Origin of the sequence: Halomonas gemina (genome assembly GCF_023554995.1) — a bacterium.
In the GTDB taxonomy this organism is placed as follows: Bacteria; Pseudomonadota; Gammaproteobacteria; order Pseudomonadales; family Halomonadaceae; genus Halomonas; species Halomonas gemina.
The window spans coordinates 168,350-372,278 of sequence record NZ_JAMJPK010000005.1 but is presented as its reverse complement, the minus strand read 5'-3'; the positions used below and the strand labels follow the sequence as shown (position 1 = coordinate 372,278).

Here is a 203,929-nt window from a genome sequence, read left to right as displayed (position 1 = left end):
ACGGCGACGACGGATCTCACGTTCGGTACTTGGGGACGTCATGGATAGGTGCCCACTTATTAATAGATGGGCACCTAATGTGGCCGGCCAGGGCCTCCCGCGTAAGGTGTGTTCACCGGCCGCTTACCTACAAGCTTGTCTGAGTACACATCCACCCAACACAACCCACCAAGCACAAAAAAGCCCCTACGTTCAACACATAGAGGCTTCCTTGTTGGTACTCTTTACTTCTGAATAGTTATCACCCTTCCAAGATCATCACCACAAGAGAACTGAACTTCATCCCCTTTTGGTGTGTACTGTGCCAAGCCCCCTTTATCTCGACAGTACTCAAGAGCCACAGTGTAGGGGTGCTGTCCCGTATCAACAGGGATTGAGAGTGTAGCCAGAAGAAGAAATGTGTTCATAACATCTCCTCTAACCACTCTATCATCCACTCAACTACAGTCTTCATGCCTTCAGTTTCAGCGCTTTCTAAGCACTCCTCAAGCCTGTTAAAAGCATCGTTGCAAAGGTAGTCCTTGTAATTTTCCATTCCCTTAATCCTCATTTATCTTGATGGCTTCAATAGCATTCTTCAGGACACTTACTTGGTAATCTTTCCCGTATCTATTATTCGTTAGCGTGCCCACTGTATGACCAAGCAAAGCACCTATAACATTCTCGGGTACTAACTGTTGTTTCAGTTCATTAGCGATAGTGTGCCTGTAGCAGTGAAAGGTCTTAGGTATCCCAAGCTTCTTACTCAGTAAGTAACTAAAGTGTTTCGAGTACTGTCCCCGATACCCATTGAACTTACTATAAGTAAACTCAGGAAAGACACGAGAACCATCAGGCAAACTCTCTACATACCTCAAGAACTCCCCAGCGATCTTTGAATGCACTGGCACCATCCTTTCAGACGACAGAGACTTAAGGTGTTGGTCTTCGTTAGTGTCCCGTATGTGCAGGATGGGTACTTCTTGGTGTGTATAAACATCCTCTTTATAGAGTTGGCATAACTCCCCTAGCCTAGCACCAGTGAACATTCCAAGCCTAGGAAGCCAGTAAAAAGCCCCTTCAAAGTCCCTTGTCGCTTCAAGGATAGATTGGGACTCACTCTTAGTGAATACGTCTTTGTGAGAACTAGCCTTCACTTTCTCCTTTATCTGAGTTACTTCAAGGAAGGGATTACTTTGTGTGTACCCCTCATCCTTCATCCACTGGAAGATACTTTGTAAGTTCCTTAGCCAGTTGTTAACCGTGGATACCGTGACACAAGGAAGCCCCAACTTAACTATCTCTTCAACACTCTTCCCTTCGTCTATCAACTTATTAGTAACCCTTGGTGGTAGTGTTTGGGCAACCTGTTTAAACATCCTTGCATCCATTAGCGAGAACTCTTCACTAGCCTTGTCCCCAACAACACACAACAACAGCCGGAATATAACAGACTTGTCCTGTATACTCTTGGGTCTTACACCAGTCCTTTCAAATGCTACTAGGTACTGGTCGAAGGCTTCACTTAGAAGCATCCCCTGAGTCTCCTGAACCGTCGTTTCAACGGGATAGCCAGAGCCCTCTATAACCTTCATCGCTTCAGCATACAGTGATGGAAGCTTCTTCCAAGCGAGCCTTTTACTCTTCGTGCCCAAGCTCCTACGTATCTCCCGTTGCCCAATACGCCTAGCTATGTGGTCACTGAGAACAATTCTCAAGTACCAAGTGTTGTGTCTGTCTCTCATCAGATACATGTCTATGCCTCACTTTATGTACCACCTCTCCAATGGACCTGAGAAAGACACTCCCGAATTCTCTTCCTAATCAACCGCTTAGGGACGTAGAGCGAAGCTCGAAGGCCCGACCGCTTCTTCCACTACATCGAGTTCCCCGACCGCGAGACCATGCAGGCGATTGTCGACGTGCACTTCCCGGAGATCGCCCCGCGCCTGGTCGGCGAGGCGCTGGAGGTGTTCTTCGAGCTGCGCCAGGCACCGGGCCTGAAGAAGAAGCCCTCGACCTCGGAGCTGGTGGACTGGCTGAAGCTCTTGATGGCCGACGACCTGGCCCGGGAGGCGCTCTACCAGCGCGATCCGGCCAAGGCGATCCCGCCGCTGGCCGGTGCCCTGGTCAAGAACGAGCAGGACACCCAGCTGCTCGAGCGGTTGGCGTTCATGCTGCGCAGGAAGAGCCGCTAGGCCATGTTCATCGGCCTGTTCGAGACCCTGAAGCGCGCCGGCGTGCCGGTGTCACTGCGCGAGCTGCTCGACCTCCACGCGGTGGTGGCGCGCGGCGTGGTATTCGCCGACATGGAGGCCTTCTACCGCATCGCGCGCACCGTGATGGTCAAGGATGAGCGCCACTTCGACCGCTTCGATCGCGCCTTCGCCGCCTGGTTCGAGGGCCTGGAAGACATGGACGCCGCCATCGAGGCGCTGATCCCCGACGACTGGCTGCGCCGGGAGTTCGAGAAGCAGCTCTCTGATGAGGAGAAGGCCCGCATCGAGTCCCTGGGCGGGCTCGAGGCGCTGATCGAGACCTTCAAGCAGCGCCTGGAGGAGCAGCAGGAGCGTCACGCCGGCGGCAACAAGTGGATCGGCACCGGCGGCACCAGCCCCTTCGGCGCCTATGGCTACAATCCCGAGGGCATCCGCATCGGCCAGGACGGCTCGCGCCACCGCCGGGCGGTCAAGGTGTGGGACGAGCGCCGCTTCCGCGACTATGACGACAGCCTCGAGCTCGGCACGCGCAACATCAAGATGGCGCTGCGCCGGCTCAGGAAGTTCGCCCGCCAGGGCGCGGCGGAGGAGTTCGACGTCGACGCCACCATCCGCGAGACCGCTCGCGACGCCGGCTTGCTCAACGTGCAGATGCGCCCGGAGCGCCACAACGCGGTGAAGGTGCTGCTGCTGCTCGACGTGGGCGGCTCCATGGACGACCACATCCGCACCTGCGAGGAGCTGTTCTCGGCGGCGCGCTCGGAGTTCAAGCACCTCGAGGCCTACTACTTCCACAACTGCGTCTACGAGGGGCTGTGGCGCAGCAATGCCCAGAGCCAGGCGCGTCGCTTCGAGCAGCGCATCCCGACTCTGGACGTGCTGCACACCTTTGGGTCCGACTACCAGGTGGTGATCGTCGGCGATGCCGCCATGTCGCCGTACGAAGTGACCCATCCCGGCGGCAGCGTCGAACACTTCAACGACGAGCCCGGCGCGGTGTGGCTCAGGCGACTCGTCGACAAGTTCCCGCGCCTGGCCTGGCTCAACCCCATGCCGCCGCGCACCTGGGACTATACCCACTCCACGACGCTGATCCGCCAGTTGATCGACGACCGGATGTACCCCATGACCCTGGAGGGGCTGGAGGGCGCCATGCGGGAACTGGCCCGGTAGGCACTTCCTTCATGGCTCGCATGGGCTAGCCCTTCAAGGCTATTTGCCTCGAGTATAGCCCATAAGGGCTATTAGATTGATAAATAGCCCTTAAAGGCTATACTCGAGGCAGGATCCCGGAGGAAAAGCCATGCCACAGCGCATCGCGGTGCTGACCGGCGACGTGATCGACTCGCGCAAGGTCGAGGTCCGAGCTCGCCTCTACCGGCTGCTGGATGATCGCCTGGCGGAACTGGCCTCCCGGCATGGCGGCCACGGCGAACGCTACCGTGGCGACGGCTTCCAGCTCGCCCTGCCCCATGCAGCGCCGGCCATGGAGGTAGCAGTGGCCCTGCGGGCGGCGCTGATCGAGCACTCCGACCCCGACCAGCGCTGGGATGCCCGTATTGCCGTGGCGGCCGGGCCGGCGGAGCCCGGTATCGCGGCGGCCGACGGCGCCACCTTCGTCGCCTCGGGTCGCGCCCTGGATGCCCTGGCCGGCACCACCGCCCACCTGTCGCTGACCCGGCTCGCGCAACCCGAGGATCCCGGCCTCACCCTGCTAGTGCGCTTCGTCGACGACCTGCTCGACGGCTGGTCGCCCTACTCCGCCGAGGTCGTCGGCCTGAGCCTGCGCCATGAGGTCTCCCAGCAGGCCCTGGCCGAGCGGCTCGGCATCCGCCAGCCCAGCGTACACAAACGCCTGCGCGCCGCCCGCTGGACCCTGTTGTCCGATACCCTCGATTACCTGCGACAACGCCTCGCCGACGAGGAGGGCAGGCCATGAGTGACGACCCCCTCTCGCTGCTCATGGGCCTGGTCCTCGCCCACCTGATCGGCGACTTCCTGCTGCAGCCGCGCTCCTGGGTGGAGGAGCGCTATCGGCTGCGCCACCGCTCCACGCGACTGCTCCAGCATGCCGGCCTGCACGGCCTGCTCGCCGGCGGCGTGCTGCTGGTGGCGAATGCGGCCATGCCCCGGGGCCTGGCCGCGGTGCTGCTCTGTGCCCTGGCGGTCGCCGCCAGCCACTGGCTGATCGACCTGGCCAAGGCCCGGTTGCCGGCCGGCGAACTGCGTTGGTTCCTGGCCGACCAGGCCGCTCACATGCTGGTGCTGCTGGGGCTCTGGCTGGCCTGGCTCGGCAGCCTGGCCCCGCTGCGCGAGCTTGCCGCCTGGCTCGCCTCGCCGGCGGTGCTGGGCGTCGTCGCCGCCTACCTGCTGGTGACCCGCCCGCTGTCGATCGCCATCGCCCTAGTCATGCAGCGCTGGAGCGCGCAGCTCGAGGAGACCGGAACCCTGGCCAGCGCCGGGGCGCGCATCGGCGTGCTGGAGCGACTGCTGGTGCTGACCCTGGTGCTGCTGGACCAGCTCACCGCGGTGGGCTTCCTGCTCGCTGCCAAGTCGGTGCTGCGCTTCGGCGACCTGCGCGACTCACGCGATCGCAAGCTCACCGAGTACGTGCTGCTCGGCACCCTGCTCAGCGTCTCCACCACCCTGATGCTGGGCATGCTGGTGCGCCTGCTGCTGCTCGAGGGCTGAACGGGCCGATGCTTACCGGCTCACCGAGCCCGAAGCGCCGGGAACACACAAGCTTTTGCCGCCTTGGACAGCGGGCCGTACAATGCTCGGTCATTGCCGCCGACCTGCGCGGCCCCGCTTCCGTCACCCGCACGAACACGCTCGAGGAACCGCCGGACCCATGCGCGCTAGCCAACTGTTGATCGCCACCCTCAAGGAAACCCCCGCCGACGCCGAGGTCATCAGCCATCAGCTGATGCTGCGCTCGGGGATGATCCGCCGCCTGACCTCCGGCCTCTACACCTGGCTGCCGCTGGGCCTCAAGACCCTGCGCAAGGTCGAGCGCATCGTGCGCGAGGAGATGGACCGCGCCGGGGCCCAGGAGGTGCTGATGCCGGCGGTGCAGCCCGCCGAGCTGTGGCAGGAGTCCGGCCGCTGGGAGCAGTATGGCCCGGAGCTGCTGCGCCTCAAGGACCGCCACGAGCGCGACTACTGCGTCGGCCCCACCCACGAGGAGGTGATCACCGACCTGGTGCGCAAGGAGATCGCCAGCTACAAGCAGCTGCCGGCCAACTTCTACCAGATCCAGACCAAGTTCCGCGACGAGATCCGGCCACGCTTCGGGGTGATGCGCTCCCGCGAGTTCATCATGAAGGACGCCTACTCCTTCCACGTCGACGAGGCCTCGCTGATGGAGACCTACCAGGTGATGTATGACGCCTATGTGCGCATCTTCACTCGCCTGGGTCTCGATTTCCGCCCGGTGATCGCCGACAACGGCGCCATCGGCGGCACCGGCTCCCACGAGTTCCACGTGCTGGCCGACTCGGGCGAGGACGACATCGTCTTCTCCACCGAGTCCGACTATGCCGCCAACATGGAAAAGGCCGATGCGCTGCCCGCGCCACTGGGCAGCGACGTCCGGCGCCCGACCCCCGCCGAGGAGCTGCGCCTGGTCGATACCCCAAATGCCCGCACCATCGCCGCCCTGGTGGAGCAGCACGGCCTGCCCATCGAGAAGACCCTCAAGACCCTGATGGTCCACGGTGCCGAAGGTGGCCTGGTGGCCCTGCTGGTGCGCGGCGACCACGAGCTCAACGAGGTCAAGGCCGAGAACCTCCCCCAGGTGGCCGCCCCGCTGACCATGGCCAGCGAAGAGGAGATCCGCGCCGCGGTGGGCGCCGGTCCCGGTTCGCTCGGCCCGGTGAACCTGGACATGCCGATCATCATCGACCGCTCGGTCGCCCTGATGAGCGACTTCGGCGCCGGTGCCAACGTCGATGGCAAGCACTACTTCGGAATCAACTGGGAGCGCGACGTGGCGCTGCCCCCGGCCTACGACATCCGCAACGTGGTCGAGGGCGACCCCTCGCCGGACGGCAAGGGCGTGCTCGCCATCAAGCGCGGCATCGAGGTGGGCCACGTCTTCCAGCTGGGGCGCAAGTACAGCGAGGCGATGAACGCCACCGTGCTCGGCGACGAAGGTCGTGCCGTGCATCCCTGGATGGGCTGCTATGGTATCGGGGTGACCCGCGTGGTGGCTGCCGCCATCGAGCAGAACCACGACGACGCCGGCATCATCTGGCCCGATGCCATCGCCCCCTTCCAGATCGCGATGGTACCGATGAACGCCCACAAGTCGCAGCGGGTACGCGAGGAGTCCGAGCGACTCTATCAGGCCCTCACCGCCGCCGGCTTCGAGGTACTGCTGGATGACCGCGACCTGCGCCCCGGCGTGCGGTTCGCCGACCACGAGCTGATGGGCATTCCCCACCGCCTGGTGGTCGGCGACCGCGGCCTGGACAAGGGGGAACTGGAGTACAAGGGACGCCGTGACAGTGATGCCACCATGGTACCGGCCGAGCAGATCCTCGACTTCCTGGGCGAGAAGGTCGCTCGCTGAGGGCGGCCGGGCCGTCGCCCGGGCGGCGGCCTGCGGCCTCTGGGCCTCCGCCGCGCTGGCCCAGGGCGACGGGGACTTCATCGCCGCCCTGCCCGCCTCGCTCTCGCCCGAGCAGCCCGCGCCGTTCGTGCGGGCCCTGCCGGAGGCCCCCGCCAGCCTGCGCGGCACCCTCGACAGCATCCGCGGAGCACCCGTGGCGCCCGCCGAGATCTGGGCCGCCCGCCAGTGGCTCAATGAGATGGAGCCGCGCCTCGCCCGCTACCTGCCGGACCCGGGCGAGCGCCGCGAACTGCTGGGGCGCATCCATCACGAGGCACGGCTGGCCGGCCTGGCGCCGGAGCTGGTGCTGGCGGTCATCCAGGTGGAGAGCGCCTTCCAGGCCGAGGCTGTCTCCTCGGCCGGCGCCGTGGGCCTGATGCAGATCATGCCGTTCTGGATTCGCGAGCTGGGCCTCCCCGCCGACGACCTCAAGGACCCGCGTCGCAACCTGCGCTATGGGTGCACGATCCTCGCCCACTACCTGGCCGTGGAAGACGGCGACCTGACCAGGGCGCTGGCACGCTACAACGGCAGCCTGGGCAAGACCTGGTACCCAGAACGGGTGATGCGGGCCCTGGCCCGCCACTGGTCACCGACGAGCCCCGCCCCGGTACGCACCACCGCCGAACGCTGACCTCGGGCCGGGACGACCGCTCTGGCCAGCCGCTCGTGCGTCCCTCCTTTCTGGGCATCGCCTGGCCTTACGGGCAGACAGGTGCAAGATGCAGGCGAAAAAAAGCCGACCCAAGCGGGTCGGCTACTGGGGGGAAAGCTCCCCCCTCCCCTGACGACTCTTGAAGCGGCTGGATCAGTGCTTCTTGTTGCGATGGTGGTCGCGGACGATGAAAGCGATCCAGCCCCCCATGAAAGCGACCATCATCGCGACGGTGACCAGCCCGAAGATTACGGCGTCATCCAGATACATGGTGGTGTCCTCCCGTCTCGATATGTTGGGAGAACTCTAGCCCGTGGGGAGGGAGGGAAAGCTGACCTGCATCAAGTTTCCCCGCGAGCTCGCAGGGTCGCGGGAAATCCGTTGATCCAAGTCAGTTTTCACGGCAGCTTCTTGTCCTCGACCTCGCCGGGATCGGTGCCCGGGGGCAGCGGATGGCCCTTGGCCAGCTCGGCACGGGTGGCATCGCGCACCGCCAGCACCTCGAGGCGGTAGCGCAGGACCTGGCCGGCCAGCGGATGGTTGGTGTCGATGACCACGGCGTCATCGCGGACCTCGAGCACGGTGACGATCTCGGGGCCATCGTCCCCCGGGGTCTGGAAGCGCATGCCCGGCGCGATCTCCTTCATCGGGAAGGCATGGCGGCCGACCTCGCGCACCAGCGCCTCGTCGCGCAGGCCATAGGCCTCGGCCGGCATCAGGGTAACGGAGAGCCGGGCGCCGGCCTCCTGGCCCGCCAGGGCGCGCTCCAGGCCGGCCATGATATTGCCGTGCCCATGCAAGTATTCGAGGGGCTGGCGGCGGGCATGGGAATCGTCGAGGACACTGCCGTCCCGGTCGCTGAGCACATAGTGCAGGGTCACGACCCGTTGGGGAGCGATAGTCATGGGTTCTCCTGAGGCGAGTAGGTGGGAGAAGGGAGTGCGTCGCCAGGAGCCTGCCGGATTTGACCGATCGTCGCGAGAGAGACGGATTTCGAGACAAGTTTATCGATCTGATGAGGTGAATAGCGTGCTATTTAACGAATCAGATCGAATGAAATTGGCCGAAAGACCGGTTCTCGCAGTAGATCAGCGTTAAGTCCGACAGACTCCTAATCACGGCGACGCAGCTGGCCGACGGGCATCTCCAGGCGCTGCTGCTTGTGCAGCATGTTGAGCAGCACGATGGCGCGCTCCTCGCCCTTGTGGCTGGCGAACACGGCCTGCAGGTCCTTGAAGGGCCCCTCGGTGATCTCCACCGCCTCGCCGGCACGGAAGTAGACGTTCGAGGTCGCGTCCTCCTCCCCGCTGCCATGCGCGAGCAGCGTCTCGACCAGCTCATCGCTGACCGGCACCGGCATGTCGAGGCCGAAGGTGACGATCTTCAGCACGCCGCGGGTGGAGCGGATGGGCCGCCAATTGCTGGCCAGGCGGTCGAGCCGGATGAACAGGTAGTAGGGGAACAGCGGCTCGCTGACCCACTCGAGCTTGCCGCGGCGCTTCTTCTGGACCTGCAGCACGGGATGGAAGACCTCGTAGTCCTGGTTGGCCAGGTGCTCGGCGGCGCGAAAGGACTCTCCGCCCTTGCACTGGATCACGTACCAGCGGGGCACGGCATCGTCGGCCTCGGCCTGGCGAATCTCGAAATCGCTCATGTGGCTCCTGATTAAGGGCTCCTGGTATCACTGCCGGGGCTCTGCAACAATCCCACCGCATGCCAGTCCGAGGATATCGCACGGATGACATGGGTCGGACACTGGCCGGCCCGGCCCGGCTGCCAATCCGGAATTTTACCATCGATGATCGAGGCCTGCGTGGCCTCCGTCGAGCCCAACGCAAGGAGTGCTGCCCGACATGCCGACCCCCATCGCCCGACGCAGCTGGCGCGACGCCCTGGCCATCTACCTGCGTGCACCGGTCATCACCATGCTGTTCCTGGGCTTCTCCGCCGGCCTGCCCTTCCTGCTGGTGTTCTCGACCCTCTCGGCCTGGCTGCGCAGCAGCGGGGTCGAGGTGGCAGCCATCGGCTTCTTCGCATGGATCGGCATGCTCTACTCGATCAAGTTCTTCTGGGCCCCGGTGGTGGACCGGCTCGCCCTGCCGCTGCTGACTCGTACCCTCGGCCAGCGCCGCAGCTGGATGCTGCTTGCCCAGGCGATGATCGCCACCGGCCTGGTGGGGCTGGCCGGGGTCGACCCGGTGGGCCACCTGCCCCTGGTGGCGGCCTTCGCCCTGCTGGTGGCCTTCGGCAGCGCGACCCAGGACATCGCCATCGACGCCTTTCGCATCGAGTCCGCCCCGGACGATATCCAGGCCGCCATGGCCTCGACCTACATCATCGGCTATCGCGGCGGGCTGCTGGCGGCCGGTGCCGGCGCCCTCTATGTGGCCTCGCTGGCCTCCTGGGAGGCGGCCTACCTGACCATGGCGGCACTGGTGGGCATCGGCGTGGTCACGGTGCTGCTGCGCCCGGAACCCGAGCGACTCTCGCTGACCACCCAGCTGATCCACGAGCCCCGGGTGCGGGCCTTCCTGAGAACCTCCCGCGGCCGGCCCAGGCCGCTGCGCCGGCTCGGGGCCTGGGTGATCGGGGCGATCGTCTGCCCCTTCACCGACTTCTTCACCCGTCATCGGCGCAAGGCGCTGTGGCTGCTGGTGTTCGTGGCGGTGTTCCGGATCAGCGACCTGGCCATGGCCTCCATGGCCAACCCGCTCTACATCGACCTCGGCTTCACGCTTGCCACCATCGCCAATGTCACCAACGTCTTCGGCATCGCCATGAGCATCGGCGGCGGGATCCTCGGCGGGCTGCTGGTGGCCCGCTACGGCATCGGGCCGATCCTGGTGCTGGGCGCGGTGGCCGCGGCGCTGACCAACCTGCTGTTCGCGGCCCTGGCGCTGGCCGGCCAGAGCCTGACGATGCTGGTGATGGCGATCATCGGCGACAACCTGGCCAACGGCCTGGCCAGCGCCGTCTTCATCGCCTTCCTCTCGAGTCTCACCTCGCGCGCCTACACGGCCACCCAGTACGCGCTCTTCTCGTCGCTGATGACCCTGCCGGGCAAGTTCCTCAGCGGCTTCGGTGGGCTGGTGGTCAGCGGCGAAGGCTATGCCACCTTCTTCCTGATCTCCACGCTGCTGGGGCTGCCGGCCGTGCTGCTGGCGATCTGGATCAGCCGCGACCGCGAGCTGGTGCCGGTGCCCGGGGCCGCCTGAGGCCAGGCGAGACCGCCGATCAGTCGTCCAGCCGCGCCTGCAGCCAGGCCAGCGCCCCCGGCGTGGCCCGCCACTGGTCGCGCATCAGGGTGCGGTACTGCCAGGCCTCGGCGCGGGAGCCGGGCTCGGCGACGCCCTCGCCGCCGACCGGGCGCGGATTATCGGCGCACAGCATGGCCACCGCGTGGAAATTGTGGCGGGCCACCTCCCGCAGCGCCTCGGCGGCCTCGTCGCGGCGCTCCAGACGGTAGAGCGCCAGCACCCGCCCCATCAGCAGCCCCAGCGGCGGGGTCTCGTCGTCATCGCCCTCGAGCTCGCGTTCGCTCAGGGCCAGGGCCGCACGGTCGCGCCCCTCCCGGAGCAGCTGGTCGAGCACCAGCTCGCGCAGGCCCAGGCTGTCCTGGTCGTCCAGGGTGAGCAGCCGCTCGGCAAGCTCGCGGGAGCGTGCCCGGGCGCCGCGCTCCATGCCCACCACCAGCGCCAGGCCGGTGCGCAGCAGCACGGCGTTGTCGGCGCTGTCCCACAGGAAGGCCCCCTCGCCCTCGGCGCGCACCTGCTCGAGCCAGCGCTCCAGCCGGCTGGCCAGGGGCTCGAACAGGCTCGGCGCCATCCACGGCAGGCTGCCGAAGCGGCTGGCGAGTGCCAGCGCCAGGGACTGCACCACGGCGGGGGCATCCAGCCACTCGGGATGGGCGCAGAGCGCCGGCAGCCACTCGCCGGCATGGGGCCAGGGATCCTCGTCGAAGCCCATCGGGGCCTCGCTCTCGACCCGGGCCCGGAAGACCTTCTGCCAGGCGGCGAACAGGGTGTCCTCGCGGGCGGTGGTGTGGTACTCGAGGCCGCCATCATCGCCGCGGCGGATCTCCAGGCGCGGGGCCACGGGCAGCGACTCCAGCAGCGCCTGCAGGGCCACCAGCGGCTCGGCCAGGTCCTCCTCGGCGCTGAGCAGCTGGTCGGCGAGGGTCGCCCCGGGGTTCTCGGCCAGGTCGGCCAGGAACTGCAACTGGTCGGGGTCCAGGTCGCCCTGGCGAGCCAGGCGCCGGAACCAGAAGCGCGACCGTTCGGCGGCCTCCTGCTCGTGGCCCTCGTGGAGCAGCAGCATGGCCTCGATATAGGCCAGGGTCGGCGAGTCGGGCAGCGCCTGCTGGGCGCGCACGAAGGCCGCCCGGGCGCTGTCCAGGTCGTCGTTGTCCAGGTGCATCAGGCAGAGCCGTTCCAGGGCCACGCCGCGCAGGAACAGCGGTCCGCGGTCGAGCACCGCGTCGAGCAGCGCCTCGCGCTTGCGGTGGAAACCGCGCTCCTGGTAGAGATCGATGAGGATCTCGAAGGCGGGCTCGGCCTGCTCGGGAAGGGTCAGCCAGTCGGCGCGCTCGAACAGCGACTCGAGGATCTGCTGGGCCCGCCCGCGCTGGCCGGACTCGGCGGCGATCAGGCCGGCCTCCAGCAGCGCCTGGGCCGGGGCGCGGCCGCTGGCCAGCGCGGCCTTGAGGGTATCGCCCTTCCAGTCGCGCAGCGATAGCATCCACATCAGGTGCGGCGGCACATGCCCGGGCAGACTGACCGCCCCGCAGCAGTGTTTGGTCTTGCGCCCGGAATCACACCAGCAGGGCTCGTTGCGTCCGGGCCGGGCCAGCGGCTCGGCGGCGAAGTCGAGTCGCGCCAGCGGGGTCTGCGACCACAGCTCCGGGGCCAGCGCCTGGGCCAGCGCCAGGTCGCCGCCGACCAGGGCCGGCCCCTCGTCGCGGGCCCAGGCCATCAGCGTGGGGTAGCGCTCGTCCTGGCGAATGGCCGCCAGGGCACCCGAGGCAAAGCCCAGCAGCTGTTCTACCCATACTGCCAGCATCGCGCACTCCAACCTTTGGAAAACGGCATAGTCTACCAGTCCGGCGCCAGGCTGGGCAGGTGGTCAGTCGCCGGTCCAGGAGGATCAGGCGTACCCTCTGGAGAACAGCGGCCGGGTACGCTCGGCCATGTCGAGTCGCGCGCCGAGGCGCACCAGGTTCCAGTAGTGGCCGTTGAGGGTGCGCGACAGCAGCAGCGTGTCCGCCGGGGGCTGCAGGCGGTCCATGGCCGCCCAGACCTTGGGGGAGAGCTCGCGCAGGCGACGGTGCACCCGCACGTCGCCGAAGTCCTGCTCGCCAGGGCGGAAGAGCGGCGAGACCGCCTCGGCCGCTTCACGATAGAGGGCCAGGGGCGCGCCCTGTCCCTGGCGGCCACCGAGCTCGAGCATCGCCGAATCCATGGCCATGGGATCCCCCGCCAGGGTCGCCTCGAGCAGGCGCATCATCGCGGCCAGGCGGGCCTCGGGCACCGGGATCACCGCGCCGAGATCGTAGATCACCAGTCGCCCCGCCGGGTCGGCGGCGAAGTTGCCAGCATGGGGGTCGGCATGCAGCTCGCCATGGGTGAAGAGCTCCTCGGTCAGCCAGTCGGCGAGCGTCGTCGCCACCCGCTGGCGCAGGGCGTCGTCGGCCGCCTCAAGGTCGCGCAATGGGGTGCCGCCGACGTAGCGCATGGCCAGTACCCGGGGGCCGGAAAGCGCCGGCAGCGGCTCCGGGATCACCAGGCTGTCGAGGTGGGCATAGCGCGTGCGGTAGCGGGCCAGCGACTCCGCCTCGGCATGGTAGTCCAGCTCGCCGCGCAGGCTGACCGCCAGCTCCTCGAAGAGCGCATCGAGTCGCGCCTGGGGCACCTTGAACCAGCGCCCCAGTCGCATCAGGCGTCGCACCTGCGCCAGGTCACTCTCCAGCACCTCGGCGAGGCCGGGATACTGCACCTTGAGCACCAGGGTCTCGCCCTCCCGGGTGGTGGCGCGATGCACCTGGCCCATGGAGGCGCTGGCGAAAGGGGTCTCCTCGATGCCGGAGAACACCGCCTCCAGGTCGCCGTACTGCGCGACCAGGGTGCGGCGGATGCCCGCCCAGGGCATTGGCTCCGCCTGTCGCTGCAGGCGGGCCAGTTCCTCGGCGAGGTCCGGCGGCAGCAGGTCATCCCACTGCGACACGATCTGGGCCAGCTTCATCGCCGGCCCCTTGAGCTCGGAGAGCCCCTCGAAGAGGGCCTCGCCCAGGGCCCGCCAGTCGGCCTGGCCGCCCATTCGGGTGCGGATCAGCGCTCCGCCGGTGCGGGCCCCGAGCCCCAGCAGGCGCCGGGTACGGCCACGTTCGCGCATGCGCTTTCTCCCATGGTCACTGTTGTACAAGCATTGTACATATCCTGATGCAGCTTACACCTGGCGAGGCGTGGCGAATACTGGAAGAATGTCCATGCCATTCGCCGCGACGAGTCATCATGCGACTGATCATCGCCGAGAAACCGAGCCTGGCCCGGGCCATCGCCGAGGCCCTGCCTGGCTCGCCCCGCAAGCAGGAGGGCTCACTGGCGGTGGGTGAGACCACGGTCACCTGGTGCCTGGGCCATCTGCTGGAACAGGCTCCGCCCGATGCCTACGACCCGGCCCTGAAGCAGTGGCGCCTCGACCAGCTGCCGATCCTGCCGAGTCGCTGGAAGCTGATGCCTCGCCCCAAGGCCCGCGGCCAGCTGGCGGTGATCCGCCGGCTGCTGAAGTCCGCCCACGAGGTGGTGCATGCCGGCGACCCCGACCGCGAGGGCCAGCTGCTGGTGCAGGAGGTGATCGAGCACCTGGGCTGGAAGGGGAAAGTGTCTCGGCTGCTGGTCAGCGACCTCAACCGCCCGGCAGTGCAGCGCGCCCTCGCCCGGCTCGAGGACAACGGCCGCTTCGAGCCGCTCTACCGGGCGGCCCAGTGCCGCGCCCGGGCCGACTGGCTGTACGGCATCAACCTGACCCGCGCCTGGACACTCACCGGCCGCCAGGCCGGCCATGACGGCGTGCTCTCGGTGGGCCGAGTCCAGACCCCGGTGCTGGGGCTGGTGGTACGCCGCGACGCCGAGATCCGCGATTTCGCGCCGAAACCCTTCTTCGTGCTGTGGGCCGACCTCGAACTCGCACAGGGACGGCTGCGCGCCTGGTGGGTGCCCGGGGAGCCCCATCCCCTCGACGACCAGGGACGCCTGCTGGCCCGCGAACCGGCCGCCGCCCTGGCCGAGCGCCTGCCCGGGGCCGAGGGCCAGCTCACGGCTCTCGAGAGCCGCGACAGGCGCCAGGCCGCTCCCCTGCCCTACTCGCTCTCGGCGCTGCAGGTCGACGCCGCCCGACGCTTCGGCCTCTCCGCCAAGGTCACCCTGGACATCTGCCAGCGCCTCTACGAGCGCCACCAGCTGATCACCTACCCGCGCTCGGACTGCCGCTACCTGCCCGAGGAGCACTTCGCCGCGGCGCGAACTACCTTGGAGGGCGCCTGCCGCCAGGACGAGACGCTCGGCCAGTGGCTGGCCGGCGCGGATTTCTCGCGGCGATCAAGGGCCTGGGACGACCGCAAGGTCGGCGCCCACCACGCCCTGGCCCCCACCGGCAAGCCCGCCGACCTCACGCGACTGGACAAGGCCGAGGCCGAGGTCTTCCGGCTGATCGCGCGCAACGTCCTGGCGCAGTTCTATCCCGCGCTTTCCACCCGCGAGGTAAAAGCGGAATTTTGCCTGCTCGACGAAACCTTCCGCGCCCGCGGCCAGGAGATCCTCGACCCCGGCTGGAAGCCGCTGTTCACCACCCGTGACGAGGCGCCACCGCTGCCACCGCTCACCGAGGGCGAGGCGTGCCGGGTCCAGGAGGCAGGGGTCGAGGACCGCGAGACTCGCCCGCCGGAGCCCTTCACCGATGCCAGCCTGATCAAGGCGATGATGAACATTGCCCGCTATGTCGAGGACCCGGCCGTGCGGCGCACCCTGCGCGAGCACGACGGCCTGGGCACCGAGGCGACGCGGGCCGGGATCATCGAGACACTGGTGGAGCGCGGCTACCTGGTCCGCCAGGCCAAGGCGCTGCGGGCCACGCGGCTCGGCAGCGCGTTGATCGCCTCGCTGCCCGAGGCGGTGAACCGCCCCGAGCGTACCGCGCTCTGGGAGCAGCGCCTGGGGGCCATCGCCGAACAGGGCGAGGCCCCGGCGCCCTTCCTCGCGGCCCTGATCGAGGACCTGCATGGCCTGCTGGCCGCCGCCGACGCGGGGCGGATGCGCGAGGCGCTGCACGGCGCCCGCGGCGAGCCGGGCCCGGCGGCACGCTCGCCCCGCGGCAACCGGCGCGGCGGGCCGCGACGCCAACCGGCCAAGGCACGTCGCACCCGCCGCTCATGATCCCGGGAGGAGCCCCATGACCCCAGAGACGCACTGGATCGTCGGCCCCGGCGCCCTGGGGCGGTTGATCGCCCTGCGGCTGGCCGGCCGGGTCCCGGTGAGGCTGGTCGGCCGCCGCCGGCTTCCCGGCCACCAGACCCTGATCACCCCGGAGGGCGACACCCTGGCCCGGTCACTCGACATGGCCCGGGTCGAGGCCCTGCCCGCGGAAACCCCGGCCGTGGTGCACCTGACCACCAAGGCCCACGGCGCCGAGGCGGCCCACGCCGCCCTGGCCACCCGGTTGCCCGAGGGGGTGCCGCTGGTGCTGTGGCAGAACGGCTTCGCCTGCCAGCCACGGCTCACCGAACGCCATCACGGCCCGGTGCTCTGCGCCACCACCACCGAAGGCGCCCATGTGCAGGCCGACGATCGAGTGACCCATGCCGGCCATGGCCACACCTACCTAGGTGCCCTCGACGGACGCCACAGGGAACTGGCCGGCGCGCTGGCGCGGACCCTGACCGCCGCCGGGCTCCCCGCCGAGACGGTCGACGACATTCGCGTGCGGCTGTGGCGCAAGCTGGCCGTCAACGCCGCCATCAACCCCCTGGTCGCCCGCTACACGATCCGCAACGGCCAGCTGCGCGACCGTCCCTTCCGCCCCATGGTCGAGAGGCTGATTACCGAGGTCGCGGCGATCCTGTCCGCCGAGGATGTCGCCCCGCCCGACGGGAACGGCCTGGAGGGCTGGCGGCAGCTGGTCTGGCAGGTCGTCGAGGCCACGGCGAGCAACCGGGCCTCCATGCTCCAGGACGTGCTGGCCGGCCGCCTCACCGAGCACGAGGCGATCCTCGCCCCGCTGCTGGCGGCCGCTTCTCGACACCGGCTGCCGGCCCCCTGCCTGGCCGGACATCTTGATGAACTGCGCCTCCGGGCGGCGGCATTGGCGGAACCGCCGGCGGCTTGCTAGGCTGGGATAACAATGATTCCGGGCCGGCGATTCTTCATACTGCCGACTCAAGGTCGGGGAACATGCAACCGGATTCACGCCTCGCCATCGTTCTGGCCAGTGTCCTGGCCCTGGTGGCGCTACCCGCGCAGGCCGACTCGACCATGCCCGCCTACGGCGGCATGGCGCAGAATCTGGTGCACCTCGACAACGGCATGATCGTCCAGGGAAGCGACGTCGAGACGCCCGACGGCTATACGTCGGGCTTCCGCCTGATTGCAGGCTTCACGCCGCCGCACCTGCCACACCTCGATCTCGGCGCCGAATTCAGCTATCGCGAAAGCGATGATGTGCCGGTCTCCCTCGCCGATGGCCAGCAGCTTCTCGATACCACCAGCCTGGGCGGCAGCCTGGTGGCCGGGGTGCGCCTGGGGCCGCTCGGCCTCTATGCCAAGTCGGGCCTGGCGGAATGGCAGGGCGACCCCGTCGGAGGCGGCGACCAGCTTCGCGAAGGCGGGGGGACGGCCAGGGTGCAGGGCTTCGGAGCCCGCCTGCAGCTGCGCCACCTGGTAAGCCGCCTGGAGTTCGAGGAGATCGATGCCCCGGCCATGAACCACCTCAACCTGCTGACCGCCTCGCTGCACTTTCCCTTCTAGGAGCAAGGAGCAAGGAGCAAGTAGCAAGTAGCAAGTAGCAAGAAAGTACGGTGGCACTCCCCTACCTCAGGGCCGCCAGGATTGTCCTTGAAGCTTGCTCCTTGACGCTTGTCGCTGGCCGAAGGCCTAACCCGTATTGCGCAACCCGGCGGCGATCCCCGCCATGGTCACCATCAGCGCGCGGGAGAGATCCGCGCTGATCGCCCCGTCGGCATCGCGGTTACGCTGCAGGAGCTCGGCCTGCAGGCCGTGTAGCGGGTCGATGTAGGGGTTGCGCACCTCGATGGCCTGGCGGATCAGCGGCGTCTTCTCCAGCAGCTCCTGCTGGTCGAGCACCTGCAGCAGCGCCTCGTGAAGTCGGCCGAAACGGATGCGCAACCGCTCCCCGAGCGCCTTGAGGGACGGCTCGTCGACCAGCCGGTGCTCGTAGTAGGCGGCGATCCCCACGTCGGCCTTGGCCAGCAGCATCTCCAGCATGTCCAGGTAGGTCCCGAAGAAGGGCCACTGGTCGCGCATCTCGCGGAGCACCTCGAGACCGCCCTCCGCCTCCAGCCGTTGGCTGAAGGCCTCACCGCTGCCCAGCCAGGCCGGCAGCATCAGGCGAATCTGGGTCCAGGCGAAGATCCAGGGGATCGCCCGCAGGGTCTCCACGCCACCGTCCTGGCGGCGCTTGGTGGGGCGCGAGCCCAGCGGCAGCCGCCCGAGCGCGCCTTCCGGGGTCACCGCGCGGAAGTAGGGGACGAAATCGGGATCCTCGCGCACCAGCCCCACATAGGCGCCATGGGCCACCTCGGCCAGGCGGTCCATCTCCTCGCGCCATTCCGGCCTCGGCGCCGGCGGCGGCAGCAGGCTCGCCTCGAGGACCGCACAGGCGTAGATCTCCATGGAACGCAGGGCGATCTCCGGCTGGCCGAACTTGAAGCGGATCATCTCGCCCTGTTCGGTCACCCGCAGGCTGCCGTTCACCGAGCCCGGCGGCTGGGAGAGGATGGCCGCATGGGCGGGCCCGCCCCCTCGGCCCACGGTACCGCCGCGGCCATGGAAGAGCGTGAGGTCGACGCCGTGGCGCTCGCAGACCTCCACCAGCCTCTCCTGGGCGCGGTACTGCGCCCAAGCCGCGGCCAGCTGGCCGGCGTCCTTGGCGGAGTCCGAATAGCCGATCATCACCTCCTGGCTGTCGCCGGCCAGGGCGCGATACCCCGGCAGTGCCAGCAGGTGGTCGATGACCTCGCCGGCGTGGTCGAGGTCAGCAAGGGTCTCGAACAGCGGCGCGATGGGCAGGCTGACCGTGCCGCCCACCTCCTTCATCAGCAGCGCCACGGCGAGCACGTCGGAGGGCTCCCCGGCCATGGAGATGATGTAGGTCCCCAGCGCTTCACGGTGCTCGGAGGCGATGACCCGGAAGGTGTCGATGACCTCGCGGGACTCGGCGGAGCACTCCCAGCGCCGCGGGATCAGCGGACGCCGCGAGGCGAGCTCCTCGAGCAGGAACTCCTGGCGCTGCGCCTCGCCCCAGTCGCGGTAGTGGCCGAGCCCCAGGCCATGGGTGAGTTCCTCCATCACCTGGGCGTGGCGACCAGCCTCCTGGCGCAGGTCGAGCTTGGTCAGGGTCACCCCGAAAACCGCCACGCGGCGCAGGGTATCGAGCAGCACGCCGTTGGCGATGGTGTCGAGGCCCACGTCACACAGCGAGCGATAGCAGGCCAGCAGGGGGGCATAGAGCTGGTCGCGGGTCTCGATGATGGGGCCGCCCTCGTAGCTGCGCTCGTCGAGCTCGGCCTTGGCCCAGTCGCGGGTTGCCTCGACCCTCGCCAGCAGGCGCTTGATCAGTTCGCGGTAGGGCTCGGCGACATCGCCCACCTCGGCCTTGAGCGCGCTGTTGGACTTCCACATGGAGAGCTCGGCCTTGAGCTGCTCCAGGTCGCGCTGGTAGAGGTCCGCCGCCATCCAGCGGCCCAGCAGCAGCACCTCCCGGGTCACCTTCGCCGTGACGTTAGGGTTGCCATCGCGGTCGCCGCCCATCCAGGAGGCGAAGCGGATCGGCGCGGCATCCAGCGGCAGGCGCTCGCCGGCGGTCTCCAGCAGCAGGTTGTCCAGGTCGCGATGGAAGTCGGGCACCGCCTGCCACAGGGAGTTCTCGATCACCGCGAAGCCCCACTTGGCCTCGTCCACCGGGGTCGGCCGCTCGTGGCGGATCTCGTCGGTGTGCCAGGCCTGGCTGATCAGCTCCTCCAGGCGGCCCTGGGCACGCACCCCGCGCTCCGGATAGTCGGCGGAGGACTCGATGGCCGTCAGGCAGTCGTCGATGGCGTCATACTTCTGGATCAAGGTGCGGCGAATGACCTCGGTGGGATGCGCGGTCAGCACCAGCTCGACACGCATGCCGGAGAGGGTCTCCACCAGCTTGCGCGGCGAGTGCCCCTCGCCCCGGGCCCGCTCGAGCAGTTCGGAGAGCACCGGCTGGGAGCCGGGCTTGTAGTCCTCGACCCGGCGGAATCGCGCCCGGTAGTGCTGCTCGGCGATATTGGCCAGGTTGAGGAACTGGTTGAAGGCCCGGGTCACCGGCAGCAGGTCACGGTCAGGCAGCTTGCGCAGGTACTCGATCAGCGCGCGCTGACTACCGTCCTCGCCCTGGCGGCCGCGCTTGGCGAAGCTGCGGATGGTCTCGATGCGGTCGACGAAACCCGGGCCCAGGTCATCGGCGATGGTGCGGCCCAGGCTGTCGCCCAGGATACGGACATTGTCGCGCAGCGATTCATGCAGGTCGTGGCTCATGACCGGGACTCTCCTTGCGGCGGTTCCTGAACGGGGGGATCGAGGTGCTTGGCGGCCTGCCAGTGCCGCTCCATGGCCTCCAGGCCGGCGTCCTCCAGCGGTACCTCGGCGCTGGCCAGGGCCGCTTCAACGTGGCGGAAGCGCCGCTCGAACTTGGCATTGGTGGCACGCAGGCACTGCTCGGGATCGGCCTTGAGCGTGCGCGCCAGGTTGGTCACCGCAAACAGCAGGTCGCCCACCTCCTCGGCGGCATGCGCCCGGTCTCCCTCTGCCAGGGCCTGCTCCACCTCGTCGAGCTCCTCGCGGATCTTGGCCAGCACACCGCGGGCATCGGGCCAGTCGAAGCCGACCCGGGCGGCGCGCTTGGAGAGCTTGGCGGCCCGGGAGAGGGCCGGCAGGGTGCGGGGGACGTCGTCCAGCACCGACGCCGCGCCGATGTCGCGCGTGTCGCTTGCCCGCTCGGCGCGCTCCTCGGCCTTCAGCGACTCCCAACGGGCGTGGACCTGCCGGGTCTCGATCGCATCGGCGCTGACACCCGGTGGGCGGCGCGAGGCCAGGGTCCCGTCGGGGAAGACGTGGGGATGGCGGCGCAGCATCTTGGCGGTGAGGACATGCACGACCTCAGGGAAGTCGAAGCGTCCTTCCTCGGCCCCGAACTGGCTGTAGTAGACCACCTGGAAGAGCAGGTCGCCGAGTTCGCCGGGCAGCTCGTCCCAGGCCCGTCGCTCGATGGCATCGGCGACCTCGTAGGCCTCCTCCAGGGTATGGGGCACGATGGAGTACCAGTCCTGCTTCACGTCCCAGGGGCAGCCCTGCTCGGGGTCGCGCAGCACGGCCATCAGCGCGAGCAGGTCGTCGAGGTCATACCGCGGCTTGCTCATGTCATCCTCCTCCTGCGCTTGCCAGACTTGCCCTGGCCACCCCCGCTGCGCAGCCGTCGCACCTCGATGACGTTGGGCAGCTGCTGGATGCGCGAGAAGAGGCGCCCCAGGGTCTCCAGGCCATCGACCTCAACGGTGATGGACATCCGCGCGATGCCGTCCTCGGTATCGGTGAGGGTGTTCACCGAGAGCACGTTGACGCGGTCGTTGCTGAGCACGCCGGTGACATCGCGCAGCAGGCCCGAACGGTCCCAGGCCTGGATCTCGATGTCCACCGGGTACTGGGTACGGGCACGCTCGCCCCACTCCACCTCGATGATGCGCTGGGGTTCGTCCAGGCGCAGCTGCAGAATATTGGGGCAGTCCTGGCGGTGCACGGTGACCCCGCGCCCCTGGGTGATGAAGCCGACGATGGCGTCACCGGGCACCGGATGGCAGCAGTTGGCCATGCTGGTCTTGAGGTTGCCCACCCCGAGCACGGTGATGTCGCTGCCGCCGCCCTTGCCCGGGGCCTTGCGGGGCTTGGCCAGCAGGCGGTCGAGCTGCTCCTGGTCGTCGCTCTCGCCGAACAGCTGCTGGGCCTGGTGGAGCACCTGGCCGATGCGCAGGTCGCCCGCGCCCAGGGCGGCATACATGTCGTCCGGGGTGGGATAGTTGACCTTGTTGGCCAGGCGGGTCAGGTCCATGTCCTCGACGTCGAGGCGCTTCATCTCGCGCTCGAACAGCGCCCGGCCCTCCTCGAGGTTGCGGTCGCGGGCCTGCAGCTTGAACCAGGCCTGGATCTTGGCCCGCGCCCGGGAGGTGCGCACATAGCCCAGGTTGGGGTTGAGCCAGTCGCGGCTCGGTCCACCCTTGCTGGCGGTGAGGATCTCCACCTGCTGGCCGGTCTTGAGCCGGTAGGTGAGCGGCACGATGCGACCGTTGACCTTGGCCCCTCGACAGCGATGGCCCACCTCGGTGTGCACCCGGTAGGCGAAATCGATCGGCGTGGCGACCCGGGGCAGGTCGATGACGTGGCCGTCCGGGGTGAAGACGTAGATGCGGTCCGGGGCCACGTCGCTGGTCAGCCCCTCGCGCAGGTCGCCGAAGTCGCCCACCTCCTCGTGCCACTCCAGCACCTGGCGCAGCCAGGCGATCTTCTCCTCGTAGCTGGCGCTGCGAGCGCTGGTGTCGTGCCCCTTGTAGCGCCAGTGGGCACAGACCCCGAGCTCGGCCTCCTCGTGCATGGCGAAGGTGCGGATCTGGATCTCGAGCACCTTGTTCTCGGGGCCCAGCACCGCGGTATGCAGCGACTGGTAGCCGTTCTTCTTGGGGTTGGCGATATAGTCGTCGAACTCGTTGGGCACGTGATGCCAGCGCGAATGGACGATGCCCAGCACCGTGTAGCAGTCGGTCACCTCGGGAACCAGGATGCGCACCGCCCGGATGTCGTGGACCTGGGAGAAGTCGATGCGCTTGCGCTTCATCTTCCGCCAGATCGAATAGATGTGCTTGGCGCGCCCGTCGACCTGGTAGCGGCTTATTCCCTGGGCGGTCATCAGCGACTTGAGGGTCTTCACCACCTCGCTGATGTAGCGGTCACGGTCCAGGCGCTTCTCCGCGAGCTGGCGGGCGATGGCCTTGTACTCCGCCTCGTGCAGATAGCGGAAGGAGAGGTCCTCGAGCTCCCACTTGAGCTGGCCGATGCCCAGGCGATGAGCCAGGGGCGCATAGATGTCGAAGACCTCCCTGGCCACCTGCAGGCGCTTCTCGCGCGGGGCGTCGCGCACCTGACGCAGGGCGCAGGTGCGCTCGGCGATCTTGATCAGGGCAACGCGGACGTCGTCGATCAGGTTGACCAGCATCTTGCGCAGGTTGTCCTGCTGGTCATGCTGGCTCAGGCCCTGGCTGGGTGCCTGGAAGGTGCTGATGGCGGCCATCTGCAGCACACCGTCGATGAGCCCGGCGACCTCGTGGCCGAAGCGCTTGTCGACCTCCTCGAGACCGATCAGCTGTTCGCGCACGGCACGGTAGAGCACCGCGGCCTCCAGCGCTGGCTGGTCGAGCTTGAGCTCGCCCAGGATATCGGCCATCTCCAGGCCCATGCGAAAGCTCGAGCCATCCTTGAGCCAAGCCTTGTGGGGGCGGTCGGAGACCAGCTCCAGCTGCTGGGCCAGTTCGCAGACACGGCGCATCTCGTCGACGTCGCGCAGCTTGACGTCGTCCTGCAGGCGCGTGAGCCACTGGTCGATGTCGACCCGCCCGTCCCGGGTCAGCGGCTGCTCTTCACGCACTTTAACCATCGCTTGACGCTCCTCGGGCCTGCCGCCCCGAGCCGGAATACTCGAACAGCAGCATGGATTCCAGGTGTGAAGTGTGCACGAACATGTCGGCCACGGCCGCATGCCGGATGCGATAGCCACCATGCACAAGGTGTGCCGCATCCCGGGCCAGGGTGGCCGGGTCACAGGAGATGTAGAGCAGGCGAGGCACCGGATGTTCCACCAGTGCCCGACTCGCCACCTCCGCCCCTTCCCGGGGCGGGTCCAGCACCACCACCTCGGGAACGACCTCCTGAAGCAGCTCGCGCACGGCCGTCGGTTCGGCGAGGTCTGTCTGGCGGGCCTCGAGGTCCAGGCCCCACCCTGGTGAATTGGCGCGGGCATTGTCGCCAAGCCGCGCGACCATCGCCGGGTTGCCCTCCACGGCCGTCACCCGGGCACCGGCGGCGGCCAGCGGCAGGCTGAAGTTGCCCACCCCGGCGAACAGGTCCAGCACCCGCTCACCGGCGGCCAGCGGCGCCAGCCAGGAGAGGGCGGTCCTCACCATCAGGCCATTGACCTCGGCATTGGCCTGCAGGAAGTCCCCGGGGCCGACGCCCAGGGAGAGCTCCCCATCGGGCCCAGGCACCCGGCAGCGAAGCGCCGGCGCGGGCGTCAGCCAGTCCAACTCGGCCGCCTCGCGGCCCAGCCAGCGGGCCAGGTGAACGCCATGGGCCGTGGCGAAGGCCTGCCAGCGTCGGGCGTCCCCCGGGTGGTCACGCAGCTGGCGCACGACCACCACCACGCCCTGGTCGCTCTCGAGCAGCTCGAGGTGCCCCACCTGGCGCGGTGCCTCGAGGCCTGCCAGCAACTGGTGCAGCGGCACCAGCAGGGCGTCCAGGGCCGGCACCAGCACGGTGCAGGCATCGATGTCGACCAGGCGGTGGCTGTGGCGGGCGCGAAACCCCAGGTGGACGCCGCCGTCGGCATCCACCTTGACGCCCAGGCGGGCGCGGCGGCGGTAGCCCTCCCCCGCGCCGGCGAGCAGCGCCGGCGACGCGGCCAGGATGATGCCTTGGCGCCCCAGCAGCTCCTCCAGTACCGCCTGCTTGTGGCGGCGCTGCGCCGGCAGGGCGAGGTGCTGCAGGTCGCAGCCGCCGCAGCGCCCGAAGTAGGGACAGGGTGGCGCGACGCGCTCCGCCGAGGCCACCAGCAGCTCCCGCACATGGGCCTCATCGAAGCGCTTGCGGGTGCGATGGACGGCGACCCTCACGTGCTCGCCCGGGAGTGCGCCCTCGACGAACACCGTCTTGCCCAGGGTGGCGCGCGCCACCCCCCGCCCGTCATGGGCCAGTCCCCGGATCTCCAGGACGTCCTGCTCCCCGCCGGCGGCCTCCCGGCGCTCTGCCTGGCGCCCCTGAAGCCCCGAGACACCCGATGAGGCGCGCCCGGGGCGACGCTTGCCCAGCATGGCCATGCTCAGCGCTCCGGGGCGAACAGGCCGGTGGAGAGGTAGCGGTCGCCGCGGTCGCAGACGATGAAGACGATCACCGCGTTCTCGACCTCGGCGGCGACACGCAATGCCCCGGCAAGGGCCCCGCCGGACGACACGCCGGACAGGATGCCCTCCTCCCGGGCCAGGCGACGCATGTGCTCCTCGGCCTCCTGCTGGCCGATGTCCAGCACCCGGTCGACGCGGCGGGGATCGAAGATGCTCGGCAAGTACTCCGCCGGCCAGCGGCGGATGCCGGCGATGCTGGCACCATCCTCGGGCTGCAGGCCGATGATCTGCACCTCGGGGTTGCGCTCCTTGAGGTAGCGCGACACGCCCATGATGGTGCCGGTGGTGCCCATGGAGCTGATGAAGTGAGTGATGGTGCCACCGGTCTGCTCCCAGAGCTCCGGGCCGGTGGTGCGGTAGTGCGCCAGGGGGTTGTCAGGGTTGGCGAACTGGTTCAGCGGCTTGCCCTCCCCGCGAGCGACCATCGCCTCGGCCACATCGCGAGCCTCCTCCATGCCCCCCTCCTTGCTTACCTCGATCAGCTCGGCACCGTAGGCGGCCATGGCCTGCTTGCGCTCGGCGGAGGCGCTTTCCGGCATGATCAGCACCATGCGATAGCCCATGATGGCGGCCGCCATGGCCAGGGCGATTCCGGTGTTGCCGGAAGTCGCCTCGACCAGGGTGTCGCCGGGAGCGATCTCGCCGCGTGCCTCGGCCTGCTGGAGCATGGAGAGGGCCGGGCGATCCTTGACCGATCCGGCGGGATTGTTGCCCTCCAGCTTGGCCAGCAGGGTATTGCCGCGCCCGGCGGTGATGCGCTTGAGACGGACCAGCGGCGTGTGGCCGACGGTCTCCTCGAGAGTGGGGAAATGCATGTAACCTTCCTGATGGAAACGCCTTTTCGGCATTATATCCCTGCGGCTGCACACTGGACAGGCATCTGCCCGCCCTGTGGCATACTGGATACCGATTCATCGCCCGACGAGCCTGCCGATGCCCCTCAAGACCCGATTGATGCTGATGATCCTCGGCCTGCCCCTGCTGCTGCTGACCCTGCTGGTCGGCGTGGCCCTGGCCCTCGAGGATCACCAGCGCCATGAGGCACTTCGCGACCAGCTGACCCGCGGCACCGAGCTGGTTGCGCCGGCCCTGGGCGAGGCCCTGGCGACGCAGGACGAACGGGCGCTGACGCGCCTCACCGACGGCCTGCTGGCGCAGCCCCATGTCCAGGCGCTGAGCCTGCGGGATGGCCAGGGTTCGCCGCTGCTGGAGCGCGGCAGGCTTCGCGACCTGCCGGCACCCCCCGACCCCGAGGCCCTGCAGCTGATGGAACGCGACAATCGCTGGGTGCTGCAGGCCCCCCTGCCCGGGGGCGAATCGACGCCGACCTGGCTGGTGCTGGACATCGACACCACCCCCCTGCTGCTCACCCGCTATCGCCACCTGGCCAGCGCCGGCCTGATCCTGATGCTCGTCGGCCTGCTGCTGTTCCTGGCGGCCTATGCCACCACGCGACGGCTGAGCCAGCCGCTGGAGGATGCCGGCCGTGCCCTGGACCGCCTGGCCCTCGGGGTGGTACCCGAGCGGCTGGCCATCCCCCCGGCACCGGAGCTGGCCGAGCTGGCTCGACGCGTCAACGACCTGGCCGACCACCTCGAGACGGCACGGGAGGAGATGCAGGCCCAGATCGAGCAGGCCACCGACGAGCTCCAGGAATCCATGGAGACCATCGAGGTCCAGAACATCGAGCTGGACCTGGCCCACCGCCGGGCCCTGGAGGCCAACCGCGTCAAGTCGGAGTTCCTGGCCAACATGAGCCACGAGATCCGCACCCCCCTCAACGGCATCATCGGCTTCTGCCGGCTGCTGGGCCGCTCGCGGCTGGATCCGCGCCAGCGGGAATGGCTGGATCATGTGCAGCGCGCCTGCGACAACCTGCTGATGCTGGTCAACGATGTCCTGGATTTCTCCAAGCTGGAGGCCGGCCGGGTGGAGCTCGAGAGGCTGCCGCTGGACATGGTCGGCCTGGTCGACGAGGTGCTCGGCCTGCAGGCCCCGCTGGCCCAGCAGAAGGGACTGCAGCTGCTTGGCCTGGTCTACGACGACGTGCCGGCCGACCTCGAGGGCGACCCGCTGCGGATTCGCCAGGTGCTCACCAACCTGGTCCACAACGCGCTCAAGTTCACCGACCAGGGCGAGGTGATCGTGCGCGTCATGCTGGAACAGGCCGAGGCCAGCCGGGTGGTCCTGCGCGTCGGCATCAGCGACACCGGCATGGGCCTGACCGACGAGGCCCGCCGACGCCTGTTCCAGGCCTTCCACCAGGCCGACGTCAGCCACCCGAGGGAATTCGGCGGCACCGGCCTGGGGCTGGCCATCTGCCGGCAGCTGGTCGAGCAGATGGGCGGGGAGATCGACGTCGAGAGCATGCCCGGCCAGGGCTCGACCTTCTCCTTCACCCTGCCGCTGTCGGGCAGCGCGGAGAGCGAGCGCCCCCCGGAGCTCAACCTTGACGGGGAGGTCGTCGTGGTCGAGGACCCCCACCCGCCCACGCATCGCGCCCTCACCCACCTGCTGGCCCGCTGGGGCGCCCGGGTCACCACCCAGGCCACCACCGGGAACGAAACTGCCGCCTCGCTGGTGGTGGCGGGTCTGGGCCGCGAGGACCTCGACGAGGCGCGCCTGGCGGGATGGCGTCACCGGCTGGAGCGGCTGGGCTGCCCTGCCCTGCTGCTGGTCAACGCCAGCCCCCCCGACCTGCCGCCCCTGCCCCTGCCGCATGGTGGCGAGGTGCTGGGCAAGCCGGTCTCCCGCTCGGCCCTGGCCGATGCGGTAGCCCGCCACCTGGCGGCAACGCCAGGGGCCCTGCCGGTTCCCGCCCAGCGCCGGCCGTCGGCGTCGCCGGTCCGGCTGCTGGTCGTTGATGATACCGAGCCCAATCGCTTGCTGCTGGGCGAGCTGCTGGCCGGGTCCGGACTCACGGTGACCCAGGCGGCAAGCGGAGAGGAAGCCCTGGCGCTGGCGCATCAGCGGGACTTCGACATGGTGCTGATGGACATCCGCATGGCCGGCATGGACGGCGTGGAGACGACCCGGGCACTGCGGCGTCTCGGCAGCGCCTGGCGGCGGGTGCCGATCATCGCCGTCACCGCCCATGTACAGGGTGAGCAGCACCGGGTGCTGCGCGCGAGCGGGCTCGACGACGTGCTGGTCAAGCCGCTGCAGCCGCAACGCCTCATCCGGCTGCTGGAGGAGCACCTGGGCATCGTGCTGCCGCCGCGGCACGCGGAGAGCGGGCCGTCACACGGGCACACCCCGGAGGCAGAGGAGCAGGAGCTGGCGGTGGTGGACCTGGAACTGGGCGTCCGCCTGGCCGGCGGACGCGAGCCTCTCGCCCGGGAGCTGCTGGAGACGCTGGCCGACTCCCTGGCGCACAGCGAGCAGGCCATCCGCGACGCCATCGCCCGCGACGACGAGACGTCCCTGCTCGACGCGCTGCACGCCCTCAATGGCGCCTGTCGCTATTGCGGCACGCCGCGCCTGGGGCTGCTGGCGGAGACCCTGGAGACCCGCCTGCGCTCGAGGGGCATGTCCGCCGTGGTGCCGCAGCTACCCGACCTCTATGCGGCCATGGGCGAGCTGCGCGCCTGGCAGGCGGCTCAGCCCTCGAGCACCACGAAGGCCATCGCCAGGGCCTCCTCGTCGGAGAGCGACAGGTGAACCGACCTGACCCCGGCCGCCTCGGCCAGCTCATGGGCCTTGCCGGAGAGCACCAGTGACGGGCGCCCCAGGGCATCGTTGACCACCTGGATCTCGGTCCAGCGCATGCCCCGGCGCAGGCCGGTGCCCAGCGCCTTGACGAAGGCCTCCTTGGCGGCGAACCGCTTGGCCAGGAAGGCCGCGGGCAGCACATGCCCCCGTAACCGTTCGTGTTCCCGTTCACCGAGCAGGCGCAGCGCGAAGCGCTCGCCATGCCGTTTCATGGCCCGCTCGAAACGGGCCACCCGGGCGAGGTCGGTGCCGATCCCGATGATCATCGGCAGCCGTCGGACTGAGTATCATGATCGTGGTCGTGCGCCTCGAGCGAGGCCACGAAGCCCGCTTCCTGGCCGGCGATGGCCAGCCGCTTCATCTCGACCACGGCCTCCTTGAGGCCGACGAAGAGCGCCCGGGCAATGATCGCATGGCCGATGTTGAGCTCGTGGAGGCCGGGCAGCGCGGCGACCGCCTCGACGTTGTGGTAGTTGAGGCCATGACCGGCGTTCACGGTGAGGCCCAGTTCATGGGCCATCTCGGCGGCGGCGGCGAGCCGGGCATGCTCGCGACGGGCGGCCTCGCCCGTGACCTCGGCGTAGGCACCGGTATGCAGCTCGATCACCGGCGCGCCGGCCCTGGCGGCCGCCTCGATCTGGGCAGGCTCGGGGTCGATGAACAGCGACACCTCGCAGCCCGCCGCGGCGAGCCGTCGGCAGGCCGCGGCGATGGCCTCGAAGCCCCCCGCCACGTCGAGCCCGCCCTCGGTGGTCAGCTCCTCGCGCTTCTCGGGTACCAGGCAGACATGGGCCGGGCCCAGTTCCTCTGCCAGGCACAGCATCTCCTCGGTGACCGCCATCTCCAGGTTCATGCGGGTATTGAGTACCTCGGCCAGCAGGCGCACGTCGCGCTCCTGGATATGGCGACGGTCCTCGCGCAGGTGCACGGTGATGCCATCGGCGCCGGCCTCCTCGGCGAGCAGGGCCGCCTGGACCGGGTCCGGGTAGCGAGTGCCACGGGCCTGGCGCAGGGTGGCGATATGGTCGATGTTGACGCCGAGCAGGATACGCGGGGGGTGCATGAAGGGCTCCAGGAGTCGAGGGTCAAGTAATCAAGAAATCAGGGATCAAGGAAGAAGGGTAAGGGCCAAGCGGCCAAGCGGCCAAGCTGCAAGTCAAGGCTCTCACGGCTGCTGCCTGGCTTCCTCCTGGTTGCGACGGCGCTGGGCAAGCTGTCGCATCAGCTCGCGGGAGCGAAGCGGACGGCTGCCGAGCAGCGGCGCCAGCGCCGCCCGGGTGACCGCCTTGGCGGGGCCAGCCAGCCCGGGCTCGGCCCAGCCGCCGCGAGCCAGCAGGCGCAGGGTCCGTCCGTCGATGCCCCCCTCGCCGGCCACGAAGGCCCGTGAGGCCGGATCGAGGACATAGCAACGCTGGGGGTCGAGCTCGCCCCCCTCGGGATCGGTGAAGCGTGGCCAGGCGTCCAGCGCCTCGAGTGCCGCCACCTCGAGCCGACGCAGCGCCCCGGCGCGCCCCTCGGGACGCGGCAGCACCTCGAGCATGGCAGTGTAGAAGGCGAAGACCTCGGCAACCGGCAGCTCCACCGGCAGCACCCGCGCCAGCAGCTCGTTGGCATAGAGGCCACAGAGCAGCCCCTCGCCGGCGAGCAGGGCCGCACTGCCGCGCCCCTCCATCAGCCGCAGGCGCTTGAGCTCGCCCTCGCCGACCCAGGTAACGTGCAGCGGGGCGAAGGGCTGCAGCCGGCCTCGCGAACGCGACCCGGGGCGCTGGACGCCCTGGGCCACGGCCCTGACGCGCCCGTGGTGCAGGGTCAGCAGTTCCACCAGGGCACTGGTCTCGCGATAGGGCCGCTTGTGCAGGAGGAAGGCGGGTTCGGGCTGCATCTAGTCCAGGTCGTAGCCCAGGCTCTTGAGCGCCCGCTCGTCGTCGGACCAGCCACGCTTGACCTTGACCCAGAGGTTGAGCATCACCTTGGCCCCCAGGGCCCGCTCCATGTCGAGGCGCGCCTCGCGGCCGATGTTCTTGATACGCTCGCCGTTCTCGCCGATCAGGATCTTCTTCTGTCCGGCCCGTTCGACGAGGATCAGGGCGCTGATATGCACCACTCGCCCCTCATCGCGGAACTCCTCGATCTCCACGGTCATCTGGTAGGGCAGCTCGTCGCCGAGCTGGCGCATCACCTTCTCGCGGACCAGTTCCGCGGCCAGGAAGCGCTGGCTCTTGTCGGTGATCTGGTCCTCCGGGAAGTAGTGAACGCTCTCCGGCAGGTGCTTGGCGACCTCGGCCTCGAGCTCCGGGACGTTGGTGCCGTGCTTGGCGGAGATCGGCACGATGGCGGCGAAGTCGCGGCGCGCGCCGACCTGCTCCAGCCAGGGCAGCAGGCTGGCCTTGTCCTGCAGGCGGTCGACCTTGTTGACGGCCAGGATCACCGGCGCCTCGACGTGCTCGAGGCGCTGCAGCACCACCTGGTCCTCGTCGCTCCAGCGGGTCCGGTCGATGATGAAGACCACGCAGTCCACGTCGCGCAGGGCCTGCACCGCGGCCTGGTTCATGAAGCGGTTGATCGCCTTGTTGCGATCCTTGGCCATGATGTGGATGCCGGGGGTGTCGACGTAGATGAACTGGGCCTCCCCCTCGGTCTTGATGCCCATCACCTGGTGGCGGGTGGTCTGGGGACGCCGCGAGGTGATCGAGACCTTCTGGCCGAGGATCCGGTTCATCAGTGTCGACTTGCCGACATTGGGGCGGCCGACGATGGCCACGAAACCGCAGGTGGTGGTCATGGGCGGCCTCCCGTGCTGTTGGACTTGACCGGCTCGAGCCGCGACAACGCCTGGGCGGCGGCCTGCTGCTCGGCATGGCGTCGGCTCGAGCCGACGCCCAGGGTATGCTTCTCGAGCACCTCGACATGGCACTCGACGGTGAAGGTCTGGGCATGGGCCTCGCCCTCCACCGAGGTCACCTCGTAGCGCGGCAAGGGCACCTGGCGTGACTGCAGGAACTCCTGCAGTCGGGTCTTGGGGTCTTTCTGGGTATCATCGAGGCTGATGGCTTCCAGCCGCTCGGCATACCAGGAGAGCACCCGGGCCCGGGCGACCTCCATGCCGGCATCCAGGTAGATCGCGCCGAGTACCGCCTCGACGGCATCGGCGAGGATCGACTCCCGGCGATGGCCACCGCTCTTCATCTCGCCGGAGCCCAGCCGCAGGCATTCGCCGAAGGCCATCTCCCGGGCCAGCTCGGCCAGCGTCTGGCCCTTGACCAGGCGCGCACGCAGCCGCGACAGCTGCCCTTCCCGGGCCTGGGGAAAGCGCTGGAAGAGCGCCTCGGCGATGATGAAGTTGACGATGGAATCACCGAGAAACTCGAGGCGTTCGTTGTTCTGGCCGCCGTAGCTGCGATGGGTCATGGCCAGCTCGAGCAGACCGGGGTCGGCGAACGTATGGCCGATGCGGCGGCTGAAGGCGTTGAGGGAGTTGCTCACGGAGCTCCTGACTATTCGATGAGGACGTGGGTAATGGTGTCCTGGGCGCCGGCGACCCACACAAGCCGCCGGGCCCGAGGGGCGACAGGGGGGCGCCCTAGTGGATACGGCGCACGCTGGTGAAGCTCGGCAGTCCACCGTCCCAGTGCATCCAGACAGCGAAGGCACGGCCCACGACGTTCGTCTCCGGAACGAAGCCCCAGTAGCGGCTGTCGTTGGAGTGGTCACGGTTGTCGCCCATGGTGAAGTAGTGCCCCTCGGGCACCACCAGCTCGCGCACCTGGGGACCGGGGTCCCGAGGATTATTGTAGATACGGTGCTCCAGCTCGCCCAGCTGCTCGGCCAGCAGCAGCTCGGTGGGCGCCGCCACAGGACCGGCCTCGAGCAGCCGCTTGGGTACCGCCTCGCCGTTGACGAAGAGCTGCTTGTCCTCGTAACGGATGCGGTCACCCGGCAGGCCCACCACCCGCTTGATGAAGTTCACCGCCGGCTCGTCGGGGAAGCGGAACACCATGACGTCGCCCCGCTCGGGCTCGCCCAGGTCGACGATCTCGGTATGCACCACCGGCAGGCGCAGGCCGTAGGCGAACTTGTTGACCAGGATGAAGTCACCGACCTCCAGGGTCGGGCGCATCGAGCCGGACGGGATCTGGAAGGGTTCGACCACGAAGCTGCGCAGCACCAGCACCACCAGCAGCACCGGGAAGAAGGAGCGGGCGTAGTCCACCGGCCAGGGCTCCTTGAGCGCCTTCTCGCGGGCCCGTTCGCCGAGCCCCTCGGTGGTGCCGGCCTCGGCCGTGGCCAGTCGCTGCTGACGGGCAGGGCGCCACCAGAGCAGGTCGAGCAGCCAGATCACGCCGCTGACGGCCACCGCCGCCACCAGCATCAGAGAGAAGTCCATGCGGTTGTTAGTCCCTAGTCGTTGACCCTGAGCACGGCAAGGAAGGCGTCCTGGGGAATCTCCACCCGGCCAACCTGCTTCATGCGTTTCTTGCCCGCCTTCTGCTTCTCGAGCAACTTCTTCTTGCGGCTGACGTCGCCGCCGTAGCACTTGGCGGTGACGTTCTTGCGCAGCGCCTTGACGGTGGAGCGCGCCACCACCTGGCCGCCGATAGCGGCCTGGATCGCCACGTCGAACATCTGACGCGGGATCAGCTCCTTCATCTTCTCGACCAGCAGGCGGCCGCGACTGTGGGCATGGTCGCGATGGATGATCACCGCCAGGGCATCGACCTTGTCGCCGTTGATCAGCACGTCCAGGCGCACCAGCTTGGCCGCCTGGAAGCGCTCGAAGTTGTACTCGAGGGACGCATAGCCCTTGGAGATGGACTTCAGGCGGTCGAAGAAGTCCATCACCACCTCGCTCATCGGCAGCTCATAGGTGAGCTGGATCTGGCTGCCCAGGAACTGCATGTCGAGCTGGGTGCCGCGGCGCTGCTCGCACTCGGTGATGACGTTGCCGACGAAGTCTTGGGGCACCAGGATGCTGGCGCGTACGATGGGCTCACGCATCTCCTCCACGTCGGCCATGTCGGGCAGCTTGGAGGGGTTGGCGACGTAGATGACCTCGTCATTCTTGAGCAGCAGCTCGTAGACCACGGTGGGCGCCGTGGTGAGCAGGTCCAGGCCATACTCGCGCTCGAGGCGTTCCTGGACGATCTCCATGTGCAGGGTGCCGAGGAAACCGACCCGGAAGCCGAAGCCCAGGGCATCGGAATTCTCCGGCTCGTAATCCAGCGAGGCATCGTTGAGCGCCAGCTTCTCGAGGGCGTCGCGGAAGTCCTCGTAGTCGTCGGCACTGACCGGGAACATGCCGGCATAGACCTGCGGCTTGACCTTCTGGAAGCCGGGCAGGCGGGCGACATCCGGCGTCCTGGTATGGGTGATGGTATCGCCCACCGGCGCGCCGTGGATCTCCTTGATCCCGGCCACGATGAAGCCCACCTCGCCGGCACGCAGGATGCCGGTCTCGTGGCGCAGCGGGGTGAAGATCCCCACCTCGTTGGTCTGCCAGTCGCGCCCGGTGGACTTGATGCGGATCTTCTCACCCTTCTTCAGGGTGCCGTCGAAGAGCCGCACCAGCGAGACCACGCCCAGGTAGTTGTCGAACCAGGAGTCGATGATCAGCGCCTGCAGCGGTGCCTCGGGGTCCCCCTTGGGGGGCGGGATGTCGCGCACCAGGCGCTCGAGCAGCGCGTCGATCCCCAGCCCGCTCTTGGCCGAGACCTGGCAGGCGTCGGTGGCATCCAGGCCGATGATCTCCTCGATCTCGTGGGAGACCTTGTCCGGGTCGGCCTGGGGCAGGTCCATCTTGTTGAGCACCGGCAGCACCTCGAGCCCCTGCTCGATGGCGGTATAGCAGTTGGCCACCGACTGGGCCTCGACGCCCTGGCCGGCATCGACCACCAGCAGTGCCCCTTCACAGGCATACAGCGAACGCGACACCTCGTAGGAGAAGTCCACGTGACCGGGGGTGTCGATGAAGTTCAGCTGGTAGGTGTTACCGTCCTTAGCGTGGTAGTCCAGCGTCACCGACTGCGCCTTGATGGTGATGCCACGCTCGCGCTCGAGGTCCATGGAGTCGAGCACCTGCTCCTTGAGCTCACGCTCGGTCAGCCCACCGCAGGTCTGGATCAGGCGATCGGCCAGGGTCGACTTGCCGTGGTCGATGTGGGCGATGATCGAGAAATTCCGTATGTGGCTGAGTTGGCTAGGTTTTTCGGTATTCGACATTCGCTGAAATCCGCTTCATGTACGCGCCCCTGTACAGGTCTGGCAAGTTGCCCCTATCGGGCGCGCGAGTGAGATGCGCGCATTGTAGCGTGACAGGGCGGCGATGTCGTCTGCGCGCGAAAGGGCTCGACTTTGGTTTGCATACGCGCCGCCTTGCAATTACGCTCCAGCTCCCTCACTTTTGAGGTAAGCCACCAGCGAACAGGAGGTGCGTCATGGCCATCACTGCGTTGCAGGCTGCCAAGCTGGCATGCAGCACTTCCGGCTGGACGCTTACCAACCTACAGCTTCAGAAGATCCTCTATATCGCCCACATGCTGCACACCGGCAGACATGGAGAGCCGCTAGTGAGCGATGAAGCGTTTGAGGCATGGGGTTATGGCCCCGTGCTCCCGGTGGTGTACCAGCATGTCTCCGCCTTCGGGGATCGGCCGATTAAGAACGTGTTCCATCGCGTCCCTGATGTCTCCTGGGGATCGCCAGAGCATCAGATCATCGTGGATGCCGTAGAGCGACTCTCCCGCATGAATCCTTACCGGCTCGTCGAGATCACGCATGAGCCTGTCGGGGCGTGGCATCGCAACTACTTCCCTGGGGCCAAAGGTATCGACATCCCCCAGGAAGACGTCGTGGCCGAGTACAAGCAAAGGTTCCCTGATGCCGAACGAGCCGAACAGCGAGTTTGACCAGCTGGAAGCCGGTAGCGACGACGGCACTGAAGAGGGCGATGCTTACAGCAAGTCCGCAATGGCAGCTGAAGAGGCTTACAAGGAACTCGACGCCGTCAAGGACAAGCTCAAGGAGGAGCGCTTCCTGTTCGTGCTGGCCGGCCTGGTACTGCTGAATGCCCATATCCTCGGCAATATGGACAACTGGGCAGCCCCTATCGTGATCGGCATCCTTCAGATCTTCGGCCTTCTGATCTTCGCCAGGAGAAGCGGAGTCGAGGAAGTCCAGCAGCTGCTGGACAAGCTCCTTGATGCGGTGAAGCCCGGCCGCTGATCTTCGCCAGGACCTAGTGTGCCCGGGGTGGCTACGTGAAAAGGCCGCCCCGAAGGACGGCCCATCTCACTCTACGCTCACCGACATCAGTGGCAGTGATAAACGCCTGTCTTGTGATTGGTGTGGCAGCCAGCGGCGTCTGTGCCGCCTCCATGCTTGTTGACGATGGTGCCGGCGCCCGGTGCGAGCGGTGCTGCATGTGCCATGCCGGCGCCGAGCATCAGCGCCATGGCGATCAGAATTGCCTTCATGGTTTCTCCTGCGATGATTGGTAGTGTGGGTGACGCCTTGCCCTCCCTGGCGGCGAGCCGCTTCCCGCGACACGCATGGCGGCGTCACGCTCCCATCGTAGATAAGGAAGCGGCGTATTTATGTAGGAAATCGCCGACAGGTGATCAGGCGGCCGGCGGCAGCACCCCCGCTTTGCGCTGCATGGAGTGAGCGATCCGCCCCGCCGCCAGGACGTGTTCGTGGCATTCGCTGGCGTGGCGACTGCCCAGAGCATTCAGCGCGGGGCCCAGCTCGTCCTGCCAGCGTTGCGCCATCCACTTGGCGTGGGTGCACAAGGCCAGCAGGTTGCAGGCCTCGTCGGCTGACAGGAGGAGCCCGCCTTCACCCTCTGTCGGGCCAGGTTTCGGAAGATACTCGCCGTCAAGCGCCACCGACTCCACGGCGCCCAGCGCCTCGGTGAAGCGGCCTTCATCGATGTCCTTGTAGCTGGCCACCTCGAAGCGGTCCTTGAGATACGAGTAGATGCGCGAATAGGCGGTGCGGCGGACATGCTCCGGCAATGCTTGGGCGCGACGGGCGATGGCGCGCTGCAGGGTGCGCTGATGGCTCGGGGTGAGCGGACTTGGCAGGGCCTCGCGTTTTTGCTCGAGCTGCTGAAGGCGACCCATGCGGTAGTCGAGGAAGACCTGATTCACCTGCAGCTGGAACTTGGGGCTGATCCAGCCAGCGTAGCTGATCGCCAGCAGCTCGTGGGCGTAGGTGCCGGCGTAGGCGCCACCGCGAATCGTGTTAAGAGGGGCAAGACCAGGATTCTTGTCTTGGCCCTGCCCATCAGCATTCCCAAAGCAGGAATTCCTGCTTTGGGCCTCAAGCTCCTGAATCAGCTCTTTGGTTTGCTGGTTCTGAATCCACATCGAGGGACGCTTCCGCCCTTCGCCCCCACCTGCCCGGTGGATAGCATTCAGGTTGAAGCGGCCGCGCTCGTCGGTGGTGATCTCGTGGCCGGCGATGACCGGATGCACGGAAGCGGTGCTGGTGCTAGAATCGTTCATGTGAGCTTTCCTCTGGCTAGTGGTTTGCTCCGCTTCTGAGGCCCCTGGTGTTCCCGCACCGGGGGCTTCTTCATTTCTTAGTGCCTGCCTCTTCATTCTTCTGCTCCTGTTGCCGTTGTGTTTCCAGGTAGTGAACGATCTGCGCGTTCATCGACCTGTGCTCCTCGCATGCCCTTTCTTTGATCCAGTCGGCTAGATCACCGGGTATGCGGATCTGTGTTCTGTACTTTCTCATGTCGATGCCACTCCTTGTCGAAGTGATATCACTGTGGCATCCACATTAGTGGATGTCAAATAGACTCTTTGACTCAATTAGAGCCCACGAACATTCTTACCCCACGATTCAGGGGGCGGGATGAGCGACAGGCACCAGACAACACCATATCCGTTGAGGATGCCCGAGGAGCTGAAGGCTCAGCTCAAAGAGGCGGCAGCCGGAAACCACCGCTCCATGAACGCGGAAATTGTCGCGCGACTGCAGGAGAGCTTCGGCGGCGGTCTCGAGATCGACAAGATGGGTGAATACCCCCTCATAGAGGCGTGGGAGCATCTCGAGCGTTTGCGCTCTGAGTTCGACCGGGCCATGGGTGAATACAAGAAGCTTCTGACCAGAGAGCAGCAAGACAGCTAGCCAGCCCTCTCCTCCAGGCAGAGAGATGGGCATCACCCAACAAGGTGTGAAGTACCGTGGCACTGAACACCGACGCTGAAAGGTGAGAAGCTGGATCAGAGTTGATTTCGCAGGGTATACAACGCAAGGAGTCAGCATGGGGAAAGGTAAGTTTTTTTCTAATAAGAAAACAACTAGAGTAATAGGTGCGATTTCCCTGTCAGTCCCTATAGCTGTGTTTTTATCTAACCCGGCCTATGCTCAAATAAATCTTCTCAACTCTAACGAAAGCCTTGGACTGATACACAGCGCTTCTATTGAAGTATTTGATGATGTGACGGGCGGATGCTGGACTAACGCGGAGGCTATAAAACAAAAAGCCAGGCTCACGCTGGAGCAGAGCGGTGTCAGCGTTTACCTTGAAGAGCTTTCAGAAAATTATCCTTACTCAGCAAGCATTTACATTGAGGCATTTGGAAAGCGCTCTGAATCTTCTGTTTGCTTTGGATCAATAGAGGTTGCCATTGGAGACACTTCAAGCAGATCTATAGGAGAAACATACTTGCTGGGGAGCATATACTTTTACCGCGACAGATCAGTAGCAATGGGAAGAAGCCTGAATGAGCCATTCTCAAAATCTGTCGAAGAAAGCATAAATAAACTGGCCGCAGAAATCATCAGCAAAAGAAGAAACGAAGATGTAAAACAGCTTATCGATCAACATGAGGAGGAGCTAAAGGCAGAGCCAGAAACCAGAGATGAGTGGGAAGAACGAATGAATATCGATCTCCCAAATAGCTAGGCCCTCGCGCTCCCCTAAGCGCCCAGCTACGATGGGAGCATGGATCTCACTCTCGACCACATCGGCCCTGTGCTGATCGCCCTGCCCATCTTCGGGCTCATGATCATGACGGTGATGCCGGCGCACTGGCAGAACGCCAGGGGGTGGCTGTTGGTAAGTTACGCCGGCATCCCGCTGTTCATCGTGGCCCTTGCCATCCTGATCAACGTGCCGGCGCTGCTGTTCTTCGCCATCCTGCTAATCGGCCTCAGCGCTCGCTAGCCTTCGCCCGTTGCAGTTGCTCCCCCCAGGTGCGCTGGATGATGCGCTTCTTCTCCTGAATTCGATCGATCCTCTGACGCTTCAGGTCGCCGCCGACGTTTGACCGCCGAATCATGTCGATCTGCTTGTTGTACTTCGACAGTTGACGCTGGGCGCGGTTGAGGCCCAGGCGCAGCGCCTGCAGGTTGCGCGTCTCCTCGAAACGCTCCTTGGCCTCCTCCCAGTGGCCGAGCTCGCGCAGCTCCTTCACGTCCGAGTAGGCACGCCGGGTCTCCGTCAATCCCTCGTAGAATACGGTCCCGTACTTGGTATAGGGGTCGGTGTCGCCCAGGTTTCGGTAGAAACGGCGCAGTGGGTTGTACTCATACCAGCGGCGTGACGGGGCGTCGTGGCCGTTGGCGCTGCGCCACACAGTATCGGCCATGCCAGCCCCCCAGGCGCCCACCTGCCCCAGGTAGCCGCCGATCAGGTGATCTACCTGCACCGGGGAGAGCGCCAGGGGGTTCGTCTCGGGATTGCCGATGGCGCCCACGGTCTTGTTCAGCACCTGGCTGATACCGGTGGCCACGGCGGTCGTGTTGTAGCGCTTGCGGAGCTCAGGCGACAGATTCTGCATGCCCATGTTTTCGATGGGGCGATTGGTGAAGCTGTCCTTGTTGGCATACACGTCCAGAGCCGGCTGCATCGCCTGGGGCATGCCGACAGCGAACGTCTGAGTGATCATGTGCCCCATGCGCTGGGCGAACAGCTCGCCGGTCGCCTCGTCATCAATGAACTGCTCGGCGGTGCGGACCATCATGGTGCCTATGGCGCCCACCTCGAAGGGGTTGGGGATGCGGATCAGCGCGTCGCCGACGTTGAAGTGGGTGTAGGTATCCTTCTCCCACTCCTCGAGCTCCTCGTACCACTCCTCGTCGTGATTCTCGAGATAGAGCGCAAGCATCGCCAGCGAGACCGCCCCGGTCACCGCCCAGAAGCGCCCCGCCAGCTGCTTGTCAGTGGCGTTGGGTGTCTTGCCGCGCAGGGCGTCGATGATCACGCTGCCGCCCGGCTTCACGCCGCTGCGATAGATCTTGTCGAGGCCCTGAATCCTGGCGTTGAGGAACGGGATGATATCGATCAATACGCGAGTCGCCGGCCATGCGCCGTGAGAGCTGAAGTCCATCAGGTCGCGGGCCTCGAAAGAGGCGCGGAGCTGGTTGCCCTCGGTAGCACCCTGGCGGTAGATGGCGGCTCGGTTGACGTTCTCGAAGTGGTTGTTCACATCGTTCCACTTCGCCCAGCCCTGGCGGATAACGGAGGCGGCATTGCCTACGCCCAGCATGATGGTGCTGCCCGGTGAGCGCGCCAGGCCCGCGTCGCGCATGTTGCGGGTCATGCCAGAGCGTAGTTCGTCGCTGTTGCCGGTGCCGTAGAGGTGACCGAAGCTGAAGTTGGCGCCCGAGGCCAGCATGCGCGCCTTCATCTTCTTGTCGCGCAGCGTCTCGCTACCCACCAAAATGTTGCCCAGCACGTTCTTGGAGATGTCGCTGGTAGCCGGCGCCTGGATGCTGTCGCGCATCAGGTTGGCGAGGATGTACTGCGGCGTCACCGTCACCGTGTTGGTGAATATCCGTTTGAAGCCGCGCAGCGCCTTCATCAGGGTGCTGTTCATGCCGTTGTGGCCCAGCGCCGTGATGGCGTTATAGACCATCGGGTCATCCACCTCGTAGAAGACCTTCTGGCCGCCCTCCATGACGAAGGTGCTGGTGGCAGTATTGCGGCCACTCTCCGGAACCCGGCGGGTCACACCGAGCTGCTGGGCGTTGTCGATGGCCTGGCGGGCCGCGTTATTCTTGAGGCCGGCATCGATGATGTGGTGGAAATTCATCATCGTGTTCTCGAGCAGGTTGTTCAGGTTGGCGGTGCCGCCCTTGAGCTTCTTCACCGCCTGCTGGCGTGAGAGCCCACTGGTGGCCAGCTGCCCGGCCTCGAAGCCCTTCTCCTCGCTGAGCCGGTAGAACGGAACATAGAACTCGTCGCGCCAGGCTGCGCGTTGCTCGGGGCTGATCACGCCCAGCGCCTCGCCTGCGGCCAGCACGTCATCGCGGTACTGCTGGAACTCCTTGAACACTCGATCGTAGGTGTCGCGGCGGCTGCGGCCATCTTCCAGGTTGCCACGATCCCATGCCTTCATGGCGTCGATGTCGGCATCATCGAACAGGTTCTCGCGGCCTTCGGCGCGCAGCTTGTCGGCACGGTTGCCGGCGATCCAGCCGAGGAAGCGGTGGATCTCCGCGCTATCGCCCAGCTGGTTGAGCACGGCGCCCAGCCCCATGCTGTCGTCATCCTTGGGCTGGAAGACCTGCTCCCTCTCGTTCCACTCGATGCGGCTGTCCTTCAGCAACACCTCGGTCACGCCGTTGGCAGACTTCGACATGCGCGCCTTGACCCAGGCCGACTGGGTAATGTGCTCCGTCAATGCCTCGTCGCCATAGAGCGCGCGGTCGAGCTCCTGCAGCGAGCCGTATTGATCGACCACGCCCTGGCGCACCTTGGTCTGCCAGCGGTCAGTCTTCTCCTTCCACCACTGCCAGGCGCTGCGGAACATCGTGGGCTGGCCAATCTTGAGGGCCGCGGCCCGGTCGGCATCGCTGAAGTCGTCGAATTGGCTCTCGAAGGCGACGCGCTCCTTGCCACGCAGGCTGTAGAGCTCGCCGGTATCGCCCTGGCGTTCGGCCTTCTGCTTGCGCAGGTACTCCCGGCTCTTCTCGCCCAGGGCCAGGGCGTCGGTGTGGGTCCAGCCGATGGAGGGAAACAGCCGACGCAGCAGCTCGCGGATCTTCGCCACGGCACGCTGCCAGGCCTTGGGCCGGTGCCCCTTCTCCAGCAGGTGGGCGACCATCTCCTCGCCGATGGTAATCCGGTCCTCACGCTTCGACGGGTCGAGGAAGGGATAGTCGCGGCGCACGTCGGCGAGCGCCTGGCGGCCCTCCTTGCTGTTGGGCAGGCCACGGAACAGCGACAGCATCACGCGCTCGAGGTCACTCCCCAGCACAGCACGCATGCCCTTGTGACCCACGGCCTCGTGGATGGCGGTGCGCACGCCCTCCTGCACGCTCTCTGCGTTGTCGGCGATCACGTAGAGCTCGCCGTCGATGTACATGCCGCGCACGTCGGCGGGGTTCACGCCACGGATCGCCATGCCCAGCAAGGCCTGGGGTGGCAGTTCGCGGACGGACTGGATGACCGTGGCATCGGCCAGCTCCTCGACCCCCTCCAGGGCGGAGGCGATGTCCTCGGCGCGCGGGGCGGGTTTCAGCGCTTCGCTGTCCGGGTTGAGCGAGTAAAGCTCCACGCCGCGCGCTGTCTCGCGGTGCTCCAGGGTGCCCATCATGCGGTCAAAGGCGGCGTTGATCGCCGGGGCTTCATCCGCGTTGGGGTAAGGCCCCTCGGGGTCGGAGGCGATGTTGACCAGGTAGTCGTTGCGGATGCCCTGGGCGTCGAGCTTGTCCTTGGTGTAGCGCTCAAAGGCCCGGGCCGCCATCTCGATGGGCGTGCCGTAGTAGGGCTTGGAGCGAGGCTCGTCGAACTCCTTGGAGCGCGCCTCGAAGCCGCTGTCCTTGAGCGCCTGGCGCATCTCCCGCCAGCGCTCGGCCAGCTCGGCGCGGGCGGCGCCTTGTGTCGTCAGGTCCGTCTGGTAGGTCGCCTGCCCGGTGCGCTCATGGGGGATGTAGTTGTCCAGGGCGTGGAACCATTCATGGGCCAGGCTGCCGGGACCGGCGCTCTTGGTCAGGTTGATCACCACCTGGCCGGGCTCGTAGTGCGCGGCAGCCGAGCGGCGCCCTCCCTTGCCTCGGGCGCCGAAGGCCAGACCCAGGGTGCCATCCAGCGACATCGCCTTGGGCGGCACACCCATCATGGTGGCCAGGTCCATCAGCGCGTCATAGGCGCGGTTGAGGTCGGCCTGACGGCGCTGCCCCTCGACGTAGTTGCCGAACTGCACCCCGCGGAAGCCGAAGGCGGCCTGGAAGTCGTCCGGCGTCACGTCGCCCTCGCGCAGCTCCACGCCTTCTCGCGGCGCATTGCTGTCGCTACGCATGCGCGGGCCGGCGCGCATGGCGTCGATCTGCTGCTGCAGCTGGTCGCGGTGCTCGGTGATGTAGTCGGCCGCGGCGGAGGCGGACTCGAAGCCACCCACCAGCCGGATCTTGCGGCTTCCCACCTGGAAGGCAATGAAACGTTCGCCGGTCCGGGTGTTGCGGTAGGCGTTGATCGGCGTCTGGCGGCTCTTAGGCTTGCTGTCGTCCTTCTGCACCGCACTGGTGATGACGTTGGCCGCCTTGTCGCGGATCTCGTCGAAATCGGTGGACCACACCCCGGTGCGCCGATTGCGATCATCACGCAGCACATAGACGGTCTGGTTGGGGTCCATCTGCTGGCCGTCGTACAGGCTGTAGCCGGCGCCGGCATCCACGCGCCACTTGGCCGCCTTGCTGTAGAGGCTGGGCTTCAGCGGGGCGATCAGCTCAGCGGTTCGCAGCGCACCCTCCACCTTCTCGTACATCTGCCGGCCGCGCGGGGTCTGCGTCTCGGCCAGGAAGTCATCGAAGGTGCGCGAGCCGTCTAGCAGCATGCGCGCCAGACTCTGGGCCTGCTCCACGTCACGCATCCACATGCGCAGGCGTAGCGACTTGCGCGGCTTGGCCGGGATGCTGTTGCGGATCACCGCCACAAAAGCCGCGGCGCGCGGATCGACGCCCTCCTCCACCAGCTTGGAGTAGTTGGGCGCCGGGAAGGCCTCGGAGAGGGTGGTGGACTGCGTGACCTCGGTATCGAGGCCTGTCATCACCTGGTTGACCTGGTCCTTGCGGGCGCCTTCGATGCGCTCGCCGAAGTCATCGATACGCTCGTCCTGCTGATCCCGGGAGCGACGCCGCGCCTGTCGTGGCTGGGGCTGGCTTTCTGCGTCATTCTGCGAACTCTCTGCAGCGCCGGCTTGCGCACCTTGCTGCTCAGTCTCGGCGTCGGACCGCGGTTTCTGAGCACTATCTTGCGCCTCTGCCTGACCCTTCGAAAACGCAGCGCGCATGTCGTCGGTGGTCAGTCCGGCGCGGTCGCGGATCTCGGCGAAGTTGCCGGCGTTGCCGAAGGCCTCGCGGAACTGCTGGCCGACATTGCCCTGCTGCACCGCGACGGTGTAGTAACGGTTCGGGTAGCGGCGCCCCGTGGCTCGCATCATCTGGAGGATGGTGTCGCGCTGACGGCCGATCATGTCGGCCTCGCGCTCCACACGCAGGGCGAAGCCGCCCGCTACCGCCACGGCTTCCACCTGGCGCCCCTGACGGCGCGCACCGCGCGCGGCGTCGCTGGCCAGGGCGCTGCGTTCGGTGGCAAACGGCGCACCGTTGGCACGGTACTGGAGCTTGGCATCCTGTTGGTTGTCGGCGGATTCTTCGACATCTCCGGGCGTTGTATTCGCGTCATCGCCACGTTGCGGCTGAGCGCCCATCAGGTCTTGCTGACCGCCGGCCGCCATCACATCGGCTTGGCGGTCGCTCCCGGAAAGGCGGAAGTCGTCGGCCTCAGTGTCAGCCTTGGCGCGCTGCTCTTCCTGGCGGCGGCGGTCGGCCTCGGCCTGTTCGGCCTGCTGCTGAGACTGGTCGCGGTCGGCCAGTTCCTGCTCGTCGTAGGTGGCGAGCAGAGGCGCGTCGTCATCGACTTCGCTGCTGGGAAACTCACGCGCCGCATCGAGCACCTCCTCGATAGGCGCATCCAGCTGGATGACACGGACGTCGTCGCCCTGGTCGGCCCTGGCCAGCCACTGGTGGTGGCCGTCCACCACATGGCCATCGGCGGACACGAGAATGGCACGGTCGCCGCCCTCGCGGTCCTTGGCCGCCTGGACACGATCTTCGGAGAATTCTCGCTGGGTCGGGCGTAGGGAAAGCGCGGGCACCGTAGCCTCGGCGCTATCGATGCCTCGAGCTGACAGGAAATTGGCCAGGGCGCCACGGTGCTCGGCCTTGATCTGCGGCATCTCGGCGCGCGGGATGCCGCGGGTTCCGGAAGCCTCGGAGAAGGCGGTCCACTCGTCGTCGAGCGGCTCGCCCCTCAGCGCGTCGGCTTGCTGCCCTGCTTGAGACCCTGGGGAAGCTTCAGCTTGTCGCCCTTCGGCAGGCTGTCGTTCGCCTCGCTGAGTGCCTGGCTGAACAGCCCCTTCAGGTGATCGTTGTCCGGAACGCTGAGACGGATCTTCTGCTTGGAACGCGGCATTGATGACGTCCTCGTTGGTGGTGGTGTCCTCGAAGAGGGCGCCGTTGCGCTCGCTCTCTGCCCGGGTGCGGACTGCCTGCCCAATGTAGCGCATGGCCTCAGTGAGTGCCCGGCGGCTGCGCAGGTTGGTGTGAAGGGCCACGGCCAGTAGCGCGGTGGTCTCAGGCACCGGTTCGCTGAAGGCATCGGTTTGTCGGGTGAGCTCGCGCACGCTGATACCGTCCTGGCGGGCGCGGCGCACCAGCCGGGCAGCGTCGTTGACGCTGCCGATGGCGTCGAGCGCCTCCCGACTGCCGGTCTCGCGGGCGATGGCAAGGTCCGGCGCGGCAACCTGGAGCGCGGCGGTCAGGTTGCGCATCTGATCGCCCTGCTCGGTGGCCATCTCCACCATGTCGGCGTCCTGGTAAGCCTTGGCGAACACGGCACGCTGCATGCGCTGACCAAGCTCGGGACTGGCCTGACCGTCGCGGGTGGTATAGCGCGCGGCCTCGTTGTTGCCCAAGCGCTGGACGAAGGCGCGCTGGAAGCTGCGGTTGCTGGCCGCCAGCGGGTCACCAGACTGGTCCGGTGCCCATGCCTGCAGGTCGTCGGCGGTGAGGCTGTCGGCATCCGCCTGAGCCTGCTCGTAGGCGGTCATGCCGGCCACCTGGCTTTCGTTGGCGCGGCGAGCAAAGTCGGCCCGATCGATGTTGCTCACGCGCTCACGTACCAGCACCGGGCGCTCCATCTCATCCAGGGCCGCGGGATCGATGCCCTGCTCCTGGGCCTGGCGACGCACAGCGTCACGATAGGCGCGGGCCTGGGGGCCACCCTGTTGGTACGCCTGAGCGATGGCCATGGCGCGGCCATTGCCAGACTCCACCACGCCATCATTGCCGATGATCGGCGCCCCGGTACCGGCGTCTCGACTGGAGCCCAGGCGTTCGGGGTTCAGGCGTGCGGCGATGTTGCGCACCTGCACCTGGCTGTTGGCGTTGGTGCGGTCGCGGGGCTGGAGCTCTTGGGGGTAGTCGGGATTGATGCGGCCGTCGGGCGTGTTGGAGGGGCGCAACTCGGCGGCATCCATCACCCGGAAGCGGGTGCGGATGGGGGTGTTGTCGGGCAGGTAGGCGGTCTCACCGCGGCCCCGGGTGCGAGCGATACGCGCGACGTCTTCAGCGCTCTGCTGCTGGCGGGCTCGAGTGGCCTCGACCTCCTCGCGCGCGCCGGTGTCGGTGAAGCGCGGATCGGCCACCGGCTGGTCCAGCCCGGTATTGGCGTTGCCGCGGCGCGCGGTCGGCCCCTGGCCGTAGACGATGCCTTGGTCAGGAATCTGCGGACGTTGTCCGGCGATTTGCTCGCGCAGCCGCTCGCTGCCTTGCCGCTGGGCCGCCAGCCCCTCGTCGCGGCGCACGTTGCGCGCCTGGGGGTCGTACTGGGTCTGGTCGGCGGTCGGGCCGCCGGCAAAGATAGTGCTGGGGTCACCCGGTGGCAGGCGCCGCCCATCCTGACCGATCAGCCCGGCCACGCCGTCCTGGGCCTGGCCCTCGTCGCCGTCCACGACCTCGCCCTCGCGGCGCGCGGGGCGCTCGGCGCTGCCCTCGCGAAACAGGGCTCCGCGCAGGTTGGCGGCGATGGTTTCAGCACGCCCGACCAGGCGTTCGGCCTGGGCGATGTTGCCATCCTCAACAGCCTGCTCGGCGCGGTCGATCATGCGCTTGATGTTGGTCAGCCGGACCTGGCCCTGGTAGCTCGCACCCTTGGCCAGGTTCTGCAGGTCGTCCAGCTCACCCATGGCCAGCTGGATGCGGTTGCCTACGTGGGCCGCCACCTGGGGATCCACCGGCTCAGCGTTGGCCTTGGCGCCCTGCTCGGCCTGCTGCCCGGCCATGGTCTGGTCCAGGGCATCGCCGCCCTGGGCCTCGGTCTGCTCGCGGGCCTGCTCGATGCGTGCGACCTGGGTCTTTGCCTGGTTGCGCTCGCTGATCCCGGCCGGGGCGCCGGCGAGGCCACCCATCAGGCCACCGGCGGCGGCCTCATCGATCATCGCCGTGATGTCCACGTCGCCCGGGTTGGCCAGCAGCGACTCGCCGTTGTTCTCGACCCAATAGTTGGCGTGCTGGTTGATCAGCCCCTGCAAGAACTCTGTGCTGGCCTCACCGATCAGGTTGGTCAGCGAGCCACCGCGCATCGCCCGGCCGGTGGTGCGTCCGGCCTGGCGGCGCAGGTCGCGCATCACGCCTTCGCTGATTTCCTCGGCGGCCTTGTCGGCCAGCTTGTGGGCGCCGGCGCGACGCAGCAGGCGGACCGGGGTGATGGCATCCAAAGAGCCGGCCAGCACGCCGTGGGCCAGGGAGACATCGAGGTCTTCCGTCTCGCCCATCATGGCGCCGGTTTCCATGCCGGTGGAGGCGGCCATGGCGCCCAGTGCCTGGCCCCCGCGCACGGCGGCCTGTTTGGCGGCCGCTCCGGCGAGCATCTTGGCACCCTGCCCGGCGACGATCCCCCCGGCCCCGCCGCCAGCCACGGAGGCGGCCATCATCGGCAGCAGGTTGCCGGCGGTGTAGCGCGCCCAGTTCCAGGCATCACCCGGCCCGCGAATGTCCGTGAAGCCGAAGCCCAAGTCGTTCTCGGCGGCCTCATCCATGTTGCGCTGGTAGATGTCGCGGCCGGCGTTAAGGATGCCCTCGGATTCCATCGCCTCGCCGGCGGCCATCAGCAGGCCGCCGCCCATGCCCTGCACCTGGTCGATGCCGGCAGCCAGGCCGCCAGTGAAGCCGGGGGTGCCCTCGGAGTGCTCGCGCTGGGGCTCACCGCTGACGTAGGCGTCGAACTCGGCATCGTTGAAATACTGAAATTCGGGCGACTGGCGCAGGATCGACTTAATCTCGTCGTCGCTGCGGTCATTGAGGGAGGGGTTCTTACGGCGGATCTCGTCAATCAGGGCCATCTGGCGTTGTCTCCCGACAAGGCGTTGAGGTCACCGGGCGCGGCGTGGCGAGATTCAGCCAGGCCGCCCCGGTGGGCGTTTCACTGTTCCAGGTTGATCGGCACGCCAGCATCTTGCAGGCGCATCAGGCGCTCGGCGAGCCAGCGCTTGTTGTCGACGGACAGGTTGGCGTTGCTGTCGAGGGCCAGCAGCTCCTCGGCCACGCGCTGGGCCTCGACCACCGTCTCTTCGCTGACGCCACCGCGACCGCGGGCACGGTTGACCCCGGCCATGATGCCGTCTGGCGAGGCGCCACCCGCCTGCTCGCGCTCGATCTTGTCGAGCACGGCGTCGGCCTGCTCGCGTGCCTGGTAGGCTGCGCGACGGGCCTCGTTGGCCTCCTGGGTGTTCTGTTGGGTCTCACGCTCGCGCTGGATGATGCCGGGGATCGACCCCGGCTCGGCGTCGCCCTCCTGGGGCGGAGCGTCTGCGCCCTCCTCGCCGGCCAGCAGCCGCTCGAGGGGCGTGGGGCCGGTGCTGCCGCCCAGCAGGCCGTTCAGCTCGGCCTCGATGCGGCCCAAGCGGGTCTTCTCCTCGGGGGACAGCGGCTCGATGCCCTCGGCCTGCTTGTCGCGCAGCGCCTGGAGTTGGTCGCCGAGCATTTCCGCGCGGGCTTTCTCGCGGTCGGTCAGGTCGCCGCCCATGTCGCCCATCACCGCGCCCTCGGGCAGATTGGCCTCGCGATAGGCGTTGCGGCTGGGGCTGAACTGCACCAGGCCGCCATCCTCGGTCTTGACCATCTGCCAGTCGTTGTTGCCCTCGCGCTCGCGCGCCGACAGGCTCGAGTAGTGGCGGGCGTTCTGGTTACTCTGGCGGAAGCGCTCCTGCTCCATGCTGTAGCCATGGCGGGCGCCCAGCTCCTCGAGGCCGTATTCGTGCTGCTGGCCCAGCTCATCCATGCGGTAGCCGTGCTGCCCCTCGTCGCGCTCCAGGGTGTTCTGGTGGCGCACCTCTTCATGCTCCAGGGCCATTTCCTGCTCGAGGGCCATCAGCGCCTTCTTGCGCTTCTCCTCGATCTGCCCCTGGGCGTTGTGCTGCATGGCGCCGCCCAGCCCCTGGATGGCGCCCGCGATCAGTCCTGCGGCCATCACATACCTCCTCGCGGATCACGCAGCTGCGGTTGACCAGCGGCCGGCGGTGCGCCGGGCGGGCCTGCCGGGCCGGCTTGCGGGGGAGCGCCACCCTCGGGCGGGCGCTGGCCGCCGGCCTTTTGCTTACCCTCGGCGATGGCCTGGATCAGCTGGCTGTAGCGCTGTCGATGCTCGGGCGGCATCTCCTGGGCAGTGGCCTTGCCGAACTCGCCCATGCCGAGCATGAAGCCCTTTTCGATGGTGTCACCGTCCTGCTCGTCCAGCATCCTGAGCCGGATCGCCATTTCCCCGACCGCCTGGGAGACAACCATGGCGGCCTGCACGATCACCCCGGGCGGGGCCGTCTTGCCACCCTCGGCGAGCTTCTTCCAGGTCACGGTGATGAGCTGGGCGACGATGCGCCCGATGCCCTGCTCGGGACTGTCCTGGTGCTGCTGGAGGATCTTGCGCGCCTGCTCAAGCATCGGGCCGTAGAGCATTTCCAGCATGGCGTTGACCAGCTGGTCGCGCTGCTGGGGGCCTTGCTGGGGGTCCATGTCGGCGCTGCCGCCGCCGTGTTGGGGCTGGCCCTGAGGGCCGGGTTGCTGCGGGGGTTGGCCCGGCTGGGCCTGGGGAGAGGGCTGGCCGCCTTGCGGCGCCATGCCCTGCTGGAGAAGTCCTGCCATGGTATGTCGCCTCCCGGCGAGATGTTATGCGAAGAACGATTGGGCGTAGCTGGCGTAGCCGGCGAAGTCTACGGGGCCATAGTCGGCAGCGGGTTGGGCCGCGCTCTGGCCCGCCTGCTGCGGCGTCGTTCCGGCCATCATTGTAACACCCGAGCCGCCGCCGTATCCGTCGCCGCCGCCGGTGGGTGACCCGTCGCTTGGAGCCGAGCCCTGGCCGTCGAGGCCGCCTATGGCCATGCCTCGGCCCATATTGCTGCCCAGGGCCGAGCCAGCCACGGTGCCGGCAATCGCCCCGGGCACGCCACCCATGGCCCGGCCGATGGTGCCCACAGCCTTTCCGCCGAGCTGGCCACCGACCAGGCCGCCCACGGCGCCCACCGCCTGGCTGCCGATGTTGCTGGCCAGCCCGGTATCGACACTGGTGCCGAACTCGGCGTTGTGGGCCTTGGCGGTCTGTGCCGCGTTGTAGCCACGCGCCGCGGTATCCGTCGCCAGTCCGGCCACTGGGCCGCCGAACACGCTGGCCGCCAGCGACAGCCCGCGACCGATCAGCCCCGGCTTGGCCTGTGCCGCGATATTCTCGGTGGCCTGGGCGTTGACCGCCTCGTCACTCATGGCGACCGACTCGACGGTGCCGTAGACCCCGGTGGGGGCGTCATCGTCGTCGCTGAACGAGGCAATCGCCCCATCGGTGACCGCGCCCATGGAGGTGCCAGCAACACTGGTGGCCGCGCCGATGGCCGCGGACGAGATGCCGCCATCGACGCCCAGGCCGGCGCTGCTGGTGCGTCCCGCGGTGCTGGCCCTGGAGTCGCCTCGCGAGGTTCCGCCCCCGCCGCCGGTGCTGCTGTGCCCGGCCCCATAGCCCGAGCCTGACCCTACGGTGCCAACCTCGTTGCCGAAGCCGCCGCTGGATCCGCCGCCGGAGCTGCTGCCGCCCTGGGTGCCACCGGTATCGACGGAGCCACCGAAGCCGCCGCTGTAGCCACCGCCACCGGAGGAGCCACGACCACCGCTGGACGTGCCGCCGGTGTCGGCCTCGCCGCCGAAGCCACCACCGGTATCACCTACACCGCCATAGCTCATATCACTCCTCCCCGGTAATCATGCCACCCGAGATCAGGCCCTTGCCGGCGATGGCGTTTCGGTGGCTACCGTAGTTACCGATCTCGCCCGGCTTCGCGTAGCGGTCCTCGCGCTTCTTGTCGTACATCTCGCGCTCGAAGGCCCGCTGATCCTTGGCCTGCTTATCGGCCATGTAGCCCTGGGCCGCGCCCAGCGCCACTCCGCCGATCAGGTTGGTGGCCTCGGGGTTTTCACCCATCCAGTCGAAGGCCTTGGTGGCGTACTTGGAGACGGTATCGAATCCCGCCGAGAGGGCGTCGCCCACGCTGCTCCAGTCCATGTCGATCTCCTCGCGTTACAGGTTGGGGAACAGGCCGGTGTCGGCCAGGTAGGAGGACAGTCCCTCGTAGAGATCCTGTTGGAAGCCGATATCGGTATCGCGCATCTCGGTGATCTGCTCGATCATCTTGGTCTTGTCCGCCTCCTTGATGTCGGGATTGGCCTGGATATTGGCGATCCCTTCCATACCCTGGGCCACGATGTCGGTGACGTTGTTGGCCATCACGCCCCAGGCGTTGGCGGCCGAGCTGGCCTGCAGCTTGTTGAGATCCTGCAGTGCCCCGGCGTCCTGCTGGGCCATCGGCATGGCGTTGCGGATCATCGCGTCCTGGCTCGCGCCCACCGCCATCGAGCTGTTGAGCAGGCCGCGTTGGTTGGCCTTCTGCAGGCCGCTGGTGCGCGCCTGCTTCATCAGGTTGTTGTCCTGGCTCATCAGCCCCTGCATCTGCCCCTGGACGCTATCCGCCCCGGGCGAACCCCCGCCGGAGCCGCCGGTATTGGCCTGGCCGGATGCCAGCGCCTGGGTGCCCTGGGTGGAGACGCCGCTGCTGTTGCTGTTGCTGTTGCTGCTGTTTCCGTCACGCACGCTGTTGATGGCGTTGAGGACGTTCTCCGAGACATTGCCGAACATGGGCGTACCTCACTGGTGGTTGTTGAAGGAGCCAAAGGCCCGGCCGAGCAGGCCCGAGCCAAACAGACCACCGGCCGGGGAGCGCCCCCAGCGGGTGCCGGAAAGAAAACCGCCGCCGCGCGGCCCTGCAAGGCCGGGAGCCTGGGGCTGGGCGCGGTCAGGGGTGCGGAAGTCCAGGGTGCCGCCGCCGAGGCTGTCGGTCATGGCTTGAGCCGAGCGCAGGGTGGCCACACTCTGCGGCAGGCTGCTCGCGGCCAGCGCCTGGGTGACGTTGCCGGATAAGTCCATCTTGGTGTCGGGGCCAAAGGGGCCACGCTCCCGGTCGGCGACGTTCTGGAAGTGGGCCATGGCGGTGTCGCGCAGCTGCTCCCGGTCCACGTCGGGCGGCATCTGCCGGGGCGGCTGGCTGCCGAACATCGTGCCCGGCTCGCGCCGGCCCTCGCCCTGCCCAGTGGACACCCAGTTGCCCATCCATTTGCGCCGCGTCTGCTGGTCTTGGCTGGCGTGGCGCTGGGGGTTGGCGGCGTCATCCATCGACTGCTCGAGGCGCCCCATCGCCCAGCTGCGCCCCGCCTCGCGGGCCTCGGGGTCGTCGCGCTGGGTGGGCCGACGCATCGCCCGCTCGATCATGCCCTGAAACATCAGTCGTCCTCACTGCGGGTGAAGGTGATCGAGGCCTGGAAGGTCAGGGTGTCCCAGGCCGGCTTGACCAGCGGCTCATCGAACTCCAGCCGGTAGATCCGGTCGGCCGCGTTGGTGGTGGAGCCGAAGGCGAGGCCGCCGATCAGCAGATCCTCGCTACTGTCGCGGATCGTCACGCTGGCCGTGGTGGTGCGGCTCGCCAGGTCGTGGCTCAGGCTCACGCTCGGCGAGGCGCTGCTGTCGGGGTTGCTTGCCGGCCAGGGCGGCGTGGTGAAGGCGAGCGCCCCGCCGCCAGTGTCGAGCACCTGCATGACCTGGTGGGCGTAGCCGCTCTGCCAGGGGCTGTAGTCGTCGTCGCTCCAGTAGCGAGAATCGAGCGGCGTCAGGGTGAAGCCGACAGTCTGTCCCAGGTAGTCGGTTGAACCGCGCACCGGAAAGCCGATCCCCTCGCGCAGGCGCAGCGTCAGGTAGACGGTCAGCGCCTCGTCGGACATCACCACCAGGCTGGTCGGCGCGCCGTTCTCGTCGCGGATCAGGCTGCGGTTGTAGGGTTCGGCATAGGCGTCGTCAGCCGCGGCGCCGATCTCGGCCCACTCGCCGGTGGCCTCGCCCACGGCATAGTCGAACTGCAGGGTCACGTCGGCCCAGCGCTCGCCGTTGGGCGGGTCGATCCAGTTGCTGAACGTCTGCCCGCTGACCAGTTTGCCGGCCAGGCCGCTACGCTGCTCGAGGCCTGGGTCGTCCTTGGTCGGCTCGCTGTCGCCGGTGCCCAGGTACAGATAGCGCGCCATCTGCCAGGCATTGTCGCCTCGCAGGCTGGCGATCAGCTGGCTGAACGGCTGGGTCATCACCAGATTGGCGAAGGTGCGCGACTGGGTGACGATACCGCCGCGGCGCGTCTCGAGGCGGAACTCGCCGCTGACGTGTGCGGGAAGCGCGATCACGGCCAGCCCTCCTCGAGGTCGATGGCCGCCAGTGCCTCGAGGCTATCGGCGGCCTTGACCTCGGCCACCAGCGCCTCCTCGCGGGCGAAGCAGGCACGCTTGTGGGCCATCACCGCCTGGGCGGCCGCCTGCAGGCGCTCGGGCTCCATGGCGTACCACTTGCCGTCACTGCCCTTCCACCGCTCACCAGCGCCCTGCAGGGCCGCCAGGGCAATGGTCGCCTGGCTCTCGCGGTCGGTGTGCAGAGGGATGCCGTCGAAGACGATGCCGCCCGTTTCAAAGCGGAAGCGGATCGCCGGGATCTCGGCCAGGATCTCACGGCGCCGTTCGCCCAGGCGGTGGATGCGCTCGGCCTCGGTCAGCTCCTCCACGTCCCAGCGACGGGTCACCTCGCCATCCTCGATCTCGAGATGATGCGTCACCTTCTCGCGGTTTGGCTTGATGATCGGGTCCGGCCAGGTGCGAAACGGATACCAGCCGTGGCGGCGAAGCTCGGCGTCGGAGAGCTTGTCGAAGCCGGAGAGGTTGCGCCAGGCACGTGGCAGCGGCCCCGGCCCCTCGGCGATCACCACCGGGTCACGGCGGCGCAGGCGAACGTAATCCGTCATGCAGTGGTACTCGCGGCATGGATGGAGCGGGCGCCGTCACGCCCGGCGGTCTTGGGCTGAATGTCCAGGTGGTACTCGGTGGAAGCGGTCAGTCCGGTGAAGCTCGCCGTAGCGGTTGGCGCGGTGATGGTCTGCTCCTCGATCACCGTGCCGGCCTGGCGCAGCACCAGGGTATACTCGGTGGCGTCGGGGTAGGCGTCCCAGGTGAAGTCGAGGGATGTCGAGGAGCTTGCGGATGCCGAAACCCCCTCAACCGGCGGCCCCTGAATGTCGAAGGCCACGTCGATGTCGAGCGTCACCCGGTAGTCAGCCTTCTTCTTGAGCGAGGGGGTAAACTCAATATCGTACAGGCCATCAGAGTCATAGGAGCCCCCTGGCCTGCATGTAATACGCGAAATAAACTCATCGTCAGTGGTTGGCTCGAACTGGAGCTGATGAGTCACCGTCATGCTGTCCTCATCGAAGGCCTTTGTAATGATTGCCTCACCATTATTTCCAACGGATTCAAGCCACTTGAATGGGAACATTGAGCGCCAGATTCCCGCTCTTTCCCTAATCGCGCCATTGCTCACCCGGTATGAGCCGCCGGTTGCGAGCCACCCCTCAGTGGTGTCTCCAGAAACCTGCCTGACTGTAAAGTTATAGCTGTCGCCGCCAAGCGAAAAACTGCCTGTCTGCGGCACACCCATTCCATCTTGATACCGAATCGTATAAAACACTGTCAGAAACTCGTCAGACAGCACGGTCAGGGAGATCGGGTTGCCGTTGTCATCGCGAAACAGGGCGCGTGTGAAGGGATTTGCATAGTTGGCATCACTAAGCCCAAGTTCTGTCCATACTCCTTCCGCTTCGCCTTCGCCGTAACGGAACTCCATAGTAACTTCCGACCAATAGAGATTGTTATCTTCGTCAGCATTGGCCAAGCGTGGGTAATCGTCCCAGCCTGAATAACCCAGGTAGGCATTACCATAAGTGTCGAAATTCCCTCCCCGGGCCAGCTTTGAGCCAAGGGTGGAGCTTCGGCTTTCCAGTCCGCTATCCGTAGGCTGCGGCTCCGCACTCCCAGTGCCAAGAGAAAGCCTATTTATATAGTAGAGAGTGCATCCCTCAAAATCATTGTCGCTTCCAGTGTAGGAAACCAACGACTTAATAAGATTCCTGATTCCGCTATACAGGACGACATTTTGAGACTCTTTATCGAAAGTAACTGTTCCATCACGCTTATGCTTAACCGCTCGGAACCGACCACTAAATGATGGAGAGTGCTTGATGGTGCTCACTAGGCGATAACCTCACTAGCTGCTATCTGAACGGAAGGTGTAACGGCACGATGACTGGACGCCTCAGTGGTGAACTTCACCTTTTCTTCTGCCGAAGTGATCGAAACACCGGGGGAGACGGCGCCATGGCTCACGCTGCTGGTAGTCTTTTTGACCTCCTTTTCGGATACCGATAATTCAACAGCAGGGATCACTCCACTCGCATCACTGACAGTGGCCGTCTGCTTGATACTTCTTTCGCTGACTCTAATCGTTACCAGCGGCTCCACTCCGGTCGTCTCGCGCCCCGCATTCATGCTGGAAAGGCTGGGTGCCGTGGTCGTCAAGGAATAGCCAGAGAGAGATACGATGCTATCGACCTTGACCGACTCCACCACGCCCTTGAGCTGGTCGCTGGCCCCGTCCCAGGTGTCGGTATGCAGCACGTCCTCCTGGTAGGTCGCCCCCAGCACGCCCAGGCGGGAGTCGATCAGCGGGAAGTCCTCGCTGTTGACGGTGCCCTCGGCCCAGTCGGACCAGCCGCCGGGATTTCCGGCGCGCACGCGCAGCAGATAGTCGGTGGATGCCATGGGCACGACGAAGGTGCGCTCGGTGGCGGCGCCGTCCAGCGCATCGGTCATCACCAGCTCGTCGCCGTAGAGCAGCTGGACCTCGGTGTCGAACACCTTGTCGGGCTCGAAGTGATCCCACTGGCAGATCACCGCGATGATGCGCTCCTCATGCTGGCGAAGATTCACCGGCATGGCCGGGGGCAGATACTGGGTCGTGGCCTGGTAATTGGCGATGGGGCCGCTGCCCTGGGCGTTCTCGGCCTGGATCGCCAGGTCGTACTGGGTGCCGTCCTCCAGCGTCGAGAAGGTCGCCGTCAGGTCGCTGGTGACGATTTCCTCCACCCCGGCCCCGTCCAGGGAGAGCGTCAGCCGGTAGTCGTCGGCGTCCTTGGCCGCGTCCCAGGTGAAGGTCAGGCTGTCGGTGGTGAAGGTGTGCTGCAGGTTGGTGACGCCCCCCGGCAGCCCGATAGGCGTGGTGACCTCGGTTTCCAGCGGGTCAAGGTCGCCCGCGGCGTCGTAGGGCGTCAGCGCCAGCCGATAGGTCGTCTCGGCGTCCCGGCCCTCGAAGGCGTGGGTCAGGCCGGTGGTGTCGATCTCCTCGAGCAGCGTCTCACCCTGGTAGAGCGCCAGGCGATAGCCGGTGGCGCCGTCGATCTCACTCCACTCGGCGTTGAGGCTGTAGCTGTCGGTGGTGGCGTCCCATTCCGAGGTGGCGGTCAGTTCAGGGCCAAATGACTCGATCTCCACCAGGCCGTCGCCGGACTGGAAGGCGCCCGCGTTGTCCTGATCGGTGCCGGCGTTATAGGAGCCACCGCCACCGCCATACGGGCCATTGTTGTACCCGCTACCCCCCCCTGAGTAACCGCCCCCGCCCGCAGCGGCGGGGTATCTTTCATCTTTCCGCGCTGCGCTACCGCCCCCGCCATACCCGCCTGGGACCGTTACGCCGTCAGAGAAGGCGGCATTGTTGAACCCACCCTCGCCGCCGTTGATGTAGGCCTGCGGCGCAGGATCTGGATTCCCCGAGCCGCCGTTGCCGGTACAGCCAGCGCCGCCGTCCACTGTTTGGTTGTCTTCAGAGCCGCCATTCCCGCCGGTGCCTCCACTGACGCCGCCAGCGTTGCCCGTTTCAGATGTCGTGCCGTGCCGGCTGTCCGAGGTTTCCGATGAGTCGGCGCCGCCACCACCGCCAGCGACCAACAGCGGCTGATCGTCTGTCGTGGCGATAAAGGTGCCGCCGCCGCCGCTATAGTCTTGTTGCGTGGAGTTGACGACAGCATCGCCGGTTTGCCCCACCAGTATCCGTAGCACCTGGCCTTCGGTCAGCTCGAAGGTGCCGGCCATGCGCGCGCCCAGGCCGCCATTGGTGCCACCGCCCTGGGCGCCATAGGCCGTGATCCGGTACTCGCCCGTCGCCGGCACCGTCCACTGCTGGATCGTGCCGGTACGCCCGGTGCCGGTGGCGTTGAATACCCAGTCCGCCATTACCGTCCTGCCCTCGCTGCGAAGACCACATTGGCCCCGGTCACGCTCGAGTAGTTGGCGTCACGCCACAGCACGATGGTGTCGGTGCCGTTTTCCTTCATCACCGGGGCGACGTTGCCGCGGGTCTGCCACAGCAGGGTGGCGGGCCAGCGAATCACGCCCTTGCCGGCGTTGTGGAACAAGAGCGTCACGTACTTGGTGCCGTCCGGCGGCCAGCGGTCGAAGTTAAGCGTCACGTCGCCGCCGGCGCCCACCGGGATGATGTGGGTGCCGTAGTCCACGAAGTCGAGATCGAGGCTCACCGCGCTGGTGGCCAGCGGCCAGTAGAGCGTGAAGATCGCCCCGCCGTTGGTGCCGAAGTCGGGGAACATCTCCTTGAGCGCGTCGAGATAGGCCTGCAGGGCCGCGGTGTCCATCTCGTTGAACGCCTGCTCGATCTTGCGGAACTGCTGGATGATCGGCGCCGGGTAGGCCGTGCCCTGGCGCGGGATCGAGTCGTCGTAGTTGTAGAGGTCGCTCACCGCTGTAGCCTCCGCACGCTGTAGTGGAGGGTCATGCCGGACAGCTCGAAGGCCGGCACCGTGCCCTCGCCATAGAGCAGGATCGAGAGGGTGCGCCCGCTGCCGGTGATGTCGATCTCGCCCTCACTGAGCGACTGTCCGCCCCAGTCGAAGGTGCCCCAGTCATCTACGCCCCACAGGCCATGGTTGCCGGAGATGCCCAGCAGCTCCTGCACATGCTGGGCGTGATCCTGGCCGCCGTAGTTGAAGATCAGGTTGGCCTGCATCGGGAAGGCGACCGGCGCCTCGATGTCGAACACCGCCTTGCGAAAGCGCTTGTGGTTGCGCGGTGTGCCGACATGGTTGAAGTGCAGCTGCAGCGCCCAGTCCATGGGCTCGCCGTCGAAGCTGTCGCCCACATCGAGCCGGTAGACGAAGCCGTCGTCACTGCCTGCCACCACGATCTCGGTGCCGTCGTCCAGCTCGCCGGTGGCGGTGCAGCTCGCCGTGAAGCCGAGCTTGCTGTAGCCCACGCCGAGGAGCTGCTTGCCGTCGCTGGTCAGGGTCATCACCTGGCCGCCATCGGCGAACAGGCGGTACTGGTTCTTCTCGCGCACGATGGCGCTGGCCTTGGTGCCGGAGCGCATCATGTCGTAGAGCGGCTTGACCAGGGCGGTCGAGGTGCCCATGGCGAAGTTTCCGTAGGCGTCGGTGGCGGACAGGCTGCGGATCCCGTACTGGTCAGCGAACAGCGGTTCGCCCAGCACCTGCAGGGTGCCGGGGATCAGGCTCACCCCGTCCTGCATCTGGCTGACCGTCTCGACCTTCCAGTCGGCGGCGCTGGTGCCGTAGAGGATCTTCACCCCCTCGGCGGTGCCGATACCCAGGGCGTCGCCCATCAGCGTCTTGATCTCGCGCAGCGGCTGGCCCACGGCGATCTCGCCGGCGCCGCCCGCGGTGTCCCAGTCATAGGGGTCGCCGATGGCCGAGAACTGCAGGCTGCCGGCCGGGTAGCCCACGAACAAATGGCCTTTGTAGACCTCCACCAGCATCGGATAGAGGTCCAGCTCGCCCACCGTGACCATGGCGCCGGGGATCTCGGTGACGGTGAAGCTGTCGCCCTTGATCTCCAGCACCGGGTTGATGCCGTCCGCCAGGTACAGGGCCTCGTCACCGGGGTTGCCGGTGAAGTTGCCCCGGGCGAAGCGCGGCACGCCGCCGGCGGCACGGCTGGCCGGCAGGGTCAGGCCCGACCAGCCCTGCTCCGTGTTGACGTAGAGGAACTGCTCGCCCTCGTTCTCGCGCACCGACAGCACCTGCCCGAGGAACACCGCCACGCCCAGCACCGGCCCCTCGCCGGGTAGCGGCTGGATCGCCTGGCGCCGGCTCTCCTCGGTGTCGGCAATCGCCTCCATGTCGCGGAACTCGGCGGCCAGCAGGCTGATCGCCGGGTCGCCGCCGTCCACCGGCTCGATCTCGGTGGTGATGTGCAGCTCGCCGCTGGTGACCACCGCACTGTCGATACCCGGCAGCGCGTCGATGGCGGCCAGCAGGCTGGCCTGGTCGGGGTAGTCGCCCACCAGGTAGTGGGCCACCGGGTTCTGATGGATGAACAGCGCGAACTGGTGCTCGTAGTCGAACGACTGGCCCAGCTCCAGGTCGAGCCCCTGCAGCGGGATCTTGAGCACCGCCGGGGTGACGTTGCGCTCGCCAACGATGAAGGTCGGGTAGTCGCCGGCCTCGCCCTGATCCATGCCCTCCTCGATCAGGTCGCGGCGCTCGACGTAATCCACCGGGTTGCCCAGGTGCGGGGCCGGCTGGCCATCGAAGCGCTCGTAACCGTCGATCCGCCGATAGGCGCCGGTCACGCTGACCTCGAAGTTGCGCATGTCGGAGGCGCGGCCGGGGTCCACCTGCCCCAGCGGGGTCACCAGGTCCAGGCCGCCACGCAGCGGGAAGTAGTTTGCGCGCACTCGGGTCATGCGATCGGTCCCGCGGTCAGATCCCAGGCCGGCAGCAGCTCGTTGGCCATGCGCAGCTGGTAGTCCATCACGCTGTCCCGAGCGTCCTGATAGATCTCCGGGGCGTCCTCGTAGGTCGCGTAGTAGATCAGCGCCTGGTAGATGATGGCGTCCTGCAGGTGGCGCGGCAGCCAGGGCTCGTCGTCACCGTTCTCCAGCACCTGGAGGTTGGCGTAGTACTCGCCATGCAGGGTGCCGGCCGATTCGGGGGCCGGCCACAGCATCAGCTTGCCGTCCGGTCGCTCGGCGATGGCCGTGGGGTGCTGCCCCTGTCCTGGTTGGCGAGGCAGGTCACGCCAGGCGTGCCAGCTCAGCGGCCGGGCATCGAAGTAGAGCCGATCCCGCACCAGGCGGCGCAGGTCGGCGGGCGGGTCGAGCTCGGCAGCGCCGGCGGACACCGGCAAGTCGAGCGGGCGCCACAGCGCATTCCACTCACCCATGTGGCCACCCTGCAGCTCGAGCCAGGCCTGGCGCACCCAGTCCACCACACGAGCCATCTCGCCGGTGTTGCCGGTGACTTGGGCAGGCCCGGTGCCGGACATGCCGGCCCGCTGACGGGTGGTCTGACAGAGCGCCAGGTAGTTCATGGATCAGTCCTCGTCGCTTGCGGTCTCGCCGCTCTCGGCGGGGGCCTCGACATCGAGGACGGTATAGGGGTAGGAAGGCACGTCGATCCACTCTTCCGCTTCGGCGTCGTAGCGCGACTCGACGGCATTCTTCAGGCTCTCGTAGATGCCAGCACCGATACGCACCTGGTCGCCACGACGGACCCGCACCTTGCGGTCGTTGCACGACAGGAACACCGGCTGCTTGTCCTTGCCGTCCTTGTGAATCTCGACGGTGTAGATCTTCTCGCCCGGGCGAATGGCGTGCCCGTAGGTCACCTGGCTCGCCTTTGCCTTGCTCGCCTTGGCCCCCGGCTCGGGCTCGCCCAGGGCCTCGCGCAGCATGGTGCGGATGGTGTCGGCGGTGGGGTTACCCTTCAGCTCGATACCGAGGATCTCGGCCTGTTCTTTGAGCTCGTCCTTGTTCAGGGCGTTAAGGTCGATGGTCTCGCTCATGGTGATGCTCTCCTGCGGCCCTCTCGGGCGGCATGTGATGGTCAACGGGGCCACCCGAAGGCGGCCCCGATGCGTTACCGGCTCACGCCGGGGCTATCAGGCCAGGTCGGACGCGGCGACCTCGAGGCGGGCCATCCAGGCCTCGTTGGCACGGAAACCCTTCCACCAGGTCTTCCAACCCACCCAGCCGATCTGGCCGAGCTTGTCGTTGGAGTCGATCTGGCCAGGCTGGCGGATCTTCATCTCGACCGCTTCCTTGCCCTTCAGCGCGATGTGCCCGTAGGCATCCTTGCCGAAGTAGACGATCGGGTAGACGTCCGCCTGACCCGGCGAGCCACCGGAGGTAGTGACCACGCCGTTGGTGGTGGGATCGCCGCCGGCATCCTCGAAGGGCTCGAGTACCGGGGTCAGGACATAGCGCACGTCCTCGACCTTGCCGATCTCGTAGGGCAGCGGCTTCATGCTTCCGTACTTCTCGGTGGGCACGAAGCCGGGCATATCGCGGATGTCGGCCTCCAGGTGGGTGTGCGCCACGCCGATGAAGGCGGCATCGATGGCCTCGGTGCCGTACTTCACGCTGGAGCTCACCATGGTGGTGACCTTCTTGGCCCGCTCGGATTTCAGGGCCCGCGTGATGGCGCGCTGCTTGGACAGGCTGATCACGCTGTTCACGTCACCGCGGGCGGAGCCGTTGGCGTAGTGGACGTTGGTGCCACCGCGCAGGATGCCCCACATCAGGGACTCGATGGTCTCGCCGGACTGCTCGCCGGTGAGCTCGGTGGCGTCCTTGAGCACCGGATCCTCGGCCAGATCCTGGACCTTGTCGGTTAGCTCGACGACGTCACCGTACTGGTCGAGCGTGACGGTCACGTCCTCGTACTGCAGGGCCTTGGAGGTCGGTGCGGAACCCTCGGTGAGCGGGGTCTTGGCCAGCTCCAGGGGCACCGGGCGGCGGAACTTCACGCTCTCCGCTTTGTTCTTGGGCACCGGCTTGGACATGCCGTACTTGGAGAGCACGGCGATCGGCTCGGCATGCTTGAGGTGCTCGGTCATGGCCCAGTAGGTGGTGCGCTGGGACAGACCCGCGTAGTTGGTAGTAGGCATTGCGATGGTTCCTTTGTGTCAGTAGGGAAAGGCGTTGCTTGCTGCCCTTTCCGCTGGCTCACACGGAGGATCCACGAGAAGGCCCCGCGTCCCTTCGCAGGGAGGCAGGGCCTCTGGGTTCGTCCGCTGTTGCGCGGCGGGCGGTGCGCTTCGCCGTAAGATCGAGCGGCCGGAGCGGCTCAGTCCTTGTTGGCGAAGTAGTCGAACAGCGCGTCCTCGTCGTCGTCGGGGATCGCGCTTCGCTGCCGACCGCCCCGGTTGGGTACGGTCCGCGCGGACTGCAGCTGCCGCTGGCGGCGTTGCTGCAGGCCGGAGTTGCCCTGGCTGCTGGTGCCGCCACCCTGGCTCAGCTTGTAGCTCTGCAGCAGGAAGGCGGCGTCGGCGGCCTCCTCGCTGGCGGTGAGCTCCTGAACCTTGGGCGGCTGGGCGTTCAGCCAGGACTGGAAGTCGGGAGTGTTGATGGTCTCGCGCCAGTCGGGATGCTGGGCCTCGAGGGCCTGCTCCTGGGCCCGCATGGCTTGTTCCTGGGCCTGTTCCTGGATGGGGCTGAGCTGCTGCTCGAGCTGGCCGATGCGCTCCTCGTACTGGCGCTGCATGGCCCCCATCTGCTGCTCGACGCCCTTGGCAATCTCCGGGAAGTCCTCCTTCAAGGCCTTCCACTCGTCGTCGCTCATCCCGGAGCCTTCGGGGTTGTCACTCTCGCCCTGTCCAGGCTCCTGTCGAGGCTTGCCGCGCTTCTGCAGCTGCTGGTTCTCCTGCTCGAGCTGCTGAATTTTGCGCTGCAGGGCGTTCTGGCGACCGAGGTCGGACTGGTAGCGGTGCTGCCAGCTCTGGGCCTCCTGGCGCAGTCGCTCGAGCTCGGCCTGGGGATCCTCGCCGTCACCCTCGCCCTCGGTGCCCTCATCGCCCTCGGCGGTGAAGCGGCCCTGGTCGTCGCGGGGCGGCTCACCGCCGTCACCCTCCTGGCCCTCGTCGCCCTCGGCGGCCTCATCCTGGCCCTGGGGGTCGCGCGGCTCGACCGGCTCCTCACCCGAGAACTCGTTGAAGTACTCGTCGGCCTTGACGTCGTCGAACTCTTCGGCGGGGGCGTTGTTGTCTTGACTCATGTGTCACTCCAGCGGCCCTCACGGGCGGCCATCGGTGGTTCAGGTATAGGTGTCGGCGACGACCGTTGGGACGTCGTCCGGTGCTGCCAGGGCGACCAGGTCATCCAGGGCACCGATTCGGCCACGCTGCTGCTCGCTGTCGTGGTCCTGGATCAGCCCCTCGATAGCCTCGTCACGCTGTGCCTGGGCCCACTCGAGCACCGCCTTCCAGGTGTCCGAGCGGGGGTCGATCTTGTTTTCAGCCATAGGAATCCCAGCCATTGGCCATGTTCTGCTCGCGGGCCATTCTGTCGTTCTGTTCTTCCGTCAGCTGAGCGGCCGCCTTGTCGCGCTCGGTCTGCAGCTTGGCAGCAGTCTGCTGCATCTGGGCCTCGAGCTTCTGCGACTCCAGGCCAGCCTGCTGCTCGAGCTGGGCGAGGGTGATGCCCTCCTTCAGGGCAATCTCCAGGCGCGCCTTCTCCTGCTCGGTCTGCAGCTTGGCGGCCTCGAACTGCTGTTCCCACTGCTGCTGCTGGCTGCGCAGCTGGAAGTCCTGCTGCTCCCGCTGGGCCTTGGCCTGGGCCTCCTGCATCTTGAGCTGGATCTCGGCCTGCTTGAGCTGCATCTCGGGGTCGCCGGCCTCCTGGGCCTGCTGCTTCTTCTCCTCGATCTCGCCGTCCGGCAGGGTGACCTGCTCGTAGGGCACCTCGAGGGCCTTGGCCAACTCCCGGTCCAGCCCCTTCCAATCGCGACGGATCGCCATCTCGGGGTTGCCGGCGGAGATGTTGGCGTAGGCCAGCAGGCTCTCCTGCTGTTTCTCGCGGACCAGCAGCGCGCCGGAGCCGCGGGCATCGACGGTGTAGTCGCCCTTGATCGCCTCGTCGTCGCTGTACTGCATGTTCCAGTCGTAGAAACGCGAGATGGTCGGCCGGGTGATGTCGTCGTCCCAGTTCTTCACCGCGCGGCGCAGCACGATGTTGGCCGAGTTCATCAGCATCGCCATGCCGGAGCTGGTCTGGGTGATGTGGTCCGACTGCTCGCCCTGGGCGATCAGCGGCAGGTTCGTCTCCTCGTCGGCCAGCTGGCGGGCCATGGTGAAGATGTTGGCGAACTCGGTCTGGTGGTTGGGGATCGTGAAGCTTGCGAAGGCCTCCTGGACGTTGCGCCGCTTGTCGGTGAGGAAGTAGAGCTTCTTCTTGCCGGGCTGGCTCGACCAGCTGCCGTCGGCCGGCTGGATCAAGTCGCGGTTGGCGACGATGATGTCACTGGCCGAGCTGCCGGCGTTGTCCAGCATCATCCGCCAAGCGGCGTTGATGACCCGCTGGGGTTGGCGCATCAGGTACGGGATGCCGAACCCGAACATCGCCGATTCATCTTTCTCCCAGTTGAAGACCGAGAAGGGCCGGTCCTCGGTATCCATGGGGTTGAGGACCACCTTCAGCACGTTGTTGCCGCTGAAGAAGACGACCGCTTCCACCTCGTCGTTGAGCTCGTCCACCTCCTCCTCGGTGATCTGCTCGCCGGCCTCGTCGAAGGCGTCCAGCAGCTCGGCCTTGCTGATCGGGCCGTGGTACTCCCACACCTCGTACTTGTTGGTGGAGTTGATCGAGTCCACCCCGGTGATCGCGCGGATGTCGTTGGTGTGGTCCTTGGCGATCTGGCTGTTGTCCTTGCCGCCCTTGACCACTGAGCGCAGTTGTTCGTCCAGCACCCCGGGCAGCCGGGCGAACTCGCGGAGCTGTCGCTTCGTCCAGAGGTGGCGCTCGAAGATGAACTCCGCCTCCTCGATGTGGCGAGCGCTCATGTCGGGGAAGAAGTCCCAGGGGTCCACCCGCTCGGCGGAGGGCTCCAGGGCTTCCTCGATGGTCAGCTGCGAGATGCCGCCCTGGGTGTCCCAGCGCTTCTTGGTGCGCCCGACGATCACCGGCCCCTTGATCACCCCGGTGCCCAGCAGGGCCGCGTCGTGGATGACGTCGCGGCACTTGATCTGGTAGCGACCCTCCTTGAGCTGATCGTCGATCTCGTCCTGCATGGCGCGGGCCTTCTTCTTGGCCTCGCGCTTGACCTGCTCGGCGATCTGGCTGAGATCGACGGGCTCGCCGTTCGGCCCCTGGGCCGTCTCGCCAGGCTCCACCCCTTCCAGCTCCGGCACCGGCGTGGGGCCGATGCCCCAGTTGCGGTCGTCGGTGGGGAACAGCATGTCCTGCAAGCGGGCCTCGGCCGCATTGGTCTTGTTGCGGGTGATGTTGACGAAGACCTTGCTGCCCTCAGAGTCCTGCAGGTTGGCCGAGGTGACCGGGTCGTACTCGCCATGGTACTGACGCAGATCCTCCAGCCAGCGCTGCTCGAGGCTCGCCCGGCTCTGGACCTGCTCGTGGGCCATGCGTGTCAGCCGGTGGGCGAAACGCTGCAGGCGCTCGGCGGCCAGCTCCATCTCGCCCTGCTGGTCGGTATCGGGTACTTGGTCTGTCATCAGAGCCTCACGGCTGGGATCGGTGTCAGTAGCCAGTGGTGGCGTCGGCGACCACGCGAGCGTGGACGTCCTGCTTGATGCGGACCGGCTCGGCGAAGGTCAGGGCCAGGGCGTCGCCGGCGTCCGGGCTGCGTAGCCCGCGCTTGGCGATGTCCTCCTTGCTCTCGAGGATCCGTCGCTGGTTGCTGTCGTAGCGGTAGGTCGGTCCGCACAGGTCGGCATGCAGCGCGTCTCTGTCAGGGATCATCACTGGGACGGTGTCGTCGCTGAGCCAGTCGCGCATCAGCCACCACATCTCGGCGCGCTTGTTGCGGTACAGCTCCGGGTCACCGGCGGCGGCACCGAAGTTGACGGCCTCGACGATGTCGCCGTAGCCCAGCTCCTCGAGGCGATCGACCACCCCGGCGCCCAAGCCACCGACATCGATGGCCACCTGGGCCGGCTTCTCCTTCTTGATGATCGAGGCGACGATGCCGGCGATCTCCATGGTGGAGCGCTTGGTGTACGTCTCGAGCGAGTAGGCCGCCCGGTTGCGCCGGCGGATGATCGCGGTGCGGTCGCTGCCGAACCTGGCCGGGTCCACGCCGATGATCAGCGGACCGCTGCCCAGGCACTTGTAGCGGCGGGCGGCGATCACGGGCTCTGGCGTGATCAGGGTGTCGCCCCCGGAGACCTGGAAGGCCTCCTGGGCGGTCATCGGGTATTCCTGCTTGAAGGCGCTGGTGCCCTCGATGCCGTCGGCGGAGAGCTCGGCGATCTTGAAGCGCCGGAACTGCAGCTGCTCGTCGTCCAGCCCGAACAGCTTGACCAGCATCTCCTCGGCGTCCGTCCTGACGAAGCCCTCGGGCACCGGTTTGCGATACTCGGCCTGCCAATACCAGGGCACGAAGATCGCCAGGAACTCGCTCTCGCCGGCCTCGGCCGCTTGCCACTGCTGGTGGAAGTAGTTGCCGATGCCATTGGCGGTGGACTCGAGGACCACCTCGGTGTCCGGGGCGTCCGGCACCGCCTGCAGGATGCCCTTGGCGTGCTCCGAGGCATGCGGCCAGAAGGCCACCTCGGAGCCGTGGAAGTACTGGATCGTGGTGCCGCGGCCGACCGACTTGTTGCCGGCGGTGCCGACCTTGTAGCCCGAGTCGAGGCGGTCGAAGTAGAGCTCTCTCGCGTTGGAGGCGCCGGTCGAGGGCCTGACCAGAGCCGGACAGTTGTCGTGATAGCGCTCGGCCATCTCGAACAGCGCCCCGGTGGACTCTGCCTCATGGGTGAGGATGAAGGAGCGCACCCCCTTGCGGTGGCTGACCAGCCAGTAGAACCGCCCCTCGGTGTAGGTCGAGGCGCCCTGCTGGCGACCCTTGAGGATCAGTGCCCGAACCTTGCCGGTCTGGCGCTTCTGCTCCTCGAGACAGGCATGGATATGCCGCTGTGCCTGGTTGAGCTCGAAGGGCTCGACCCGGCCGCTCTTGGAGCGGATCTTCAGGACCCTGGGCGCGTAGTGCTCGAAGTCGTCCTTCAGTCGCCGACGGATCGCTCGCTCGCGTTCATTCACTCGAGCGCCTCCAGGGCGTCCTCATGACTGATGGCCAGCCCACCGGACAGCTCGCGCTGCTCCTTCCAGGCCTGGACGTCAACGTGCTTGCCCAGCAGCTCCAGGTTCTTCACCTTGTCCGGCCACTTGATCTTCTTCAGCAGGCCGACCATCTGCCGCTCGTCACCGGAGCCCTCCCACAGCTCGGAGAGATCCATGCCGCTGACGTAGGTTCGCCAGGCCCTTGGCCAGTCGCGCACCGCCTTCACGCTGCCGTCATCGTTGAGGATGTCGGCCACGTCCATCTGGTCGATCTCCACCAGGCGATTGAGCACATAGGCGGCATCGATGGCGGTCTTCTCGGAGCGCTTCGCCTTGCCCTGCGCGATCAACTCGGCAATATGAGGTTTTGCCAGCAGCTGGGCGCCAAGGTGGCCGGCGCTCTTCTCGCTGTAGCCAGCGCGCAATGCTGCCTGGCTCGCGTTGAGATCCTTGAGGTACTCCTCGACGAATCGCTGCTGCTTATCGGTCACTTTTGCCATGGTTGATCTCGCGCGGACCTCACGGCCGGCGCCTCCGGTTGAATAGGGGCCGGGCGTCTCACGACGTGCCGGCGGGTTCGGGCGGTGCCTCACGGCATGGCCCTCAACTAACCGATAGATTAAGATCGGCTTAGTCGATTCTTTCAGCCTGTACGGATGGGCCTATATGGATTTTTTGGACATTGTGAAAATACTTGGCTTGCCGGCGGCTATTTTAGTCCCATGGGCTTCTCTCAAAAGCAGAGGCCATGAGCAGAAAAAATTTGAAATTGAAAGAAAAGACATTCTGGTCGAAAAATGCCAACCAATATTCGAAGATGAGCCGCCCAGTAAAAAACAGGTCATGGAGATTGAGGCGGCTTTTCATAGCTATTCAGGCGTAGAAGCACGCTATGAACTCATAGCCGTTATAATGCGTAACCCAAGACGCTTTCTACTGACACAAAGACTAAAAAAGTCATATGGACAATTCGACTGGGATGAAAGGTCCAAGAAGATAAAAAGGGTATCAGGCAATCAAATTGCAGACAGCATAAAACTATCTTTTAGCCTCTTATGCTATACAGCATTCTCGTATTTACTTTGGCACCAGACCACTTTCGAACTGCCTGATGCGATCTCGCAAGCTATTCAAGGAGAAATATTAAATGGCGAGATGGTCAGCGTTATAGTATCTTTCGTGCTTTATCTTCTCTCACTTACCCTTTTTGTTGCCACAGGGAAAAAGGTACTTTCTAGCTACATGCTAGAAAAGCTCTTTGACCCGGCTTCCTTTGAAGAACACCCCATTTCTCGATTCTTCAAAACAATGAAGCGCGCAAGATCTAAAATATCAAAAGTTTCGCGTTCCATGCTGTCGTCTTCGCCAAAATAGCTGTGACACCTGGAAGGTTCAACTTTTTGGCGCGGCGAGGCTTGTCCTAAGACGTTCTAGCAGCCCGTTGCCGGTCGCAGTCCTGGTGATCTTCTCGGCGGACCTGCCGACCACGTAACCGCCGAGGCCGACCTTTACGATCTCCAGCACCAAGACCACCTCGCCCTCGGTGAGGGTGTCGCTGGTCAGGCCCAGCCAGTGCAGGCCGATCAGCCCGACGAAGGCGAGCATGGTCAGCGGCCGCCAGGAACGGGCCAGCCAGCTCTCGCTCTGCGCCTCGGCGGTGACCACCTGGGCGCGACCCTGGATCAGCGTGTCCTCGAGGTCGGCCTCGATGGCGCGCAGCTTGAGGGCGGCCTCGGGATCCGCCTGCACCGCCTGCGCCACCGCTTCCGGCTGAGCCTCCACGCCCATAGCACCAGCGACGAGGCGACCCACTCGCTCGCCAGCCGCACCAGCCAGCAATGACCCAGCCACCGGCGCCACCTTCCCCACGGTCTTGGCGACATCACTCCACTCCATCGCTACCGATCCTCCAGGTCATCGACACGCTTTCGTAGCTGGTCGATACGGTTCTCGATGATATTTAGGTCACGTCGGGCGTCGGTCTGCCGGTAGTAGACCTCCGACATGCTGGCCATCTCCTGACGCATCTCGTTGAGCAGTGCGCCCTGGGCGGCCAGCCTCTCCTCAAGCACCGCGCTGGACTGACCCAAGGCCACCAGCTCCCGCCCTGCCCACAGAAGAAGGGCGACCATGACCACCTGCACGCCGGTCTGGAAGTGCCGCTCGAAGATGTTGCGATCCTCGCGATCAGGCATGACGCGCATCCACCTCGTCATACCAGTTGCGTGCCGTGCCGCTGAACTGCCCGCCGGCCTCGGCGTAGACCCTGGCCAGCGTGGCGATGTCGTGCTCATGCTGGCCGTAGCCGGCACCAGGCAGGCTCGCCCAGATGTTCTTGCAGCGCTCAACCGCCTCGAGGAAGTGCCCTGCCTGCACCATTGAAAGCGCCCGCTGCTCGCGGATCTGCTGGATGGCGTATCGGTCTTGGCTCTCGGGGCCGAAGTTCGGCAGCACCAGCTGGCGACGGTAGTGATCCCAGTAGCGGGACAGGATCTGGTAGCGCCCGGCCGCAGTGGAGTAGACGCCCGGCGCATACTCGATGGCATGGTTCGGTGTCGGCAGCGGATGGTCGGCGTAGTCGGCAAACAGGTGCAGGTCGCTGGGCAGCGAGCCCACCAGCACGTCATAGCCGTCGTCACTCGCGGCCAGCATCGCCGGCCCGATCTCGGCGAAGGCGAGCGTGTCGAGAAACGCGATGACGTTCCGACCGCCCGCCTGGTCAGGGGTGATGCGGGGCATAAGGCCTCCGGTGCCTCACGGCAGGGGAGTAACTGGAAGCGGCTAGCAGCCGCCGGAATCGAAAAGGCCCCACCAGTTACTGGCAGGGCCTCTCGGTAAGAGATTACCTGAGGTTAATGGTAATCGGTCCCTTCGCACCTCGGGCAAGGCGGAAGAGTATCTGAGTGGTCGTCCAAGATGACCGTTTCTCCGCATTGGGTGCAGGTATAAGTGCCTTTACCTGGCTTCTCTCCTGTAGTCGGCATGACAGCTCCTTTAGGTTGCGATTACAGAGTGCCCATCATGGGCTATCCCAGCTTAGGAGAGTCATTGTCAGCATGCCAGGGACCAAAGCAAAACGCCCCAGCTGGAAAGCTAGGGCGTAGTGTTCGAGCATGTCTATAGACTAGCCGAAACTGATGCAGACATCAACCCTCAAGCGTAATACTGACACCGACCTCTCGTTCTGAAAATTCTTTAGCAGCATCAATCTCTTTGATAATATCTTCGGAAGAAACCGCCTGAGAACAACTTTCCTCAACTTCACCAAGGATAATCGATGCCAAGTAAAATATAGACACCGCATTCATATAAAGCTCATAATTATCATTTGACGTATAATCCGGAACCAGTTTCCCAAATGATTGATTAAATTTCTTGAGTGCTTCCCCATGTCTTTCGTTCGCACTTTCGGCATCGTGCGCCAGGTGTATAACATCCCTTCTTCTCTTTCTTGAAAGGGTTGACCCGAGCAATAGATCTCTGTCTTTCAAAATCTCGGCATCGAACTTTGAGGGAAGTGAAGGTTGAAGAGTGTCAGGCTTCAACGCATGGCGTAGTTTCAATACTGGCAGCTCATGGTTATAACTAAGAGTCTTCATCCATTCAGCCGCCTCCTCTTTAAAGCCTTCAACCTCATCCAAAACAATTCTCTTTCTAACCTTGCGGTATTTTTCCTCCCTTCTGGATGCAAAGAAATATGAACTTCCAGCACCCACCACGGCACCAACAAGAGATGCGACCATAACCCACACCGAATCCATGGAAAAGAATGACCCGGCTTCCCGCGTCGATTCAAAAAAAATATAAGAGATCAAAACACCCCCTGTTAGAGAAAAACACAAAACCACCTCAAAGCATAAATAAAATTTTAAGCAACTCGAGAGTACATTGTGACCATAGGTGCCAGACACTCCGCTTCCCAACTATCAAGAATGCATAGATTTCGCTCCCACAATGCTCCCCATGCTACTCGATCGGAGCGCGACCAGAAACGCACCTCTAGCTTTTCACCGCACTCCTCCAGCATCCAACGTTGCACAGCCTTAGGAGTCGGGAGCCCTTGACGCCGATAGGGATACGTCACCTCTGAGTGATGATACAGCGCTGCAGCACAAAGATAGCGCAGCGTCTCCAGCTGCTTGGCTGTCGGCTTTCTTCTACCCTGCCCAGGCAGCTTCACTCCATCAGCCAGGAGCTGCCGGTAGAGCGCGATCTGAACCACCTCGGCATCCGCGGCGAGCTCGTCATGGGTGAAGGGCCCGAAGCAATAACGGGCCAGCGCCTGCAGGTGCGAAGGCAGCGCCTCCACCAGGGCAATCACCGCCCCGGCCTCCAAACCGTGTACGATCCGCCAGTCGTTGTTCTGCCGCTGGCTTAGCTGGATGTCGGCCCCGAGCTTCGCCTTTTCTGCGGCTGCGGCCATCACGCTATTGCCGGTCGTCCGATACGCATCAAAGATCATCTGTCGCGCTGACTGATACCGCATCCTATCGCCCCTTCCGTCGTGAATCGCTGCTGTCTGTCCGCCCACTTCGTCCACTTTGTCCACCGGTGCGGTCACTCACCGCTCCTCAAGCCTGCCGTCATGGCATCGGCACTCCTTTTCTCTCCATATCTCGGCGACTCGCTCTCTGGTGATCCCTGGGGTGATCGTCTGCCACTGCTCGAAGATCGCCCCGCGCGAGGCCTTGTCCCGTCCGGCCTTCATCTCCCGGGCGGCGTGTCGGCACCGGCACTCCACCAACCAGGCGTGGTCGCCCATGCCTTCCGTGCGCTGGCCGTAGATCACTCGAACACCTCAACGTCCCAGCCGCCGCCGTCCTTCTTGCGCCGCTTCTTCACCGACAGGAAGCGGAAGGGGTACATCTCGGCAGCAATCTTGATCTTGGCCCTGGCATCGTCACGCCAGAATCCCTTGACCTCGTGGCACTCCATCACCCCATCGGAGCGCATCACCGCGAAGTCGGGGGTGTAGAACGTGCTGTCAGCGAGGCGCAGTTTGAGGCCTTCGAAGCGGTACCAGGCGACATCGCCCGCTGACTTCATGAAGGCGAGGTCGGCCTCATATGCCGCCTCTGTCTGGTTCATGCTGCCGGTCTTAAGCCGGCCAAGTGCGAGGTCGCTCACAGGCCGTCCTCCCGGCGCATATCGCCGTACTCATCCAGTGGCATCAGGCGGCCTCTCTCTCATCGATGAATTCCCAGGCCTGAATCAGCTGGGTCTTTACCTCGCCATCGAAGTGGCGGACTGCGCGGCTGATCGTGTCGCGCACGAATCCCGGCTGCCGGTCGCGCAGCGCCTTGTGCGCGTGGATCTGCTGGTGGCAGTCGCGGCTGTGGCCATAGATCGGGTCGCAGGCCGGCATGGCGAAGCTGTCCGGCGCCTTCAGCCCGATACCGCCCAGCTGCCACATGCCGATCATGTGGTGGGCCGCGATGCCGGTGGTGGCCCCACAGACGCAACACGGCAGCGAGCGTACCCAGGCCAGATAGGCTTCGCTGCGCCAGCGCTGGTCGCGCGAGTGGCTGGCCGGGGCCTTGCGCCGGGTGGCTCGCTTCATCGGCTTGCGTGCCTTGAGCGGGGTCTTCCGCTGGATCGGCCCGGTGCGCTTCATGCCGCCTCCCTGGCTTCGCGGTAGGTGTCGAACACCTCCAGCGCCTTCTCGCTCCACTGGACGCCGTTCTCGGCCCCGTAGGCGTAGATCAGCTCGATCAGGTCGCTGAATTCCTGCTTGCGCATCTTGCTGGTTCGCATCCCGAGCACGACCATGCCGCCATCGATTCCCTTGGCCATGCGCTGGTGGCGGCGCAAGGCGCTAGTGAACACGTCTTTCCAGTCCTCACGGCTGGCCCACTCCAGCGAGCCGTCGATGACGAGCTGCTGCTGGCTGGCCACATCCTCGAGCATCGGCCAGAGCTTGGCGTTCTGACTGAGGCTGCGCAGCTCGCTCGGCCGGCGCAGTACTACCTCAACTGCCCCGGCTCGCAGAGCCTTGTTCACCATCTCCCAGACGATCTGCATCTTGCTGCGCACGTCGCCCAGGCCCTTGATGTGGTAGGTCATCTCACGGCTCATTCGGCACCTCGCTTGGCATGGAGATGCCCGACGCAAGGCTGTGTGGCGGTGTCGGTCGCCTCGTCGTAGCCGTTGATGTGGCAGTTGAAGCCCTCCCCGGACTTGAGCGTCCACTCGACATCGGTCTGGGTCGGCATGCACTGATTAGCCACGCTGCCCTGGTGGTAGGCGCAGCCTGCACAAAGCCGGTGGCGGGCGTCTGCCGGCACACGCTCGGCAGCGACCAACCCCAGGGCTGCCCCCTTCAGGCAGGGGAAGTTGATCTTCTCGGCCTGGTGCGGGTGCATGCCGCCCTCGGCGATCAGCATGCCGATGGCGTGCTCCTCGGCGTTGCCGATCACCTGCTCGACAAGTTCCACCAGGTGGATCATCGCTTCGCCGACCTCCTGTTTCGTCATGCCCTCGATGGCCTGCTCCATGATGAGCTGGCGTGCTTCGCGGACTTCGACGAAAGCCAGGTCGTGGATCAGCTCGCGGACGTTCTTGGGAATCGACAGCTCGCTCACGCCGCACCTCCCGGGCCTTCGCCCCAGCTGGAGAGCATCCGGTACTCATGGGGCCTCGCAACTCCCGGCCCTTTCACCTCGCGGCTGACGATCGTTTGCCCCATGCCGCGCAGCTGGCGGATGCGTGCTGATATGCCGGCATGGCTGTCCATGCGATTGAAGCGCGTGTTGATGACCTCGCCGATCTCGTGCAGCTGCAGCCAGTAGTCGGCATCACGCAGCACCAGGTAGGTCCGGCCCAGCTGGGACTCGGGGTTGTCGAGCCGGCGCGGCCGGCGCTTGAGTTCGGTGACGGTGCCCATGGTCAGTCCCTCCCCTGGTGGTGGTCGTTACCCAGCACCTCGAGCGCGGACAGGTGCTTCTCCGGTACCGGACGGCTGCGGTAGCTGCCCCAGTCGAGCGTCAGCGTCATGCCGCCGCCCTCCTCCATGCGATCAACGATGCGTTCGCCCAGGTAGTCGCCCAGCGCAGCCGCGTCGATGTTGGAGATCAGGATGGTAGGAAGCTGGGCCTTGTAGCGCTCGTTGATGATCTTGAAGAGCATCAGGCGCTCCCATTCGGTGCCCAGCTGGGCGCCGATCTCGTCGAGGATCAGCAGGTCGAGACCGGCGACGAAGGCCTTGATGGCCTCACGCTCGCTGGCCCCCTTCTCACGGCTGAAGGCGCGCTCCTTGATCAGGTCGATGAGCTCGTAGACGTCGATGCCCATCACCCGGCGGCCCTGCGCCAACAGGGCATTGCCGATGCCGTAGGCCAGGTGGCTCTTGCCGGCACCGACCGAGCCGGTGATCACCATGCCGCCGCCCTGGGCCAGGCGGTCGTCGAAGCGCTCGACGTAGCGCTGGCAGGCGGCCAGGGCAAAGGCCTTGTCGCGCCGCCCCTCGGTCTCGAAGTCCTCGAGGCTGCGTGCCTGGAAGCGCGCCGGGATCATCGAGCCTTCGCGCAGCTGCTCGAGCTTGGCGTTGCTGGCCTGGCCGGCACGCTCTCGCTGCTCGGCCTGGCGCTGCAGGGACTTTTCCTCTTCGAGGCAGTCCGGGCACCCGGACCATTGGCCGTTAGGCATCAGGGTGGCGCTGTAGCTACCGTGGGCGCGGCAATGCTCGCCGCGGGTCTCGGCCTTGCCGGCCAGCACGTTGGCCAGGTGGCTGCGAACTTCCGGGGTGGTGGTCATTGGCTGGCTCATGATCAATCCCTCATCCAGGCAGGCAGGTTGTCCATGTCGGTCGGCGTGTAGCTGCCCTGGGGCTGGGGCTGGGCAAAGCCCTTGCGGCCATCGGGGCGAGCCGCCTGGCGAGCGGACGGGGCCGCCCACTCGTTCTCGTACTCGCCGTTGGGGCCGAAGAACCGCTGTCCCTGCATCACGAATTCGCTGCGCTCGTCGCCCTTGGCCCGGATGAATGCGGCGTAGCGCTCCACCCCGGCCTGCAGTGTCTCAGCAGGCACGCCCTCAGCGATCCGCGCGTTCCACGCCTTGAAGGCGCCCCGCTTGGGGTTGGCACCGGCGCGTTTCGGGTAGGCCGACCAGGCGGCCTCGAAAGCGTCCGGGTAGCTCGCCTGCTTGGCGGCAGGTTTTGGCTTCGGCTCGGCGGGCGGCTGCTGAAGTTCGAGTTCGTCGGATGCACCACCCCCGAACGAAGTGAGGGGGTTAGGGGTTACCGGACTACCGGAAGTGGCTCGCTCCTCCCGGCTCGCTCCTTGCTCGCTGTTACCCTCGCCAGAGGCTCTGGAATGCGGTTTCTCTTGGCTCGCTCCTCTCGGCTCGCTGTTGGCTCGGTGTTGTTCAGCGTCACAGCAGGCCAGCGGCAAGCTGAATTCCATGGTGGCCTTCACGCCTTTGCCGCGGTGCAGGCGCACGATCAGCCCGGCATCCTCGAGCTTGTCGAGCATTCGAGTGATCTGCTGCCGACTGTAGAGTCGGGCCTTCTCGCGACTCCCAGCCGGCGGGTGGTACTCCACGATCTCCGCGAACATGTCCATCGACACGCGCCGCTTGCGGCCGGTAATGCCGGTGGCATAGTCCATGTGCTTGCGGATGCCGCGCAGGTAGAGACGCTCGATCTCCGGCGGCAACGCCTCCAGCGCTTCATCCTCAAGCTCGTTCCAGCGCCATGAGTTCACACGCGGGCGCCTCTCTTGCGTCGGGAATTGGAAAATCTCAGCTGTATCGCTCATACTTCACCTATCACTTTTGGTGGTACCCGAAGCCCGGCACGCTCCCCAGCAGCGCCGGGCTTTCTCTTTTCTGGCCCCGGACTCTCAGGGCCTCTCACCGGAACAGCCGGGCTCACGCCCGACCGCCCTCCAGCACTTCCAGCCGTGGTTTGCGGTGACGCAGGGCATAGAGCTGGCTGTGGATGTCGCCCAGGCATTCCTCCATCACGACATCCCCCACGGTCATGCCGCGCTGCCGGGCCTCCTGCTGAGCTGCCTCGCGGCACTCCGGGCCCATTCGCTCTACCGCCATGGCCACCAGTTGCTGATCAATCACGCTCTCCTCCTGGGGCCTGTCAGGCCGTTGCGGTATGTGCCACCTTGCTGAGCAGGCGCCGCTCTGCCGTTCTCGCCAGCATGTCGGCCAGCACTTCGCGGGCGCTCTGGTCCAGCGGCTTGCCCTCAGCCAGGTCGGCCAACATGCGGGACTGGTGCTCACGGCGAGCCTCGAGGGCTTCCAGCGCCAGGTCGTGCAGCAACGGGGCAAGGCGCCCTTCCGTGGTCATGGCCGCGGCCTGCTCGAGGGTGTCGAGCTCGGCATCGGTGAAGCGCACCTTCACCACGTGCAGCAGGTGTTCGCCTTCCGGCTTCCGGCGGCGGTCTTCACTCAGGTATCGAGTCATGGATCTACCTCACTACCAGGGGAATCACGCGGCCTTCACAGGCAGGCGGTTGGGGGAATCAGGCGGCGACTGGGTCAGCTTTCAGCCTTCCCTTTGTCAGCCTCTCGAGTTGGTACTGCCGAAGGAGTGGCACCTTGTCGCCCCACATGGTTACGGCAGACGGCGAGATACCCAGTGCCTTGGCCAGGTCTATCTTCTTGCCGCCGTAGTATTCGATAGCGTCTTGGGTCTTCATGGATTGCCCCTATGGCTTTACAGTAATTTAAGCATGCTGAATACAATGGTGCAAGCATGCTAAACCCCGCCGAGGTTAAGCTCACTGAAATGGGAATCCAAGAAAGAATCGCTCAGGCGATCAGTGAAAGCGGCATGTCCAAGAGCGCCATAGCTAAGGCGTGCGGGGTCAGTCCGTCAGCCGTCACGCAGTGGGTGAGCGGCGAAACCAAAGCGCCCACAGCAGAGCGCCTACTCAAGCTCGCACGTGCCACGAGGGTCTCCTACACCTGGCTAATTGATGGCAGGGGTCATGTGAATGCGACTGATGAGGTTTCAGAGCGATCTTTGTCACCGCCTGACAGCAACGCTGAGTTGGTGGACATGGAGATCGTCGATGGCGACGAGCCGTTGCGGCCCGACGAGGTATGGCTACCTGTCTTCCGGGAGGTTGAGTTCGCCGCTGGCGACGGTGCCACCCAGGTCATCGAAAACCATGGCGCCCGGGAACGCTTCAGCCTGCCCCGTCTGTCACGTGCCGGCATCCAGCCGGAGAATGCTGGCCTGGCGGTGGCCAAAGGGAACTCAATGGAGCCATCCATCCACGATGGCGCGACGATCGGTATCGACAAGGGCTGTAGGCAGGTCATAGACGGCAAGATCTACGCCCTGGATCATGGCGGCATGCTCCGGGTGAAACGACTGTACCGGATGCCACTCAACCGGGTGCGGGTGGTCAGTGATAACGGCGACGAGTATCCGGAGGAGGCCTATAGTCTGACCGACCCAGACGCCCCGCGTATCATCGGTCGTGTATTCTGGTGGGAGAATTTCGACTGAGGACCTAATGCGTTACGACGGCATAGGAATGGGCGGCGCCGGAAGCGCCATCACAATCTTGTTCCTCGCGGCCCTGGTCGCCTTCATGGTGCTCGCCTCTCTTCACAAACGATGGCCTCGCCAGGTCGAGAACTTCATTGGCAGCCTGGTTGGCATGGCAGTCGGCGGATTCTGGCTGACCGTATTTACCCTGATAGTCGTCGGCATCTCAATTCCGGTCGCTGGCGCACTGGATCTTGATCGTACCGGTCAGATGATCAGCTGGCCGGTGATTGCAGTCGCGCTTTATATGGTTGGTGCGAAGTTGAAGTAACCTCGCTCCCTCTTGCCTGCCCGCCCGCCGAGGCGGGCTTTTTTTCGCCTGATGCTTAAGCTTGCTAAATTTTTTTGGGGCTACAGCTTGACGGATACTTTCAGTATGCTTAAATTAAATCGCACGAACACGGCACAGCCGGTTCAGGCCTTCACAGGCCATCGCTCTTTAACAAGCCGCCGCAAGAACGCGCACAGCCATCCCGCATGCGGAGACGTGAAGGGCCCAGAGAAAAGCCCGGCGTCGCGGGGCGGCACCTGACAGACGTGGTGACGTAGTGCTGCTGGGGGACACCTGCCTCAGGGGCTATCGCTGGCGACAGCGGTTGTGCGCGAGAACGCTGGCCACCGGGCGTATCGGTGGCCATCGGGAAGGGTTCGCAGCGACGGTAGCTTAACCGGACAGTGAATCTGCGGGCTGTCTGAAGTCGAGCCCTTCCCGATGCACGCGATCCGCTGCGTAGTGCGGCCCTGAGCCCGCCGGTGGGCCGGAATACGCCGGCACTCATTCCCTGCAGGCCTTACGGCCCTTTGCCCCGCTCTGGCGGGGCCTTTTCTTCCTGGAGGTTGGCATGGACAGCAACGTCACACCGATGACCAAGCACCAGTCACGCATTCGAAACGACCAGCGGGCGACCAGTCGTTACGCCAGACGCAAGGACATCGACCGCTGGCATGAACGCCGGCGGCTCGAGCGTGAGCTGCAGGAGGTGATCCAGTGAGCGCCCGCTACATCCTCCGCGAGCAGCGCCACGATCGCATCGTTCCGCGTCCCGACCTGGGGCTGTACCCCTCACGCAAGCAGGCCAAGAACGGCGCCCGGCATCACGAGCTGCCGATCAGGCTGATTCACCTGGTCAGGAGATCGCCATGGCAGAACAAGAAACCCGCTTGCTGATAGGGCTGGCCCCCTGGCTTCTCGTAGCCGCCCCCCTGGCTGGAGTGATCATCGTCTACCTGACGCCCCGGCTGCCGTGGCGGCTGATCGCCCTCGCCGTGGTCGTCGCCCTTATCGTCGTGGAGGTCCTATGAGCACTCCTCAGCAGCTGGCCGCCTGGCTGGCCGACACCATCCCCGCCCACTGGGCATCGATCATCGCCAGCTTCGGCCTGTTCGGCGGCCTGATCGTCGCTGCCTGCCTGGTCGGCTGGTACCTGGAGAGCAAGGAGTTCGCCCCATGAAGCCAAGCCCGCTCGTCATCGAGCACCGAGCACAGCACCGGGCACGCAAGATCATTGCCCCACCCGAGGCGCCCATCATCACCGACAACCGAGATATCTGGCGGCGTCGCATTGCCTGGCACAGGGCCACCAACCAGCGCTACCCCGTGTCGATCTGGAGGGCGTCATGAGTTCCGTGATGCAGCAAGAGGTGATCCGCCGGCTTCGTGATTTCGGCGGAAGCGACATTCAGGTCGTGGACGGGAGGATCTACGAGCTGAGTCTTCGCGAGCTCGACCTGGAAACCGTCCGCCAGGCAGTTCGCAATTTCATCGATCAGGAGCAGGCCCATGAGATTCGATAACGCCAAGCTGCTGGCCGCCATTCAGGCGCTAACCATTGCGGCCGCCAATCAGACCGGACACCGCGTGATTCATGAAGTGCGCGCCGACAGCCATCCGCGGGGCGACTACTTCGTCAGCGAGATCCGCATCTATGCCAAAGGCGCCGCCGGCTGCGAGCTCATCTATCGCACCGTTGCTCAGGTCGAAGGCGATGGTCGCGACGAGCCGACAGGCTTCGAGGAAGAAGAACGCACCCTGTCCGCTCAGCGCGACGAGCTGGCCAGCTGGATCGTCGCCCACCGCAAGGGAGAAGCCGCATGAACAGCTACACCATCGGCATGAGCCGACCCGCCACCCGTCGTGACATCACCGAGCGCGCCGAGGCCGCCATCGAGGCCGTCGAAGAGCGCAACCCCGAGGCGCTGCTGGCCTTTGCCGAGCACGCCATCGACGAGGGGCTGCTGGGGTACGGCATCGAGGAGCTGAGCCTGGGTCTCACCGTGGAGCAGCTAGTCAGGCAGTACGCCAGCACCACGGACGGCAAAGCGGAGGTCAGGGCTTGGGCCCGGCAGCTCGCCGAGGCGCAGTGCGAGGACGGCATCGCCGCATAAAGAAGCCCGCTTGCCTGCAGGCACAGGTAGGCGGGCCGGATGATCCACTTGGCAATGAATCACTGAGGAGTATCACCCCTATGAACCAGCCCGCGCAAGTTCACCAGCATCCGCATCAGGGGCAACAGCAGACGCCCTTTCAGATGATGGCCACCCGGCTGAGCGTGGACCCTGAAACCGTCCAGAACCTGATGACCCAGACGCTAATGAAGGCCAAAGGCGGTCAGCAGCAGGTCAGCCATGAGGAGCTGATGGTCTTCATGTCCATCGCCAACGAATACCGGCTGAACCCGCTGGCCAAGGAGATCTACGCCTTCAACAACCGCGGCGCCATTCAGCCGATCGTCAGCATCGACGGCTGGCTGAAAATCATCAACGGCCACCCGCAGTTCGACGGCATGGAGTTCGACGACAAGCTCGATAGCAACGGCAACCTGATGGCGATCACCTGCCGAATCTTCCGCAAGGACCGCAGCCGTGCCACCGAGGTCACCGAGTACCTGCAGGAGTGCGCCGGCACCAGCGAGCCCTGGAAGAAGTGGCCGGTCCGGATGCTTCGCCACAAAGCCACGATCCAGTGCGCCCGCTACGCCTTCGGGCTCTCCGGAATCATCGACGAGGACGAGGCCGACCGCTACCGCTCGACCAACGTGGAGCGCGACGTCACCCCGCAACGCGAGGCGCTGGCGTATTACCCCGCCGACCAGTTCGACAACAACTTCCCAACCTGGAAAGCCGCCATCGAGGCGGGCAAGCGCACACCCGAGCAGATCATCTCCATGGTCAGCAGCAAGGCGCTGCTCACCGAGGAACAGGAACAGCAGATTCGCGAGGTGCAGGCATGAAAATCGTCAACGTCCAACAAGGCAGCCAGGAGTGGCACGACCTGCGCGCCAATCACGACACCGCCAGCGAGGCCTCGATCATGATGGCCTGCTCCAAGAACGTGAAGCGCAACGACCTTCTGCACATGAAGGCGACCGGATCGGAGCGCGAGTTCAGTGACTGGTTCCAGCGTAACGTGCTGGACAAGGGGCATGAGGTCGAAGCCAAGGCCCGCCCAATGGCTGAGGAGATAGTCGGCGAGGAGCTGTTCCCCGTCACCGGCATTAGCGAGGAGCACTCCAACCTGCTGGCGAGCATGGATGGCATCACCATGCTGGAGGATGTCGGCTGGGAGTGTAAGCAGTGGAATGCCGTCAAGGCCGATACGGTGCGCGGCGGCGCTATCCCAGATGAGGACTACTGGCAGGTCGTCCAGCAGCTGGTGGTGAGCGGCGCCGACAAGTGGCTCTACATGGTGACGGACGGCACCGACGAGAACACGGTCTACATCTGGGTCTCGCTGGACGACTTCCACGCCAGCCAGCTGATCACCGGCTGGGACCAGTTCCGCCAGGATCTCGCCAGCTACCAGCCCACCGAGCAGAAGGTGGCGCCCGCGGGTGAGGCGCCCGACAACCTGCCGGCGCTGCGCATCGAGCTGGACGGCGCCGTCACCGCCAGCAACCTGCCGGACTTCAAGGCCCGCGCCCTGGCGATGATCAAGGGCATCAAGACCAAGCTGGTCAGCGACAAGGAATTCGCCGATGCCGAGTCCACGGTCAAGTTCCTCGAGAAGGGCGAGAAGCAGCTCAAGGCCAGCAAGCAGGCCGCACTCGAGCAGACCGCCAGCATCGCCGAGGTGTTCGCCACCATTGACGAGCTGACCGAGACGATGCGCGGCAAGCGGCTGCACCTCAACAAGCTGGTCAAGGCCGAGAAGGAAAATCGCCGGCTCGACATTCAGCGCCAGGCCGACGCGAACTTCCGGTCATGGCTGGCCAACGAAGTCCTCTCCCCGGTGGCGATCACCAGCACCCTGGACGTGGCCGGCGCCATGAAGGGCAAGAAGACCATCGCCACCCTGCAGGCCGCCGCCGATGACGAGGTAGCCCGCGCCAAGATCGAGGCCCAGCAGGAGGCCAAACGCCTGACGGACAACCAGGCACTGCTAGAGCAGCACCAGGGCGACCACGCCTTCCTGTTCAGCGACTGGCGTGAGCTGATCCAGAAGGATGCCGACTTCATCAAGCTGCAGGTCGAAAACCGCATCGCCCATCACAAGCAGGAGGAGCAGAAGAAGCTCGAGGCCGAGCGCGAACGGATCCGGCAGGAAGAAGCAGTCAAGGCCCAGGCCGCCCAGGAAGCCGAGGCCACCAGCCACGCGGCGCCCAGCCAGGATCCGGCGCATGTCGGCGTCGATCCCGGTGCCGGTGATGACCAGACCGTCGAGCACACCACCCGGGGCCCGATCGACACCAGTCGCATCAGCCAGGCCGCCGGTAACTTCCAGCGTGGCAGCCAGGTCGCCAAGCCCGAGACGGTAACCATCAGCCGCAAGGAGTACGAAGCCCTCGTCGCCGACCAGGCCAAGCTCTACGCCCTGCTGGATGCCGGTGTCGAGAAGTGGAGCGGCTACCGCAACGCCCTGGCCTCGCTCGAGGCCGCCTGATCACCCACCCGGGGCCGGCAGGCCCCATCACCCGCCCCAGGAGGGCACTGCAATGAGTCACCCCACCAACGTCACGGCGTTCTTCGAGGATCTGGACGGCGGCGTTCTCGCCGAGCGTCTCGGCACCATCCTCAGCCACGCGGCCGCCGCGGCTACCGACAACCCCAAGAAGAAGGCCAAGGTTTCGCTCGAGCTGACCGTCGAGAACATCGGTTCCGGCAGTCAGGTCGGCGTGATCCACAAGCTGTCCTTCAAGGTGCCCACCGCTCACGGCACCACCGCCGAGGACCACACCACCGAAACGGTCATGTACGTCAACCAGGGCGGCGAGATGACCCTGGAGCCGAAGAACCAGTTCGACATGATCGGCCACCAGCACCGCAAGACCACCCAGCAGCAACAGGAGAATGACCAGTGAGCCTGACCAAGGAAGCCCTTCAGCATATCGAGGCCAGCCACAAGACCGGCACCGAGGTCCTAGACGGCGAGGCCCTAATCCTGGGTAGTGAGTTCCAGCTCGCCGACCTCGAGAAGTACCGCGCCCAGCGCCGCCGGTTCCGCGGCAAGTTCGAGACCCAGAGTCTGGCCGCCTTCAACGCCTACGTTCAGGCGCGCTTCGATGCCAATGCGCCGCGCCAGACGCCGATCTTCATCGACCGTGACGCCATGTCAGCCCGCTGCTATCTCGACATCGGCCACGTCCACGAGCCCGGCCACTGCGATCACGTCGCCTCGCTGGTGCTGCCCAAGACGCCGGAGTTCACCGACTTCCTGCGCGCCAACGGCAATACCTACGACCAGGACAGCATCGTCGAGCTGCTCGAGGACTGGGGCCACCTGATGGTCTTCGAGAACAGCAAGGGCGAGTCGTTGGAGCTGCGCAAGGTGCTGCATGCCTTCCGCAAGGTCTCCATCGACGACCTGACCAGCATCGACAGCGACAAGCAGGAGCACAGCTCTCAGGTTGGCGTCATGAACAAGGTGACGGTGAAGAACGCCGAGCGCTTGCCGGCGGTGATCACCTGGCGCTTCGCCCCGCATGACGGCCTCGACGAGCGCGACTTCGCCATGCGCGTCGCCAGCCTGACCAAGGGTGGCCCGGGCTTCCGGCTTCGCGCCATGGCGCTGGATGCCACCAATGCCGAGATCGCCGAGGAGTTCGCCGGCCGAATCGAGGAGGCGCTGCCCGAGCTCGAGTGCCTGCAGGGCACCTTCAACCCCTGACGATACCGGGCCCTGCGGGGCCCTTTCTCACGGAGGCCCCATGCCACAGCCACGCCGACCATGGAGTCGGGTCGAATACGACCGCCTCGACGAGCTGCTCGCTGCTGGATATCGGTATGCCGACATCGCCGCCGACCTGGGGCGTGGCGTCATCGAGACCCGCGGCACTGCCCAGCGCATCGGCCTGACCCACAAGGCCCGCATGGGCTGGCGGCGCCGGGACTGGGCGCCCATCGATGCCGCCATCATCGACTGTATCGAGGCGCGATGCCTGAGCGTACCCCAGGCCGCCCGGCACCTGACGGCGCTGGGTACGCCGGTGGCGGCCGGGACCATCTACAAGCGCCTCGCCGCCATGCCCTCGCAGGTCCGCAAGCAAGCGACCGAGAACGGCAGGCGACGAAAGCGCAGCAACGCCGAGCGCATGCGGATGCGCGTCAAGCGCGCCGCCTGAGCCGTCAACCAACCACACCTGCCCGCCACCCGGCGGGCTTTCTGATTCTGGAGGGAGCCAGTGACCAGTCTCAACCTCTTCGGCCACGAGCTGGTGGTCGATAACTTCGCTGGCGGTGGCGGTGCATCCGAGGGCATCGAGCAGGCACTGGGCCGGCCGGTGGACCTCGCCATCAACCACGACCAGACCGCCATCGCCGTGCACACCGCCAACCACCCGGGCAGTGAGCACAGCGTGGCCGACGTGTGGGACATCGACCCCGAGCAGGCGACCCACGGCATGCCGGTGGGGCTGGCCTGGTTCTCGCCAGACTGCCGGCACCACAGCAAGGCCAAGGGCGGAAGGCCGGTATCGAAGAGCGTGCGCGGCCTCGCCTGGGTGGCAGCCCGCTGGGCGGCCAAGGTAAAGCCCAGGGTGATCGTGCTGGAGAACGTGGAGGAGTTCCTCGACTGGGGCCCGCTGATCAAGGACGCCCAGGGCCGCATCGTGCCGGACCCTGCGCGCAAGGGGCAGACCTTCCGCGGCTTCGTGCGCACCCTCAAGCGCCACGGCTACCAGGTGGACTGGCGGATCCTGCGCGCGTGTGACTTCGGGGCTCCGACCATCCGCCGGCGGCTATTCTTGGTAGCCCGGCGTGACAGCCTGCCGATCGCCTGGCCGAAGCCTACCCACGGCGACCCGGCCTCGCCGGACGTCCGCCGGGGCAAGCGTCCCGCCTGGCGCACCGCCGCCAGCTGCATCGACTGGTCGCTGCCCTGCCCCAGCATCTTCGAGCGCACCCGGCCACTGGCCGAGGCCACCCTGCGCCGCATCGCCAAGGGCGTGATGCGCTATGTGGTCGAGAGCGGCGAGCCCTTCATCGTGCCGATCGCCAACTACGGCAACGGCTCGGAGCTGGTCAACGCCCTTCGCGAGCCGCTGCGCACCATCACCGCCTGGCCCAAGGGCGGCAGCTTCGCCCTGGTCTCGGCCTTCCTGGCCAAGCACTACGGCGGCGTGGTGGGTGCCGACCTGCGTCAGCCGCTGCCGACCATCACCGCCACCGACCACAGCGCACCGGTGGCCGTCACCCTGCAGCAGGCCAGCGGCCTCGGAAATGGCCATGCCGAGTCGGTCGCCGCTTTCCTGGTGAAGTATTACGGCCGCGGCATCGGGCAGGAGTGCGGCGAGCCACTGCACACCATGCCCACCCGGGACCGCTTCGGGCTGGTGACCGTGACTATCGAGGGTGAGGAGTACGTGATCACCGACATCGGCATGCGCATGCTCCAGCCGCACGAGCTGGCCATGGCCCAGGGCTTCCCCGAGGACTACCAGTTCGCCCGGGTGCAGGGGCGGCCCGTGCCGAAGTACCAGCAGGTGCGCCTGATTGGTAATTCAGTCTGCCCGCCGATGGCCCGCGCCATCGTCGAGGCCAACTTCACCCACGAGCGCCGCTTTATGACGGCGCCCAAGGAGGCTGCATGAACTGGACCGACGCAATAGAGCTGTACGGCGAGCTTGGCGCCCGAGCCATGGAGCTCGCTGATGCCAACGCCGCCTGGCAGGCGTGGGTGGAGGGGGCTGTATGACCACCTACTACCACGGCGGCCCAGCCGGTCGCCGCCACGGCGATCGACTGCTACCGCCCACCGAAACGGGCGCCCCCTCGCTATCGGACTACGGCGCCGCCGAGGTACACCGCAAGGATCGCGTCTACCTCACCACCAGCTATGCCGCGGCGCTGCTGTATGCCTGCGCCTGGCCGGATGGCGTCGTGTACCAGTGCCAGCCGGTCGGCGATCTCGAGGCAGACCCGGACTGCACCGAGGACGGGCTGTCCTGGCAGTGCCCCAGCGCAAGGGTGGTGGAGGTGATCAAGCCGAAGGGCAAGGAGTTGAAGCGGGCTCGGCGAGCCCTGGGAGTTCCAGCATGAACCGCACCCAACGCCGCGCTGCCGCCAAGGCCCAGCGCCACAACCGCGCCGCCGGCATGGGCCGCGCCGGGGTGGATCGCTACATCGCCCGCGCCCGTCGCTGGCTGATCGGCGCGCGCTTCGACGGCATCCCGATTCAGCAGGAGCAGGGCGGCGAGGTCATCCACGGCCTGCATGGCACATGGCGCTTCCCGCCCAGCGTGCCGGCGGATCGCCGCATGCCGGCAGCGGAGTATGGCGAGGCCGGCAAGTTCCTGTGGCGCATCGAGGCCGAGACGGTGTTCGTGGCCGACAACGGCGACGAGTACCGGCACACGGTAGAGCTCGAAACCGGCCAGGCGCAGCAGCTCGCCGAATTGACCGACACCTGGCGCGACATGCTCCAGCAGGCGCGAGACGGCGGAAACCCCAGGCATCACCACCACGACGTGGTGAGGGCATGGCCGCTGGTGACGAAAGGAGAAGGACGATGACCAACGCCATCAAGATAGACACCAGGTTCAACGCCGACGAGATACGTCAGGAGGTGCGTGAATCCGACAGTATCCGGGGCTCCATTACCGAGCACATCATGAACCTGCGTGACCAGGGCGTCAGGGAGGCACTGGAAAAGCTGGGCTGGACCCCACCCGGCGAGGAGTCTGTTCAGAACCAGCTTTGCGTCCGGATCGACGAACTGGAGCGCGAAAAGGAGGTGCTGAACTCCATGCTCGATCGGCGCGAGGAGCTACTGAACAACCTCCGCCCCCAGGCCGACGCGCTGCACCGCATCGGGTCGATTCTGGGCCTCGCCCCGGGCTCCGACCTGACCAAGGAGGCGCCGGCCAGGGTGGAGGCGCTGGCGGCACGCTATGCCGCCCTGGCCGATGAAGTCAGGGCCTTGATTCAGGATTCTGACGGGCTGGCCGGCTACCACCTGAATGGCGAAGCGGCCTGTTGGAGCGAACTGGAGGTCGGTCACCTCCTGGACGAACCCGACGAGATTGGGAATGCCGCCCTCGCCCGCCGGGATTCCGAGGTGATCGCTTCGCTGCGCTTCCCGGTCATGCTCCGCAAGATGTGGAGCGGCGGCGAGGTACAGCAGTGGCTTTCGGAACGGGCCGATGAGAAGCGCCGCGAGGCCGAAGGAGGTGGGGCGTGAGAGATTGGCAGCCTATAAACACAGCGCCAAAAGGGGGTGGCGCGAAGATGATAACGGACCCCGCGTGGGTCGAGCCCCCTAAGCTTCTCCTGTTATTCAAGTCAGGTGATGTATCAGTCGGATATTGGGATTGGTATTACGCGCCCGGTGGTCGCGGTCACCAACAATGCAGCGCTTGGGTGGAGCCAGTCTCAGGTGAGCTGCTGGCTATGCACTATGACGACCCCATCGCTTGGCAGGACATTCCTCAAGCTAAAGGAGGTGAAGCGTGAGCGAGGACAACGGCATGGACGTGAGCCCGAGCTGGGGCGAGCTGCTCAAGGCGCTTAACGACCTGCAGCAGCGTGAGCGCACCTATCGTGAGAAGCGCCAGGCGCATGGCGGTACCAGCATGGCCGCCGAGCAGGCACGGGACAGACTGCGTAGCGCCGGGCACCAGGCCCGGCAGCTGCTACAGCAGGCGGGAGGTGAGTGATGGATCCCGAAGACATGATGCCGTGCGGCGACTGCCCGGTATGCGGTGAGATGGTAGACCACAGCGAGGCCGGTTTCTGTGTCGATTGCGGTGGCGCCTTTCACTGGACCCGGTGCGGAACTTGGGGTGATGGCGGCCACCAATGTGAGAACTGCCAGGAGGAAGAAGACCATGACTGACGACCGACTGATCAGCACCAGCGAGCTCTGTGAGCGCTACGGGCGCAACCGCGACACCCTGCTCCGCTGGCAGCGCCAACGCGGTTTTCCTCGCCCGGTGGTGCCCGGCGGCCACGGCCACGAGGCGCGCTGGCGAGAACGCGACGTCAAGACCTGGGAGGATCGCCAGGCACGAGCCGCATGATGCGCTCCCACCATGCCCGGTAAGCGGCTGCCTGCTCCTCCAGGTAGTCGTGGCGGTCATAGACCTGCCAGGTGCCGGGCAGAACATGCCCCAGCATCAGCTCGCAGACGTGCGGCTCCGCCAGCGTGGCCCAGTTGGTGCGAGCCGTCTTCCTCAAGTCGTAGAGCGACCAATGGGCCATCTTCACACCCATCTGATTCTTCGCCACCCGCATGATGTTGTAGGGATAGCTCAGCACCGCCCGGTCATTGAGCGGCACCGCCGATGACTCGGCGCTGAACAGCAGGCTGGGATTGTGCGAGAGGCGCATGGCCTCGCGCAGCCACGGCTTGACCTCCTGAATGATGGGTCGGCGCAACGCCTTCCCCGTCTTCCTTCCCGTCTTGTGCCGTTCCGGCGGTATCTCCCACACCCCCTCCTCGAAGTCGAACTCCCCTACCCTGGCACCACCCAACTCCCCCGGCCGACAGCCGAAGAACAGGCACAGCTTGACGTAAAGCTTGGAGCGCAGCGGCATCCGTGAACGCTCCATCGCCTGCCATACCACCGCCAGCTCCTCGTCGGTGAGGGATCGCCCCTTTACCCGATGGCGATTGACGTGCAGATCCTCCTGCGCGCTGATCGGCGCCAAAGGCTGATTCTCCACGAGCCCGCGGCGCGCGCCCCACTTGTGCACCTGCTTCATGTTGGCCAGCACCCGTTCGGCGATGCGCGGGCGTTGCTCGGCCAGAGGCTCGAGCATGTCCATCCAGGTAGCCAGTCCGGTGGCATCGGCCGGCAGGCTGCCCAGCTCGGGAAAGACGTGTAGCTCGAAGCTGCGCAGGATCTCCTTCGCCCCCACCTTCTTCGCCTGGCAATAGCGCTCATGCCACAGGCGAACCAGCGACTCGTTGGTATGGGCTGCTGCGATCGTCGCCTGCTCGATGCGCTTCTCGACCCTGGGGTCCTTTCCCTGGTCAATCTGCCCGCGGCGCAGCAGCGCCTCAGTGCGAGCCTGCTTGAGCGTCATCGCCGGATAGGCGCCCAGGTCCATGCGCGCCGCCCTTCCCTGGTAGCGGAAACGAAGCTGGAACACGACCTTGCCGGTCTGGGTCACCCGGGCGCCCAGCCCATCGCGGTCGGCCTTCTCGGTGGTGGTCTCGCGCGGCTTGCGGTAGACGGCCTTCAGCCAGGCGTCGGTCAGCGCCATGTGTACATGCTCCCCAGCATCGATGTGATAGGGGCCGATTATGTACACACATCTGTGCAAGTTTCTAGCGCCTTTCAGCGGATGCTTGAGATTGTCTGAGCGTGACAGTAGGTGGTTAAGCGAGGAGAAACAAGGAGGTTATCGAGTGCAGGAAGAGTCAGGCGGGGTCAGTGAAGCGGAGTTAATGGTCGATGTGGGCGATGATCGAGAAGTTGCGGATGTGCTTGAGGGGATCGGCGGTTGCGTCTTGGGACATCGAGTCGATTCTGCCTTGTGGGTGTCGAGCCACGGCCGACACGATGGATCGCGCTGCGGTCGGCTGACGGGCTCTGATCGGATTGGGCGACATTGTAGCGAGATGAGCCTGCCAGATACAGCGACCCGACGGCGGGTGCCATCGGGTCGCGCGATCACGGTGGCCTGTCGCAGCGGGGAGATCAGTCGCGGGAGAGGCGCAGCGCCACGAACAGCGAACGGCCGTCGCGATAGAGGCGCACCGGAATCGCCCGGTCATCGGGCAGCTCGGCCACCAGCTCGGCCAGCTGTTCCGGGCCCGCCACCGCACGATGGTCGATGCTGACCAGGATATCGCCGCTACGGATGCCCGCCTGCGCGGCGCTGCCGCGCGGGTCCACCTCGCGCACGCGCACGCCGCCCTCGATGCCGAGCTCACTCCGCTCGGCGTCCTCCAGCGGCCCCACGGCGATGCCCAGCCTCGCCGGCGCCGGATCCGCGCCCTGGCCACTCGCCATGGCACCCTCGCTGTCGGGCCAGTCACCCACGGTGATGGTCTCCTCGCGACGCTTGCCATCGCGCAGCAGCGTCAGTTCCACCTCGCTGCCCGGGCTGACGCGACCGATCAGCCGCGGCAGGGTGCTGGAACTCTCCACCGCCTCGCCATCGACCTCGAGGATGACGTCACCGGCCCGCAGCCCGCCCTGAGCTGCCGGCCCCTCGGGATCGAGGTCGGCGACCAGCGCCCCCTCGGGGTTGTCCATGCCGAAGGACTCGGCCAGGTCCCGGGACACCGGCTGGATCATCACCCCCAGCCAGCCGCGGCTGACGCGCCCGTCATCACGCAACTGGTCGGCCACGTCCAGGGCCACATTGATGGGAATCGCAAACGACAGACCCATGAAGCCGCCACTGCGGGTGAAGATCTGAGAGTTGATGCCGACCACCTCGCCATCCAGGTTGAACAGCGGACCGCCGGAATTGCCCGGATTGATCGCCACGTCGGTCTGGATGAAGGGGACGTAGGCGTCCCGGGGCAGGGTGCGGTCGATGGCGCTGACGATGCCGGCCGTCACCGAGTGATCGAAGCCGAAGGGCGAGCCGATCGCAGCGACCCACTCGCCAACCCGCAGGTCATCGGAATCCCCCAGGGCGAGGGGTGACAGACCGTCGGCGTCCACCTTGAGCAGGGCGACATCGGTCTTGGCGTCGGCCCCGACCAGCTCGGCCTTAAGCTCGCGCCGGTCGTTGAGGCGCACCAGGATCTCGTCGGCGCCCTCCACCACGTGGGCATTGGTCATGATGTAGCCGGCCTCGTCGATGATGAAGCCCGACCCCAGCGACTGGCGCTCCTCGCTGCGCCCAGGGCCCCCGCCGGGCGGTATAGGGAAGCGGTCACCGAAGAAGTGGCGAAAGATCTCGGGAATCTCCTGGCCGCCGAAGTCATGGAAGGGCGACGCCTGGCGCTCCACCATGCGCGAGGTGGAGATGTTGACCACCCCGGGGGCGGCCTGGTCGACCAGTTCGGTGAAGTCCGGCAGCTCACGAGCCACGGCCGACTGCCACGTCAGCAGGGCCATGGCGAGCAACATCCAGAGGGAGAGGTGTCGAGTCATGCGCTTCATGAAAGGCTCCTGCGTCAACAAGGGATGGAAAGGGACGAATCCCTTGATACCGCCTGTGCGTCAAAAGGTTCAGGGCATGTCGCCCTCATTGCCGTCCTGCCACTCCACCGAGTCGGCCACACGCAGCAAGACACCGGGTGGCAGTTCCCCCATCACCACCACCTGACGGGTCCGACCGCCGAGCTCGCGATGACGGACGGCCGCATGGGAGACACCCAGGCGATGCATGCCCGGAATCAGCTGGTCTGGTCCCTCCACGGGTTCCACGAACAGGCTGAGGGTGGCGAGCCCATCACTGTAGACCTGGTGACCTACGTCGTCGTCATGGCGGGCGCTGCGGGTCTCCACCGGCTGGGGAATGAAGCCCGTCGGCAACCAGGCGGGGTGCCAGGGCTCATCCGGACGCTCACGGCGTCGGTCGAGGCCGACCTCCCCCTGGTGCAGCTGCGGCTGGCGCAACTCGGTGATCTGGAAGGTCTCCACCACGCGCCCCTGCTCGTCCAGCAGGATCTGCTTGAGCGGCAGCCCGGTGGCGATATCGAGCCAGAGGCGGTGGCCGTAGCGCATGCCATCCAGGGGTTCGATGTCGAGACGGATGGTGTTGCGATTGGCAAGGCGCTCCTCGCCGCTCAGCTGAAGGCGGTAGAGGCCTTCGAGATGTTCGGCGATGCCTGCCGGCGAGGCCGGCGCCGGAGCGTCACCCTCGGCCCAGCTCAACCTGCCGATACGCCCGCGCCGCTCGAAGACCACCGCCGGACCGTCAAGAAACCGAGCCACTTCGCGCTCGACGCCCTCGACGACATCATGGGAGAGCGCCAGGGAACGAACCCCGTCACCACCGATGCGAACCGCACGTGCCTGGAACTCGTAGCAGTGGTTGGCCCAGAGGCTGCGCTCCAGCCACCCCAGGGCCGTCTCGGGTGGCTCACGCTCCGCCAGTGAGCGGCAGTCGAACCGCTCGGCCTGGTCCTGGTCGGTGCCGGACTGGGCCACGGCGCCTGACGAGAGGGTCAGCAGGGCCGCGACCAGCATCCCGCCGAACCGGCGGGTCGGACGACCCTGATGCATCAGTGCTGCCCCAGGGACTCGCTACCGGACGCGCGCAGCAGCGGCATCCAGGTATCACCGCTGCGGTAGGCCGCGCCCTCGGCGTGGCGGTCCAGGTAAGACTGGAGCAGCTGTGCCTGTTGCTGGTCATCCCGGGCGGACTGCCGGGGGGAAAGGAACAGCGGCGAATCGAAACCCGCCCCCACCGTCATCGCGCCACGGGAGTCCCCGGAGGGCGTCTGGAAAAGCGGCAGGCCCGGCAGTGAGGGACGGCTGTCGGGGCCCGAGGCCGCCAGCTCCGACCCGCCGAGGGCGGCAGGGCTTGCCTGCAGATCACCCGCTGGCTGGCCTTGGGAGGCCACCTCGGCGGGGGCCTGCCCCGAGTCGAGACTGCCGTTGTAGAACTGCACGCCGCTGATGACCATCAGCGACACCGCGGCCGCGATGCCGGCGCCGCGCGCCAGCGAGATGGGACGACCGGCCCCCCCGCCGGCGTCGACCCGGGGCAGCTGCTCGTCCTGGAGGCGCGCCATGATGCCGGCCGAGAGGTCGGTGGCGACATCGACCTCCGGTTCCCGCCGCATCAGGCTGCGCATCAGGTGGTAACGGCGCCAGGTCTCGGCCGCATCCGGGGAGTCGTCCAGTGCCTTCAGCACTCGACGCAGCTCCAGCTCATCCCCTTCGTTGTCCATCAGGGCAGAAAGCGATTCCCGTGCATTCTGACTCATTCTTCACACCCTCACACTCGACAAGGCGACCCGGTCAGGGTCTTTTGACAGCCTGTTGATCCCGACATCGGCGCGTGTCGCCCTGGCCATGTCGGCATGTTGTTGCCCGCTGGTAGCGGGCCGGTCACCGCATATGACGACGCAAAAGCCGGACAGTTCAGCAAAACGTCAAAAAGCATGCAGTTTCTCGTTTCCGGCGCCTCATTCGACCACCGGTTCCTGGTTGCGGGCGGTGGTGACGAACGGCCGGATATGCTGGTCCACCGCCTCCCGGGCCCGGAAGATCCGCGAACGTACGGTACCCACGGGACACTGCATGATCGCGGCGATGTCCTCGTAGGAGAGGCCGTCGAGCTCACGCAGAGTGATCGCCGTGCGCAGGTCGTCGGGCAGGGCTTCGATTGCCTCGAAGATGGCCGCCTCGAGCTGGTCGCGGGCCATGGCCGCCTCAGGCGTCTCGGTGTCGGCCAACCGCCCGCTGTGATCGACGATCTCGGCATCGACGATGTCCAGATCGCTACCCGGCGGGCGACGCCCCTTCGAGACCAGGTAATTCTTGGCGGTGTTGATGGCGATGCGGTACATCCAGGTGTAGAAGGCGCTCTCGGCGCGGAACTTGCCCAGTGCCCGGTAGGCCTTGATAAAGGCCTCCTGCGCCACATCCTGCACCTCGGCATGGTCGTGGACGTAGCGGCCGATCAGGCCGATGATCTTGTGCTGGTACTTCTTCACCAGCAGATCGAAGGCGCGGGTGTCCCCCTTCTGGGCGCGCTCGACGAGCTGCTGGTCGGTTTCCCGGGTGCCCATTCAGGCCCTCCCCGAACAGAGCGGCGCGAGTGGCGACCCGGCGGGTCGCGAACGTTCTGGCGTTGCTAGCATAGTGTCAACCTGGGCCTTGGAGCCGCGGAATGGTCAGGGTCATGAATCGCGAGAGGTACAAGTGTTCCTGTTTCTTGAACGTCCATCAAGCCGGTTGCCTTGACCCGGTGCCGGCGATGGGACCGGCCGCGGCCCGGCGGGTTCCCGCGGCGATTGAATTTGCCGGCCCCGCGCGCGATAGTAGATGCCACTGGACATCGCCATCAGCGCAGACACGACACAGGAAGCACAATGTCAGAGCAGCAGGTCAACAACCTCAACGTTCTCGCCCAGGACGTCCTGATCACCCCCGAGGCCCTGAAGCGGGAGATTCCCCTCACCGAGGCCGCCGAGCACACGGTGATCGAGAGCCGCGAGACGATCCAGGCCATCCTCGACGGCCGCGACCCCCGCCTGCTGATGGTGGTGGGGCCCTGCTCCATCCATGACGTGGATGCCGCCTTGGACTACGCCCGCCGCCTGCGCCGGCTAAGCGACGAGGTCAAGGACAGCCTCTACATTGTGATGCGCGTCTACTTCGAGAAGCCCCGCACCACGGTGGGCTGGAAGGGCCTGATCAACGACCCCCACCTCAATGGCTCCTTCGAGATCGAGGAGGGCCTGCACATCGCCCGCAGGCTGCTGGTCGAGCTCGCCGAGATGGGCCTGCCACTGGCCACCGAAGCGCTGGACCCGATCTCGCCCCAGTACCTGCAAGACTGCATCAGCTGGTCGGCGATCGGTGCCCGCACCACCGAGTCCCAGACCCACCGCGAGATGTCCTCTGGGCTCTCCTGCCCGGTAGGCTTCAAGAACGGCACCGATGGCAGCCTCGACGTCGCGGTCAATGCCCTGAAGTCGGTCTCTCACCCGCACAACTTCCTGGGCATCGACCAGGCCGGCCAGGTGGCGATCATCCGCACCCGCGGCAACGCCTACGGCCATGTGGTGCTGCGCGGCGGCAACGGCAAGCCCAACTACGACAGCGTCAGCGTGGCGATGGCCGAGCAGGAGCTCAAGAAGGCCGGGATCAAGCCCAACATCATGATCGACTGCTCCCACGCCAACTCCAACAAGGATGCGGCCCTGCAGCCGCTGGTGCTGGAGAACGTCACCAATCAGATTCTCGAGGGCAATCGCTCGATCATCGGCCTGATGGTCGAATCCAATATCGGCTGGGGCAACCAGAAGATGACCGATGACCCCAGCCAGCTGGAGTACGGCGTATCGATCACCGACGCCTGCATCGACTGGGACACCACCGTCGAGGCCTTCAAGCGCATGAACGAGAAGCTCACGCCGGTCCTGGCCGAGCGATGCCAGGCCGCCTGACCCCTGTCGCGATCCGCATGAGCATGGGCCCGCCGTCAGGCGGGCCCATTCGTTGGGAGCGACACCGCCTCTGGACGCGGCCTTCTCCCCTTCACCCCTGACCCTGCCGCTCAGACCTCACGCACGCCGTCGATCTCGCGCACGAAGGGGGGCAGGGCATCGAGCAGTGCCCGGCCGTAGCGGCGGGTCAGCACCCGGCGATCGAGCAGGGTGATGCGCCCGCTGTCGGCCTCCTTGCGGATCAGCCGGCCACAGGCCTGGACCAGCTTGATCGAGGCGTCCGGCACGCTAATGCGCATGAAGGCATTGCCGCCGCGGCTCTCGATCCACTCGGCCAGCGTCGCCCCCACCGGATCGTCCGGCACCGAGAAGGGCAGCCGGGTGATCACCACATGGGTGAGGTAGTCACCGGGCAGGTCGATCCCCTCGGCGAAGCTCGCCAGGCCGAAGATGATGCTGCCCTCCCCCGCGTCCACCCGCGCCCGGTGGCGGGTGATCAGCTCGCGCTTGGGCAACCGGTCCTGAGCCAGCACCCGCTCGCGGCGCGCCGTCGACAGCGCCTTCTCGACGCCGCGCAGCTGGGCCCGTGAAGAAAAGAGCATCAGCACCGCCTCCCGGTCGCCGAGCCCTTCCACGAAGTCGACGATGGCCCGCTCGTGCCCCTCGCGGTCGGCGGGGTCGACCGCCTCCCGGGGCACGCTGAGCACCGCCCGGGAGTAGTCGAAGGGGCTGGGGAGGCGCTGGTAGCGATAGCGGTTGGCCAGCCCGGCACGCTCCTGCAGCCGCTCGAAGCGCCCCAGGGCAGTGAGCGTCGCCGAGGTCACCACGGCGCCGAAGGTGCTTCCCCATAGGCTCTTCGCCAGGGTATGGGCCGCCGAGACGGGGCTGGCCGAGAAGGTCAGCTCGGGCTCGCCATGGAAGCGCTCCAGGGTCAGCCAGCGCGCACGGGGTGGCTCGCCCTCGGGGTCTGCCTCGGCGAAGGCCAGCCACAGGACATGGGCCTCCAGGGCTCGCCCATGGAGCAGCGCCACCAGCGGCAGCCAGGCCTCGGCCTGTTCCCGCGGCAGGCCGGTGTGCTTGTCGGGGTCGAGACTCTCGCGCAGGATATCGGCCATGCCCTCCAGGGTCCGGGAGAGCTCGGCGAAGAGCACCACCAGCCCCCCGGCCTGCTCGCGCAGCGCCTCGGGGGCTCGCCCCATCTCCAGGCGGTGGTGCCGGCTCTCCTCGCCGTCGGCCAGCCCCTGGGGGCGACCGGCCAGCTGGTGGCCGAGGGCGAAGGCCTCGCCGAGCCGGGGTTCCAGGGCGTTGATCGCCTCCGGGAGGCCCGCCAGCAGCCGTGCCAGGGTCGGCTGGACGGCCAGCGCCTGATTGAGCTCGGTGAGCGAGCTCTTCAGGGTCTTCAGCCAGCGCAGTGCCCCGCCCACGGCGAAGCGGTAGGTGAAGTGCTGGAGGGCCTTGTCGGGCAGGTGATGTCCCTCGTCGAAGACGTGGATGCAGTCGCCCGGGGCGGGCAGTACCACCCCGCCCCCCAGCGCCAGGTCGGCCAGCACCAGGTCGTGGTTGGCGACGATGACATCGGCACTCTCGAGATGGCGGCGCGCACGGAAGAAGGCGCAGGCTCCGAAGTGGCCGCAGCGGCGGTTGGTGCACTGGCGGTGGTCCACGGTGAGGCGGCGCCAGTGGCTGTCCTCGATGGCCTCGGGCCAGCTGTCGCGGTCGCCCTCCCAGCGGCCGTTGCCGTAGGCCTCGCCCAGCTCCTTGGCCAACGCCTGGAAGTCGTCGCCGCCGCTGGCCAGGGACTGCTCGAAGAGCGACAGGGTGGCGTTCTCCTCCCCGCCGTCCAGCGCCTGGTCGAGGCGCGCCACGCAGACATAGCGTCCGCGCCCCTTGGCCAGGGCATAGTCGAAGTCGAGCCCGCTGTGGGCCTTGAGCGCCGGCAGGTCCTGATGGAGCACCTGCTCCTGCAGCGCCACGGTGGCGGTGGCGATGACCAGCCGCTTGCCGCGGGCCTTCGCCACCGGCAGCGCGGCCAGCAGGTAGGCCAGGGTCTTGCCCGTCCCGGTGCCAGCCTCGAGCACGCAGACGTGCTCGTCGCTAACGCGCTTGCCGGCCTCGTCGGCCTCGATGCCCGCCAGGGTGCGGGCGATCTCGGCGATCATCAGCCGCTGGCCGTAGCGCGGCGTGAGCTCGAGGCCCTCCAGTACCCGTCTATAGGCCTCCTGGATCTCGGCCTTCAGCGCCTCCTCAAGCATGGGCCGTCAGAGCAGGCCTTCGGGCGGATGCTCGCAGGGCAGCTTGTCGTTGATGTAGCGCTCGATCTCGGGCAGCGAGAAGGCGTCCTCCTCGCCCACGAAGCTGATCGACACCCCCTTGGCGCCGGCGCGACCGGTGCGCCCGATGCGGTGCACGTAGTCCTCGGGGTCTTCCGGGAGGGTGTAGTTGATCACGTGGCTGACATCCTCGATGTGGATGCCGCGCCCCGCCACGTCGGTGGCCACCAGCACCTGGATCTGGCCCTCGCGGAATTTCTCGAGGGTCTCGATGCGCTGGTTCTGGGGAACATCGCCGGAGAGCATGGCCGCGTTGATGCCGGCCTTCTCGAGCAGGTCGTCAAGCTTGCGCACCAGGTCACGGCGGTTGCCGAACACCATGACCCGGTCGAAGCTCTCCTGCTTGAGCAGGTTGACCAGCAGGCGCTGCTTGTCCTCGTCGCCGACCAGGTAGACGCGCTGGTCGATGTCGGCGGCGTTGTCGACGGTGACCTCGATCTCCACGTGGGCCGGCTCATGGGTCCACTGGCTGGCCAGGTTGAGGATGTCCTGGCTGAAGGTGGCCGAGAACAGGAAGGTCTGGCGCTGCTCCTTGCTCGGCGTGTGGCGGATGATGCGCTTGACGTCGGGAATGAAGCCCATGGAGAGCATGCGGTCCGCCTCGTCCAGCACCAGCACCTCCACCTGGGTGAGGTCGACGTCGCGCTTTTCGTGGAAGTCCAGCAGCCGGCCCGGGGTGGCGACCAGGATATCGAGCCTGTCGCCCAGCGCCTCGCGCTGCTTCTGGTAGTCCATGCCACCCACGACACTGGCGACCTTGAGGTCCGTGAAGCGCGCCAGGGCCTTGGCGTCCTTCTCGATCTGCAGCGCCAGCTCGCGGGTCGGGGCCACGATCAGCGCCCGCGGTGCGCCCGGCTTCTGGCCGTTGGGTGCCTCCTCCTCGAGGAAGTAGGCGAGGATCGAGATCAGGAAGGCGGCGGTCTTGCCGGTGCCGGTCTGGGCCTTGCCCACCACGTCACCGCCCAGCAGGGTCTGGGCCAGGGCCTCGGCCTGGATGGGCGTGCAGTATTCGAAGCCCAAGGCATGGATGGCCCGCATCAACGGCAGCGGCAAGTCGAAGTCATGGAAGCGCCACTTGCCCGCCACGACGGGGACCTGGAACTGGCGCAGGTCCCAGTTCGACTGGCGACGACGCGGCTTGCGCCGGCGACGCTTGGGCTTGCGATTCTGGGCCGGTGCTGTGGTCTGTTCCGACTCGCTCATAGGCTTTGCTGTCTTGTCCGTATCGGTGGATGGGGTGCATGACGCAAACCGGCATTGTACCAGTCTCCGGCGACGAGGGCGCGCCCCGGACGCCTGCCGCGGCTCGCCGCTGTCGGCTGAGCCGCCGCGACTGGTAGAATGGCGCCCATTCATGCAAGGAGTTGCATCATGACACGCCGAAAGAAGACCCGCTCGCTCGCCGACAAGGTGCAGATCCGCACCGGCAAGCGCAAGGATTTCAAGAAGTGGCGCCACGAGAATCCCGACCAGGTCACCTCGACGACCCGCTTCACCCAGAAGAAGCGCCAGCAGCGCAAGCTGCAGGCGGCCCGCAGGATGGCCCGCCAGGAGCAGGGACAGCCGATCGCCATCCACCCCGAGCGCGCCGGCGACGACACCCCTGAACGGAAGGACGACTGAGGATGCGGCTGGTCTCCTTCAACATCAACGGCATCCGCGCCCGCCTGCACCAGCTCGCCGCCCTGGTCGAGGCGCATCGCCCGGCGGTGATCGGCCTGCAGGAAACCAAGGTTCAGGACAGCGAGTTCCCCGTGGCGGCGGTGCAAGCGCTTGGCTATCGCGTCTTCTACCACGGCCAGAAGGGCCACTATGGCGTGGCACTGATGGTCGACACAGCCCAGTGCGGCGAACCGGAAGCGGTCTACTACGGCTTCCCCGATGACGGCGAACAGGCCCAGCGGCGCATGATCGGGGCGCGGCTGCTCCCGGGAGACGGCGCCCCCATCACGGTGTACAACGGCTACTTCCCCCAGGGCGAGAATGTCGAGCACCCCCTGAAGTTTCCCTACAAGCGCGCCTTCTATGCCCAGCTTCAGCGCCTGTTGGAGACGCAGCACCGCCCCGACGAGCGCCTGGCGGTGATGGGCGACTTCAACATCTCACCCGAGGACAGCGACATCGGCATCGGCGAGGCCAACCGCAAGCGCTGGCTGCGCGAGGGCAAGACCAGCTTCCAGCCGGTGGAGCGCGAGTGGCTCGCCGGCATCAAGGCCTGGGGGCTCACCGATAGCTACCGCCTTCGCTACCCGACGTCAGACGACCGCTTCAGCTGGTTCGACTATCGCTCCCGCGGCTTCGAGCGGGAGCCCCGGCGCGGCCTGCGCATCGACCATATCCTGGTCAGCGCGCCGCTGGCCGACAAGGTGGCGGATGCCGGTATCGACTACGAATTGCGCGGCATGGAGAAGCCCTCCGACCATGCGCCGGTCTGGACGGAGCTGACATCGTAGGCAGTCGCCCCACCCTGCTGTCGATGACCTAGGGGGCGGCCGTCGTGGCCATGGCCTCGAGCCAGCGCTCGGCGTCGCCCTGGCCAAGCGCCTGGGCCCGGCCCAGGGCGCGCTCGGCCAGGGCCTGACGGCCCCAGGTGTGGGCCAGCTGGCCGAGCCTTAGCCAGTCCTCGCCGGCGTCGCTGCGCCTGGCCAGGGCCTCCCAGGCAGCCAGGGCACGCTCGCGGTCGCGCGCCGCCTCCCAGGCCTGGGCCAGCAGGCGCCGGTGCGCCTCGCTATCTTCCAGCTCGCCCTCCTCCAGCGCCTCGGCCAGGAACTCGGCCGCCCGCGCCGGGGTGCCACCGGCCAGGTGCAGCTCGATCAGGCGATGCAGGTCCTCGCTGCCGGCGAGCACCCCGCGCCGCCAGCCGGCCTCCCAGATGGCCGCCGCCTGGCCGGCATCGCCGAGCCGTCGGGCCAGGGCCGCGGCCTGACGCCAGCGCTCGGCGTCGGAACTCTCGCCCAGGCCGTCGGCCAGCAACGCGAGGGCCTCGGCATCGAGGCCGGCGCGCCTGAACACCGTGATGGCCAGGCCGCGCTGGGGCTCGCTGGGCGAGGGGGTGACGGCCAGGGCGCGCTCCGCCCAGTCGGCGGCATTATCCCATCGTTCCAGCTCGGCCAGCGCCCGCACCAGTCGCCAGCGATCCCGCGGTTCGCCGTCATGGCGCGTGATCCAGTCGGCCAGCAGCCTGGCACCCTCGGCGGCTTCCCCCGCCGCCAGGCGAAGCCGTGCCTCGTCGCGCTGCCAACGATCCTGCTGCGCCGACTCCACGCCACGAATCTCGCGGGCGGCGAGAAGATGGTCGGCGGCCGTCGCCGGATCGTCGGCGCGTGCCGCGGCCCCGGCGGCCAGCTGCAGGTAGAGGGCCCGGGCCCAGCGGTCGGCGGCGTTGCCGCCGGCCAGGCGCTCGGCCTGGGAAGCCGCCCGCTCGCTCACTGCCTCGATCTCGCCGGCCTCGAGGCGCTGCTGCAGGCGCTCCAGGTCGTCGATAAAGGATCCCGGCATTGCCGGCGCCGCCAGGGCCACGGGAGCCCCCAGCAGCCAGCCGGCGATGACCAGGGAAAGGCGACGAAGGCGCGACATGGGAGCTCCTTTGGCAGGCTATCTCAGCTGGAATTCCAGGCGTTGCCGGGCGCGACGCAGGCCGTCGGCCGGTTCGAAGCGCCACTGGGCGACCGCCTGGCGGGCGGCATCGTCGAAGACGTTGCGCGGCCGGGCGGAGAGCACGCGGATGCTCGCAGGGTCGACTCGACCGTCGGCTCGGATCACGAACGCCAGCTCCACGTGCCCCTCCAGGCCACGACGCTGGGCCCGCGCCGGGTAGTCGGGCGGCACCCGCTCGGTCGGCGCGACCCGGCCCACGTCCACCGGCTCGCTGCTGGCCGGCTTGGCGCTGGCTGCCTGGCGGGAGGACTCGGCCGGCTCCGTCGACGATTCGGCCACCGGCTCGGGTGACGGCGCCGGCTCACGCTGCGGCTCGGATCGAGGCTCGGGTTGCGGCTCCGGCTCGGGTTGCGGCTCCGGCTGGACCTCGCTGAGCTCCGGCAGTGTGGTGTCGAGTTCCAGCGGCTCGGCCGCTTCCGGCGGCAGTTCCGGCTCGGGCAGCGCCATACGATTCTGCGCGATCGGCGCGGGTTCCGGCATCGGCGGGGGCGTCACCGGCGCCGGCGGGGCGACCTCGGCCACCGGCTCGGCCGCCTCGGGTTCCGGCTCGGCCTCGGGCGCCTCGACGCTGGTCAGCGGCATGCTCATCTCCAGCACCTCGATCTCCGGCTCGGGCGGCGATACCAGCAGCGCCAGCAGCCAGAACAGCAGCAGCGCCAGGGTCACGCCAGCCAGCGCCGCGACGGGCACCCGGGTCATGGCGCGCCCCGGGTCGCGGCCACCGCGACCTGCTCCACGCCGGCCTCGCGAATGCGGTCCATGACCTCGATCAGCAGGCCGGTGGTGGCCTCGCGATCGGCCTGGATCACCACCCCGCCATCGCCGCTGACCAGTGCGGCGACCGCCTCGCCGACGCGGTGGGCGTCCACCGGTTCGCCATCCACCCACACGGCCCCCTCCGGGGTGATCGCCACCATCAGCTGGGCATCGGGCTGGGGGCTGGCGGCACTGGACTCGGGCCGCTCGATCTCCACACCGCTCTCCTTGATGAAGCTGGTGGTGACGATGAAGAAGATCAGCATGATGAAGACCACGTCCAGCATCGGGGTCAGGTTGATCTCGCCGGTATCGCCTCCCTCGGCGGCCAGGCTGCGGCGTCTACGCATGGGAATCCTCCACGGCGCGGGCCAGGCGGTCATGCAACCGCTGGTCCTCGCGCCGGATGATCTGTTCGAGTCGGCTGGTGAACAGCAGCCCCACCACCGCCACGGCCATGCCGGCCAGGGTGGGCAGGGTGGCCCGCGCCACGCCGTCGGCCATGGCCCGCGCCTGTCCGGTATCGCTCAGCGCCAGGCTGTCGAAGACGGCGATCATGCCGGTGACGGTACCCAGCAGGCCGAGCAGCGGACAGAGTCCCACCAGCAGCTTCAGCCAGGGCAGCGGGCGCCGCAGCCGGGCGATCAGCTCGCGGGTCCACACCTCGCGCAGGGTCAGGGCGCTCCAGCTGAGGTGGTCATCGCGGGACGCCCAGCGCACGATGAGGGCACGACGGGCGCGGCGATAGGTGAGGCGGAAGAACAGCACCCGCTCCAGGGCAAGGCTGAACAGCAACGCCGCCACCCCGGCGATGCCGACCAGGATGATCCCGCCGGCATCGACCAGCCGTGCCAGGGGCTCAAGCCAGAGCGGCAGCACGGTGTTCGCTCCCGGATGCGCTTGGGGTGGCCTGGCGCTGCTCGAGACTCTCGGCGAGAGCCGCACTGGCCTGGCCCTCCATCACCCCGGCCAGGTGGCGGCTGCGCCCCGCCAGGGCAGTATGGGCGAACAGCAGCGGCACCGCGGTGATCAGGCCCAGCACGGTGGTCACCAGCGCCTGACTGATGCCGCCGGCCATCAGCTGCGGGTCGCCGGTGCCGAACACGGTGATCGCCTGGAAGGTGACGATCATGCCGGTGACCGTGCCCAGCAGGCCCAGCAATGGCGCCACGCCGGCGAGCAGCTTGACCAGCGGCTGGCCGCGTTCGAGGCGCGGCAACTCGGCCAGCACCGCCTCGTCGAGGCGTGCCTCCAGGGCCTCGGGCACGGGGTCGTCGGCGAGCGCCCGGAAGCGCAGCAGCACCCGGCCCAGGGGGTTATCCCCGCGCAGCCGGCTGAGGTCTTGCAACTGGCGGCGCATCGCCACGCTCACCCTGAGCAGGTAGGCATACTGCAGCAGCCCCACCAGCAGGCCGATGGCGCCCAGGGCCACCACCACATAGCCCACGGCGCCCCCCTGCTGTAAGCGTTCCGTCAGGCTGGGCCGCTGGGCCAGGGCCTCGATGACCTGGCCAAGGGTGGGGTCCAGTGCCAGGCGGTCACCCTCCCCGGCCTGGAAATCGACAAGCAGCTCGCTGACCTCCCCCGGCGTGCGCGACGCCGTGGAGAGCACGCCCTCCACGGCGCCAGGCTCCAAGAGCGCGCCTTGGCTGAAGGCCGCCAGGGCGCCCAGGCGCACCACCTCGCGGGTGGCGATCTCGCCGTTGCCGCTCGCCACGGGCGCGTCGAAGGCGACCACCCGGCCGGTCTCGTCGGTCAGCGTCATCAGTGCATCGCCCAGGGCCTCAAGATGCCCTGGCCGGAGCACCTCGGCGTCATCGAGGCGCGGCGGCAACTCGGCGCCACCCACCGTGACCCAACTCTCGGCCAGCGCATCGCGCAGCTCGCCGCTATGACGTGCCAGGGTGTCCAGTACCGCGGTCAGCTCATCACCCTGCTCGGCCTGGCGTTCGTCGAGCTCGTCGCGACGCGCCAGCTGAGCCTGTTCCGCTTCCGACAGGGCCGCGAAGCGTTCCTCGGCCTCCTCGTGGCGCTCCCGCGCCGCCTCGAGGGCCGCCTGCAGGGCATCGCGATCCTCGACCAGCTCGGCCAGCCGTGCGGCATCGCGGACCTCGGCCGCCTCGCGCTCGGCGCGCAGGGTGGTCAGGGGCTCGTCCTGGGCATGGGCGGGCAAGACGGTGACCATCAGCCCCCCCATCACAAGCCCTGCCAGGGAGCGACGCGCAACACGCGTCCAGGGATGACTCATGAACTCGCCTCCGCGTCGGTGGTGGTATCTGTCCGCTCGAGCGACCGGGAGACCGGCAGTGTCAGCAACTCCGGCGCCCGCTGGTCACGGGCGATGCGCAGGCCGAGGCGCAGCTCTGCACGCCCGGCCTCGTCGAGCTTCTGCCAGCGCCGCTCGTCGGCACGCCAGACACCACCCTCGCGCCCGTCGGGGGTCAGATAATAGAGGCCCACCCGACCCAGGCGCAGGAAGTCCACCTCGCGACGGGCCTCCTCCTCACCCAGGGTGCCGCGCCAGGCGTCCAACTCGCGGCCGTAGTCGAGCTCGGTGCGCCAGGCGGCGAGGGTACGATCCAGGCGCTCCGCGGCCGAGGCGTCGGGGTCGTCGAGGCCGGCCTCGAGGCCCTCGGCGCGGGCCAGGCGCTCCTCCTTCAGGAACGGCAGGTCGCGTTCCACCCAGATCCGCAGGCGCGAGACCAGCGCCTGCTCGAGCTGCGGCAGCGCCTCGCGGGTCTCGGCCAGCGTCGCCAGCGCCGCCTCGCGGCTGTCCAGGCGTTCGCCCCGACGCTCCAGGCGAGGCGCCAGGGCGTCGCTGCGCGCCTCCAGGCGCCGAGTCTCGGCCTCCACCCGGCGCAGCTCACGGAGCAGCTCGCGGGTCTCGTCATCGGCCGCGTCGATGCGCGCCTGGAGTTCGGCCTGGCTGCGCTGGGCCTGGCTGGCCTCCTCGACCAGTGGCTCCTGCGCCTGGAGCAGGCCGAGGGACAGCAGTCCGAGGGCAATGCCGGCCGGCAGTTGTAAGCGAAAGGTCCTCACCATGGCTCTCCGTCGTGGTCCCGGGCAGGGCGCTCACCATGCCACCAATACGAACGATTATCAATGCAAGATGACCACCTGTGCCGCTACGATGGTGCCATCCCCGGCCACAGATGGCGCGGCTCATCCACCGGGCATTGACCCGTGACAACCACGGGGGTCGCGTGCGAAAAAAACCGCACCCCGAGGGGTGCGGCTCGTCCGGCGGGAGAGGGGCCCGGCATCAGGCCGTGGCGTTGCGGTAGCGACGCTCGACATCCTCCCAGTTGATCACGTTGAAGAAGGCCGCCACATAGTCCGGGCGCTTGTTCTGGTATTTCAGGTAGTAGGCGTGCTCCCAGACATCCAGTCCCAGCACGGGCGTATTGCCGTCCATGATGGGGCTGTCCTGGTTCAGGGTATTCTCCACCACCAGCTGACCCTTCGGTGTCACGCTCAGCCAGGCCCAGCCGCTGCCGAAGCGACCCAGCGCCGCCTTGGTGAAGGCCTCCTTGAAGGCGTCGAAGCCGCCCAGTTCGTTGTCGATGGCGGTCGCGACCTGGCCCTTGGGCGCACCGCCGCCGCTGGGCGACATCATCTGCCAGAACATCGAATGGTTGGCGTGGCCACCGCCGTTGTTGATCACCGCCTGGCGCTTTCCGTCGGGGACATGATCGAGGTTGGCGATCAGCTCCTCGACGTGCACGTCCTCGAGGCCGGTGCCCTCGAGGGCGGCATTGAGGTTGTTGACATAGGTCTGGTGGTGACGGGAATGGTGGATCTCCATGGTCAACGCATCGATATGCGGTTCCAGGGCATCGTAGGCATAGGGAAGGTCTGGAAGGGTATGCGCCATGATCACTCCTCCTCGTTGGGGTTCGTCGGGATCCGTAGTCCGGTGTCACCCCCAAGGATGGCAGGGAAGCACACTTGCTGCTAATGATTCCTGTTATCCCTTGTATAGAAGATGTTAATCGACGCCCCTGAACGACGCGAGCCGGCCCTCGAGGGGCCGGCTCGCGCATGGGCTGGCGGACGATCGCGGCTGCTTTTCCGCCCCGGCAGCACCGCGAAGGGATTTTATCTAGAGCTTCTGCTCGAGCTCCGGCAGCGCCTCGAAGAGGTCAGCGACCAACCCGTAATCGGCGACCTGGAAGATCGGCGCTTCCTCGTCCTTGTTGATGGCGACGATCACCTTGGAGTCCTTCATCCCCGCCAGGTGCTGGATGGCCCCCGAGATGCCCACGGCGATGTAGAGGTCCGGGGCGACGATCTTGCCGGTCTGGCCCACCTGCATGTCGTTGGGCACGAAGCCGGCGTCCACCGCGGCGCGGGAGGCGCCGATGGCGGCACCCAGCTTGTCGGCGATGCCGTCGAGGAGCTTGAAGTTATCACCGTTGCCCATGCCGCGGCCGCCGGAGATCACCACCTTGGCCGCGCCCAGCTCGGGGCGGTCGGACTGGGCCAGCTCCTCCTTGACGAAGGTGGACTGGGCGTTGTCGGCGACGAAATCCACCGCCTCGACGGCGGCGGAACCCCCCTCGCCCACGGCATCGAAGCCGGTGGTGCGCACGGTGATCACCTTCAGCGCGTCCTCGCTCTGCACGGTGGCGATGGCGTTGCCGGCGTAGATCGGCCGCTTGAAGGTGTCGGCACTCTCCACGGCGATGATCTCGGAGATCTGCGCCACATCCTTGAGCGCGGCTACCCGGGGCAGCACGTTCTTGCCGGTGGTGGAGGCACAGGCCAGCACATGGCTGTAGTCACCGGCCAGCTCCGCAATCAGCGCGGCGGTGGGCTCGGCGAGCAGGTGGGCGTAGGCGGCGTTGTCGGCCACGCGAACCTTGCTCACGCCGTCCAGCTTGGCCGCGGCCTCGGCGATGGCGCCGACATTCTCGCCCGCCACCAGCACGTCGATATCGCCGCCGATGGCCTGAGCGGCCGCGACCACATGGGCGGTGGCGCCAGCCAGGGCGCCGTCGTGATGTTCGGCAAGGACCAGGATGCTCATGAGATCACCTTCGCTTCATTCTTCAGTTTATCGACCAGCTCATCCACCGAGCCCACCTTAACGCCGCCCTGGCGCTCGGCCGGCGGCTCGACCCTGAGCAGCTTGACCTTCGAGGCCACCTCGACGCCGAGCTCCGCCGGGCTCTTGACGTCCATCGGCTTCTTCTTGGCCTTCATGATGTCGGGCAGCTTGGCGTAGCGCGGCTCGTTGAGGCGCAGATCCGTTGTCACGATGGCGGGCAGCGAAAGCTCCACGGTCTGCAGGCCGCCATCGATCTCGCGGGTCACCTGGGCCTTGTCGTTGTCGATGACGACTTCCGAGGCGAAGGTCCCCTGGGGCAGGCCGGTCAGCGCGGCGAGCATCTGGCCGGTCTGGTTGTTGTCGGTGTCGATGGCCTGCTTGCCGAGGATCACCAGGCCCGGCTGCTCCTCCTCGACCAGCTTGGCCAGCGCCTTGGCGGCACCCAGCGACTCGACGCGTTCGTCGGTCTCGACGTGAATGGCGCGGTCGGCACCCAGCGCCAGGGCGGTGCGCAGCTGCTCCTGGGCGGCCTTGGGGCCGACGGTGACGGCGACGATCTCGGTCGCCACCCCGCGCTCCTTCAGGCGCACCGCCTCCTCCACGGCGATCTCGCAGAAGGGGTTCATGGCCATCTTGACGTTGGTGAGGTCGACGTCACTGTTGTCCGGCTTGACCCGGATCTTGACGTTGTAGTCGATGACGCGTTTGACCGCGACGAGTACCTTCATAGTGTCCTCGCTTGGTTCACACTGGGAACCTGATGGTTGGCGAAGCGGACCCTGTCCCGGGTCGATGCGGGAGGAGACCTGCCTCCTTGGAAACCGGCTGGCATACCCTTATGCGTTTCATGCAAGCGTTTGATAGGCGCAGCAACGTAAAAACCCTCTCAATGTGCCATAGCCGCCTCCTGATCAACAATCCCCGGGCAGCTGGGGCGCATGCCGGGCCATGACGCACTGCACCATCGCAGGGGGTGACCCTTTACCGCTATTATGCCTATCATGGGGCATGGCTAGAAGCAAACGACCGTTTTAAATCCTTCCGACGTTGGTCGCATCCAGTGACCGCGTTCTCGGGACAGCAAGGAGAGAGCAGGTGGAAGAACAAGTCGAACGCGATTCCATGGATTTCGATGTGGTCATCGTCGGCGCCGGGCCGTCGGGCCTCTCGGCCGCGGCTCGCCTGATGCAGCAGGCGGGTGAGGCCGGCCAGGAGCTCACGGTGTGCGTGGTGGAGAAGGGCTCCGAGGTGGGCGCCCATATCCTTTCCGGGGCGGTCTTCGAACCCCGCGCCCTCCAGGAGCTCTTCCCCGACTGGAAGGAGCGCGGTGCCCCGCTGACCACACCGGCGACCCGCGACGAGGTCTACCTGCTCAAGGATGCCGAGAAGGGCCAGAAGCTGCCCAATGCCCTGGTGCCGCCCTCCATGCACAACACCGGCGGCCAGAACCATGGTGGAGAGTCCACCCGCTACGTGATCAGCGCCGGCAACCTCTGCCGCTGGCTGGCCGAGCAGGCCGAGGGGCTGGGCGTGGAGATCTTCCCCGGCTTCGCGGCCCAGGAGACCATCGTCGAGGACGGCGTGGTCAAGGGCATCATCGTCGGCGACATGGGGGTCGGCGCCGATGGCCAGCCCAAGGATGGCCACATGCCAGGCATGGAGCTGCGCGCCAAGTACACCCTGTTCGCCGAGGGGGCCCGCGGCCACTTGGGCAAGCGGCTGATCGAGCGCTTCGAGCTCGACGCAGGCAAGGACCCGCAGCACTACGGCATCGGCCTCAAGGAGCTGTGGGACATCCCCGCCGAGCAGCATGAACCCGGACTGGTGCTGCACGGCTCCGGCTGGCCGCTGGACAAGCATACCCACGGCGGCTGGTTCCTCTATCACGCCGAGGACCAGCAGGTGGTGGTCGGCCTGATCATGGACCTCTCCTACCAGAACCCCTGGCTGTCGCCCTTCGACGAGTTCCAGCGCATGAAGCACCACCCGGTGCTGGCGAAGCATCTCGAGGGCGGCAAGCGCGTCGCCTACGGCGCCCGCGCCATCGCCAAGGGCGGCCTGAACTGCCTGCCGAAGATGACCTTCCCCGGGGGCCTGCTGATCGGCTGCGATGCCGGCACGCTGAACTTCGCCAAGATCAAGGGGCTGCACACCGCCATGAAGTCCGGCCTGGTGGCTGCGGAGAGCGTCTTCGAGGCCCTGGGAGAGGGCGACGAGGGTGGCCAGGAGCTCACATCGTTCACCGAGAAGTGGGAAGCCAGCTGGGCCCATGCCGAGCTCGAGGCGAGCGCCAGCTTCGGCCCGGCGATCCACAAGTACGGCACCTTCCTGGGCGGCGCCTACAACTTCGCCGACCAGCTGCTCGGCGGCAGGCTGCCCAACCTCCACGACACCACCCCGGACCATGCGACGCTCAAGCCCGCCGCGGAGTGCGAGAAGATCGACTACCCGAAACCGGACGGCAAGCTCTCCTTCGACAAGCCCTCCTCGGTGTTCCTGTCGAACACCAACCACGAGGAGGACCAGCCCTGCCACCTGAAGCTCACCGACCCTGACCTGCCGATCCGCGACAACCTGCCTAAATACGCCGAACCGGCGCAGCGTTACTGCCCCGTGGGGGTCTACGAGGTGATCGAGGACGACGCAGGTAACCCCAGGTTCCAGATCAACTTCCAGAACTGCGTGCACTGCAAGACCTGCGACATCAAGGACCCGGCCCAGAATATCACCTGGGTGGCACCGGAGGGTGGCGGCGGGCCCAACTACCCGAACATGTGAGGAGCCAGGAGCCAGGAGCCAGGAGCCAGGAGCCAGGAGCCAGGAGCCAGGAGCCAGGAGCCAGGAGCCAGACAGGATGCCCCCTCGCTGCGAGCTACAAGGAGTTTCCTTGTAGCTCGTTTTTCATGGCTTGCAGCTCCGGGCGTAACCCAGGGTCAGTCGCCGGTCGCCACCGGCCGAGAGGGGTCGCGGATCCACTCGCTCCAGGAGCCGGGATAGAGCCTGGGCAAGGGGCGGCCGGCTACCGCATAGGCGAGGATGGTGTGGCAGGCGGTGATCCCGGAGCCGCAGTAGGCGATCGGCGCTTCGCCCTCGGGCAACTCGCGGGCCAGCACCCCGGCGGACTTGAAGTGCCCGTCGTCGGTGAGGTTGTCGGCACTGGGGCGACACAGGGCACCGGGAATATGGCCCGCCACAGGATCGATGGGTTCCGCCTCGCCCCGGAAGCGCTCCCTGGCGCGGACGTCGACCTTGGTCGCGGCGTCCGCCAGGAGCGCCTCGGCCGAGACGTGGCTGTCGTCGCGGTAGGCCGGCTGCCAGTCGGAGCCTGCCGGCATGGCCTCGGGGTCGCCATCCTCCTGCAGCTCGCCCCCCGCCGCCAGCCAGGCCCTGAGCCCCCCGTCGAGGAGCCGGACATCGGGATGACCCGCCCAGCAGGCGAGCATCCACCAGGCCCGTGCCGCCGCGAGCTGACCGCCCACGTCGTCATAGACCACCACCGGCTGTCGCGGCCTGATCCCCAGACGCTGGACCACCGCGGTGAAGGCCGCTGGCGATGGCAGCGGATGCCGGCCACCCTCCCCCGGCGGCCCGGCCAGGTCACGGTCGAGGTCGAGATGGTGGCTGCCCGGCAGGTGGGCGTCCCACCATAGCCGGCGGCCCGCACCGGGCTCGCCCAGGCGGGCACGACAGTCCAGGACCCGGGGCGGGTTGGCGCCCTCGAGGGCATCGGCCAGCGCGCTGGCCGTGATCAGCGGGTGTGTCATGCGTCGACTCCCTCCAGCAGTTCGATGGGGGCCCGGCGGGCGATCAGGCGGCGCCGCCCGGCGTGGTGGAACCGCACCTCGATCACCGGGTTGTCCGGGTCGCCCTCCACCACGCTGATCCGCCCCTCGCCGAACACCGCATGGCGCAGGCGCTGGCCGACCCGGAACCCCTCGGCTCGAGGCTCGGCGGGCCCGGACGAAGCGGCAGGATGCGCCGCCACCAGCGGCAGCGAGTGACCCAGCGAGGCCAGGTAGCGCCGCACCAGGTCGGGGTCGGACACGGGCAGCGGGCCCTGCGCCTCCCCGGCCTGGGCGCCATCGAGCCGGCGGGCCACGCGCTGGCCATCCTCCCAGGCGGACTCGGCAATGAAGCGGCTGGGACGGTGGTCACCGCCGTCATGGAGCAGCACCAGGCGTTCCCGCGCCCGGGTGATGGCCACATAGAAGAGCCGCCGCTCCTCTTCCAGGCGCCCCGGTGTCAGGGGATTGTCGCGAGTATAGTGGGGAAAGTCCTCCTCGTTGACGCCCGCCAGCAGAACCAGCGGCCACTCCAGGCCCTTGGCGCCATGCACGGTACTGATCAGCACCCCGTCGTCGCGGTTCTCCACCGGCCGCGAGAGCAGCTCGATAAAGGCCCGGGTGTCGTTGCCCAGCTCGCCGGCCTGCTCGACCAGCACGTCGAGCAGGCGCACGTCCTCCTCGCCCTTGTCGCGTCGGGCGGCGGCGCGCTTAAGCACCTTCTCGGCCTCCACGGCCTCTACCACGTGCTCGAGCAGCCGCGCGGGAGGCCAGGCCGAGTGACGGGGCAGCTCGCAGAGCAGCGCCCAGCGCTTCTTGAGGGTGCGTCGCTGATGGGGCTTGAGCCCCTCGAGCAGCGGATCGTGACGCTCCGGCCAGCGCTGGGTCTCGGCCAGCCGGTTGGCCAGGGCGATGATCCGTTCCCGGGCCACGAAGGGGGTGGGCTGAGCCAGCAGCATCGCCAGGTGTCCCGGGTCCTGGAGCCAGCGGGGCTCGACGGCCAGGCGCAGGTAGCCGGCCAGGGCCTCGACCAGCGGCAGCCGAAACACGAAGCGGTCCTCCCGGGCGAGGCGAAAGGGGATGCCCTCACGAAGCAGCGCCAGCTGCAGCGGCACCGACAACGCCCAGCTGCGCACCAGCAGGCAGGCCTCATCCAGCCCGCGGCCCCCACGGCGCCAGCCGTCGAGCTCGGCCAGCAGCCCCTGGCTGCCCTGCCCCACGGCCAGGCCGGTGGCGGGATTGCCCGGGGCGGCCAGGCAGAGCTGGTCGGGACGCCGCCGATTGGCGGCGATGGCGTGGTTGGCGGTGAGGGCCAGCGCATGGCCATGCCGGAAGGTGGTCGAGAGCGGATAGTCGCGGGCCGCCCCGAAAGTGGCGGTGAAGTTTTCCAGCATGGTGTCGGGGTGGGCCCCCCGCCACTCGTAGATGCACTGGTTGGCATCGCCGACCGCCATGACCTCGGCATCGCGGCCGGCGAGCAGCGCCAGCAGCCGCTGCTGGGCGGTGTTGATATCCTGGTACTCGTCGATGACCACGTGGTCGAGAAAGCCCTGGACCCGGCCGCGCAGGCCGGCATCCGCTTCCAGCGCCAGCAGCGGACGATAGAGCAGGTCGGCGAAGGTCATCAGCCCCTGGTCGGCCAGCAGTCGCTCGGCATGCTCGAAGGCGGCCACGAAGTGGCCGGTCTCCTCGCCGAAGTCGAGCTGGCGGTGGAGCTCGGCCGGCGAGGCCATCTCGGCCTTCACCAGCCCGCAGAAGTGGGCCAGCGCCTCGAGGCGCTCGGCCTCCAGGGCCGTCTCGCGCGCCTCGGGCGCCTCGCCCAGGGCGGCGAGCGTCGCCTGGCGCAGCAGCCGCTCGAGCTGCCAGTCGGCGGTGAGCAGCTGGCGAGGCGCGAACACCCCCCAGCGGGTCAGGCTCGCGGTCAGCCGGTGGCCGAGGGAGTGGAAAGTGCGCACGTCGGGCAGCGCCTGGCCGGCCGGCGCCGTGGCCGCCAGGCGCGCCTGGAAGTCTTCCCGGGCCGAGCGGTTGAACATCAGCACCAGGATCCGCGCCGGGGGCACCCCCTGCGCGAGCAGGTGCAGCACCCGGGCGACCATGGTCGTGGTCTTGCCGGCACCGGCCACCGCCGCGACCCGGGCGTGCCCCCGGTCATGGGCAACCACGGCGCGCTGCTCGGGGGTCAGCTGGCGGATCAGCGTCATGGCAGCTCGCCATCAGGCGTGTCCGCGTCCAGCCGCCCCAGGGGCTGCCAGCAGCCCTGGCTGGTCAGGCCCAGCTCGAGGGTGCCCCCGCCGAGCTGGCGGGTCTCGGCCTGCTCCACCAGGCGGTAGTAGACGTTGCGCCCCAGCCGCGCCGCGAGCCCGAAGCGCACCGCGACCTCCGGCACCGTTTCGCCGGCCGGCGTCTCGCTGAGCACCAGCCGGTGGGCCTCGCCGAGCGCCAGGCGGTCGCCGACGTTGGTGGTCAGCCACCACCGGTCGTCTCCGTCGCGCTCGGCATCCACCACCAGGAAGGGGCGGTCCTCGACGCGGATCCGCTGCCGCTCGGCCGGCGTCACCAGCACGTAGTCGCCATCGGGTTCGCGGCGCAGGATGGTCGAGAGCAGGCGCACCAGCCGCGGCCGGGCAATGGCTGTGCCCTCATGGATCCAGCGCCCGTCAGCGGCGATGGTGAGGTCCATCTCGCCGAGGTATTCGGGATGCCAGCGATCCACCGGCGGGATCTCGCCCTCGGGATCGATCTGGGCCAGCAGCGGATCGAGTTGCATGGTGCGCCCTCCCCCGGGCCACGGACGACAGGGTGATGAGGATAGCCTAGACCAGCCCCGCGGAGCGCAGTGCCTCGCGCACCTCGGCAGGGGCGTCGGGTGCCGCCGCGCGGAACAGCCGGTAGAAGTTGGCGGTGGTCTGGGCCGCGACCTCCTCGACGCTGATGCCGCGCTCGCCGGCGATGCACTCGGCGACCTCGACCACCCAGGCCGGCTCGTTGGGCTTGCCACGGTACGGCACCGGGGCCAGGTAGGGGCTGTCGGTCTCGATCAGCAGCCGGTCCAGGGGGACCTGGCGGGCCACCTCGCGCAGTGCCTGGGCGCTGTGGAAGGTGACGATGCCGGACAGCGAGATATAGAAGCCGTGACGCACCGCCTCCCGGGCCATCTCCAGGTCCTCGGTAAAGCAGTGCAGCACGCCGCCCACCGCCGGGTCGGTATGTTCACGGATCAGGGCCAGGGTATCGTCGCGCGCCTCGCGGGTATGGATGATCACCGGCAGCTCGAGTTCACGGGCGGCCATCAGCTGGCGGCGAAACCGCTCTCGCTGCACCTCCCGGGAGGGCACCTTGTCAGGCGTCTTGTCGAGGTAGTGGTAGTCCAGGCCGCACTCGCCGATGGCCACGGCAGCGACGCGCTCGGCCGCATCCTTGATCGCCGCGACGCTCGGCTCCTCGGCGACGCTGTGCAGCGGATGGATGCCGGCGGAGATCACCACGTCGTCATGGGCCCGGGCAAGCTCGGCCAGGGTCGGCAGGTCCTCGAGGGTCACGGCGATGGCCAGGAACTGGCGCACGTCCCGGGCGCGGGCGGCATCGAGGGCGGCGGCAAGATCGCCGCCGTGGGTCCCGGGGTCGAGACGGTCGAGATGGCAGTGGGAGTCGACAAACATTCAGAACACAACCGATGTAAAAGAGTGGGCATTGGAGGCTCGGCGCTCGGCGCTCGGCGCTCGGCGCTCTCAGAGCGTATAGGTCGGGGCGCCCTTGTCGAGATGGCCGGCCAGCAGGGTCTCGATGCGATCCCGCACGGCCTGGTCCTCGGCGCTGAAGTGGATGCCGATGCCCGGGACGCGGCGCCCGGCTACCCCCTCGGGCGAGACCCAGACCACCTGGCCGGTGACCGGGACCCGTTCGGCATCTCCCGGGAGCATGAGCAGCAGGAAGACCTCCTGGCCCAGCTCGTAGCGCTCGCGGGTGGGCACGAAGATGCCGCCACGCTCCAGCACCGGCATGTAGGCCGAGAGCAGGGTCGGGACGTCCTGGATCGTCAGGGAGAGCGCTTTCTGTGCGGCCATGGAGCCTCCTCGGTCAAGGGCACAAGGTGTCAGGAGCGCAGCAGCGTGGACCAGCGGACCAGCCAGGCCTCGAGGGCCAGCTGGGGGTTGGGGTTGCCCCCCTCGGCCAGGAGGCGGCGCTGCTCGCGGGCGTAATCCAGCAGGCGGAACCAGTCACGCACCCGGGCATTCTTGACCGCCTGGCGATAGAGCACCAGCAGGTCGGGGTTGCGCAGCTCGCTGGTATTGCCCGATAGCCCCAGACGAATCAGGTCCTCGAGCCAGGCGATACCGTACCACAGGATGGCATCGATGGACTGGCGCTCCAGGCGTGCCGCCTCGGCCACCGGTTCGGCCCCCCTGACCAGCGCCTCGAAGGTATCCAGGAGCTGCTGGCGCAGCGCCCGGGATTCCGGCTCGGCGAGTTCCAGCGCCCGCAGCGGCAGGCCGCCCGCGGCGCGGAAACAGAAGCGGGCCTCCTCCTCGCCGCCCAGCCGCTCGGCCAGCCAGTCGCAGCAGTCGGCCTCGGCCGGCACCGGCAGGCTCCAGTGCTGGCAGCGCGAGCGGATGGTGGGCAGCAGCCGTGAGGGAATGTCGGCAAGCAGCACGAACAGCGTCCGTCCGCCGGGCTCCTCCAGGCTCTTGAGCAGCGCATTGGAGGCCGCCACGTTCATGGCCTCGGCCGGCGAGATCACGATCACGCGATAGCCGCCCTGCTGGGCGGTCTGGGCGACGAAGGCATTGACCTCGCGGACCGGGCCGATGCGGATCTGCCGCTTGCCCTCCTCGGGCGCCACGCGCAGCAGGTCAGGATGGTAACCCGAGGCCAGCATGTGGCAGGCATGGCAGCGGCCGCAGGCATGCTCGCCCGGCGAGGCGCAGAGGGTGCGAGCCACCAGCGCCTCGGCCAGGGAGTGCTTGCCGATGCCGTGGGCGCCGGAGATCAGCAGCGCGTGGGGCAGTCGCCCGGCATCGGCCAGGCGTACCAGCTCCTGCCACCGCGCCTGCAGCCAGGGCAACGGACGGGGGACCTCGACCTCGCTCATGACCAGGCCACCAGCCGCTCGTCCAACCGCGCCAGCAGCTCGGCCTGGACCTCCGCCAGGCCGGCACCGGCGGCGATCACCACCATGCGACCGGGATCCGCCTCGGCACGGGCGAGGTAGGCCCGGCGCACCGCCTCGAAGAAGGCGCCGCGCTCCCGCTCGAAGCGGTCGCGCTCACCGCCCTCCCCCTGGAGGCGTCCAACGAGGCGCTGCTGGGCCGCGGCCATGGGCATGTCCAGCAGCAGCGTCAGGTCGGGCGTGAGGCCCTGCTGGACGAAGGCCTCGAGCTCGGCGATGCGCGCGGCCTCGATGCCCCGTCCGCCGCCCTGATAGGCATAGGTGGCATCGGTGAAGCGGTCGCAGACCACCCAGGCGCCGCGCTCGAGTGCCGGGCGGATCACCCTGGCCAGGTGCTGAGCCCGGGCGGCAAACACCAGCAGCAGTTCGGCATCGGGGTCGAGGGGCTCCTCGCCGGCGGGGTCGAGCAGCAGGCGGCGCATCGCCTCGGCACGCGGCGTGCCGCCGGGCTCACGGGTGGCCACCACCTCGTGGCCACGCGCCCGCAGGTGGTCTACCACCAGGGCCAGGTTGGTGGACTTGCCCACTCCCTCCCCGCCTTCCAGGGTGATCAAGCGTCCTTTTCCTTGATTGCCATTCCGCTCGAGACGTTCCCGGCGACAGTCTCCGGCGTCCCTCGCTGGCCGATCGGGGTCATTATTGCACATGCTTACTCCAATCAGCGATTGCGGATATACCGGTTCACGGCGTTGTTGTGCTCGCGCAGGGTCCGCGAGAAGTGGTGGGTGCCGTCGCCCTTGGCGACGAAGTAGAGCGTCTCGCCCTCCTCGGGCTGCACCGCCGCTTCCAGCGCGGCCCGCCCAGGCAGGGCGATCGGCGTGGGCGGCATGCCCTCGATCACGTAGGTGTTGTAGGGCGTGGCCTCGCGCAGGTCGGCGCGGGTGATGTTGCCTTCATAACGCTCCCCCATGCCGTAGATCACGGTGGGATCGGTCTGCAGCCGCATGCCCCGCTCCAGGCGCCGCTTGAACACGCCGGCGATCTCGGGGCGCTCCTCGGGAGCGCCGGTCTCGCGCTCGATCAGCGAGGCCATGATCAGTGCCTCGTAGGGACTCTCCAGGGGCAGGCCATCGTCACGCTCGGCCCAGACCTCGTCGAGGGTGGCCTCCATGCGTTCCAGGGCCTGGCGCAGGATCTCCAGATCACTGAGCCCCTTGTGGTAGTGGTAGGTATCCGGGAAGAACCAGCCCTCCGGGTGACGCCCCTCGCGGTCGAGCCGGGCCATGACCTCCTCGTCGGAGAGGCCCTTGGTATCATGCGCCAGCTTCGGCGCGGCATCGAGCAACTCGCGCATCTGGCGGAAGGTCCAGCCCTCGGGAACGGTCAGCGGGTAGCGGACCACCTCGTTGCTGCCCAGCAGGGCGAGCAGCTCGCGCCCGCTCATGCCCGGCGCCAGGCGGTACTCCCCGGGGCGCAGGCGTGGCAAGGCCTCGGGTTCCAGGCGGGTAAGCAGCCGGAAGGCCCACGCATCGATGACAATTCCTCGCTCGGCCAGTTCGCTGATCACCCGGTGGTAGCCGGCGCCGTCGGGCACTTCATAGAGGGCCGGCTCCTCGAGGGCGATGGGCGCCTCCAGTCGCGACTGCCAATAGCGATGCCCGGCGAACGCCGCCAGGGCCGCCAGGATGGCCAGAACCAGCAGAATCTTCAGCACACGCCCCATGTGGGTCGTCCTCGTTCAGTCGTCAAGCCGTGTCGGATAGCCCAGCGGCTCATGGGCCACTGCCTGAAGGCGGCGATGCACCGCGCCGATGGTCCAGCGCTGCAGGGCCTCGCCCCCGGCCCCGTCCAGCCGGGCCACCGGCCAGAGACCCTGTACCGAGTTGCCGAGCCAGACCGCCTCGGCAACGGCCAGCACCCCGGGGGCGGCATCGACCTCGGCGATGGGCAGGCGCTCGAGCAGCACCGCCCGCAGCGTGCCGGCCACGCCACAGCGATCCAGGCGCGGGGTCTCCAGCCGCCCCCCTCGCTGCCAGAAGAGGTTCATGCAGGTGGCCTCCACCAGCCGCTCCTCGCCGTCGCAGAGCAGCCCCTCGGCGATGTCGGCCTCCGACCACTCGCCTCGGGCCAGCACGTTCTCCAGGCGATTGAGGTGCTTGAGCCCGGCGAGCGCCGGCTGGAGGCCCAGCCGCAGGCGACAGTGGCGGACGCGCACCCCCACTTTCCAGCGGGCAGCATCGGGGACGAGGGGCGACAGCTGCCAGCGCAGACGGGGAGCGGGCGCCGCGGGAGGCGCATAGCCGCGGCCTCCGCTGCCCCGGGTCACGATCAGCTTGAGGACCATAACCCCTTCACCGGCCTGGGCGAGCGGGCGCTCAAGTTCGTGCTCGGCGGGCATGGGTATGCCCAGCACCCGACAGCCACGCGCCAGGCGCGCCAGGTGGTACTCCCACAGACGCGGGGCACCGTCACGCACCAGCACGGTCTCGAAGAGGCCATCGCCATAGGCGACGCCGCGATCGTCCAGCGGCCAGCCCTCCGACGGGGCTCCGGCGTCCACCCGGTGCGCCTCCGGCCTCACACCCTGGTGAAGACCAGGGTGCCGTTGGTGCCGCCGAAGCCGAAGGAGTTCGACAGGCTGACGTCGATCTTCATCTTGCGGGCGGTATGGGGCACGTAGTCGAGGTTGCAGCCTTCCTGGGGGTTGTCCAGGTTGATGGTCGGCGGCGCCACCTGGTCACGGATGGCCAGCACGCAGAACACCGCCTCGACGGCCCCGGCGGCACCCAGCAGGTGGCCGATCATCGACTTGGTGGAGCTGACGGCCACCGATTTCGCGGCCCCGCCCATCACCTCCTCGACGGCACGGCTCTCGGCCAGGTCGCCGTGGGCGGTCGAGGTGCCGTGGGCATTGATGTAGTCGACGGCCGAGGGGTCGATGCCGGCGTCGCGGATGGCATTGCGCATGGAGCGGGCAGCGCCATGGCCATCTTCCGGCGGCGCGGTCATGTGGTAGGCATCATCGCTCATGCCGAAGCCGGTGAGCTCGGCATAGATGGTGGCCCCGCGGGCCTTGGCCTGCTCGTACTCCTCGAGCACGACCACGCCGGCGCCATCGGAGAGCACGAAGCCGTCGCGGTCCCGGTCCCAGGGCCGGCTCGCCGCGGCCGGGTCGTCATTGCGGGTGGAGAGCGCCCGGGCCGCCGAGAAGCCTCCCAGGCCCAGCGGCGTGGTCGCCATCTCGGCGCCCCCACAGACCATGACGTCGGCATCGCCGTAGGCGATGGTGCGGGCGCTGTAGCCGATATTGTGGGTCCCGGTGGTGCAGGCCGTGGTGATGGCGATGTTGGGCCCCCGGAACCCGTGCTGGATCGCCAGGTTGCCGGAGATCATGTTGATGATCGACCCCGGGACGAAGAAGGGCGAGATCCGCCGCGCCCCGCCCTTGAGCAGGGCATTGTGGTTGTGCTCGATCATCGGCAGGCCACCGATCCCCGAGCCGATGGCCACGCCGATGCGGTCGGCATTGCCGTCGTGGCACTCGATCCCGGCATCCTGGATCGCCTGGCCGCCGGCAGCCATCCCGTACTGGATGAAGAGGTCCATCTTGCGGGCCTCCTTGGGGTTCAGGTACGGGCTGATGTCGAAGTCCTTCACCGACCCGCCGAAGCGCGTGTTGAAGGCGCTGGTATCGAAGTGTTTGATGGGCGCGATACCGCTCTTGCCGGCCAGGATGCTGGCCCAGCTCTCTTCCACGGCATTCCCCACCGGCGTGACCAGACCAAGTCCGGTCACCACAACCCTTCTACGAGCCATCAGCTTTCCTCCAGACAACCTTGGTGACACGACCCCGCGAGAGGGCCGTCATTGCGCGCATTATACCCGAGTCTCCCCGACCTGTGCGGGCTCGGCAAGTTCCTGTCGCGCATAGCACGAGAGCCGTCCTGACATGGCAGGACGGCTCTCCACGGGGCCCTGGCCCCGGACGCCTCAGCAAGCGGTATCGACCGCCACCTTACTGGTGGGCGTTGACGTAGTCGATGGCTTCCTGAACGGTGGTGATCTTCTCGGCTTCCTCGTCGGGAATCTCGGTATCGAACTCCTCTTCGAGCGCCATCACCAGCTCGACGGTATCCAGGGAATCGGCGCCGAGGTCCTCGGTGAAGGAAGAGGAGTTCTGGATGTCTTCTTCCTTGACGTTCAGACGCTCGGCCACAACCTTCTTAACGCGCTCTTCGATGGTGCTCATTATGACGTACTCCAGTCGTTCACATTGGCCGTTCGGAAAACCAGCCGTTAAAGATCCAGATCCGCTAGCCGGAAGCTGCGGGGTAGTTTATAGACGCCCCTGGGCCGGCGCAACCGCCGCCCCCTGGAGGCTTCAACGCATGTTCATGCCGCCGTTGACATGCAGGGTCTCGCCGGTGATGTAGCCCGCCGTGTCGCCGGTCAGGAAGCCCACCGCCGCGGCGATCTCCTCGGGCTCACCGAGCCGCGCCAGCGGAATCTGGCCGAGCAGCGCCTTGTGCTGCTCCTCCGGCAGGGATTGGGTCATGTCGGTGGCGATAAAGCCGGGGGCCACCGCATTGACGGTGATGGCGCGCGAGGCCACCTCACGGGCCAGGGCACGGGTGAAGCCCTCCATGCCCGCCTTGGCGGCGGCATAGTTGGTCTGGCCGAGGTTGCCCATGGTGGCCACCACTGAACTGATCGAAACGATACGCCCGAAACGCGCCCGGGTCATGCCGCGCAGGCAGGCCTTGCTGACGCGGTAGACCGACTTGAGGTTGGTGTCGATCACCGAGTCCCACTCGTCTTCCTTCATGCGCATCAGCAGGTTGTCACGGGTGATGCCGGCATTATTGACCAAGATGGTGGGGGCACCGAACTCCTCGGTGACCGCCTTGACCAGCGCCTCGACGCTGGCCGGGTCGGTGACGTCCAGCGGGCGGCCGGCGCCCTCGATCCCCGCTGCCGCGAGGTCGGCACCGATCCGCTCGGCACCGGCATCGGAGGTGGCGGTACCGATCACGATACGCCCCTGGCGGCCTAGTTCGTGGGCGATGGCACGGCCGATGCCGCGACTGGCCCCGGTGATCAGGGCGACTCTACGCTCGGTTGTCATGGTCTCTATCCGTCTTCGTCCGGGAGTGGATCAGCCATTGGCCGACGGTGACTGGCCGACGGCCTCCCTGGCCAGCTCGAGGGCCGCGGAGAGGCTGTCCGGGTCGTTGACCGCCAGCCCCTTGCTGCCTCGGGCGATTCGCTTGTTGAGCCCGGTGAGCACCTTGCCCGGGCCGCACTCGATGAACACCTCGGCACCGCGGGCGGTCATCGCCTCGATGCAGGAGGTCCAGCGCACCGGCTGATAGAGCTGCTCGATCAGCCGGGTGCGCAGGGTCGCCACGTCGGCATGGGCCTGGGCGTCGACATTCTGGAACACCGTGTAGCGCGGCGAGCGCAGCTCGACATCATCCATGGCCGCCGCCAGGCGCTCGGCGGCAGGACGCATCAGCTCGCAGTGCGACGGCACCGAGACCGGCAGCGGCATCGCGCGCTTGGCGCCGGCTTCCTGGCAGGCTGTGATGGCCCGCTCGACGGCGGCCTTGCTGCCGGCGATCACCACCTGGCCCGGGGCATTGTAGTTGACGGCAGCGACCACGTCGCCGTCGGCGGCACGGGCACAGGCCTGTTCCACGGTGGCGTCATCGAGGCCGAGAATCGCCGCCATGGCGCCCTCCCCGGCGGGGACGGCCGCCTGCATCGCCTCGCCGCGCAGCTTAACCAGCCGCACGCCCTGGGCGAAGGGCAGCGCTCCGGCGCAGACCAGAGCGCTGTACTCGCCCAGGCTGTGGCCGGCCATGGCCCCGGGGCGCGGCCCCTCGAGCTCCTGCCAGACGCGCCACACCGCCACGCTGGCGGTGAGCAGGGCCGGCTGGGTGCAGGCGGTGGCATTGAGCGCCTCGGCCGGTCCCTCCTGCACCACCTGCCAGAGGTCATAGCCCAGGGCATCGGCCGCTTCCTCGAAGGTCGTGCGCACCACGCTGTAGCGCTCTGCCAGCTCGCGCAGCATGCCGATCTGCTGGGAGCCCTGCCCGGGAAAGATGAGGGCAAGGGGTTGCGTCATGTCGATCACCTTTGCGCTTGTTGACTGTCGTCGATGCCGGGCGCGCCCGGCATGATCGGCCCGTCGGGCCTGGATCCGCTGTCGGTTCGACCGCGGACGGCCGAGTCGACAGGGGACCGGCGGTGGTCCAGCTCCGCAGCCAGCCGGGTCGGCAGGTCACGCCTCACTTCGTTCACCGCCCGCTGCACCGCATAGCGAAAGCCCGTGGCATCTGCGCTGCCATGGCTCTTGATCACGATCCCGGCCAGCCCCAGCAGGCTGGCGCCATTGTAGCGCACGGGATCGAGCTCGCCCTTGAGGCGGCGAAGCGCCGGACGGGCGAGCAGCCCTACCACCCGGCTGCTCCAGTGGGCCTCGAACGTCGCCTGGACCCGCTCGACCAGCAGCCGCGCCAGGCCCTCGCTGGCCTTGAGCACGGCATTGCCGACGAAGCCGTCGCAGACTACCACGTCGGCGGCGCCACTGAAGATCCCGTCGCCTTCCACATAGCCCAGGTAGGCGATGTCGGGATGGCGGTGCAGCCAGGCATCGGCGTCGCGCACGCTGCGCGGGCCCTTGGTGCCCTCGACGCCGACATTGAGCAGCGCCACCCGCGGCGCGACGAGGCCGTCCACATGGCGAGCCATCACCTCGCCCATCAGGGCGAAGTCGACCAGCCGCTCGGCACTGGCCTCCACGTTGGCGCCCAGGTCGAGCAGGTAGCAGCGACCCAGATCACGGGTGGGAATGGCAGTGCTGATGGCCGGTCGGGGAATCCCCGCCACCGTACCCAGGGCACGCCGGGCCAGCGCCATCAGGGCACCGGTGTTGCCGGCACTGACCCCGGCCACGGCGTCGCCGGCGGCGACGCAGTCGAGCATCCGGGCCATGCTGGTGTCGCCCCCGTGACGCAGCGCCTCGCTGGGTCGCTGGGACTGCTGCACGACCGCTGGAGCGTCGCCGACCCGTAGACGCGACGCCGCCGCGGCAAGCTGCCGCGGCAGGCGGGCTATCTCGTCTTCCAGCAGGCCGGCGGGGCCGAACAGGTGGAGCTCGAGATCGGGGTCGGCGCCGGCAGCCGCGGCGGACCCCATGATGGCCGGGCGGGGACCTAGGTCCCCGCCCATCGCATCGATGGCGATCCGCACGTCAACGGCCAGCCATTACCATCCAGGATGCCGTCGCGTCAGGCGTCGACGACCTTGCGTCCACGGTAGAAGCCGTCCGGGGACACGTGGTGGCGCAGGTGGGTGGTGCCGGTCTCCTTGTCCTGGGAGAGGGCCGGCGCGGTGAGGGCGTCGTGGCTGCGACGCATGCCGCGCTTGGAACGGGTCTTGCGGTTCTTTTGAACTGCCATGGGTTGTCACTCCAGAGTGAAACGAGGATATATCAGGGTTTGCCCTTGATCTGCCGCAGCACATCGAAAGGGCTAGCCGGGGCGCTAGCCGACGCGTCGGTCGCCTCCCCGCTGTTCAGCTGGTCGCGCGAGACCGGACACTCGGCCTCGTCGTGGTAAACCACCTGGGGCAGGCTGAGGATGAGCTCATCCTCGACCACCGCCAGCAGGTTCAGCTGTTCGTTTTCCACCAGCACCGGCTCGTGGGTGCTCGGCAGCTCGGCGGCCAGGGCGTCACTGGTGACCATGCCCAGCCGGAAATCGCTCTCCACCTGCTGCGCCATGGGCTCGAGGCAGCGCCGGCACGGCAGCTGCAACTCGGCCTGCAGATGGCCACGGATCTCCCGTCGCCCCTGGGGGTCGATGGCAAAATCCAGCCATACCTGGGCATCGCCGGACTGGGCGCCGACTTCCTCGGCGAGCCGCGCCATCTCGGCGAGCGCCACCAGGCCTTCCAGGTGTTCGGCACGGGCCACGAGCTTGTAGGGCTCGACCCTACCGGGGAGTCTTGTAGTCAACATAGGCGCGCAATGATAGGCACTCCCCCTGCCCCTGTCAAAGCCGCCAGCGTCCCAGGTTACCATGGTGGCGAGGCGCCATGACCGGCGCTGCCGACTTACCGCTCCACCGACACGACCCGGAGAATGCCCATGCCCCGCCTGATCCTTGCCTCGGGCTCCCCCTGGCGCCGCCAGCTGCTCGATCGCCTGGGGATCCCCTATGCCTGGGAGAGCCCCGACATCGACGAGACACCGCGCCCGGGCGAGGACCCCGAGGCCCTGGTCCATCGCCTGGCGCTGACCAAGGCCGAGCGGCTGGCCGAACGCTTTCCCGCACACCTGATCGTCGGCTCCGACCAGGTGGCGCTGTTCGACGGCGAGGTCCTCGGCAAGCCAGGTGACGAGGCCACCGCCCGCGCCAACCTGGCCCGCTTCTCGGGCCGGCGCGTGCGCTTCCTTACCGGCCTGGCGCTGCTCGACAGCGGGCACGGCCGCCACCGGGTCTGCCACGAGACCTATGATGTGGTGTTCCGCCGGCTCAGCGAGGGCGAGATTGCCCGCTACGTGGAGAGGGAAAGGCCCCTGGACAGCGCCGGCAGCTTCCGCATGGAGGGACTGGGCATCGCGCTGTTCGAGAAGCTCGAGGGGGACGACCCCAACACCCTGGTCGGCCTGCCGCTGATCCGGCTCTGCGAGATGCTACGCGAAGCCGGCCTGGACCCTCTCGGACCAAACACTCAATAAGCCGGCGCTGCTACAGACAGCAGCGCCGGGGACAGGTCGTAGAGGGGGTCGTATGCCAGGGGTGAGGAGCACTGCTCCGAACGGGCTGGCCATGGATGGCTAGCACCGGACCTGCAAGCGGAGCAGGATGCGAGAGCGAAGCAGGGCATCGGTAGCGCCCAGGGAGGGGTTCACTGCGCCCCCTCGCAGACCTGTCGCCGGGCAAGCCGCGAGCCATGAAGGAGGCGCTAGTGGACCTGATAGCGTAACGGCGACTCCCCTCGCGGTAGGCCAAGCCACTCCATGGCGACGCGGCCGAACTGGCGAGAGATCCGCTCGAAGGGGTCCAGGCGTGGCGTGTAGTCGCGCAATCGCGCCTCGCCGAGCCGCGCGCGAGCCACGCCGTCGAGGCTGTCGAGCCTGTCCACCAGCCCCAGCTCGAGGGCCTGCTCGCCGCTCCAGATCAGCCCGCTGAACAGTCGCTCGTCGTCGGCCAGCCGGTCGCCGCGTCCCTCGCGCACGTCGTCGATGAACTGGCGGTGGGTGGTGGAGAGCACCTCCTGCCAGAATTCGCGCTGCGCCGGGGCGATGTCCGAGAAGGGGTCGAGGAACGCCTTGTTGTCGCCGGCCGTGAAGACGCGACGCTCGACGCCCAGGCGCCCGATGGCCTCCTCGAAGCCGAACCCGGCGTGGATGACCCCGATCGAACCCACCAGGCTGGCCGGTGCGGCGATGATCTCGTCGGCCGCCGCGGCCACGTAGTAGGCGCCACTGGCCCCGATGTCCTCGATCACCGCCAGCACCGGTTTGTCGCCGGACTCGCGCAGCCGCATCACCGCCTCGAAGATGCGCTGGGACTGCACGGGGCTGCCGCCGGGGCTGTCGATATGCAGCACCACCGCCGCGGCCTCGTCCGCCCGCCAGGCTCGCTCCAGGCCCTCGATGATCCGCTCGGCGCTGGCCGGCGAGTCGCTGTCGATCACCCCCTTGACCTCGATGACACCGAGGTGCGGCCGGGCAGGCGCCCCGCTCCCCGTGGTACCCAGGATCGCGTAGAGCGAGATCGAGAGTGAGGCCAGGATCAGCAGCAAAAAAAAGAAGCGGAAGAACAGCTTCCAGCGCCGGGAGCGTCGCTGCTCCACCAGCACCCCGCCGATCCAGCGATCCATCATCTCCAGCTGGGCCAGGCGCTGGCGTTCGCGCAGCGTCTCGGCATCCTCGGCGGACGGCGGCGCCCCATCAGCCCGCTGCGCCTCGCGCTCACGGCGGGCCTGCTCCGGGGTCAGCTCCGGTCCGCTGGTCCAGCGATCGTCACGCTTGTCGTCGTCACTCATGGTCGTCCTGTCCCTTGGTCAGCTAGCCGTGCAGCCAGTCGAAGAGCTCGGGTACCGACTGGGCGGTGAACACCGGCCGGCTGGCGGAGAGGCGCGCCGGGGCATGCACCCCCCAGGTCACCGCCACTCGGTCCATGCCCAGCGCTCGGGCCATCTCGAGGTCGTATTCGGTATCGCCGATCATCACCGCCTCGCCGACCTCGATATCGAGTTCGGCGAGGAGCTCCTCGAGCATCCGGGGATGCGGCTTGGAGAGGGTCTCGTCGGCGGTACGGCTGGCATGGAACCAGCCGCCGCTGCCGCTCTCGCGAAAGATGCGATCCAGCCCCCGGCGGCTCTTGCCGGTGGCCACGGCCAGCCGCTGGCCCGCCCTGCCCCGCAGCCGGTCAAGGCCGGCCTCGACGCCGGAATAGAAGCGCATGGGGCCGGTATCGCCCTCGACGAAATGGAAGGCATAGCGCGCCCGGAGCAGTTCGGCGCGCTCGGCGTCGATGCCGGGGCAGAGGGTGGCAATGGCCTCGGGCAGCCCCAGGCCGATGATGTTGCGGACCGCCTCCGCCTCCAGCTCGCCCCAGCCGGCTTCCCGGGAGGCCACCTGCATGCTGGAGACGATCCGGGCGATGGAGTCCATCAGGGTGCCATCCCAGTCGAAGATGGCCAGTCGATAGCGCATGAAGCCTCCGTGTCAGCGGGAACGACGGGCGCGGTCAAGCACCGCCTCGAGGTCACCGGGCAGCGGCGCCCTGATCTTCACTGGCCGACCACTGCTGGGCTCGGGAAAGGTCAGGGCCGCGGCATGCAGGAAGAGGCGCGACAGCCCCAGCGAGGCGGAGAGTCGCTGGCTCTCGCGGCTGCCGTACTTGTCGTCGCCTAGCAGCGGATGGCCGGCATGGGCCGCATGCACGCGGATCTGGTGGGTCCGCCCGGTGACCGGTTCGGCCTCGACCAGGGTGGCCTTCTCGAAGGCCTCGCGCACCGCGAAGCGCGTCCGGGCCACCTTGCCGGCCGTATCGACCCGCACCCGCCGCTCGCCGTTGGCAAGCTCATAGCGGTCGAGCCGGACGCTGACGAAGTCGCGTCGCGCCGGCCAGCGCCCGGCCACCAGCGCCAGGTACTGCTTGTCCATCTGGCGCTCCTTGAGCGAGGCGTTGAGCGCCAGCAGCGCCGGGCGCGACTTGGCCAGCAGCAGGCAGCCGGAAGTATCACGGTCCAGGCGGTGGACCAGCTCCAGGAAATCGAGGTCCTCACGCACCTGGCGCAACGCCTCTATCAGGCCGATCTTCACCCCGCTGCCGCCATGCACGGCGAGCCCCGAGGGCTTGTTGATCACCAGCCAGTCGCGCCCCTCCAACAGCACGCTGCCGGCGAGCAGGTTGCGCAGGTTGTCGCTGACCTCGCGGACCGCCTCCCGGGGCGTGAGGCGCAGCGGGGGGATGCGCACCATGTCGCCCAGTGCCAGGCGGGTATCGGCCTTGACCCGCTTCTTGTTCACCCGCACCTCGCCCTTGCGCACGATGCGGTAGATGAGCGCCCTGGGCGCCCCCTTCATGCGCGTCAACAGGAAGTTGTCGACCCGCTGGCCGACCTGGCCCTCGGTCACTTCCACCCACTGCACGTCGCGCCCTTCGGCCATGCCGCCACTCCACTGGATACCTGCTCGAAAGGCGCATTCTACCGCAGTGCAGGCCATCCTGCGCCAATTGCTGGCCACCCCCTTTGCTGTTATATTGCCAGCTCGCTTCACTGGGTCGTCACGACCCGCCAGAGCGCCTGCACGACAGACACGCAGGCCGGAGCGAAAAGTTCAGGCCGCGATGATCCTCGCCAATCCGAGGTCCCGCCGCCGACAAGCAAGCGTTAGAACGCCACGCCCGGCTTCGGTCGCGCTCCCTGCAGCACGGCCGAAGACCACGGGATACGTACAACAACGTGCCGGAGGCCGGCGTTGGCGAATCGATGAATGCCAGGTGTTGGCGGTGACCGCAGGGCCGGATGGGCGACGTCCCACCGAGACATGTCCTGCCTCCGCCCCGTACTCAACATGATCATGCCGTGTCGGATCCATCGTGCAAGGATGACCCGGGGCGGCCGGGCGCACTACCGCATCCGCGACATGCGCTGAGCACAAGCACGCAGCAACCAGCGGTTCGCCTCCGTCGTTGACCGCCGTCCGGCGCGTCCCTACTTGCGAGACGACATGAAACGGATGCTCATCAATGCGACCCAGCCCGAAGAGCTGCGTGTCGCGCTGGTCGATGGACAACGCCTCTACGACCTGGACATCGAGTCCGGTGCCCGTGAACAGAAGAAAGCCAACATCTACCGCGGCAAGATCACCCGGGTGGAACCCTCCCTCGAAGCTGCCTTCGTCGACTTCGGTGCCGACCGTCACGGCTTCCTGCCGCTCAAGGAGGTCTCCCGCGACTACTTCCTGAAGGAGCCCTCGGGCCGCCCCAGCATCAAGGAGGTGCTCAAGGAGGGCCAGGAAGTCATCGTGCAGGTGGACAAGGAAGAGCGCGGCAACAAGGGCGCCGCCCTGACCACCTTCATCAGCCTCGCCGGTCGCTTCCTGGTGCTGATGCCCAACAACCCCCGGGCCGGCGGGATCTCGCGGCGCATCGAGGGCGAGGAGCGCAGCCAGCTCAAGGAGGCCATGAGCCAGCTCACCGTGCCCGACAAGATGGGCCTGATCGTGCGCACGGCGGGCATCGGCCGCTCCCCCGAGGAGCTGCAGTGGGACTTGGACTACCTGGTGCAGGTATGGGAGTCGATCACCGAGGAGGCCGGCAAGCGCCCGGCGCCCTTCCTGATCTACCGCGAATCCAACGTCATCATCCGCGCCATGCGCGACTACCTGCGCCAGGACATTGGCGAGGTGCTGATCGACAGCGAGCAGGTCCATCAGGAGGCCCTGTCCTTCATCCGTCAGGTGATGCCCTCATACCAGCAGAAGATCAAGCTCTACGTCGACGAGGTCCCGCTCTTCTCGCGCTTCCAGATCGAGTCGCAGATCGAGACCGCCTACGAGCGCGAGGTCAAGCTTCCCTCCGGCGGCTCCATCGTCATCGACCACACCGAGGCACTGGTCTCCATCGACATCAACTCGGCGCGCGCCACCCGCGGCAGCGACATCGAGGAGACCGCCCTGCAGACCAACCTGGAGGCGGCCGACGAGATCGCCCGCCAGCTGCGCCTGCGCGACATCGGCGGCCTGGTGGTGATCGACTTCATCGACATGAGCCCGGCGCGCAACCAGCGCGAGGTCGAGAACCGCATGCGCGACGCGCTCAAGCTCGACCGTGCCCGGGTGCAGATCGGCCGCATCTCCCGCTTCGGCCTGATGGAGATGTCCCGACAGCGCCTGCGCCCCTCGCTGGGCGAGACCAGCGGCGTGGTCTGCCCGCGCTGCGATGGCCAGGGCACCATCCGCGATGTGCGTTCCATCTCGCTCTCCATCATGCGCCTCATCGAGGAAGAGGCCATGAAGGAGCGTAGCGCCCAGATCCGCGCCATCCTGCCGGTGCCGGTGGCCACCTACCTGCTCAACGAGAAGCGCGCCGTGCTGGCCGAGATCGAGCGCCGCCAGGGCGTGCGCGTGGTGATGCTGCCCAACCCGGACATGGACACGCCCCACTACGATGTCCAGCGCCTGCGCGACGACCACGTCGACGAGGAAGGGACCACGACGCTGTCCAGCTTCGAACTCTCCACCGACACCGAAGTGGGCAAGGAGCCGGAAGCCGCCTTCGGCAAGCCGGTCCAGCGCGCCGAGGCCGCCGTGAAGACGGTGATCCACCACGAACCGGCGCCCGCCTCCCTGCAGCAGGAAGAGGCCCCGACCCCGACTCCGCCCCCGGCGCCACCCAAGGCCGCGGCCAAGGCACCGGTCGCCCCACCCGTCGCCGAACCCCAGGCCGGCTTGCTGGGTCGCCTGGTCAAGGGCCTGGCCAAGCTGCTCGGCAGCGACGAGGCACCCGCCGGCACCGAGCAGAAGCCCTCCGCCCGCCAGGGCGAGTCGCGTAGCGAGCAGGGCACACGCAAGCCCGCTCAGCGCGACGACGAGCGCGGTGGCCGCAACGGCCGCCAGCGTCGCCCGCGCAGCGACGAACGGCGCAGCTCGCCTCGCCAGGAAGGCGAGCGTGGTGAGGGCAAGACGGAAGGCAGCGACAACCGTGACAATCGCGGCAGCCGCGGCGGTCGTGGTCGCGGCGGTCGCCCTGACGAAGGCCGCCAGGCCCGCCAGCAGGAGGCGCCCAAGTCGCGTGATGAAAAGTCACGTGATGACAAGTCTTGCGACGACAAGGCCCGTGATCAGAAGCCCCGAGACGAGAAGCCCCGGGATGACGCACGCCGCCAGAGAGGCGGCGACAAGCCGACCGAGTCGCCGAGCGACAAGCGTGCCGAAAAGCCGGCAGCCGCCGACACCCCGGTAGATGACGGCAAGCCCAAGCGCACACGCAACAACCCGCGTCAGCGGACGCGCAAGCATGCCATCAACCCCAAGGCCGAGGCCGAGCAGCAGCGCCTGCTAGCCGAGGCCGGCCCCGAAACCGCTGCCGCCAAGGCAAACACCGACGCCAAGCCCGCCGAGGTGCAGGCCGAGTCAGAAGCAGCCAAGCAGCCAAGCGGTCAGGCCGCCAAGGCCGAACCCAAGGCGGAGGCGCCGAAGGCGGAGGAGAAAGCTGCCGAGAAGCCTGCCGAGGCGAAGGCCGAGCCCAAGGCGGAGGCGCCGAAGGCCGAGCAGAAAGCGGCCGAGAAGCCTGCCGAGGCGAAGGCCGAGCCCAAGGCGGAGGCGCCGAAGCCCGAGCAGAAGCCGGCCGAGAAGCCTGCCGAAGCGAAGGCCGAGCCCAAGGCGGAGGCGCCGAAGGCGGAGCAGAAAGCGGCCGAGAAGCCTGCCGAAGCGAAGGCCGAGCCCAAGGCAGAGGCGCCGAAGCCCGAGCAGAAGCCGGCCGAGAAGCCTGCCGAGGCGAAGGCCGAGCCCAAGGCGGAGGCGCCGAAGGCGGAGCAGAAAGCTGCCGAGAAGCCTACCGAAGCCAAGGCCGAGCCCAAGGCGGAGGCACCGAAGGCAGAGCAGAAAGCGGCCGAGAAGCCCGCAGAGGCGAAAGCCGACACCAAGCCGGAAGCGAAGGCCGAGGAGAAGACGGAGAGCCGCGCCAGCCGCCGTCGGCGGCGCCGCGCTCACAACGACCCGCGGGAGATCCGCCGTCGCGAGCAGGAGGCTAAGGCCCAGGAGGGCAAGCAGGGCTGACGCCCCCGCTTCTCGCCTGCACCACTGACAGCGCCCGCAGCCACGGCTGCGGGCGCTGTCATGTCAGGGCCGGGAAGATGCGGGCCGGCGCGGCCAGGCGGGGCTCGCGCGCCAGGGTCACGCCAAAGCGCTCGCGTACGCTGTCGGCCACCCGCCCGGCGAAGTCCAGCAGCTCCAGCGCACTGCCACCGCCGAAGTGCACCAGCACCAGCGCCTGGCGCTCATGCACGCCGAAATGCCCCTGTCGCCAGCCCTTGAGGCCACACTGGTCGATCAGCCAGCCGGCCGCCAGCTTCACCCGACCATCGGGCTGGGGGAAGTGCGGCATCGTCGGATGGGCATCCACCAGCTTCCCGGCCAGGTCGGCCGCCACCAGGGGGTTCTTGAAGAAACTGCCGGCATTGCCCAGCACGGCCGGGTCGGGCAGCTTCTCGCGTCGGATCGCACAGACCGCCTCGGCCACCTCCAGCGCACTCGGCGAGGCGCCCACCCGGCCGGCCAGGTCACCGTAGCCGAGCCGGGGCCGCGGGATGCGCGACAGGCGCAGCACCAGCCGGGTGATGACCACGCGCCCCTCCAGGGCACCCTTGAAGATACTGTCGCGATAGCCGAAGGCACACGCCTGTGGCGCGAGTATCGCCTCACGGCCATCGTCGAGATGAACCAGGTGCACCGCCTCGATGACATCGCTCAGTTCCACGCCGTAGGCACCGATGTTCTGGATCGGCGCGGCCCCGCAGTGCCCGGGAATCAGTGCCAGGTTCTCGGTGCCCCAGAGCCCCCTGGCGGCCAGTGCCATGACCAGCTCATGCCACACCACCGCGGCCTCGGCATGTACATGGACGCAACCGCCCTCACCCTCTTCCAGCCACCAGTCACGCAAGGCAGGACGGACCACCAGGCCCGGGAGCCATGACGGCAGGATCAGGTTGCTGCCGCCTCCCAGCAGGGTCAGCGGCCAGCCCTCGCGCTGGACCAGGTCCAGCGCCTCGCGCAGCTCGTCGCGGCCGGCCGGCGCTACGAAGCGTTCCGCCCGGCACGGCAGGCCCAGGGTATTGTCCCGGGAGAGGTCGTGGTGGGCGCAAAGCGCCAGGCTCAAGGCCCCGGCTCCAGGTGTGCCTCGATCTCCTCGAGCAGGCCCCGGGAGGCCGCCTCGATCAGGTCCAGCACCTCGTCGAAGCCCCGGTCACCGCCGAAGTAGGGATCGGGCACGGCGCGCTCAGGATGACCGGCATACGCCAGCAACAGCCGAGCCGGCACCCGGCTATGCGGCGGGCGCCGCGCCTCGATGGCCGAGAGGTTGTCATGGTCCATGGCCAGCAGCACGTCGAAGCGCTCGAAGTCGTCAACGACGAGCTGCCGGGCGCGCAGCCCGGAGAGGTCGACGCCGCGGCGGGAGGCGGCCTCCTGGGCGCGGGGATCCGGCGCCTTGCCCACGTGCCAGGGGCCGATGCCGCAGGAATCCACCTCCACCCGGTGAGCCAGCCCGCGTTCATCGAGCAGGCGACGGAACACGCCCTCGGCGGTGGGCGAGCGGCAGATATTGCCGAGGCAGACGAAGAGCACACGCATCAGTGACCTCCCGAGCGCTGCAGCAGTTCACGGACCCGTGCCAGGTCCGCCTCGGTATCCACGCCCGCCGGGTGCGGCACCCGGGCCAGCGCCACCTGGATGGCATGGCCATGGTGGAGGGCACGCAGCTGCTCGAGCTGTTCCAGGCGCTCCAGCGGCGAAGGGGGCCAGTCGCGGTAGTCGGCGAGAAACCCTGCCCGATAGGCATAGAGGCCGATGTGCCGCAGCCAGGCATCGGTCTCCAGCAGTGCGGGGCGACGGGCGAAGGCGTCCCTGTCCCAGGGGATGGGGGCCCGCGAGAAATAGAGGGCGCGACCGGAGAGCGCACGCACCACCTTGACCGCATTGGGGTTGAAGAGCGTCTCGACGTCGCTGATCGGTTCGGCCAGGGTGGCGATGGAGGCGTCGGGATCGTCGAAGAGCCGCGCCGCCACCTGGTCGATCAGCAGCGGCGGGATCAGCGGCTCGTCGCCCTGGACATTGACCAGCACGGCGTCCTCGGCCAGCCCCAGGCGCTCGGCCACTTCGGCCAGGCGGTCGGTCCCCGAGGGGTGGTCGTCGGCGGTGAGCAGCACCTCGGCGCCGCACGGGGCCAGTGCCTCGGCGACGCGCCGGTCATCGGTGGCCACCACCACCCGGGCGGCACTGCTCTCCCGTGCCCGCCGCCAGACATGGGCTACCATGGGTTCGCCGGCGATCTCGGCCAGCGGCTTGCCAGGCAGCCGCGAGGAGGCAAAGCGCGCCGGGATGACGGCGATGAACTCCTGCATGGGACCTCCTCAGGACTCGCCGGTGCGACCGGGAGAGTCGTGCAGCTTCTCGTCGACGTCCATCGGCCGGGCTTCCTCGGGCAGCATCACCGGGATGCCGTCGCGAATCGGGTAGGCGAGGCCATCGTAATGGCACGCCAGCTCACCGGCCTCGCGGTTGTACTTCAACTTGCCCTTGCACAGCGGGCAGATCAGCATGGCCAGCAGTTCCTTGTCCATGGCTCCCCCTCGGATGGGTTTCAGGTGGCGGCACGGGATGTTCGCCGCGCCGCCTGGGTTGAGAGTAACACCAGCCGCGTCTGCAGCCAGTCGATGAAGGCGGCGTCGGGCCGGGCTTCCACCTCGAGGACCCAGCTATCGAAGGGCGCCAGCCCACGACATTTCACCGCGTCCTTGGCCGTCATCACCACCGGCCGACGGTCGGCGAAGGCCAGGTCGGCCGCCGTGAAGCGATGGTGGTCGGCGAAGGCGTGGGGGATCGGCTCCACGCCCAGCGCCTCCAGGGTGGCGAAGAAGCGTGCCGGGTGACCGATCCCGGCCACGGCATGCGCCGGCCCGGCGAAGGGTGGCGGCGAGGGCGGCACCCGCCTGCCGTCGCCGAGGCGACGCCAGGCCGAGGGCACCAGCGTCATGCCATGGGCCCCGGCCGGCGCCGCGAAGGCCGGCTGGCCGTTGACCACCACGGCATCCACCCCGTCGAGCCGCTCCAATGGCTCGCGCAGCGGCCCCGCCGGCAGGCAGCGGCCGTTGCCGAAGCCTCGGCGGCCATCCACGACCACCAGTTCCAGGTCACGTCCCAGCGCCAGGTGCTGCAGGCCATCATCGCCGATCAGGATATCGCATCCCGCCGCCAGCAGTCGCCTCGCGCCCCGGGGGCGATCGGGGTCGACCACCACCGGCACCCCCGCCTGGTCCGCCAGCATGCGAGGCTCGTCACCGCAGGCCGTGACCGGCGTGTCGGCATCCAGCAGCAGCGGATAGCGGTCGCTGCGACCGCCATAGCCCCGCGACAGGATACCGGGCGACCAGCCCCGCTCGACGAGAAAGCGGGCCAGCCAGGCCACCAGCGGCGACTTGCCGGTGCCGCCCAGAGTGATGTTGCCGACCACGATCACCGGCACCGGCGCCTGCCAGACGACCCGCCTGCCCGCCGCAAAGGCCGCGACGCGACGCCGCACGGCCAGCCGATAGAGGGCCTCCAGCGGCCGCAGAGCCACCAGCCAGGCATCGCCGCGGTAGGCCGCCGCCAGCCAGCGCTCGCCGATACTGCCCGCCATGGATCAGGCCGGCTCCTGGAACTGCAGCCGATGCAGGGCCGCATAGGCCCCGTCCCGCGCCAGCAGCTCGGCATGGCTGCCCTGCTCGACGACCTCGCCCTGTTCGAGCACCAGGATGCGGTCGGCGCGCTCGATGGTCGAGAGGCGGTGGGCGATGACGAAGGTGGTGCGCCCCCGGCAGACCTCCTCCAGGGCCGCCTGGATATGCCGCTCAGACTCGGTATCCAGGGCCGAGGTCGCCTCATCGAGCACCAGCAGCGGCGCATCCTTGAAGATCGCCCGGGCGATGGCCAGGCGCTGGCGCTGTCCGCCGGAGAGCATCACGCCGTTCTCACCGACCACGGCGTCGTAGCCCCCCGGCATGCGCTCGATGAACTCGTGGGCATGGGCGGCGCGCGCCGCGGCCTCGATCTCCGCCCGATCGGGGTCGGCGATCCCGTAGGCGATGTTGTCGGCGATGCTGGCATTGAACAGGGTGACCTGCTGGGAGACCAGGGCAATCTGGCGGCGCAGCGGTTGCAGGCGGAACGCCTCCAGCGGCACCTCATCGACCAGGATGCGCCCCGCCGTCGGGTGATAGAAACGTGGCAGCAGGCCCACCAGGGTCGACTTGCCGCTGCCGGAGCGCCCGACGATGGCGACCATCTCGCCGGGTGCCACCTCCAGGTCGATGCCCTTGAGCACTTCGGGCTGGTCCTCGCCGTAGGCGAAGCGCACCCCATCGAGGCGAACCCGGCCGGCGAGGCGGCCGGGGTCACGGGTGCCCTCGTCGCTCTCCGGGGGCTCCTCGAGCAGCCCGAACAGCTCGCCGGCGGCGGCGATGCCCTTCTGGATCTCGCTGTTGATCTCGGTGAGCTGGCGGACCGGCTTGGCCATCAGCGCGGCGGCGGTGACGAAGGCCACGAACTCGCCGGGGGTCATGGCGTCCAGCAGGGTCGGCGACATGGCCAGCCACACCAGCACCGCCAGGGACAGCGCCACCAGCAGCTGGATCACCGGGGTGCTGGTGGCCTTGGTCAACGCCTCCTTCATGCTCTGCCGCCGGTTGACCTCGCTGGCCGCGGCGAAGCGCGCCTTCTCGTACTCCTCGGCGCCGTGGGTGCGCACCACCCGGTAGCCGGAGAGCGCCTCGGAGGCCACGTGGGTGACGTCGCCCATGGAGCGCTGGATGCGCCGCGAGATGCGCCGAAAGCGCTTGCTGGCATAGCTGACCACGCCGCCGATCAGCGGCGTCACGGCCAGGAACAGCAGGGTCAGCATCCAGTTGGTCCACAGCAGGTAGGCCACCAGGCCGATGACGAAGAAGCCCTCGCGCAGCAGGATGGTGACGGCCTTGGTGGCGGCGCCGGTGACCTGCTCGACGTGGTAGGTGACCCGCGAGATCAGGTGTCCCGTGGAGTGGCCATCGAAGAAGTGTCCCGGCAGGTGCAGCATGTGGTTGAAGACGTCACAGCGCAGCACATGCACCAGGTTGCGCGCCACGCTGCTCATGAAGTAGGTGCCGAGGAAGGTGCCGAGCCCGCGGGCCGCGAACATCCCCACCACGAACAGCGGCAGGAAGAGCCGGAAGGCGGCATCGGGGTTCTGGATACCGTCGATGAGTCGCTTCATCATCTCCGCCAGGGCGGTGCTCGAGGCGGCATAGATGACATAGCCGAGGATCGCCAGGGAGAAGGCCCGCCAGTAGGGCTTCACGTAGCCCAGCAGGCGCTTGTAGAGGGTCCAGCCGGAATGTTCGATCACGGTGTCTCCGCTTGAGGGGTTGAGGCCGACGCGGTGGCGATGCGCACGCGGCGGATCTCCAGGCCGGCGGCACGGTCCAGGACACGCACCACGTCGGCATGGGTGGCCCGCCCATCGGCCTCCACCACCAGGCCGAATTCGCGGGCCTGCTCGGCCTCGGCGGCCAGCGCCTCGCCCAGCGTGCCGGCGGTATGGACCTGCTCGCCCAGCCGGTAGTCGCCCGCGGCGGTCACCACCAGGGTCACCGGGGATGTCTCCATGTCCTGGCCACTCTCGCTCTCGGGGAGCTCTAGCTCCAGCGCCTGGCGGGTCTCGAAGGTGGTCGAGACCATGAAGAAGATCAGCAGCAGGAAGACCACGTCGATCAGCGGGGTCAGGTTAACCTCCACCGGGTCGCGTCGCCGCCGGGGAAACCTCACGGCTGCTTCACCCTGGGCGCGATACGCCCATCGGCCTCCAGCTGCTCGTCGCCGCGCCCCCCCGGCCGGGACTCGTCAGCGTGCCGCTCGGCAAGCACCAGTTCGCCCGGGTAGTGGGCGAGATACTCGACCACTTGTCCGGCCTGCTCCTCCATGCGCACCGTGATGTCCTCGACTCGGCGCTGGAAGTAGCGATGGAACATCAGCGACGGGATCGCCACGGTGAGGCCTGCCGCGGTGGTGACCAGGGCGCGGGAGATGCCGCCGGCCAGGTCGGCGGTACGGCTGGCCCCGTCGCCGGTGACGATCACCGCGAAGACCTCGATCATGCCCACCACGGTGCCCAGCAGGCCGATCAGGGGCGTGATGGCGGCGATGGTGCCCAGGGGGCTCAGGAAGCGCTCCATGTCATGGATCACCGCGGTGGCCGCCTCCTGGAGCCGCGCACGCACCTGCTCGTGACCGAGCCGGGCATTGCGCAGCCCGGCGGCGAGCACGCCGCCCAGCGGGGAGTGCCCTTCCAGCCAGTAGAGGTTGACCTGCCCCCGCGCCACCAGCCGACAGACCTCCTGCCCCAGCCCGTAGGGGGCGATGCGACGCGCCCTGAGGGTCCACAGGCGCTCGATGATGATCACCGTGGCCAGCAGCGAGCAACCCAGCAGCGGCACCATCAACCAGCCCCCGGCGATCAGGGCATCCATCATGTCCATGCGGTTTCCCCTTGCAGATGACCGGCCCCGAGACCGGGCGTCAGTGAGGCGATTCTAACGCAAGGCAGCCCCCTCCGACACCGCCCCGCCGCCAGGCGGTCGGTCGCTCGGCACGCAGGCTCGGGCGGGTTTTCTCGCCGAGCCACAGGGTCACGGCACCGTCCAGGGCGGTGTTCCACAGGCAGCTGCCGACGTCACGGAAGCGGCGCACGACGGGGGCTGCCGGATGGCCGAAGGGGTTGTCGCGCGCCGCACTGAAGACCACGTGGCGGGGCGACAGGCGCCGCACCAGCGGAATGCCGGAACTGGTGCTGCTGCCGTGGTGCCCCGCCACCAGCAGAGCGACCCGCGAAGGGAGTTCGGCGAGGAAACGCCGCTCGATATCGCGGCCCACATCACCGGTAATCAGCAGGTGGCGCTCGCCGACGCTCGCCAGCAGCACGCAGGAGCGGTCGTTGGACGAAAGCTCGCCGCTCTCGGCCGGTGGCCAGAGGATCCGGAAGGTCACGCCATCGCGCCGCCACTCGCGGCCAGCCACGCAGGGCTCCGTCGGCACGTCGAGGGCCTCGCCGGGCGGCACCAGGAAGCGCTTCACCCGGTGCTGCTCGCGCAGGGCCGGCAGGCCGCCGGCGTGATCCTGGTCGGCATGGCTGATGATGACGTCATCGAAGCGCTGTCCCGGGGGCCAGAGTGAGCCGAGCGGCATGAAGCCGGAACCGAAGCGCGGCCCGGTGTCATGGAGCGCGCGATAGCCGGCGGTACGCAGCTCGACCAGCTGGCCCTGACCCACGTCGTGGACCCGGACCCGCAGCAGCCCCTCGGCGGGCACCGGGGACGAGGAGGAGAGGCCAAGCGGCACCAGCAGCAGCGCCGCCGTACCGACCAGCCGCAGGCGCGCCGCCAGGCCCGGCAGCGCCCACAGCAGGGCCGCGAGCCCCAGGGCCAGCCCCAGCGGGCCGACCCGCGACGGCGACGGCAACCAGAGGGGCAGCCAGGTGGCGGCCAGGCCCAGCAGCGCTGACAGGGCGTCGGCCAGCAGGCCGAACAGGGTCCAGCACAGCGCCGAGAGCGGCGGCAGCCAGGCCGTCAGCCAGCCAAGCAGCCCCAGGGGCACCATCAGGCTGCTGACCAGGGGGACGGCAACCAGGTTAAGCAGCGGGGCGGCCGGCGCCAGGCGATCGAAGGCCAGCAGCACGGCGGCGGCCATCAGCGGCGCCAGCAGCAGCTGGGTACGAACCAGGGCCCGGAGCCAGCCGCTCACCCCCTGCGGGCGCGCCCTCCCCTGCCAGATGAGGATCAGCAGTGCCACGGCGGCGAACGACAGCCAGAGGCCGGGACGCCAGGCCGACAGGGGGTCGGCCAGCAGCACCAGCGCCAGGGCCAGCCACCAGGCCTGCCAGGGGCCGGGCGAATGGCGCCCGCTGGCCACCCAGAGCCCTACCAGGGTCATGATCATGGCGCGAAGCGCAGGGGGCTCCAGGCCGGCCAGGCCGGCATACCCTACCGCCGCCGCAGCCGACAGCCACCAGGGCCACACCGCCAGGCGCCATCCCCCGGGGGTGACCAGCCGGGCAAGCCCCCTTGCCAGCCACAGGGCGAAGGCGGCTACCAGCCCCACGTGCAGCCCCGAGATCACCATCAGGTGGGTGGTGCCGGTGGCGTTGAGCAGGTCCCAGTCGCGCGTCTCCAGCCGCTCGCTCGCCCCCAGGGTCAGGGCCGCCAGCCAGCGCCGGTGGCGTGGTGCCAGCGCCTGTTCGTCGAGGTGGGCCAGCGCCAGCCGGTGCAGCGAGAAGGGGGCGGAGGCCAGGCGGCGAGGAGGTGGCTCGCGGCGCACATAGCCGCTGGCCTGGATGCCCTCCCGCCACAGCCAGCCGCGATAGTCGAAGGTGCCGGGGTTGGCGAAGCCCGAGGGCGGACGCAGGCGAGCCGTCAGCTGCCAGCGTTCGCCGGGCACCATGGCCGGGGCGTCGAAGAAGGAGAGCCGGACCCGCTCGAGGTCGCGACAATCGGGCAATGTCTCTGCCAGGGGGCGGCACTCGGTGACCTCCAGCATCAGTCGCGCCAGCCGCTCGTCCCGGGTCACCGCGGTCAGCCGCCCCTCCAGCCGCAGGTCCTGACGGGTCAGCCCCGGGGCGAGCTCGCCGCCGCGCACCATCAGCAGCTGGACCGCCACCAGGGCCACCACCACCAGCCCCATCGCGAGGCGCGCTCGGCGACCGGCCAGGGCAACCAGCAGGCCGATGGCCAGGGCCTCGAGGGCCCCCGGCACGGCAAGATGGCCCCCCAGCACGCCGGCCAGCACGGCGAGTGCCAGGGGAATGGCCAGGCCCAGCTGCATGGCATCGTCCCTGAACGGCAAGCATGACGACCCGCCAGTCCCCCAGCGGCGTCACATTGAGGGGGCTTCATGGCGAGGCAAGCGACTTGTATGGATAATAGCCCGGGTTTGGAAGCCGCGAGCCCCTCGTCCATGCCGCGCCGACTGCTGCAGCGCTACCTGCCCCACCCCGATGCCCTCAGGCGCCGACGCTCCCTGCGCTTCGTCAGCCACCTGATCGGCAACCCCTCGCTATGGGTGCTGACGCGACGCAGCGTGGCCAATGCCTTCTCCGTGGGGCTTTTCAGCGCCCTGCTGCCGATTCCCTTCCAGATGCTGGTGGCCGCCTTCGGGGCCTGGCTGGTTCGCTGCAACCTGCCGCTCTCCATCGGCCTGGTGTGGATCACCAACCCCCTGACGATGCCGCTGATCTTCTACGGCAACTACCGGCTCGGGGCCTGGCTGCTGGACATACCGGTTCGCCAGGCCCCGGAGCGAGTCTCCACCCGCTGGATCGCCGAGCAGCTGCTGGAGATCCTGCCGACGCTGGCCCTGGGCTCGCTGGTCGCGGCGGTGGCGATTGCCGCCCTGGCCAACCTGGTGATCCGTCTGGTGTGGCGCTGGCAGGTCTCGCGGAGCTGGAAGGCACGGGCGCGCCGACGCCGGCGACAGCGGACCGCCGGCCGGGAGGAGTGAGGCCGCCAGGCCGAATCACCAGGTAGAGAAGTGCCAGCTCAGTCGGCCCCGGCCTGCTCGACCAGGCGTCCGCCGTCGAGTCGAAGGACGCGATCCTGATGGGCGGCGAGCGCCGGGTCGTGGGTGACGATCACGAAGGCGCAGGCCGCGCTGCTTGCCAGCTCGTCCATCAGCGCCAGGATGCTCGCCGCCGTGGTCTGGTCCAGGTTGCCGGTGGGCTCGTCCATCAGCACCAGGCTGGGGTCGGTGACCAGCGCCCGGGCGATGGCCACCCGCTGGCGCTCCCCCCCCGAGAGCTCGCCCGGCTTGTGGTCGGCGCGTTCGGCCATGCCGACCCGCGCCAGCAGCTGCCGGGCGCGCTCCTCGGCCACCCGCTTGCGCTGGCCGCGCACGATCAGCGGCAGGGCGGCATTCTCCAGGGCGGTGAACTCCGCCAGCAGATGGTGGAACTGGTAGACGAAGCCGATCCGACGGTTGCGAAAGCGCCCCAGGTCGGCGTCACCCAGTTCCAGCAGCGACTCGCCGGCGATGCGCACCTCGCCGCGACTCGGGCGATCCAGTCCGCCCAGCAGGTTGAGCAGGGTCGTCTTGCCGGAGCCGGAGCTGCCGACCACGGCCACCCGCTCGCCGGCCAGGACCTGCATCGTCAGGCCATCCAGCACGGTGAGGTCCCGCGGTCCCTCGCGATAGACCCGGGTTAGGTCACGGCATTCGAGCATCACCTGCCCCGCGGAGGGCGTGACGTCGCCTTGGGTCATGGCGGTCTCACTCATAGCGCAGCACCTCGGCAGGCTGCACCCGGGCGGCGCGCCAGGCCGGGTACAGGGTGGAGAGGAAGGTCAGCACGAAGGCCGCGGAGACGATATTGCCCACATCGCTCCAGATCAGGCGCGACGGCAGGTTGCTGATGAAGTAGACGCCGGCATCGAGGAAGTGGATACCCAGGGTGCTCTCCACCCAGCCAATCAGGTCCGACACGGTCCAGGCCAGCAGCACGCCCAGGGTCACGCCCACCAGGATGCCGATCACCCCGATCGCCAGCCCCTGGACGATGAAGATTCCCATGATCGAGCGTGGCGTGGCGCCGATGGTGCGCAGGATGGCGATGTCGGCCCGCTTGTCGGTCACCACCATCACCAGGGTGGAGACGATGTTGAAGGCCGCCACGGCGATGATCACCGTCAGCAGCAGCGCGATCATGCGCTTCTCCATCTGGATGGCCTGGAAGAGGTTGCCATGCGAGTAGGTCCAGTCGAGCCCGCGGAAGCCTGACCCCAGCTCATCGATGATCGCCCGGGTCTCGCTGCCCGCGGCGAAGAGGTCGTCCAGCTCGAGGCGCAGGCCGCCGACCGCGTCGCCCAGCCGTGCCAGAGTCTGCATGTCGTCGATGTGGGCATAGGCCAGGGAGGCATCCAGGTCAGCCCCGACGCTGAAGATGCCGCTCACGGTGAAGCGCTTGAGCCGCGGGAAGACCCCGGCCGGGGTGATCGAGGCCTCGGGCACCAGCAGCGTCACCCGGTCGCCCACGCCGACGCCCAGGCGACGCGCCAGGATCGAGCCGAGCACGATGTTCCACTCGCCGGGGGTGAGGTCGTCGAGGCTACCGTTGCTCATGTTCTCATCGATGATCGACACCCGGCCTTCCCACTCGGGCTCGATGCCGATGACCATGGCGCCCTCGTTGCGCCCACCCACCGAGAACATGCCCTGCTGCTCGACATAGGGGGCGGCGCCGATCACCCGCTCGCGCTCAATGAGGCGCTCGGCCAGCGGCTGCCAGTCGGTGAGCCCGCCCGGCGCCTCGATCTTGGTGTGCGGCACCATGCCCAGCACCCGGGTGCGCAGCTCGTGGTCGAAGCCATTCATCACCGAGAGCACCAGGATGAGCACCGCGACCCCCAGCATGAGCCCCAGCATGGAGGTCAGTGAGATGAAGGAGATGAAGTGGTTGCGACGCTTGGCGCGCACGTAGCGCAGCCCGATCAGGAAGGGAAGACGGTCGAACATGGGCACATTCCTTGTCGGCGGGCGCCCATGGTACGGTTTTTTGGCATCTGCTGCATCGCCGGCGCCGCGCGTTTGCGCGATCATTGCATCATTGCCGGCGACGACCTACATTGCGCCGGCACGACCCGAGACGACCTGCACGAGACCCGCCCATGGCCCATCGCCTGCTCCCCGAATGGCATCCTCAGGATGCCGTGCTCCTCACCTGGCCCAGTCCCGACAGCGACTGGGCCCCGCTGCTCGAACGCATCGAGGCGACGCTGGAGGCCATGGTGGTGGCGATCGCCCGCTACCAGGTGGTGCTGGTCGCCGTGCCGGATGCCGCAACCCGCAGCCACCTGGCCCACCGCTTCGCCTGCCTCGGCGTCGAGGCCACCCGCCTGAGGCTGGTGGTCGCTCCCGCCGACGACACCTGGACCCGCGATCATGGCCCGCTCGGCGTGGCGCGCGACGGCGAGTCGCTGCTGCTCGACTACCGCTTCACCGGCTGGGGTGGCAAGTTCGAGGCCGCCCGCGACAACACCCTGACGCGCCGCCTGGCAGACGCCGGCAGCTTCGCCTGCCCGGTGGCATCCCGCGACCTGGTGCTCGAGGGCGGCGCCATCGACACCGATGGCGAAGGCACCCTGCTGACCACCGAGGCCTGCCTGCTCAACCCCAACCGCAATCCCGATCTCGACAGGACGGCGATCGAGGCGCGCCTGGCGGCCGAGCTCGGGATCACGCGGGTGCTGTGGCTGGCCAACGGCCACCTGGAGGGAGACGATACCGACAGCCATGTCGACACCCTGGTGCGTTTCTGCGATCCGGCCACGCTGGCCTATGTGCGGTGCGACGACCCGGCCGACCCCCACTACCCGGCACTGGCTGCCCTGGAGGCCGAGCTGCGCGCCCTGCGGCGCGCCGACGGCGAGCCCTACCGGCTGGTTGCCCTGCCCTGGCCGCGGCCCTGCCATGACCCGGTGGATGGCCACCGACTGCCGGCGACCTACGCCAACTTCCTGATCATCAACGGCGCCGTGCTGGTGCCGGCCTATGGCGACGCCACCGACAGCCGGGCCCTCGCCACCCTGGGCGAGGCCTTCCCGGGCCGCGACATCATCCCCATCGACTGCCTGAGCGTGATCCGCCAGCACGGCAGCCTGCACTGCCTGACCATGCAGCTGCCCCAGGGCAGCCTGGCCGACACGCCCCGCCCCTGACCCACAAGGAGAGCCTCATGTCCCGCACCCTGAAGGTGGGCCTGGTCCAGCAGCCCGCCTGGCCCGACAAGGCCCGGAGTCTCGCCGAGAGCGAGGCCGGCATCCGCGAGCTAGCCACCGCCGGCGCCGAGCTGGTCATGCTGCAGGAACTGCATGCCACCCACTACTTCTGCCAGACCGAGGAGACCGAGGTCTTCGACCTGGCCGAGCCGCTCGACGGGCCGAGCGGCACGCGGCTGGCGAGCCTGGCGAAGGAGCTCGACATCGTGCTGGTGGGGTCGCTCTTCGAGCGCCGTGCGGCCGGCCTCTACCACAATACCGCCGTGGTCTACGACCGTGACCGCGGCCGCGTGGGCCACTACCGCAAGATGCACATCCCCGACGATCCGGGTTTCTATGAAAAGTTCTACTTCACTCCCGGGGACCAGGACGACGCCCGCGGCCAGGGCTTCCAGCCGATCGACACCTCACTGGGACGCCTGGGCGTGCTGGTGTGCTGGGACCAGTGGTACCCGGAGGCGGCAAGGCTGATGGCGCTGGCCGGCGCGGAGCTGCTGCTATACCCCACCGCCATCGGCTGGCATCCGCCGGACGACACCCCGGAGAAGCAGCGGCAGAAGGAGGCCTGGACCCTGATCCAGCGCAGCCATGGCGTGGCCAATGGCCTGCCGGTGATCGTCGCCAACCGGGTCGGCCACGAGCCGGACCCATCCGGCGCCACGCCGGGCATCGACTTCTGGGGCGGCAGCTTCATCTGCGGCCCCCAGGGCGAGCTGCTCGCCCATGCCGGCCAGGAGGCGGAACGGATGCTGGTGACGCTGGACATGACGCGCAGCGAGGAGGTGCGGCGCATCTGGCCCTACCTCCGGGACCGCCGCATCGACGCCTATGGGGATCTGACGCGGCGCTATCGGGACTGACCACGCTAGGCGCGAGCGGCCAAGCCGCCAAGCCGCCAAGCCGCCAAAAATGTGGAGTGCTGCCACGCAAAAGCAAACCCCGAGGCAATGGCCTCGGGGTTTGCTTGTAGCTCGGCGCTTGGCGCTTACTTCCAGAAATCGCGGATCGAGGCGATGCCCTGGGCCCCTACCGCGCGGGCATGATGAGCATCGAAGCGCGTCATGCCGCCCAGGGCGAAGACCGGCATGCCGGCGTGCTCCACCAGCTGCTGGAAGTCGTGCCAGCCGATCGGCGCCACTTCCGGGTGGGAGGGGGTGGTGCGCAGCGGCGAGAGGGTCACGAAGTCGCAGCCGATGCGGCGTGCCTGATCCAGCTGCCGCCGATCATGGGTCGAGGCGGAGAGCCATTTTCCCTCGGGCAGCGGGCGTCGCTCCAGGCTCATCAGCCGGTCGCTGGTCAGGTGGATGCCATCGGCGGGCACGGCCTCCAACAGCGATGGCTCGCCATTGAGCACCAGGCGGGCGCCCCGCTGATGACACAGCGCCAGGGCCTGCTCGGCGCGCTTCAGGTAGTCCGCCTCCCCCAGCGACTTGCCGCGCAGCTGGATCAGGCGCACCCCGTCCTCGTCGAGGGCGCGGGCCAGTCGCTCGATGAACCGCCCCTCGTCGGCCTCCTCCCCGGTGATCAGGTACTCGGTGGGCAGCATGACCGCCCGCAGGATCGGCAGGTTGGCCGCCGGGAAGGGGTAGTTCACCAGCTCGCTCATGGGCACCCAGCGCACCGCCTGCCCCTCGCGACCGAACGGCTCGCCGGCGAAATCGTGCACCTGCCACACATCCAGCAGGATATGCTTGTCGGAATATTCGTGGTGGATGCGGATCAGCGGCTGTGCCCGCCGGATCTCGACGCCGAGCTCCTCGTGCAGCTCGCGTTTCAGTGCCTCGAGGCCGGTCTCGTAGGGTGCCAGCTTGCCGCCGGGAAACTCCCAGAGCCCGCCGTGATCGACGTTGGAGGGGCGACGGGCGAGGAGCACCTCACTGCCGTCGCCACTGATGATGGCGGCCGCCGCCACATGCACCCTTCTCTTCACCATTGCGTTCATTGACTCCTACCCGCTGGTCCACGCGGCCTTGCCGCCGCGCGGGGTTGCTGTCTGGCTGCCGACCGTCCCCGCCGGTCAGCTGCGATAGTCGGCATTGATGGTCACGTAGTCGTGGGACAGGTCCGAGGTCCATACCGTGGCGCTCTGCTCGCCGCGCCCCAGGGCAATGCGGATGACGATCTCCTCGCCGGCCATCACCGCGCTGCCGGCCTCCTCGGTGTATCCCGGGGCGCGTCCGCCCCTCTCGACCAGGCGCACCTCGCCCAGGTCGATGGTGACCCGGTCCACGTCGAATGCCTCGACGGGGGCACGCCCCACCGCGGCCAGGATCCGCCCCCAGTTGGCATCAGAGGCATAGAGGGCCGTCTTGACCAGCGGCGAGTGGGCCACGGTGAAGGCCACGTCCAGGGCCTCGCGACGGCTGCGCGCCTGGTCGACCTGCAAGGTGACGAACTTGGTCGCCCCCTCGCCATCGCGGACCACCGCCTGGGCCAGTTCAGTCATCACCCGCTGCAGGCCGTTGCGGAAGATGGCCAGGTCCGCCTCGTCTTCCACTACGGCACCACGCCCGGTACTGATCAACAGGCAGGCATCGTTGGTCGAGGTATCGCTGTCCACGGTGATGCAGTTGAAGGAGCGCTCCACCGCCTCGCGCAGCAGCTGGTCGAGCAGCACCGGCGCCAGCGCCGCATCGGTGGCCACGAAGGCCAGCATGGTGGCCATGTCGGGACGGATCATCCCCGAGCCCTTGGCGATGCCGTTGATGGTCACCGTCTCGTTGCCCAGCGCCAGGGTCACGCTGGCGCCCTTGGCCCGGGTATCGGTGGTCAGGATCCCTTCACCGGCCTCTCGCCAGGCGGCTGGCCCATCGTCGAGGGCCTGCAGGGCCGCGGGCAGGCCCGCCAGCAGCCGTTCCATGGGCAGCGGTTCACCGATCACCCCGGTGGAGAACGGCAGCACGCTCTGCTCGCCCACCCCGGCCAGCCGTGCCAGCTCGGCACACGTCGCACGGGCATCTCGCAGTCCCGTCTCGCCGGTACCGGCATTGGCATTTCCGGTGTTGATCACCAGGTAACGTGCCCCTTCCCCGCGCGCCGTGCAGGCGGCCAGGTGCTCGCGGGCCACCGTCACCGGCGCCGCACAGAAGGCATTGCGGGTGAAGGCCCCGGACACCCTGGCCCCCTCGGGGATCTCGATCACCACCAGGTCACGGCGATCGGGCTTCTTGATCCCGGCCCTGGCGGTGCCCAGCCGCAACCCCTCGATCACCGGCATCTCCGGAAAACGTGTCTCGCCCACTGCCATCGTCTCGTCTCCTGTCCCGACCGGGGTTCCCGGCCCGTCTCCTCAGCTCAGCTTGCCGCAGCACTGCTTGTACTTCTTGCCCGACCCGCAGGGGCAGGGATCATTGCGGCCGACCTTGGGGCCCTCGCGCCGCAATGGGCGACCGTCGGCCCCCGGGGCCGGAGCGATCGGGGCATCGTCCTGTTCATCGGCCGCCATTGACGGCGCGTCGTGACGGCTCGCCGCGCTGGCCTTCTCGCGCTCCAGCGCCTCGCGGCGCTGGCGCTCCAGGGCCTCGACCTCCTCGGGGCGGCGCACCTGGACATGGCTGAGGATGCGGGTCACGTCGGCCTTGATGTTGGTGAGCAGGTTCTGGAACAGCTCGAAAGCCTCGCGCTTGTACTCCTGCTTGGGATTCTTCTGGGCATAGCCGCGCAGGTGGATCCCGCGGCGCAGGTGGTCCATGGACTGCAGGTGCTCCTTCCAGCGGGTGTCGAGCACCTGCAGCATCACCTGCTTCTCGAAACGGCGCATCAGCTCCTCGCCGGCCTCTGCCACCTTGGCCTCGTAGGCCTCACGATGCATCGCCTGCAGCCGCTCGCGCAGCTGCTCCTCGTGGAAGCGCTCGTCCTGCTCGGCCCACTCGACCACCGGCGCCTCGAGGTTGAACTCGCTCTTGAGGTGATCCTGGAGGCCGGCCAGGTCCCACTGCTCGGGCAGGCTCTGGGGCGGCACGAACTCGCTGATGGCGAGGTCCAGCACCTCCTCGCGGATGCCCTTGACGCTGTCGGAGACGTCCTCCGCGGCGAGGATCTCGTTGCGCTGCTCATAGATGACCCGACGTTGGTCGTTGGCCACGTCGTCATACTCGAGCAGCTGCTTGCGGATATCGAAGTTGCGGCCCTCTACCTTCTTCTGGGCGCGCTCCACGGCATTGGAGACCATCTTGTGCTCGATCGCCTCGCCGTGCTCCAGCCCCAGGGCCTTCATCATGCGCTGCACCCGGTCGGAGCCGAACAGGCGCATCAGGTTGTCTTCCAGCGAGAGGAAGAAGCGCGTCGAGCCGGGATCCCCCTGGCGACCGGCGCGACCGCGCAGCTGGTTGTCGATGCGCCGCGACTCGTGGCGCTCGGAGCCGACCACGTGCAGGCCGCCGGCCTCGAGCACCGCCTCGTGGCGGGCCTGCCACTCGGCCTTGAGCTGCTCGACCTGGGCCTCGGAGGGGTTCTCCAGCTTGGCGACCTCGGCCTCCCAGTTGCCACCCAGCACGATGTCGGTGCCACGCCCGGCCATGTTGGTGGCGATGGTGATCGCCCCGGGGCGACCGGCCTGGGCGATGATCTCCGCCTCGCTCTGGTGCTGCTTGGCGTTGAGCACGTTGAAGCGCATGCCGGCCCGCTTCATCAGGTCGGCCAGGTACTCGCTGGTCTCGATGGAGGCGGTGCCCACCAGCACCGGGCGTCCCGCCTCGGTCTGGGCCTTGACGTCCTCGAGGATCGCCTCGAACTTCTCCTCGGCGCTGAGGTAGACCAGGTCGTTGAGGTCCTGGCGGATCAGCGGCCGATTGGTGGGAATCACCACCACGTCGAGGCCGTAGATCTGGCGGAACTCGAAGGCCTCGGTGTCGGCGGTGCCGGTCATGCCGGAGAGCTTGTCGTAGAGACGGAAGTAGTTCTGGAAGGTGGTCGAGGCGAGCGTCTGGCTCTCGCGCTGCACCGGCACGCCCTCCTTCGCCTCCACCGCCTGGTGCAGGCCTTCCGACCAGCGACGCCCCGGCATGGTGCGGCCGGTATGCTCGTCGACGATCACCACCTGGCCATCGCTGACGATGTAGTCCACGTCGCGGTGATAGAGGTGGCGAGCGCGCAGTGCCGAGTGCATGTGCTGCAGCAGGTTGAGGTTCTGGGCGGAATAGAGGGAGTCCTCCTCGCCCAGCAGCCCCTCGCCACGCATCAGCTCCTCGACCTTGCGATGGCCGCCCTCGGTGACCTCCACCTGCTTCTGCTTCTCGTCGAGGATGAAGTCGCCGCTCTCCGGGTCCTCCTCGTCGCTGCACGCCGTGAGGTTCACCGCCAGGCGGTCGACGACCCGATAGAGCTCGGTGTTCTCGTCCACCGCCCCGGAGATGATCAGCGGGGTCCGGGCCTCGTCGATCAGGATGGAGTCGACCTCGTCGACGATGGCGAAATAGAGCTCGCGCTGGACCTTCTCCTCCAGCGAGAAGGCCATGTTGTCGCGCAGGTAGTCGAAGCCAAACTCGTTGTTGGTGCCGTAGGTGATGTCACAGGCGTAGGCATGGCGCTTCTCCTCCGGCGTCTGCCCGGCGAAGATCACGCCCACCGAAAGCCCGAGGAATTCGTAGAGCGGACGCATCCACTCGGCGTCGCGGCGCGCCAGGTAGTCGTTGACCGTGACCACGTGCACGCCCTTGCCCGGCAGGGCATTGAGGTAGACCGCCAGGGTCGCCACCAGGGTCTTGCCCTCGCCGGTCTTCATCTCGGCGATGCGCCCGCGGTGCAGGGTAATGCCGCCGACCATCTGCACATCGAAATGACGCATGCCCATGACCCGCTTGCTGGCCTCGCGCACCGTGGCGAAGGCTTCCGGCAGCAGGGCATCGAGGGACTCGCCGCCCTCCAGGCGCTCGCGCAGCGCCTCGGTACGGGCCTTCAGGGCCGCCTCATCGAGGCCTTCCAACTCGCTCTCCAGGCCGGTGACATCCGTCACCTGGCGGCTCATGCGCTTGACTTCACGGTCGTTCTTGGAGCCGACGACCTTGCGTAACAGGTTGTTGATCATGAAGGGTCCAGTTGCAGCGTGTGGCATCACGTCGCGGCCATCAGGCCCACGACCTCTCCAGGCGGTCTCGTCACCGCAGGCGGGGAGGGCCACGACGCGTCAGGACATCATGGGCGGCAACCGGATGACAGGGCGCGAGGGCCCGACAGGCCAGGGCCCTCGACCCCACCCTCGGCCAGCGGGCGGCTCGCCGGACCCAGCGCACCAGGGCGCGACGACGGGCCTGCAGGCGGGAGCGCACGCGCAGCAGGGCCGGCACCAGGATGCTGACCTGGGCGGCACGCTCGACGGGGCGCAGGGACTCGACCTGGGCCAGGCTGGCCGGCAGCAGGCATCCCACCAGCAACCCGGCCAGCCACCAGCGGGTCGCGCGGCGCCTGCGCCCGCTCCCGTGAGATCCGGCGCCGATGTCGGTGATGGCGGCTGGCATGCTGTCGACGGCCTCCCGTGCGTGCTAGGCTCTGGCTGTTCAACGGCCGCCCTGCAGGGGCGGCCGACGCGTAACGTCAGGGGCACGGCCCCCGAGAACCAAGCTGATGAGTATAAAGGTTAAGCGGTTCAGAGCACAGCCCATGTCCCGGCTGCTGGAGGGTCGCGGCGAACTGGGGTCGCTGATGCGCATGGCCACCCTGATCGAGCGCGCCCAGCGCCACCTGCGGGAGCACCTGCCCGAGGAGATGCGCGAGCACCTGTTCGTCGGCGGCTACCACCAGGGTCGCCTGGCCCTGATCACCGATCGCGCCGTCTGGCTGACCCGGCTGCGCTATGAGCAGCCTCGCCTGCTCCAGTTGCTGCACCAGCTGCCCGGCTTCGAGTCGGTGACCGGTTTCACTCTCAAGGTCCGCCCGGTGCGCCCGGCTCGCCCTCCCCTGCGCCAGGTTCGCCACCTGCCGGAACGGGCCGCCGACGAGATCTCCAGCTGTGCCGAGGATGTCGACGACCCGGGGCTCAAGCGCGCCCTGGAGCGGCTGGCGGCCCACGCCGAACGTAAGCCATAAGCTGAAAGATGGAAGCTGGAAAACAGCGTAAGCGAAACCACCTCCGAGGCAAGGCCACGGAGGTGGTTTTCTTCGAGCTTCAGGCTGACAGCTTATGGCTCCCGGGCGCAGCCGGGCCAGGTCAGACCATCGCCGGCGCGGAGTAGGAGATCGGCGCCGTCTCGGACTCGCCCTCGAAGGTGACGAGCTCCCAGGCCTCCGGCTGGGCCAGCAGGGCACGGCAGAGCTGGTTGTTCAGGGCATGACCGGACTTCACGCCACGGAACTCGCCGATCAGGCTATGGCCGAGCTGGTAGAGGTCACCGATGGCATCGAGCACCTTGTGCTTGACGAACTCGTCGTCATAGCGCAATCCGCCCTCGTTCACGATGCGGTAGTCGTCGACCACGATGGCGTTGTCGAGGCTGCCGCCCAGTGCCAGGTTGTTCGCGCGCAGATACTCAAGGTCACGCATGAAGCCGAAGGTACGGGCCCGTGACACCTCCTTGACGAAGGAGGTCGTGGAGAAGTCCACCATGGCGGTCTGGGACTGGTCCTCGAAGACCGGATGGTCGAAGTCGATGGCGAAGGAGACCTTGAAGCCCTGGTGGGGCAGGAAGATCGCCTCCTTGTCGTCCTCGCGCACCACGATCTCGCGCTTGATGCGGATGAACTTCTTGGGGGCACCCTGCTCGGCGATGCCCGCCGACTGGATCAGGAACACGAAGGGGCCCGCGCTGCCATCCATGATCGGCACCTCGGGGGCACTCACGTCGACGTAGGCGTTATCGATGCCGAGCCCGGCGAAGGCCGACATCAGGTGTTCGACGGTGGCGACCTTGGCCCCGCCCGCGGAGAGCGCGGTGCACAGGGTGGTGTCGGTGACATGCTCGGCGCGCGCCGGGACCTGCACCTCGGGCTGCAGGTCGGTGCGCACGAAGATGATGCCGGTATCCACCGGGGCCGGCCGAAGGGTTAGGTAGACCTTCTTGCCGGAGTGCAGGCCGACGCCGGTGGCGCGGATGACATTCTTCAGGGTTCGTTGTCTGATCATGGTCGGTCGCCAGGCAGTCGTTGGTTATCAAACACCGTTCACTATAACACCGAACGGACGTTTCAACAAAGAAAGCTCACCCGGCGCCCCTATTCCCCTGATAGCGCGGATCAATCGGCCTGACGGCGCAGGAAGGCCGGAATATCCAGGTAGTCGTCGAGTTCCTGGGACTTGCGCTTCTCCGGCTGCGGCCTGGGCGCCTCCTGAGCCTCGGACTTGGACGCCGCGGCCTGGCCACGACTGACCGCCGCCTGGGGACGCTGGCGATAGCTGCCAGCCTCCGCACGACGCGCCGTCTCGCGGGAGGCGGGTTTCTGGGCCTTGTTACCCTCGAGGCCGGCAGCCACCACGGTGACGCGCAGCTCGTCGGTCATGTCCATGTCGATCGAGGTGCCGACCACGATGGTGGCATCCTGGGAGGCAAACTCCTGGACGGTGGCACCCACATCGTTGAATTCGCCGATGGAGAGATCCGGGCCGGCGGTGATGTTGACCAGGATGCCGCGGGCACCGTGCAGGTCGATATCCTCGAGCAGCGGGCTGCGGATGGCCTTCTCGGCGGCCTCGCGGGCACGATTCTCACCGGTGGCACCGCCGGTGCCCATCATCGCCATGCCCATCTCGGACATCACGGTGCGCACGTCGGCGAAGTCGACGTTGATGATGCCCGGGCTGGTGATCAGCTCGGCAATGCCCTGCACGGCCCCGAGCAGCACGTCATTGGCCGCACTGAAGGCGGTGAGCAGGGTCGCGTTCTTGCCCAGCACCGAGAGCAGCTTCTCGTTGGGAATGGTGATGAGGGAGTCGACATGCTCGGAGAGTTCCTTCATGCCCTCCTCGGCGGCGCGCATGCGCTTGGGCCCCTCGAAGGGGAAGGGACGGGTCACCACCGCCACGGTGAGGATACCCAGCTCCTTGGCCACCTGGGCGACGACCGGCGCGCCGCCGGTCCCTGTCCCGCCGCCCATGCCGGCGGTGATGAAGACCATGTCGGCGCCCCCCAGCAGTTCCGCGATGCGCTCGCGGTCCTCCATGGCGGCCTGTCGACCCACATCGGGGTTGGCGCCGGCCCCGAGGCCCTTGGTGATCTCGCTGCCGAGCTGGAGCACCGTCTTGGCGGCGACCCGCTTGAGGGCCTGGGCATCGGTATTGGCGCAGATGAACTCGACGCCCTCGATGTTGCTCTCGACCATGTGGTTGACGGCATTGCCACCGCCGCCACCGACACCGATGACCTTGATGACCGCACTGCTTGAGGGTGCGCTATCTACCAGTTCGAACATAAGTCCCGTCTCCTGGACCGCGACCGCGGCCCTGTCAGAAATTTCCTTTGAACCAGCCCTTGATCCTTGCCAGCGCCGGAATCCCTTCCCCTGCGTCACGCCGGGTGATGTCGTCACGCCTCGGTTGCGCCGGGATGATACCTCCAGGCCCCTGACGGCCATGCCCTTGACGGGTTTCAAGTAGAGCGTAATGCAGCAGACCGACACCCGTCGAATAAATCGGATTGCGGACCACGTCGGCCAGCCCGCGCACGTTCTGCGGGCAGGCGATGCGGACCGGCATGTGGAAGATCTCCTCGGCCAGCTCGACCACCCCCTCCATGCGCGAGGTACCCCCGGTAAGCACCACGCCGGCGGCCACCAGATCCTCGTAGCCGCTGCGGCGCAGCTCGTCACGCACCAGGGTGAAGAGCTCCTCGTAACGCGGCTCCACAACCTCGGCCAGCGACTGGCGGGAGAGGTCCCGGGCCGGCCGGTCGCCCACGCTGGGCACCTTGATCATCTCGTCGCTGGAGGCCAGCTGGGTCAGGGCGCAGGCGTACTTGACCTTGATCTCCTCGGCATGCTGGGTGGGCGTGCGCAGCGCCATGGCGATGTCGTTGGTGACCTGGTCACCGGCGATAGGAATCACCGAGGTGTGGCGAATGGCACCCTCGGTGAATACCGCGATGTCGGTGGTGCCGCCGCCGATGTCCACCATGCAGACCCCGAGCTCGCGCTCGTCCTCGGTGAGGACCGCATGGCTGGAAGCCAGCTGCTCGAGGATGATCGAGTCCACCTCGAGGCCACAGCGGCGCACGCACTTCTCGATGTTCTGGACGGCGTTGAGGGCGGCGGTCACCAGGTGGACCCGTGCCTCGAGGCGCACGCCTGACATGCCCAGCGGCTCACGGATCCCCCCCTGGGTATCGATGGCGAATTCCTGGGGAAGGACATGCAGCACACGCTGGCCTTCCGAGATCGCCCGTGCCCGGGCGGAGTCGATGACGCGGTCGATGTCGGAGGAGGCGACCTCGCGCTCCTTGATGGCCACTACGCCATCCGAATTCATCGAACTGATATGGCTGCCGGCGATCCCCACATAGACGGAATGAATCTCACAGCCGGCCATCAGTTCGGCTTCTTCCACGGCGCGCTGGATGGACTGCACCGTGGATTCGATGTTGATCACCACGCCCTTCTTCATGCCACGTGACGGATGCGAGCCGATACCGGCGATTTCGATCCCGCCATCGTCGGTGGGCTGCCCCACGATCGCCACGACCTTGGATGTTCCGATATCCAGCCCGACTACCATATTGGACACATTGGATGGACCTGCCATGAGCCGGGAAGTCTCCTCGAACCTGACCCCGAAGGGGAAGATTAATCCTGAAAAGTAGGCTTGGGCCAATTATAGGAACAACTTGAGTTGTTCCACCAGCCCGATTGCCGAATCACCCGCCACGATACGGCGAATTTGTCACGAAAGAAACACCCGAAATGCCGCCCGGGCAACCGCGTTGTACCCTGACGCCTTCAACTGTCCGCCGGTGACTCTTCCTCCACCGGTTCGGTCTGTCCGTGCCAGGCCACGGCAACCCCGTTGGGATATCGCAGGTCGATGTAGCGGATGTGCGCTGCCAGAGGGCCCAGTTCGCGCTGCCAGGCAGCGGCCAGGCGACCCAGGCGGGCGGGGCGATCATTGCGACCGAGCATCACCCAGACGCCACTGCCGAGCTGGAAGCGCCAGGCCCCGCGGGGCTCCAGCCGCAGCTGGCGCACCTCGATCCCCTGGGTGGCGAATTGCGCGGCGAGCCGGGCATGGTAGCCCAGCACCTCTGCCCCGCTGCCGGGCGGGCCGGCGAGATCCGGCAGGTCGGCGGGCGGCGACACCGGACCGAAGGCGAAGGGTTCGCCCTCGGGATTGAGCAGCTGCGCGTCGTTCCAGCGCGCCACCGGCACCTGCTCGACCAGATCGAACGACAGCGCATCGGGCCACTCGCGGCTGACGCGCACTTCGGCCAACCAGCCGACTTCCCGGGCCTGCTGGCGCAGCGCGGGCAGATCGACGGATAGCCAGGTCTGGCCCTGAATCAGGGGTGCCAGCTGGCTGCGCAGGTAGTCGGCACTGACATGGTGAAGCTCGCCCCCCACCGAGACTCGCTCGATGGGCCGGTCGAGCCAGACCCACAGCGCCCGCCCCCCGGCCCCCAGCAACAGGGCCAGCAGGAGTACGCCGACGAAGCTTCCTCGCGCCGCCATGGACTAGTGCCGCTCCCCGGCCGTGGCGAGGATGCGCAGCACCAGGGCATCGAAGTCGATGCCGGCATGGGCCGCCGACTGGGGCACCAGGCTGTGGTCGGTCATCCCCGGCACGGTATTGACCTCGATCAGCCAGAAGCACCCCTGACCGTCGCGCATCACGTCGACCCGTCCCCACCCCTCGGCGCCGACGGCCTCGAAGGCCGCGCGGCAGAGTGCGGCAAGCTCGGCCTCCTCGTCATCGGACAGACCGCACGGCAGGTGGTAGCGAGTCTCGTCGGAGAGATACTTGGCCTCGTAGTCGTAGAAGCCGCTGGGGACCTCGACGCGAATCGCCGGCAGGACATCGCCCGCGAGCAGCGAGACCGTGTATTCCTTCCCCCTGACGAAGCGCTCGGCCATCACGCGTGCATCGAAGCGGGCGGCATCATGGTAGGCCGCCTCCAGCGCATCGCGGCTGTCGACGATGCTGATGCCCAGGGTCGAGCCCTCGTGGACCGGCTTGACGATCAGCGGCAGGCCGAGGCGCTCGACCACCGCCGACCAGTCGGCCTCTGGACCGAGCATCACGCTCTCCGGGGTCGGCAGGCCCAGCGCCTGCCAGATCAGCTTGGTGCGCTGCTTGTCCATGCCCAGCGCCGAGGCGAGCACGCCGCTGCCGGTGTAGGGAATGCCCAGCAGCTCCAGCGCCCCCTGCAGGGTGCCGTCCTCGCCACCCCGGCCGTGCAGGGCAATGAAGACCCGGTCGGGGGCCAGGGCTTCCAGCCCCACCAGCCCGCCGTCGGCGGGATCATAGCCGATGGCCTCCACCCCCGAGCGCGTCAGGGCCGCGAGCACGGCGGCGCCACTCTTCAGCGACACCTCGCGCTCCGCGGAGTCCCCACCATAGAGCACCACCACCCGACCGACATCGTGGATCATAGTGTCACCTCGTCGAGTGCCAGGGCGGCATCGGCCAGGTGCTGGGCGATGCCGCCCACGTCGCCTGCTCCCTGGGTAATCAGGATATCGCCGGGACGCAGCACCCTGGCGAGCAGCTCCGTCAGCTCGCTCTTGTCCTGGACGAAGATCGGGTCGACCGCTCCGCGCTGGCGGATCGAGCCCGCCAGGGTGCGCCCGTCGGCGCCGGGAAGCGGCGCCTCCCCGGCGCTGTAGACGTCGAGCAGCAGCAGGGTGTCGACCCCGGCCAGCACCCGCACGAAGTCCTCGTAGAGGTCCCGGGTGCGCGAGTAGCGGTGCGGCTGGTAGACCATCACCAGGCGCCGCTCGGGCCAGCCGGCGCGCACGGCGTCGATCACCATGGCGACCTCGCGGGGATGGTGGCCATAGTCGTCCACCAGCATCACCTCGCCCCCGCCCTGCGGGGCCGGGAAGTGACCATGCACCTGGAAGCGTCGCCCCACCCCCTCGAAGCTCGCCAGGCCCCGCAGGATGGCGTCGTCATCGACCCCCGCGTCGCTGGCCACGGCAATCGCCGCCAGGGCGTTGAGCGCATTGTGGCGCCCCGGCATGGCCAGGCGCACCTCAAGCGGCGCCAGCCCCTCGGGGCGCACCGCGGTGAAACGCACCTCGCCGGCCTGCTGGACGAAGCCCTCGATTCGGTAATCGGCATCCTCGCTGAAGCCGTAGGTGACGAACTGGCGGCTGACGCGGTCGAGCAGGCCACGCACCTGGGCATCGTCGATGCACAGGATCGCCAGGCCGTAGAACGGCAGGTTGTGCAGGAACTCGATGAAGGTGGCCTTGAGCCGTTCGAAGTCGCCGCCGTAGGTAGCCATGTGATCGGCATCGATGTTGGTGACGATTGCCACCATGGGCTGCAGGTGCAGGAAGGAGGCATCCGACTCGTCGGCCTCCGCCACCAGGTAGTCGCCCTCCCCCAGCCGCGCATTGGTACCGGCACTGGTCAGCCGTCCGCCGATCACGAAGGTGGGATCCAGTCCGCCCTCACCGAGCAGCGTCGCGGTGAGGCTGGTGGTGGTGGTCTTGCCGTGGGTGCCGGCCACGGCGATGCCGTGGCGGAAGCGCATCAGCTCGGCGAGCATCTCGGCGCGGCGTACCACCGGCACGCGATGCTCGTGGGCCCAGCGGATCTCGGGGTTGGTCTCGTCCACCGCGGTGGAGACCACCACCACGTCAGCATCCGCGGCATGCTCGGCGGCGTGGCCGATGGCCACGCGGATGCCGCACTGGCGCAGGCGAGCCACCACCGGTGAAGCCTTCAGGTCGCTGCCGCTGACCGCATAGCCCTGGTTGGCCAGCACCTCGGCGATGCCGCACATGCCGGCACCGCCGATGCCGACGAAATGGATGCGCCGGATACGACGCATGCCCAGCCCCCGTCCGGGGTGGGTGGGCATGGCCTGACCGGGAACCGGTCCGAGGGTGTCATCGCTCAAAGCCTGTCTCCATGCAACCGGCCACCAGGCGCTCGACGGCATCGAGATGGGCACAGGCACGCGCCCGTGCCGCCATGGTGGCGAGTGTGTCGGGGTCCAGCAGCGACGCCAGGCACTCGGCCAACGTCGCCGCGCTCATCTGCTGCTGGGGCATCAGTCGCGCCGCCTGCTCGTCGACCAGGGCCCCGGCGTTGGCCGTCTGGTGGTCGTCCACCGCGTGGGGAAAGGGCACGAAGAGCGCCGGCTTGGCGGCGGCGGCCAGCTCCGCCACGGTCAGGGCGCCGGCGCGACACACCACCAGGTCGGCCCAGGCGTAGGCGCCGGCCATGTCGTCGATGAAGGCCGTCACCTCTGCCTCGATACCCTGCTCGCGGTAGGCGTCGCGGGTCGTCGCGTCCTTGTCGCGGCCGGCCTGGTGGCGCACCTCGGGGCGACGGGCCTCGGGCAGCCGGGCGAGCGCCTCGGGCAGCCGCTCGTTGAGGGCCTGCGCCCCCAGGGAACCGCCCACTACCAGCAGCCGCAGGCGCCGCCCGGCCATCTCATCCGCGCGTCGCGGGGCCTCTCCGAGTCGGGCGATCTCGTCGCGCACCGGGTTGCCGACCACCTCGGCCCGGCCGGGGAAGGCCTGGGGAAAGGCGGCAAAGACGCGTCGTGCCAGGCGTGACAGCACCCGGTTGGTGAGCCCCGCCACGGCGTTCTGCTCGTGGATGACCAGGGGCCGTCGGGCCAGCCAGGCCGCCAGGCCGCCCGGCCCGCTGGCGAAGCCGCCCAGCCCGACCACCAGCTGGGGGTCGACGTCGCGGATCACCCGCCCCGCCTGCCAGATCGCCCGGGCCAGGTTGAAGGGGGCCAGCAGCCAGCCGGCCAGGCCGTTTCCTCGCAGCCCGCTCACCGCGATGCGATGCAACGGGATGCCGGCCTCGGGGACCAGGCGGTTCTCGATGCCGCGCGGGCTACCCAGCCAGGCGACCTGCACGCCCTGCGCCGCCAGCCCGCGGGCCAGCGACAGGGCCGGAATGACGTGGCCGCCGGTACCGCCGGCCATGATCAGTACGCGGCGTCCCTCGCGTCGACTCATGTTGCGCGTCCTTGTGTCCTGGGGGTCGATGGCGCCTGGGACGCCGTGTGCCTGGCCCGACGCACGGCCTGGCGGGTCTCGATGTCGGCGCGCAGCAGCAGCGCCATCATCAGGCAGCTCACCACCAGGCTCGAGCCGCCGTAGCTCAGCAGCGGCAGAGTCAGCCCCTTGGTCGGCAGCATCCCGGTGCTCACGGCGATGTTGATGAAGGCCTGAGCCCCGATGACCAGGGCGACGCCATAGCCGAGGTAGGCGGCGAAGGCCAGGCCGGCGAGTTCGGCCCGTCGCCCCACCGCCATGGCGCGCCAGACCAGCAGGGCAAAGAGCCCGACCACGGCGATGGCGCCCAGCAGGCCGAGCTCCTCGGCGAGCACCGCGAAGACGAAGTCCGTGTGGGCCTCCGGCAGGTAAAACAGCTTCTGCACGCTGTTGCCCAGCCCCATGCCCAGCCAGTGCCCGCGCCCGAAGGCAATCAGCGCCTGGGTCAGCTGGTAGCCGCTGGCGAACTGGTCGGCCCAGGGATCGGCGAAGCTGGTCAGGCGCGCCATCCGGTAGGGTTCGGCCACGGCGGCCAGGGCCCCGAGGGCGCCCACCAGCAGCAACAGCACCAGGAAGCGCCCCCAGGGGGCGCCGGCCATCAGCAACATGCCCATCACCGCGCCGGTCATCACCACCACGGCACCGTAGTCGGGTTCGAGGATCAGCAGCGCCGCGATCACCGCCATCACCGCCAGGGGGCGCAGGAAGGCCCCCCACTGGCGACGCACCTGGGGCAGGAAGCGCTCCAGGTAGCCGGCCAGGTAGACGATCAGGCAGAACTTGGCGACCTCGGAGGCCTGCAGGTTGAAGGGCAGGCCCGGCACGGAGAGCCAGCGGCGGCTGCCGTTGACCTCGCGCCCCACCAGCAGCACCAGCAGCAGCAGGATCAGCCCCACCAGCAGCAGCAGCGGTCCGTTGGCCTTCCACCAGGCCAGCGGCACCCGCAGGGCCAGCGCCGCGACGGCCAGCGCCACCAGCAGGAAGATGCCGTGCCGCAGGCTGAAGTACCAGGCATTGCCGGTGAGGCTCGAGGCCACCTCGCTGGACGCCGAGGTCACCATCACCCAGCCGATCAGCAGCAGCGCGAAGGAGGCCAGCACCAGCCAGCCGTCGAAGGGTTGATCGGCGGTGCTCAGCCGCTGGCGCAGGCGGGATAGCCGCTTCATGCCGCCTCCCCGGCCAGGCGCTTGACCGCCCGGCGAAAGGCCTCGCCACGCGCCTGGTAGTCGGCGAACTGGTCGAGGCTGGCACAGGCCGGTGACAGCAGCACGCAGTCCCCGGGCGCGGCGATCTCCACCGCCCGTGCCAGGGCGGCCTGCAGGTCCTCGACCCGGGTCACCGGCAGCCGATCACGCAGGGCCTGTTCCAGGCGCCCGGCATCCCGGCCGAAGAGGATCGCCTCGCGGCCGTAACGCGCCAGGGGCGCTGCCAGGGGATGGAAGTCGGCCCCCTTGCCCACCCCGCCGGCCAGCAGGATCAGGCGCCCCTCGAGAGTCGGCCCGAGCCCCTCGATGGCGGCCAAAGTGGCGCCGACATTGGTGCCCTTGGAGTCGTTGATCCAGCGCACTCCCTCGATCAGCGCCACCAGCTCGCCACGATGGGGCAGCCCGGGAAAGCGCCGCAGCACCTCGAGCATGGCCGCGAGCGGCAAGCCCAGGCGGTGGCCCATGGCCAGCGCCGCCAGGGCGTTGGCCTGGTGGTGGCGTCCCGGCAGGCGCATCTCGTCGGCGGGCAGCAGCGGCTCCCCCCCATGCATTAGCCAGTCACGCCCGGCGCGCCGGGCGATGCCCCAGTCGTTACCCTCGGGCGCCCGGGTGGTGAAGCGATCCAGGGCCGGCAGCGACACCGTGGGCCAGGTCCAGGGATCATCGGCATTGATCACGCCGTGCCGGGCGCCGCGGAAGATGCCCAGCTTCGCCGCCCGGTAGCCTGCCATGTCGCCATGGCGGTCCAGGTGGTCCTCGGAGAGGTTGAGGAAGGCCGCCGTCTCGGCCCCCAGGCAGGGGGTGGTCTCGAGCTGGAAGCTGGAGAGCTCCAGCACGAAGAGCTCGGCGTCGGGAGCCGCCGCCAGCAGGTCGAGCGCCGGGGTCCCCAGGTTGCCGCCCACCGCCACCCGCACCCCGGCCTCGCGGGCCATCTCGCCCACCAGTGTGGTCACGGTGGACTTGGCGTTGGCGCCGGTGATGGCGGCGATGGGCGCGCGGGCCGCGCGCACGAAGAGCGCGATCTCCCCCACCAGCGCCGGCTCACCGGTGGCCTCGCGGGTGCGCCCCGCCAGCGCCTCGAGGCCCGGCGTGTGCGGGTCGACGCCGGGGCTGACCACCACCTCCTCCACCTCGGAGAGGTCCAGGTCGGTGAGCGGACCGCAGTGGACCTGGGTAGCGGGATGCGCGGCCTGGAAGTCCGCCAGGCCCGGCGGTGCGGCACGGGTATCGGCGACCATGAAGGGCACGCCGAGCCGAGCGAGGTGACGGCAGATGGCCCGCCCGGAGAGCCCGAGCCCGACCACCAGCGTCGTTCCCTTCGGCACCTTGACCATGTTGAGCTCCTTGCGGATGGCGAATCGGCCCCTGGGGATCAGCGGACCTTGAGGGTGGCCAGGCCGATCAGCACCAGCACCACGGTGATGATCCAGAAGCGCACGATGACCCGCGGCTCGGGCCAGCCCTTGAGCTCGTAGTGGTGGTGCAGCGGCGCCATGCGGAAGATGCGCCGCCCGGTGAGCTTGTAGGAGCCCACCTGCAGGATCACCGAGACGGTCTCCATGACGAAGATGCCGCCCATGATGAACAGCACGATCTCCTGGCGCACGATCACCGCCACCACGCCGAGGGCCGCGCCCAGTGCCAGGGCCCCCACGTCGCCCATGAAGACCTGGGCCGGGTAGGTGTTGAACCACAGGAAGCCCAGACCGGCCCCGGCGATGGTGGCACAGAACACGGCCAGCTCGCCCGCCCCGGGAATGAAGGGGATCTGCAGGTAGTCGGCGAACACTGTGTTGCCGGTGGCATAGGCGAACACCGCCAGGCCCATGGCCACCAGCACCGTGGGCATGATCGCCAGGCCATCGAGGCCATCGGTGAGGTTGACCGCGTTGGAGCTGCCGACGATCACCAGGTAGGTGAGCACCATGTAGAACACCCCCAGCGGCAGCACGAACTCCTTGAACAGCGGCACGATCAGGCTGGTCTCCACCGGCGAGGCGGCGGTGACGTAGAGCAGCACAGCGGCCGCCACGCCAATCAGCGACTGCCAGAAGTACTTCCAGCGCGCCGGCAGGCCGCGGGGATTCTTCTCCACCACCTTGCGGTAGTCGTCCACCCAGCCGATCGCGCCAAAGCCCAGGGTCACCGCCAGTACCAGCCAGACGTAGTGGTTGGTCAGATCGCCCCACAGCAGGGTGCTCACGGCGATCGCCATCAGAATCATGGCACCGCCCATGGTGGGGGTGCCGGCCTTGGAGAGGTGGGACTGGGGACCGTCGTCGCGCACCGCCTGGCCGATCTGGCGCTCCACCAGGCGGCGGATCATCACCGGCCCGAGCCACAGGCAGAGCACCAGGGCGGTCAGGGTCCCCAGGATCATGCGTAGGGTCAGATAGTTGAAGACGTTGAAGGCGCTCTGGAATTGCGCCAGGAAGTCAGCCAGAAAGAGCAGCATGTATCGCGTTCACCTTGAAGCATCCGAGCGCAGGGCCGCCACGACTCGTTCCATGCCGGCGCTGCGCGAGCCCTTGACCAGCACGCTGGCCCGGGACGGTAGATGGTGGAGGACGTGGCGCATCAGCGCCTCCCGATCGTCGAAATGGACCCCGCCTTCGCCGAAGGCCCGGCTGGCCGGTCTCGCCGGCTCGCCGAGGGTACCCAGGAAGTCGATTCCCCGTTCCCGCGCGTAGTGCCCGAGCTCGGCGTGCAGCCGGTCGGACTCGCCCCCCAGTTCTCCCATGGCGCCCAGCAGGCACCAGTGCGGGCCGGGCAGCGTCACCAGGACATCGAGCGCTGCCTTCACCGCGCCGGGGTTGGCATTATAGGTATCGTCCAGCAGCCGCGAGCCATTGAGGCCCTCCACGACGCTCAGCCGGCCCGGCATCGGTGCCACGGCCTCGAGCCCGGCCAGCACCTCGCGCTCCCCCAGCCCCATGGCCAGGGCCGCGGCCGCGGCCGCCAGGGCATTGGCCACGTTGTGGCGCCCCAGCAAGGCCAGCCGGACGCGGCCGATCTCGCGGCCGTCCCGGACAAGCGAGAAAGCATAGCGCCCGACGGCGTCACAGGCCAGCGAGACGGCCCGCAGGCGTGCGCGCGCATCCAGGCCGAAGTCGAGCACCTCGCGGGGCGCCGCCAGGCTCGCCCAGGTGGCGAAGAAGGCATCGTCGCGGTTGAGCACCGCCACGCCGTCGGCCGGCAGGCCGGCCAGGATCTCCGCCTTGGCCTGGGCGATACGGCCCATGCCGCCGAACTCGCCCAGGTGGGCCCCGGTGACGTTGGTGATCACCGCCACCCGGGGCTCGGCCAGGGCCGTGGTCCAGGCGATCTCGCCGAGATGGTTGGCACCCAGTTCCACCACCGCCTGGCGGTGCCCGGGCTCCAGCGCCAGCAGAGTCAGGGGCGCGCCGATGTCGTTGTTCAGGTTGCCCTGGGTGGCCAGCGTCGACCCGCTCTGCTCAAGCAGGGTCGCCAGCATCTGCTTGACCGTGGTCTTGCCGCTGTTGCCGGTCACGGCGACCAGGGGGCCGCCCCAGGCCCGCCGCCGGGCACGCGCCAGCAGCCCAAGGGCCAGCCGGGTGTCGGCCACTACCAGCCGGGGGAGCGGGTCGTCCAGCGGTCGCTGCGCCGCTCCCTCGACCACCGCCGCCACCGCCCCGGCCTCCCGCGCCTGGTCCAGGAAGTCGTGGGCATCGAAGCGCTCGCCCTTGAGTGCCACGAACAGGCTGCCCGGGGTCAAGCGGCGGGTATCGGTGACGATCGCGCCGATGGGCAGATCCTCGGCCGGTGCCGGCAGGCCCAGGGCCGCGGCGACCTCGGCGAGGGTTTGCAGGCCGGCGCTCATCGCTGCCCCTCCCCGTGCCCGTTCCGGGAACGGGCGGCCAGGCCACGCTCGGCCTCGGCCAGGTCCGAGAAGGGGTGGCGCACCCCATCGATCTCCTGGTAGTCCTCGTGTCCCTTGCCGGCGATCAGCACCACGTCGCCGGGGCCGGCCTCGGCCAGCACCCGGGCGATCGCCGCGCCCCGCCCGGCCAGTTCGAAGACCCCGTCAGGCTCGGTGTCGCCCAGGCCCGTGAGGATCTGGGCACGGATCGCGCCCGGGTCCTCGCTGCGCGGGTTGTCGTCGGTGACCACCAGCCGGTCGGCCCGTTGGCGAGCGACGGCGGCCATCAGCGGGCGCTTGCCGGTGTCGCGGTCGCCACCGCAGCCGAACAGGCACCACAGCCGGCCGTCGCCCGGCAGGTGGGCCCGCAGCGCCGAGAGGGCATTGTCGAGGGCGTCCGGGGTATGGGCATAGTCGACGACCACCGTGGGGGCGCCCGGCCGCGTCAGGCGCTGCATGCGACCGGGCACCGGGGCGAGGCCGGCCGCCGCCGCGAAGAGCGCCTCCAGGGAGTGCCCGAGGCCATGGAGGGTGGCCATGGCCAGCAGCACGTTATCCAGGTTGAAACGGCCCATCAGGCCGAGCTCGAGCACCCGCTCCCCCTCCGGGGTGGCGATTAGCGCCCGCTGCCCCTCGGCATGGGGGGCCCAGTCGATGACGCGCAGGGTCACCGCTTTCTGCTTGCCGACGGCCAGGACACGCACGTGGCGATGCACGCCGGCGAGCATCAGGCGCGCCAGCGGGTCGTCGCCGTTGACCACCGCGAGCTCGAGCTCATGGCGACGGAACAGCCGGGCCTTGGCGGCGGCATAGGCCGCCATGCTGCCGTGGTAGTCCAGGTGGTCACGGCTGAGGTTGGTGAACACCGCGGCAGTCACCCGACAGCCATCGAGGCGGCCCTGCTCCAGGGCATGGGAGGAGACCTCCATGGCCACCCGGCGCACGCCGTCGGCGGCCAGCTCCCCCAGCGCGGCCTGCAGGGCCAGGGGGCCCGGCGTGGTCAGCTGGCCGACCGTCAGGCGCCCCGGCCGGCCATGCCCCAGGGTACCGATCAGTCCGGCGTCCTCCCCCAGGGCACTGCTCAGCTCGGCCAGGTAGTGGGTCACCGAGCTCTTGCCGTTGGTGCCGGTGACCCCGACCAGCTCCAGCTCCCGGGGCACGGCAAACAGCACCTGGCCCAGCTCGCCCTGGGCCTCGCGCAGCCCCGGCAGCCACAGCACCCGGTGGTCGTCGGGCCCGGACGCACCCTCGCCATGGGCCAGCACCAGCGAGGCCCCGGCCGCGAGGGCCGTCGGGATGAAGTCTCGGCCGTCCGCCGCCACCCCCGGCACCGCCACGAAGACGTCGCCCTCGACCAGCCGACGACTGTCGAGTACCAGCCGGACGGCATCCGGCAGGGTGACCCGCGCCAGGGCATGGCGGCAGTCGGGCCAGAGCCCGACCAGGCCCGCCTCGAGTCGCTCGGCACTCAGCTGCATCGCGTTTCCTCCCCAGGGCTTGCGCTCATGATTCCGGCTCCCGGGCATCCGGTGGCACGTCCAGCAGGCGCAGGGCATTGCCGGCCACCCGCGAGAAGACCGGCGCCGCCACCGCCCCGCCATAGTAGCTGTCACCCCGCGGATGATCGATCATCACCACCGTGACGATCCGCGGATCCGAGACGGGCGCGATGCCGACGAACAGGCTGCGGTAGGCATCCTTTTCATAACCGGTCGCCGAGGTCTTGCGTACCGTACCGGTCTTGCCGGCCACGCGGTACCCCGGGACGCCAGCACGGCGCCCCCCTGTCCCGGGTTGCACCGACTCCTCCATGATGCGCAGCAGGTCATGCGCCACCGCGGGGTCGATGGCCGGCTCACCTTCCGGCAACTGGCCGAGCTTGAGCAGCGAGGGCGGCATCCGTTCGCCATCGTTGGCGAGGGCCGTGTAGGCGCTGGCCAGCTGCAGCGCCGAGGTCGAGAGGCCGTAGCCGTAGGAGAGCGCCGCCCACTGGCTGCTCGACCAGCGCACAGGCGCCGGCAGGCTGCCCGCGGATTCGCCGGGGAAGCCGGTACCCGGCGCCTGGTCGAAGCCCAGACGACGGTAGATCTCGGGCACCAGCGGCTCGTCGAGCTGCAGCACCAGCTTGGACATGCCGATATTGGAGGACTTCTCGAGGATGCCGGCCAGGCTGAGCTTGCCGTAGTTGCGTATGTCCTTGATGGTGAAACGATCGATCACCATCCACCCCGGCGAGGTATCGACCACGATATCCTTGTCGAACTGACCACTCTCCATGATGGCCGCCATGGCGAGCGGCTTGACCACCGATCCCGGCTCGAAGGCGTCGACGATGGCGCGGTTGCGCAGCCCCTGGGGATCGAGACCGGCGCGATTGTTGGGGTTGTAGGAGGGCTGGTTGGCCATGGCCAGCACCTCGCCACTGCGGGCATCCAGCATTACCACGATGCCGCCGTCGGCGTCGTGCTCGGCGACCGCCGACTTGAGCTCACGATAGGCCATGTACTGCAGGCGCTGGTCCAGTGCCAGGGTCAGATCCCCGCCCGGCTGGGCCTCCTGCAGCAGGGCCAGGTCACGCACCAGGCGACCGCGGCGGTCCTTGAGTACCCGCCGTTTGCCGGGCACCCCGGCGAGATGCGCCTGGTAGGCCAGCTCCAGGCCCTCCTGACCGATATCGTCGATGTTGGTCACCCCCAGCAGTTGCGCGGTCACCTCGCCCGCCGGGTAGTAGCGCTTGTACTCCTCCCGGGCGTGGACGCCGGGAATGCGCAGGTCGAGCACCGCCTGGGCCGCCTCAGGCGTCATGCGACGGCGCAGGTACATGAACTCGCGCTCGGCGTAGCGCGCGATGCGCTCGTTGAGGGCATCCAGTTCCTGGCCCAGGGCACGGGCCAGCATCAGACGCTGGATGTCATCGGCCGGCAGGTCCTGGGGATTGGCCCAGAGGGTGACCACCGGGGTGGAGATGGCCAGTGGCTCGCCGTGGCGGTCGGTGATCATGCCGCGGTGGGCGGGCATGGTGTCGGTGCGCAGGGTACGGGCATCACCCTGCCCCTGCAGGAAGGGACGATCGAAGACATGCAGGTCGACGATGCGCCCGGCCAGCAGTGCGAGGCCCACCAGCACCAGCGTCATCATCACCCGGTAGCGCGCCTTGCCCATGGGGGCCATGGGCGGCGGACGACGCGGCGTCACGCCGCTGCGGGCATCGGCGCTCATGGCCGGATGACCTCGACCTCGTCGATCTCGGGAAGACGCATCTCCAGGCGCTCCCGGGCCAGGCGTTCGATACGGGCGGGGGAGGACCAGGCACTCTCCTCGAGCAGCAGCTGCCCCCATTCGGTCTGCAGCTGCTGCTGCTCGCGCTCGAGCTGCTGCAGGCGGGCATACTGGTCACGGGTCAGGTGGCTGGTGGTGATCACCGCCAGGGCCGAGCCCAGGCAGGCCGCCAGCAGCAGGGTTACCAGCAGCAGCAGCGGTGATGCCCCCAGGCGCAGGGGCCAGCCGAACGAGGAGGTTGCCGCGGATCGTCCCTGTGCCATGAGCGTCCTCAGTATCGCTTGCGCGCCATACGCATCACCGCACTGCGCGCACGGGGGTTCTCCTGGACCTCCTCGGCGGAGGGGCGACGCGCCTTGCCCAGCGACGCCAGGCGCCGCTTGAGCTGGTCGTCGCGGACCGGGATGCCGCGCGGGAGGTCGGTGTCGCCGCGCACGTGGTCGCGGATGAAGCGCTTGACCCGGCGGTCCTCCAGCGAGTGGAAGCTGATCACCACCAGGTGGCCGCCCGGGGCGAGGGCCTCCAGGGCCGCCTCGAGGGCGGCATCGAGCTGTTCCAGCTCGCCGTTGACCTGGATGCGCAGGGCCTGGAAGACGCGGGTCGCCGGGTGCTTGCCCTTCTCCCAGGCAGGATGGGCGGCCTTGACCACCTCGGCGAGATCCGCGGTCCGCTCGAAGGGCCGCTCGAGGCGACGCGCCACGATGGCCCTCGCCAGCCGCCTGGCGAAGCGCTCCTCGCCATAGGCCTTGAAGACAGCGGCGATCTCGCCCTCGCCGGCCCGCGCCAGGAAGCCCGCGGCGCTCTCGCCGCGGGAGGGGTCCATGCGCATGTCCAGGGGGCCATCGCGGAGGAAGCTGAACCCCCGTTCGGGGTCGTCGAGCTGGGGGGAAGAGACCCCCACGTCGAGCAGCACGCCGGCCAGCCGGCCATGCAGGCCATGGCGCGTGGCGATCTCGTCGAGACGGGCGAACTCGCCCTGCTCGATGGCAAAGCGCGGGTCATCGATGACGGCGGCCTCGGCGACGGCCTGGGGGTCGCGATCGATGGCCAGCAGCTGACCCTCCGGGGCCAGCCGCGCGAGGATGGCGCGGGAATGACCACCGCGGCCGAAGGTGCCGTCCAGGTAGGTGCCCGCGGGGTCATGGACCAGCGCCTCCACGGCGCCATCGAGCAGCACGCTGGCATGGCGAAAGCCGCGGGCGGGCTGTTCAGGGGCAGATGACGGCATGGGGCTCTCGTTCGAGGGGCTGAGGGGCCGTACGCACGGCGATGTTCGGAAAAGGGAGTCGGCCGATAAGCCGGGTTCTGTCGTGGACAGTCATTCCTCTAGGGGCCATGTCACCAGGGCCCTCAAGCAACCTACCCGAACCCGACGCGGGCCACGCCATGGGGTTCCTATTTGGTCTTGCTCCGAGTGGGGTTTACCTTGCCACGCACTGTTGCCAGGCGCGCGGTGCGCTCTTACCGCACCCTTTCACCCTTGCCGGCCTCCCGAAGGAGACGTAGGCGGTCTGCTCTCTGCTGCACTTTCCGTCGGCTCACGCCGCCCAGGGGTTACCTGGCACTCTGCCCTGTGGAGCCCGGACTTTCCTCCCCCGCCCCGACCCGAAGGCCGGAGGCGGCGGCGACTGTCTGGCCAACTCCCGCGGCAAGGATACCAGCGCCCTCCCCGCGCCTCAATCTCCGTCCTTGAGCGATTGGAGCCGGCCATACCAGGCCTTCTTCGTACCGCCCAGCACCCGCGCCGCCACGGCAGCCGACTGCTTGACCCCCAGCCCCTCGACGAGCAGGGCCGACAGCAAGGCATCGGCCTCCACCGTCGAGGCGTCGGCGTCACCGCGCGGGCCGGCCCCGGCCACCATCACCACGAACTCACCGCGGGCCTGGTCCGGATCCTCCTCCATGCACGCCAGCAGCTCGGCGGCGCTGCCGTCCAGGAAGGTCTCGAAGGCCTTGGTCAGCTCACGCGCCAGCACCACCCGCCGCGTCCCCAGGGTGGCGGCCAGGTCCGCCAGGGTGTCCCGGATGCGGTGGGGAGACTCGTAGAACACCAGGGTCTCCTCGCGGCTCGCCAGCCCCTCCAGCCGCCCCCGCCGGGCACCGCCCTTCGCCGGCAGGAACCCCTGGAAGAGGAAGCGGTCGGTGGGCAGCCCCGCCGCCGACAGCGCCGCCACCAGGGCACAGGGGCCCGGGACCGGCACGATGCGACGCCCGCGGGCCCGCAGCTCGCGTACCAGCACGAAGCCGGGATCGCTGATCAGCGGCGTGCCGGCATCGGAGACCAGGGCGATGTCCTCGCCGGCGACGAGGCGGGCATCCAGGGCGTCGACCCGCGCGGCCTCGTTGTGCTCATGCAGCGAAAGCATCGGCCGCGACAGGCCCAGGTGGCGCAGCAGGCGGCCGCTGTGGCGGGTATCCTCGGCGGCGATCACCGCCACCTCCCCCAGCACCCGGACGGCCCGGGGGCTGAGGTCCTCCAGATTCCCAATGGGCGTGGCGACCACGTACAATGAACCGGCAAGCGTATCGGACATCTCGGCTCCCTGGGATGCTCTCGGACATGGGGACAAGGAAGGACTGATGAAGATCTCGTTTCGCGGCCCGCTGGCCGCCGCGCTGACCGCGCTGCTGCTTGCAGGCTGCAGCTTCCAGCCGGGCATCATCGAGCGACAGGCCGACGGTGACCCACAGAGCCTGCTGCAGCAGGCCGAACAGCAGGCGCCCGGCCAGGCTGCCCTGTCGCGCCTGGAGGCGGCCGACATCCTAGCACGCCAGGGAAGCCGCACCCAGGCACTGGAGGTCGCCAAGGAGATCGACGACAGCCGCCTGGAGCGCCAGGCACGGACCCGCTGGGCGCTGCTGCTCTCTGAGCTGGGCGAGGCCGAGGGAGATCCCTGGGCGGTGATCCAGGCCGGCCAGCTGCTCGACGAGGTCGACCTGCCCCGCGAGGCCTCCCTGACCCTGCGCGAGCGCCTGGGCATGGCCCTGGCCGAGGTCGACGAGCCCCGCGCCGCCGCCCTGGCGCTGATCCGAGTCCAGGCCGAGACCGAGCGTGAGGACCTCAACGACCCCATCTGGGAGCAACTCTCGCGGCTGGACGGCGGCTCGCTGGGCAGCCTGCGCGAGGAGGGCGGCGACCTGATCCCGGGATGGGTGGCCCTGGCCGAACTGGTGCGCTCCAGCGGCGGCGATATCCAGCGGCTCTTCGCGCGCCTGGAGGACTGGCGCGAGCGCCATCGCGGCCACCCGGCGGCCCGGCGCCTGCCCGGCGAGATCACCGCCCTGAGGGAGCTGCGCGGCCAGGAGGTCAACCACATCGCGGTCTTCCTCCCCGAGTCCGGGCCCCTTTCGGGCATTGCCGGGGCGATCCGCGAGGGGATCCGCACCCACCACCTCGAGGGCGTCGAGAGCGGCGCCCGCCTGACCTTCCTCGACAGCAGTCATGGCGACCTGGATACGCTCTACCGCGAGGCCGCCGAGCGCGGCGCCCAGGTGGTGATTGGCCCGCTGGACAAGGATGCCGTCAGCGAGCTCGAGCAGCGCGAGCGGGTACCGCTGCCGACCCTGGCGCTCAACTATGGCCGCGGCGAGCGCAACCGGGCCCTGGGACTCTTCCAGTACGGCCTGTCCGCCGAGGACGAGGCCCGCCAGGCCGCCCATCGCGCCTGGGTCGACGGTCACCGCCTGGCCTCACTGCTGGTCCCGGACAACGACTGGGGACGCCGCGTCGGCGAGGCCTTCTGGAATGCCTGGCGCGACCAGGGAGGCGAGGTCGCCAGTGCGGTCCGCTACAACCCCGAGGCCTCGGCCACCGAGAGCGCACGCCGGGCCGTGACCAATCCTCAGCCGGACATGCTGTTCCTGCTGGCCCTGCCGGACTATGCCCGCCAGGTACCGCCGACCCTGGACTACTACTACAGCGGCGACCTGCCGGTCTACGCCACCTCCCACCTCTTCGAGGGACGCCTGCAGCCCCGCCTGGATCACGACCTGGACGACGTGCTGTTCGCCGATATCCCCTGGCAGATCCCCGATGCCGCGGTGGGCGGCGTCGAGGCCCTGCCCTTCCTCGACAGCTATCGCCGGCTGCGCGAGGAGTCCGACCCCGCCATGTTCCGGCTGATGGCCATGGGCGTGGATGCCTACGAACTGGCCCGGCGCCTGCCGCAGCTGCAGGCCATCAGCGGCAGCGAGCTGTTCGGTGCCACCGGCACCCTGAGCCCCGGCGACGATGGCCGGATCCAGCGCCGCCTGCCCTGGGCCCGCTTCGTCAATGGCGTGCCCCAGCCCGTGCTGATCCCCGGCGTGTTCGGCGATGACCGGGCCCCGTGACGCCCGCGCCCGGGGCGGCGCCATCGAGCGGCTCGCGGCCCGCTGGTTAATGGCACGCGGCCTTGCCCTGGAAGCCAGCAACCAGCATGCCAAGGGCGGCGAGATCGACCTGGTGATGCGCGACGGCCAGGTGCTGGTGTTCGTCGAGGTCCGCCACCGCGCCGACCGCCGCCACGGGCACCCGCTGGAGACCGTCACCGCCGCCAAGCAGCGCCGCCTGATCCGGGCGGCGCGTTTTTATCTCCACCGCAACGGGCTATCATGTCCCTGCCGCTTCGACGTGCTGGCCGTGACCGGCACGCCCCCCGACCTCGAGATCGAGTGGGTGACGGATGCCTTCGAAGCGTACTGACCGGTCAAGCCCATCTGCGAAAAGGACCAGGAACCCCGCATGGATTTCCAGCAGCGCATTCTCGGCCACTTCAACGCCAGCATCGACACCAAGACCTACGCCAGCGAGGTGCTGCCGCCCTTCATCGAGGTGGCCAGCCAGATGATGGTCCAGTGCCTGGTCAACGAGGGCAAGATCCTGGCCTGCGGCAACGGTGGCAGCGCCGGCGACAGCCAGCACTTCTCCTCGGAGCTGCTCAACCGCTTCGAGCGGGAGCGCCCCAGCCTGCCGGCCCTGGCCCTGACCACCGACACCTCGACCCTGACCTCGATCGCCAACGACTACAGCTACAACGAGGTCTTCTCCAAGCAGATCCGCGCCCTGGGCCAGCCCGGCGACATCCTGCTGGCGATCTCCACCAGCGGCAATTCGGCCAACGTCATCCAGGCCATCCAGGCCGCCCACGACCGCGACATGACGGTGGTGGCCCTGACCGGCCGGGACGGCGGCGACATGGCCTCGCTGCTGGGCCAGGACGACTGTGAGATCCGCGTGCCGGCGACCTCCACCGCACGCATCCAGGAGGTCCACCTGCTGGCGATCCACTGCCTTTGCGACCTGATCGACGAACAACTCTTCGGCACAAGCGAGTGAGCCCCATGACCAGCAAGTCCCTTCTCACGCCCCTGCTGCTCACCCTCGGCCTCGGCCTCGCCGGCTGCACCACCGTGACCGGCATCACCACTCCCGGCACCATCGACGAGAACTACGGCGAGCGCACCTTCGGCACTCAGGTCGAGGACGAGAGCATCGAGACCAAGATCGGCCACAACCTCGGCCGCACCGATGCCCGGCTGGGCGATGCCCGCATCAATGTCGACAGCTTCAACGGCGTCGTCCTGCTCACCGGCCAGGTGCCCAGCGAGGAGCTCAAGGCGAGGGCCGAAGAGGTCGCCGGCGAGGTGCGCAACGTCCGCGAGGTGCACAACGAGCTCTCCGTCGCCGCCAACCTGCCGGCCAGTCAGCGCCTCTCCGACACCTGGCTGAGGACCCGCATCCGTACCAGCCTGGCGACCAACGAGGAGATCGACTCCGGCCGCATCCGGGTGGTCACCGAGAACAACAGCGTCTACCTGATGGGCATCGTCACCCGCAACGAGGCGGAGCGCATCGTCCAGGCCGTCGCTAGCGTCGGCGGGATGCAACGCATCGTCAAGGTCTTCGACTACCTGGACTGAACCAGCCCCCTGGGAACGCGAAACGGCAGGCCATGGCCTGCCGTTTCGCGTCGATGGGCCGCCTCCAGGGGAGCGCGGCTAGCCGATCACCGCCGGATCACTTGATGACCCGCAGCGAGGGACGCCCCTTGCGCGGCGGCACCTCGTCCTCCTGGCCCTCGCCCTGCGGGGCATCGTCGGCACTCTCCACCTCGTTGAGGTGGGACTCCTTCTCCTCCGCTTCGGCGGCCTCGGCCGGAATCACCGGCTCATGGCCGAACACCATGCCCACACCGTTCTCCCTCGCATAGATCGCGATCAGCGCCTCGATGGGCACCATCACCTGCATGGGGCGGCCGCCGAAGCGCGCCGAGAAGCTCACCGCCTCATTCTCCATGGCGAAGTCACGCACGGCGGTGGGCGCCAGGTTCAGCACGATCTGGCCGTTCTGCACGAACTGGCGGGGAACCTCGACGCCCGCCAGCTCGGCATCGACGACGATGTAGGGGGTCAGGTCGTTGTCCAGCAGCCACTGGTACAGGGCCCTGGCAATATAGGGACGGCTCGATAGCATCGCTTGGCCCTCCTGGGTCGGGGACCCGGTCTGTACCGGATCGAAGTTCAGGCGCGCATCTCGCGCTCGCTTTCGCTGAGGGCTGCCTTGAAGCCATCGCGGTCGAACAGCCGCTCCATGTAGCTCATCAGCGGCTTGACCTGCTTCTCGGGCAGCTCGATGCCCAGCACCGGCAGGCGCCAGAGGATCGGGGCCAGGCAGCAGTCCACCAGGGTGAACTCCTCGCTCATGAAGTAGGGCATGTCCTCGAAGATCGGCGAGATGCCGACCAGGCTCTCGCGCAGCTCCTTGCGGGCCTTCTCGGCGTCCTTCTTCGCGCCGCGCTGGATCTGCTCGACCAGCGGACACCACTCGCGCTCGATGCGGTGCATCCACAGGCGGCTCTTGGCACGCGCCACGGGATAGACGGGCAGCAGCGGCGGGTGCGGGAAGCGCTCGTCGAGGTACTCCATCATCACCTTGGATTCGTAGAGCACCAGGTCGCGGTCGAGCAGCGTGGGCACGCTGTTGTAGGGGTTGAGGTCGGCGAGTTCCTCGGGGTGCTGCTCGTCGGTCACCTCGACGATATCGACGGCCACGCCCTTCTCGGCGAGCACGATTCGCACACGATGACTGTAATGGTCATCTCCTCCGGAATAGAAGATCATCGACGACCGCTTGGCCACTACACCCATGTAACAATCCTCGCATCAGTTCGTGCCGAGATGATAACACGACCGCCCCCGCCTTGAGGGCCATCGTGCCGCCCGGTATCGGGCAGAGACCACGAGGGGCGCATGGCCCTCGACCATGCGCCCCCGTGGATGTCCGTCGCTGACGGATCAGTGGACGTCGCGCCAGTACTCGCGCTTGAGCAGGTAGGCGATGACCCCGAAGATGAAGATGAAGATCAACACCTTCGGCCCCAGCGACTGGGCCTGCAGCTTGGACGGCTCACCCACGTAGGCGAGGAAGTTGGTAAGGTCATAGACCGCCTCCTCGAACTCCGCCGGCTCCATCTCGCCCGGCTGGGTGATCTGCAGCGTCTCGCAGGACTGGTACTTGCCGGTCAGGGGATCGAGCTCGGCCCCGTCGATCGGCTGGTCCGTCGCGGCGCAGACCTTCTCCTGCACCCCCTGCAGCGGCTCCAGCACGTTGGGCATGGCGACGAGGTCGAAGACCGCATTGTTGACGCCGGTGCCGGTGCTCGGATCCTTGTAGAAGGAGAGCAGGTAGGAGTAGATCCAGTCGGTGCCGCGCAGGCGCGACTCGAGGGTCAGGTCGGGGGGCGGCGCACCGAACCAGGCCTCGGCATCGCCGCTGTCCATGGCGATGTGCATCTGGTCGTTGAAGGCCAGGTCCGGGGAGAAGATCAGGTTCTCCTCGACGAGGTCCTGGGGGATATCCAGGTCCTCGGCGGCACGCGCGAAGCGCTGGTGCTCCAGGGAGTGGCACCCCATGCAGTAGTTGACATAGAGCTTCATGCCGTTCTGCAGCGACGCCTTGTCCTCGAGATCGGGCTCCATGGAGTACGGGACGCTCGCGCCTCCCGCGGCCATCGCCGTGATGGGCACCAGCGCGAAGAGCAGTGCGAACAGTTGCTTTTTCATTAGCCAGTCACCCTTTCCGGAACGGGTTTGGTCTTCTCCAGCCGGGTATAGAACGGCATCAGCAGGAAGAAGGCGAAGTAGATGACGGTGCACACCTGGGACAGCAGGGTGCGCCCCTCGGTGACCGGCAGCACCCCGAGCACGCCCAGGATCACGAAGCTGATCGCGAACAGCGCCAGCATCACCTTGGACATCCAGCCCTTGTAGCGCATCGAGCGCACCGGACTGCGGTCGAGCCACGGCAGTACGAAGAGCACCGCGATGGCCCCTCCCATTGCAACGACACCCAGGAACTTGGCATCGAGGCCGAACAGCGAGAAGGTGATCGCGCGCAGGATCGCGTAGAAGGGCGTGAAGTACCAAACCGGCGCGATGTGATCGGGGGTCTTCAATGCGTTGGCCGGCTCGAAGTTGGGCTTCTCGAGGAAGTAGCCACCGCCCTCCGGGAAATAGAAGATCACCACGCAGAAGACGAACAGGAACACCGCCACACCGACGAGATCCTTCACCGTGTAATACGGATGGAAGGGGATGCCGTCCAGCGGCTTGCCGGACTCGTCCTTCTTCTTCTTGATGTCGATGCCGTCGGGGTTGTTGGAGCCGACCTCGTGCAGGGCGATGATGTGCAGCACCACCAGCGCCAGGATCACGATGGGCAGCGCCACCACGTGCAGGGCGAAGAAGCGGTTGAGGGTGATGCCGGAGATCAGGAAGTCACCGCGGATCCACTGGGTCAGGTCGGGACCGATCACCGGGATCGCCGAGAACAGCGAGATGATGACCTGGGCGCCCCAGTAGGACATCTGGCCCCAGGGCAGCAGGTAGCCCATGAAGGCCTCGGCCATCAACGCCAGGTAGATGGCCATGCCGAAGATCCACACCAGCTCGCGGGGCGCCTTGTAGGAGCCATAGAGCAGGGCGCGGAACATGTGCAGGTAGACGACCACGAAGAAGGCGGTCGCGCCGGTGGAGTGCATGTAGCGGATCAGCCAGCCGTACTCCACGTCGCGCATGATGTACTCCACCGACGCGAAGGCGCCCTCGGCGGAGGGGTTGTAGCTCATGGTCAGCCAGACACCGGTGAGGATCTGGTTGACCAGCACCAGCAGCGCCAGGGAGCCGAAGAAGTACCAGAAGTTGAAGTTCCTCGGCGCGTAGTACTTCGCCATGTGGTCCTGCCACATCTGGGTGGCCGGGAAGCGGTCATCGACCCAGCGCATCAGCCCGCGCTCCGCCTTGACTTTGTTCGGGTTACCCATCAGGCAGTCTCCTCATCTTCGCCGACCGTGATCAGCACATCGCTGTCGAAGCGGTAAGGCGGGACCTCGAGGTTGGTCGGGGCCGGCACGTTGCGGAACACCCGGCCGGCCAGGTCGAAGCGCGAGCCGTGGCAGGGACAGAAGAAGCCGCCCGGCCAGTCGTCGGTTCCCACCCCCTCGGCATCGGGCTCGGGCTTGAACAGCGGCGAGCAGCCCAGGTGGGTGCAGATGCCGACGATCACGCCAATCTCGGGCTTGATGGAGCGCAGCGGGCCCTCGATGTAGGCGGGCTGCTGGGGCACCTCGGACTCCGGGTCGGCCAGCCGCGAGGTATCGAAGCCCTCGGTGCGCTCGATCATCTCCGACGTCCGGTTGATGATCCATACCGGCTTGCCCCGCCACTCGACGGTCATGCGCTGCCCGGGCTCGAGCTTCGACACGTCGGCCTGGACGGGGGCACCCGCCGCTCTTGCCCTGGCACTAGGCTGCCAGGAAGCCACAAAGGGGACCGCAACCCCGACGGCACCCACCGCACCCACGACGGTGGTGGCACCTACGAGGAAACGGCGCCGACCCTTGTTTACGCCGTTATCTGCCATTTTCAGGTTTCTCCCATCAGCTTACCCGTTGTTCCATCACGGGCAGTGAATCCCCCGCGACCACGGATACCAAATGCAGTCTATGGTAAAAAATCGTGTCGCCCCGCACAAGGAAAGGTTCCCTGAGCAAGCGGGAAACCTGACGACAAATTCTTGATCCAGAACAAAAAACGCCCAGGTCGCTGGACCTGGGCGTGTTCGTGCGGCAATACGCGGCGTATCAGCGCTTGGAGAACTGCGGGCGACGACGCGCCTTGCGCAGGCCAACCTTCTTGCGCTCGACCTGGCGGGCGTCACGGGTGACGTAACCCGCTTCGCGCAGCTGGCCGCGGAAGTCCTCGTTGTAGTCCATCAGGGCACGGGTGATGCCGTGACGGATGGCGCCGGCCTGGGCCGAACCGCCGCCACCCTTGACGGTGACGTAGACGTCGAACTGGCCGAGGGTATCGGTCAGCTCGAGCGGCTGGCGAACCACCATCTGGCCGGTGACGCGACCGAAGTACTGGTCGAGCTCACGGCTGTTGACGGTGATCTTGCCGGTGCCCGGCTTCAGGAACACGCGGGCGGTAGAGGTCTTGCGGCGCCCGGTACCGTAATACTGCTGTGTCATGGCGAAGACTCCCTCAGATGTTCAGTGCTTGCGGCTGCTGGGCAGCGTGCGGATGCTCGGTGCCGGCGTAGACCTTGAGCTTCGAGTACATGGCACGGCCCAGGGGACCCTTCGGCAGCATGCCCTTGACGGCGGACTCGATGACACGCTCCGGCGCGTGGGCGATCATCTTCTCGAAATTCATGGAGCGCAGGCCACCCGGGTAGCCGGTATGACGATAGTAGGTCTTGGCACTGGCCTTGTTGCCGGTGACATGGACCTTCTCGGCGTTGATCACGACAATGTAGTCACCGGTATCCACGTGAGGGGTATATTCCGGCTTGTGCTTGCCGCGCAGGCGGCGTGCGATCTCGGTGGCCAGGCGGCCGAGCGTCTTGTCCGCAGCATCGACGACGAACCAGTCGCGCTGGACGGACTGCGGTTTGGCAGTGAACGTCTTCATGGATGAATCACCATTTGATGTATTGGGTTCTGCCGCCGGGTATCCGGCATGGAACCATCCCTATTCTTCTTGGTTGCCTGCCCCCGAAGGGACGGCAACAGTGGAGCGAGCGCGCATTCTACACGAGCCGGCCCCTCGGGGAAAGGGGCAGCATCGCCTTCATGGCTTGTGGGGCAGCGCCAGGTAGTCGTGGGACTGCATCTCCTGGAGCCGCGACAGGGTGCGCTGGAACTCGAACTCCAGGCGACCGTCGCGGTAGAGCTGCTCGGCCGGCACCTCGGCGGACATCAGCAGCTTGACGCCCCGGTCGTAGAACTCGTCGACCATGTTGATAAAGCGCCTGGCCTGATCATCCGTCGATCCACTCATGCGCGTGACGTTGGAGACCAGCACGCTGTGGAACTCCCGGGCCAGCTCGATATAGTCGTTCTGGCTGCGCGGACCGTCGCAGAGCTCGGCGAACTCGAACCACACCACGTCGTCATGCAGTCGACGGGCGTGCAGCACCCGGTGGTTGATCTCGATCGGCGCGCCCTCCTCGCCCTCGTGGCCGGCGATCTCGCGAAAGCTCCTTGCCAGCTCGGCCTCGGCCTCGTCGTCCAGGGGGGCATGGAAGATCTCGGCGCTCTCCAGGGCGCGCAGGCGGTAGTCGATCCCCGAGTCCACGTTGACCACCTCGCAGTGGCGCTCGAGCAGGTCGATGGCCGGCAGGAAACGGGCCCGCTGCAGGCCATCCTTGTAGAGCTCCCCGGGAACGATGTTCGAGGTCGCCACCAGCACCACGCCATGCGCGAAGAGCGACTCGAGCAGGTTGGCCAGGATCATCGCATCGGTGATGTCCTTGACGAAGAACTCGTCGAAGCAGATGACCCGGGCCTCGGCGGCGAACTTGGCGGCGATCAGCGTCAGCGGGTTGCGCTCGCCCTTGTAGTGCTCCAGCTCGTTGTGCACCCGCTGCATGAAGCGGTGGAAGTGGGTGCGCATCTTCTCGGGAAACGGCAGCGTCTCGAAGAAGGTATCCATGAGGTAGGTCTTGCCGCGCCCCACCCCACCCCAGAGGTAGAGCCCGTGGATCGCGGGCAACGCCGGCTCGGGTGGCGCCTCGCGGTCGCGCCGACCGAGCAGGCCGGCCACCCGCGACTTCAGGCCGCCACCGCGCTTGGGCGGCACCACCCGGGAGGGCGGGGTGGCGACCAGCTCGCCATAGAGTCGCTGCAGGTGCGCCACCGCCTGCTCCTGGGCGGCATCGGGCTGGAAGCCGTTGCGCTCGAGATCCGCCCGGTAGCGGGTCACCGGCGTCTCGGGATGCCGCGCGTTGCGGGAAGCCGTGGGAGGGTGCGTCTCGCTCATGGGGATTCCTGAGGGCCTGTACTCGGGACGTTCGCGGGAGAGCATTATACGCCTCCCGCCCCCACTTGGCATCGCCGGCCGCCGCGTTGACCCGGCGCACCGCGTCGCCCCTATAATGGGCACCCGGATCCCCATTCGGCCCGATGACGTGCCCGCGCCTCGCGCGGCGTGTCGCCCAACGCTCCAGGGAGAAAGCACAACGTGGACGAGACCAACATCAACTGGGTGCTGGCCATCGCCTGCCTGCTGGCCGGCATCGGCATCGGGGCACTGGGCTACCACCTGTTGAATGCCAGCGCCGGCAACACCCAGCGCCTGCGCCAGCGTCTCGCCGAGCGCGAGCGGGAACTGGCGGAACTCAAGGATGGCATGGGCGACAGCCTCGAGCGCATCGCCCGGCTCGCCGAGAGCCTGCACCGCGAGAGCCGGGGCCTCGAGCAGGAGGCCGAAGAAGCCAGGGACCGGCTCGGCGCCCGCTCGCTGCGTCGCCAGGCCCTGGACGCCGTCTCCCCTACCCCTGCCCCCGCCACAGCCACGGCCACCACAGAGCCCGCCATGCCCCGGGACTACGCCGACGGCAACCGCGGCACCCTCGCCGAGGACTTCGGCCTCAAGAATGACGTCGCGTCCACCCCCCAGCCGCCGCGCCACTGACCGTCTCCTGAGCCCCGGCCCGGTGGCCGGGGCGCATGTCCTTCGCTCAGGCCGGGTTGTCGACGTCGACGAAGCGATGCTCGACACCGAACTCGGCCGCGAGCCGCTCGCCCAGCACCTGGACGCCGTAGCGCTCGGTCGCGTGGTGGCCCGCCGCCAGGTAGTGGATGCCCATCTCGCGGGCCAGGTGGGTGGTGCGTTCGGATATCTCGCCGGAGATGAAGGCATCGGCCCCGGCTTCCCGGGCGACGCTGATCATGTCCTGGGCTCCGCCGGTGCACCAGGCGACACGGTGGATCTCGCCGCCCCCCGGTGCCTCGATGAGCAGCGGCTCTCGACCCAGGCACGCCTCGACGTCGCGGGCCAGGCCGGCGGCGTCGAGCCGCGGACGCGGCTCGCCCAGCCACACCAGCCCCTCGCCGAGTTCGCCATCGGCACAGCCCGAGACGGTGAAGCCCAGCCGCCGGCCCAGTTCGGCGTTGTTGCCGAGTTCGGGGTGGGCATCCAGTGGCAGGTGATAGGCCAGCAGGTTGATGTCATGGGCCAGCAGCGTCGCCAGTCGCCGGCGCTTGATGCCGGTGACGGTGACCGGCTCGTTCTTCCAGAAGTAGCCGTGATGCACCAGCACCAGGTCGGCCTGCCAGGCCACGGCCTCGTCGAGCAGCGCCTGGCAGGCGGTCACCCCGGTCATGACCCGCGTGACCTGCTCGGTGCCGGCCACCTGCAGGCCGTTCACGGTGTAGTCCCTGAAGCGGTCGGGCTCCAGCAGTCGATCGCAGGCGGCGACCAGGTCGTCACGATTCGTCATGCAGCCTCCGGGCGCGGTCGGGTTGGCAATGTTACAATTCGCACAGTGTAACCAGCGGGAGGATACCCCGCGACCCAGCACCGCCGACAAGGACCCCCGCCGCATGCGACGCACCCTGCTCCCCTACCTCTGGCCCGTCCTCATCGGTGTGCTGGCGGCCATCGTGCTGCTCAATGCCTTCCCTCAGCTGATCGGCCGGCCGGCCACGTCGCCGGCACCTCCTACCACGCCGGCGCTGGTGCAGTCCAACGACGGGGCCAGCTCACGCGAGGCCCCGGAGGTGCGCCAGGCCGAGCCCCTCTCCCGCCGGCAGGGACGTACCAGCTATGCGCAGGCGGTGGAGCGCGCCGCGCCGGCGGTGGTCAACATCTACTCCACTCGGGTGGTGGAGCGGGAGGAGCACCCGCTGATGTCGGACCCTTTCTTCCGCCAGTTCTTCGGCGACGAGTTGCCCAGCCGCCAGCGCATGCTCTCCAGCCTCGGCTCCGGGGTGATCGTCAGTGACGATGGCTACGTGCTGACCAACCACCACGTTATCCGCGGGGCCGACCAGATCCAGGTCGCCCTGCGCGACGGTCGCGAGACCCTGGCCGAGGTGATCGGCACCGACCCCGAGAGCGACCTCGCCGTGCTGCGCATCGAACTGGACTCGCTGCCGGTGATGGAGCTGACCGACACCACCCGGGTCGCCGTGGGCGACGTCGCGCTGGCCATCGGCAACCCCTTCGGCGTCGGCCAGACGGTGACCATGGGCATCATCAGCGCCACCGGACGCAGCCACCTGGGGCTCAACGCCTACGAGGACTTCATCCAGACCGATGCCGCCATCAACCCCGGCAATTCGGGGGGCGCATTGGTCAACGCCGAGGGCGCCCTGGTCGGCATCAACACCGCCATCTTCTCGCGCTCCGGCGGCTCCCAGGGCATCGGCTTCGCGATCCCCGCCAACCTGGCCCGCAACATCCTCGAGGAGCTGGTCACCCGCGGGCGCGTCATCCGCGGCTGGATGGGCATCGAGGCTCAGGAGCTCAACCAGGAGCTCGCCGCTTCCTTCGGCCTGCAGACGCCGGCCGGGGTGATCATCGCCGGCGTGGTGCCGGACGGCCCCGCCGACCGCGCGGGCCTGCAGCCCGGCGACGTGCTGCTGGAGGTCGACGGCCAGCCGGTGCTCGACCCCCGGCGCACCATGAGCGACATCGCCGCGATGGCGCCCGGCACCCAACTGCCGTTGACCATCGTCCGCGGCGGCGAGCGCCGGGAGCTGACCATCGAGCTCGGCGAGCGCCCGACCCCGGAGCCGCGCCGCCCCGACCAGGAGTGACACGCCGAGATAGCAGAGAGCCCCGCCGGTCGGCGGGGCCCTCTGCTGTCGGGTGGTGTCATGCGCCGCCCCGTTCGCGGGGCATCACGCCTTGAGCCGGTACTCGGCCGAGCGGGCGTGGGCGGTGAGCGACTCGCCCCTGGCCAGCGTGGAGGCGACCTTGCCGAGCTCGCCGGCGCCCTCTGCCGAGCAGTGGATGATCGAGGAGCGCTTCTGGAAGTCGTAGACCCCCAGCGGCGAGGAGAAGCGCGCCGTCCCCGAGGTGGGCAGCACGTGGTTGGGACCGGCGCAGTAGTCGCCCAGCGCCTCGGCGGTATAGCGCCCCATGAAGATGGCCCCGGCATGGCGTACCTCCGGCAGCCAGCCCTCGGGGTTGGCCACCGAGAGCTCCAGGTGCTCCGGGGCGATGCGGTTGATCAGCGCCACCGCCTCGTCACGATCCCGGCAGTGGATCAGCGCGCCGCGGCGGGCCAGCGACTCGCGCACGATGGGGGCACGCTCCAGGGTAGGCAGCAGGCGCGCGATCGAGGCCTCCACCGCCTCCAGGTGGTCGAGGTCCCAGCTGACCAGCACCGCCTGGGCATCCTCGTCGTGCTCGGCCTGGGAGAAGAGGTCCATGGCCAGCCAGTCCGGGTCGGTACCGCCATCAGAGACCACCAGGATCTCCGAGGGGCCGGCGATCATGTCGATGCCCACCTGCCCGAACACCGCTCGCTTGGCCGTCGCCACGTAGATGTTGCCCGGGCCGACGACCTTGTCCACCCGCGGCACCGTCTCGGTGCCGAAGGCCAGGGCCGCCACCGCCTGGGCGCCGCCGAGGGTGAAGACATGGTCGACGCCGGCGAGATAGGCGGCGGCCAGCACCAGCTCGTTGAGAATGCCATCGGGGGTCGGCACCACCATGACGATCTCGCGCACGCCGGCTACATGGGCGGGAATGGCGTTCATCAGCACCGAGGAGGGATAGGCCGCCTTGCCCCCGGGGACATAGATGCCGGCGCGGTCCAGCGGCGTGACCTGCTGACCCAGTACGGTGCCGTCGGCCTCGGTGTAGTGCCAGGAGGCCGGCTTTTGGCGCTCGTGATAGGCGCGGATGCGCTCCGCGGCGCTCGACAGCGCCTCGCGCTGCTCCGCCGGCAGGCCCTCGAAGGCCTGGCGCAGCCGTGCCTCGCTCAGGGTCAGCTCGGCCATGGACGAAACGGCGAGCCGGTCGAAGCGGTTCGAGTACTCGACCAGCGCGGCGTCGCCCCGGGCCTTGACGGCGGCGAGGATCTCGTCGACACGCTGCTGGACCGCGGCATCGGAGACCCCTTCCCAGGCCAGCAGGTCGGCCAGGCGGCGATCGAAGTCGGCCTGCGAGGTCGACAGCCGCGCGATATCGACGCCGTCGGTGGGGGATTGGCTCATGGCTGTGGCTTCCTCTCGAAACAGGGTTCGTCATCCAGGGCAAGACTGCCGCGGCGCCGTGCCGCGGGCAAGGCCGGTGTGACTATGGGGCCGACACGGCGAGGCTATCGCGCCGCGCCGCCACCGCCTCGCGCAGGCGGGCGATGAGCGGTTTCAGGCGCTCGTGCTTCATGGTCATGGCGGCCTTGTTGACCACCAGCCGAGTGCTGATCGGGGCGATCAGCTCACGCGGCTCCATGCCGTTGGCCCGCAGGGTATTGCCGGTATCGACGATGTCGACGATCTCGTCGGCCAGGTTCATCAGCGGGGCCAGTTCCATGGCACCGTAGAGCTTGATCACCTCGGCCTGGATCCCCTGCTCGGCATAGTAGCGACGCGCCACATTGACGAACTTGGTGGCCACCCGCCGGCGGGCCCGGGCCGGCTCGGCGCCGGTGATGCCGGCGGTCATCAGCCGGCAGCGGGCGATCTCCAGGTCGAGGGGCTCGTAGAGGCCCTCGACGCCGTGCTCGAGCAGCACGTCCTTGCCGGCCACGCCGAGATCCGCCGCCCCGAGCTGGACATAGGTCGGCACGTCGGTGGCGCGGATCACCACCAGCTTGACATCCGGCAGGTTGGTATCGAACAGCAGCTTGCGGCTCTTGCCCAGGTCCTCGGCCGGGGTGATGCCGGCATCGGCCAGCAGTGGCAGGGTCTCTTCCAGGATGCGGCCCTTGGAGAGGGCCAGAATCAGTTGCTTGCTCATGGTCTCGCCTGTTGGTCGACTCAGCCAGGGATGCGCCGGATGCGCGCGCCCAGCAGCTGCAGTTTTTCCTCGATGCACTCATAGCCGCGATCGATATGGTAGATCCGGTCGACCAGGGTCTCGCCCTCGGCCATCATCGCCGCGATCACCAGCGAGGCCGAGGCCCGCAGGTCGGTGGCCATCACCGGGGCGCCGGAGAGGGTCTCGACCCCGGTGATCACCGCGGTATTGCCCTCCAGGGCGATGTCGGCCCCCATGCGGTTGAGCTCCTGCACGTGCATGAAGCGGTTCTCGAAGATGGTCTCCACCACCCGGGCGGTGCCCTCGGCCACCGCGTTCATCGCCACGAACTGGGCCTGCATGTCGGTGGGAAAGGCCGGATAGGGCGCGGTACGCACGTTGACCGCCTTGGGCCGCCGACCCTGCATGTCGAGCTCTATCCAGCCCTCGCCGGTGGTGATGGTGGCCCCTGCCTCCTCGAGCTTGGCCAGCACCGCATCGAGGATGTCGGCACGGGTGTTGCGCACCCGCACCCGCCCCCGGGAGAGCGCGGCCGCCACCAGGAAGGTGCCGGTCTCGATGCGGTCGGGCATGACGTCATGGTAGGCACCGTGCAGCCGCTCCACGCCCTCGATGACGATGGTGTCGCTGCCGTGGCCGCGGATCCTCGCGCCCATCTTGATCAGGCACTCGGCCAGGTCGACCACCTCGGGTTCCCGGGCGGCGTTCTCCAGCACCGTGGTGCCGTCCGCCAGGGTCGCCGCCATCAGCAGGTTCTCGGTGCCGGTCACGGTGACGGTATCGAAGAAGATGGTGGCGCCGTGCAGTCGCCCATCGACCCGCGCCCGGATATAGCCGGCCTCGACGCTGACCTCGGCCCCCATCGACTCGAGGCCGCGGAGGTGGAGGTCCACCGGCCGCGAGCCGATGGCACAGCCGCCGGGCAGCGAGACGTCCGCATGGCCGAAATGGGCCAGCAGCGGGCCGAGCACCAGGATCGAGGCACGCATCTTCTTGACCAGCTCATAGGGCGCATGACAGTGAGTGACCTGCGAGCCGTCGAGCTGGATGCACATCCTGTCCCCCATCTCGGCCTCGACGCCCATGTGGCCGAGCAGCTCCAGGGTAGTGGTGATGTCCTGCAGATGCGGCAGGTTGCCGATGGTCACCGGCTCGTCGGCCAGCAGGGTCGCGCAGAGGATCGGCAGGGCGGCATTCTTGGCACCGCTGGCCCAGACCTCACCATCGACGGGGCCGTTGCCGGTAATGATCAGCTTGTCCATGGAAGGTCGACCCTCAGGCCCCCTGGTTGTCGGTGGCGGCCTGCCACTGCTGCGGGGTGTAGGTCTTGATACTCACCGCATGCAGGGCGCCGGAGGCGATCTCCTCGGAGAGCGCACCATAGATCATCTGCTGGCGCTTGACCGGCGAGAGCCCCTCGAAGACCTCACCCACGGCCACCACCTGGAAGTTGCAGCCTTCGCCCTGGATATGGAACTCGCAGCCATCGAGTCGGCTCTCGAGCAGCGCCTTCACTTCGCTCGGTTGCATGGCACCGGCACTCCTGTGGTTCGTCGATTCGTCGGGGAGACGCTACCGGGGGCCACGTCGTGGCCCCCGGTAGCGGGGATCTCATGGCAGCACATGGTAAAGAAAAGCACCGCGCTTGGCGATGGCAAGGGAGGTCCGGCTCAGGCGGCGACCGGCTCGGCGAGCGGCAGCAGAGTGTCCAGCCCCGCGACCCGGGTCAGGCGCTCGAGGGGGGCCGAGAGGCGCACGGCGGCCACCTCGACGCCGGCATCGCGGGCCTGGCGGGTCCACTCAAGCAGCACGCTGAGCGCCGCGCTGCTGACCCGGCCGACGCCGCTCAGGTCGAAGACTACCTCGCTGCCGGCCGGGCGCTCGGCCAGCCAGGCGCTGCCGGCCTCGGCCATCGCCGAGGCAACCTCGAAGCCGACCTCGCCGGTCACCGACAGCTGGCCGCCGTCGGCCTCCAGGCAGGAGCTGCGCTGATCCAGCAGCACGCTCATGCGCTGCCGCCCTCCTCCAGCTCCTCGACGGCAAGCTCGGGCGCCCAGCCCTCGATGACCGCGTCATAGTCGCGATTCTGGTCGCGCATCGCCTGGTCGAACTGGTTGCGGAAGGTCAGCCCCAGGTTGATGCCGTTGACGATCACGTTGACCACCTTCCACTGGTCGCCGGAGAGGCGCAGCGAATAGCTGACCGGATAGACGCTGCCGTCGTTGGCCACCACCTCCATGGCCACGCTGGCCTGGTCCTCATAGCGCGATGACTGCTGGTTGTCGAGCACCCGGATCTCGCGGTAGTCGAAGGTGACCAGGCCCTTGGCATAGGTGTCGATCAGGGTCTTGCGGAAGGTCTCGACGAAGCGCGACCGCTGCTGTGGCGTGGCGTTGCCGAAGTAGCGTCCCATCACACTGGCGCCGATGTAGCGGAAGTCGGCCACGTCCTCGAGGCTGTCGTCGACGATCGCCTCGAGCTCGTCGAGGTTGTCGGCGAAGTAGTCCTCGCGCCCCTCGATACGGGTCATCAGCTCGTCGATGCTGGCACGGATCATCTGCTCGGGGCCTTGGTCGGGCTGGGCCGCCATCAGCGGCAGCGCCAGCAGCAGCAGGCCGAGCCCGGCGAACAGCGCGCGAAGGTTCATCATCTTCATCTCGTTCACTCCTTGACCATGCTGGACACGAACTGCTGGATCAGCTCCTCGAGCACCAGGGCAGACTGGGTATCACGCAGGGTATCGGCATCGGCGAGGGTGTCGGGGGCCCCGCCCACCGAGAGCCCGATATACTGCTCCCCCAGCAGGCCTGCGGTGAGGATGGCGGCGGTGCTGTCCTCCGGGAGCTGGCCTTCCAGCTGCCCATCGAGCTCCATCACCACCCGTGCATCGTACCACTCGGTATCCAGCTCGATGGCCTCGACGCGTCCCACCGTGACTCCGGCCATGGTGACCCGTGCCCGCGGCTTGAGGCCGCCGATGTTGGCGAAGTTGGCCTCCAGCCGGAAGGTCTCGCTGGGCAGGGCGAGGCTCAGGCCACTGACCCTCAGCCCCAGGAACACCAGGCCCAGGATGCCGGCCAGCATGAACAGGCCGACCCCGAGCTCCATCGTCTTGCTGCGCTTCATCCGTTTGCTCCGAACATCAGGAAAGCTCTCCGAACATCAGGGCGGTGAGCACGAAATCCAGGCCCAGTACCGCCAGAGAGGAATAGACCACCGTGCGGGTGGTGGCACGCGAGATGCCTTCCGAGGTGGGGATCAGGTCATAGCCCTGGAAGACCGCGATCCAGGTCACCACCAGGGCGAACACCAGGCTCTTGATCAGGCCGTTGCCCACGTCGTCGATGAACTCCACGCTGGCCTGCATGTTGCCCCAGTAGGAGCCCTCGAAGACGCCAAGCCATTCGACGCCGACCAGCTGGCCGCCCCAGACGCCCACCCCGCTGAAGCCGATGGTCAGCAGCGGCAGGGCCACGAAGCCAGCCCAGAGTCGCGGCGCGACCACGCGGCGCAGCGGGTCTACGCCGATCATCTCCATGCTGGTCAGCTGCTCGGTGGCCTTCATCAGGCCGATCTCGGCGGTCAGGGCGGAGCCGGCACGGCCGGCGAACAGCAGCGCCGCCACCACCGGCCCCAGCTCGCGCAACAGGGAGAGGGCCACCATCTGCCCCAGTGCCTGCTCGGCCCCGAAGTCGACGAGGATGGTGTAGCCCTGCAGGGCCAGCACCATGCCGATGAACAGCCCCGAGACCAGCACGATGGCCAGCGACATCACGCCGACGAAGTGCATCTGCCGCACCCAGAGGTAGAGGCCCTCGCGGGACGGCACCCCCACCGCCGACTGGCCGAGGAAGATCCCGGCCCGGCCCAGCGACTCCATCAGGTCGCAGCCACGCCGCCCCAGCTGGCGGATCCGCTCGATCATCGCGGCCCCCCGCTGCCCAGGATATCGGCATGGAAATCCATCGCCGGGTAGTGGAAGGGCACCGGCCCGTCGGGCTCGCCGTGCATGAACTGGCTGACCCGGGGGTCGCGGTCCGCATCGAGGCTGGCCGGCGTGCCGTGGGCCATCACCTGGCCATCGGCGATCACATAGACATAGTCGGCGATGGAGAGCGTCTCCTTGATGTCGTGGGAGACCACCACCGCCGTCAGGCCCAGGGCCTCGTTGAGGCGCTTGATCAGCTGCACCAGCACGCCCATGGAGATCGGGTCCTGGCCGGCGAAGGGCTCGTCGTAGAGGATCAGCTCGGGGTCCAGGGCGATGGCGCGCGCCAGCGCCACCCGGCGCGCCATGCCGCCGGAGAGCTCCGAGGTCTTCAGCTGCCGGGCTCCGCGCAGCCCGACGGCCTGCAGCTTCATCAGCACCACGTCGCGGATCATCGCCTCGGGCAGGTCGGTATGCACCCGCAGCGGGAAGGCCACGTTCTCGTAGACATCGAGGTCGGAGAACAGCGCCCCGCTCTGGAACAGCATCCCCATGCGCCGGCGCAGCACGAACAGCGCCTTGCGCGACAACGCATGGACATCCTGACCGTCGATGCGCACTCGCCCCGCGTCGGGGGTCAGCTGGCCGCCGATCATCTTGAGCAGGGTGGTCTTGCCGGTACCGCTGGGGCCCATGATGGCGGTGATCCGACCGCGCGGGATGACCAGGTCGACGCCGCGGAAGATGTCCATCTCGCCGCGCGAGAAGTGCAGGCTCTCCACTTCCACGAAGGGGGAGTCCGTCATCGCTTTACCATCCTCGAGAATATTATCGAACATCGTATCCTAACCATGCCCCGCGGCGCCAGCGTCCCGCTCGCCTTGCACCGCCCGGGCCCGGCATGTTCAATGTGCGCCCGCCACCCACCATCCCGGACCGCGCCATGCTTCTCCCCCTGATGATCGTCCTGCTCGGCTTCGTCGGCCTGCTGTGGAGTGCCGATCGCTTCGTCGGCGCGGCCGCGGCCACCGCCTGGCGGGCCGGCATGAGCACCCTGCTGGTGGGGATGACCGTCGTCTCGCTGGGTACCTCGGCACCGGAGATCGTGGTCTCGGTGATGGCCTCCCTGGATGGCGTGCCCGACCTCGCCGTCGGCAATGCGCTGGGCTCCAACATCGCCAACATCGCCCTGGTGCTGGGCGTCACCGCCCTGGTTGTGCCGATCCCGGTGCGCTTCTCCATCGTGCGCCGCGAGCTGCCGCTGCTGCTCGGCGCCACGGGCCTGGCCGGCTACGCCCTGGCCAACGGCCACCTCGACCGGCTCGACGGCCTGCTGCTGCTGGTGCTGCTGGTGTTCAGCCTGTGGTGGCTGTTCCGCGCCGACACCCCCGATGACGAGAGTGCCGGCGAGATTCCCGGCATGCCGCTGGGCCAGGCCCTGGGCTGGCTGGTGGCCACCCTGGTGATCATGGTCGCCAGTTCCCGCGCCCTGGTGTGGGGCGCCAGCGAGCTGGCCCGGGGACTCGGCGTCAGCGAACTGGTGATCGGGCTGACCGTGGTGGCCATCGGCACCAGCCTGCCGGAGCTGGCGGCCTGCGTGGCAAGCGCCTTCAAGCGCCACCACGACCTTGCCATCGGCAACGTCATCGGCTCCAACCTCTTCAACATGCTGACCGTGCTGCCGGTGCCGGCGCTGCTGGCCCCGGGCGCCACGGACCCCGCCGCGGCCGGACGCGACTACCCGGTGATGCTGGTGCTGACCCTGGCCCTGGGGGCGCTGCTGCTGTGGAATCGCCGCGGCCACCTGGGGCGCCTGCCGGGGGGCCTGCTGGTGCTGGTCTATGCCGGCTACCTGGCCTGGCTCGGCAGCGTCGGCGCCTCCGCCGTCGGCTGACCCCCTTGAGTGAAACCCCACAACGGGCAACAATCACCGCCATGACCCATGACGCTCCCTCAGCGGCCGGCACGTCCCTCCTGCGCGAGAGTGCCCGCCGCACCCTGGAACTGGAACAGCAGGCCATCGCCGCCCTGGCCGGACGCCTCGACGACGCCTTCGACCACGCCTGCGAGCTGATACTGGCCTGTCGAGGTCGCGTGGTGGTGACCGGCATGGGCAAGTCGGGCCATGTCGCCGGCAAGATCGCCGCCACCCTGGCCAGCACCGGCACACCCGCCTTCTTCGTGCATCCCGGCGAGGCCAGCCACGGCGACCTGGGCATGATCACCCCCGGTGACGTGGTGCTGGCCCTCTCCAATTCCGGCGAGACCGCCGAAGTCACTGCCCTGCTGCCCCTGCTCAAGCGCATGGGCACGCCACTGATCAGCATGACCGGCCGGCCGGGCTCGACCCTGGCCCGGCACGCCGAGGCCCACCTGGATGCCGGGGTCGAGCGCGAGGCCTGCCCGCTGGACCTGGCCCCGACCTCGTCCACCACCGCCGCCCTGGCGCTCGGCGACGCCCTGGCGGTGGCGCTGCTCGAGTCACGCGGCTTCACCGCCGAGGAGTTCGCCCTCTCCCACCCCGGCGGGAGCCTGGGCAAGCGCCTGCTGCTGCGGGTCGCCGACCTGATGCACGAGGGGACCCGACTGCCCAGGGTCGAGCTGGGCAGTCCGCTGCGCGATGCCCTGCTAGAGATCACCCGCCAGGGGCTGGGCTTTACCTGCGTGGTCGACGCCGACGGCCGCCTGGCCGGGGTCTACACCGACGGCGACCTGCGCCGCACCCTCGACCAGCACAGCGACCTCACCGGCCTCATCGTCGACGACGTCATGACCCGCCCCGGCAAGCACGTCGCCCCCGACACCCTGGCCGCCGAGGCGGTGCGCATCATGGAGGACAACCGCATCTCGGCGCTGGCCGTGGTCGATGCCGACGGCCGCCCGGTCGGTGCCCTGCACATGCATGACCTGCTTGCCAGCGGCGTCATCTGACCCCTGTATGCCCACCCCAACCCCCCGACTGCTGGAGACACCATGAGCCTCGCCCCCCCCCTGCTCGACAGCCAACTCGTCGACCGCCTGCGCCGCGTCCGCCTGCTCGCCCTGGACGTGGACGGCGTGCTCACCGACGGACGCCTCTACTTCCAGGCCGATGGCGTCGAGATCAAGGCCTTCCACACCCACGACGGCCATGGCATCAAGCTGGCGCAGCGTGCCGGCATCGTGGTGGCCTTCATCACCGGACGCGATTCGCCGATGGTCAGCCGACGCGCCGCCGCGCTTGGCGTCAAGCATGTCTTCCAGGGGGCCGAGAAGAAGCTCACCGTGCTGCGCGAGCTGTGCAGCCGACTGGGCCTGGAGCTCGAGCAGGTCGCCTACTGCGGTGACGACATGCCCGACGTGGCGCCCATCCGGCGCGCCGGGGTCGGCATCAGCGTGCCCGGCGCTCCGGCCTACATTCGCCAGCATGCCGACTGGATCACCGAGTCCGCGGGCGGCCACGGCGCGGTGCGCGAGATCTGCGACACCCTGCTCCAGACCCAGGGGCACTGGGATGCGGTACTCGACACCTACCTGCACGGCACGACCTGAACCATGCGCCTGCCGCGTCCCGGCTTCCGCTCCGGCCTGTTCCTGCTGCTGCTCGTCCTGGGCGGCGGACTGGCGCTGCTCGACCTGCGCGACACCCCACCCCCCGGCCCCGTGCCAGGAAATGAGGCCGGCGAGCCGGACTACTACCTGGAGGACGCCCGGCTGACCCGCTTCGATGCCCAGGGCCAGCCCCACCAGCGACTCGACACCCCGCGGCTCACCCACACCCCCCATGACGACGTGACGCGCCTGGAGCGCCCCCGGGGACGCCTGCTCGACGACTCGAGCCGGGTCTGGCTGGCCAGCGGCGAGCGCGGCACCCTCGGGGCGGGTGGCAACCCGCTGACCCTCACCGGCGATGCACGACTGCTGGCCCCTGCCGAGCGCTGGCAGCTCGATACCGAGGTGCTCCACTTCGACGCCGACAGCGGCCATGCCTGGAGCGACACCCCGGCCCTGCTGCGCCAGCCGCCCCAGCGGATGCGTGGCGAGCGCTTCGACGCCTGGATCCATGACAACCGCGCCCGGCTGACCGACAATGTGCGCGGCCACCATCCGCCCGACACCCGCGAGGAGCCCGAGTCATGACGCGCCCCCCCTTCGCCCCCCTGCTGACCCTCGGCGTCATCGGCCTGCTGCTGGGCAGCGCCCCGGCCCAGGCCCTGGAGGGGGACGCCAGCGCCCCGATCGAGGTCGAGGCCGATCGCCTCGACCTCGACGACCGTGCCGGCACCGCCGTCTACACCGGCGACGTGGACATCCGCCAGGGCAGCATGCAACTGTCCGGCGCCCGGGTGGAGATCCGGCGCAACGACCAGGGCGAGCTGACCCGCGCCACCGCCACCGGCGAGCGCGCCTACATCGAGCAGCAGCCCGCCCCGGACGAGCCCCTGGTCCGCGGCTGGGGACGCACCATCGTCTACCATGTCGCCGAGCGTCGCATCGAGCTGATCGACCGGGCCGAGCTGCACCAGGGCGGCGACACCTTCGACGGCGGCTACCTGGAATACTTCCTCGACCGTCGCGTGGTCCAGGCGCGGTCCGAGGCCGAGGGCGTCGAGGAGCGCCAGCGCGTTCGCATGACCCTGGAACCCGAGCAGCAGGACGGCCAGTGATGAAGACCCTGAGCGCCCTTCATCTGGCCAAGAGCTACAAGCGCCGCCGGGTGGTACAGGACATCAGTCTCTCCATCGAGCAGGGCCGGATCGTCGGGCTGCTCGGCCCCAACGGTGCCGGCAAGACCACCTCGTTCTACATGATCGTCGGGCTGGTGCGAGCCGACGCCGGGGAAGTCCGCATCGACGACCTGGACCTCTCCAGGGCGGCCATGCACGAGCGGGCTCGGGCCGGTATCGGCTACCTTCCCCAGGAGGCCTCGATCTTTCGCAAGCTGTCGGTCGCCGACAACATCATGGCGATCCTCGAGACCCGCCAGGACCTCGACCGCGCCGGGCGCCGGGCACGGCTCGAGCAGCTGCTCGAGGACTTCCATGTGACGCATATCCGCGACAACCTCGGCATGAGCCTCTCCGGGGGCGAGCGTCGACGAGTCGAAATTGCCAGAGCCTTGGCAACGGAACCCGCCTTTATCCTGCTCGACGAGCCCTTCGCCGGGGTCGACCCCATCTCGGTGGGCGAGATCAAGGGCATCATTCGCCAGCTCAAGGCCCGCGACATCGGCGTGCTGATCACCGACCACAATGTTCGCGAGACCCTCGACATCTGCGACACCGCCTATATCGTCGGCGACGGTCGCATCATCGCCGAGGGCGATGCCGAGGCGATCCTCGCCGACCAGCGCGTCCGCGAGGTCTACCTGGGCGAGGACTTCCGCCTCTGACCGCAGTCGTCTGATATAACTGTCGTTATTCCGAGACGGCATGAAGATTGCGCATGGCACGATTGTTGCAGATTTTGCGCTTGCAAGGCCTCCGAGCAGCGTCTAGTGTGGGGGTTTTCGGCAAGTCGAGGGCACTCCTCTCATGGCCATGAAGGCGTCCCTGCAGCTTCGCGTCGGCACCCAGCTGACCATGACCCCCCAGCTGCAGCAGGCCATTGCGCTGCTGCAGCTCTCGACCCTGGACCTGCGCCAGGAGATCCAGCAGGCGCTGGAATCCAACCCGATGCTGGAGGTCGAGGACGACTTCGGCGAGCAGGCGGTGAGCGAGGCCCCCGACGAGGAGTGGGCCAGCGAGATCCCCGACCAGCTCAGCACCGACAGCGACTGGTCCGACACCTACCAGGACCTCGGCACCGCGCCCGCCGGCGGCAGTGGCGAGGGGCCGGACTTCGAGCGCCAGGCCGCGGGCCAGAGCCTCCAGGGCCACCTGGCCTGGCAGCTCGCCATGACCGACCTGGACGAGCGCCAGCAGCGCATCGCCGAGAGCCTGATCGATGGCATCAACGACGACGGCTACCTGACCCAGCCCCTGGAGGAGATCCGTGACGGCCTCAGGGCCCAGGGCCTCGAGGGCCTCAAGTCCCGCGAGATCGAACAGGTGCTGCTGCGTCTGCAGCAGTTCGAGCCCACGGGGGTCTTCGCCCGCGACCTGCGCGAGTGCCTGATGCTGCAGCTGGCCACCCTGCCCGACGACACCCCATTGCTGCCGCAGGCCCGCCGCCTGGTCCGCCAGTTCCTCGAGGCGCTCGCCGGCGACGACCGACGACTGCTCAAGCGCCGACTCGGCCTCGACGACGATGCCCTGGATACGGTGATCGCGCTGGTGCGCTCGCTGGACCCGCGACCCGGCAGCGGCTTCGCCGACAGCGATGGCGCCTATGTCATCCCCGACCTGATCGCCCGCCATACCCGCGATGGCTGGCAGGTGGAACTCAACCCGGAGGCCATGCCGCGGCTGCGCATCCAGCCCGACTATGCCGCCCTGATCCGGCGAGCCGACAAGAGCGATGACAACCAGTTCCTCAAGGACCACCTGCAGGAGGCGCGCTGGCTGATGAAGAGCCTCACCAGCCGCAACGACACCCTGCTGCGCGTGGGCCGCGAGATCATGGTGCGCCAGCTCGACTTCCTGGAGCACGGCGAGGAGGCGATGAAACCGCTGATCCTGGCCGACATCGCCCAGGTGGTGGAGATGCACGAGTCGACCATCTCGCGGGTCACCACCCAGAAGTTCATCCACACCCCGCGCGGGATGTTCGAGCTCAAGTACTTCTTCTCCAGCCAGGTGGGGGGCGGCAGCGGCGAGGGGGATGCCCACTCCAGCACCGCCATCCGGGCACGCATCCGCAAGCTGGTCCAGGACGAGCCCCCGCGCAAGCCCCTCTCCGACAGCAAGCTGGTCAGCCTGCTCGACGAGGCCGGCATCAGCGTCGCGCGGCGCACGGTCGCGAAGTACCGCGAGGCGATGGGCATCCCCTCCTCCAGCGAGCGCAAGCGGCTGCGTTGACGTCCACCGCTGGCGCTCCCGCAGCCCCCGGACTTGTTCCTTCCTCGCGGACGCAAGCGCTTGAAATGACGCCGCTCATGCGCCCTTCGAATCGCCTCGGCCGAGGGGGTATGCAGGACAGCAAAAAGGGTTACAATCGTTCCATAACCCGAAAGAGCAAGGAGCGTGTCATGCAAGTCAACATCACCGGCCATCATGTGGAACTGACTGACGCCCTGCGTGACTATGTGCAAGAAAAGCTCGCCCGCGTGGAACGCCACTACGACAACATCACCAACGTACAGGTCACCCTCTCCGTGGAGAAGGAACGCCAGCAGGCGGCCTGTACCCTGCATGCCGCCGGTGCCGACCTCCATGCCGAGGCCATGGAGAATGACATGTATGCCGCCATCGATGCCCTGGCCGACAAGCTCGACCGCCAGCTGGTCAAGCACAAGGAGAAGGCCCAGGCCCGCGCCCAGGGCGCCGGCGCCCGCTGATCCGCCATGACACTGGACGCCATCCTGCCCCCCGAGCGCACCCTCTTCGATGTGCCCGGGGGGAGCAAGAAACGGGTGCTGGAGTTCTTCAGCACCTTCATTGCCCAGAACACCCCCAGCCTCGACAGCCAGGAAGTCTTCAGCCGGCTGATCGGGCGTGAGCGGCTGGGCAGTACCGGCATCGGCAACGGGGTCGCCATTCCCCATGCCCGCAACCCCCACTGCAAGGCCCCCCTCGCCGGCTTCCTCAAGCTGGCCGAGCCGGTGGACTTCGACGCCATCGACGGCGAGCCGGTCGACCTGGTCTTCGTGCTGCTGGTCCCGGAGGAGGCCGACGAGGCCCATCTCGCCCTGCTCGGCCAGGTGGCCGGCGTGATGAACGATGCCGACACCCGTGCCCGGCTGCGCCACAGCACCAGCCAGCGCGAACTCCATGAGCGCCTCACGGAGGCAATCCGACGACAGGCCCCGGCCGGCAGCCAGGGCGGCTGACTCCTCTCGCCTCGGGCCTGCCCGGCCACCCCATGACCAGGAGACCCGCATGCAGCTTGTGATCATCAGTGGCCGGTCAGGCTCCGGCAAGTCGATCGCGCTGCAGGCGCTTGAGGACCTGGGCTACTACGCCATCGACAACCTGCCGGCCATGCTGCTCGGCCCGCTGGTCGACGAGCTGCAGGACGACCGCTCGCTGCGCTCCTCGATCGCCGTCAGCATCGATGCCCGCAACCTGCCCGCCGCCCTGGAGCGCTTTCCCGAGCTGCTGGAGGAGTTGCGCGGCCGCCAGGTCGACTGCCAGGTGGTCTACCTGACCACCGATGCCCGCATTCTCCTCGAGCGCTACTCCCAGACCCGCCGCCGGCATCCCCTGACCCGCGGCAGCGACATGACCCTCGCCGAGGCGATCGATACCGAGGAGCAGTCACTCTCCGAGATCCGCGACCTCGCCGACCTGGTGATCGACACCACGCGCCTCTCGGTGCACGAGCTCCGCGGGCGCATCACCGACCAGGTCGCCGGCCACCGGGCCGAGCGGATGACCCTCACCGTGGAGTCCTTCGGCTTCAAGCGCGGGGTACCGCTGGACGCGGACATCGTCTTCGATGCCCGCTGCCTGCCCAACCCCTACTGGGACCCGGCGCTGCGCGATGCCACGGGACGCGACCCCAGCATCATCGCCTTCCTCGACGGCTACCCGATCGTCGTCGAGATGCTCGACGACATCCTCGCCTGGGTGGAGCGCTGGCTGCCGCACTACCAGGCCAGCCAGCGCAGCTACCTCACCGTGGCCATCGGCTGCACCGGCGGCCAGCACCGCTCGGTCTACCTGGCCGAGCGGCTGGCCGAGCGGCTGGCGAGCCGACAGGACGGGGTGCGGCTGCGCCATCGTGAACTGGGGGTGCAACTCACCCTCCCCGCCGGCCAGGAGATGGCCGGGAGCCACCCCGCCCAGGAAGGAACCTGACGCGTGCCGAGTCGCAAGCTGACCCTGACCAACCGGCGCGGCCTGCATGCCCGCGCCGCCACCAAGCTGGTGCAATGCTGCCAACCCTTCGACGCCCGGGTCACCGTATGCCGCGGTGAGCAGCAGGCCGACGCCGGCAACATCATGTCACTGCTGATCCTTGCCGCCCCCTGTGGCACCGAGCTCGAGGTCTGTGCCGAGGGAGAGGACGCCGACGCAGCCCTCGAGGCGATCACCCGCCTCTTCGAGGCCCGCTTCGACGAGGACGGCTGACGCCTTCAGCTGCCGGCCACCATCATCTCGTCGACCAGCCAGCTGCCGGTATGGATGCTGCCGCGGGTATCGGTATCGTCACCGACGCCGACCAGCCCACGGAACATCGTCTCCAGGTTACCGGCGATGGTGAACTCCTCCACCGGATGGCGGATCTCGCCATCCTCGACCCAGAAGCCGGCGGCGCCGCGGGAGTAGTCGCCGGTCACGCCGTTGACCCCCTGCCCCATCAGCTCGGTGACCAGCACGCCGCGGCCCATGCGGGCGAGCAACGCCTCACGGCTCTCCAGCGGTGCGCTGAGGCGCAGGTTGCGGGCACCCCCGGCATTGCCGGTGGTCTCGAGGCCCAGCCGCCGGGCACTGTAGGCCGAGAGCATGTAGCTCGCCAGGCGGCCGTCGCGCACGAAGACATTGTCGCGGGTCTGCACGCCGTCGCCGTCGAACGGCGAGCTCGCCATGGCACCGACCTCCATGGGCCGCTCGCCGAGGCTGAACCACTCGGGGAAGAGAGGGGTGTTCAGCCGATCGCACAGGAAGGAGGCCTGGCGATAGAGGGCGCCACCGGCGATCGCCCCCATCAGGTGGCCGACCAGGCCAGCGGCGAGAGTCGGGTCGAAGAGCACCGGCATCCGCCCGGTGGCCGGGCGCCGGGCGCCCAGGCGCCGCAGGGTGCGCCGGGCGGCACTCTCGCCCACCGTCTCGGCGGCGGCCATATCGCGGGGCGCACGGGCGCTGGTGTAGTCGTAGTCGCGCTGCATGCCGTTCTCGTCCTCGGCGATCAACATGCAGGAGAGCGAGTGGCGGCTGCCGCACTGGCTGCCCAGGAAGCCATGGCTGTTGGCGTAGACGCGCACCCCCTCGCCGCTGGAGAGGCTGGCCCCGTCGGAACTCCGGATGCCCGCCATGCCTCGACCGGCCGACTCGCAGCGCAGCGCCAGGTCGGTGGCCTCGTCGATGGAGAGCGGCCAGGGATGGTGGACATCGAGGTCCGGCAGCTCGGTGGCCATGAGGCGCGCATCGGCCAGCCCCGAGGCCGGGTCCTCGCCGGTGTGACGGGCGATCGCCAGCGCCTTCTCGACCACAACACGCACCGAGGCCTCGCCGGCGTCGCTGGAGGAGGCACTGCCCTTGCGCTGCCCGACATAGACGGTCACGGCGATCCCCTGGTCGCGGGACAGCTCGACCGTTTCCACCTCGCCCTCGCGGACACTGACGCCGACGCCCTGGTCGACGCTCGCCCCTATCTCGCAGGCATCGGCCCCCAGACGACGGGCCAGTTCCAGGGCCATCCGGGCGCGACTCTCCAGCAGGGTCTGCTGCGCGGCGGCATCGAAAGCCTGTGTCATGAACGTCTCTCCTCACTCGGCCGGCCAGCGGGCCGGCCCTGTCGATGGTGCATTGTCCAGCCCCGTGTTGCGGGCTGATATACTGGTGCGCAATTCGATCCCGACGGAAGTGGAACCGGCATGACCCAGGATGACCTCTCCCCGGCCGACGAGCGGCCCAGCAAGTCCCAGCTCAAGCGCGAGATGCAGGCCCTGCAGCAGCTCGGCGAGCAGATCATCGCCATGAGCGATGCCCAGCGCGCCCGCTTCCCGCTCTCCGACGACCTGCTGCGGGCCGTCGAGGAGGCGGGACGCATCAAGGCCCGCGAGGCCCGCCGGCGGCACATGCAGTACGTCGGCAAGCTGATGCGCGGCGAGGACCTCGACGGCATCCAGGCGGTATTCGACGAGATCGAGAACGAGACCCTGCGCCGTGACCATGCCTTCCACCGCCTGGAGGCGTGGCGCGACCGGCTGATCGCCGAGGGCGACGAGGCCGTGGAGGCCTTCGTCAGCGAGTTCCCCGAGGTCGACCGCCAGGCCCTGCGCCAGCTGATCCGCAATGCCCGCCGCGAACGGGAGCAGGGCAAGCCGCCGACCAACGCCCGCCGACTGTTCCGGCTGATACGCGACACCGCAGGATTATAAGCCTGACACTGCTCGGGGCTGATCCGCCGGCAGGCCCCGGAGCGCCGGACCGTCAAGGAGGCGCTGTGAATACTTCCTTGTACGCTACCGACGCCTTCCCTGGCGTAGGGCCTCCTCTTCGGCCTGCCCCCGGCGCCCCTCGCTTCACGCAGCGACAATAGCCCCGTCTGCCTCAGGACTGGGTCCCGCCCACGGTCAGCTCGTCGAGCTTGAGTGTCGGCTGGCCCACGCCCACCGGCACGCCCTGCCCCTCCTTGCCGCAGACGCCGATGCCGGTGTCGAGTTCCATGTCGTGGCCGATCATCGAGACCCGGCCCATGGCCTCGGGGCCGTTGCCGATCAGGGTCGCGCCCTTCACCGGCGCAGTGATCCGGCCGTCCTCGATCAGGTAGGCCTCGCTTGCCGAGAAGACGAACTTGCCGGAGGTGATGTCCACCTGGCCGCCGCCGAAGCTCACCGCATAGAGGCCGCGTTTCACACTCTTCAAGATGTCCGCCGGGTCGTCGCTGCCGGCGCGCATGTAGGTGTTGGTCATGCGCGGCATCGGCAGGTGGGCGAAGGACTCGCGCCGCGCGTTGCCGGTCGGCGCCATGCCCATCAGCCGTGCATTGAGCTTGTCCTGCATGTAGCCGGTCAGGATGCCGTCCTCGATCAGCGTGGTGCTCTGGCCGGGGGTCCCCTCGTCGTCGACGGAGAGCGAACCGCGACGGTCGGCGAGGGTGGCATCGTCGACCACGGTGACGCCGCGCGAGGCGACCCGCTGGCCGATCCGCCCAGCGAAGGCCGAGCTACCCTTGCGATTGAAGTCCCCCTCCAGGCCATGGCCCACCGCCTCGTGGAGCAGGATGCCCGGCCAGCCCGGGCCCAGCACCACCGGCATCTGGCCGGCCGGCGCCTCGACGGCCTCCAGATTGACCAGCGCCTGCCTCACCGCCTCCCGGGCGTAGCGCTCGGCGACGTTCTCGTCGCGCAGCCGCGCCATGGCGTAGCGGCCGCCACCGCCGGCACTGCCTCGCTCGCGGCGCCCGCCCCGCACCGCGATCACGCTGACGTTGAAGCGCACCAGGGGGCGGATGTCCGCCGCCAGGGTGCCGTCGCTGGCGCGCACCAGCACCACCTCGTGGACCCCGGTGAGCGAGGCGCTGACCTGGGCCACCGAGGGGTCCGCCGCCCGGGCCACCCGGTCGGCGAGCTTGAGCATGGCGATCTTGTCCTCGGCACTGAGGCCGGTGAGCGGGTCGACCCCGGCATAGCGCGCCTGGCCGGCCATGGCCACGCCCGGCGCCACCACCCGCCGCTCGCCGCGGCGCACGATGCCGGCGGCGGTGCGTCCGGTCTCGGCCAGGGCATCGGCGGTGATCTGGTTGGAGTAGGCAAAGCCGGTCTTCTCGCCGGCCAGGGCGCGCACCCCGACGCCGCCGTCGATGTTGTAGCTGGCCTCCTTGACCTCGCCGTCCTCCAGCACCCAGCCCTCGTGCCAGCTGCGCTGGAAGTAGAGGTCGGCATAGTCGATGCCCGGGCCCATGGCGTGGCCAAGCCCGTCATCCAGGGCCGCGAGGTCGAGGCCGCCGGGCGTCAGCAGCAGTCCAGAAGCCTCGTCGAGCATGGCGTGAGTCTGTGATGTCATTCGGCACTTTCCAGAGAGATCCGCGGCGAGGTCCAGGGGCCCTGCACGCGGTAGTGGATTCGGGTCACGCGGTCGATGACGTCGCCGAACAGCTTGTCGGCGAGGAACAGGGCACCGCCAACCACCGGGGCGCCGGCCAGTACCGCCGCCAGCGGCAGGTTGCTGCTCACCGGCACTGTGACGGCCAGGCGCTGGTCGAGTTCCCGTCGCGCCAGGTCGACGCTGCCCTCCAGGGTGAAGCGGGTCGCCGGCCCCTCGATCTCCACCGGACCGCGGGTTTCCAGCACTCCACCATACAGGGTAGCGGCACCGGTGACACGATCGAAGGCGGTCCCCTGGCCGGTGACATCGGAGAAGTCGAGCCGCAGCCGGCGCAGCAGGTTGTCGACGTTGAGCAGGCCGACGACCCGCGCCGAGGGCGACTCGATGTTGACGAAGCGCCCGTCGCGCAGCGCCACCTCGAGGCTGCCCCGGGAGCGGGCCAGGGCGAAGTGCCAGGGGGCACCCGGCCAGGCGAGCTGGCTCGTCACCCGGGTCTCGGCGCTGCGCACGGCCACCGGCTGGCCAAGCACCGCCAGGGCCGTGCCCAGGTCCCGGCCGTCCAGGTCAAGCCGCGCCCGGGTCAGGCTGTCGCCGGCCCCGCTCGCCTCCCACACCAGGTTGCCATGGGCGCTGATCTGGCCCAGCGTCAGGCCCAGAGGGTCGACCACCAGCCGGTCGGCCGACGACCGCCAGCGTCCGTTGAAGGGGCCGAGGCGTTGCCCCTGCCAGGCGATCTCGGCGACCCGCAGCCGGCCGTCCGGCAAGGACGCGAGGCCCTCCGGCAGCGGGGTCGCCTCGGGTGGCACATCGAGCTCGTCCAGCAGCTGGCCGCTGCCGCTGGCCGGCGGCACCAGGGCATCCAGCGACAGGCGGTCCAGGGCGATATCCAGGGGCTCCCCCAGGGAAGGCCGGTACGACAGCCGCCCGCTGGCCAGGCTGCCGTCCAGGGCCAGCTCCCAGCCCCCGCCCCGGGCGCCGCCCTCCACGACCAGCGAGCCCAGGCAGCGTGACTGCACCTGCAGGCAATCGGTCTCGATGGCCAGCGAGGAGAGCGCTGCCGGGGCGGCGCTGCCCCCCTGGCCGCTGTCGCGCGACGAGATCAACGGCGACAGCGCGCGGGCCCAGTCGGCCACCGCCAGGCGCGGCTGGTAGGCCGTGACGCTCCAGCCGGGCCCGCGGGGCCAGGCGTCCGGCCGGCGCCCCAGCCATGCCTGCCCCTGCCCGGAGGCACCACCGTCCAGCTCGCGCCAGCGCAGGCCCAGCCGGTCGCCCAGCCGGCCATCGAGGCGGCCCTCGGCCAGATCGAAGGTCAGCTGCAGGGGGAGGCGTGCCTCGCGGCGCTTGCCCAGCGGCTCGGGCAGGGCGATGGCCAGCCCCTCCAGGCCGCTGTCGAGGCGCAGCGAGGCGCCCTCGTCACCGATCGCCAGGCGCCCCTGCCAGGGCAGCTGCCCCTCGATCAGGCCGCCGAGGCCCGGCATGCCGCCCCACTCGGCGATGGCCTGTGCCTCGGCCGTGCCGGCGAGGTCGAGCCCGCCGCCGAGGGTATCGATCTCGCTGCGCACGGGCCCGCCCAGCAGTCGCCCGGTCAGACGTCCTTCCAGGCCCCCCTCCTCGCCGCGCTGACGCCAGGCGAGCGGGCCCTGGAGGTCACGGAACGCCAGCTCCAGGGGGGCATGGACGAGCCTCGGGAAGTCCGCCTCGGTGGCGATGTCCAGCGCCAGGGAGCCGGGCTCGCCCAGGGTCAGGGCCAGATCCAGGGTGCCGGACGCCCGGCCCTCGCCCTGCCACGCCTCCACCGCCGCCATGCCGTCGACGGGCAGCGCCATCAGGTAGCTGCGCAGCGCCTCGGCGGAGGCCTCGAGCTCACCACTGACCGCGAGCCGCTCGTCCGCCAGGCGCACCTCGCCGGCACGCGCCTCGACGCCCAGGCTCTCGGCGCGGTCCACCTCCGCGGTCAGGATCCCGTCGGCCATCCGCAGCCGCCCACTGACCTCCTCGAGGGCCGGCCACCCGGGCGCGAAGGGTAGTCGCCCCTCCTCTACCGCCAGGGCCAGCTGCAGGGCCGGCTCGATCTTCACGCCCTCACGGGCCAGGGGCACATGGAGGCGCAGCGCGCCCTCGGGCACGCGGCCGGCCACCCCACCGGCCAGCCAGTCGGCGAGCTCCGGCCCCAGTATGCCCACCGGCAGCCAGTCGATCAGGGGAGTCTCGATGGCATCCACGTCGTGCAAGTCGAGCTGGAGACCGAAGCCGCCGCGCTGGCCACCGCCCACCGAGAGCCCGAAGCCCCCCTCGACCCGGGCCCCGTTCCAGACGACCTCGAGCTCGCGCCCGCTGATGAAGCTGCGTGGGCCATCATAGGCCCAGTCGATCACGCCACTGGCCCGGGAGAGTGCCATGGGCGGGCCGAACACCCGGGGAAAGTGCAGCCGACTGTCGCGGCCGGCGAACTCGACATGGCCCCTGAGGTCCCGCGAGGTCACCCAGACATCCAGGGGGCCGCCCCCGGGGGCATGCTGCCAGGGAGAGACCGCCACCTCGGAGGCCGACGCCCGGGCGACCCAGTTGCTGCCCTCCCGGCCGAGCCCCAGGCC

212 protein-coding genes, 1 other RNA gene and 1 pseudogene (1 of these 214 only partly in view) are annotated in these 203,929 nt (G+C 68.0%); 66 read left to right on the top strand and 148 right to left on the bottom strand.

The annotated features are described in order from the left end of the window. Window positions 1-403: 403 nt before the first annotated feature. Window positions 404-535 carry a hypothetical protein gene (locus M8009_RS19120; protein WP_284047813.1) on the bottom strand — a complete coding sequence of 44 codons (132 nt, stop codon included), beginning with the start codon at window positions 533-535 and terminating at the stop codon, window positions 404-406. A 4-nt stretch (window positions 536-539) separates the two neighbouring features. After that, a complete protein-coding gene (locus M8009_RS13315; protein ID WP_250061906.1) occupies window positions 540-1,733 on the bottom strand; it encodes a site-specific integrase in 1,194 nt (397 codons plus the stop codon). Between the two features lie 114 nt (window positions 1,734-1,847). Here M8009_RS13315 and M8009_RS13310 point away from each other — a divergent pair. The 6 genes and pseudogenes from M8009_RS13310 to M8009_RS13285 form a co-directional block, all read left to right on the top strand. Then, window positions 1,848-2,177: pseudogene (locus M8009_RS13310) on the top strand (AAA family ATPase); the annotation flags it as partial. Between the two features lie 3 nt (window positions 2,178-2,180). Beyond that, a complete protein-coding gene (locus M8009_RS13305) occupies window positions 2,181-3,371 on the top strand; it encodes a vWA domain-containing protein (RefSeq protein ID WP_250061904.1) in 1,191 nt (396 codons plus the stop codon). A gap of 130 nt (window positions 3,372-3,501) precedes the next feature. After that, on the top strand, window positions 3,502-4,137 hold the full coding sequence (locus tag M8009_RS13300) for a nucleotidyl cyclase domain-containing protein (protein WP_250061902.1): 636 nt from the start codon (window positions 3,502-3,504) through the stop codon (window positions 4,135-4,137). Further along, the gene (locus tag M8009_RS13295) at window positions 4,134-4,889 is read left to right on the top strand and encodes a DUF3307 domain-containing protein (RefSeq protein WP_250061900.1); all 756 of its coding nucleotides are present in this window, start codon (window positions 4,134-4,136) and stop codon (window positions 4,887-4,889) included. Before M8009_RS13300 ends, M8009_RS13295 begins: the two co-directional genes overlap by 4 nt. 160 nt (window positions 4,890-5,049) lie before the next feature. Then, window positions 5,050-6,771 carry a proline--tRNA ligase gene (locus tag M8009_RS13290; protein WP_250061898.1) on the top strand — a complete coding sequence of 574 codons (1,722 nt, stop codon included), beginning with the start codon at window positions 5,050-5,052 and terminating at the stop codon, window positions 6,769-6,771. Next, window positions 6,710-7,444 (top strand): transglycosylase SLT domain-containing protein, encoded by a 735-nt coding sequence (locus M8009_RS13285; protein ID WP_430886917.1) that lies wholly within the window; start codon window positions 6,710-6,712, stop codon window positions 7,442-7,444. Before M8009_RS13290 ends, M8009_RS13285 begins: the two co-directional genes overlap by 62 nt. Before the next feature lie 174 nt (window positions 7,445-7,618). Here the strand turns inward: M8009_RS13285 and ccoM are convergent, their stop codons facing one another. The 3 genes from ccoM to rfaH form a co-directional block, all read right to left on the bottom strand. Then, window positions 7,619-7,735 (bottom strand): cytochrome c oxidase subunit CcoM, encoded by a 117-nt coding sequence (ccoM, locus tag M8009_RS19115; protein ID WP_284047812.1) that lies wholly within the window; start codon window positions 7,733-7,735, stop codon window positions 7,619-7,621. 128 nt (window positions 7,736-7,863) lie between these two features. Beyond that, complete coding sequence (locus tag M8009_RS13280; protein WP_250061896.1) at window positions 7,864-8,370, bottom strand: FKBP-type peptidyl-prolyl cis-trans isomerase; 507 nt, start codon at window positions 8,368-8,370, stop codon at window positions 7,864-7,866. Between the two features lie 206 nt (window positions 8,371-8,576). Further along, window positions 8,577-9,119: a transcription/translation regulatory transformer protein RfaH gene (rfaH, locus tag M8009_RS13275; RefSeq protein ID WP_250061894.1), complete on the bottom strand. Its 543-nt coding sequence runs from the start codon at window positions 9,117-9,119 to the stop codon at window positions 8,577-8,579. A gap of 199 nt (window positions 9,120-9,318) precedes the next feature. On the opposite strand from rfaH, the gene M8009_RS13270 reads away from it, so the two are divergent. Continuing rightward, window positions 9,319-10,680 carry an AmpG family muropeptide MFS transporter gene (locus tag M8009_RS13270; protein ID WP_250061893.1) on the top strand — a complete coding sequence of 454 codons (1,362 nt, stop codon included), beginning with the start codon at window positions 9,319-9,321 and terminating at the stop codon, window positions 10,678-10,680. 19 nt (window positions 10,681-10,699) lie between these two features. On the opposite strand, the gene M8009_RS13265 is transcribed toward M8009_RS13270, so the two are convergent. Together M8009_RS13265 and M8009_RS13260 are read right to left on the bottom strand one after the other, a co-directional pair. Continuing rightward, entirely contained in the window at window positions 10,700-12,523 is a 1,824-nt protein-coding gene (locus M8009_RS13265) for an SEC-C metal-binding domain-containing protein (protein WP_250061891.1), read from the bottom strand. 84 nt (window positions 12,524-12,607) lie between these two features. After that, window positions 12,608-13,852 (bottom strand): ABC1 kinase family protein, encoded by a 1,245-nt coding sequence (locus M8009_RS13260; protein WP_250061888.1) that lies wholly within the window; start codon window positions 13,850-13,852, stop codon window positions 12,608-12,610. A gap of 119 nt (window positions 13,853-13,971) precedes the next feature. Here M8009_RS13260 and M8009_RS13255 point away from each other — a divergent pair, with 119 nt between their 5' ends. From M8009_RS13255 to M8009_RS13245, 3 genes are all read left to right on the top strand, one after another. Beyond that, entirely contained in the window at window positions 13,972-15,891 is a 1,920-nt protein-coding gene (locus tag M8009_RS13255) for a DNA topoisomerase III (protein ID WP_250061886.1), read from the top strand. A 16-nt stretch (window positions 15,892-15,907) separates the two neighbouring features. After that, entirely contained in the window at window positions 15,908-16,843 is a 936-nt protein-coding gene (locus M8009_RS13250) for a ketopantoate reductase family protein (protein ID WP_250061877.1), read from the top strand. Window positions 16,844-16,905: 62 nt separating this feature from the next. Then, window positions 16,906-17,478: a hypothetical protein gene (locus M8009_RS13245; protein WP_250061875.1), complete on the top strand. Its 573-nt coding sequence runs from the start codon at window positions 16,906-16,908 to the stop codon at window positions 17,476-17,478. 126 nt (window positions 17,479-17,604) lie between these two features. Here the strand turns inward: M8009_RS13245 and ppc are convergent, their stop codons facing one another. The 5 genes from ppc to cysM are packed head-to-tail and all read right to left on the bottom strand — an operon-like array spanning window position 17,605 to window position 25,750. Continuing rightward, complete coding sequence (gene ppc / locus M8009_RS13240) at window positions 17,605-20,253, bottom strand: phosphoenolpyruvate carboxylase (protein ID WP_250061874.1); 2,649 nt, start codon at window positions 20,251-20,253, stop codon at window positions 17,605-17,607. Next, window positions 20,250-21,134 carry a nucleoside triphosphate pyrophosphohydrolase gene (gene mazG, locus M8009_RS13235; RefSeq protein WP_250061872.1) on the bottom strand — a complete coding sequence of 295 codons (885 nt, stop codon included), beginning with the start codon at window positions 21,132-21,134 and terminating at the stop codon, window positions 20,250-20,252. The genes ppc and mazG overlap by 4 nt, the downstream gene beginning before the upstream one ends. Beyond that, window positions 21,131-23,416: a GTP diphosphokinase gene (gene relA / locus M8009_RS13230; RefSeq protein WP_250061870.1), complete on the bottom strand. Its 2,286-nt coding sequence runs from the start codon at window positions 23,414-23,416 to the stop codon at window positions 21,131-21,133. Before relA ends, mazG begins: the two co-directional genes overlap by 4 nt. Next, the gene (locus M8009_RS13225; protein WP_250061867.1) at window positions 23,409-24,851 is read right to left on the bottom strand and encodes a TRAM domain-containing protein; all 1,443 of its coding nucleotides are present in this window, start codon (window positions 24,849-24,851) and stop codon (window positions 23,409-23,411) included. The genes relA and M8009_RS13225 overlap by 8 nt, the downstream gene beginning before the upstream one ends. A 2-nt stretch (window positions 24,852-24,853) precedes the next feature. Next, a complete protein-coding gene (gene cysM / locus M8009_RS13220) occupies window positions 24,854-25,750 on the bottom strand; it encodes a cysteine synthase CysM (protein WP_250061865.1) in 897 nt (298 codons plus the stop codon). 118 nt (window positions 25,751-25,868) lie between these two features. Here cysM and M8009_RS13215 point away from each other — a divergent pair, with 118 nt between their 5' ends. After that, window positions 25,869-28,595, top strand: a complete 2,727-nt coding sequence (locus M8009_RS13215; protein ID WP_250061863.1) for an ATP-binding protein — start codon at window positions 25,869-25,871, stop codon at window positions 28,593-28,595. Here the strand turns inward: M8009_RS13215 and M8009_RS13210 are convergent. From M8009_RS13210 to lepA, 7 genes are all read right to left on the bottom strand, one after another. Beyond that, a complete protein-coding gene (locus M8009_RS13210) occupies window positions 28,535-28,912 on the bottom strand; it encodes a holo-ACP synthase (RefSeq protein ID WP_250061861.1) in 378 nt (125 codons plus the stop codon). The two genes, M8009_RS13215 and M8009_RS13210, sit on opposite strands and share 61 nt — an antisense overlap. Continuing rightward, complete coding sequence (gene pdxJ, locus M8009_RS13205) at window positions 28,909-29,709, bottom strand: pyridoxine 5'-phosphate synthase (protein ID WP_250061859.1); 801 nt, start codon at window positions 29,707-29,709, stop codon at window positions 28,909-28,911. Before pdxJ ends, M8009_RS13210 begins: the two co-directional genes overlap by 4 nt. Before the next feature lie 102 nt (window positions 29,710-29,811). Beyond that, the gene (gene recO, locus M8009_RS13200; protein ID WP_250061857.1) at window positions 29,812-30,528 is read right to left on the bottom strand and encodes a DNA repair protein RecO; all 717 of its coding nucleotides are present in this window, start codon (window positions 30,526-30,528) and stop codon (window positions 29,812-29,814) included. Then, on the bottom strand, window positions 30,529-31,428 hold the full coding sequence (era, locus tag M8009_RS13195; protein WP_250061855.1) for a GTPase Era: 900 nt from the start codon (window positions 31,426-31,428) through the stop codon (window positions 30,529-30,531). Further along, entirely contained in the window at window positions 31,425-32,129 is a 705-nt protein-coding gene (gene rnc, locus M8009_RS13190; protein WP_250061853.1) for a ribonuclease III, read from the bottom strand. Before rnc ends, era begins: the two co-directional genes overlap by 4 nt. Window positions 32,130-32,226: 97 nt before the next feature. Beyond that, complete coding sequence (lepB, locus tag M8009_RS13185) at window positions 32,227-33,030, bottom strand: signal peptidase I (protein WP_250061851.1); 804 nt, start codon at window positions 33,028-33,030, stop codon at window positions 32,227-32,229. 14 nt (window positions 33,031-33,044) lie between these two features. Then, complete coding sequence (gene lepA / locus M8009_RS13180) at window positions 33,045-34,862, bottom strand: translation elongation factor 4 (RefSeq protein ID WP_250061849.1); 1,818 nt, start codon at window positions 34,860-34,862, stop codon at window positions 33,045-33,047. A 215-nt stretch (window positions 34,863-35,077) separates the two neighbouring features. Between lepA and M8009_RS13175 the strand changes: the two genes are divergently transcribed. Both M8009_RS13175 and M8009_RS13170 read left to right on the top strand, forming a co-directional pair. Continuing rightward, window positions 35,078-35,548 (top strand): Panacea domain-containing protein, encoded by a 471-nt coding sequence (locus tag M8009_RS13175; RefSeq protein ID WP_250061847.1) that lies wholly within the window; start codon window positions 35,078-35,080, stop codon window positions 35,546-35,548. After that, on the top strand, window positions 35,520-35,864 hold the full coding sequence (locus tag M8009_RS13170) for a hypothetical protein (protein ID WP_250061845.1): 345 nt from the start codon (window positions 35,520-35,522) through the stop codon (window positions 35,862-35,864). Before M8009_RS13175 ends, M8009_RS13170 begins: the two co-directional genes overlap by 29 nt. Before the next feature lie 86 nt (window positions 35,865-35,950). Here the strand turns inward: M8009_RS13170 and M8009_RS13165 are convergent, their stop codons facing one another. From M8009_RS13165 to M8009_RS13155, 3 genes are all read right to left on the bottom strand, one after another. Further along, complete coding sequence (locus M8009_RS13165) at window positions 35,951-36,115, bottom strand: YHYH domain-containing protein (RefSeq protein WP_250061844.1); 165 nt, start codon at window positions 36,113-36,115, stop codon at window positions 35,951-35,953. A 144-nt stretch (window positions 36,116-36,259) separates the two neighbouring features. After that, window positions 36,260-37,147, bottom strand: a complete 888-nt coding sequence (locus M8009_RS13160; RefSeq protein WP_250061842.1) for a KilA-N domain-containing protein — start codon at window positions 37,145-37,147, stop codon at window positions 36,260-36,262. Window positions 37,148-37,217: 70 nt separating this feature from the next. Next, window positions 37,218-37,382, bottom strand: a complete 165-nt coding sequence (locus M8009_RS13155; protein WP_250061840.1) for an Arc family DNA-binding protein — start codon at window positions 37,380-37,382, stop codon at window positions 37,218-37,220. Between the two features lie 120 nt (window positions 37,383-37,502). On the opposite strand from M8009_RS13155, the gene M8009_RS13150 reads away from it, so the two are divergent. The 3 genes from M8009_RS13150 (at window position 37,503) to M8009_RS13140 (ending at window position 38,820) form a co-directional block, all read left to right on the top strand. Beyond that, window positions 37,503-37,778, top strand: a complete 276-nt coding sequence (locus M8009_RS13150) for an Arc family DNA-binding protein (RefSeq protein WP_250061838.1) — start codon at window positions 37,503-37,505, stop codon at window positions 37,776-37,778. Window positions 37,779-37,914: 136 nt separating this feature from the next. Beyond that, window positions 37,915-38,559 (top strand): hypothetical protein, encoded by a 645-nt coding sequence (locus tag M8009_RS13145; protein ID WP_250061836.1) that lies wholly within the window; start codon window positions 37,915-37,917, stop codon window positions 38,557-38,559. 39 nt (window positions 38,560-38,598) lie between these two features. Then, entirely contained in the window at window positions 38,599-38,820 is a 222-nt protein-coding gene (locus M8009_RS13140; protein ID WP_250061834.1) for a hypothetical protein, read from the top strand. On the opposite strand, the gene M8009_RS13135 is transcribed toward M8009_RS13140, so the two are convergent. The 21 genes from M8009_RS13135 to M8009_RS13035 form a co-directional block, all read right to left on the bottom strand. Continuing rightward, window positions 38,807-48,004: an LPD38 domain-containing protein gene (locus tag M8009_RS13135; protein ID WP_250061832.1), complete on the bottom strand. Its 9,198-nt coding sequence runs from the start codon at window positions 48,002-48,004 to the stop codon at window positions 38,807-38,809. The two genes, M8009_RS13140 and M8009_RS13135, sit on opposite strands and share 14 nt — an antisense overlap. 80 nt (window positions 48,005-48,084) lie before the next feature. Further along, on the bottom strand, window positions 48,085-49,131 hold the full coding sequence (locus M8009_RS13130; protein ID WP_250061831.1) for a hypothetical protein: 1,047 nt from the start codon (window positions 49,129-49,131) through the stop codon (window positions 48,085-48,087). After that, entirely contained in the window at window positions 49,131-49,799 is a 669-nt protein-coding gene (locus M8009_RS13125; RefSeq protein WP_250061829.1) for a hypothetical protein, read from the bottom strand. The genes M8009_RS13130 and M8009_RS13125 overlap by 1 nt, the downstream gene beginning before the upstream one ends. A gap of 24 nt (window positions 49,800-49,823) precedes the next feature. Beyond that, window positions 49,824-50,885: a hypothetical protein gene (locus M8009_RS13120; RefSeq protein WP_250061827.1), complete on the bottom strand. Its 1,062-nt coding sequence runs from the start codon at window positions 50,883-50,885 to the stop codon at window positions 49,824-49,826. Between the two features lies 1 nt (window position 50,886). Then, window positions 50,887-51,204 (bottom strand): hypothetical protein, encoded by a 318-nt coding sequence (locus M8009_RS13115; RefSeq protein WP_250061825.1) that lies wholly within the window; start codon window positions 51,202-51,204, stop codon window positions 50,887-50,889. Between the two features lie 15 nt (window positions 51,205-51,219). Continuing rightward, window positions 51,220-51,834 (bottom strand): hypothetical protein, encoded by a 615-nt coding sequence (locus tag M8009_RS13110; RefSeq protein WP_250061823.1) that lies wholly within the window; start codon window positions 51,832-51,834, stop codon window positions 51,220-51,222. Between the two features lie 9 nt (window positions 51,835-51,843). Continuing rightward, window positions 51,844-52,476 carry a hypothetical protein gene (locus M8009_RS13105; RefSeq protein WP_250061821.1) on the bottom strand — a complete coding sequence of 211 codons (633 nt, stop codon included), beginning with the start codon at window positions 52,474-52,476 and terminating at the stop codon, window positions 51,844-51,846. Beyond that, complete coding sequence (locus M8009_RS13100) at window positions 52,476-53,420, bottom strand: hypothetical protein (protein WP_250061819.1); 945 nt, start codon at window positions 53,418-53,420, stop codon at window positions 52,476-52,478. The genes M8009_RS13105 and M8009_RS13100 overlap by 1 nt, the downstream gene beginning before the upstream one ends. Next, window positions 53,417-54,028: a DUF4376 domain-containing protein gene (locus M8009_RS13095; protein ID WP_250061817.1), complete on the bottom strand. Its 612-nt coding sequence runs from the start codon at window positions 54,026-54,028 to the stop codon at window positions 53,417-53,419. The genes M8009_RS13100 and M8009_RS13095 overlap by 4 nt, the downstream gene beginning before the upstream one ends. Next, complete coding sequence (locus M8009_RS19235; RefSeq protein WP_250061816.1) at window positions 54,025-55,308, bottom strand: fibronectin type III domain-containing protein; 1,284 nt, start codon at window positions 55,306-55,308, stop codon at window positions 54,025-54,027. The genes M8009_RS13095 and M8009_RS19235 overlap by 4 nt, the downstream gene beginning before the upstream one ends. Next, window positions 55,308-57,344 carry a fibronectin type III domain-containing protein gene (locus tag M8009_RS13085; RefSeq protein ID WP_250061814.1) on the bottom strand — a complete coding sequence of 679 codons (2,037 nt, stop codon included), beginning with the start codon at window positions 57,342-57,344 and terminating at the stop codon, window positions 55,308-55,310. The genes M8009_RS19235 and M8009_RS13085 overlap by 1 nt, the downstream gene beginning before the upstream one ends. Next, window positions 57,344-57,865: a hypothetical protein gene (locus M8009_RS13080; protein ID WP_250061812.1), complete on the bottom strand. Its 522-nt coding sequence runs from the start codon at window positions 57,863-57,865 to the stop codon at window positions 57,344-57,346. The genes M8009_RS13085 and M8009_RS13080 overlap by 1 nt, the downstream gene beginning before the upstream one ends. Then, on the bottom strand, window positions 57,862-59,826 hold the full coding sequence (locus tag M8009_RS13075) for a hypothetical protein (RefSeq protein ID WP_250061810.1): 1,965 nt from the start codon (window positions 59,824-59,826) through the stop codon (window positions 57,862-57,864). The genes M8009_RS13080 and M8009_RS13075 overlap by 4 nt, the downstream gene beginning before the upstream one ends. Next, window positions 59,823-60,452, bottom strand: a complete 630-nt coding sequence (locus M8009_RS13070) for a phage adaptor protein (RefSeq protein ID WP_250061808.1) — start codon at window positions 60,450-60,452, stop codon at window positions 59,823-59,825. The genes M8009_RS13075 and M8009_RS13070 overlap by 4 nt, the downstream gene beginning before the upstream one ends. A gap of 3 nt (window positions 60,453-60,455) precedes the next feature. Continuing rightward, window positions 60,456-60,926 (bottom strand): hypothetical protein, encoded by a 471-nt coding sequence (locus tag M8009_RS13065; protein ID WP_250061806.1) that lies wholly within the window; start codon window positions 60,924-60,926, stop codon window positions 60,456-60,458. 96 nt (window positions 60,927-61,022) lie between these two features. Next, complete coding sequence (locus M8009_RS13060) at window positions 61,023-62,030, bottom strand: N4-gp56 family major capsid protein (protein WP_250061805.1); 1,008 nt, start codon at window positions 62,028-62,030, stop codon at window positions 61,023-61,025. Window positions 62,031-62,209: 179 nt separating this feature from the next. Beyond that, entirely contained in the window at window positions 62,210-63,136 is a 927-nt protein-coding gene (locus tag M8009_RS13055; protein WP_250061803.1) for a hypothetical protein, read from the bottom strand. A 39-nt stretch (window positions 63,137-63,175) separates the two neighbouring features. Continuing rightward, a complete protein-coding gene (locus M8009_RS13050) occupies window positions 63,176-63,382 on the bottom strand; it encodes a hypothetical protein (protein WP_250061801.1) in 207 nt (68 codons plus the stop codon). Further along, the gene (locus M8009_RS13045; protein ID WP_250061799.1) at window positions 63,375-65,588 is read right to left on the bottom strand and encodes a cell envelope integrity TolA family protein; all 2,214 of its coding nucleotides are present in this window, start codon (window positions 65,586-65,588) and stop codon (window positions 63,375-63,377) included. Before M8009_RS13045 ends, M8009_RS13050 begins: the two co-directional genes overlap by 8 nt. A 25-nt stretch (window positions 65,589-65,613) precedes the next feature. Continuing rightward, window positions 65,614-67,134: a terminase large subunit gene (locus M8009_RS13040; protein ID WP_250061797.1), complete on the bottom strand. Its 1,521-nt coding sequence runs from the start codon at window positions 67,132-67,134 to the stop codon at window positions 65,614-65,616. Beyond that, on the bottom strand, window positions 67,131-67,655 hold the full coding sequence (locus tag M8009_RS13035) for a terminase small subunit (RefSeq protein WP_250061795.1): 525 nt from the start codon (window positions 67,653-67,655) through the stop codon (window positions 67,131-67,133). Before M8009_RS13035 ends, M8009_RS13040 begins: the two co-directional genes overlap by 4 nt. Window positions 67,656-67,821: 166 nt before the next feature. Here M8009_RS13035 and M8009_RS13030 point away from each other — a divergent pair, with 166 nt between their 5' ends. Beyond that, window positions 67,822-68,529 (top strand): hypothetical protein, encoded by a 708-nt coding sequence (locus M8009_RS13030; RefSeq protein ID WP_250061793.1) that lies wholly within the window; start codon window positions 67,822-67,824, stop codon window positions 68,527-68,529. A gap of 18 nt (window positions 68,530-68,547) precedes the next feature. Here M8009_RS13030 and M8009_RS13025 read toward each other — a convergent pair whose 3' ends face one another. The 17 genes from M8009_RS13025 to M8009_RS12945 all read right to left on the bottom strand — a co-directional run bounded on the left by M8009_RS13025 (window position 68,548) and on the right by M8009_RS12945 (window position 76,805). Then, window positions 68,548-69,051 (bottom strand): 3TM-type holin, encoded by a 504-nt coding sequence (locus M8009_RS13025; RefSeq protein WP_250061791.1) that lies wholly within the window; start codon window positions 69,049-69,051, stop codon window positions 68,548-68,550. A 2-nt stretch (window positions 69,052-69,053) separates the two neighbouring features. Continuing rightward, window positions 69,054-69,350 carry a hypothetical protein gene (locus tag M8009_RS13020; RefSeq protein WP_250061790.1) on the bottom strand — a complete coding sequence of 99 codons (297 nt, stop codon included), beginning with the start codon at window positions 69,348-69,350 and terminating at the stop codon, window positions 69,054-69,056. Beyond that, window positions 69,343-69,894, bottom strand: coding sequence for a glycoside hydrolase family 24 protein (locus tag M8009_RS13015; RefSeq protein WP_250061788.1), 552 nt, complete (start codon window positions 69,892-69,894; stop codon window positions 69,343-69,345). The genes M8009_RS13020 and M8009_RS13015 overlap by 8 nt, the downstream gene beginning before the upstream one ends. A gap of 113 nt (window positions 69,895-70,007) precedes the next feature. Beyond that, window positions 70,008-70,139 (bottom strand): zinc ribbon-containing protein, encoded by a 132-nt coding sequence (locus M8009_RS19340; protein ID WP_250061786.1) that lies wholly within the window; start codon window positions 70,137-70,139, stop codon window positions 70,008-70,010. Window positions 70,140-70,301: 162 nt separating this feature from the next. Beyond that, entirely contained in the window at window positions 70,302-71,066 is a 765-nt protein-coding gene (locus M8009_RS13005; protein WP_250061784.1) for a hypothetical protein, read from the bottom strand. Further along, a complete protein-coding gene (locus M8009_RS13000) occupies window positions 71,024-71,716 on the bottom strand; it encodes a hypothetical protein (RefSeq protein WP_250061782.1) in 693 nt (230 codons plus the stop codon). The genes M8009_RS13005 and M8009_RS13000 overlap by 43 nt, the downstream gene beginning before the upstream one ends. Next, a complete protein-coding gene (locus M8009_RS12995) occupies window positions 71,717-71,944 on the bottom strand; it encodes a hypothetical protein (RefSeq protein ID WP_250061780.1) in 228 nt (75 codons plus the stop codon). Then, on the bottom strand, window positions 71,941-72,282 hold the full coding sequence (locus tag M8009_RS12990) for a DUF1064 domain-containing protein (RefSeq protein ID WP_250061778.1): 342 nt from the start codon (window positions 72,280-72,282) through the stop codon (window positions 71,941-71,943). Before M8009_RS12990 ends, M8009_RS12995 begins: the two co-directional genes overlap by 4 nt. 43 nt (window positions 72,283-72,325) lie before the next feature. Next, window positions 72,326-72,769, bottom strand: a complete 444-nt coding sequence (locus M8009_RS12985) for a DUF968 domain-containing protein (protein WP_250061776.1) — start codon at window positions 72,767-72,769, stop codon at window positions 72,326-72,328. After that, complete coding sequence (locus tag M8009_RS12980; RefSeq protein WP_250061774.1) at window positions 72,766-73,230, bottom strand: recombination protein NinB; 465 nt, start codon at window positions 73,228-73,230, stop codon at window positions 72,766-72,768. Before M8009_RS12980 ends, M8009_RS12985 begins: the two co-directional genes overlap by 4 nt. Beyond that, on the bottom strand, window positions 73,227-73,736 hold the full coding sequence (locus M8009_RS12975) for a hypothetical protein (protein WP_250061772.1): 510 nt from the start codon (window positions 73,734-73,736) through the stop codon (window positions 73,227-73,229). The genes M8009_RS12980 and M8009_RS12975 overlap by 4 nt, the downstream gene beginning before the upstream one ends. After that, the gene (locus tag M8009_RS12970; RefSeq protein ID WP_250061770.1) at window positions 73,733-74,038 is read right to left on the bottom strand and encodes a hypothetical protein; all 306 of its coding nucleotides are present in this window, start codon (window positions 74,036-74,038) and stop codon (window positions 73,733-73,735) included. The genes M8009_RS12975 and M8009_RS12970 overlap by 4 nt, the downstream gene beginning before the upstream one ends. A gap of 2 nt (window positions 74,039-74,040) precedes the next feature. Beyond that, window positions 74,041-74,919, bottom strand: coding sequence for an ATP-binding protein (locus M8009_RS12965; protein WP_250061768.1), 879 nt, complete (start codon window positions 74,917-74,919; stop codon window positions 74,041-74,043). Between the two features lie 2 nt (window positions 74,920-74,921). After that, the gene (locus tag M8009_RS12960; RefSeq protein WP_250061766.1) at window positions 74,922-75,908 is read right to left on the bottom strand and encodes a helix-turn-helix domain-containing protein; all 987 of its coding nucleotides are present in this window, start codon (window positions 75,906-75,908) and stop codon (window positions 74,922-74,924) included. 112 nt (window positions 75,909-76,020) lie between these two features. Beyond that, complete coding sequence (locus M8009_RS12955) at window positions 76,021-76,224, bottom strand: hypothetical protein (RefSeq protein WP_250061764.1); 204 nt, start codon at window positions 76,222-76,224, stop codon at window positions 76,021-76,023. A 19-nt stretch (window positions 76,225-76,243) separates the two neighbouring features. Beyond that, window positions 76,244-76,570, bottom strand: coding sequence for a hypothetical protein (locus M8009_RS12950; RefSeq protein WP_250061762.1), 327 nt, complete (start codon window positions 76,568-76,570; stop codon window positions 76,244-76,246). 58 nt (window positions 76,571-76,628) lie between these two features. Next, entirely contained in the window at window positions 76,629-76,805 is a 177-nt protein-coding gene (locus M8009_RS12945; protein ID WP_250061760.1) for a Cro/CI family transcriptional regulator, read from the bottom strand. Window positions 76,806-76,861: 56 nt separating this feature from the next. On the opposite strand from M8009_RS12945, the gene M8009_RS12940 reads away from it, so the two are divergent. From M8009_RS12940 to M8009_RS12840, 21 genes are all read left to right on the top strand, one after another. After that, on the top strand, window positions 76,862-77,623 hold the full coding sequence (locus M8009_RS12940) for an XRE family transcriptional regulator (RefSeq protein ID WP_250061758.1): 762 nt from the start codon (window positions 76,862-76,864) through the stop codon (window positions 77,621-77,623). 7 nt (window positions 77,624-77,630) lie between these two features. Beyond that, complete coding sequence (locus M8009_RS12935; protein WP_250061756.1) at window positions 77,631-77,936, top strand: hypothetical protein; 306 nt, start codon at window positions 77,631-77,633, stop codon at window positions 77,934-77,936. Between the two features lie 571 nt (window positions 77,937-78,507). Further along, on the top strand, window positions 78,508-78,657 hold the full coding sequence (locus M8009_RS12930) for a PA3496 family putative envelope integrity protein (protein WP_250061754.1): 150 nt from the start codon (window positions 78,508-78,510) through the stop codon (window positions 78,655-78,657). After that, a complete protein-coding gene (locus M8009_RS12925; protein WP_250061752.1) occupies window positions 78,654-78,833 on the top strand; it encodes a hypothetical protein in 180 nt (59 codons plus the stop codon). The genes M8009_RS12930 and M8009_RS12925 overlap by 4 nt, the downstream gene beginning before the upstream one ends. Next, window positions 78,806-78,967, top strand: coding sequence for a hypothetical protein (locus M8009_RS12920; RefSeq protein WP_250061750.1), 162 nt, complete (start codon window positions 78,806-78,808; stop codon window positions 78,965-78,967). Before M8009_RS12925 ends, M8009_RS12920 begins: the two co-directional genes overlap by 28 nt. Continuing rightward, the gene (locus M8009_RS12915; RefSeq protein ID WP_250061748.1) at window positions 78,964-79,116 is read left to right on the top strand and encodes a hypothetical protein; all 153 of its coding nucleotides are present in this window, start codon (window positions 78,964-78,966) and stop codon (window positions 79,114-79,116) included. Before M8009_RS12920 ends, M8009_RS12915 begins: the two co-directional genes overlap by 4 nt. Next, window positions 79,113-79,286, top strand: coding sequence for a hypothetical protein (locus M8009_RS12910; RefSeq protein WP_250061746.1), 174 nt, complete (start codon window positions 79,113-79,115; stop codon window positions 79,284-79,286). Before M8009_RS12915 ends, M8009_RS12910 begins: the two co-directional genes overlap by 4 nt. Beyond that, entirely contained in the window at window positions 79,283-79,459 is a 177-nt protein-coding gene (locus tag M8009_RS12905) for a hypothetical protein (protein WP_250061744.1), read from the top strand. Before M8009_RS12910 ends, M8009_RS12905 begins: the two co-directional genes overlap by 4 nt. Continuing rightward, window positions 79,446-79,760: a hypothetical protein gene (locus tag M8009_RS12900; RefSeq protein ID WP_250061742.1), complete on the top strand. Its 315-nt coding sequence runs from the start codon at window positions 79,446-79,448 to the stop codon at window positions 79,758-79,760. The genes M8009_RS12905 and M8009_RS12900 overlap by 14 nt, the downstream gene beginning before the upstream one ends. Further along, a complete protein-coding gene (locus M8009_RS12895; protein WP_250061740.1) occupies window positions 79,757-80,050 on the top strand; it encodes a hypothetical protein in 294 nt (97 codons plus the stop codon). Before M8009_RS12900 ends, M8009_RS12895 begins: the two co-directional genes overlap by 4 nt. 80 nt (window positions 80,051-80,130) lie before the next feature. Beyond that, a complete protein-coding gene (locus tag M8009_RS12890) occupies window positions 80,131-80,895 on the top strand; it encodes a RecT family recombinase (protein ID WP_250061738.1) in 765 nt (254 codons plus the stop codon). Then, window positions 80,892-82,544, top strand: coding sequence for a YqaJ viral recombinase family protein (locus tag M8009_RS12885; protein WP_250061737.1), 1,653 nt, complete (start codon window positions 80,892-80,894; stop codon window positions 82,542-82,544). Before M8009_RS12890 ends, M8009_RS12885 begins: the two co-directional genes overlap by 4 nt. 52 nt (window positions 82,545-82,596) lie before the next feature. Continuing rightward, on the top strand, window positions 82,597-82,962 hold the full coding sequence (locus M8009_RS12880) for a hypothetical protein (RefSeq protein WP_250061735.1): 366 nt from the start codon (window positions 82,597-82,599) through the stop codon (window positions 82,960-82,962). After that, entirely contained in the window at window positions 82,959-83,768 is an 810-nt protein-coding gene (locus M8009_RS12875; protein WP_250061733.1) for a DUF2303 family protein, read from the top strand. The genes M8009_RS12880 and M8009_RS12875 overlap by 4 nt, the downstream gene beginning before the upstream one ends. A gap of 40 nt (window positions 83,769-83,808) precedes the next feature. After that, window positions 83,809-84,222, top strand: coding sequence for a hypothetical protein (locus M8009_RS12870; RefSeq protein ID WP_250061731.1), 414 nt, complete (start codon window positions 83,809-83,811; stop codon window positions 84,220-84,222). 60 nt (window positions 84,223-84,282) lie between these two features. After that, window positions 84,283-85,689 (top strand): DNA cytosine methyltransferase, encoded by a 1,407-nt coding sequence (locus tag M8009_RS12865; RefSeq protein ID WP_250061729.1) that lies wholly within the window; start codon window positions 84,283-84,285, stop codon window positions 85,687-85,689. 100 nt (window positions 85,690-85,789) lie between these two features. Then, the gene (locus M8009_RS12860; RefSeq protein ID WP_250061728.1) at window positions 85,790-86,137 is read left to right on the top strand and encodes a hypothetical protein; all 348 of its coding nucleotides are present in this window, start codon (window positions 85,790-85,792) and stop codon (window positions 86,135-86,137) included. Beyond that, window positions 86,134-86,610, top strand: coding sequence for a hypothetical protein (locus M8009_RS12855; RefSeq protein WP_250061726.1), 477 nt, complete (start codon window positions 86,134-86,136; stop codon window positions 86,608-86,610). The genes M8009_RS12860 and M8009_RS12855 overlap by 4 nt, the downstream gene beginning before the upstream one ends. Continuing rightward, the gene (locus M8009_RS12850) at window positions 86,607-87,278 is read left to right on the top strand and encodes a hypothetical protein (RefSeq protein ID WP_250061724.1); all 672 of its coding nucleotides are present in this window, start codon (window positions 86,607-86,609) and stop codon (window positions 87,276-87,278) included. Before M8009_RS12855 ends, M8009_RS12850 begins: the two co-directional genes overlap by 4 nt. Window positions 87,279-87,546: 268 nt before the next feature. Next, window positions 87,547-87,753, top strand: a complete 207-nt coding sequence (locus M8009_RS12845) for a hypothetical protein (protein ID WP_250061723.1) — start codon at window positions 87,547-87,549, stop codon at window positions 87,751-87,753. A 171-nt stretch (window positions 87,754-87,924) separates the two neighbouring features. Continuing rightward, complete coding sequence (locus M8009_RS12840; RefSeq protein WP_250061721.1) at window positions 87,925-88,116, top strand: helix-turn-helix transcriptional regulator; 192 nt, start codon at window positions 87,925-87,927, stop codon at window positions 88,114-88,116. Here M8009_RS12840 and M8009_RS12835 read toward each other — a convergent pair. From M8009_RS12835 to rpoE, 5 genes are all read right to left on the bottom strand, one after another. Further along, entirely contained in the window at window positions 88,079-89,305 is a 1,227-nt protein-coding gene (locus M8009_RS12835) for a tyrosine-type recombinase/integrase (protein ID WP_250061719.1), read from the bottom strand. The two genes, M8009_RS12840 and M8009_RS12835, sit on opposite strands and share 38 nt — an antisense overlap. Before the next feature lie 437 nt (window positions 89,306-89,742). Next, complete coding sequence (locus M8009_RS12830; protein ID WP_250061717.1) at window positions 89,743-91,164, bottom strand: DegQ family serine endoprotease; 1,422 nt, start codon at window positions 91,162-91,164, stop codon at window positions 89,743-89,745. A 69-nt stretch (window positions 91,165-91,233) separates the two neighbouring features. Continuing rightward, window positions 91,234-92,232: a MucB/RseB C-terminal domain-containing protein gene (locus M8009_RS12825; protein WP_250061715.1), complete on the bottom strand. Its 999-nt coding sequence runs from the start codon at window positions 92,230-92,232 to the stop codon at window positions 91,234-91,236. Beyond that, window positions 92,232-92,939 carry a sigma-E factor negative regulatory protein gene (locus M8009_RS12820; RefSeq protein WP_250061714.1) on the bottom strand — a complete coding sequence of 236 codons (708 nt, stop codon included), beginning with the start codon at window positions 92,937-92,939 and terminating at the stop codon, window positions 92,232-92,234. Before M8009_RS12820 ends, M8009_RS12825 begins: the two co-directional genes overlap by 1 nt. A gap of 201 nt (window positions 92,940-93,140) precedes the next feature. After that, window positions 93,141-93,746, bottom strand: a complete 606-nt coding sequence (gene rpoE, locus M8009_RS12815) for an RNA polymerase sigma factor RpoE (RefSeq protein ID WP_250061712.1) — start codon at window positions 93,744-93,746, stop codon at window positions 93,141-93,143. A 303-nt stretch (window positions 93,747-94,049) separates the two neighbouring features. Here rpoE and M8009_RS12810 point away from each other — a divergent pair, with 303 nt between their 5' ends. Next, window positions 94,050-95,129, top strand: a complete 1,080-nt coding sequence (locus tag M8009_RS12810) for a 3-deoxy-7-phosphoheptulonate synthase (protein ID WP_250061710.1) — start codon at window positions 94,050-94,052, stop codon at window positions 95,127-95,129. A gap of 110 nt (window positions 95,130-95,239) precedes the next feature. Here the strand turns inward: M8009_RS12810 and dinG are convergent, their stop codons facing one another. Next, on the bottom strand, window positions 95,240-97,381 hold the full coding sequence (dinG, locus tag M8009_RS12805) for an ATP-dependent DNA helicase DinG (protein ID WP_250061708.1): 2,142 nt from the start codon (window positions 97,379-97,381) through the stop codon (window positions 95,240-95,242). 6 nt (window positions 97,382-97,387) lie between these two features. Beyond that, window positions 97,388-98,662: an ATP-dependent RNA helicase RhlB gene (gene rhlB / locus M8009_RS12800; RefSeq protein WP_250061706.1), complete on the bottom strand. Its 1,275-nt coding sequence runs from the start codon at window positions 98,660-98,662 to the stop codon at window positions 97,388-97,390. Window positions 98,663-98,830: 168 nt separating this feature from the next. Between rhlB and M8009_RS12795 the strand changes: the two genes are divergently transcribed. Together M8009_RS12795 and xthA are read left to right on the top strand one after the other, a co-directional pair. Further along, the gene (locus M8009_RS12795) at window positions 98,831-99,082 is read left to right on the top strand and encodes a hypothetical protein (protein WP_250061705.1); all 252 of its coding nucleotides are present in this window, start codon (window positions 98,831-98,833) and stop codon (window positions 99,080-99,082) included. A gap of 2 nt (window positions 99,083-99,084) precedes the next feature. Next, complete coding sequence (gene xthA / locus M8009_RS12790) at window positions 99,085-99,912, top strand: exodeoxyribonuclease III (RefSeq protein WP_250061702.1); 828 nt, start codon at window positions 99,085-99,087, stop codon at window positions 99,910-99,912. Window positions 99,913-99,940: 28 nt separating this feature from the next. On the opposite strand, the gene M8009_RS12785 is transcribed toward xthA, so the two are convergent. The 9 genes from M8009_RS12785 to M8009_RS12745 form a co-directional block, all read right to left on the bottom strand. Then, on the bottom strand, window positions 99,941-101,035 hold the full coding sequence (locus tag M8009_RS12785; RefSeq protein ID WP_250061700.1) for a hypothetical protein: 1,095 nt from the start codon (window positions 101,033-101,035) through the stop codon (window positions 99,941-99,943). 18 nt (window positions 101,036-101,053) lie between these two features. Beyond that, window positions 101,054-101,815, bottom strand: a complete 762-nt coding sequence (locus tag M8009_RS12780) for an energy transducer TonB (protein WP_250061699.1) — start codon at window positions 101,813-101,815, stop codon at window positions 101,054-101,056. Then, complete coding sequence (locus tag M8009_RS12775) at window positions 101,812-102,222, bottom strand: ExbD/TolR family protein (RefSeq protein ID WP_250061696.1); 411 nt, start codon at window positions 102,220-102,222, stop codon at window positions 101,812-101,814. The genes M8009_RS12780 and M8009_RS12775 overlap by 4 nt, the downstream gene beginning before the upstream one ends. Further along, a complete protein-coding gene (locus M8009_RS12770; protein ID WP_250061939.1) occupies window positions 102,215-102,748 on the bottom strand; it encodes a MotA/TolQ/ExbB proton channel family protein in 534 nt (177 codons plus the stop codon). The genes M8009_RS12775 and M8009_RS12770 overlap by 8 nt, the downstream gene beginning before the upstream one ends. Then, window positions 102,732-104,120: a MotA/TolQ/ExbB proton channel family protein gene (locus M8009_RS12765; protein WP_250061694.1), complete on the bottom strand. Its 1,389-nt coding sequence runs from the start codon at window positions 104,118-104,120 to the stop codon at window positions 102,732-102,734. Before M8009_RS12765 ends, M8009_RS12770 begins: the two co-directional genes overlap by 17 nt. After that, complete coding sequence (locus M8009_RS12760) at window positions 104,117-104,914, bottom strand: DUF3450 domain-containing protein (protein ID WP_250061692.1); 798 nt, start codon at window positions 104,912-104,914, stop codon at window positions 104,117-104,119. Before M8009_RS12760 ends, M8009_RS12765 begins: the two co-directional genes overlap by 4 nt. 220 nt (window positions 104,915-105,134) lie before the next feature. After that, window positions 105,135-105,746, bottom strand: coding sequence for a superoxide dismutase (locus M8009_RS12755; RefSeq protein ID WP_250061690.1), 612 nt, complete (start codon window positions 105,744-105,746; stop codon window positions 105,135-105,137). 228 nt (window positions 105,747-105,974) lie between these two features. Next, window positions 105,975-106,901: an electron transfer flavoprotein subunit alpha/FixB family protein gene (locus tag M8009_RS12750; RefSeq protein ID WP_250061688.1), complete on the bottom strand. Its 927-nt coding sequence runs from the start codon at window positions 106,899-106,901 to the stop codon at window positions 105,975-105,977. Further along, window positions 106,898-107,650, bottom strand: a complete 753-nt coding sequence (locus M8009_RS12745; RefSeq protein WP_250061686.1) for an electron transfer flavoprotein subunit beta/FixA family protein — start codon at window positions 107,648-107,650, stop codon at window positions 106,898-106,900. Before M8009_RS12745 ends, M8009_RS12750 begins: the two co-directional genes overlap by 4 nt. A 394-nt stretch (window positions 107,651-108,044) precedes the next feature. Between M8009_RS12745 and M8009_RS12740 the strand changes: the two genes are divergently transcribed. After that, window positions 108,045-109,700 carry an electron transfer flavoprotein-ubiquinone oxidoreductase gene (locus M8009_RS12740; RefSeq protein ID WP_250061937.1) on the top strand — a complete coding sequence of 552 codons (1,656 nt, stop codon included), beginning with the start codon at window positions 108,045-108,047 and terminating at the stop codon, window positions 109,698-109,700. 155 nt (window positions 109,701-109,855) lie between these two features. Here the strand turns inward: M8009_RS12740 and M8009_RS12735 are convergent, their stop codons facing one another. The 16 genes from M8009_RS12735 to M8009_RS12660 all read right to left on the bottom strand — a co-directional run bounded on the left by M8009_RS12735 (window position 109,856) and on the right by M8009_RS12660 (window position 123,834). Then, window positions 109,856-110,686: a sulfurtransferase gene (locus tag M8009_RS12735; RefSeq protein ID WP_250061684.1), complete on the bottom strand. Its 831-nt coding sequence runs from the start codon at window positions 110,684-110,686 to the stop codon at window positions 109,856-109,858. Continuing rightward, window positions 110,683-112,905, bottom strand: coding sequence for an ATP-dependent helicase (locus tag M8009_RS12730; protein WP_250061682.1), 2,223 nt, complete (start codon window positions 112,903-112,905; stop codon window positions 110,683-110,685). Before M8009_RS12730 ends, M8009_RS12735 begins: the two co-directional genes overlap by 4 nt. After that, window positions 112,902-113,471, bottom strand: coding sequence for a DUF1285 domain-containing protein (locus M8009_RS12725; RefSeq protein ID WP_250061681.1), 570 nt, complete (start codon window positions 113,469-113,471; stop codon window positions 112,902-112,904). The genes M8009_RS12730 and M8009_RS12725 overlap by 4 nt, the downstream gene beginning before the upstream one ends. Before the next feature lie 46 nt (window positions 113,472-113,517). Continuing rightward, a complete protein-coding gene (locus tag M8009_RS12720) occupies window positions 113,518-114,363 on the bottom strand; it encodes a TatD family hydrolase (protein WP_250061678.1) in 846 nt (281 codons plus the stop codon). A 69-nt stretch (window positions 114,364-114,432) separates the two neighbouring features. Further along, window positions 114,433-114,768, bottom strand: a complete 336-nt coding sequence (locus M8009_RS12715) for a PilZ domain-containing protein (protein WP_106229220.1) — start codon at window positions 114,766-114,768, stop codon at window positions 114,433-114,435. Window positions 114,769-114,797: 29 nt separating this feature from the next. Further along, window positions 114,798-115,793 carry a DNA polymerase III subunit delta' gene (locus tag M8009_RS12710; protein WP_250061676.1) on the bottom strand — a complete coding sequence of 332 codons (996 nt, stop codon included), beginning with the start codon at window positions 115,791-115,793 and terminating at the stop codon, window positions 114,798-114,800. Then, window positions 115,790-116,425 carry a dTMP kinase gene (tmk, locus tag M8009_RS12705; protein ID WP_250061674.1) on the bottom strand — a complete coding sequence of 212 codons (636 nt, stop codon included), beginning with the start codon at window positions 116,423-116,425 and terminating at the stop codon, window positions 115,790-115,792. The genes M8009_RS12710 and tmk overlap by 4 nt, the downstream gene beginning before the upstream one ends. 104 nt (window positions 116,426-116,529) lie before the next feature. Then, window positions 116,530-117,534 (bottom strand): endolytic transglycosylase MltG, encoded by a 1,005-nt coding sequence (mltG, locus tag M8009_RS12700; RefSeq protein ID WP_250061672.1) that lies wholly within the window; start codon window positions 117,532-117,534, stop codon window positions 116,530-116,532. Window positions 117,535-117,549: 15 nt separating this feature from the next. Further along, window positions 117,550-118,371 carry an aminodeoxychorismate lyase gene (pabC, locus tag M8009_RS12695; RefSeq protein ID WP_250061670.1) on the bottom strand — a complete coding sequence of 274 codons (822 nt, stop codon included), beginning with the start codon at window positions 118,369-118,371 and terminating at the stop codon, window positions 117,550-117,552. 17 nt (window positions 118,372-118,388) lie between these two features. Next, complete coding sequence (gene fabF, locus M8009_RS12690; protein WP_250061662.1) at window positions 118,389-119,627, bottom strand: beta-ketoacyl-ACP synthase II; 1,239 nt, start codon at window positions 119,625-119,627, stop codon at window positions 118,389-118,391. Window positions 119,628-119,826: 199 nt separating this feature from the next. After that, complete coding sequence (acpP, locus tag M8009_RS12685; RefSeq protein WP_008956801.1) at window positions 119,827-120,060, bottom strand: acyl carrier protein; 234 nt, start codon at window positions 120,058-120,060, stop codon at window positions 119,827-119,829. A gap of 132 nt (window positions 120,061-120,192) precedes the next feature. Next, complete coding sequence (fabG, locus tag M8009_RS12680; protein ID WP_250061661.1) at window positions 120,193-120,936, bottom strand: 3-oxoacyl-ACP reductase FabG; 744 nt, start codon at window positions 120,934-120,936, stop codon at window positions 120,193-120,195. 30 nt (window positions 120,937-120,966) lie between these two features. Further along, window positions 120,967-121,938, bottom strand: a complete 972-nt coding sequence (gene fabD, locus M8009_RS12675) for an ACP S-malonyltransferase (protein WP_250061659.1) — start codon at window positions 121,936-121,938, stop codon at window positions 120,967-120,969. A gap of 5 nt (window positions 121,939-121,943) precedes the next feature. Further along, on the bottom strand, window positions 121,944-123,065 hold the full coding sequence (gene plsX, locus M8009_RS12670; RefSeq protein WP_347709844.1) for a phosphate acyltransferase PlsX: 1,122 nt from the start codon (window positions 123,063-123,065) through the stop codon (window positions 121,944-121,946). Window positions 123,066-123,103: 38 nt separating this feature from the next. Beyond that, window positions 123,104-123,274, bottom strand: coding sequence for a 50S ribosomal protein L32 (rpmF, locus tag M8009_RS12665; protein WP_250061653.1), 171 nt, complete (start codon window positions 123,272-123,274; stop codon window positions 123,104-123,106). A 32-nt stretch (window positions 123,275-123,306) separates the two neighbouring features. Next, window positions 123,307-123,834 carry a YceD family protein gene (locus M8009_RS12660; RefSeq protein ID WP_250061651.1) on the bottom strand — a complete coding sequence of 176 codons (528 nt, stop codon included), beginning with the start codon at window positions 123,832-123,834 and terminating at the stop codon, window positions 123,307-123,309. Between the two features lie 129 nt (window positions 123,835-123,963). Here M8009_RS12660 and M8009_RS12655 point away from each other — a divergent pair, with 129 nt between their 5' ends. Further along, entirely contained in the window at window positions 123,964-124,557 is a 594-nt protein-coding gene (locus tag M8009_RS12655) for a Maf family protein (protein ID WP_250061649.1), read from the top strand. Between the two features lie 227 nt (window positions 124,558-124,784). Here the strand turns inward: M8009_RS12655 and sppA are convergent, their stop codons facing one another. Genes sppA through M8009_RS12640 form a run of 3 tightly spaced genes read right to left on the bottom strand, consistent with a single transcriptional unit; the run spans window position 124,785 to window position 127,503 of the window. Next, window positions 124,785-125,870 carry a signal peptide peptidase SppA gene (sppA, locus tag M8009_RS12650; RefSeq protein WP_250061647.1) on the bottom strand — a complete coding sequence of 362 codons (1,086 nt, stop codon included), beginning with the start codon at window positions 125,868-125,870 and terminating at the stop codon, window positions 124,785-124,787. Window positions 125,871-125,892: 22 nt separating this feature from the next. Further along, window positions 125,893-126,543 carry an HAD-IA family hydrolase gene (locus tag M8009_RS12645; RefSeq protein WP_250061645.1) on the bottom strand — a complete coding sequence of 217 codons (651 nt, stop codon included), beginning with the start codon at window positions 126,541-126,543 and terminating at the stop codon, window positions 125,893-125,895. 12 nt (window positions 126,544-126,555) lie between these two features. Then, window positions 126,556-127,503 (bottom strand): RluA family pseudouridine synthase, encoded by a 948-nt coding sequence (locus tag M8009_RS12640; protein WP_250061644.1) that lies wholly within the window; start codon window positions 127,501-127,503, stop codon window positions 126,556-126,558. 564 nt (window positions 127,504-128,067) lie between these two features. On the opposite strand from M8009_RS12640, the gene rne reads away from it, so the two are divergent. Further along, complete coding sequence (rne, locus tag M8009_RS12635) at window positions 128,068-131,118, top strand: ribonuclease E (protein WP_250061642.1); 3,051 nt, start codon at window positions 128,068-128,070, stop codon at window positions 131,116-131,118. A 58-nt stretch (window positions 131,119-131,176) separates the two neighbouring features. On the opposite strand, the gene murB is transcribed toward rne, so the two are convergent. Genes murB through M8009_RS12590 form a run of 9 tightly spaced genes read right to left on the bottom strand, consistent with a single transcriptional unit; the run spans window position 131,177 to window position 139,947 of the window. Then, window positions 131,177-132,217: a UDP-N-acetylmuramate dehydrogenase gene (murB, locus tag M8009_RS12630; RefSeq protein WP_250061640.1), complete on the bottom strand. Its 1,041-nt coding sequence runs from the start codon at window positions 132,215-132,217 to the stop codon at window positions 131,177-131,179. Further along, window positions 132,214-132,690, bottom strand: a complete 477-nt coding sequence (locus tag M8009_RS12625; RefSeq protein ID WP_250061638.1) for a low molecular weight protein-tyrosine-phosphatase — start codon at window positions 132,688-132,690, stop codon at window positions 132,214-132,216. Before M8009_RS12625 ends, murB begins: the two co-directional genes overlap by 4 nt. Next, a complete protein-coding gene (kdsB, locus tag M8009_RS12620) occupies window positions 132,690-133,460 on the bottom strand; it encodes a 3-deoxy-manno-octulosonate cytidylyltransferase (RefSeq protein WP_250061636.1) in 771 nt (256 codons plus the stop codon). Before kdsB ends, M8009_RS12625 begins: the two co-directional genes overlap by 1 nt. Before the next feature lie 9 nt (window positions 133,461-133,469). Continuing rightward, on the bottom strand, window positions 133,470-133,679 hold the full coding sequence (locus M8009_RS12615; protein WP_250061634.1) for a Trm112 family protein: 210 nt from the start codon (window positions 133,677-133,679) through the stop codon (window positions 133,470-133,472). A gap of 20 nt (window positions 133,680-133,699) precedes the next feature. Next, window positions 133,700-134,737, bottom strand: coding sequence for a tetraacyldisaccharide 4'-kinase (gene lpxK / locus M8009_RS12610; RefSeq protein ID WP_250061632.1), 1,038 nt, complete (start codon window positions 134,735-134,737; stop codon window positions 133,700-133,702). Window positions 134,738-134,740: 3 nt separating this feature from the next. Beyond that, on the bottom strand, window positions 134,741-136,477 hold the full coding sequence (gene msbA, locus M8009_RS12605; RefSeq protein WP_250061935.1) for a lipid A export permease/ATP-binding protein MsbA: 1,737 nt from the start codon (window positions 136,475-136,477) through the stop codon (window positions 134,741-134,743). Continuing rightward, complete coding sequence (locus tag M8009_RS12600) at window positions 136,477-136,899, bottom strand: ExbD/TolR family protein (protein ID WP_250061630.1); 423 nt, start codon at window positions 136,897-136,899, stop codon at window positions 136,477-136,479. Before M8009_RS12600 ends, msbA begins: the two co-directional genes overlap by 1 nt. Beyond that, on the bottom strand, window positions 136,896-137,609 hold the full coding sequence (locus M8009_RS12595) for a MotA/TolQ/ExbB proton channel family protein (RefSeq protein ID WP_250061628.1): 714 nt from the start codon (window positions 137,607-137,609) through the stop codon (window positions 136,896-136,898). The genes M8009_RS12600 and M8009_RS12595 overlap by 4 nt, the downstream gene beginning before the upstream one ends. A gap of 40 nt (window positions 137,610-137,649) precedes the next feature. Beyond that, complete coding sequence (locus tag M8009_RS12590; RefSeq protein WP_250061626.1) at window positions 137,650-139,947, bottom strand: DNA internalization-related competence protein ComEC/Rec2; 2,298 nt, start codon at window positions 139,945-139,947, stop codon at window positions 137,650-137,652. Between the two features lie 132 nt (window positions 139,948-140,079). Here M8009_RS12590 and M8009_RS12585 point away from each other — a divergent pair, with 132 nt between their 5' ends. Further along, window positions 140,080-140,622, top strand: a complete 543-nt coding sequence (locus M8009_RS12585; RefSeq protein ID WP_250061624.1) for a DUF2062 domain-containing protein — start codon at window positions 140,080-140,082, stop codon at window positions 140,620-140,622. A gap of 38 nt (window positions 140,623-140,660) precedes the next feature. Here M8009_RS12585 and M8009_RS12580 read toward each other — a convergent pair whose 3' ends face one another. Both M8009_RS12580 and M8009_RS12575 read right to left on the bottom strand, forming a co-directional pair. Then, window positions 140,661-141,395 (bottom strand): ABC transporter ATP-binding protein, encoded by a 735-nt coding sequence (locus M8009_RS12580; protein ID WP_250061622.1) that lies wholly within the window; start codon window positions 141,393-141,395, stop codon window positions 140,661-140,663. Continuing rightward, window positions 141,388-142,629 (bottom strand): lipoprotein-releasing ABC transporter permease subunit, encoded by a 1,242-nt coding sequence (locus tag M8009_RS12575; RefSeq protein WP_250061620.1) that lies wholly within the window; start codon window positions 142,627-142,629, stop codon window positions 141,388-141,390. The genes M8009_RS12580 and M8009_RS12575 overlap by 8 nt, the downstream gene beginning before the upstream one ends. A 152-nt stretch (window positions 142,630-142,781) precedes the next feature. Between M8009_RS12575 and M8009_RS12570 the strand changes: the two genes are divergently transcribed. Next, window positions 142,782-143,831 carry an agmatine deiminase family protein gene (locus M8009_RS12570; RefSeq protein ID WP_250061618.1) on the top strand — a complete coding sequence of 350 codons (1,050 nt, stop codon included), beginning with the start codon at window positions 142,782-142,784 and terminating at the stop codon, window positions 143,829-143,831. A gap of 17 nt (window positions 143,832-143,848) precedes the next feature. Further along, a complete protein-coding gene (locus M8009_RS12565; protein WP_250061616.1) occupies window positions 143,849-144,751 on the top strand; it encodes a carbon-nitrogen hydrolase in 903 nt (300 codons plus the stop codon). A 125-nt stretch (window positions 144,752-144,876) separates the two neighbouring features. On the opposite strand, the gene M8009_RS12560 is transcribed toward M8009_RS12565, so the two are convergent. The 4 genes from M8009_RS12560 to M8009_RS12545 all read right to left on the bottom strand — a co-directional run bounded on the left by M8009_RS12560 (window position 144,877) and on the right by M8009_RS12545 (window position 150,346). Then, window positions 144,877-145,824 carry a Nudix family hydrolase gene (locus M8009_RS12560; protein WP_250061614.1) on the bottom strand — a complete coding sequence of 316 codons (948 nt, stop codon included), beginning with the start codon at window positions 145,822-145,824 and terminating at the stop codon, window positions 144,877-144,879. A gap of 84 nt (window positions 145,825-145,908) precedes the next feature. Continuing rightward, complete coding sequence (gene argJ / locus M8009_RS12555) at window positions 145,909-147,138, bottom strand: bifunctional glutamate N-acetyltransferase/amino-acid acetyltransferase ArgJ (RefSeq protein ID WP_250061612.1); 1,230 nt, start codon at window positions 147,136-147,138, stop codon at window positions 145,909-145,911. A 42-nt stretch (window positions 147,139-147,180) separates the two neighbouring features. Next, complete coding sequence (secA, locus tag M8009_RS12550; protein ID WP_250061609.1) at window positions 147,181-149,916, bottom strand: preprotein translocase subunit SecA; 2,736 nt, start codon at window positions 149,914-149,916, stop codon at window positions 147,181-147,183. 70 nt (window positions 149,917-149,986) lie between these two features. Continuing rightward, window positions 149,987-150,346 carry a hypothetical protein gene (locus M8009_RS12545; RefSeq protein ID WP_250061607.1) on the bottom strand — a complete coding sequence of 120 codons (360 nt, stop codon included), beginning with the start codon at window positions 150,344-150,346 and terminating at the stop codon, window positions 149,987-149,989. Window positions 150,347-150,488: 142 nt separating this feature from the next. Between M8009_RS12545 and M8009_RS12540 the strand changes: the two genes are divergently transcribed. Continuing rightward, window positions 150,489-150,914: a DUF721 domain-containing protein gene (locus M8009_RS12540; protein ID WP_250061605.1), complete on the top strand. Its 426-nt coding sequence runs from the start codon at window positions 150,489-150,491 to the stop codon at window positions 150,912-150,914. Between the two features lie 121 nt (window positions 150,915-151,035). Here the strand turns inward: M8009_RS12540 and lpxC are convergent, their stop codons facing one another. From lpxC to rsmI, 17 genes are all read right to left on the bottom strand, one after another. After that, window positions 151,036-151,947 (bottom strand): UDP-3-O-acyl-N-acetylglucosamine deacetylase, encoded by a 912-nt coding sequence (gene lpxC / locus M8009_RS12535; RefSeq protein ID WP_250061603.1) that lies wholly within the window; start codon window positions 151,945-151,947, stop codon window positions 151,036-151,038. 110 nt (window positions 151,948-152,057) lie between these two features. Beyond that, the gene (gene ftsZ, locus M8009_RS12530; RefSeq protein ID WP_250061602.1) at window positions 152,058-153,230 is read right to left on the bottom strand and encodes a cell division protein FtsZ; all 1,173 of its coding nucleotides are present in this window, start codon (window positions 153,228-153,230) and stop codon (window positions 152,058-152,060) included. A gap of 34 nt (window positions 153,231-153,264) precedes the next feature. Next, window positions 153,265-154,554: a cell division protein FtsA gene (gene ftsA, locus M8009_RS12525; protein ID WP_250061600.1), complete on the bottom strand. Its 1,290-nt coding sequence runs from the start codon at window positions 154,552-154,554 to the stop codon at window positions 153,265-153,267. A 194-nt stretch (window positions 154,555-154,748) separates the two neighbouring features. Next, on the bottom strand, window positions 154,749-155,474 hold the full coding sequence (locus M8009_RS12520) for a cell division protein FtsQ/DivIB (protein WP_250061597.1): 726 nt from the start codon (window positions 155,472-155,474) through the stop codon (window positions 154,749-154,751). Window positions 155,475-155,477: 3 nt separating this feature from the next. After that, window positions 155,478-156,395 (bottom strand): D-alanine--D-alanine ligase, encoded by a 918-nt coding sequence (locus tag M8009_RS12515; protein ID WP_250061595.1) that lies wholly within the window; start codon window positions 156,393-156,395, stop codon window positions 155,478-155,480. Next, window positions 156,392-157,834 carry a UDP-N-acetylmuramate--L-alanine ligase gene (gene murC, locus M8009_RS12510; RefSeq protein ID WP_250061927.1) on the bottom strand — a complete coding sequence of 481 codons (1,443 nt, stop codon included), beginning with the start codon at window positions 157,832-157,834 and terminating at the stop codon, window positions 156,392-156,394. Before murC ends, M8009_RS12515 begins: the two co-directional genes overlap by 4 nt. Window positions 157,835-157,862: 28 nt before the next feature. Next, window positions 157,863-158,951 (bottom strand): undecaprenyldiphospho-muramoylpentapeptide beta-N-acetylglucosaminyltransferase, encoded by a 1,089-nt coding sequence (gene murG / locus M8009_RS12505; protein ID WP_250061593.1) that lies wholly within the window; start codon window positions 158,949-158,951, stop codon window positions 157,863-157,865. Beyond that, window positions 158,948-160,156 carry a putative lipid II flippase FtsW gene (gene ftsW, locus M8009_RS12500; protein WP_250061592.1) on the bottom strand — a complete coding sequence of 403 codons (1,209 nt, stop codon included), beginning with the start codon at window positions 160,154-160,156 and terminating at the stop codon, window positions 158,948-158,950. Before ftsW ends, murG begins: the two co-directional genes overlap by 4 nt. Further along, complete coding sequence (gene murD, locus M8009_RS12495; RefSeq protein ID WP_250061590.1) at window positions 160,153-161,529, bottom strand: UDP-N-acetylmuramoyl-L-alanine--D-glutamate ligase; 1,377 nt, start codon at window positions 161,527-161,529, stop codon at window positions 160,153-160,155. The genes ftsW and murD overlap by 4 nt, the downstream gene beginning before the upstream one ends. A gap of 38 nt (window positions 161,530-161,567) precedes the next feature. Then, window positions 161,568-162,650: a phospho-N-acetylmuramoyl-pentapeptide-transferase gene (gene mraY / locus M8009_RS12490; RefSeq protein WP_250061588.1), complete on the bottom strand. Its 1,083-nt coding sequence runs from the start codon at window positions 162,648-162,650 to the stop codon at window positions 161,568-161,570. Between the two features lie 9 nt (window positions 162,651-162,659). Beyond that, window positions 162,660-164,036, bottom strand: a complete 1,377-nt coding sequence (locus M8009_RS12485) for a UDP-N-acetylmuramoyl-tripeptide--D-alanyl-D-alanine ligase (RefSeq protein WP_250061586.1) — start codon at window positions 164,034-164,036, stop codon at window positions 162,660-162,662. Then, on the bottom strand, window positions 164,033-165,553 hold the full coding sequence (locus tag M8009_RS12480; RefSeq protein ID WP_250061584.1) for a UDP-N-acetylmuramoyl-L-alanyl-D-glutamate--2,6-diaminopimelate ligase: 1,521 nt from the start codon (window positions 165,551-165,553) through the stop codon (window positions 164,033-164,035). Before M8009_RS12480 ends, M8009_RS12485 begins: the two co-directional genes overlap by 4 nt. Window positions 165,554-165,578: 25 nt before the next feature. After that, entirely contained in the window at window positions 165,579-167,294 is a 1,716-nt protein-coding gene (locus M8009_RS12475; protein ID WP_250061582.1) for a peptidoglycan D,D-transpeptidase FtsI family protein, read from the bottom strand. Beyond that, window positions 167,291-167,617, bottom strand: coding sequence for a cell division protein FtsL (ftsL, locus tag M8009_RS12470; protein ID WP_250061580.1), 327 nt, complete (start codon window positions 167,615-167,617; stop codon window positions 167,291-167,293). The genes M8009_RS12475 and ftsL overlap by 4 nt, the downstream gene beginning before the upstream one ends. A gap of 8 nt (window positions 167,618-167,625) precedes the next feature. Next, window positions 167,626-168,582, bottom strand: a complete 957-nt coding sequence (rsmH, locus tag M8009_RS12465) for a 16S rRNA (cytosine(1402)-N(4))-methyltransferase RsmH (protein WP_250061578.1) — start codon at window positions 168,580-168,582, stop codon at window positions 167,626-167,628. A gap of 50 nt (window positions 168,583-168,632) precedes the next feature. Continuing rightward, an RNA gene (gene rnpB / locus M8009_RS12460) (RNase P RNA component class A) lies at window positions 168,633-168,998 on the bottom strand. A gap of 32 nt (window positions 168,999-169,030) precedes the next feature. After that, window positions 169,031-169,888: a 16S rRNA (cytidine(1402)-2'-O)-methyltransferase gene (rsmI, locus tag M8009_RS12455; RefSeq protein ID WP_250061576.1), complete on the bottom strand. Its 858-nt coding sequence runs from the start codon at window positions 169,886-169,888 to the stop codon at window positions 169,031-169,033. 46 nt (window positions 169,889-169,934) lie between these two features. Between rsmI and M8009_RS12450 the strand changes: the two genes are divergently transcribed. Genes M8009_RS12450 through M8009_RS12435 form a run of 4 tightly spaced genes read left to right on the top strand, consistent with a single transcriptional unit; the run spans window position 169,935 to window position 173,255 of the window. Next, on the top strand, window positions 169,935-171,686 hold the full coding sequence (locus M8009_RS12450) for a penicillin-binding protein activator (RefSeq protein WP_250061574.1): 1,752 nt from the start codon (window positions 169,935-169,937) through the stop codon (window positions 171,684-171,686). Further along, window positions 171,670-172,038 carry a YraN family protein gene (locus M8009_RS12445; RefSeq protein ID WP_250061572.1) on the top strand — a complete coding sequence of 123 codons (369 nt, stop codon included), beginning with the start codon at window positions 171,670-171,672 and terminating at the stop codon, window positions 172,036-172,038. Before M8009_RS12450 ends, M8009_RS12445 begins: the two co-directional genes overlap by 17 nt. 39 nt (window positions 172,039-172,077) lie before the next feature. Continuing rightward, entirely contained in the window at window positions 172,078-172,671 is a 594-nt protein-coding gene (locus M8009_RS12440; RefSeq protein WP_106229168.1) for a phosphoheptose isomerase, read from the top strand. 5 nt (window positions 172,672-172,676) lie between these two features. After that, window positions 172,677-173,255: a BON domain-containing protein gene (locus tag M8009_RS12435; RefSeq protein ID WP_250061570.1), complete on the top strand. Its 579-nt coding sequence runs from the start codon at window positions 172,677-172,679 to the stop codon at window positions 173,253-173,255. Between the two features lie 97 nt (window positions 173,256-173,352). Here M8009_RS12435 and M8009_RS12430 read toward each other — a convergent pair whose 3' ends face one another. From M8009_RS12430 to zapE, 8 genes are all read right to left on the bottom strand, one after another. Next, on the bottom strand, window positions 173,353-173,808 hold the full coding sequence (locus M8009_RS12430) for a ClpXP protease specificity-enhancing factor (RefSeq protein WP_250061568.1): 456 nt from the start codon (window positions 173,806-173,808) through the stop codon (window positions 173,353-173,355). 47 nt (window positions 173,809-173,855) lie between these two features. Further along, the gene (gene sspA, locus M8009_RS12425; protein WP_250061566.1) at window positions 173,856-174,482 is read right to left on the bottom strand and encodes a stringent starvation protein SspA; all 627 of its coding nucleotides are present in this window, start codon (window positions 174,480-174,482) and stop codon (window positions 173,856-173,858) included. Window positions 174,483-174,629: 147 nt separating this feature from the next. Continuing rightward, entirely contained in the window at window positions 174,630-175,397 is a 768-nt protein-coding gene (locus M8009_RS12420; RefSeq protein WP_250061564.1) for a cytochrome c1, read from the bottom strand. Beyond that, on the bottom strand, window positions 175,397-176,656 hold the full coding sequence (locus M8009_RS12415; RefSeq protein WP_250061562.1) for a cytochrome b: 1,260 nt from the start codon (window positions 176,654-176,656) through the stop codon (window positions 175,397-175,399). The genes M8009_RS12420 and M8009_RS12415 overlap by 1 nt, the downstream gene beginning before the upstream one ends. Next, window positions 176,656-177,255 (bottom strand): ubiquinol-cytochrome c reductase iron-sulfur subunit, encoded by a 600-nt coding sequence (petA, locus tag M8009_RS12410; RefSeq protein ID WP_250061560.1) that lies wholly within the window; start codon window positions 177,253-177,255, stop codon window positions 176,656-176,658. Before petA ends, M8009_RS12415 begins: the two co-directional genes overlap by 1 nt. Before the next feature lie 220 nt (window positions 177,256-177,475). Continuing rightward, entirely contained in the window at window positions 177,476-177,865 is a 390-nt protein-coding gene (gene rpsI / locus M8009_RS12405) for a 30S ribosomal protein S9 (RefSeq protein ID WP_250061558.1), read from the bottom strand. Window positions 177,866-177,878: 13 nt separating this feature from the next. Then, window positions 177,879-178,307 (bottom strand): 50S ribosomal protein L13, encoded by a 429-nt coding sequence (gene rplM, locus M8009_RS12400; RefSeq protein ID WP_133635903.1) that lies wholly within the window; start codon window positions 178,305-178,307, stop codon window positions 177,879-177,881. Between the two features lie 159 nt (window positions 178,308-178,466). Then, a complete protein-coding gene (gene zapE, locus M8009_RS12395) occupies window positions 178,467-179,657 on the bottom strand; it encodes a cell division protein ZapE (protein ID WP_250061556.1) in 1,191 nt (396 codons plus the stop codon). A gap of 201 nt (window positions 179,658-179,858) precedes the next feature. Between zapE and M8009_RS12390 the strand changes: the two genes are divergently transcribed. Continuing rightward, window positions 179,859-180,311, top strand: a complete 453-nt coding sequence (locus M8009_RS12390) for a Z-ring associated ZapG family protein (protein ID WP_250061554.1) — start codon at window positions 179,859-179,861, stop codon at window positions 180,309-180,311. A gap of 46 nt (window positions 180,312-180,357) precedes the next feature. On the opposite strand, the gene M8009_RS12385 is transcribed toward M8009_RS12390, so the two are convergent. After that, on the bottom strand, window positions 180,358-181,119 hold the full coding sequence (locus tag M8009_RS12385) for a Nif3-like dinuclear metal center hexameric protein (protein ID WP_250061552.1): 762 nt from the start codon (window positions 181,117-181,119) through the stop codon (window positions 180,358-180,360). 103 nt (window positions 181,120-181,222) lie between these two features. On the opposite strand from M8009_RS12385, the gene M8009_RS12380 reads away from it, so the two are divergent. After that, entirely contained in the window at window positions 181,223-182,440 is a 1,218-nt protein-coding gene (locus tag M8009_RS12380; protein ID WP_250061550.1) for a Do family serine endopeptidase, read from the top strand. Between the two features lie 84 nt (window positions 182,441-182,524). Here M8009_RS12380 and hisD read toward each other — a convergent pair whose 3' ends face one another. The 9 genes from hisD to M8009_RS12335 form a co-directional block, all read right to left on the bottom strand. Beyond that, the gene (hisD, locus tag M8009_RS12375; RefSeq protein WP_250061548.1) at window positions 182,525-183,847 is read right to left on the bottom strand and encodes a histidinol dehydrogenase; all 1,323 of its coding nucleotides are present in this window, start codon (window positions 183,845-183,847) and stop codon (window positions 182,525-182,527) included. 82 nt (window positions 183,848-183,929) lie between these two features. Beyond that, window positions 183,930-184,592, bottom strand: a complete 663-nt coding sequence (gene hisG, locus M8009_RS12370; RefSeq protein WP_250061546.1) for an ATP phosphoribosyltransferase — start codon at window positions 184,590-184,592, stop codon at window positions 183,930-183,932. Between the two features lie 20 nt (window positions 184,593-184,612). After that, the gene (gene murA / locus M8009_RS12365; protein WP_250061544.1) at window positions 184,613-185,875 is read right to left on the bottom strand and encodes a UDP-N-acetylglucosamine 1-carboxyvinyltransferase; all 1,263 of its coding nucleotides are present in this window, start codon (window positions 185,873-185,875) and stop codon (window positions 184,613-184,615) included. Between the two features lie 13 nt (window positions 185,876-185,888). Further along, window positions 185,889-186,143, bottom strand: a complete 255-nt coding sequence (locus tag M8009_RS12360; protein ID WP_133635911.1) for a BolA family protein — start codon at window positions 186,141-186,143, stop codon at window positions 185,889-185,891. Between the two features lie 140 nt (window positions 186,144-186,283). Further along, window positions 186,284-186,622, bottom strand: a complete 339-nt coding sequence (locus tag M8009_RS12355; protein WP_250061542.1) for an STAS domain-containing protein — start codon at window positions 186,620-186,622, stop codon at window positions 186,284-186,286. After that, entirely contained in the window at window positions 186,619-187,269 is a 651-nt protein-coding gene (locus M8009_RS12350) for an MlaC/ttg2D family ABC transporter substrate-binding protein (protein ID WP_430886915.1), read from the bottom strand. Before M8009_RS12350 ends, M8009_RS12355 begins: the two co-directional genes overlap by 4 nt. Window positions 187,270-187,274: 5 nt before the next feature. Beyond that, on the bottom strand, window positions 187,275-187,739 hold the full coding sequence (mlaD, locus tag M8009_RS12345) for an outer membrane lipid asymmetry maintenance protein MlaD (protein WP_250061540.1): 465 nt from the start codon (window positions 187,737-187,739) through the stop codon (window positions 187,275-187,277). Between the two features lie 16 nt (window positions 187,740-187,755). Beyond that, window positions 187,756-188,538: a lipid asymmetry maintenance ABC transporter permease subunit MlaE gene (gene mlaE / locus M8009_RS12340; RefSeq protein WP_250061538.1), complete on the bottom strand. Its 783-nt coding sequence runs from the start codon at window positions 188,536-188,538 to the stop codon at window positions 187,756-187,758. Further along, a complete protein-coding gene (locus tag M8009_RS12335) occupies window positions 188,535-189,347 on the bottom strand; it encodes an ABC transporter ATP-binding protein (RefSeq protein WP_250061536.1) in 813 nt (270 codons plus the stop codon). The genes mlaE and M8009_RS12335 overlap by 4 nt, the downstream gene beginning before the upstream one ends. A 137-nt stretch (window positions 189,348-189,484) precedes the next feature. On the opposite strand from M8009_RS12335, the gene M8009_RS12330 reads away from it, so the two are divergent. The 11 genes from M8009_RS12330 to M8009_RS12280 all read left to right on the top strand — a co-directional run bounded on the left by M8009_RS12330 (window position 189,485) and on the right by M8009_RS12280 (window position 197,693). Continuing rightward, window positions 189,485-190,435: a calcium/sodium antiporter gene (locus M8009_RS12330; RefSeq protein WP_250061534.1), complete on the top strand. Its 951-nt coding sequence runs from the start codon at window positions 189,485-189,487 to the stop codon at window positions 190,433-190,435. A gap of 41 nt (window positions 190,436-190,476) precedes the next feature. After that, on the top strand, window positions 190,477-191,472 hold the full coding sequence (locus M8009_RS12325) for a KpsF/GutQ family sugar-phosphate isomerase (protein WP_250061532.1): 996 nt from the start codon (window positions 190,477-190,479) through the stop codon (window positions 191,470-191,472). Window positions 191,473-191,514: 42 nt separating this feature from the next. Then, window positions 191,515-192,072, top strand: a complete 558-nt coding sequence (locus tag M8009_RS12320; protein ID WP_250061530.1) for a KdsC family phosphatase — start codon at window positions 191,515-191,517, stop codon at window positions 192,070-192,072. A 3-nt stretch (window positions 192,073-192,075) separates the two neighbouring features. After that, the gene (gene lptC, locus M8009_RS12315) at window positions 192,076-192,660 is read left to right on the top strand and encodes an LPS export ABC transporter periplasmic protein LptC (RefSeq protein WP_250061528.1); all 585 of its coding nucleotides are present in this window, start codon (window positions 192,076-192,078) and stop codon (window positions 192,658-192,660) included. Then, entirely contained in the window at window positions 192,657-193,187 is a 531-nt protein-coding gene (gene lptA / locus M8009_RS12310; RefSeq protein WP_250061526.1) for a lipopolysaccharide transport periplasmic protein LptA, read from the top strand. The genes lptC and lptA overlap by 4 nt, the downstream gene beginning before the upstream one ends. Next, window positions 193,187-193,912: an LPS export ABC transporter ATP-binding protein gene (gene lptB, locus M8009_RS12305; protein WP_250061524.1), complete on the top strand. Its 726-nt coding sequence runs from the start codon at window positions 193,187-193,189 to the stop codon at window positions 193,910-193,912. The genes lptA and lptB overlap by 1 nt, the downstream gene beginning before the upstream one ends. 142 nt (window positions 193,913-194,054) lie before the next feature. Continuing rightward, on the top strand, window positions 194,055-195,479 hold the full coding sequence (locus M8009_RS12300) for an RNA polymerase factor sigma-54 (RefSeq protein WP_250061522.1): 1,425 nt from the start codon (window positions 194,055-194,057) through the stop codon (window positions 195,477-195,479). A gap of 170 nt (window positions 195,480-195,649) precedes the next feature. Then, a complete protein-coding gene (hpf, locus tag M8009_RS12295; protein WP_250061520.1) occupies window positions 195,650-195,958 on the top strand; it encodes a ribosome hibernation-promoting factor, HPF/YfiA family in 309 nt (102 codons plus the stop codon). Window positions 195,959-195,964: 6 nt separating this feature from the next. Next, the gene (ptsN, locus tag M8009_RS12290; RefSeq protein ID WP_250061518.1) at window positions 195,965-196,450 is read left to right on the top strand and encodes a PTS IIA-like nitrogen regulatory protein PtsN; all 486 of its coding nucleotides are present in this window, start codon (window positions 195,965-195,967) and stop codon (window positions 196,448-196,450) included. 49 nt (window positions 196,451-196,499) lie between these two features. Beyond that, window positions 196,500-197,420, top strand: a complete 921-nt coding sequence (gene rapZ, locus M8009_RS12285) for an RNase adapter RapZ (protein WP_250061516.1) — start codon at window positions 196,500-196,502, stop codon at window positions 197,418-197,420. A gap of 3 nt (window positions 197,421-197,423) precedes the next feature. Then, window positions 197,424-197,693 (top strand): HPr family phosphocarrier protein, encoded by a 270-nt coding sequence (locus M8009_RS12280; protein WP_250061514.1) that lies wholly within the window; start codon window positions 197,424-197,426, stop codon window positions 197,691-197,693. Between the two features lie 5 nt (window positions 197,694-197,698). Here M8009_RS12280 and pmbA read toward each other — a convergent pair whose 3' ends face one another. Beyond that, window positions 197,699-199,039: a metalloprotease PmbA gene (pmbA, locus tag M8009_RS12275; RefSeq protein ID WP_250061512.1), complete on the bottom strand. Its 1,341-nt coding sequence runs from the start codon at window positions 199,037-199,039 to the stop codon at window positions 197,699-197,701. A gap of 120 nt (window positions 199,040-199,159) precedes the next feature. On the opposite strand from pmbA, the gene yjgA reads away from it, so the two are divergent. Then, complete coding sequence (gene yjgA, locus M8009_RS12270) at window positions 199,160-199,666, top strand: ribosome biogenesis factor YjgA (RefSeq protein ID WP_250061510.1); 507 nt, start codon at window positions 199,160-199,162, stop codon at window positions 199,664-199,666. 172 nt (window positions 199,667-199,838) lie between these two features. Here the strand turns inward: yjgA and tldD are convergent, their stop codons facing one another. Further along, window positions 199,839-201,293, bottom strand: coding sequence for a metalloprotease TldD (tldD, locus tag M8009_RS12265; protein WP_250061508.1), 1,455 nt, complete (start codon window positions 201,291-201,293; stop codon window positions 199,839-199,841). Further along, on the bottom strand, window positions 201,290-203,929 hold the 3' portion of the coding sequence (locus M8009_RS12260) for a YhdP family phospholipid transporter (RefSeq protein WP_250061506.1). Its footprint extends 1,212 nt past the window's final position; only the last 2,640 of its 3,852 coding nucleotides appear in the window; its start codon lies beyond the right edge, outside the window; its stop codon occupies window positions 201,290-201,292. Before M8009_RS12260 ends, tldD begins: the two co-directional genes overlap by 4 nt.

Coding starts and splice junctions, on each gene's coding strand:
- M8009_RS19120 (WP_284047813.1), bottom strand. CDS start 535: ATGGAAAATTACAAGGACTACCTTTGCAACGATGCTTTTAACAGGCTT.
- M8009_RS13315 (WP_250061906.1), bottom strand. CDS start 1,733: ATGTATCTGATGAGAGACAGACACAACACTTGGTACTTGAGAATTGTT.
- M8009_RS13305 (WP_250061904.1), top strand. CDS start 2,181: ATGTTCATCGGCCTGTTCGAGACCCTGAAGCGCGCCGGCGTGCCGGTG.
- M8009_RS13300 (WP_250061902.1), top strand. CDS start 3,502: ATGCCACAGCGCATCGCGGTGCTGACCGGCGACGTGATCGACTCGCGC.
- M8009_RS13295 (WP_250061900.1), top strand. CDS start 4,134: ATGAGTGACGACCCCCTCTCGCTGCTCATGGGCCTGGTCCTCGCCCAC.
- M8009_RS13290 (WP_250061898.1), top strand. CDS start 5,050: ATGCGCGCTAGCCAACTGTTGATCGCCACCCTCAAGGAAACCCCCGCC.
- M8009_RS13285 (WP_430886917.1), top strand. CDS start 6,710: ATGCCACCATGGTACCGGCCGAGCAGATCCTCGACTTCCTGGGCGAGA.
- ccoM (WP_284047812.1), bottom strand. CDS start 7,735: ATGTATCTGGATGACGCCGTAATCTTCGGGCTGGTCACCGTCGCGATG.
- M8009_RS13280 (WP_250061896.1), bottom strand. CDS start 8,370: ATGACTATCGCTCCCCAACGGGTCGTGACCCTGCACTATGTGCTCAGC.
- rfaH (WP_250061894.1), bottom strand. CDS start 9,119: ATGAGCGATTTCGAGATTCGCCAGGCCGAGGCCGACGATGCCGTGCCC.
- M8009_RS13270 (WP_250061893.1), top strand. CDS start 9,319: ATGCCGACCCCCATCGCCCGACGCAGCTGGCGCGACGCCCTGGCCATC.
- M8009_RS13265 (WP_250061891.1), bottom strand. CDS start 12,523: ATGCTGGCAGTATGGGTAGAACAGCTGCTGGGCTTTGCCTCGGGTGCC.
- M8009_RS13260 (WP_250061888.1), bottom strand. CDS start 13,852: ATGCGCGAACGTGGCCGTACCCGGCGCCTGCTGGGGCTCGGGGCCCGC.
- M8009_RS13255 (WP_250061886.1), top strand. CDS start 13,972: ATGCGACTGATCATCGCCGAGAAACCGAGCCTGGCCCGGGCCATCGCC.
- M8009_RS13250 (WP_250061877.1), top strand. CDS start 15,908: ATGACCCCAGAGACGCACTGGATCGTCGGCCCCGGCGCCCTGGGGCGG.
- M8009_RS13245 (WP_250061875.1), top strand. CDS start 16,906: ATGCAACCGGATTCACGCCTCGCCATCGTTCTGGCCAGTGTCCTGGCC.
- ppc (WP_250061874.1), bottom strand. CDS start 20,253: ATGAGCCACGACCTGCATGAATCGCTGCGCGACAATGTCCGTATCCTG.
- mazG (WP_250061872.1), bottom strand. CDS start 21,134: ATGAGCAAGCCGCGGTATGACCTCGACGACCTGCTCGCGCTGATGGCC.
- relA (WP_250061870.1), bottom strand. CDS start 23,416: ATGGTTAAAGTGCGTGAAGAGCAGCCGCTGACCCGGGACGGGCGGGTC.
- M8009_RS13225 (WP_250061867.1), bottom strand. CDS start 24,851: ATGGCCATGCTGGGCAAGCGTCGCCCCGGGCGCGCCTCATCGGGTGTC.
- cysM (WP_250061865.1), bottom strand. CDS start 25,750: ATGCATTTCCCCACTCTCGAGGAGACCGTCGGCCACACGCCGCTGGTC.
- M8009_RS13215 (WP_250061863.1), top strand. CDS start 25,869: ATGCCCCTCAAGACCCGATTGATGCTGATGATCCTCGGCCTGCCCCTG.
- M8009_RS13210 (WP_250061861.1), bottom strand. CDS start 28,912: ATGATCATCGGGATCGGCACCGACCTCGCCCGGGTGGCCCGTTTCGAG.
- pdxJ (WP_250061859.1), bottom strand. CDS start 29,709: ATGCACCCCCCGCGTATCCTGCTCGGCGTCAACATCGACCATATCGCC.
- recO (WP_250061857.1), bottom strand. CDS start 30,528: ATGCAGCCCGAACCCGCCTTCCTCCTGCACAAGCGGCCCTATCGCGAG.
- era (WP_250061855.1), bottom strand. CDS start 31,428: ATGACCACCACCTGCGGTTTCGTGGCCATCGTCGGCCGCCCCAATGTC.
- lepB (WP_250061851.1), bottom strand. CDS start 33,030: ATGGACTTCTCTCTGATGCTGGTGGCGGCGGTGGCCGTCAGCGGCGTG.
- lepA (WP_250061849.1), bottom strand. CDS start 34,862: ATGTCGAATACCGAAAAACCTAGCCAACTCAGCCACATACGGAATTTC.
- M8009_RS13175 (WP_250061847.1), top strand. CDS start 35,078: ATGGCCATCACTGCGTTGCAGGCTGCCAAGCTGGCATGCAGCACTTCC.
- M8009_RS13170 (WP_250061845.1), top strand. CDS start 35,520: ATGCCGAACGAGCCGAACAGCGAGTTTGACCAGCTGGAAGCCGGTAGC.
- M8009_RS13165 (WP_250061844.1), bottom strand. CDS start 36,115: ATGAAGGCAATTCTGATCGCCATGGCGCTGATGCTCGGCGCCGGCATG.
- M8009_RS13160 (WP_250061842.1), bottom strand. CDS start 37,147: ATGAACGATTCTAGCACCAGCACCGCTTCCGTGCATCCGGTCATCGCC.
- M8009_RS13155 (WP_250061840.1), bottom strand. CDS start 37,382: ATGAGAAAGTACAGAACACAGATCCGCATACCCGGTGATCTAGCCGAC.
- M8009_RS13150 (WP_250061838.1), top strand. CDS start 37,503: ATGAGCGACAGGCACCAGACAACACCATATCCGTTGAGGATGCCCGAG.
- M8009_RS13145 (WP_250061836.1), top strand. CDS start 37,915: ATGGGGAAAGGTAAGTTTTTTTCTAATAAGAAAACAACTAGAGTAATA.
- M8009_RS13140 (WP_250061834.1), top strand. CDS start 38,599: ATGGATCTCACTCTCGACCACATCGGCCCTGTGCTGATCGCCCTGCCC.
- M8009_RS13135 (WP_250061832.1), bottom strand. CDS start 48,004: ATGGCCCTGATTGACGAGATCCGCCGTAAGAACCCCTCCCTCAATGAC.
- M8009_RS13130 (WP_250061831.1), bottom strand. CDS start 49,131: ATGGCCGCAGGACTGATCGCGGGCGCCATCCAGGGGCTGGGCGGCGCC.
- M8009_RS13125 (WP_250061829.1), bottom strand. CDS start 49,799: ATGGCAGGACTTCTCCAGCAGGGCATGGCGCCGCAAGGCGGCCAGCCC.
- M8009_RS13120 (WP_250061827.1), bottom strand. CDS start 50,885: ATGAGCTATGGCGGTGTAGGTGATACCGGTGGTGGCTTCGGCGGCGAG.
- M8009_RS13115 (WP_250061825.1), bottom strand. CDS start 51,204: ATGGACTGGAGCAGCGTGGGCGACGCCCTCTCGGCGGGATTCGATACC.
- M8009_RS13110 (WP_250061823.1), bottom strand. CDS start 51,834: ATGTTCGGCAATGTCTCGGAGAACGTCCTCAACGCCATCAACAGCGTG.
- M8009_RS13105 (WP_250061821.1), bottom strand. CDS start 52,476: ATGTTTCAGGGCATGATCGAGCGGGCGATGCGTCGGCCCACCCAGCGC.
- M8009_RS13095 (WP_250061817.1), bottom strand. CDS start 54,028: ATGACGGATTACGTTCGCCTGCGCCGCCGTGACCCGGTGGTGATCGCC.
- M8009_RS13085 (WP_250061814.1), bottom strand. CDS start 57,344: ATGGCGGACTGGGTATTCAACGCCACCGGCACCGGGCGTACCGGCACG.
- M8009_RS13075 (WP_250061810.1), bottom strand. CDS start 59,826: ATGACCCGAGTGCGCGCAAACTACTTCCCGCTGCGTGGCGGCCTGGAC.
- M8009_RS13070 (WP_250061808.1), bottom strand. CDS start 60,452: ATGAACTACCTGGCGCTCTGTCAGACCACCCGTCAGCGGGCCGGCATG.
- M8009_RS13065 (WP_250061806.1), bottom strand. CDS start 60,926: ATGAGCGAGACCATCGACCTTAACGCCCTGAACAAGGACGAGCTCAAA.
- M8009_RS13060 (WP_250061805.1), bottom strand. CDS start 62,030: ATGCCTACTACCAACTACGCGGGTCTGTCCCAGCGCACCACCTACTGG.
- M8009_RS13055 (WP_250061803.1), bottom strand. CDS start 63,136: ATGAGTCAAGACAACAACGCCCCCGCCGAAGAGTTCGACGACGTCAAG.
- M8009_RS13050 (WP_250061801.1), bottom strand. CDS start 63,382: ATGGCTGAAAACAAGATCGACCCCCGCTCGGACACCTGGAAGGCGGTG.
- M8009_RS13045 (WP_250061799.1), bottom strand. CDS start 65,588: ATGACAGACCAAGTACCCGATACCGACCAGCAGGGCGAGATGGAGCTG.
- M8009_RS13035 (WP_250061795.1), bottom strand. CDS start 67,655: ATGGCAAAAGTGACCGATAAGCAGCAGCGATTCGTCGAGGAGTACCTC.
- M8009_RS13030 (WP_250061793.1), top strand. CDS start 67,822: ATGGATTTTTTGGACATTGTGAAAATACTTGGCTTGCCGGCGGCTATT.
- M8009_RS13025 (WP_250061791.1), bottom strand. CDS start 69,051: ATGGAGTGGAGTGATGTCGCCAAGACCGTGGGGAAGGTGGCGCCGGTG.
- M8009_RS13020 (WP_250061790.1), bottom strand. CDS start 69,350: ATGCCTGATCGCGAGGATCGCAACATCTTCGAGCGGCACTTCCAGACC.
- M8009_RS13015 (WP_250061788.1), bottom strand. CDS start 69,894: ATGCCCCGCATCACCCCTGACCAGGCGGGCGGTCGGAACGTCATCGCG.
- M8009_RS19340 (WP_250061786.1), bottom strand. CDS start 70,139: ATGCCGACTACAGGAGAGAAGCCAGGTAAAGGCACTTATACCTGCACC.
- M8009_RS12985 (WP_250061776.1), bottom strand. CDS start 72,769: ATGAAGCGCACCGGGCCGATCCAGCGGAAGACCCCGCTCAAGGCACGC.
- M8009_RS12980 (WP_250061774.1), bottom strand. CDS start 73,230: ATGAGCCGTGAGATGACCTACCACATCAAGGGCCTGGGCGACGTGCGC.
- M8009_RS12970 (WP_250061770.1), bottom strand. CDS start 74,038: ATGGGCACCGTCACCGAACTCAAGCGCCGGCCGCGCCGGCTCGACAAC.
- M8009_RS12965 (WP_250061768.1), bottom strand. CDS start 74,919: ATGAGCCAGCCAATGACCACCACCCCGGAAGTTCGCAGCCACCTGGCC.
- M8009_RS12960 (WP_250061766.1), bottom strand. CDS start 75,908: ATGAGCGATACAGCTGAGATTTTCCAATTCCCGACGCAAGAGAGGCGC.
- M8009_RS12950 (WP_250061762.1), bottom strand. CDS start 76,570: ATGACTCGATACCTGAGTGAAGACCGCCGCCGGAAGCCGGAAGGCGAA.
- M8009_RS12945 (WP_250061760.1), bottom strand. CDS start 76,805: ATGAAGACCCAAGACGCTATCGAATACTACGGCGGCAAGAAGATAGAC.
- M8009_RS12940 (WP_250061758.1), top strand. CDS start 76,862: ATGCTAAACCCCGCCGAGGTTAAGCTCACTGAAATGGGAATCCAAGAA.
- M8009_RS12935 (WP_250061756.1), top strand. CDS start 77,631: ATGCGTTACGACGGCATAGGAATGGGCGGCGCCGGAAGCGCCATCACA.
- M8009_RS12930 (WP_250061754.1), top strand. CDS start 78,508: ATGGACAGCAACGTCACACCGATGACCAAGCACCAGTCACGCATTCGA.
- M8009_RS12920 (WP_250061750.1), top strand. CDS start 78,806: ATGGCAGAACAAGAAACCCGCTTGCTGATAGGGCTGGCCCCCTGGCTT.
- M8009_RS12915 (WP_250061748.1), top strand. CDS start 78,964: ATGAGCACTCCTCAGCAGCTGGCCGCCTGGCTGGCCGACACCATCCCC.
- M8009_RS12910 (WP_250061746.1), top strand. CDS start 79,113: ATGAAGCCAAGCCCGCTCGTCATCGAGCACCGAGCACAGCACCGGGCA.
- M8009_RS12905 (WP_250061744.1), top strand. CDS start 79,283: ATGAGTTCCGTGATGCAGCAAGAGGTGATCCGCCGGCTTCGTGATTTC.
- M8009_RS12900 (WP_250061742.1), top strand. CDS start 79,446: ATGAGATTCGATAACGCCAAGCTGCTGGCCGCCATTCAGGCGCTAACC.
- M8009_RS12895 (WP_250061740.1), top strand. CDS start 79,757: ATGAACAGCTACACCATCGGCATGAGCCGACCCGCCACCCGTCGTGAC.
- M8009_RS12890 (WP_250061738.1), top strand. CDS start 80,131: ATGAACCAGCCCGCGCAAGTTCACCAGCATCCGCATCAGGGGCAACAG.
- M8009_RS12885 (WP_250061737.1), top strand. CDS start 80,892: ATGAAAATCGTCAACGTCCAACAAGGCAGCCAGGAGTGGCACGACCTG.
- M8009_RS12880 (WP_250061735.1), top strand. CDS start 82,597: ATGAGTCACCCCACCAACGTCACGGCGTTCTTCGAGGATCTGGACGGC.
- M8009_RS12870 (WP_250061731.1), top strand. CDS start 83,809: ATGCCACAGCCACGCCGACCATGGAGTCGGGTCGAATACGACCGCCTC.
- M8009_RS12860 (WP_250061728.1), top strand. CDS start 85,790: ATGACCACCTACTACCACGGCGGCCCAGCCGGTCGCCGCCACGGCGAT.
- M8009_RS12855 (WP_250061726.1), top strand. CDS start 86,134: ATGAACCGCACCCAACGCCGCGCTGCCGCCAAGGCCCAGCGCCACAAC.
- M8009_RS12850 (WP_250061724.1), top strand. CDS start 86,607: ATGACCAACGCCATCAAGATAGACACCAGGTTCAACGCCGACGAGATA.
- M8009_RS12840 (WP_250061721.1), top strand. CDS start 87,925: ATGACTGACGACCGACTGATCAGCACCAGCGAGCTCTGTGAGCGCTAC.
- M8009_RS12835 (WP_250061719.1), bottom strand. CDS start 89,305: ATGGCGCTGACCGACGCCTGGCTGAAGGCCGTCTACCGCAAGCCGCGC.
- M8009_RS12830 (WP_250061717.1), bottom strand. CDS start 91,164: ATGAAGCGCATGACTCGACACCTCTCCCTCTGGATGTTGCTCGCCATG.
- M8009_RS12825 (WP_250061715.1), bottom strand. CDS start 92,232: ATGCATCAGGGTCGTCCGACCCGCCGGTTCGGCGGGATGCTGGTCGCG.
- M8009_RS12820 (WP_250061714.1), bottom strand. CDS start 92,939: ATGAGTCAGAATGCACGGGAATCGCTTTCTGCCCTGATGGACAACGAA.
- rpoE (WP_250061712.1), bottom strand. CDS start 93,746: ATGGGCACCCGGGAAACCGACCAGCAGCTCGTCGAGCGCGCCCAGAAG.
- M8009_RS12810 (WP_250061710.1), top strand. CDS start 94,050: ATGTCAGAGCAGCAGGTCAACAACCTCAACGTTCTCGCCCAGGACGTC.
- dinG (WP_250061708.1), bottom strand. CDS start 97,381: ATGCTTGAGGAGGCGCTGAAGGCCGAGATCCAGGAGGCCTATAGACGG.
- rhlB (WP_250061706.1), bottom strand. CDS start 98,662: ATGAGCGAGTCGGAACAGACCACAGCACCGGCCCAGAATCGCAAGCCC.
- M8009_RS12795 (WP_250061705.1), top strand. CDS start 98,831: ATGACACGCCGAAAGAAGACCCGCTCGCTCGCCGACAAGGTGCAGATC.
- xthA (WP_250061702.1), top strand. CDS start 99,085: ATGCGGCTGGTCTCCTTCAACATCAACGGCATCCGCGCCCGCCTGCAC.
- M8009_RS12785 (WP_250061700.1), bottom strand. CDS start 101,035: ATGTCGCGCCTTCGTCGCCTTTCCCTGGTCATCGCCGGCTGGCTGCTG.
- M8009_RS12780 (WP_250061699.1), bottom strand. CDS start 101,815: ATGACCCGGGTGCCCGTCGCGGCGCTGGCTGGCGTGACCCTGGCGCTG.
- M8009_RS12775 (WP_250061696.1), bottom strand. CDS start 102,222: ATGCGTAGACGCCGCAGCCTGGCCGCCGAGGGAGGCGATACCGGCGAG.
- M8009_RS12765 (WP_250061694.1), bottom strand. CDS start 104,120: ATGAGTCATCCCTGGACGCGTGTTGCGCGTCGCTCCCTGGCAGGGCTT.
- M8009_RS12760 (WP_250061692.1), bottom strand. CDS start 104,914: ATGGTGAGGACCTTTCGCTTACAACTGCCGGCCGGCATTGCCCTCGGA.
- M8009_RS12755 (WP_250061690.1), bottom strand. CDS start 105,746: ATGGCGCATACCCTTCCAGACCTTCCCTATGCCTACGATGCCCTGGAA.
- M8009_RS12750 (WP_250061688.1), bottom strand. CDS start 106,901: ATGAGCATCCTGGTCCTTGCCGAACATCACGACGGCGCCCTGGCTGGC.
- M8009_RS12745 (WP_250061686.1), bottom strand. CDS start 107,650: ATGAAGGTACTCGTCGCGGTCAAACGCGTCATCGACTACAACGTCAAG.
- M8009_RS12740 (WP_250061937.1), top strand. CDS start 108,045: ATGGATTTCGATGTGGTCATCGTCGGCGCCGGGCCGTCGGGCCTCTCG.
- M8009_RS12735 (WP_250061684.1), bottom strand. CDS start 110,686: ATGACACACCCGCTGATCACGGCCAGCGCGCTGGCCGATGCCCTCGAG.
- M8009_RS12730 (WP_250061682.1), bottom strand. CDS start 112,905: ATGACGCTGATCCGCCAGCTGACCCCCGAGCAGCGCGCCGTGGTTGCC.
- M8009_RS12725 (WP_250061681.1), bottom strand. CDS start 113,471: ATGCAACTCGATCCGCTGCTGGCCCAGATCGATCCCGAGGGCGAGATC.
- M8009_RS12720 (WP_250061678.1), bottom strand. CDS start 114,363: ATGTTTGTCGACTCCCACTGCCATCTCGACCGTCTCGACCCCGGGACC.
- M8009_RS12715 (WP_106229220.1), bottom strand. CDS start 114,768: ATGGCCGCACAGAAAGCGCTCTCCCTGACGATCCAGGACGTCCCGACC.
- M8009_RS12710 (WP_250061676.1), bottom strand. CDS start 115,793: ATGAGCGAGGTCGAGGTCCCCCGTCCGTTGCCCTGGCTGCAGGCGCGG.
- mltG (WP_250061672.1), bottom strand. CDS start 117,534: ATGGGGCGTGTGCTGAAGATTCTGCTGGTTCTGGCCATCCTGGCGGCC.
- fabF (WP_250061662.1), bottom strand. CDS start 119,627: ATGGCTCGTAGAAGGGTTGTGGTGACCGGACTTGGTCTGGTCACGCCG.
- acpP (WP_008956801.1), bottom strand. CDS start 120,060: ATGAGCACCATCGAAGAGCGCGTTAAGAAGGTTGTGGCCGAGCGTCTG.
- fabG (WP_250061661.1), bottom strand. CDS start 120,936: ATGACAACCGAGCGTAGAGTCGCCCTGATCACCGGGGCCAGTCGCGGC.
- fabD (WP_250061659.1), bottom strand. CDS start 121,938: ATGACGCAACCCCTTGCCCTCATCTTTCCCGGGCAGGGCTCCCAGCAG.
- rpmF (WP_250061653.1), bottom strand. CDS start 123,274: ATGGCAGTTCAAAAGAACCGCAAGACCCGTTCCAAGCGCGGCATGCGT.
- M8009_RS12660 (WP_250061651.1), bottom strand. CDS start 123,834: ATGTTGACTACAAGACTCCCCGGTAGGGTCGAGCCCTACAAGCTCGTG.
- M8009_RS12655 (WP_250061649.1), top strand. CDS start 123,964: ATGCCCCGCCTGATCCTTGCCTCGGGCTCCCCCTGGCGCCGCCAGCTG.
- sppA (WP_250061647.1), bottom strand. CDS start 125,870: ATGAGTGACGACGACAAGCGTGACGATCGCTGGACCAGCGGACCGGAG.
- M8009_RS12645 (WP_250061645.1), bottom strand. CDS start 126,543: ATGCGCTATCGACTGGCCATCTTCGACTGGGATGGCACCCTGATGGAC.
- M8009_RS12640 (WP_250061644.1), bottom strand. CDS start 127,503: ATGGCCGAAGGGCGCGACGTGCAGTGGGTGGAAGTGACCGAGGGCCAG.
- rne (WP_250061642.1), top strand. CDS start 128,068: ATGAAACGGATGCTCATCAATGCGACCCAGCCCGAAGAGCTGCGTGTC.
- M8009_RS12625 (WP_250061638.1), bottom strand. CDS start 132,690: ATGCGTGTGCTCTTCGTCTGCCTCGGCAATATCTGCCGCTCGCCCACC.
- kdsB (WP_250061636.1), bottom strand. CDS start 133,460: ATGCAGGAGTTCATCGCCGTCATCCCGGCGCGCTTTGCCTCCTCGCGG.
- M8009_RS12615 (WP_250061634.1), bottom strand. CDS start 133,679: ATGGACAAGGAACTGCTGGCCATGCTGATCTGCCCGCTGTGCAAGGGC.
- lpxK (WP_250061632.1), bottom strand. CDS start 134,737: ATGGCGGGCAGTATCGGCGAGCGCTGGCTGGCGGCGGCCTACCGCGGC.
- M8009_RS12595 (WP_250061628.1), bottom strand. CDS start 137,609: ATGGACATGATGGATGCCCTGATCGCCGGGGGCTGGTTGATGGTGCCG.
- M8009_RS12590 (WP_250061626.1), bottom strand. CDS start 139,947: ATGCAGCTGGGCCTGGCCATTCCCCTGGCACTCGCCGTGCTGGCCGGC.
- M8009_RS12585 (WP_250061624.1), top strand. CDS start 140,080: ATGCCGCGCCGACTGCTGCAGCGCTACCTGCCCCACCCCGATGCCCTC.
- M8009_RS12580 (WP_250061622.1), bottom strand. CDS start 141,395: ATGAGTGAGACCGCCATGACCCAAGGCGACGTCACGCCCTCCGCGGGG.
- M8009_RS12575 (WP_250061620.1), bottom strand. CDS start 142,629: ATGTTCGACCGTCTTCCCTTCCTGATCGGGCTGCGCTACGTGCGCGCC.
- M8009_RS12570 (WP_250061618.1), top strand. CDS start 142,782: ATGGCCCATCGCCTGCTCCCCGAATGGCATCCTCAGGATGCCGTGCTC.
- M8009_RS12565 (WP_250061616.1), top strand. CDS start 143,849: ATGTCCCGCACCCTGAAGGTGGGCCTGGTCCAGCAGCCCGCCTGGCCC.
- M8009_RS12560 (WP_250061614.1), bottom strand. CDS start 145,824: ATGGTGAAGAGAAGGGTGCATGTGGCGGCGGCCGCCATCATCAGTGGC.
- argJ (WP_250061612.1), bottom strand. CDS start 147,138: ATGGCAGTGGGCGAGACACGTTTTCCGGAGATGCCGGTGATCGAGGGG.
- secA (WP_250061609.1), bottom strand. CDS start 149,916: ATGATCAACAACCTGTTACGCAAGGTCGTCGGCTCCAAGAACGACCGT.
- M8009_RS12545 (WP_250061607.1), bottom strand. CDS start 150,346: ATGCCAGCCGCCATCACCGACATCGGCGCCGGATCTCACGGGAGCGGG.
- M8009_RS12540 (WP_250061605.1), top strand. CDS start 150,489: ATGTCCCGGCTGCTGGAGGGTCGCGGCGAACTGGGGTCGCTGATGCGC.
- lpxC (WP_250061603.1), bottom strand. CDS start 151,947: ATGATCAGACAACGAACCCTGAAGAATGTCATCCGCGCCACCGGCGTC.
- ftsZ (WP_250061602.1), bottom strand. CDS start 153,230: ATGTTCGAACTGGTAGATAGCGCACCCTCAAGCAGTGCGGTCATCAAG.
- ftsA (WP_250061600.1), bottom strand. CDS start 154,554: ATGGCAGGTCCATCCAATGTGTCCAATATGGTAGTCGGGCTGGATATC.
- M8009_RS12520 (WP_250061597.1), bottom strand. CDS start 155,474: ATGGCGGCGCGAGGAAGCTTCGTCGGCGTACTCCTGCTGGCCCTGTTG.
- M8009_RS12515 (WP_250061595.1), bottom strand. CDS start 156,395: ATGATCCACGATGTCGGTCGGGTGGTGGTGCTCTATGGTGGGGACTCC.
- murC (WP_250061927.1), bottom strand. CDS start 157,834: ATGCCCACCCACCCCGGACGGGGGCTGGGCATGCGTCGTATCCGGCGC.
- murG (WP_250061593.1), bottom strand. CDS start 158,951: ATGAGTCGACGCGAGGGACGCCGCGTACTGATCATGGCCGGCGGTACC.
- ftsW (WP_250061592.1), bottom strand. CDS start 160,156: ATGAAGCGGCTATCCCGCCTGCGCCAGCGGCTGAGCACCGCCGATCAA.
- murD (WP_250061590.1), bottom strand. CDS start 161,529: ATGGTCAAGGTGCCGAAGGGAACGACGCTGGTGGTCGGGCTCGGGCTC.
- mraY (WP_250061588.1), bottom strand. CDS start 162,650: ATGCTGCTCTTTCTGGCTGACTTCCTGGCGCAATTCCAGAGCGCCTTC.
- M8009_RS12485 (WP_250061586.1), bottom strand. CDS start 164,036: ATGAGCGCCGGCCTGCAAACCCTCGCCGAGGTCGCCGCGGCCCTGGGC.
- M8009_RS12480 (WP_250061584.1), bottom strand. CDS start 165,553: ATGCAGCTGAGTGCCGAGCGACTCGAGGCGGGCCTGGTCGGGCTCTGG.
- M8009_RS12475 (WP_250061582.1), bottom strand. CDS start 167,294: ATGAGCGCCGATGCCCGCAGCGGCGTGACGCCGCGTCGTCCGCCGCCC.
- ftsL (WP_250061580.1), bottom strand. CDS start 167,617: ATGGCACAGGGACGATCCGCGGCAACCTCCTCGTTCGGCTGGCCCCTG.
- rsmH (WP_250061578.1), bottom strand. CDS start 168,582: ATGCCGTCATCTGCCCCTGAACAGCCCGCCCGCGGCTTTCGCCATGCC.
- rsmI (WP_250061576.1), bottom strand. CDS start 169,888: ATGTCCGATACGCTTGCCGGTTCATTGTACGTGGTCGCCACGCCCATT.
- M8009_RS12450 (WP_250061574.1), top strand. CDS start 169,935: ATGAAGATCTCGTTTCGCGGCCCGCTGGCCGCCGCGCTGACCGCGCTG.
- M8009_RS12445 (WP_250061572.1), top strand. CDS start 171,670: ATGACCGGGCCCCGTGACGCCCGCGCCCGGGGCGGCGCCATCGAGCGG.
- M8009_RS12440 (WP_106229168.1), top strand. CDS start 172,078: ATGGATTTCCAGCAGCGCATTCTCGGCCACTTCAACGCCAGCATCGAC.
- M8009_RS12435 (WP_250061570.1), top strand. CDS start 172,677: ATGACCAGCAAGTCCCTTCTCACGCCCCTGCTGCTCACCCTCGGCCTC.
- M8009_RS12430 (WP_250061568.1), bottom strand. CDS start 173,808: ATGCTATCGAGCCGTCCCTATATTGCCAGGGCCCTGTACCAGTGGCTG.
- sspA (WP_250061566.1), bottom strand. CDS start 174,482: ATGGGTGTAGTGGCCAAGCGGTCGTCGATGATCTTCTATTCCGGAGGA.
- M8009_RS12420 (WP_250061564.1), bottom strand. CDS start 175,397: ATGAAAAAGCAACTGTTCGCACTGCTCTTCGCGCTGGTGCCCATCACG.
- M8009_RS12415 (WP_250061562.1), bottom strand. CDS start 176,656: ATGGGTAACCCGAACAAAGTCAAGGCGGAGCGCGGGCTGATGCGCTGG.
- petA (WP_250061560.1), bottom strand. CDS start 177,255: ATGGCAGATAACGGCGTAAACAAGGGTCGGCGCCGTTTCCTCGTAGGT.
- rpsI (WP_250061558.1), bottom strand. CDS start 177,865: ATGACACAGCAGTATTACGGTACCGGGCGCCGCAAGACCTCTACCGCC.
- rplM (WP_133635903.1), bottom strand. CDS start 178,307: ATGAAGACGTTCACTGCCAAACCGCAGTCCGTCCAGCGCGACTGGTTC.
- zapE (WP_250061556.1), bottom strand. CDS start 179,657: ATGAGCGAGACGCACCCTCCCACGGCTTCCCGCAACGCGCGGCATCCC.
- M8009_RS12385 (WP_250061552.1), bottom strand. CDS start 181,119: ATGACGAATCGTGACGACCTGGTCGCCGCCTGCGATCGACTGCTGGAG.
- M8009_RS12380 (WP_250061550.1), top strand. CDS start 181,223: ATGCGACGCACCCTGCTCCCCTACCTCTGGCCCGTCCTCATCGGTGTG.
- hisD (WP_250061548.1), bottom strand. CDS start 183,847: ATGAGCCAATCCCCCACCGACGGCGTCGATATCGCGCGGCTGTCGACC.
- hisG (WP_250061546.1), bottom strand. CDS start 184,592: ATGAGCAAGCAACTGATTCTGGCCCTCTCCAAGGGCCGCATCCTGGAA.
- murA (WP_250061544.1), bottom strand. CDS start 185,875: ATGGACAAGCTGATCATTACCGGCAACGGCCCCGTCGATGGTGAGGTC.
- M8009_RS12360 (WP_133635911.1), bottom strand. CDS start 186,143: ATGCAACCGAGCGAAGTGAAGGCGCTGCTCGAGAGCCGACTCGATGGC.
- M8009_RS12355 (WP_250061542.1), bottom strand. CDS start 186,622: ATGAGCGTGCTGCTGGATCAGCGCAGCTCCTGCCTGGAGGCCGACGGC.
- M8009_RS12350 (WP_430886915.1), bottom strand. CDS start 187,269: ATGAAGATGATGAACCTTCGCGCGCTGTTCGCCGGGCTCGGCCTGCTG.
- mlaD (WP_250061540.1), bottom strand. CDS start 187,739: ATGAAGCGCAGCAAGACGATGGAGCTCGGGGTCGGCCTGTTCATGCTG.
- mlaE (WP_250061538.1), bottom strand. CDS start 188,538: ATGATCGAGCGGATCCGCCAGCTGGGGCGGCGTGGCTGCGACCTGATG.
- M8009_RS12335 (WP_250061536.1), bottom strand. CDS start 189,347: ATGACGGACTCCCCCTTCGTGGAAGTGGAGAGCCTGCACTTCTCGCGC.
- M8009_RS12330 (WP_250061534.1), top strand. CDS start 189,485: ATGCTTCTCCCCCTGATGATCGTCCTGCTCGGCTTCGTCGGCCTGCTG.
- M8009_RS12325 (WP_250061532.1), top strand. CDS start 190,477: ATGACCCATGACGCTCCCTCAGCGGCCGGCACGTCCCTCCTGCGCGAG.
- M8009_RS12320 (WP_250061530.1), top strand. CDS start 191,515: ATGAGCCTCGCCCCCCCCCTGCTCGACAGCCAACTCGTCGACCGCCTG.
- lptC (WP_250061528.1), top strand. CDS start 192,076: ATGCGCCTGCCGCGTCCCGGCTTCCGCTCCGGCCTGTTCCTGCTGCTG.
- lptA (WP_250061526.1), top strand. CDS start 192,657: ATGACGCGCCCCCCCTTCGCCCCCCTGCTGACCCTCGGCGTCATCGGC.
- lptB (WP_250061524.1), top strand. CDS start 193,187: ATGAAGACCCTGAGCGCCCTTCATCTGGCCAAGAGCTACAAGCGCCGC.
- M8009_RS12300 (WP_250061522.1), top strand. CDS start 194,055: ATGGCCATGAAGGCGTCCCTGCAGCTTCGCGTCGGCACCCAGCTGACC.
- hpf (WP_250061520.1), top strand. CDS start 195,650: ATGCAAGTCAACATCACCGGCCATCATGTGGAACTGACTGACGCCCTG.
- ptsN (WP_250061518.1), top strand. CDS start 195,965: ATGACACTGGACGCCATCCTGCCCCCCGAGCGCACCCTCTTCGATGTG.
- rapZ (WP_250061516.1), top strand. CDS start 196,500: ATGCAGCTTGTGATCATCAGTGGCCGGTCAGGCTCCGGCAAGTCGATC.
- pmbA (WP_250061512.1), bottom strand. CDS start 199,039: ATGACACAGGCTTTCGATGCCGCCGCGCAGCAGACCCTGCTGGAGAGT.
- yjgA (WP_250061510.1), top strand. CDS start 199,160: ATGACCCAGGATGACCTCTCCCCGGCCGACGAGCGGCCCAGCAAGTCC.
- tldD (WP_250061508.1), bottom strand. CDS start 201,293: ATGACATCACAGACTCACGCCATGCTCGACGAGGCTTCTGGACTGCTG.